The 230,686-nt window shown below is 57.6% G+C and carries 202 protein-coding genes, 7 tRNA genes and 6 pseudogenes (2 of these 215 running past the window's edge); 70 read left to right on the top strand and 145 right to left on the bottom strand.

Annotated elements, in window-relative coordinates:
* Together AC1MEE_RS02925 and AC1MEE_RS02920 are read right to left on the bottom strand one after the other, a co-directional pair.
* Positions 1-205 carry the beginning of an NAD-glutamate dehydrogenase gene (locus tag AC1MEE_RS02925; protein ID WP_480413728.1) on the bottom strand. 4,655 nt of this gene lie to the left of the window's left edge, so only the first 205 of its 4,860 coding nucleotides appear in the window; the start codon lies at positions 203-205; its stop codon lies beyond the left edge, outside the window.
* A gap of 545 nt (positions 206-750) precedes the next feature.
* Positions 751-969 carry an alkylphosphonate utilization protein gene (locus AC1MEE_RS02920; protein ID WP_257604287.1) on the bottom strand — a complete coding sequence of 73 codons (219 nt, stop codon included), beginning with the start codon at positions 967-969 and terminating at the stop codon, positions 751-753.
* A gap of 133 nt (positions 970-1,102) precedes the next feature.
* Here AC1MEE_RS02920 and AC1MEE_RS02915 point away from each other — a divergent pair, with 133 nt between their 5' ends.
* The 11 genes from AC1MEE_RS02915 (at position 1,103) to AC1MEE_RS02865 (ending at position 14,947) form a co-directional block, all read left to right on the top strand.
* Positions 1,103-1,462, top strand: coding sequence for a hypothetical protein (locus AC1MEE_RS02915; protein ID WP_480413727.1), 360 nt, complete (start codon positions 1,103-1,105; stop codon positions 1,460-1,462).
* 302 nt (positions 1,463-1,764) lie between these two features.
* Complete coding sequence (locus AC1MEE_RS02910; protein WP_480413725.1) at positions 1,765-2,724, top strand: AAA family ATPase; 960 nt, start codon at positions 1,765-1,767, stop codon at positions 2,722-2,724.
* A gap of 4 nt (positions 2,725-2,728) precedes the next feature.
* Positions 2,729-3,673, top strand: a complete 945-nt coding sequence (locus tag AC1MEE_RS02905) for a DUF58 domain-containing protein (protein WP_480413724.1) — start codon at positions 2,729-2,731, stop codon at positions 3,671-3,673.
* Entirely contained in the window at positions 3,670-4,164 is a 495-nt protein-coding gene (locus AC1MEE_RS02900) for a DUF4381 domain-containing protein (protein WP_480413723.1), read from the top strand. Before AC1MEE_RS02905 ends, AC1MEE_RS02900 begins: the two co-directional genes overlap by 4 nt.
* A complete protein-coding gene (locus tag AC1MEE_RS02895; protein ID WP_480413722.1) occupies positions 4,157-5,233 on the top strand; it encodes a vWA domain-containing protein in 1,077 nt (358 codons plus the stop codon). Before AC1MEE_RS02900 ends, AC1MEE_RS02895 begins: the two co-directional genes overlap by 8 nt.
* Positions 5,230-6,966 carry a vWA domain-containing protein gene (locus AC1MEE_RS02890; protein ID WP_480413720.1) on the top strand — a complete coding sequence of 579 codons (1,737 nt, stop codon included), beginning with the start codon at positions 5,230-5,232 and terminating at the stop codon, positions 6,964-6,966. The genes AC1MEE_RS02895 and AC1MEE_RS02890 overlap by 4 nt, the downstream gene beginning before the upstream one ends.
* Positions 6,963-8,639 (top strand): BatD family protein, encoded by a 1,677-nt coding sequence (locus tag AC1MEE_RS02885; protein WP_480413719.1) that lies wholly within the window; start codon positions 6,963-6,965, stop codon positions 8,637-8,639. The genes AC1MEE_RS02890 and AC1MEE_RS02885 overlap by 4 nt, the downstream gene beginning before the upstream one ends.
* A 160-nt stretch (positions 8,640-8,799) precedes the next feature.
* Entirely contained in the window at positions 8,800-10,044 is a 1,245-nt protein-coding gene (locus AC1MEE_RS02880; RefSeq protein ID WP_480413718.1) for an exonuclease SbcCD subunit D C-terminal domain-containing protein, read from the top strand.
* Positions 10,041-13,685 (top strand): AAA family ATPase, encoded by a 3,645-nt coding sequence (locus AC1MEE_RS02875; RefSeq protein WP_480413717.1) that lies wholly within the window; start codon positions 10,041-10,043, stop codon positions 13,683-13,685. Before AC1MEE_RS02880 ends, AC1MEE_RS02875 begins: the two co-directional genes overlap by 4 nt.
* Before the next feature lie 116 nt (positions 13,686-13,801).
* Positions 13,802-14,314, top strand: coding sequence for a peptidylprolyl isomerase (locus tag AC1MEE_RS02870; RefSeq protein ID WP_480413716.1), 513 nt, complete (start codon positions 13,802-13,804; stop codon positions 14,312-14,314).
* A gap of 12 nt (positions 14,315-14,326) precedes the next feature.
* The gene (locus AC1MEE_RS02865) at positions 14,327-14,947 is read left to right on the top strand and encodes a glutathione S-transferase (RefSeq protein ID WP_480413715.1); all 621 of its coding nucleotides are present in this window, start codon (positions 14,327-14,329) and stop codon (positions 14,945-14,947) included.
* A gap of 190 nt (positions 14,948-15,137) precedes the next feature.
* On the opposite strand, the gene AC1MEE_RS02860 is transcribed toward AC1MEE_RS02865, so the two are convergent.
* Complete coding sequence (locus AC1MEE_RS02860; protein ID WP_480413714.1) at positions 15,138-15,359, bottom strand: helix-turn-helix domain-containing protein; 222 nt, start codon at positions 15,357-15,359, stop codon at positions 15,138-15,140.
* Positions 15,360-15,841: 482 nt separating this feature from the next.
* On the opposite strand from AC1MEE_RS02860, the gene csrA reads away from it, so the two are divergent.
* Together csrA and AC1MEE_RS02850 are read left to right on the top strand one after the other, a co-directional pair.
* The gene (gene csrA / locus AC1MEE_RS02855) at positions 15,842-16,030 is read left to right on the top strand and encodes a carbon storage regulator CsrA (protein WP_480416137.1); all 189 of its coding nucleotides are present in this window, start codon (positions 15,842-15,844) and stop codon (positions 16,028-16,030) included.
* A 450-nt stretch (positions 16,031-16,480) separates the two neighbouring features.
* A complete protein-coding gene (locus AC1MEE_RS02850; RefSeq protein ID WP_480413713.1) occupies positions 16,481-16,741 on the top strand; it encodes a hypothetical protein in 261 nt (86 codons plus the stop codon).
* Between the two features lie 281 nt (positions 16,742-17,022).
* Here AC1MEE_RS02850 and AC1MEE_RS02845 read toward each other — a convergent pair whose 3' ends face one another.
* From AC1MEE_RS02845 to AC1MEE_RS02775, 15 genes are all read right to left on the bottom strand, one after another.
* Entirely contained in the window at positions 17,023-17,310 is a 288-nt protein-coding gene (locus AC1MEE_RS02845; RefSeq protein WP_480413711.1) for a hypothetical protein, read from the bottom strand.
* Between the two features lie 24 nt (positions 17,311-17,334).
* A complete protein-coding gene (locus tag AC1MEE_RS02840) occupies positions 17,335-18,279 on the bottom strand; it encodes a phosphatidate cytidylyltransferase (RefSeq protein ID WP_480413710.1) in 945 nt (314 codons plus the stop codon).
* Complete coding sequence (locus AC1MEE_RS02835; protein ID WP_480413709.1) at positions 18,276-18,875, bottom strand: lysophospholipid acyltransferase family protein; 600 nt, start codon at positions 18,873-18,875, stop codon at positions 18,276-18,278. The genes AC1MEE_RS02840 and AC1MEE_RS02835 overlap by 4 nt, the downstream gene beginning before the upstream one ends.
* Positions 18,862-19,494, bottom strand: coding sequence for a CDP-alcohol phosphatidyltransferase family protein (locus tag AC1MEE_RS02830; protein ID WP_480413708.1), 633 nt, complete (start codon positions 19,492-19,494; stop codon positions 18,862-18,864). The genes AC1MEE_RS02835 and AC1MEE_RS02830 overlap by 14 nt, the downstream gene beginning before the upstream one ends.
* A 434-nt stretch (positions 19,495-19,928) precedes the next feature.
* Entirely contained in the window at positions 19,929-20,588 is a 660-nt protein-coding gene (locus AC1MEE_RS02825; RefSeq protein ID WP_480413707.1) for a DUF2931 family protein, read from the bottom strand.
* Positions 20,585-22,426, bottom strand: a complete 1,842-nt coding sequence (locus tag AC1MEE_RS02820; RefSeq protein WP_480413706.1) for a PAAR domain-containing protein — start codon at positions 22,424-22,426, stop codon at positions 20,585-20,587. The genes AC1MEE_RS02825 and AC1MEE_RS02820 overlap by 4 nt, the downstream gene beginning before the upstream one ends.
* A gap of 125 nt (positions 22,427-22,551) precedes the next feature.
* Positions 22,552-23,052 carry a hypothetical protein gene (locus AC1MEE_RS02815; RefSeq protein ID WP_480413705.1) on the bottom strand — a complete coding sequence of 167 codons (501 nt, stop codon included), beginning with the start codon at positions 23,050-23,052 and terminating at the stop codon, positions 22,552-22,554.
* A gap of 332 nt (positions 23,053-23,384) precedes the next feature.
* Positions 23,385-23,612, bottom strand: a complete 228-nt coding sequence (locus tag AC1MEE_RS02810) for a hypothetical protein (RefSeq protein ID WP_480413704.1) — start codon at positions 23,610-23,612, stop codon at positions 23,385-23,387.
* Positions 23,609-23,797, bottom strand: coding sequence for a hypothetical protein (locus tag AC1MEE_RS02805; RefSeq protein ID WP_480413703.1), 189 nt, complete (start codon positions 23,795-23,797; stop codon positions 23,609-23,611). Before AC1MEE_RS02805 ends, AC1MEE_RS02810 begins: the two co-directional genes overlap by 4 nt.
* Before the next feature lie 378 nt (positions 23,798-24,175).
* A complete protein-coding gene (locus AC1MEE_RS02800) occupies positions 24,176-24,358 on the bottom strand; it encodes a hypothetical protein (RefSeq protein ID WP_480413702.1) in 183 nt (60 codons plus the stop codon).
* 172 nt (positions 24,359-24,530) lie between these two features.
* A complete protein-coding gene (locus AC1MEE_RS02795) occupies positions 24,531-25,697 on the bottom strand; it encodes a lactonase family protein (protein ID WP_480413701.1) in 1,167 nt (388 codons plus the stop codon).
* 95 nt (positions 25,698-25,792) lie between these two features.
* Positions 25,793-28,198: a glucose/quinate/shikimate family membrane-bound PQQ-dependent dehydrogenase gene (locus tag AC1MEE_RS02790; RefSeq protein ID WP_480413700.1), complete on the bottom strand. Its 2,406-nt coding sequence runs from the start codon at positions 28,196-28,198 to the stop codon at positions 25,793-25,795.
* Between the two features lie 236 nt (positions 28,199-28,434).
* A complete protein-coding gene (locus tag AC1MEE_RS02785) occupies positions 28,435-28,728 on the bottom strand; it encodes a DUF5629 family protein (RefSeq protein ID WP_480413699.1) in 294 nt (97 codons plus the stop codon).
* A 200-nt stretch (positions 28,729-28,928) separates the two neighbouring features.
* Positions 28,929-29,921, bottom strand: a complete 993-nt coding sequence (araD1, locus tag AC1MEE_RS02780; protein WP_480416136.1) for an AraD1 family protein — start codon at positions 29,919-29,921, stop codon at positions 28,929-28,931.
* 25 nt (positions 29,922-29,946) lie between these two features.
* On the bottom strand, positions 29,947-31,284 hold the full coding sequence (locus AC1MEE_RS02775) for an MFS transporter (protein WP_480413698.1): 1,338 nt from the start codon (positions 31,282-31,284) through the stop codon (positions 29,947-29,949).
* A gap of 215 nt (positions 31,285-31,499) precedes the next feature.
* On the opposite strand from AC1MEE_RS02775, the gene AC1MEE_RS02770 reads away from it, so the two are divergent.
* Together AC1MEE_RS02770 and AC1MEE_RS02765 are read left to right on the top strand one after the other, a co-directional pair.
* Positions 31,500-33,236 (top strand): IlvD/Edd family dehydratase, encoded by a 1,737-nt coding sequence (locus AC1MEE_RS02770; RefSeq protein WP_480413696.1) that lies wholly within the window; start codon positions 31,500-31,502, stop codon positions 33,234-33,236.
* A gap of 313 nt (positions 33,237-33,549) precedes the next feature.
* Positions 33,550-34,272: a FadR/GntR family transcriptional regulator gene (locus AC1MEE_RS02765; RefSeq protein ID WP_480413695.1), complete on the top strand. Its 723-nt coding sequence runs from the start codon at positions 33,550-33,552 to the stop codon at positions 34,270-34,272.
* Positions 34,273-34,463: 191 nt separating this feature from the next.
* On the opposite strand, the gene AC1MEE_RS02760 is transcribed toward AC1MEE_RS02765, so the two are convergent.
* From AC1MEE_RS02760 to AC1MEE_RS02720, 9 genes are all read right to left on the bottom strand, one after another.
* Positions 34,464-36,854, bottom strand: coding sequence for an efflux RND transporter permease subunit (locus AC1MEE_RS02760; protein WP_480413694.1), 2,391 nt, complete (start codon positions 36,852-36,854; stop codon positions 34,464-34,466).
* A gap of 27 nt (positions 36,855-36,881) precedes the next feature.
* Positions 36,882-37,979, bottom strand: a complete 1,098-nt coding sequence (locus AC1MEE_RS02755; RefSeq protein WP_480413693.1) for a WD40/YVTN/BNR-like repeat-containing protein — start codon at positions 37,977-37,979, stop codon at positions 36,882-36,884.
* Between the two features lie 319 nt (positions 37,980-38,298).
* Positions 38,299-39,582, bottom strand: a complete 1,284-nt coding sequence (gene ltrA, locus AC1MEE_RS02750) for a group II intron reverse transcriptase/maturase (RefSeq protein ID WP_480412364.1) — start codon at positions 39,580-39,582, stop codon at positions 38,299-38,301.
* A gap of 624 nt (positions 39,583-40,206) precedes the next feature.
* Positions 40,207-42,864, bottom strand: a complete 2,658-nt coding sequence (gene pepN / locus AC1MEE_RS02745; protein WP_480413691.1) for an aminopeptidase N — start codon at positions 42,862-42,864, stop codon at positions 40,207-40,209.
* A gap of 53 nt (positions 42,865-42,917) precedes the next feature.
* On the bottom strand, positions 42,918-43,748 hold the full coding sequence (locus tag AC1MEE_RS02740) for a DUF2797 domain-containing protein (RefSeq protein WP_480416135.1): 831 nt from the start codon (positions 43,746-43,748) through the stop codon (positions 42,918-42,920).
* Positions 43,745-44,005, bottom strand: a complete 261-nt coding sequence (locus AC1MEE_RS02735; protein ID WP_480413690.1) for a YeaC family protein — start codon at positions 44,003-44,005, stop codon at positions 43,745-43,747. Before AC1MEE_RS02735 ends, AC1MEE_RS02740 begins: the two co-directional genes overlap by 4 nt.
* Positions 44,006-44,032: 27 nt before the next feature.
* Positions 44,033-44,902: a rhomboid family intramembrane serine protease gene (locus tag AC1MEE_RS02730; RefSeq protein WP_480413689.1), complete on the bottom strand. Its 870-nt coding sequence runs from the start codon at positions 44,900-44,902 to the stop codon at positions 44,033-44,035.
* Positions 44,899-45,870, bottom strand: coding sequence for a metallophosphoesterase (locus tag AC1MEE_RS02725; RefSeq protein ID WP_480413688.1), 972 nt, complete (start codon positions 45,868-45,870; stop codon positions 44,899-44,901). The genes AC1MEE_RS02730 and AC1MEE_RS02725 overlap by 4 nt, the downstream gene beginning before the upstream one ends.
* Entirely contained in the window at positions 45,870-46,760 is an 891-nt protein-coding gene (locus tag AC1MEE_RS02720) for an NAD(+) kinase (protein ID WP_480413687.1), read from the bottom strand. Before AC1MEE_RS02720 ends, AC1MEE_RS02725 begins: the two co-directional genes overlap by 1 nt.
* A 241-nt stretch (positions 46,761-47,001) precedes the next feature.
* Between AC1MEE_RS02720 and AC1MEE_RS02715 the strand changes: the two genes are divergently transcribed.
* Positions 47,002-47,991, top strand: a complete 990-nt coding sequence (locus tag AC1MEE_RS02715) for a DUF1853 family protein (RefSeq protein ID WP_480413686.1) — start codon at positions 47,002-47,004, stop codon at positions 47,989-47,991.
* Positions 47,992-48,122: 131 nt separating this feature from the next.
* On the opposite strand, the gene AC1MEE_RS02710 is transcribed toward AC1MEE_RS02715, so the two are convergent.
* The 3 genes from AC1MEE_RS02710 to AC1MEE_RS02700 form a co-directional block, all read right to left on the bottom strand.
* On the bottom strand, positions 48,123-49,340 hold the full coding sequence (locus AC1MEE_RS02710) for an MFS transporter (RefSeq protein WP_480413685.1): 1,218 nt from the start codon (positions 49,338-49,340) through the stop codon (positions 48,123-48,125).
* Positions 49,341-49,472: 132 nt separating this feature from the next.
* A complete protein-coding gene (locus AC1MEE_RS02705; protein WP_480413684.1) occupies positions 49,473-50,816 on the bottom strand; it encodes an MFS transporter in 1,344 nt (447 codons plus the stop codon).
* Between the two features lie 145 nt (positions 50,817-50,961).
* Positions 50,962-51,894, bottom strand: a complete 933-nt coding sequence (locus AC1MEE_RS02700; protein ID WP_480413683.1) for a 1-aminocyclopropane-1-carboxylate deaminase/D-cysteine desulfhydrase — start codon at positions 51,892-51,894, stop codon at positions 50,962-50,964.
* A 321-nt stretch (positions 51,895-52,215) separates the two neighbouring features.
* Here AC1MEE_RS02700 and AC1MEE_RS02695 point away from each other — a divergent pair, with 321 nt between their 5' ends.
* Positions 52,216-53,241: an IS110 family RNA-guided transposase gene (locus AC1MEE_RS02695; RefSeq protein WP_480413682.1), complete on the top strand. Its 1,026-nt coding sequence runs from the start codon at positions 52,216-52,218 to the stop codon at positions 53,239-53,241.
* Positions 53,242-53,518: 277 nt separating this feature from the next.
* Here the strand turns inward: AC1MEE_RS02695 and AC1MEE_RS02690 are convergent, their stop codons facing one another.
* Positions 53,519-55,555, bottom strand: coding sequence for an oxidoreductase (locus AC1MEE_RS02690; RefSeq protein WP_480413681.1), 2,037 nt, complete (start codon positions 55,553-55,555; stop codon positions 53,519-53,521).
* Between the two features lie 242 nt (positions 55,556-55,797).
* On the opposite strand from AC1MEE_RS02690, the gene AC1MEE_RS02685 reads away from it, so the two are divergent.
* The 4 genes and pseudogenes from AC1MEE_RS02685 to ilvA all read left to right on the top strand — a co-directional run bounded on the left by AC1MEE_RS02685 (position 55,798) and on the right by ilvA (position 61,508).
* A complete protein-coding gene (locus AC1MEE_RS02685) occupies positions 55,798-56,943 on the top strand; it encodes a carbon-nitrogen hydrolase family protein (RefSeq protein WP_480413680.1) in 1,146 nt (381 codons plus the stop codon).
* A gap of 4 nt (positions 56,944-56,947) precedes the next feature.
* A complete protein-coding gene (locus AC1MEE_RS02680; RefSeq protein ID WP_480413679.1) occupies positions 56,948-57,988 on the top strand; it encodes an AraC family transcriptional regulator in 1,041 nt (346 codons plus the stop codon).
* Positions 57,989-58,335: 347 nt separating this feature from the next.
* A pseudogene (locus AC1MEE_RS02675) lies at positions 58,336-59,393 on the top strand (IS110 family RNA-guided transposase).
* 573 nt (positions 59,394-59,966) lie between these two features.
* A complete protein-coding gene (gene ilvA, locus AC1MEE_RS02670; RefSeq protein ID WP_480413678.1) occupies positions 59,967-61,508 on the top strand; it encodes a threonine ammonia-lyase, biosynthetic in 1,542 nt (513 codons plus the stop codon).
* A gap of 119 nt (positions 61,509-61,627) precedes the next feature.
* Here the strand turns inward: ilvA and AC1MEE_RS02665 are convergent, their stop codons facing one another.
* The 20 genes from AC1MEE_RS02665 to AC1MEE_RS02570 all read right to left on the bottom strand — a co-directional run bounded on the left by AC1MEE_RS02665 (position 61,628) and on the right by AC1MEE_RS02570 (position 81,126).
* Positions 61,628-62,467 (bottom strand): DUF2242 domain-containing protein, encoded by an 840-nt coding sequence (locus AC1MEE_RS02665; RefSeq protein ID WP_480413677.1) that lies wholly within the window; start codon positions 62,465-62,467, stop codon positions 61,628-61,630.
* A 242-nt stretch (positions 62,468-62,709) separates the two neighbouring features.
* Positions 62,710-62,786 (bottom strand) — tRNA-Asp (locus AC1MEE_RS02660).
* Between the two features lie 128 nt (positions 62,787-62,914).
* Positions 62,915-62,991 (bottom strand) — tRNA-Asp (locus AC1MEE_RS02655).
* A 47-nt stretch (positions 62,992-63,038) separates the two neighbouring features.
* Positions 63,039-63,114, bottom strand: a tRNA-Val gene (locus AC1MEE_RS02650).
* Positions 63,115-63,299: 185 nt separating this feature from the next.
* Positions 63,300-64,061, bottom strand: a complete 762-nt coding sequence (locus AC1MEE_RS02645) for an SDR family oxidoreductase (RefSeq protein ID WP_480416134.1) — start codon at positions 64,059-64,061, stop codon at positions 63,300-63,302.
* Between the two features lie 11 nt (positions 64,062-64,072).
* On the bottom strand, positions 64,073-65,284 hold the full coding sequence (locus tag AC1MEE_RS02640; protein ID WP_480413676.1) for an O-succinylhomoserine sulfhydrylase: 1,212 nt from the start codon (positions 65,282-65,284) through the stop codon (positions 64,073-64,075).
* Between the two features lie 20 nt (positions 65,285-65,304).
* On the bottom strand, positions 65,305-66,810 hold the full coding sequence (gene purF, locus AC1MEE_RS02635; protein WP_480413675.1) for an amidophosphoribosyltransferase: 1,506 nt from the start codon (positions 66,808-66,810) through the stop codon (positions 65,305-65,307).
* A gap of 12 nt (positions 66,811-66,822) precedes the next feature.
* Positions 66,823-67,410 carry a CvpA family protein gene (locus tag AC1MEE_RS02630; protein ID WP_480413674.1) on the bottom strand — a complete coding sequence of 196 codons (588 nt, stop codon included), beginning with the start codon at positions 67,408-67,410 and terminating at the stop codon, positions 66,823-66,825.
* 97 nt (positions 67,411-67,507) lie between these two features.
* Positions 67,508-68,149, bottom strand: coding sequence for an SPOR domain-containing protein (locus tag AC1MEE_RS02625; RefSeq protein WP_480413673.1), 642 nt, complete (start codon positions 68,147-68,149; stop codon positions 67,508-67,510).
* Positions 68,133-69,440, bottom strand: coding sequence for a bifunctional tetrahydrofolate synthase/dihydrofolate synthase (folC, locus tag AC1MEE_RS02620; RefSeq protein ID WP_480413672.1), 1,308 nt, complete (start codon positions 69,438-69,440; stop codon positions 68,133-68,135). The genes AC1MEE_RS02625 and folC overlap by 17 nt, the downstream gene beginning before the upstream one ends.
* A complete protein-coding gene (gene accD, locus AC1MEE_RS02615; RefSeq protein WP_480413671.1) occupies positions 69,437-70,357 on the bottom strand; it encodes an acetyl-CoA carboxylase, carboxyltransferase subunit beta in 921 nt (306 codons plus the stop codon). Before accD ends, folC begins: the two co-directional genes overlap by 4 nt.
* A 296-nt stretch (positions 70,358-70,653) precedes the next feature.
* Entirely contained in the window at positions 70,654-71,274 is a 621-nt protein-coding gene (locus AC1MEE_RS02610) for a phosphoribosylanthranilate isomerase (protein ID WP_480413670.1), read from the bottom strand.
* Between the two features lie 63 nt (positions 71,275-71,337).
* Positions 71,338-72,162 carry a tRNA pseudouridine(38-40) synthase TruA gene (truA, locus tag AC1MEE_RS02605; RefSeq protein ID WP_480413669.1) on the bottom strand — a complete coding sequence of 275 codons (825 nt, stop codon included), beginning with the start codon at positions 72,160-72,162 and terminating at the stop codon, positions 71,338-71,340.
* Positions 72,163-72,315: 153 nt separating this feature from the next.
* Positions 72,316-75,078 (bottom strand): motility hub landmark protein FimV, encoded by a 2,763-nt coding sequence (locus AC1MEE_RS02600; protein WP_480413668.1) that lies wholly within the window; start codon positions 75,076-75,078, stop codon positions 72,316-72,318.
* A 99-nt stretch (positions 75,079-75,177) separates the two neighbouring features.
* Positions 75,178-76,188, bottom strand: a complete 1,011-nt coding sequence (locus AC1MEE_RS02595) for an aspartate-semialdehyde dehydrogenase (RefSeq protein WP_480413667.1) — start codon at positions 76,186-76,188, stop codon at positions 75,178-75,180.
* Positions 76,189-76,293: 105 nt separating this feature from the next.
* Positions 76,294-76,854, bottom strand: a complete 561-nt coding sequence (locus tag AC1MEE_RS02590) for a DUF1285 domain-containing protein (protein ID WP_480413666.1) — start codon at positions 76,852-76,854, stop codon at positions 76,294-76,296.
* A gap of 23 nt (positions 76,855-76,877) precedes the next feature.
* The gene (locus AC1MEE_RS02585; RefSeq protein ID WP_480413664.1) at positions 76,878-77,480 is read right to left on the bottom strand and encodes a DUF4823 domain-containing protein; all 603 of its coding nucleotides are present in this window, start codon (positions 77,478-77,480) and stop codon (positions 76,878-76,880) included.
* Between the two features lie 330 nt (positions 77,481-77,810).
* Positions 77,811-79,235 carry an IS1182 family transposase gene (locus AC1MEE_RS02580; RefSeq protein WP_480413663.1) on the bottom strand — a complete coding sequence of 475 codons (1,425 nt, stop codon included), beginning with the start codon at positions 79,233-79,235 and terminating at the stop codon, positions 77,811-77,813.
* Between the two features lie 142 nt (positions 79,236-79,377).
* Positions 79,378-80,346, bottom strand: coding sequence for a GTP 3',8-cyclase MoaA (locus AC1MEE_RS02575; protein WP_480413661.1), 969 nt, complete (start codon positions 80,344-80,346; stop codon positions 79,378-79,380).
* Between the two features lie 138 nt (positions 80,347-80,484).
* The gene (locus tag AC1MEE_RS02570) at positions 80,485-81,126 is read right to left on the bottom strand and encodes a TetR/AcrR family transcriptional regulator (protein ID WP_480413659.1); all 642 of its coding nucleotides are present in this window, start codon (positions 81,124-81,126) and stop codon (positions 80,485-80,487) included.
* A gap of 79 nt (positions 81,127-81,205) precedes the next feature.
* Between AC1MEE_RS02570 and AC1MEE_RS02565 the strand changes: the two genes are divergently transcribed.
* Complete coding sequence (locus AC1MEE_RS02565) at positions 81,206-82,339, top strand: aminotransferase class V-fold PLP-dependent enzyme (RefSeq protein ID WP_480413658.1); 1,134 nt, start codon at positions 81,206-81,208, stop codon at positions 82,337-82,339.
* A 238-nt stretch (positions 82,340-82,577) separates the two neighbouring features.
* Here the strand turns inward: AC1MEE_RS02565 and AC1MEE_RS02560 are convergent, their stop codons facing one another.
* From AC1MEE_RS02560 to AC1MEE_RS02500, 13 genes are all read right to left on the bottom strand, one after another.
* Positions 82,578-83,363: a TatD family hydrolase gene (locus tag AC1MEE_RS02560; protein ID WP_480416133.1), complete on the bottom strand. Its 786-nt coding sequence runs from the start codon at positions 83,361-83,363 to the stop codon at positions 82,578-82,580.
* A 14-nt stretch (positions 83,364-83,377) separates the two neighbouring features.
* Positions 83,378-83,734, bottom strand: a complete 357-nt coding sequence (locus tag AC1MEE_RS02555) for a PilZ domain-containing protein (RefSeq protein ID WP_480413657.1) — start codon at positions 83,732-83,734, stop codon at positions 83,378-83,380.
* 35 nt (positions 83,735-83,769) lie between these two features.
* On the bottom strand, positions 83,770-84,756 hold the full coding sequence (locus AC1MEE_RS02550) for a DNA polymerase III subunit delta' (RefSeq protein WP_480413656.1): 987 nt from the start codon (positions 84,754-84,756) through the stop codon (positions 83,770-83,772).
* Complete coding sequence (tmk, locus tag AC1MEE_RS02545) at positions 84,749-85,381, bottom strand: dTMP kinase (RefSeq protein ID WP_480413655.1); 633 nt, start codon at positions 85,379-85,381, stop codon at positions 84,749-84,751. The genes AC1MEE_RS02550 and tmk overlap by 8 nt, the downstream gene beginning before the upstream one ends.
* Before the next feature lie 19 nt (positions 85,382-85,400).
* Positions 85,401-86,678, bottom strand: a complete 1,278-nt coding sequence (mltG, locus tag AC1MEE_RS02540) for an endolytic transglycosylase MltG (RefSeq protein ID WP_480413653.1) — start codon at positions 86,676-86,678, stop codon at positions 85,401-85,403.
* A 3-nt stretch (positions 86,679-86,681) separates the two neighbouring features.
* The gene (gene pabC, locus AC1MEE_RS02535; RefSeq protein WP_480413652.1) at positions 86,682-87,497 is read right to left on the bottom strand and encodes an aminodeoxychorismate lyase; all 816 of its coding nucleotides are present in this window, start codon (positions 87,495-87,497) and stop codon (positions 86,682-86,684) included.
* Positions 87,497-88,741, bottom strand: a complete 1,245-nt coding sequence (gene fabF / locus AC1MEE_RS02530) for a beta-ketoacyl-ACP synthase II (RefSeq protein ID WP_480413651.1) — start codon at positions 88,739-88,741, stop codon at positions 87,497-87,499. The genes pabC and fabF (AC1MEE_RS02530) overlap by 1 nt, the downstream gene beginning before the upstream one ends.
* Positions 88,742-88,851: 110 nt before the next feature.
* Positions 88,852-89,091 (bottom strand): acyl carrier protein, encoded by a 240-nt coding sequence (acpP, locus tag AC1MEE_RS02525; protein ID WP_480413649.1) that lies wholly within the window; start codon positions 89,089-89,091, stop codon positions 88,852-88,854.
* A gap of 193 nt (positions 89,092-89,284) precedes the next feature.
* A complete protein-coding gene (fabG, locus tag AC1MEE_RS02520; RefSeq protein ID WP_480413648.1) occupies positions 89,285-90,028 on the bottom strand; it encodes a 3-oxoacyl-ACP reductase FabG in 744 nt (247 codons plus the stop codon).
* A gap of 15 nt (positions 90,029-90,043) precedes the next feature.
* Positions 90,044-90,982, bottom strand: coding sequence for an ACP S-malonyltransferase (gene fabD / locus AC1MEE_RS02515; RefSeq protein WP_480413647.1), 939 nt, complete (start codon positions 90,980-90,982; stop codon positions 90,044-90,046).
* A gap of 150 nt (positions 90,983-91,132) precedes the next feature.
* Positions 91,133-92,140, bottom strand: a complete 1,008-nt coding sequence (gene plsX, locus AC1MEE_RS02510) for a phosphate acyltransferase PlsX (RefSeq protein ID WP_480413646.1) — start codon at positions 92,138-92,140, stop codon at positions 91,133-91,135.
* Between the two features lie 4 nt (positions 92,141-92,144).
* A complete protein-coding gene (gene rpmF / locus AC1MEE_RS02505; RefSeq protein WP_002552688.1) occupies positions 92,145-92,327 on the bottom strand; it encodes a 50S ribosomal protein L32 in 183 nt (60 codons plus the stop codon).
* A 13-nt stretch (positions 92,328-92,340) separates the two neighbouring features.
* A complete protein-coding gene (locus tag AC1MEE_RS02500; RefSeq protein WP_480413645.1) occupies positions 92,341-92,868 on the bottom strand; it encodes a YceD family protein in 528 nt (175 codons plus the stop codon).
* Positions 92,869-92,973: 105 nt separating this feature from the next.
* Between AC1MEE_RS02500 and AC1MEE_RS02495 the strand changes: the two genes are divergently transcribed.
* Positions 92,974-93,552: a Maf family protein gene (locus AC1MEE_RS02495; protein WP_480413644.1), complete on the top strand. Its 579-nt coding sequence runs from the start codon at positions 92,974-92,976 to the stop codon at positions 93,550-93,552.
* A gap of 60 nt (positions 93,553-93,612) precedes the next feature.
* Here AC1MEE_RS02495 and AC1MEE_RS02490 read toward each other — a convergent pair whose 3' ends face one another.
* The 3 genes from AC1MEE_RS02490 to rluC are packed head-to-tail and all read right to left on the bottom strand — an operon-like array spanning position 93,613 to position 96,228.
* Positions 93,613-94,605 carry a S49 family peptidase gene (locus AC1MEE_RS02490; RefSeq protein ID WP_480413643.1) on the bottom strand — a complete coding sequence of 331 codons (993 nt, stop codon included), beginning with the start codon at positions 94,603-94,605 and terminating at the stop codon, positions 93,613-93,615.
* 11 nt (positions 94,606-94,616) lie between these two features.
* Positions 94,617-95,282 (bottom strand): HAD-IA family hydrolase, encoded by a 666-nt coding sequence (locus AC1MEE_RS02485; RefSeq protein ID WP_480413642.1) that lies wholly within the window; start codon positions 95,280-95,282, stop codon positions 94,617-94,619.
* Entirely contained in the window at positions 95,272-96,228 is a 957-nt protein-coding gene (gene rluC / locus AC1MEE_RS02480; protein WP_480413641.1) for a 23S rRNA pseudouridine(955/2504/2580) synthase RluC, read from the bottom strand. The genes AC1MEE_RS02485 and rluC overlap by 11 nt, the downstream gene beginning before the upstream one ends.
* 713 nt (positions 96,229-96,941) lie before the next feature.
* Between rluC and rne the strand changes: the two genes are divergently transcribed.
* Positions 96,942-100,154 carry a ribonuclease E gene (gene rne, locus AC1MEE_RS02475; RefSeq protein WP_480413640.1) on the top strand — a complete coding sequence of 1,071 codons (3,213 nt, stop codon included), beginning with the start codon at positions 96,942-96,944 and terminating at the stop codon, positions 100,152-100,154.
* Between the two features lie 204 nt (positions 100,155-100,358).
* Here rne and AC1MEE_RS02470 read toward each other — a convergent pair whose 3' ends face one another.
* The 9 genes from AC1MEE_RS02470 to AC1MEE_RS02430 form a co-directional block, all read right to left on the bottom strand.
* A complete protein-coding gene (locus AC1MEE_RS02470; RefSeq protein ID WP_480413639.1) occupies positions 100,359-100,967 on the bottom strand; it encodes a nucleotidyltransferase family protein in 609 nt (202 codons plus the stop codon).
* Positions 100,964-101,950: an XdhC family protein gene (locus AC1MEE_RS02465; protein ID WP_480413638.1), complete on the bottom strand. Its 987-nt coding sequence runs from the start codon at positions 101,948-101,950 to the stop codon at positions 100,964-100,966. Before AC1MEE_RS02465 ends, AC1MEE_RS02470 begins: the two co-directional genes overlap by 4 nt.
* Before the next feature lie 185 nt (positions 101,951-102,135).
* The gene (gene murB, locus AC1MEE_RS02460) at positions 102,136-103,155 is read right to left on the bottom strand and encodes a UDP-N-acetylmuramate dehydrogenase (RefSeq protein WP_480413637.1); all 1,020 of its coding nucleotides are present in this window, start codon (positions 103,153-103,155) and stop codon (positions 102,136-102,138) included.
* Positions 103,155-103,919, bottom strand: a complete 765-nt coding sequence (gene kdsB, locus AC1MEE_RS02455; RefSeq protein ID WP_480413636.1) for a 3-deoxy-manno-octulosonate cytidylyltransferase — start codon at positions 103,917-103,919, stop codon at positions 103,155-103,157. The genes murB and kdsB overlap by 1 nt, the downstream gene beginning before the upstream one ends.
* Positions 103,916-104,101: a Trm112 family protein gene (locus AC1MEE_RS02450; RefSeq protein ID WP_017736029.1), complete on the bottom strand. Its 186-nt coding sequence runs from the start codon at positions 104,099-104,101 to the stop codon at positions 103,916-103,918. Before AC1MEE_RS02450 ends, kdsB begins: the two co-directional genes overlap by 4 nt.
* A gap of 22 nt (positions 104,102-104,123) precedes the next feature.
* Positions 104,124-105,137, bottom strand: coding sequence for a tetraacyldisaccharide 4'-kinase (gene lpxK / locus AC1MEE_RS02445; RefSeq protein ID WP_480413635.1), 1,014 nt, complete (start codon positions 105,135-105,137; stop codon positions 104,124-104,126).
* Positions 105,137-105,568 (bottom strand): ExbD/TolR family protein, encoded by a 432-nt coding sequence (locus AC1MEE_RS02440; RefSeq protein WP_480413634.1) that lies wholly within the window; start codon positions 105,566-105,568, stop codon positions 105,137-105,139. Before AC1MEE_RS02440 ends, lpxK begins: the two co-directional genes overlap by 1 nt.
* The gene (locus tag AC1MEE_RS02435; RefSeq protein WP_480413633.1) at positions 105,565-106,200 is read right to left on the bottom strand and encodes a MotA/TolQ/ExbB proton channel family protein; all 636 of its coding nucleotides are present in this window, start codon (positions 106,198-106,200) and stop codon (positions 105,565-105,567) included. Before AC1MEE_RS02435 ends, AC1MEE_RS02440 begins: the two co-directional genes overlap by 4 nt.
* Positions 106,201-106,283: 83 nt before the next feature.
* Positions 106,284-108,512, bottom strand: coding sequence for a DNA internalization-related competence protein ComEC/Rec2 (locus tag AC1MEE_RS02430; protein ID WP_480413631.1), 2,229 nt, complete (start codon positions 108,510-108,512; stop codon positions 106,284-106,286).
* Between the two features lie 137 nt (positions 108,513-108,649).
* Between AC1MEE_RS02430 and AC1MEE_RS02425 the strand changes: the two genes are divergently transcribed.
* The gene (locus AC1MEE_RS02425; RefSeq protein WP_480413630.1) at positions 108,650-109,165 is read left to right on the top strand and encodes a DUF2062 domain-containing protein; all 516 of its coding nucleotides are present in this window, start codon (positions 108,650-108,652) and stop codon (positions 109,163-109,165) included.
* A gap of 34 nt (positions 109,166-109,199) precedes the next feature.
* On the opposite strand, the gene AC1MEE_RS02420 is transcribed toward AC1MEE_RS02425, so the two are convergent.
* The 3 genes from AC1MEE_RS02420 to AC1MEE_RS02410 form a co-directional block, all read right to left on the bottom strand.
* Positions 109,200-110,003, bottom strand: coding sequence for an ABC transporter permease (locus AC1MEE_RS02420; protein ID WP_480413629.1), 804 nt, complete (start codon positions 110,001-110,003; stop codon positions 109,200-109,202).
* On the bottom strand, positions 110,000-110,932 hold the full coding sequence (locus AC1MEE_RS02415) for an ABC transporter ATP-binding protein (RefSeq protein ID WP_480413628.1): 933 nt from the start codon (positions 110,930-110,932) through the stop codon (positions 110,000-110,002). The genes AC1MEE_RS02420 and AC1MEE_RS02415 overlap by 4 nt, the downstream gene beginning before the upstream one ends.
* 133 nt (positions 110,933-111,065) lie before the next feature.
* Complete coding sequence (locus AC1MEE_RS02410; protein ID WP_480413627.1) at positions 111,066-111,689, bottom strand: glutathione S-transferase family protein; 624 nt, start codon at positions 111,687-111,689, stop codon at positions 111,066-111,068.
* Between the two features lie 225 nt (positions 111,690-111,914).
* Here AC1MEE_RS02410 and AC1MEE_RS02405 point away from each other — a divergent pair, with 225 nt between their 5' ends.
* Both AC1MEE_RS02405 and AC1MEE_RS02400 read left to right on the top strand, forming a co-directional pair.
* Entirely contained in the window at positions 111,915-114,368 is a 2,454-nt protein-coding gene (locus AC1MEE_RS02405; protein ID WP_480413626.1) for an acyl-CoA dehydrogenase, read from the top strand.
* Positions 114,369-114,445: 77 nt separating this feature from the next.
* Positions 114,446-114,856: a PA2817 family protein gene (locus AC1MEE_RS02400; RefSeq protein WP_480413624.1), complete on the top strand. Its 411-nt coding sequence runs from the start codon at positions 114,446-114,448 to the stop codon at positions 114,854-114,856.
* A 324-nt stretch (positions 114,857-115,180) separates the two neighbouring features.
* On the opposite strand, the gene AC1MEE_RS02395 is transcribed toward AC1MEE_RS02400, so the two are convergent.
* From AC1MEE_RS02395 to AC1MEE_RS02385, 3 genes are read right to left on the bottom strand one after another with little or no spacing between them, the layout of a single operon-like run.
* Entirely contained in the window at positions 115,181-116,203 is a 1,023-nt protein-coding gene (locus tag AC1MEE_RS02395; RefSeq protein ID WP_480413623.1) for an ABC transporter substrate-binding protein, read from the bottom strand.
* A 36-nt stretch (positions 116,204-116,239) separates the two neighbouring features.
* Positions 116,240-117,037, bottom strand: coding sequence for an ABC transporter ATP-binding protein (locus AC1MEE_RS02390; protein WP_480413622.1), 798 nt, complete (start codon positions 117,035-117,037; stop codon positions 116,240-116,242).
* A 2-nt stretch (positions 117,038-117,039) separates the two neighbouring features.
* Positions 117,040-117,915, bottom strand: a complete 876-nt coding sequence (locus AC1MEE_RS02385; RefSeq protein ID WP_480413621.1) for an ABC transporter permease — start codon at positions 117,913-117,915, stop codon at positions 117,040-117,042.
* Between the two features lie 228 nt (positions 117,916-118,143).
* Between AC1MEE_RS02385 and AC1MEE_RS02380 the strand changes: the two genes are divergently transcribed.
* The gene (locus AC1MEE_RS02380; protein ID WP_480413620.1) at positions 118,144-119,232 is read left to right on the top strand and encodes an LLM class flavin-dependent oxidoreductase; all 1,089 of its coding nucleotides are present in this window, start codon (positions 118,144-118,146) and stop codon (positions 119,230-119,232) included.
* Positions 119,233-119,627: 395 nt separating this feature from the next.
* Here the strand turns inward: AC1MEE_RS02380 and AC1MEE_RS02375 are convergent, their stop codons facing one another.
* Together AC1MEE_RS02375 and AC1MEE_RS02370 are read right to left on the bottom strand one after the other, a co-directional pair.
* Positions 119,628-120,428, bottom strand: coding sequence for a class II aldolase/adducin family protein (locus tag AC1MEE_RS02375; RefSeq protein ID WP_480413618.1), 801 nt, complete (start codon positions 120,426-120,428; stop codon positions 119,628-119,630).
* Positions 120,429-120,560: 132 nt separating this feature from the next.
* Positions 120,561-121,466 (bottom strand): LysR family transcriptional regulator, encoded by a 906-nt coding sequence (locus tag AC1MEE_RS02370; protein ID WP_480413617.1) that lies wholly within the window; start codon positions 121,464-121,466, stop codon positions 120,561-120,563.
* Positions 121,467-121,775: 309 nt separating this feature from the next.
* On the opposite strand from AC1MEE_RS02370, the gene AC1MEE_RS02365 reads away from it, so the two are divergent.
* The 6 genes from AC1MEE_RS02365 to AC1MEE_RS02340 all read left to right on the top strand — a co-directional run bounded on the left by AC1MEE_RS02365 (position 121,776) and on the right by AC1MEE_RS02340 (position 128,647).
* Positions 121,776-122,384, top strand: coding sequence for a cysteine dioxygenase family protein (locus AC1MEE_RS02365; RefSeq protein ID WP_480413615.1), 609 nt, complete (start codon positions 121,776-121,778; stop codon positions 122,382-122,384).
* Entirely contained in the window at positions 122,381-123,964 is a 1,584-nt protein-coding gene (locus AC1MEE_RS02360; RefSeq protein ID WP_480413614.1) for a rhodanese homology domain-containing protein, read from the top strand. The genes AC1MEE_RS02365 and AC1MEE_RS02360 overlap by 4 nt, the downstream gene beginning before the upstream one ends.
* Positions 123,965-124,379: 415 nt before the next feature.
* Complete coding sequence (locus AC1MEE_RS02355; RefSeq protein WP_480413612.1) at positions 124,380-125,366, top strand: ABC transporter substrate-binding protein; 987 nt, start codon at positions 124,380-124,382, stop codon at positions 125,364-125,366.
* 61 nt (positions 125,367-125,427) lie between these two features.
* On the top strand, positions 125,428-126,444 hold the full coding sequence (locus tag AC1MEE_RS02350) for an ABC transporter substrate-binding protein (RefSeq protein ID WP_480413611.1): 1,017 nt from the start codon (positions 125,428-125,430) through the stop codon (positions 126,442-126,444).
* A gap of 29 nt (positions 126,445-126,473) precedes the next feature.
* Positions 126,474-127,703, top strand: a complete 1,230-nt coding sequence (locus AC1MEE_RS02345) for an acyl-CoA dehydrogenase family protein (RefSeq protein WP_480413609.1) — start codon at positions 126,474-126,476, stop codon at positions 127,701-127,703.
* The gene (locus AC1MEE_RS02340) at positions 127,700-128,647 is read left to right on the top strand and encodes a D-isomer specific 2-hydroxyacid dehydrogenase family protein (protein WP_480413608.1); all 948 of its coding nucleotides are present in this window, start codon (positions 127,700-127,702) and stop codon (positions 128,645-128,647) included. Before AC1MEE_RS02345 ends, AC1MEE_RS02340 begins: the two co-directional genes overlap by 4 nt.
* A gap of 871 nt (positions 128,648-129,518) precedes the next feature.
* On the opposite strand, the gene AC1MEE_RS02335 is transcribed toward AC1MEE_RS02340, so the two are convergent.
* The 7 genes from AC1MEE_RS02335 to AC1MEE_RS02305 form a co-directional block, all read right to left on the bottom strand.
* Positions 129,519-130,556: an NADP(H)-dependent aldo-keto reductase gene (locus tag AC1MEE_RS02335; RefSeq protein WP_480413607.1), complete on the bottom strand. Its 1,038-nt coding sequence runs from the start codon at positions 130,554-130,556 to the stop codon at positions 129,519-129,521.
* Between the two features lie 123 nt (positions 130,557-130,679).
* Positions 130,680-132,995 carry a molybdopterin guanine dinucleotide-containing S/N-oxide reductase gene (locus AC1MEE_RS02330; protein ID WP_480413606.1) on the bottom strand — a complete coding sequence of 772 codons (2,316 nt, stop codon included), beginning with the start codon at positions 132,993-132,995 and terminating at the stop codon, positions 130,680-130,682.
* A gap of 32 nt (positions 132,996-133,027) precedes the next feature.
* Entirely contained in the window at positions 133,028-133,942 is a 915-nt protein-coding gene (locus AC1MEE_RS02325) for an ABC transporter substrate-binding protein (protein ID WP_480416132.1), read from the bottom strand.
* 303 nt (positions 133,943-134,245) lie between these two features.
* A tRNA-Gly gene (locus AC1MEE_RS02320) sits at positions 134,246-134,321 on the bottom strand.
* 3 nt (positions 134,322-134,324) lie between these two features.
* Positions 134,325-134,400, bottom strand: a tRNA-Glu gene (locus tag AC1MEE_RS02315).
* Positions 134,401-134,501: 101 nt separating this feature from the next.
* Positions 134,502-134,577 (bottom strand) — tRNA-Gly (locus AC1MEE_RS02310).
* A 2-nt stretch (positions 134,578-134,579) separates the two neighbouring features.
* Positions 134,580-134,655, bottom strand: a tRNA-Glu gene (locus AC1MEE_RS02305).
* A 267-nt stretch (positions 134,656-134,922) separates the two neighbouring features.
* Between AC1MEE_RS02305 and AC1MEE_RS02300 the strand changes: the two genes are divergently transcribed.
* Positions 134,923-135,693, top strand: a complete 771-nt coding sequence (locus AC1MEE_RS02300; protein WP_480413605.1) for a hypothetical protein — start codon at positions 134,923-134,925, stop codon at positions 135,691-135,693.
* A gap of 182 nt (positions 135,694-135,875) precedes the next feature.
* Here AC1MEE_RS02300 and AC1MEE_RS02295 read toward each other — a convergent pair whose 3' ends face one another.
* Both AC1MEE_RS02295 and AC1MEE_RS02290 read right to left on the bottom strand, forming a co-directional pair.
* Positions 135,876-136,361, bottom strand: coding sequence for a GAF domain-containing protein (locus tag AC1MEE_RS02295; RefSeq protein WP_480413604.1), 486 nt, complete (start codon positions 136,359-136,361; stop codon positions 135,876-135,878).
* Positions 136,358-137,248, bottom strand: coding sequence for an ATP-binding protein (locus AC1MEE_RS02290; RefSeq protein ID WP_480413603.1), 891 nt, complete (start codon positions 137,246-137,248; stop codon positions 136,358-136,360). Before AC1MEE_RS02290 ends, AC1MEE_RS02295 begins: the two co-directional genes overlap by 4 nt.
* A gap of 86 nt (positions 137,249-137,334) precedes the next feature.
* On the opposite strand from AC1MEE_RS02290, the gene AC1MEE_RS02285 reads away from it, so the two are divergent.
* Entirely contained in the window at positions 137,335-139,674 is a 2,340-nt protein-coding gene (locus AC1MEE_RS02285; protein ID WP_480413602.1) for a response regulator, read from the top strand.
* Positions 139,675-139,803: 129 nt separating this feature from the next.
* On the opposite strand, the gene AC1MEE_RS02280 is transcribed toward AC1MEE_RS02285, so the two are convergent.
* Positions 139,804-140,289, bottom strand: coding sequence for a glutathione peroxidase (locus AC1MEE_RS02280; RefSeq protein ID WP_480413601.1), 486 nt, complete (start codon positions 140,287-140,289; stop codon positions 139,804-139,806).
* A gap of 112 nt (positions 140,290-140,401) precedes the next feature.
* On the bottom strand, positions 140,402-140,797 hold the full coding sequence (gene msrB, locus AC1MEE_RS02275; protein ID WP_480413600.1) for a peptide-methionine (R)-S-oxide reductase MsrB: 396 nt from the start codon (positions 140,795-140,797) through the stop codon (positions 140,402-140,404).
* Positions 140,798-140,989: 192 nt separating this feature from the next.
* Between msrB and AC1MEE_RS02270 the strand changes: the two genes are divergently transcribed.
* The 3 genes from AC1MEE_RS02270 (at position 140,990) to AC1MEE_RS02260 (ending at position 144,115) form a co-directional block, all read left to right on the top strand.
* Positions 140,990-142,201 carry a pyridoxal phosphate-dependent aminotransferase gene (locus tag AC1MEE_RS02270; RefSeq protein ID WP_480413599.1) on the top strand — a complete coding sequence of 404 codons (1,212 nt, stop codon included), beginning with the start codon at positions 140,990-140,992 and terminating at the stop codon, positions 142,199-142,201.
* Positions 142,202-142,432: 231 nt separating this feature from the next.
* Positions 142,433-143,320 carry a protease HtpX gene (htpX, locus tag AC1MEE_RS02265; RefSeq protein ID WP_480413598.1) on the top strand — a complete coding sequence of 296 codons (888 nt, stop codon included), beginning with the start codon at positions 142,433-142,435 and terminating at the stop codon, positions 143,318-143,320.
* 144 nt (positions 143,321-143,464) lie between these two features.
* The gene (locus tag AC1MEE_RS02260; RefSeq protein ID WP_480413597.1) at positions 143,465-144,115 is read left to right on the top strand and encodes a DUF2959 domain-containing protein; all 651 of its coding nucleotides are present in this window, start codon (positions 143,465-143,467) and stop codon (positions 144,113-144,115) included.
* Here AC1MEE_RS02260 and AC1MEE_RS02255 read toward each other — a convergent pair.
* Positions 144,092-144,757, bottom strand: coding sequence for a thiopurine S-methyltransferase (locus AC1MEE_RS02255; RefSeq protein ID WP_480413596.1), 666 nt, complete (start codon positions 144,755-144,757; stop codon positions 144,092-144,094). The two genes, AC1MEE_RS02260 and AC1MEE_RS02255, sit on opposite strands and share 24 nt — an antisense overlap.
* 103 nt (positions 144,758-144,860) lie before the next feature.
* Here AC1MEE_RS02255 and AC1MEE_RS02250 point away from each other — a divergent pair, with 103 nt between their 5' ends.
* Positions 144,861-145,628 (top strand): DODA-type extradiol aromatic ring-opening family dioxygenase, encoded by a 768-nt coding sequence (locus AC1MEE_RS02250; protein WP_480413595.1) that lies wholly within the window; start codon positions 144,861-144,863, stop codon positions 145,626-145,628.
* Between the two features lie 480 nt (positions 145,629-146,108).
* Here the strand turns inward: AC1MEE_RS02250 and AC1MEE_RS02245 are convergent, their stop codons facing one another.
* Complete coding sequence (locus AC1MEE_RS02245; protein ID WP_480413594.1) at positions 146,109-147,791, bottom strand: DEAD/DEAH box helicase; 1,683 nt, start codon at positions 147,789-147,791, stop codon at positions 146,109-146,111.
* A gap of 419 nt (positions 147,792-148,210) precedes the next feature.
* On the opposite strand from AC1MEE_RS02245, the gene AC1MEE_RS02240 reads away from it, so the two are divergent.
* Positions 148,211-149,002 carry a crotonase/enoyl-CoA hydratase family protein gene (locus AC1MEE_RS02240; protein ID WP_480413593.1) on the top strand — a complete coding sequence of 264 codons (792 nt, stop codon included), beginning with the start codon at positions 148,211-148,213 and terminating at the stop codon, positions 149,000-149,002.
* 13 nt (positions 149,003-149,015) lie between these two features.
* Here AC1MEE_RS02240 and AC1MEE_RS02235 read toward each other — a convergent pair whose 3' ends face one another.
* A complete protein-coding gene (locus AC1MEE_RS02235) occupies positions 149,016-149,771 on the bottom strand; it encodes a spermidine synthase (RefSeq protein ID WP_480413592.1) in 756 nt (251 codons plus the stop codon).
* A 270-nt stretch (positions 149,772-150,041) separates the two neighbouring features.
* Between AC1MEE_RS02235 and AC1MEE_RS02230 the strand changes: the two genes are divergently transcribed.
* Positions 150,042-151,388 carry a class II 3-deoxy-7-phosphoheptulonate synthase gene (locus AC1MEE_RS02230; RefSeq protein ID WP_480413591.1) on the top strand — a complete coding sequence of 449 codons (1,347 nt, stop codon included), beginning with the start codon at positions 150,042-150,044 and terminating at the stop codon, positions 151,386-151,388.
* Between the two features lie 124 nt (positions 151,389-151,512).
* Here AC1MEE_RS02230 and AC1MEE_RS02225 read toward each other — a convergent pair whose 3' ends face one another.
* Both AC1MEE_RS02225 and AC1MEE_RS02220 read right to left on the bottom strand, forming a co-directional pair.
* Positions 151,513-152,742, bottom strand: coding sequence for a winged helix-turn-helix domain-containing protein (locus AC1MEE_RS02225; protein WP_480413590.1), 1,230 nt, complete (start codon positions 152,740-152,742; stop codon positions 151,513-151,515).
* 49 nt (positions 152,743-152,791) lie between these two features.
* Entirely contained in the window at positions 152,792-153,028 is a 237-nt protein-coding gene (locus tag AC1MEE_RS02220; RefSeq protein WP_480413589.1) for a DUF1127 domain-containing protein, read from the bottom strand.
* Between the two features lie 95 nt (positions 153,029-153,123).
* Between AC1MEE_RS02220 and AC1MEE_RS02215 the strand changes: the two genes are divergently transcribed.
* From AC1MEE_RS02215 to AC1MEE_RS02205, 3 genes are all read left to right on the top strand, one after another.
* Positions 153,124-153,978, top strand: a complete 855-nt coding sequence (locus AC1MEE_RS02215; RefSeq protein ID WP_480416131.1) for a LysR substrate-binding domain-containing protein — start codon at positions 153,124-153,126, stop codon at positions 153,976-153,978.
* Between the two features lie 104 nt (positions 153,979-154,082).
* Positions 154,083-154,556, top strand: a complete 474-nt coding sequence (locus AC1MEE_RS02210) for a MarR family winged helix-turn-helix transcriptional regulator (RefSeq protein ID WP_480413588.1) — start codon at positions 154,083-154,085, stop codon at positions 154,554-154,556.
* 456 nt (positions 154,557-155,012) lie between these two features.
* A complete protein-coding gene (locus AC1MEE_RS02205; RefSeq protein ID WP_480413586.1) occupies positions 155,013-155,432 on the top strand; it encodes an organic hydroperoxide resistance protein in 420 nt (139 codons plus the stop codon).
* An 81-nt stretch (positions 155,433-155,513) separates the two neighbouring features.
* On the opposite strand, the gene AC1MEE_RS02200 is transcribed toward AC1MEE_RS02205, so the two are convergent.
* The gene (locus tag AC1MEE_RS02200) at positions 155,514-156,083 is read right to left on the bottom strand and encodes an elongation factor P (protein WP_480413585.1); all 570 of its coding nucleotides are present in this window, start codon (positions 156,081-156,083) and stop codon (positions 155,514-155,516) included.
* Between the two features lie 49 nt (positions 156,084-156,132).
* Entirely contained in the window at positions 156,133-157,266 is a 1,134-nt protein-coding gene (gene earP / locus AC1MEE_RS02195) for an elongation factor P maturation arginine rhamnosyltransferase EarP (protein ID WP_480413583.1), read from the bottom strand.
* A gap of 118 nt (positions 157,267-157,384) precedes the next feature.
* On the opposite strand from earP, the gene AC1MEE_RS02190 reads away from it, so the two are divergent.
* The 4 genes from AC1MEE_RS02190 (at position 157,385) to AC1MEE_RS02175 (ending at position 159,285) form a co-directional block, all read left to right on the top strand.
* The gene (locus AC1MEE_RS02190; protein ID WP_480413582.1) at positions 157,385-157,765 is read left to right on the top strand and encodes a hypothetical protein; all 381 of its coding nucleotides are present in this window, start codon (positions 157,385-157,387) and stop codon (positions 157,763-157,765) included.
* Between the two features lie 16 nt (positions 157,766-157,781).
* Positions 157,782-158,264: a GreA/GreB family elongation factor gene (locus AC1MEE_RS02185; protein ID WP_480416130.1), complete on the top strand. Its 483-nt coding sequence runs from the start codon at positions 157,782-157,784 to the stop codon at positions 158,262-158,264.
* Between the two features lie 120 nt (positions 158,265-158,384).
* The gene (locus AC1MEE_RS02180; protein WP_480413580.1) at positions 158,385-158,582 is read left to right on the top strand and encodes a hypothetical protein; all 198 of its coding nucleotides are present in this window, start codon (positions 158,385-158,387) and stop codon (positions 158,580-158,582) included.
* Positions 158,583-158,718: 136 nt separating this feature from the next.
* On the top strand, positions 158,719-159,285 hold the full coding sequence (locus tag AC1MEE_RS02175) for a DUF1003 domain-containing protein (RefSeq protein WP_480413579.1): 567 nt from the start codon (positions 158,719-158,721) through the stop codon (positions 159,283-159,285).
* A gap of 39 nt (positions 159,286-159,324) precedes the next feature.
* Here the strand turns inward: AC1MEE_RS02175 and AC1MEE_RS02170 are convergent, their stop codons facing one another.
* On the bottom strand, positions 159,325-159,735 hold the full coding sequence (locus AC1MEE_RS02170; RefSeq protein WP_480413578.1) for a YciI family protein: 411 nt from the start codon (positions 159,733-159,735) through the stop codon (positions 159,325-159,327).
* A 208-nt stretch (positions 159,736-159,943) separates the two neighbouring features.
* Here AC1MEE_RS02170 and AC1MEE_RS02165 point away from each other — a divergent pair, with 208 nt between their 5' ends.
* The 6 genes and pseudogenes from AC1MEE_RS02165 (at position 159,944) to dsbG (ending at position 165,431) form a co-directional block, all read left to right on the top strand.
* Entirely contained in the window at positions 159,944-160,483 is a 540-nt protein-coding gene (locus tag AC1MEE_RS02165) for a PaaI family thioesterase (protein ID WP_480413577.1), read from the top strand.
* A 125-nt stretch (positions 160,484-160,608) separates the two neighbouring features.
* Complete coding sequence (locus AC1MEE_RS02160) at positions 160,609-161,745, top strand: thiolase family protein (RefSeq protein ID WP_480413576.1); 1,137 nt, start codon at positions 160,609-160,611, stop codon at positions 161,743-161,745.
* A 146-nt stretch (positions 161,746-161,891) separates the two neighbouring features.
* The gene (dkgB, locus tag AC1MEE_RS02155) at positions 161,892-162,695 is read left to right on the top strand and encodes a 2,5-didehydrogluconate reductase DkgB (RefSeq protein ID WP_480413575.1); all 804 of its coding nucleotides are present in this window, start codon (positions 161,892-161,894) and stop codon (positions 162,693-162,695) included.
* Positions 162,696-162,947: 252 nt separating this feature from the next.
* A pseudogene (locus tag AC1MEE_RS02150) lies at positions 162,948-163,834 on the top strand (protein-disulfide reductase DsbD domain-containing protein).
* Positions 163,834-164,667 carry a prolipoprotein diacylglyceryl transferase family protein gene (locus tag AC1MEE_RS02145; protein ID WP_480413574.1) on the top strand — a complete coding sequence of 278 codons (834 nt, stop codon included), beginning with the start codon at positions 163,834-163,836 and terminating at the stop codon, positions 164,665-164,667. The pseudogene AC1MEE_RS02150 and the gene AC1MEE_RS02145 overlap by 1 nt, the downstream one beginning before the upstream one ends.
* Positions 164,664-165,431: a thiol:disulfide interchange protein DsbG gene (gene dsbG / locus AC1MEE_RS02140; RefSeq protein ID WP_480413573.1), complete on the top strand. Its 768-nt coding sequence runs from the start codon at positions 164,664-164,666 to the stop codon at positions 165,429-165,431. The genes AC1MEE_RS02145 and dsbG overlap by 4 nt, the downstream gene beginning before the upstream one ends.
* Before the next feature lie 251 nt (positions 165,432-165,682).
* Here dsbG and AC1MEE_RS02135 read toward each other — a convergent pair whose 3' ends face one another.
* From AC1MEE_RS02135 to AC1MEE_RS02115, 5 genes are all read right to left on the bottom strand, one after another.
* Positions 165,683-166,462, bottom strand: coding sequence for a 1,6-dihydroxycyclohexa-2,4-diene-1-carboxylate dehydrogenase (locus AC1MEE_RS02135; protein ID WP_480413572.1), 780 nt, complete (start codon positions 166,460-166,462; stop codon positions 165,683-165,685).
* Between the two features lie 132 nt (positions 166,463-166,594).
* Positions 166,595-167,605, bottom strand: a complete 1,011-nt coding sequence (benC, locus tag AC1MEE_RS02130; RefSeq protein WP_480413571.1) for a benzoate 1,2-dioxygenase electron transfer component BenC — start codon at positions 167,603-167,605, stop codon at positions 166,595-166,597.
* Positions 167,606-167,620: 15 nt separating this feature from the next.
* Positions 167,621-168,109 carry a benzoate 1,2-dioxygenase small subunit gene (benB, locus tag AC1MEE_RS02125; RefSeq protein WP_480413570.1) on the bottom strand — a complete coding sequence of 163 codons (489 nt, stop codon included), beginning with the start codon at positions 168,107-168,109 and terminating at the stop codon, positions 167,621-167,623.
* Entirely contained in the window at positions 168,109-169,476 is a 1,368-nt protein-coding gene (benA, locus tag AC1MEE_RS02120) for a benzoate 1,2-dioxygenase large subunit (protein WP_480413569.1), read from the bottom strand. Before benA ends, benB begins: the two co-directional genes overlap by 1 nt.
* Positions 169,477-169,701: 225 nt before the next feature.
* On the bottom strand, positions 169,702-170,655 hold the full coding sequence (locus AC1MEE_RS02115; protein WP_480413568.1) for an AraC family transcriptional regulator: 954 nt from the start codon (positions 170,653-170,655) through the stop codon (positions 169,702-169,704).
* Between the two features lie 243 nt (positions 170,656-170,898).
* Here AC1MEE_RS02115 and AC1MEE_RS02110 point away from each other — a divergent pair, with 243 nt between their 5' ends.
* Complete coding sequence (locus AC1MEE_RS02110) at positions 170,899-171,462, top strand: TetR/AcrR family transcriptional regulator (RefSeq protein ID WP_480413567.1); 564 nt, start codon at positions 170,899-170,901, stop codon at positions 171,460-171,462.
* A gap of 265 nt (positions 171,463-171,727) precedes the next feature.
* Here AC1MEE_RS02110 and ltrA (AC1MEE_RS02105) read toward each other — a convergent pair whose 3' ends face one another.
* The 4 genes and pseudogenes from ltrA (AC1MEE_RS02105) to AC1MEE_RS02090 form a co-directional block, all read right to left on the bottom strand.
* Complete coding sequence (gene ltrA / locus AC1MEE_RS02105) at positions 171,728-173,011, bottom strand: group II intron reverse transcriptase/maturase (protein ID WP_480412114.1); 1,284 nt, start codon at positions 173,009-173,011, stop codon at positions 171,728-171,730.
* A 565-nt stretch (positions 173,012-173,576) separates the two neighbouring features.
* The gene (fabF, locus tag AC1MEE_RS02100) at positions 173,577-174,851 is read right to left on the bottom strand and encodes a beta-ketoacyl-ACP synthase II (RefSeq protein WP_480413566.1); all 1,275 of its coding nucleotides are present in this window, start codon (positions 174,849-174,851) and stop codon (positions 173,577-173,579) included.
* Between the two features lie 30 nt (positions 174,852-174,881).
* Positions 174,882-175,244 (bottom strand): annotated as a pseudogene (locus AC1MEE_RS02095) (SDR family NAD(P)-dependent oxidoreductase); the annotation flags it as partial.
* 10 nt (positions 175,245-175,254) lie between these two features.
* A pseudogene (locus tag AC1MEE_RS02090) lies at positions 175,255-175,476 on the bottom strand (SDR family NAD(P)-dependent oxidoreductase); the annotation flags it as partial.
* 226 nt (positions 175,477-175,702) lie between these two features.
* Between AC1MEE_RS02090 and AC1MEE_RS02085 the strand changes: the two are divergent.
* Positions 175,703-176,326 (top strand): CatB-related O-acetyltransferase, encoded by a 624-nt coding sequence (locus AC1MEE_RS02085; protein ID WP_480413565.1) that lies wholly within the window; start codon positions 175,703-175,705, stop codon positions 176,324-176,326.
* Between the two features lie 48 nt (positions 176,327-176,374).
* Here AC1MEE_RS02085 and AC1MEE_RS02080 read toward each other — a convergent pair whose 3' ends face one another.
* The gene (locus AC1MEE_RS02080) at positions 176,375-176,707 is read right to left on the bottom strand and encodes a ComEA family DNA-binding protein (protein ID WP_480413564.1); all 333 of its coding nucleotides are present in this window, start codon (positions 176,705-176,707) and stop codon (positions 176,375-176,377) included.
* 245 nt (positions 176,708-176,952) lie between these two features.
* Here AC1MEE_RS02080 and AC1MEE_RS02075 point away from each other — a divergent pair, with 245 nt between their 5' ends.
* Positions 176,953-178,191 carry an ISL3 family transposase gene (locus tag AC1MEE_RS02075; protein ID WP_480413562.1) on the top strand — a complete coding sequence of 413 codons (1,239 nt, stop codon included), beginning with the start codon at positions 176,953-176,955 and terminating at the stop codon, positions 178,189-178,191.
* Positions 178,192-178,488: 297 nt separating this feature from the next.
* On the opposite strand, the gene tnpC (AC1MEE_RS02070) is transcribed toward AC1MEE_RS02075, so the two are convergent.
* The 4 genes from tnpC (AC1MEE_RS02070) to gmd form a co-directional block, all read right to left on the bottom strand.
* Positions 178,489-180,045, bottom strand: a complete 1,557-nt coding sequence (gene tnpC, locus AC1MEE_RS02070) for an IS66 family transposase (protein WP_480413559.1) — start codon at positions 180,043-180,045, stop codon at positions 178,489-178,491.
* Positions 180,046-180,062: 17 nt separating this feature from the next.
* Positions 180,063-180,422 carry an IS66 family insertion sequence element accessory protein TnpB gene (gene tnpB, locus AC1MEE_RS02065; RefSeq protein ID WP_240050551.1) on the bottom strand — a complete coding sequence of 120 codons (360 nt, stop codon included), beginning with the start codon at positions 180,420-180,422 and terminating at the stop codon, positions 180,063-180,065.
* A 346-nt stretch (positions 180,423-180,768) separates the two neighbouring features.
* Positions 180,769-181,716: a GDP-mannose 4,6-dehydratase gene (locus tag AC1MEE_RS02060; RefSeq protein WP_480413558.1), complete on the bottom strand. Its 948-nt coding sequence runs from the start codon at positions 181,714-181,716 to the stop codon at positions 180,769-180,771.
* 102 nt (positions 181,717-181,818) lie between these two features.
* Positions 181,819-182,850, bottom strand: coding sequence for a GDP-mannose 4,6-dehydratase (gene gmd, locus AC1MEE_RS02055; protein WP_480413557.1), 1,032 nt, complete (start codon positions 182,848-182,850; stop codon positions 181,819-181,821).
* A gap of 540 nt (positions 182,851-183,390) precedes the next feature.
* On the opposite strand from gmd, the gene AC1MEE_RS02050 reads away from it, so the two are divergent.
* Positions 183,391-183,552: a hypothetical protein gene (locus AC1MEE_RS02050; protein WP_480413556.1), complete on the top strand. Its 162-nt coding sequence runs from the start codon at positions 183,391-183,393 to the stop codon at positions 183,550-183,552.
* A gap of 89 nt (positions 183,553-183,641) precedes the next feature.
* Here the strand turns inward: AC1MEE_RS02050 and AC1MEE_RS02045 are convergent, their stop codons facing one another.
* From AC1MEE_RS02045 to AC1MEE_RS02035, 3 genes are all read right to left on the bottom strand, one after another.
* Positions 183,642-185,639: a polysaccharide biosynthesis protein gene (locus AC1MEE_RS02045; RefSeq protein ID WP_480413555.1), complete on the bottom strand. Its 1,998-nt coding sequence runs from the start codon at positions 185,637-185,639 to the stop codon at positions 183,642-183,644.
* Between the two features lie 106 nt (positions 185,640-185,745).
* A complete protein-coding gene (locus AC1MEE_RS02040; RefSeq protein ID WP_480413554.1) occupies positions 185,746-186,774 on the bottom strand; it encodes an MraY family glycosyltransferase in 1,029 nt (342 codons plus the stop codon).
* Positions 186,771-187,742: a UDP-glucose 4-epimerase family protein gene (locus AC1MEE_RS02035; protein WP_480413552.1), complete on the bottom strand. Its 972-nt coding sequence runs from the start codon at positions 187,740-187,742 to the stop codon at positions 186,771-186,773. The genes AC1MEE_RS02040 and AC1MEE_RS02035 overlap by 4 nt, the downstream gene beginning before the upstream one ends.
* 374 nt (positions 187,743-188,116) lie before the next feature.
* Between AC1MEE_RS02035 and AC1MEE_RS02030 the strand changes: the two genes are divergently transcribed.
* Together AC1MEE_RS02030 and AC1MEE_RS02025 are read left to right on the top strand one after the other, a co-directional pair.
* On the top strand, positions 188,117-189,115 hold the full coding sequence (locus AC1MEE_RS02030; protein WP_480413551.1) for a glycosyltransferase family 2 protein: 999 nt from the start codon (positions 188,117-188,119) through the stop codon (positions 189,113-189,115).
* Positions 189,116-189,224: 109 nt separating this feature from the next.
* Positions 189,225-189,755, top strand: a pseudogene (locus AC1MEE_RS02025) (tetratricopeptide repeat protein); the annotation flags it as partial.
* A 30-nt stretch (positions 189,756-189,785) separates the two neighbouring features.
* Here AC1MEE_RS02025 and AC1MEE_RS02020 read toward each other — a convergent pair.
* Positions 189,786-190,136, bottom strand: a complete 351-nt coding sequence (locus AC1MEE_RS02020; protein ID WP_480413550.1) for a hypothetical protein — start codon at positions 190,134-190,136, stop codon at positions 189,786-189,788.
* 425 nt (positions 190,137-190,561) lie between these two features.
* Between AC1MEE_RS02020 and AC1MEE_RS02015 the strand changes: the two genes are divergently transcribed.
* The 6 genes from AC1MEE_RS02015 to AC1MEE_RS01990 all read left to right on the top strand — a co-directional run bounded on the left by AC1MEE_RS02015 (position 190,562) and on the right by AC1MEE_RS01990 (position 196,835).
* Positions 190,562-192,031 carry a UbiA family prenyltransferase gene (locus tag AC1MEE_RS02015; RefSeq protein WP_480413549.1) on the top strand — a complete coding sequence of 490 codons (1,470 nt, stop codon included), beginning with the start codon at positions 190,562-190,564 and terminating at the stop codon, positions 192,029-192,031.
* Positions 192,028-193,341 carry an FAD-binding oxidoreductase gene (locus AC1MEE_RS02010; RefSeq protein WP_480413548.1) on the top strand — a complete coding sequence of 438 codons (1,314 nt, stop codon included), beginning with the start codon at positions 192,028-192,030 and terminating at the stop codon, positions 193,339-193,341. The genes AC1MEE_RS02015 and AC1MEE_RS02010 overlap by 4 nt, the downstream gene beginning before the upstream one ends.
* Positions 193,338-194,078, top strand: coding sequence for an SDR family oxidoreductase (locus tag AC1MEE_RS02005; protein ID WP_480413547.1), 741 nt, complete (start codon positions 193,338-193,340; stop codon positions 194,076-194,078). Before AC1MEE_RS02010 ends, AC1MEE_RS02005 begins: the two co-directional genes overlap by 4 nt.
* Before the next feature lie 131 nt (positions 194,079-194,209).
* Entirely contained in the window at positions 194,210-195,148 is a 939-nt protein-coding gene (locus tag AC1MEE_RS02000) for an NAD-dependent epimerase/dehydratase family protein (protein ID WP_480413546.1), read from the top strand.
* A 2-nt stretch (positions 195,149-195,150) separates the two neighbouring features.
* Positions 195,151-196,437: an NAD(P)/FAD-dependent oxidoreductase gene (locus AC1MEE_RS01995; RefSeq protein WP_480413545.1), complete on the top strand. Its 1,287-nt coding sequence runs from the start codon at positions 195,151-195,153 to the stop codon at positions 196,435-196,437.
* A gap of 11 nt (positions 196,438-196,448) precedes the next feature.
* Positions 196,449-196,835: a GtrA family protein gene (locus AC1MEE_RS01990; protein ID WP_480413544.1), complete on the top strand. Its 387-nt coding sequence runs from the start codon at positions 196,449-196,451 to the stop codon at positions 196,833-196,835.
* Between the two features lie 175 nt (positions 196,836-197,010).
* On the opposite strand, the gene AC1MEE_RS01985 is transcribed toward AC1MEE_RS01990, so the two are convergent.
* The gene (locus AC1MEE_RS01985) at positions 197,011-198,936 is read right to left on the bottom strand and encodes an ArnT family glycosyltransferase (protein ID WP_480413543.1); all 1,926 of its coding nucleotides are present in this window, start codon (positions 198,934-198,936) and stop codon (positions 197,011-197,013) included.
* Between the two features lie 631 nt (positions 198,937-199,567).
* Here AC1MEE_RS01985 and AC1MEE_RS01980 point away from each other — a divergent pair.
* Positions 199,568-200,728, top strand: coding sequence for an acyltransferase family protein (locus tag AC1MEE_RS01980; RefSeq protein ID WP_480413542.1), 1,161 nt, complete (start codon positions 199,568-199,570; stop codon positions 200,726-200,728).
* 211 nt (positions 200,729-200,939) lie between these two features.
* Here AC1MEE_RS01980 and AC1MEE_RS01975 read toward each other — a convergent pair whose 3' ends face one another.
* The 11 genes from AC1MEE_RS01975 to tnpA form a co-directional block, all read right to left on the bottom strand.
* Positions 200,940-202,289 (bottom strand): rhamnosyltransferase WsaF family glycosyltransferase, encoded by a 1,350-nt coding sequence (locus AC1MEE_RS01975; RefSeq protein WP_480413541.1) that lies wholly within the window; start codon positions 202,287-202,289, stop codon positions 200,940-200,942.
* Positions 202,290-202,291: 2 nt separating this feature from the next.
* Entirely contained in the window at positions 202,292-203,278 is a 987-nt protein-coding gene (locus tag AC1MEE_RS01970; protein ID WP_480413540.1) for a glycosyltransferase family 2 protein, read from the bottom strand.
* A complete protein-coding gene (locus tag AC1MEE_RS01965) occupies positions 203,275-204,207 on the bottom strand; it encodes an NAD-dependent epimerase/dehydratase family protein (RefSeq protein WP_480413539.1) in 933 nt (310 codons plus the stop codon). The genes AC1MEE_RS01970 and AC1MEE_RS01965 overlap by 4 nt, the downstream gene beginning before the upstream one ends.
* A 1-nt stretch (position 204,208) precedes the next feature.
* A complete protein-coding gene (locus AC1MEE_RS01960; protein WP_480413538.1) occupies positions 204,209-206,665 on the bottom strand; it encodes a rhamnan synthesis F family protein in 2,457 nt (818 codons plus the stop codon).
* A gap of 20 nt (positions 206,666-206,685) precedes the next feature.
* Positions 206,686-210,567 (bottom strand): glycosyltransferase, encoded by a 3,882-nt coding sequence (locus AC1MEE_RS01955; RefSeq protein ID WP_480413537.1) that lies wholly within the window; start codon positions 210,565-210,567, stop codon positions 206,686-206,688.
* 4 nt (positions 210,568-210,571) lie between these two features.
* The gene (locus AC1MEE_RS01950) at positions 210,572-211,984 is read right to left on the bottom strand and encodes an ABC transporter ATP-binding protein (protein WP_480413536.1); all 1,413 of its coding nucleotides are present in this window, start codon (positions 211,982-211,984) and stop codon (positions 210,572-210,574) included.
* Complete coding sequence (locus tag AC1MEE_RS01945; RefSeq protein WP_480413535.1) at positions 211,974-212,810, bottom strand: ABC transporter permease; 837 nt, start codon at positions 212,808-212,810, stop codon at positions 211,974-211,976. The genes AC1MEE_RS01950 and AC1MEE_RS01945 overlap by 11 nt, the downstream gene beginning before the upstream one ends.
* Before the next feature lie 129 nt (positions 212,811-212,939).
* Entirely contained in the window at positions 212,940-213,851 is a 912-nt protein-coding gene (locus tag AC1MEE_RS01940; protein WP_480413534.1) for a glycosyltransferase family 2 protein, read from the bottom strand.
* Positions 213,852-214,567: 716 nt separating this feature from the next.
* Positions 214,568-216,094 carry an IS66 family transposase gene (gene tnpC, locus AC1MEE_RS01935; RefSeq protein ID WP_480411501.1) on the bottom strand — a complete coding sequence of 509 codons (1,527 nt, stop codon included), beginning with the start codon at positions 216,092-216,094 and terminating at the stop codon, positions 214,568-214,570.
* 61 nt (positions 216,095-216,155) lie between these two features.
* Positions 216,156-216,491, bottom strand: coding sequence for an IS66 family insertion sequence element accessory protein TnpB (gene tnpB / locus AC1MEE_RS01930; RefSeq protein ID WP_480411502.1), 336 nt, complete (start codon positions 216,489-216,491; stop codon positions 216,156-216,158).
* Positions 216,488-216,805, bottom strand: a complete 318-nt coding sequence (tnpA, locus tag AC1MEE_RS01925) for an IS66-like element accessory protein TnpA (RefSeq protein ID WP_480411503.1) — start codon at positions 216,803-216,805, stop codon at positions 216,488-216,490. Before tnpA ends, tnpB (AC1MEE_RS01930) begins: the two co-directional genes overlap by 4 nt.
* Positions 216,806-217,072: 267 nt before the next feature.
* On the opposite strand from tnpA, the gene cysC reads away from it, so the two are divergent.
* A complete protein-coding gene (cysC, locus tag AC1MEE_RS01920; protein ID WP_480413533.1) occupies positions 217,073-217,699 on the top strand; it encodes an adenylyl-sulfate kinase in 627 nt (208 codons plus the stop codon).
* Positions 217,696-219,081, top strand: coding sequence for an FAD/NAD(P)-binding protein (locus AC1MEE_RS01915; protein ID WP_480413532.1), 1,386 nt, complete (start codon positions 217,696-217,698; stop codon positions 219,079-219,081). Before cysC ends, AC1MEE_RS01915 begins: the two co-directional genes overlap by 4 nt.
* A gap of 79 nt (positions 219,082-219,160) precedes the next feature.
* Here AC1MEE_RS01915 and rfbC read toward each other — a convergent pair whose 3' ends face one another.
* The 12 genes and pseudogenes from rfbC to cmk form a co-directional block, all read right to left on the bottom strand.
* Positions 219,161-219,706, bottom strand: a complete 546-nt coding sequence (gene rfbC, locus AC1MEE_RS01910; protein WP_480413531.1) for a dTDP-4-dehydrorhamnose 3,5-epimerase — start codon at positions 219,704-219,706, stop codon at positions 219,161-219,163.
* Positions 219,707-219,750: 44 nt separating this feature from the next.
* Positions 219,751-220,674, bottom strand: a complete 924-nt coding sequence (locus tag AC1MEE_RS01905) for a glycosyltransferase (protein ID WP_480413530.1) — start codon at positions 220,672-220,674, stop codon at positions 219,751-219,753.
* A 58-nt stretch (positions 220,675-220,732) separates the two neighbouring features.
* Positions 220,733-221,623, bottom strand: a complete 891-nt coding sequence (gene rfbA / locus AC1MEE_RS01900) for a glucose-1-phosphate thymidylyltransferase RfbA (protein ID WP_480413529.1) — start codon at positions 221,621-221,623, stop codon at positions 220,733-220,735.
* A complete protein-coding gene (gene rfbD / locus AC1MEE_RS01895) occupies positions 221,620-222,525 on the bottom strand; it encodes a dTDP-4-dehydrorhamnose reductase (protein ID WP_480413528.1) in 906 nt (301 codons plus the stop codon). The genes rfbA and rfbD overlap by 4 nt, the downstream gene beginning before the upstream one ends.
* On the bottom strand, positions 222,522-223,598 hold the full coding sequence (rfbB, locus tag AC1MEE_RS01890; protein WP_480413527.1) for a dTDP-glucose 4,6-dehydratase: 1,077 nt from the start codon (positions 223,596-223,598) through the stop codon (positions 222,522-222,524). The genes rfbD and rfbB overlap by 4 nt, the downstream gene beginning before the upstream one ends.
* A gap of 828 nt (positions 223,599-224,426) precedes the next feature.
* A pseudogene (locus AC1MEE_RS01885) lies at positions 224,427-225,896 on the bottom strand (MBL fold metallo-hydrolase RNA specificity domain-containing protein).
* A 149-nt stretch (positions 225,897-226,045) separates the two neighbouring features.
* Positions 226,046-226,288: a LapA family protein gene (locus tag AC1MEE_RS01880; RefSeq protein WP_480413526.1), complete on the bottom strand. Its 243-nt coding sequence runs from the start codon at positions 226,286-226,288 to the stop codon at positions 226,046-226,048.
* 24 nt (positions 226,289-226,312) lie between these two features.
* On the bottom strand, positions 226,313-226,609 hold the full coding sequence (gene ihfB / locus AC1MEE_RS01875) for an integration host factor subunit beta (protein WP_002554561.1): 297 nt from the start codon (positions 226,607-226,609) through the stop codon (positions 226,313-226,315).
* Between the two features lie 165 nt (positions 226,610-226,774).
* A complete protein-coding gene (locus tag AC1MEE_RS01870) occupies positions 226,775-227,056 on the bottom strand; it encodes a hypothetical protein (protein ID WP_480413525.1) in 282 nt (93 codons plus the stop codon).
* Positions 227,057-228,066: 1,010 nt separating this feature from the next.
* A complete protein-coding gene (locus tag AC1MEE_RS01865) occupies positions 228,067-228,525 on the bottom strand; it encodes an REP-associated tyrosine transposase (RefSeq protein WP_480413524.1) in 459 nt (152 codons plus the stop codon).
* Positions 228,526-228,686: 161 nt separating this feature from the next.
* Positions 228,687-230,378 (bottom strand): 30S ribosomal protein S1, encoded by a 1,692-nt coding sequence (rpsA, locus tag AC1MEE_RS01860; protein ID WP_480413523.1) that lies wholly within the window; start codon positions 230,376-230,378, stop codon positions 228,687-228,689.
* A gap of 122 nt (positions 230,379-230,500) precedes the next feature.
* On the bottom strand, positions 230,501-230,686 hold the 3' portion of the coding sequence (gene cmk, locus AC1MEE_RS01855) for a (d)CMP kinase (RefSeq protein ID WP_480413522.1). The gene runs 504 nt beyond the window's last position; the window shows 186 of its 690 coding nt (coding positions 505-690); its start codon lies off the right edge, out of view — the gene reads right to left on this strand; its stop codon occupies positions 230,501-230,503.

Here is a 230,686-nt window from a genome sequence, read left to right as displayed (position 1 = left end):
GCTCAAGCAGACGCCAGGCAGAGAGGGTGCAGCCCGCCAGGTCGGAAAGCCGGCGTTGGGTCAGTTCATCGAGGGAAATAATGCCGAAGAATTGCTCAGCAAACAACGCCACTTGTGGCAGTGCCTGTTCACTGATGTGCTGCGCCAGTGCTGCTTGCAGTTGATGCTGGAAGTCAGACTTGCTGGCTGCGGTGAAGAACGCCATCTGTAGTACTCCGCTTGGGCTTTTATTGATGGAAGCGTCGTATCCCCTTCAGGGGATCGCCATCACGCGTGCTGGTTTCAAACAGAAGCAGCACAGCATGACAGGGTAGTGAAGCTAAAGAACAAACGCTCGTCACGAACGGGTAGTCACATTCGCTTTTCCCGAATGAGCCCTGTAAAGAAAATGGGCATCTACAAAAACGACTGCCCAGGCAGGCTGTGTCTTTAGAGGTGTCCATCCGCTGCGAAGCTTAACGACAGCGGACCCGGCGCTGCTTGCGGTGCTGCGACATATTCGGTCATAGGCACGTAACCGGAGCGCGGCAAGGCCTTTAAATGGCTATCGACAAGCGCAGGAAGGACTTGAACGGTCCTGGGAAGGGATTGGCGGCACTGAGAAAAAAATCACAGTCTGCAGGGCGAGGCGGGGATTTGCGGATCAACTGTCATGGGGTGCGAACGCGCACCCCATGACTAGGGTCTGTTGACGTTTGGTGGCGAGCCGTCACCAAACGTCAACAGACCCTAGCGGCCAATGATGGGTAATCAGGCCTTTTTCAAGAACTCGGTACGCAATACCAGGCCTTTGACTTTCTCGACCTTGCATTCGACTTCATCTTCGTTGTCGGTCAGGCGGATGCCCTTGACCATGGTGCCGCGCTTGAGGGTGACCGAAGTGCCTTTGACTTTCAGGTCCTTGATCAGCGTCACGGAGTCGCCGTCGGCCAGTTGGGTACCATTGCTGTCTCTAACGATCAGGGTCATATCGATTAAACATTCTTGGACATTACGAAAATGTAATGGCCGCAGTATAGCGGCTGTGGTCTCCGATAAAAACCGAGCCTCCCACTGGGGTATCATCGCGCTCTGCCCGCCTCGATAGATCAGGAATCCACTCATGCTTATTACCACCGCAAGCCTCATCGTCAATCCATGCGACGACGAATACGACGATATGGCCCTGCTCTGCTGCCACGGGGAAACCGGCGATCTGTTCTCGCTGACCCGTTTCCCCGACGAGAACCAGGTAGAAATCACTGTCCGGGATGACAAGACGCTCAATCTGCAAAGCCTGAAGGTCACCTTCAGCGCCGAACGCCTGCTGATAGAAATCGACCCGGCCGATGCCAGCCAGCTCGACGGCCACAGTGAGTATGAAATCCGTCACAACATGCCTGCATCCGAGTTGCGCGATATCGAAGAAACCTTGCAGATTATTCTGGAAGACGTCGGCACCTACGTCAGTGAAATCGCCTGATCGCAAGGGGACTGATTTATTTTCAGCGCTTCATCGAAAATCAATCTGTCCCTGAGGCCGGGGACAGATTGATTTTTCAAAGAGCGCGAAAAATAAATCAGTCCCCTCATGTCAGGCACCAATTTCCTACACAGATACAACACAACAAGTCAGACAATTCCTAACTTACCGCAAGCTCATTCCGATAATCCCGGAAAAAAGCCTATAGCCGTTAGTCGGCACAGCCCCGGATGGATTAAAGTAACGCCCCCAACCTCAGTGTCATTTGATGCTATCGGTCACCCTGCCAGGAACAGTCAACGATGGAACATCGTGAAGCGCTGATTGCGCTGCGAACCTTTCTTTCAACGCAGATTCTCGGCCAGGAAAAACTGATCGAACGGCTGTTGATAGCCCTGCTCGCCGACGGCCACATGCTGGTCGAAGGGGCACCGGGTCTGGCCAAGACCAAAGCGATCAAGGAGCTGGCCGAAGGCGTCGAAGCACAATTCCACCGCATTCAATTCACCCCTGACCTGCTGCCTGCCGACATCACCGGCACCGAGATCTATCGCCCGGAAACAGGCAGTTTCGTCTTTCAACAGGGGCCGATCTTCCACAATCTGGTGCTGGCCGACGAAATCAATCGGGCGCCGGCCAAGGTTCAGTCAGCCCTGCTGGAAGCCATGGCCGAACGTCAGGTCAGCGTCGGGCGCAGCACCTATGAGTTGTCGCCGCTGTTTCTGGTGATGGCAACGCAGAACCCCATCGAGCAGGAAGGCACCTATCCGCTGCCCGAAGCCCAGCTCGACCGTTTTCTGATGCACGTCAAGATCGGCTTCCCCGATGCGGCGGTCGAGCGCAAGATTCTCCAGCAAGCTCGCGGCGAAGCGCTCAATGGCGAGACCAAGCCAGAGCGGCGCGTCAGCCAGCAGGCGATTTTCGCCGCGCGCAAGGAAATCCTCGGCCTGTACATGGCCGATGCGGTGGAGGAATACCTGGTGCAACTGGTCATGGCCTCGCGCACACCCGCCAAGTTCGACCCGGAAATGGCCGACTGGATTGCCTACGGCGCCAGCCCGCGTGGTTCCATCGCGCTGGACCGCTGCGCGCGGGCCCATGCCTGGCTGGCCGGGCGAGACTTCGTCAGCCCCGAGGACATTCAGGCGGTGCTGTTCGACGTGTTGCGCCACCGCATCATTCTGTCGTTCGAAGCCGAAGCCGCCGGGATCGATCAGGATCGCGTGATCCAGCGCATCCTCGACGTCGTGGCTGTCGCCTGACCCCATGCAGCCGCAACCGATTGCCGAGCCGGGAATTCGCGTCAGCCTCAAAGAGCTGATCGAGATGCGTCATCGCGTGCGCGAAGTGCAACTGTTTTCCACACCGAGCCAGCGTAGCCCGCTGATCGGCCTGCATCACTCGAAACTGCGCGGACGGGGTGTGGACTTCGATCAGGTGCGGGTCTATCAGGCCGGCGACGACGTGCGCACCATCGACTGGCGCGTCACCGCCCGCACCCAGGAACCGCACACCAAGCTGTTCCATGAAGAACGCGAGCGACCGATTTTCATCATGGTGGAGCAAAGCCGCCGCCTGTTTTTCGGTTCGGGGCTGATGTTCAAATCGGTCCTCGCCGCCCAGGCCGCAGCGCTGATCGGTTGGGCCGCCCTGGGCCATAACGACCGGGTCGGCGGGCTGGTGTTCGGCGACAATGAGCACTACGAGATCAAACCCCGTCGCAGCAAGCAGAGCCTGTTGCAGCTGCTCAACCGACTGGTGCGGGTCAACCAGTCACTGCATACCGAAATCCCGGCCGACCGCGACGCTTTCGGCATTGCCCTACGCCGCGCCCGAGAGGTGTTGCGCCCCGGCAGCCTGGTGTTCGTGATCTGCGATGAGCGCGCGATTTCCGACGCGGCCGAGCAACAACTGAGTCTGTTGTCGCGACACTGCGACCTGCTGCTGTTGCCGCTGTCCGACCCACTGGACCACGCCTTGCCGGCGGCGGGTCTGCTGCGTTTTGCCGAGCGCGGCGCACAGCTTGAGCTTGATACGTTGAAACCGGATTTACGCCAGGCCTATCGTGCCCAGGGTGAAGCACGGGTCGCGCGTTGGGAATTGCTCGCGCAAAAGCTCCGCGTGGTGTCGATCCCCCTGAGCACCCAGAGCGAAATGGTCGAGCAACTGCGCGAATACTTGAACGCCCAGCGCCCCGGAAAAAAACGATGAGCAGCCTGGAGCAACTGCAACCGCTGATCACCCCAGCCGCGGTCAGCGCTTGGCCACCGGCGCCGGGCTGGTGGGTGCTGCTGCTCTTGCTGCCGGTGGCGGCTTGGGGACTGTGGCGATTGCGTCGCTACTGGCCGGGCAAGCGTCCGTCCGTTAACACCGAGCAACCGCTGGACCCGGTCCGCGTCGCCGCCCTGGAAGAACTCGCGCAACTGCCTAAACCCTACGATGGTGCGCCAGCCGGGGCCTGGCTGCAGCAAATCAATGCGCTGCTCAAACGCCTGTGCCGCAACCACTACCCTTACAGCCAGAGCCACACCTTGAATGGCCGAAAATGGCTGGCTTTTCTCGACAACCGCTGCCCCGCCGCCGGGCTGACGCGCTGGATGGTGCTGGTCGAAGGCGCGTACAAACCGGAGTGCAAACTCGATGACAAAGCCATCACTGGCCTGAACCAGGCGGTCGCCACCTGGATTCGCAAGCATGTTTGAGTTCGCCTGGCCGTGGCTCTTCGTCCTGCTGCCGCTGCCCTGGCTGCTGCGGGTGCTGCTGCCGGTGGCGGACAGTGGCGAAGCGGCGCTCAAGGTCAGCTTTCTCAGCGAACTGGAAGGCCTGGCCAAGCGCCGGGCGCGGGCCAATCTGCCGGCCTGGCGGCAGCAGGCGCCCTTCATTCTGCTTTGGCTGTTGCTGCTGATGGCCGCGGCCCGCCCACAGTGGCTAGGCGAGCCGTTGCCAATTGCCGCCAGTGGTCGCGACTTGCTGGTAGCTGTGGATGTCTCCGGCTCCATGGACTACCCCGACATGCGCTGGAATGACGAAGACGTCAGTCGCTTGACCCTGGTCAAGCACCTGCTGGGCGACTTTCTCGTCAGTCGCGAAGGTGATCGCATCGGCCTGATTCTGTTTGGCAGTCGGGCCTACGTTCAAGCGCCGTTGACCTTCGACCGACGCACCGTACGCGTGTGGCTGGATGAAGCGCGGATCGGCATTGCCGGGAAAAACACTGCCATCGGTGACGCCATTGGCCTGGCCCTCAAACGCCTGCGTCAGCGTCCGGCGCAAAGCCGGGTGTTGATCCTGGTCACCGACGGCGCCAACAACGCAGGTGAAATCGATCCGGTGACGGCTGCGCGGCTGGCGGCTGGCGAGGGCGTAAAAATCTACACCATCGGCATGGGTGCCGACCCGAATCAAGGCGGCACACTGGCCATGCTCGGCCTGAACCCTAGCCTTGATCTGGACGAACCCAGCCTCAAGGAAATCGCCGACATCACCGGCGGTCAATACTTCCGCGCCCGCGATGGTCAGGAACTGCAGAAGATCAAACAGACCCTCGACAAGCTCGAACCGGTCGCCCAGCAATCGACCCAGGCACGCCCGGCGCAGGCGCTGTATCACTGGCCGCTGGCCAGCGCGTTGCTGCTGAGCCTGTTGTTGGTGGTCCGCGAACGCTGGCCGAACACGCTGCTGCAACGCTTCTTCAAACAGAAAACTTTCCTGCCATCGAATCAGGAATGGCGCCAGCGGCTCAAGCGTCTGCGTCTGCGGAGGCGTCGATGATCGCGCTCTGGCCGCACTGGCTTCGGCCCTGGTGGTTGCTGCTGTTGCCGCTGTTGGGCTGGCTGCTGTGGCAACTCTGGCATCGACAAAAGCGTGCGGGACGCTGGCAGATGATCCTGCCTGTAGCCTTCCACGCGGTACTGCTCGGTGGCGGCAGTGGTCGCGACAGCAAATTGCCGTGGGTCGCACTGGGGCTGGCCTGGACCCTCGCCGTGCTGGCATTGCTCGGGCCGAGTTGGCAGCGGGTAGAGCAAGCCAGCCAGAAGCCCGCCGACCCGTTGGTGGTGTTGCTGGAATTGACCCCGGAAATGCTCGCCACCGATACCCCGCCGACACGCCTGGAGCAGGCGCGACGCAAACTGCTCGACCTGTTGCAGAGCCGCAGCGATTCGCAGACCGCGATCATCGTCTATGCCGGTAGCGCCCACACGCTGGTGCCGCTGTCCGATGACCTGGCCACCAGTCGCAACCTGCTCGACGTGGTCAAGCCGTCGATCATGCCCGAGGCCGGCCATCGCGCCGACCTGGCCGTGAAGAAAGCCCTCACTCTGCTCAAACAAGGCGCACAGGGCCAGGGCCGCTTGCTGTTGATTGGTTCTTCATTGGACGAGCAAGAGCGCGAGGGCATCCGTCAGGCCTTGAGTCAAGACGCACCGCCGCTGCTGATCCTCGGCGTGGGCACTGCTGATGGCATACCGGTCGTGCAGGAAAAAGGCGGCTTCCTCAAGGACCCACAAGGCGCGATCCTGCTGCCACGCCTGGACGGTCCGGGCCTGAAAGATTTCGCCAGCGAGCTCGACGGGCTCTACCGCCAGGCCCGGCTGGATGATTCGGACCTGCGCGGCCTGGGCCTGCTGGACAGCCCGCAAAAGCTACGCAGCAATGGTCAGACCGTGCACCTGGACAGCTGGGACGATCAGGGTCCATGGTTGCTGCTGCCATTATTGTTGCTGGCGGCCTGCGCCGGGCGCCGAGGTTGGTTGTTCTGCCTGCCGCTGCTGTTCATGCTGCCGCAGCCCAGCTATGCCTTCGAGTTCAATGACTTGTGGTTGCGACCCGACCAACAGGGCCAGCAGTTGCTCGAAGACAGTCGTCCTGCCGAAGCCGCACGACACTTCGAGGACAGCCAATGGCAAGGCGTGGCGTTATATGAAGCCGGCGACTACGCGACTGCCGCTCGGCGATTTGCTGAAGGCAGCAGCGCCGCTGACCATTACAATCGCGGCAATGCCCTGGCCAGGGCTGGCGAACTGGAAGCGGCGCTGGACGCCTATGCACAGGCACTGGAACGCCAGCCCGATCTGCAACCCGCCTTGAAAAACAAGGCACTGGTCGAGCAGTTACTGGAACAGAAAAAGCAACAACACAAGGCAGAAACCAGCAAACCGGCCGAGAACAAGAGCGACGAACCAGGGCAAACCCCGCAGCCCGGCGCGGCGACCGCACCGCAAAATCAGGATCAACCGCCGCCTCCGCCAGGTGAAGACAGCGCCGCCCATGACAACAGCACCAGTAACCCAGCAGCCCCTGCGGGCGGCAACGACGTTCCAGGCTCACAGCTCGGCGACGAAGACACTACCCGACCGCCGATCAGACCGGCCGACAGCAACCTCGACGGCGAGCGACGGCAGGCTCTGGAACAATGGTTGCGCCAGATCCCGGACGATCCCGGTGAGCTGTTGCGACGCAAATTCTGGTATGAACAGCAACAACATCAGGAACAGACCCGATGAGTCGTGCTTACACCCTATTCATCAGCCTCATGCTCTGCTGTGTGGCCTTGTCGGCTCAAGCGGCGGATCTGGTAGCCAGCGTCGATCGGGCGCGACTGAGCTCCGGCGAGACCGTGGAACTGACCCTGGAGTCCGACGACCCCACCTTGTTCGGTAAACCCGACCTGACAGCGCTGGACGCCGATTTCACCGTGCAGGACACGCGGCAGGTCAACCATCTGACCACCCTTAACGGTAACTCCCAGGCCACCACGCGCTGGATCATCACGCTGCTGCCGAAGCAGAGCGGCACAGTCGTCATCCCGTCATTGCAGTTGGGCGCGTTGAAAAGCCAGCCGATCACCTTGCAAGTGGTGCAGGGTGAAACTCAAGAATCCAGCGGCACCCTGGCGCCCGTCTTCATCGACGCCAGCCTCGATCAGGAAAGCGTCTACGTCCAGGCGCAGGCCGTGCTGACGTTGCGCATCTATCACTCGGTCTCGCTGTTCGATGACAGCAACCTGACGCCCTTGCTGATCGCGGATGCACGCATCGAAAAGCTTGGTGATTCGCGCACCTATGAAAAGCTGATCAACGGCATTCGCCATGGCGTCATCGAAATACGCTATGCGATTTATCCACAGCACAGCGGCGACCTGCTGATTCCCGCGCAAGTGTTCAGCGCGACCCTGGTGCAGGAAGCGCACGCCCCGAGCTCGGCCGATGCTCAGGGGCAGACTCAGAACCTCAGTCCGTCCACCCCCAAACCGGGCAAGCTGGTGCACGTCAGCTCCGCCGAAATTCCACTGACGGTCAAAGCCAAGCCCGCCGCCTACCCTGCCGACACGCCATGGCTGCCCGCGCGCAGCCTGAGCCTGAGCGAAGGCTGGAACCCGGAGCCTGATCACGCCCTGGTCGGTGACTCCCTGACCCGCAGCCTGACCCTAAAGGCTGAAGGCCTGTCCAGCGTGCAACTGCCGCCGCTGCCCACCACCGATGTCAGTGGCCTGCGCCGTTACCCTGACCAGCCGAAATTGGTCAACCTGGCCAGCGAACGTGGCTTGATCGGCAGTCGCGAAGAGCATGAAGCACTGGTGCCCACTCGCACCGGCGCGATCGATTTGCCGGCGGTGAATGTGGTCTGGTGGAACACCCACGAAGATCATCTGGAACACAGCAGCCTGCCCGCGCGCACCTTGCAAGTGGCAAACAACCCGAGCCTGGCAGTGGACGCTCCAGTGAACACCAATACGAACGGCCTGAGCGTCGTCGGGCCAGCGCTGTGGCCTTGGCAGCTGAGCACGCTGTTCCTGTCCTGCACCACCCTGCTCGGTTTCGGCCTGTGGTGGCGCGCGCGTTGGCTACCGGCGGTGTCGCGAGTCGCGCAAGCCGGCCCGAGCCCGCGCACCGTGCTCGATGAGCTCAAACGCGCCAGCCTGGCCAACGACCCTCAGGCGACCCGTCAGGCGCTGGACGCCTGGGCGCGCCAGCAGCCGGAAACCCTGGCCGACATGGCCGCGCGTTTCGTGCCATTGTCCGATGCCCTCGACGAACTCAACGGCGCGCTGTACAGCGAAGGTGGTCACTCGTGGCAAGGCGAAGAACTGTGGCGCGCCGTGCGCACCCTGCCTGCCGGCGAGCGAACTCAAGACCCGGCAACCGATGCCAGCCTGCCACCGCTTTATCCGAAATGATGTTGAAACCCTGTAGGAGCTGCCGAAGGCTGCGATAAGGCCGGGACGGCCTTCATCAACATCAACCGCTGCGACCGGTTCCCGGTCCATCGCAGCCTTCGGCAGCTCCTACAGGGATTGTTTCCACATTCAAGAATTCAAGGCTGTAAAAGGACCCACAATGCGTCTGTTCCACACCTCCGACTGGCACCTCGGCCAAAACCTCCATGGTCAGGAGCGAGACTTCGAACACGCTTGCTTCCTGACCTGGCTGCTGAGCCGTTTGGCTGAACGCCAGCCTGATGTGCTATTGATCGCCGGGGACATTTTCGACACGGTCAACCCACCGGTCAAAGCTCAGGAGCGCCTGTACGATTTCATCGTCAACGCCCATGAACAGCAGCCCTTGCTGACCATCGTGATGATCGCTGGCAACCACGATTCCGGCTCGCGCATCGAACTACCCGCGCCGCTGATGCGCCGTTTGCGCACCCATGCTCTGGGCCGCGTGTTGTGGCTCGATGACGGACAACTGGATGCCGAACGGCTGCTGCTGCCGTTGCCTGACAAGCAGGGCGAAATCGGCGCCTGGTGCCTGGCCCTGCCCTTTCTGCGCCCTGCCGAAGTCACAGGCGCCACCATGGGCGATGACTACCTGCGTGGCATTGGCCGGGTCCATGAACTGCTGATCGACGCCGCCAACCTCAAGCGCCAGCCGGGGCAAGCCTTGATCGCCATCAGCCACGCACACATGGCTGGCGGCTCGGTGTCCGAAGACTCCGAACGCAGCTTGATCATCGGCAACGCCGAAGCCCTGCCCGCCAGTCTGTTCGGCCCAAGCATCACCTACGTCGCCCTCGGCCACCTGCACAAACCGCAGCGGGTCAACGGTGAAGAACGCATTCGCTACAGCGGCTCGCCGATTCCACTGTCGTTCTCGGAAATCGGTTATCAGCATCAGATTCTCGAAATCAATTGCGAAGGCGAACAACTGATCAGCGTCGAGCCGACCTTGATTCCCCGCGCAGTCAATCTGCAACGCGTCGGCCCGACGCCACTGGCCGAGTTGCTGGTGCAACTGGCGTCCTTGCCCAATATTGATCTGCTGGCTGACATCGAGCGGCAACCCTGGCTGGAAGTCCGGGTGCGTCTCGACGAACCGCAACCGGATCTGCGTCAGCAAATCGAAACCGCGCTGCAAGGCAAAGCCGTGCGTCTGGTGCGTATCGGCACCGAATACGCCGGCAAAGGCACCGCCGAGGGCGATGACAACGGCAATGGCCTGATCGACCTCGACCAACTCAGCCCGCAGGAACTGTTCAGCCGTGCCTGGCAGGACAGCTATGGCAGCGAGGTCGACGAACAGACCCTCAAGGACTTCGCCACACTGCTGCAGGACGTGCAACTGGAGAGCGAACAGCCATGAAAATTCTCGCCATCCGCCTGAAAAACCTCGCCTCGCTGGCGGGCCCGTTCGAGCTGGACTTCACCGCCGAACCCTTGGCCAGCGCCGGCCTGTTCGCCATCACCGGGCCCACCGGTGCCGGTAAAAGTACCTTGCTCGATGCGCTGTGCCTGGCACTGTTCGGCGCCATTCCGCGGCTGAACAACGTCGGCCAATCGAAAGTGCCGGAGATCGACGGCGATATCAGCACCAACGATCCACGCACCTTGCTGCGTCGCGGTGCGGGCAGCGGTTATGCCGAAGTGGATTTCGTCGGTATCGACAGCCGTCGTTATCGCGCCCGCTGGGAAACCAACCGCGCCCGGGACAATGCCAGCAAAAAGCTTCAGGCCAGCCGCCAGACCCTGACCGATCTGGACAGCGAACAGGTGTTGAGCAGCCAGAACAAAACCGAATACAAAACGATGCTCGAAGCGCGTCTGGGCTTGAACTTCGAGCAGTTCACCCGCGCGGTGATGCTGGCGCAGAGCGAGTTCAGCGCCTTCCTCAAGGCCGATGACAAAGAGCGCAGCGAGCTGCTGGAAAAGCTCACCGACACCGCGATCTACAGCCAACTGGGCCGCCGCGCCTACAGCAAGAGCAAGGAAGCAGAGAAGGTCCACGACGATCTAAAAGCACTGGCCACGGGCGTCACGCCGTTGGAACCGGAAGCTCGTGCGGATCTCGATAAGCGCTTCAACGAAGCCCGGCAATTGCTGAAGACCCAACAAGCGCAACTCAAGCAACTTGAGCTTCAGCATCAATGGCTCAAAATCCTGGGGCAGTTGCAGGACGAGCAGCAAAGCGCTGCCGAACAACTGCGACAGGCCCAATTGCACTGGGATGGTCAGAGCGTCGAGCGCCTGAACCTGTCCCGACTGGAACACCTGGCGCCGCAGCGTCATCAGTTCGCCCGTCAGGCCGAACTGGCTGCGCAACTCAGCCCGCTGGCGGCGCAGATTCAGCAGCACCTTCAGCAGCAGAGCGAACTTCAGACTCAACAAGAACAACTCGAGAAAACACGCGTCGCGGCCCATGCCGCGCTGCTCAACGCGCAGAAGCAGCAAACCGACGCCAAGCCGCTGTTGCAGCAAGCCTTCGACACGCAAAGCACGTTGACGCGCCTGATTCAGGAGCTGAGCCAGACCACTGAACGCAAGCAGCAAGCCGAGCAACACTGCGCTCAAGGCCAAAGCGCCCTGCAAGCGATGCTCGATCAACAACGGCAAGTGGCTGAACGCCTGGAGCGGATTGCCGCGCAACTTGAACAAAGCACGGCGTTGGCGCCGCTCAGCGAAGCGTGGACTGCCTACCGCGATCGCCTGAAGCAACTGATGCAGACAGGTAACCGCCTGAACCAAGGCCAGATCGAGCTGCCGCAGCTTGAGCAACGTGCCGCCAGCGCCAGCCAGCAACTCACCGAGCGACGCAGCGCCCTTGAGCTGCTGTACAACGAAGCCGGTGCCGAAGCACACGCGGTTGGCGAGCAAATCCAGATCCTCGGCAGCCTGCTGCAAGACAATCGCAAGCAGCAACGCGCCTTTGAAGACCTGACGCGGTTATGGGCCAGTCAGCAGGAACTCGACAAGCGCTCGTTGGAGCTGGCGCAGAAACAACAGGACGCTCAGCAGCAACGCGAACAGCTCAACCGTGACGGTCTCCAGGCCAAGGATGAACTCAAGGTCGCCGAGCAGACCTTGGCCGTTACCCGGCAACTGCTGGAGCGCCAGCGCCTGGCCCGCAGCGCCAGTGTCGAGGAACTGCGCGCGCAGTTGCAGGATGACCAACCGTGCCCGGTGTGCGGCAGCAACGAACACCCTTGGCATCAGCCTGAAGCACTGCTGCAAAGCCTGACCCGGCATGACGAAAGCGAAGAAGCCAACGCCCTGAAAGCCGTGGACACGCTGAATGAAAAGCTGGTGGATCTGCGCGCCACCGTCAGCGGACTGATCGCTCAGCAAAAGGAATTCCTGCAACAACAGGAGCATCTGGCGACACAGCAACAAGCCCTGACGCCGAGCCTCGACGCCCATCCGCTCAGCGCCCGACTGCTGGAACAGGACACAGCCAAGCGCGACGACTGGTTGAGTCAACAGTTGAGTCAGTTGACGCAAAACATCACCCAGGACGAACAGCGCCAAAACGCCTTGCTCAAGCTGCAACAAGACGCCGGGCGCCTGCAGCAACAACTGCAAGCCGCCAACGAAGCGAGCCAGACCGCGACGCAGCACTTGGCAGATCAGCAGCGCCAACTGGCCAGTGACCGTGAGCGCCTGGAAGAAGAATTGGCAGCGTTCGCCCCGCTGCTGCCCGCCGACATCCTCAATGGTTTACGCAACGAGGCGGCGGTGACCGTCATGCAGCTCGATCAACAGGTTACCCAGCGTCTGGATCAGCTTGAGCAACAGCGCGATGAGCAACTTGAACAAAATGGGCGTCAGCAGAAGATCGAACTGGAACAGTCGCAGCAACAAACGCGGGTACGGGAACTGGAGGCACTGCAACAGCGCGTCGCCGTCCTCGCCGATCAGCAGCACGCCAGCCAGCAAACGCTCACTCAGCTGCTGGGCGACCACAGCAGCGCCGAACACTGGCAGCAGCAACTGGAGCACGCCGTCGAACAGGCGCGTCACAGAGAAAGCTCAGCCGGCCAAACGTTGCAGGACGCTCGCAGCCAACTGATCCAACTCGCCGCCGAACTCAAGGCCCAGCAGGAACGCCTGCAAAACCTGGAGCAGGAGAACAGCGAATTGAGCGCCAGGATCGCCGAATGGCGTAGCCGCCATAGCGAGCTGGACGACAGCGGCCTCGCACAGTTACTGAGCGTCGACGATGAACAGGTCAGCCATCTGCGCCAACAACTGCAAAGCAGCGAAAAAACCATCGAGCAAGCCAAGGTCCTGCTGCACGAGCGCGAACAACGCCTGCACAGCCATCAGACGCAACACAATGGCAATCTCGACGTCGAACAACTGAATAACGCACTCAGCGAGCTGCAACAGCAGTCCGCCGCCAGCGAACAACTCAGCGCCGATCTGCGTGCCCTGCAAGCCGATGATCAACGCCGACAGGATGCCAATCAGGCGCTGGCGCAACAGATCGCCGACGCTTACGCGCAGTATCAGCGTTGGGCGCGACTGGCCACGTTGATCGGTTCGGCCGAAGGTGACAAGTTCCGCAAGATCGCCCAGGCGTACAATCTCGATCTGCTGGTGCATCACGCCAACGCCCAACTGCGGCAACTGGTGCGCCGCTATCGCCTGAAACGCGGCGGCAGCATGCTCGGCTTGCTGGTCATGGATACCGAAATGGGCGACGAACTGCGCTCGGTACATTCGTTGTCCGGTGGCGAGACCTTCCTTGTGTCGCTAGCCTTGGCGCTGGGCCTGGCTTCAATGGCGTCGAGCACGCTGAAAATCGAATCCTTGTTCATCGACGAAGGCTTCGGCAGCCTCGATCCTGAGTCCCTGCAACTGGCCATGGACGCCCTCGACGGTTTGCAGGCCCAAGGGCGCAAGGTCGGGGTGATTTCCCACGTACAGGAAATGCACGAGCGGATTCCGGTGCAGATTCAGGTACGGCGTCAGGGCAATGGCTTGAGTACGATTGAGGTTGGCAATTGATAAACCGCCACCCAGCCCCCACTTTCTATGTCACACAGAACCGGTAAGCGGAATTTCTGTACCCTACACACCCACGGCGCGACCTGTCGCGCCACGTCAAAGAGAAGGTAAACCTCATGTCCAATTCCAAAGTATTTTTCGACATCACCGCCAACGACGAGCCAATGGGCCGCATCGTCATGGAACTGTTCGATGACGTGGTGCCGAAAACCGCCGAGAACTTCCGTGCCCTGTGCACCGGCGAGAAAGGCGATGGCCTGCACTACAAGGGTTCTTCGTTCCACCGTGTGATCAATGACTTCATGTTGCAGGGCGGCGACTTCACCAACCACAACGGCACTGGCGGCAAGTCGATCTACGGCGAAAAATTCAAAGACGAAAACTTCACCCTGAAACACACCAAGCCAGGCCAACTGTCCATGGCCAATGCCGGCCCGAACACCAACGGCAGCCAGTTCTTCATCACCACCATCGTCACCAGCTGGCTGGATGGCAAACACGTGGTGTTCGGTGAAGTCACCGAAGGCATGGACGTGGTCCGCGCCATCGAAGCACTGGGCTCGCAATCTGGCAAAACCAGCAAGAAAGTCGTCATCGCTGACTGCGGTCAACTGACTGCTGAAGCCTAAAGAGCATCGTCGGTGAATGCATCTAACCCTGCGACACCGACTCTCTACTCTTTCCGCCGCTGCCCCTACGCCATGCGTGCGCGCATGGCGTTGTTTTACGCCGGGTGCGCGGTGGAAATTGTCGAAGTCATCCTGAAAGAAAAGCCAGCGCACCTGCTTGCCTGCTCACCCAAGGGCACGGTGCCGGTATTGGTACTGGAAGAGCGCGTGATCGATGAAAGCCTCGACATCATGGGTTGGGCGTTAACCCACAACGACCCGGATGACTGGCTATTGGCGAACGATCCGTCGGCGCAATCCGACATCGCGGAACTGATCGCCTACAACGATCAAACCTTCAAGCACCACCTGGATCACTACAAATACGCGGTCCGCCATCCCGAACATTCACAGGAACACTACCGAGACCTCGGTGCGGTGTTTTTGCAACGGCTTGAAGATCGACTGCTGCACCGGGATTTTCTGGTTGCCGAGCATTTGAGCCTGGCCGATATCGCCCTCGCGCCCTTCGTGCGGCAGTTCTGCTATGTCGACCCGGACTGGCTCTGGCAGAGTCCGTATCCGAAGCTGCGGGCGTGGCTGGCGCGGTTTTTGGCGTCGGAATTGTTTACCGCTGTGATGGCCAAGCCCTAGGGGACTGATTTGTTTTTCGCGCTCTTTGAAAAACCAATCTGTCCCCGACCTCAACATGTGGGACAGATTGATTTTCGATGAAGCGCTGAAAATAAATCAGTCCCTCATCACCAGAATTTGTGATCGCTTGTTTTGCGTCGTACATAAAACCCGTGGGAGCAGCCTTGCCTGCGAAGGGTCCCAAAAGCTTTCACACAATCTTTTCAACCTCCCCCACCAACTCCGCCGGACTGCACCCCAACGCCGCCGCGAGCTTGAAGATAATCGTGATCGTCGGTTGATTGATGCCGCGCTCGATCAAGCTAACGTAGTTCCTCTGCACATTGGCCTCATGCGCTAACTGCTCCTGGGTCAAGCCCAGATGCTTGCGTCTCTGACGCAAAACCTTTCCAAATGCCACACCAATGTCCAAAACGGTTCCCCCTGCAATGAGGGGCACTGTCGGTTATGGCAATGCGCTGGTCTTCACAGTATATTGTGAATTTGCAACGCATGAATTAATTCGAAAGCAAAAGGGAGATCGCCTGCATGGCATGGAAAAGAGCAATTTGTTACGCCAGAAAAGCCCACAGCAACCCGCAACGACGCACCGCCCGTTCGGGCCAAACGCTACCCAGTGGCTATACACAGAAACCCACGCATCAAAGTCGCAGGTTGATGTCTGAGCATGAGCTGTCCAACGCGATCTATACCTTTGTCCTGAACAGCTGGGAAACGCTGTCCGCTGAGGAAAAACGCTATTTGGGGTTCGATCCGATGCCGGGCAGTGAGGGTGAGCGCCAGGGTTTGAAGTATCTGGCCACGCTGTTCAGGGAATTTACTGACGCAAGTTCGAGCGAGCGCTGGACGCCCGCCAACGTCGGCTCAGCGCAGGCCTACCTTAAGGAGTCAGCGATGCTGGTACTGACGCGAAGGATCGGTGAGCGCATCTACCTGGGAGATGACATCACGGTGATGGTCGCCGAGGTGGACAGAGGCGAGGTCCGGATTGGGATCATCGCGCCGAGAGAGGTGCCGGTGCATCGGGAAGAGATATGTCGGCGGATTTTGGCGAAAGGCAATGTGGAAACCGGAAAACGCTGAAAGAGTGAATAACGTGGATGAGCGCTCTTGTAGCTGAACTGCAAGATGAGGCGGCGAGCGCGTGGCTTCAATGCGGTAGCAGCAGGTCAGGAGTAGCCCCACCTAGATCGGAGAAATGTCCTACGTAAATCACGCTGAAATGGCGAACTGAGCCGTGCAGGCGGCCTGTATCAAGGGTTGCACGACCCTGCCCTGCCGCCTATGATTCGCCCCGTCGCTGCACATCAGCGACCGGATTTGGCGATCCGATTACATATAAGTAACAGCTACCAAAACTCCATGGTCTTCACTTAGGTGATGCCGATGCGTTATGGCGGCTGTACGTGGGAGACCTTCGGGTCTGCCGGGTTTATATGTGACCGGTTCGCCAACCTGCGTACAGCTGCCACCCTACATTCGTTTGGCGACGAACAGTGGCAGGTCCTGACATTCACATATGGATCACTCTCGATGGCTCAATTCCGTCCTCTGACCAACACCCCTAATACCGTTCTATTCATCAACACCGCCGCCTCATTCGACGATCTGCACATGTGCGCGATGGAACGTTTTCTCGCGGTAAAAGACTTGATGAAATGCCTATCCACCGTGCGCCACGCCAGCGTCGACGAAGACAATCTCAGCCGACTGGCACAGGTGGCGCATTTGTTGTTGCAGGAAGGGTGTGATGTACTGGATGTGATGGAGTTTCGCGGGAGAGATAGAGGTTAGGACTCGATTGAAGTTCCGCTCATGGAACTATCCTTAAATAAAAAGCGCTCCACTCAACATACTGCAATCAGCCAAACCTCAACGGGCGATAACGGCGCGGTCGTTAACCGTGATGGCGACAGAGGTTGCCGGCCAGCCGGCAACCTGAATTAGCGCAGGCTGCTTCCAAGGCCAAGCGCAAAATTGAAAACCTCAAAGCCCAGGCGCGGGCCAAATCGGACATCTGTTTCGGGCAACCAAGCGCCAGTACGATTATGTGAAAGTCCGATTCCGTAACGGCTCTATTTCTTTCTGCACATCTCAATGTCTTTCTGTGTTTTCAATTCAGTGTTGATTCCAAGCCGATACCTGCAGTAGTCGATGATCCACTTTCGTGCCTCGTCCGTGAGACGTTCAATTTGCCTGATTTCACCATCATTGGCGTGGATGTTGTAAAACTTCATCTGAAACGTCGGGTATTTCTTGATGAACAAAATGGTCTCAATATCACCATCTTCAAGGGCTTCGTAGTAGCCGATGTAGAGCACAGCCAGCACCGCCAACACTGCAACAATCAATAGCTTTTTCATTCTTGTGGCGCCGGTGGAGGCAACTTAAGCGGAAAAGAAGAATCGCGTCAGATGAAAGAAGATCGGCGCTGCGAAACATACCGAGTCCATCCTGTCGAGCATTCCGCCATGACCTTTGATCATGCTCCCCCAATCCTTGGCGCTCAGGCTGCGCTTGATGGCTGACATGACCAGCCCGCCCACAAACCCCATCACCACGATGACGAACGACATCAACAGCGACTGCCAAAAGCTAAAGGGGGTCATCCAGAACATGCACCCGCCGATTAGCGTTGCGGACAGCCCGCCACCCACCAGTCCTTCCACCGTTTTTGACGGACTCACCAGCGGCGCAACCTTGTGCTTGCCGAAGGTCTTCCCAAACACGTACTGCAACACATCGCTCAACTGAACGACGAACATCAGGTAGAACAGCAGAAGTGCGTTTTGGCCCTGAAAGCCTTCCAGATCCAAGAGTAAAAGCGCTGGTGCGTGGCTGATGCAATAAATGCAAATCATCACGCCCCATTGGATCTTGGCGGTCCTTTCCAGGAATGCCTCAGTGTCCTGACTTAACACTGCAATTGCCGGTAGCAGCAGGAATGCGTACACCGGAATCAGGAGCGTGAACATTGAATACCAGTGAATTCCTATAAGAACGTATTGCAGTGGAATCAGGATGAAAAACGCCAAAAACAGTGCGTTATGATCACCCGGTCTTGTTGGTGTCAGGGTGATAAACTCCCTGAGTGCGAACAGTGAGATGAAACCGAACAGGACGACCGTTGCGTTACCGCCAAGCTGGTAGGAAATAAAGAAGATGATTACCATCCCCCACCACGCATTGACTCGTTGATTCAGGTTTTCGACGGTCGTAATAGCGGAGTCTGTTTTGGCAAGCCTGGCAAGCAGTCCACCAGTAAGTGAAGCAATCGCTAACAACCCGGCCATCGCAGCAAAGAACCACAAGAACTTCGTTTCAAGACTCATTTCGACATCCTCACGATGGCTTCACGCGCCCGTTGCAGAAACGCCGGTTTTTCTTCGCCAGCCAACCTTTGCAATGGGTCACCGATACGGATCGTACAAATAATTGGCAGGGGAACATGTTTGCCTTTTGGCATCGAGCGATGCAGGTTTTCCAGGTATATAGGCACCAGATCGACGTCGGGGAAGGTTTCACTCAACCGGTAAAGGCCCGATTTGAATTCACCCGGCAGGGCCTGATTTGATCGAGTTCCCTCTGGAAAGAAGATGATCGAATAGCCTGCTCTCACCACATCGAATACGGGCTCCAACGCGTTTTTACCGGGAGCCGGGGACCGTTCGATAAGCACCGCGTTCAGCCCTTTCTGAGAGATGTACGAGAGAAACTTGTTCTCGCCCCAGTAATCGGCAGCCGCCACCGGTTTTACATTGACCCGAGCTTCTGGCGGCAGGGCCGCGATAATTGCCAAGGTGTCCATATGGCTGGTGTGATTGGCGAAATAGATTCGCTGGCGCGTGAGATTCGGTGGGCTTTCCCACCTGGCGGTGACGCCGATCACGAAGCGAAGAACAGAAATCAGCGCATTACTGATCCACATGGAGGACACCTTTTAGTTGCTTGGAAATAGCCAGTGCGCGCGTGGCGCAGGTTACGACTGATCCAATGACGATAATCACCAGCGATATAAAAAGCGCGTGGTGAGTGCCATACGCGATTGTTTCTACGGCATTGATGACAAGCCCTGCCGTCATCACTGCCATGCGGTGTTGCTTGGCCATGGGGCCCATGAAGTTCTGCTTCAGACCAATAGAGCCGCCAAACACGCGGACATACGCCGTGAGTGCGGCTGCCAAGGCAGCAAACTCCCCAAGCTCCGGGTGCCCAATGGCATACCCGAGTCCTACGATTAGAAGGGTGTCTGCAATTCGGTCCGGAAACTCGTTGTAGAGACTGCCGATGTCGGATTTCTTCCCGCCCTCTATCGCGACCATCCCGTCGAGCAGATTGCACAGCAGGCGCAATTGAATGCCAACGGCGCAGCAGATCGACCCAATGACACCGATATCAATAGTGAGTGCCGCAGCGCCCGCCGCCGCAAAGACCATACTGGCTACGGAAATCTGATTAGGCGAAATGTCTTGTTTCACCAGGAACTCGGTGATGCGCCGCGCCCAGCTCGCAGAGCGTGTCTTGATGGGTCTTCTGTTGTCATCCATTAGACGGTGTCCCTATAAATGATGAGTCATACATGCGCAAAAAAAAACGTAACCGCTGTATAGAACACAGGGTCTGCAATTGCGGCGTCTCGCGTTCAGGGTCTTTGAAGTAACACCCGGTAGTTCCTTCTATAGCCAGACAGTTGTTGCCAACCGTCAAAATCATTACGTCGAAGAACTGGCTAGTGTCAGGTTCCGCATTCACTTCTGCATTCTGGCGATGCAAGGTCAGTTGTTGGCCGTTCTGAAGCGATAATTGCGAGCCCATTTCCATGATGCCTTACAGGTAGTAACGGCTAACCAAGTCGTGGTCTGGCGTCTTATCGGCATGGACACAGGCGGCCAGGAATAGACTGGCGGCGAGTAACGCGATCCTTCTCATTTGTTTTTTCTTGAATCACCATTTGCTACAAATGCGAAGACGGGCCCAGCGCCTACCACGAACCATAGGGAATCCCGTACTTCTCGATATAGGCCTTGGCGGCCGGCTTCAGTGGCAAAGCGTACCGGCCATCATTTTGCCCCCCAGAGGGTCCCACTTTCACCACCTCGCCCTGCACCCGTGCCACGTCGATCGGTTTCAGGCACGCGCCCCCAAGCCAGACCCTGGCAATCCCTCCTGGGGCCAGGCCGACGGTCAACCCATCGCGATAGCCAGTGATCCATTTAGCATCAGCTTTGCAATAGGTCTTCTCACCCTTGAGCATGGCCTGCTGGATAGCTTCGGGAATGACGATAAAGGCCTCATAGGTCTGCGGCTCCACCAGCGATTGCCAGCGCACATACAGCAGCCGTGGCAGGTCGGCGCCGAGGACTTGTTTGCCTTTGCCTGCCCCCGGCCCCGGGGGCTTGGGCCAGCCACGCGGATCGCCCTTGAGGTTCTTCGGCGAGTTCCCTGCCACGCCACTCATGGCGCGACGGAAGTCTCGGTCATGGATGTCCACCGCATCGGCGGTTTCGATCCATACCTCCATGTAGTTGGGGGCAAACAGGCCCAGTCGCCATGAATCGTAGGGCAACCGACCTGCACCAGTGGCACAGCCGCTCAGCCAGCCCAGGGTGCAGCACAGCAGCACGGCTTTAAGTTTATTCATGGGTGATACTTCGCACGCTGCTTGCCCTCGGCCGGACGGTTGATGAACACCACGTCCAGGTCGCTGTTGTTCCACCCCTTGCCGGCATTCCAATGGGCCGAAAGGTGGATGTAACGACGGCGCAGCAGCGAGAGGTCGGCGGCGTTCAGGCGGTCGAAAGGCTCACGCAAGGCATAAGCCTGTAAATTGGCGGCGATGGTCTGCAGTTCGGCGGGCAGGGCAAAGGCTGGTGTATCTGGAATCGAATCGAACGCTACCCCAGCGCGTACGCCCAGCTCACGCATAATCCGCAGGTAGACCAACGAGAGTTCGCCGCGCACCTGACGCTGACCCGCGATGGCTGCATAAACACGCTTCTCCGGCTGGGTATCGCGGACCCGGTGCTGTGTTTCCACGTCCCAGGTGACAATGCTCAGACCCTCGAGCGGGATATAGGGCTGCCAGTCGTCGAGGCTGTGCTCAAAGCGCTGCCGGGTACGGCGATAGGCCTCACTGCGCTCGTTGGGCTCGCGCAACGGGCTCAGGCTGCTGTCGGGTTTGCTCAACAGCAGCTTTTCCGTGGCCAGAGGCAGATAACCGCCGCCAATATCGGAATGGCTACCAGGCACGAGCAGATCGTTATCGGTGCGGGTCAGCGAGAAGTTGTGACGATGCTCGTGCTCGGCCACCAACTGCACCACCTGACGAGCGCTGCCTGGGGCCAAACGCAGGTTCACCCCTGGACTGATGGGGTTGTGCGGACTGAAATCGTTGCTCAGCGGAGCGACGATGGCGGGCACGGTGTCGAACAGGCCGATAAAATTCAGGACGATGTCGCTACCGGTACGCCAGGCGAAATCAGCGCTAAGCAATGGCGAGCCCGCCGGCAGGGCGCGAGCCAGCAGGCTGTCCGGGCCCTTGAGCAGGTCATTGGCGCAATGCCGGGCCGCCGCCGCGCCGCGGCTAAAGCCAAACAGGTCGATCTCGATGTGACGGATGATGAGGCCAGGATTGTTATCCTGTAGAAGTCGTAACTGTCTCACTACCAGCGCCGGGACCTGTTCGACCCGTGCCACCACGCCAGTGTCGCCCTGGCCGGTGCCCTGGCTGTAAATAGAATCGTCCTGCCCGCTGCTGGTGCCGATGCCTTCGAGATACACCGGGATATACGCTTTCTCATCCCCAGCAGGCAATTGCTTATCAGAGTGATCCGGATAGAGGTCGTGCAGGCGCGCGACATTGCTGGTGTCATTGCCGTAGCTGTTGTCGGGAATCGCACCGGAGGCGTCGTAGCCGTAGGCGGTACAGCGTTGCCGGATAGCGGCGGCCGCCTCCGCATCCAGGCCCAGGTCGCGGGCCCGGCAGCCTTCGCCGGTCGCGCTGTTGCCCTGGTTGTTGCCGGTGCCGTCGAAGAACAAACCCAGGCGTAGCACGATGGTGTTTTGCTCCAGTTCCTCTTCTTCTTCCTCCTCTTCCAGGGGAGACCCCTGAGTTGGAGTCGCTGGTTTAGGTGCGGCGGACGCGAAAGCAGGAGCAGCGCTTGGGGGCCATGCTCTGGCAGTTTGCGGCGCTGGGCTGGCTTCATTGCTATAAGTAGCCGTGAATATCGAGGGGATCAGTTCGGCCCTACAAGGACAACCGCTAAAGCTGTCCAGGGTGCCGGCCATAAGCTTGCCATGGCTGTCCATATGCGAAATGCCACCGCGGATCTGATAAGTTTTCCCGTCCTTCCCACAGGACACTCGATCCCCCTCACGAGAATGTAAAAGACCATACATAACGACGCGATTGTCACCATCCAGAACTTCGCCACCGCAGGTGGTTTTATCGCCTTTGCCGATGAAATATCCGATATTCATGCAATACCCTTTGTAATCTATTCGACCTCATCGAGGATGTCCTCGAATCGGTCGTGGTAGTCAGTTTGTGACAACTTCAGTGGCGCTATATTGAGAGGCGATGAAGCAACGCCAGACCTCGTCGCTCAGCCCGCAACAGCCGGTAGAAAGTCTTTTTCCAGTGTTACGCCCTTACGCATGACCATTAACATGCCGTCTTGCAGCGTATTGATGATCTCGTCGCCATTGCTGAGATAACTACCCACCAGCGCAATATTGCTATTTGCTTGCCCTGCGCCCGTTACGATCTGCGCCTTACTGCCATCTGTATATACAACGAAGTCGCCCTTCTGCGCTCCGCGTACTTCCTGACCGTTATCCAATTTGAACGTCAGTGGCGATGTCGCTTGTTGGATCACCCCGCCGTTACGGGTTTGACTGCCCTCGGTCGCTATTCGATAAATAGCGACAGGGGGATGAGCTTTAATGTAGGCCCGTTGTTTATTGAAACGCGCCAAGGCTTCTTCGTTGAAATCAGCAAGCTGCTGCTCTGTGAAGGGTGAGTTGTCCAGAGTGCGGAGATGTTCAGGGGAGACTTCGTTGGTGTAGAAGCCATTAGTTTCGGTCGAATCATTTGGGTTTTTCATGGGATGTGCCTCATTTGAGTGAATGGGGCACAGACTAGAACTTCGGACCGGAAGGGTGGCTAGCGGGCGTCTCTTAAGCGCGTGGGAAATTTCCCAGAAAAATAGGGTTATTTCTGGCAGACGGTTCTGTAGGTAATAAGGTTTTGAAATGGATACTGCTGTAATGGCGAAGCCCAACTGATCGAAACCCCTGACGCAGATCTACAGGGGAAAGAAGACCTCTGTAGGGGCAGACTCGTCTGCGAAGACCATTCACCGCGGTGTGTCAGGTATATTTCATCGTATGGCCTTCGCAGACAAGTCAGCTCCTACAGAGGATCGCATTGCGCTACTCAGCACACCACCTCAAACAACCCCGATGTAAACAACCGACTCTTGTTCGGCGGATTGCTGGCCATCAGCATTTGCGTACGGGCCATTTCGATGTTGTGGGCGATTTCATGTTTGGCTTCGATACTACGCGCCAGGCCACCGGAAGAAGCCTGACCTAAACCGATCAATGAAAAACCATTAGTGATCACCGCGAAGAAAGCAACGATCCATAATTGCGTTCCTTTCATGATGCCGCCTCTGGGGCACTCACCGCAGCACCTTCAATCACGACAACCGGTGGCTTGGACGCATTAATGGCATTGATCGACGACGCATTCATGCTGGCAACAGTGACCACGGCGATGAAAGCAATGTACAGAGCAATGGCAGTGTAAGCGCCATGTTTGATGGAATGGATAATCGCAGTGTTCATGTGAGTAACTCCGTGGTGTGTTTCCAGACGCACAGAATCAACCAAACACGGACTATCTCAAAGACGACATATTCCATAGTGGACATCGACTTCGTTAATTATTGAGGGAGTCAATGAGGGTGATAGAGATTGGCTTTGACATACGAGGAAGTGCGCTGGATGCACTGACGCCTTCGCGAATAAATTCGCTCCCACAGAGCTCTGCACCGGGCGCTTAAGCTGCGACCAGCCAGAATCATGTGGGAGCGAATTTATTGGCGAAGGCTGACTTTCAGAAATAAAGACTAAAGCGAACAGAAAACAAAATCCCTAAAACGAATCCATTCCCCGTTATCGGTATGATCGTTAACGGGGAATGGATTCATTTGGCAGCCAGGTTCATTGCTGAGTCTTATGATCCAGTGCAGCGTAGAAGTTGGCGCTTTGTTGCAGATACTTTGTGGTGTAGCTCTGGGTGATGTTTGATTTTTTTTCGGTGACTTCGACACTGGCGCTGGCAGGCAGGGCGACGGTGGCAGAGATGGCGGACGCTGCGATAACGGAGAAGAGATTGAAGTTCATGTCGGTAAGCCTCGAATGTTCTGTTTGGGTAGCTGCCGTTTAAGGCCGTGACTCAAACTTACGCCCGGGGGTCCGATCTCAGAAATGCTTTGTACCACTAGCCCTTATCAATTCAATTAATAACAGGCTCCAGCCCTTTGAATACGGGGACTGCAGCCTGTTCCGCAAGGGGTTATCGGGTCAGGAATTTGAGGTCAGAGGGTGAATCAAAATCCATTTGCTGCACCGTTTCGCCCAAAATTCCGGTCTTGGTATCACGGCGAACGATGACGATCTGGTTGCTTTTCTGATTGGCGATCAACAGGAAATGGCCGGTGGGATCGATGCTGAATTCGCGCGGTTCGGTGCCTTCGACCGAGCGGCGCTGGATCTCCCTGAGCTGGCCGCTGGCCGGATCGATGGCAAACACCAGCAACTGATTGGCCTCGCCACGGTTGGCGACGTAGAGGAATTTACCGTCCGCCGAGCTGTGCAGGCCTCCCGCTCCGTTTTTCTGCGTCACACCTTTTTTGGTCAGGTCCAGCAGCTGGGTCTGTTTGAACACCCCGTCGTGGTAATCGAACACCGCCACTTTCGCCGCCATTTCCAGGGTCAGGTAAGCATGTTTGCCGTTGTTGCTGAACAACAGGTGACGTGGTCCGCTGCCGGCGGGTAATTCAACGAAGGGGGTTTTAGCCGGCTGCAGAGGTTGTTTGTTTTTGCCGTCGTAATGGAAGACAAACAGTTTGTCGGCACCCAGGTCACTGGCGATCAGGTACTTGCCATCGGGCGACGGCACCGCCGAATGCACATGGGACGACGCTTGCCGCTCAGGATCAACGTGGCTGGCTGGATGGGTACTGGTTTGCACCACCTCGGACAGCTTGCCGGACTTGTCCACCGGCACTATCGCCAGCACGCCACCCGGATCAGGATGCACGGCGTAGTTGGCCACGAACAGGAAATGCCCATCCGCGCTCAGGCTGGAATGGGTGGGTTCGTCACCGCGACTGACAACCTGGTTGATCGGTGTCACTTCATGGTTTTTGCCATTGATGGCGAAACTGCTGACCTTGCCCACCGTGTCGCTCTGCCCTGGCCCGTTTTCATTGACCGCAAACAAGTAGCGCTGGTCCTTGGAGAGCGTCAGCCATGAAGGGTTTTCGCTTTTGATCACCTGCCGCGGTTGCAGGTCGATCCTGCCGCTGTGGCTATCGAACCGGTAGCGGTAGATGCCTTCGCTTTTGCCCTGAGTGTAAGAACCCACCAGCAGATCGTAGTCAGTGACACTTTGCGCCAGAACGGGGAAAGCGCTGATCCCACTGGCCATTACCAGCCAAGGCAAAATTTTACGATTCATGGGCATCTCTCTGATTATCGGGCTTGTTGGGCGCCATGCGCGGTCAGTGGGGCTATAACCCTCCGGTCTATGACAGCGCACTGGGTGAAGTAGTTTTATTGCGTTTTAGGCAAAGAGAAGGCCATCACATAGTCGCCCTGCCGGGTACCCAGGGCGCCATCGCCGCCTGCCACGATCAGTACGTATTGGCGACCGTCGCTGCCGGTGTACGTCATAGGGGTGGCCTGACCACCCGCTGGCAGGCGGCCTTCCCACAGCTGTTTGCCATTGCTGATGTCGTAGGCGCGCAGGTATTGGTCCAGCGTACCCGCGAAGAACGACACACCACCGGCAGTGCTGACCGCGCCCCCCATGCTCGGCACCCCCATGGACAACGGAATAGGCAAGGGAAAGGGCAACCGCGGACTGTCTCGGACCCTGCCATTCCTGTGTTTCCAGATCACTTTATTAGTGGTCAGATCGACTGCCGCAACATAACCCCAGGCCGGCGCCTGACACGGCAACCCCAGGTGAGAAAGCAGTGGCCTAAGGATCACGCCATACGGCGCGCCCTTGTTTAGCTGCAGGTCTCGGGTCTCGCTTGTGCGTGCCGGACCATCGTTCACTGCGGTGTTCGGCACCAGGGTCGAGACAAAGGCCATGTAGTTGGGTGTGAGAAAAGCAACCTGCCGAATGGGATCGACGGAGATCCCGCCCCAGCTGAAGACCCCTGCATTACCTGGGTAAACAATCGTGCCCATGGTCGAAGGCGGCGTGTAGATCCCGTCATAGCGCAGTGAGCGAAAGGTGATGCGACACAGCATCTGATCGATCGGTGTCACTCCCCACATGTCCGATTCCTTGAGGCGCGGCGGCATCATGTTCAGCGCTGACATCGGTTGAGTCGGTAAGGTGAAGTCACCCTCCACGGCACCCTGCGGCACCGAGTTTTCCTTGATCGGCACGATGGGCGTGCCCGTGCGACGGTCGAGCACATAGATACTGCCTTGCTTGGTCGCTGCCACCAGTGCGGGCTTGATGCCGCTCGCAGTCTTGAGGTTCATCAGCGTCGGTTGCCCGCCGACATCCATGCCCCACAGATCATGGTGCGTGAACTGGAACGTCCAGCGCACTTTGCCGGTAGCGATGTCCAGCGCGGTAACCCCGGCGCTGTACACCTCGGGCTCCTTGCGGGCGGCGCCCCACTGATTCGGCGTCTGGTTGCCCATGGGCAGAAAGAGCATACCCAGCGTCTCGTCGACGCTCATGACCGACCACATGTTGGGCGAGCTACGGGTGTAGGTCAGGCCGGCCAGGATCGGTTGCGTGTTGTCCGGGTTACCGCTGTCCCAGTTCCACACCAGCTTGCCGCTGCGTACGTCGAAAGCGCGAACCACCCCTGACGGCTGGTCGATGGATTCGTTGTCGGCGACGTCCCCGCCAATGATCACCAGATTACGCGTAACCCCAGGTGGCGATGTCGAATAATAACTTCCGGCGGTGAAATCTCCGATATTGCTGGTCAGGTCGACCGAGCCATGATCACCGAACTCTTCGCACAGCTTGCCATTATCGGCATTCAAGGCGATCAGACGGGCATCGGCGGTCGGCACGAAAATACGCTTCGAGCAGGTATTCACTACGCCCTTTAAGGCCTTTTCAGGGCCATAAGCCCCGGCGTCATGGTAGGCCACACCGCGACAGGTCATGTGCGCCCAACCTTTGAAGTTGCTGGCGTTCTGCGTGCTGATTTTGGGGTCGAAGCGCCAGATCTCTTTACCCGAATCCGGGTCCAGAGCGATCACCTGACTGTGCGGTGTGCACAGGTAAAGCATGCCGTTGGCCTTGAGCGGTGTGTTCTCTGCCGCGGTGTCCTGCGGATCGTGGGGGCCCGGCAAATCGCCCGTGCGAAAGGTCCAGGCAGGTGCCAACAGATAAGCGTTGTCCGGGGTAATTTGCGCCAGAGGTGAATAACGATCACCGAACGCACTGCGCCCGTATGACTGCCAGTCGCCTTCTGGCTGATGCGGTGCGTCGCGCGGTACACCGGCATCGGTGCGGGTCAGGCTGCCCTGAATGTCGTCGGAATGCGTGTATTGGCTGCCCACCGCAGCGGCACCCGCAACCAGCACCGCCAGGCTCAGGCTGGCGGTGGAAAGCGGTTGGTCGTGCGGCTTCAACGGGCGGCGCACTGCAGGCAGCAACAACACGAGGCCGAGGACAAACCACAGGGACAAACGCGGAACCAGTTGCCACCAGTCCAGCCCGACTTCCCAAAATGCCCATACCGTGCTGATGAACAGCAGAAAAGCGTACAGCCCTATCGCAGAGCGCCGCGCCAGAATCAGCAACACTCCGCTCAGCGCAAAACCGGCACCCGCCAGCGCGTAGTAGAGCGAACCGCCCAACTGCACCAGCTTGACGCCTCCGGCCAGCATGACCAGGCCCAACGCCAACAACACCAGCCCGACCAGAGTCGCTAACAGGCGTGGGCGATTTTTTCCTGCACCTTCAGTGCTCATGGTGGATCTCCCTATCGTGTGGGGCTCAGATCCGTTGAGCCTGTGTGAAACGCAGTATAGCCGCCGTAGGAAACTCGACTGACTGCGGTACAGGCTGTTTGAAAACGTAGCGAGCGAAGGCAAGACAAGGCAAAAACAGGCGAGGAAGCGGAGTCTACGGGTTGTAAATGAGCATTCCGAGCCTGTTTTTAACGCAGTATTGCCGAGCGCAGTAGTTTTCACACAGCCTGTGTAGATCAGTCCTGCACGGGGGCATCCTCACTGTCGTCTTCGTCGCTCGGAGTGAACGCGTCGAGGCACACGAGTCGGTGATCGGCGCTGCCGTCGGAGAGCACCCAGCTTTGCAGTTGCGGGTCAAAGGTCGCGGCGTCGACTTGGGCCAGGGTAAATTTCCAGATTTTTTTATCGCGACCGTCAACGGCCTGGATCACAAGCTGTTCGTCACCCAGGGAAAATTCCCAGGCATGCAGCCCGTCGATTTCCAGCATGGTGGAGGTTTGCAGGGCTGCGAGAAGGGTTGGGGTGGTCATAGGATCAATCGCCTGAGGTAAAGGGGCGAATGATAGGCGAAATGGCGGATCGAGGTTCATCGCAGAAACAATGTGGGAGCGAATTCATTCGCGAAGGCGGTGTATCAGGCGCTGATGATGTTGACTGTTCTGGCCCCTTCGCGAATGAATTCGCTCCCACAGGAAGACCGCAGTCCTCGGTAGGAGCGAATTTGTTGAGCTTAAAGCTGCCCCACCTCACCCGGCTCAAACACCGACTCCGCCAATGCAATCCCATTCACCAACGGCGCGCCGAAGTCAGCCTGGCTGATTTCGAACTGGTCACCCGGCTGAGTACGCACACCGTCGGCGAACGACAATGTCGCGGTGCCGAAGAAATGAATGTGCACATCGCCCGGACGCAGGAACTGGCTGTATTTGAAGTGGTGATATTCGAGATTCTCAAAGCTGTGGCACATGTTGGCCTCGCCACTGAGGAACTGTTTTTCCCAGAGCACCGCACCGTTACGGCGGATCCGACTGATGCCAGAGAGATTCTTCGGCAGTTCACCGACCCGCAACTCAGGGCCGAACGAACAGGCGCGCAGTTTGGAGTGAGCGAGGTACAGGTAATTTTTGCGCTCCATCACATGGTCGGAGAATTCATTGCCGATGGCGAAGCCCAGACGGTGAGGCTTGTGGTCATGACCAATCACATACAAACCGCTGAGTTCCGGCTCTTCCCCGGCATCTTCGGCGAACGGCGGCAGCGGGAACGCGCACCCCGGACGGACGACGATGCTGCCGTCTCCTTTATAGAACCATTCCGGCTGCACTCCGTCCTGGCCGGTTGCTGGCTTGCCACCTTCCAGACCCCATTGGAAGATGCGCATGCTGTCGGTCAGCGACGTATCGTCAACCGCATGCTGGTGCATTTTGTCGCGAGTAGCCGCGCTGCCCAGATGCGTCAGCCCGGTGCCACTGACCAACACGTGGGCCGGATCGGGATGGTCCAGCGGCGGCAGAATGCGCAGATTCTGCAGCAATTGCGCGTAATCGTGGTTGGTCCCCAGCCCTTGGCTGTCGACCTGTTGCACCAGACTGACACCCGCCTCGATGGCAGCCAGCGCCAGCTCGCGGACGCTGCCTGCGTCCCGTACTTCGTGCACCCGATCACTGTCGACCACGCCGACGCGGCGCTGGCCGTTGCTCAATTCGAACTGTACTAAACGCATGTTCATGCTCCCTTCTTTGCAGGATTCAAGGACGACTGGCCGGCTGAGCCCTTTGATTGCGGGCGCTGGCGGCGAATTGAGTGGGGGCCAGGGCGTGTTTGCGCTCCAGCAGGCGGTAGACGACGCCGGTCAGCACCAGGCCGAACAGCATCACCGCGGACAGGAAGTACAGGCCCGAAGCCAGATTGCCGGTGTATTCCTTCAGCGCGCCGATCACGAAGGGGCCGATATAGCCGCCGAGGTTGCCGACCGAGTTGATCAACGCGATCCCGGCCGCCGCGCTGGCTCCGGCAAAAAAACGTCCCGGCAGGGTCCAGAACACCGCCGTGCAGGAAAACAGCGAGAACGCCACCAGGCACAGCGCCGCCAATTGCAGCACCGGCATCGTCAGCCAGGCGCTGAAGAACAGGCCAATGGCGCCGAGCACATACAGCACCGCCAGATGGCCGTAGCGGTCGTTCAAACGGTCGGAACTGCGCGGCACGATCAACAAACCGATGATCCCGAAGATATAAGGCACCGCCGAGACGAAACCGGTGGTCAGGTCGCTGCCGCCAAACTGTTTGATCAAGGTCGGTAGCCACAGGCCCAGCCCATAGATGCTCAGCGTCACGGGCAGGTAGAACAGCGACAACAACAGCACGCGCTTGTCTTTGAGGGCGTGCAGCGGATTGCCGTGACGGGTCTGGCCATATTCTTCCAGATCCTTTTTCAACTCGCCGGCCAGCCAGTCCTTCTCGGTCTGGTCCATCCATTTCACGCGCTTCGGACCGTCCGGCAACCAGCGCAGTACTGGCCAGGTGAGCAGAATCGCCGGGGTGCCGATGACGATGAACAGCCATTGCCAGCCATGCAGACCGAGTACCCCATCCATGCCCAGCAGGCCACCGGAAACCGGCCCGGTGACCATCATGGCGATGGGTTGCGAGAGGATGAACAACCCGAGGATTTTGCCGCGATGGCGAACCGGGAACCATTGAGTGATGTAATACAGGACCCCAGGGAAGAAGCCGGCTTCAGCCGCGCCGAGCAGCAAGCGCATCAGGTAAAAGCTGTGCGGCCCTTGAACGAAGGCCATGCCGATGGTGATTGCGCCCCAGGTGATCATGATGCGGGCGAACCAGCGGCGGGCGCCGAAGCGCTCAAGCATCAGGTTGCTGGGGATCTCCAACAGGAAGTAACCGATAAAAAACAGACCGGCACCCAGCCCGTAGGCCGCGTCACCGATGCCAAGGTCCGCGCCCATGTGCAGCTTGGCGAAACCAACGGCGGAGCGATCCACGTAAGCGATCAGGTACAGCAGGATCAGGAAGGGGATCAGTTTCAGGGTGATGCGACGTATAAGCCTGAGTTCCTGGCTCATGAAAGCGGTCTCCAATTATTTTTGTTATGGAACCTCTGGGGATCGCCTCTGCGCTTGAGTGCCTGGATTGAGTCAGCACGTTCGGCAGGGTCGTCCCTCATTGGAAATCGACTATATAGTATTACTATTTAAGCCACAACTCTTCCAAACTCACGTATTTAGGCTTACTTTAATCGTCATAAATGCTATTAAGTCTTACAATAAGAGTGCCGATCATGTCTGATAAAAAACCTGTCCTGCGTTCTGCCCAATGGTTCGGTACGGCCGACAAGAACGGCTTCATGTACCGCAGCTGGATGAAGAACCAAGGCATCGCCGACCATCAATTCCAGGGCAAGCCGATCATTGGCATCTGCAACACCTGGTCGGAACTGACCCCGTGCAACGCGCATTTCCGGCAGATCGCCGAGCACGTCAAACGAGGCGTGATCGAAGCGGGCGGCTTCCCGGTGGAGTTCCCGGTGTTCTCCAACGGTGAATCCAACCTGCGCCCTACCGCCATGTTCACCCGCAACCTGACAAGCATGGATGTCGAAGAAGCGATTCGCGGCAACCCGATCGATGGCGTGGTGTTGCTGACCGGCTGCGATAAAACCACCCCGGCGTTGCTGATGGGCGCCGCCAGCTGCGACGTGCCCGCCATCGTCGTGACTGGCGGCCCGATGCTCAACGGCAAACACAAAGGCAAGGACATCGGCTCCGGTACGGCGGTCTGGCAACTCAGCGAACAGGTGAAAGCCGGGCAGATCAGCCTCGATGACTTCCTCGCGGCCGAAGGCGGTATGTCGCGTTCAGCAGGTACCTGCAACACCATGGGCACAGCCTCGACCATGGCCTGCATGGCCGAAGCCCTCGGCACGTCGTTGCCGCACAACGCGGCAATCCCGGCGGTCGATGCGCGGCGTTACGTACTGGCGCATATGTCCGGTATGCGCGCAGTGGACATGGTCCGTGAAGATTTGCGCCTGTCGAAGATCCTCACCAAGGAAGCCTTCGAAAACGCCATTCGCGTCAACGCCGCCATCGGTGGCTCGACCAATGCGGTCATTCATTTGAAGGCGATTGCCGGGCGCATCGGTGTCGAGCTGGACCTGGACGACTGGACCCGCATGGGTCGCGGCATACCAACCATCGTCGACCTGCAACCCTCGGGGCGCTTCCTGATGGAAGAGTTCTACTACGCTGGCGGCCTGCCTGCGGTACTGCGGCGCCTCGGCGAAGGCAATCTGTTGCCCAACCCGAATGCCCTGACCGTCAACGGCAAAAGTCTGTGGGAAAACACCAAAGCCGCGCCGATCTACGGGGAGGACGAAGTGATCCGCACCCTCTCCAACCCCATTCGTGCTGACGGCGGCATCTGCGTATTGCGCGGCAACCTCGCCCCTTTGGGTGCCGTGCTCAAACCGTCGGCGGCCAGCGCCGAATTGATGCAGCACCGTGGCCGCGCCGTGGTGTTCGAGAACTTCGACCACTACAAGGCACGGATCAACGACCCGGAACTGGACATCGACGCCAGCTGCGTCATGGTGATGAAAAACTGCGGACCAAAGGGTTATCCGGGCATGGCCGAAGTCGGCAACATGGGCTTGCCGGCGAAACTGCTGGCCCAGGGCGTGACTGACATGGTGCGCATCTCCGATGCACGCATGAGCGGCACTGCTTACGGCACCGTGGTGTTGCACATCGCGCCGGAAGCCGCTGCGGGCGGACCGTTGGCGGTGGTACAGGAAGGTGACTGGATCGAACTCGACTGCGCCAATGGCCGTCTGCACCTGGACATCCCCGATGCCGAACTGGCGGCGCGTCTGGCCGACTGGCAGGCCCCTGAGAAATTGCTGTTGGGTGGTTATCGTCAGCTGTACATCGATCATGTGATGCAAGCCGATCAGGGCTGCGACTTCGACTTCCTGGTCGGCTGCCGGGGTGCCGAGGTGCCGCGTCATTCGCATTGATTGAGGTGACCTGTTCGCAGGCAAGCCTGCTCCCACAGATGATTGCGTACCTGTACAGGCTGTGTGAAAACCTCCGCGACCGATTAACTGATTAAAAACCGACCTGAAAATCGCGTTCCTACGTGAAATCCAGGTCTGTCCAGCAGCCGATCTATTTCTGAATTGACGTACGAACGCGCAGTTCAGTTTTCTGTTGGGGTTTTCACACAGCCTGTGTAGGAGCGGGCTTGCCCGCGATTGGAGCACCGCAGTGTTTATGCCTTGCCAATGTTATGATCCGCCGCACTAACGCTCAGGATCGACCCGCACCCTCATGGATTACCGTAAGCCTTCCGACCGCAAAAGCATGCATGCCCGTATCGTTCAGGACATCGGTATGCAGATCGTATCCGGCCGCTTCAAGCCCGACGATAAATTGCCCGCCGAAGCGACCCTGTGCGAAGAGTATGCGGTCAGCCGGCCAGTGCTGCGTGAAGCGACCCGGGTGTTGGTCGCCAAAGGCCTGGTGTATTCCCGGCCGCGCGTCGGCACGGTGGTCAAACCGCGTCGCGAATGGCATTTGCTTGACCCGGATGTGCTGCATTGGGTCATGCAAAGTACGCCGCAAAACGAATTCTTCAACCTGCTGACCAGCGTGCGCAGCATCATCGAGCCCGCCGCAGCGGCCCTCGCCGCCCAGCACGCGACCGATCAGGACATCGCTTCGATCGGCGAGGCCTATCAACGGATGGAAGCCGCGCCGACGCCCGAAGCGCTGTTGCAGCCCGACCTGGATTTCCACAGCCGAATTGCCGACGCCACCCATAACGACCTGCTCGCACACCTGTGCAACATGCTGTCGCTGGCGCTGCGTGAAGCGTTGAAGCACTCCAACCAACGGCCAAATCTGCATGAGCTGGCAATGCCGCGTCACAAAGCGATCCTCACCGCCATCGAAAACCGCGACGCCCTCGGCGCCCGGCATGCGACGCTGGTGCAGCTGGATGACGCGAGGAACGCACTGAGCGTGGTGTTGGGGCGGGATTTGGGGTTGTGAGCTGACGCAAATTCCCTGTAGGAGCTGCCGAAGGCTGCGATAAGGTCGGAACGACCTTCATGTGTTCAACCGCAGCGCCCGCTCCGCGGTCGATCGCAGCCTTCGGCAGCTCCTACAAGTCTGTTGCCCGCCAAGAATTTCCGAAAAAAAACCGCAGCCCTTGAGCTGCGGTTTTTTTATTGCGGGTGGACTCAGTGGGAGAACAACGAATGCCCTACCTGGCCCGCCATTTTCTCCGGTTTGATCAGGAACCGCGCCAGTGCCGGCAGTAGCCACAGGGCGCCGAACATGTTCCAAAGCAGCATGAAGGTCAGCATCAGGCCCATGTCGGCCTGGAACTTGATCGCCGAGAAGATCCAGGTGCAGACGCCGATGGCCAGGCACAGACCAGTGAACAACACCGCTTTGCCGGTGGATTTCAGGGTCTCGTAATACGCCTCTTGCAGCGGCAGACCGGCACGCAGGAAGCTTTCCAGACGGCTGTAGATATAGATGCCGTAATCGACACCGATCCCCACACCCAGCGCCACCACCGGCAAGGTCGCGACTTTCACGCCGATGCCCATGAACGCCATCAGGGCGTTACCCAGTACCGAGGTCAGTACCAGCGGCAGAACAATGCAGAGTGTCGCCGCCCACGAACGGAAAGTGATCATGCACATGGTCGCCACGCAGATATAAACCAGGATCAGGATCGTCAGCTCCGACTCCTTGATCACTTCGTTGGTGGCCGCTTCGATCCCGGCGTTACCCGCGGCGAGGAGGAATTGCAGACCATCCTTGTCGTTGTCCTTGGCGAACTCCTTCACGGCATGCACCGCACGGTCGAGGGTTTCGGCCTTGTGGTCGTTGAGGAACACCAGCAGCGGCGCCAACGAGCAATCGTTGTTGTACAGACCATCGGCGCGGGAGATGGAGTTGTTCAGCACATCCTTGTTGCGCGACAGGGATTCCCATTTCAGGTTGCCCTCGTTCATGCCCTTGATCATCTGCCTGGACACCGTCACCAGGGAGATCGCCGACTGCACGCCCGGGGTGTTTTCCATCTTCCAGGCCAGTTCATTGATGGCGGACATCGTCGGGTAGGCGGAGCAGCCTTCAGGCGGGGTCTTGACCATCACCACCAGCACATCGGAGCTGGTGGAGTAGTTGTTGATGATGAAGCTGTTGTCCTTGTTGTAGCGCGAATCCGGACGCAGTTCCGGTGCACCCTGATCGAGGTCGCCGATTTTCAGGTTCTGGCTGTACCAGAGCCCGCCGCCAAAGGCCAACAACGCCAGGACAATGGACACCGGAGCGATTTTCGCGCTGGCGAAATTCGACAGCAGGCGCCAGAACGGATGCTCACGCACCGCATCCTTTTTACTGCGCGAAACGGCTCTTTTACTGATGCCGACATAGGAGATCGCCACCGGCAACAGAATCAGGTTGGTAAAGACGATGACCGCCACACCAATCGAAGCCCCGATGGCCAGCTCGCGGATCACGCCGATGTCGATGATCAACAGGGTGATGAAACCCACTGCGTCGGCGAGGATCGCGATCATCCCCGGCAAAAACAGCTGGCGGAAAGTCCGTCGAGCGGCGGTCAAGGCGTTATCGGCGCCGCTGGATTGCAGGGCGATACCGTTGATCTTCTGTACGCCGTGGGAAATACCGATAGCGAAAATCAGGAACGGTACCAGCATCGAATACGGGTCCAACCCGAAGCCGACCACGTGCATCAGCCCCAGTTGCCAGACCACTGCGATCAACGTGGTGCTGAGTACGGCAATGGTGCTGCGGATGCACCGGGTGAACCAGAACAGCAACACCAGGGTAATCAGGAAGGCGACGCCGAAAAACATCACCACCATGATCAGGCCATCGATCAAGTCGCCGACTTTCTTGGCGAAACCGACGATGTGCACCTTCACATTGGGGTTCTGCGCCTGGAACTTGTCGCGAATTTTCTCTTCGAGCTGGTGGGAAAACTGCCGGTAATCGAGGGCGAGCAACTTGCCCTGATCATTCGGGTCCGGGTAGGACTCCAGCAGCGGTATCTCAACGATGCTCGACTTGAAATCGTTGGACACCAGCCGACCGACCTGACCGGACTTGAGTACGTTGTTGCGCAGTTGATCGAGGCTGTCTTCTGAACCGTTGTAGCTCTGCGGGATGACTTCACCACCGGCAAAACCTTCTTCGGTCACTTCGGTCCAGCGCACACTCGGGCTCCACAACGACTTCATCCCGGAGCGATCGACACCGGAGATGTAGAACACCTCGTCGTTGATCTGACGCAGGGTCTCCATGTAGTCCTTGGAGAAAATATCGCCATCCACCGCTTCCACGGAGATCCGCACGGTGTTGCCCAGGTTGGCCAGATCGTTGCGGTGTTCGAGCATCTTCTGGATGAAGGGATGCTCAAGCGGAATCATTTTTTCGAAACTGGTGGAGGGCCTTACCAGGGTCGCCTGATAGAACAGAAAAACACTGACCAGCAGGCAGATGAAAATCACTGCCGGGCGATTGTTGAAGATCAACCGTTCAAGGAGCGTGGCCTTGTCTTGATGATGATGAAGAGGTTGATGATTGGTCATGCGAAAACTTCCTCGCCTTAATAGGTCTTATTGTTGGACCAGCTCAGCGCCAGTTGGCGAGGTAACGTGAACGCCGCCTTGTCCTACCAGAATCAGATCGCCCTTATCGTCGGCGGTCACCCCGGACAGGGAAATACGGTCAGGACGGTTGGACACAGTGAACGTAAGACCATCGTCGTTGCTGCCCATGACGCTGCCGCCATTGCCTACCAGCACCAGCGAACCATTTGGCAACAAGGCGGCGCCCGACAGGCCGAACTCCAGCGGGCCGCGTGCGCCCTTGAGCTCGATGGCGTTCCAGGTGGTGCCGAAGTCAGTGGAGCGAAACAGGTTACCGCGCAAGCCGTAGGCGAGCAGCGTGCCGGATTGGGCGGTACCGATGGCGCCGAACAGAGACCCCTGATACGGGCTTTGCACATGCTCCCAGGTTTGTCCGTCATCGGCGGAGCGGAACATGCTGCCCTGCTCGCCGACGATAAACAGACCGGCATCCTTCACCTGAGCGATGCCGTTGTAGTGGTACTGGTCCTGGTTGTCGATGCGGTCGCTGACATCAGCCCAGTGCTCACCGCCGTCGGTGGTCGTCAGCAGCGCACCGTAGGCGCCTACGGCAAACCCGGTGCTGGCGTCCTTGAACCAGACGTCCAGGAGCGGCGCTTCACGCTTGAGGTCTTCGAATTGCTTGATCCAGGTCACGCCGCCATCGGCGCTGGCAAGAATCTGTGCATCGTGCCCGACCGCCCAGCCATGCTTGTCATCGACAAAATAGACGGCGGTCAGCAACTGCCGGCTCGGCACTTTGGCCTGAGTCCAGGTCTTGCCCTGATCATCGGAATACAGAATGTGGCCCCGGTCGCCGACGACGACCAGACGCGCACCGGCATGAGTCACGCCGAGCAACAGGCCCCGAGAGGACTTGGGCGATTCAATGGAGAAAACGCTGTCGCCAGCGGTACTTTGCGCAGCCTGCGAGGGTGTGGCGAAAGCAAATACCGAGAGCATACTGAGCTGGATGAGGGACACTGAGAGCGCTGTCGTCAGGGACTTGCCTTTACGTAATGCCAGCGGACGGTATGTCACCACGTCCCCACCGGACTGGGTGCGCCGATTGATAGGCTCACTCATAGACCTTTCCCCCGTTATTGTTATTTGGTCGTCCGCAAAGGTGTGCCAAGTGGCCGCAAGCGCTCTAGAAACACCCTTTTGGAAGCAGACCTATCCTAGCTAGCTTTAGAAACGTCTGACAATCGACATGACGTTATCTTTTGTTAAGCAGAACGGGGGGTGATAACAGGGTATTCGTTTGCCTGATGGGGCCTCTTCGCAGGCAAGCCTGCTCCCACAGACTGCTCGACCTACTGATCGGGTCGAGGTAACGGGACTAGCCCGTTACCCCTCCCACACCACCGGACGTGCGGTTTTCCGCATCCGGCGGTTGGACTGCTCAGTATTGCACTGAGGCGAGATCCTGCGCGGTGATCAGGCCATATTGCTTCAAGCGTTTGTTGTTCAAGGCTTGGTGCATGGCCGGATGTGCCGCCGCTTTCCAAGCTCCGTCGTGAAAACTCACTCGCGCAAGCCCTCGTTTCGAGATGCCCATCTTCAGCAGTTGGGCCATACGACCCTTGCGGTTATGCCACCGCTGCCAAAAGCACTTGCGCATGTGGCGCCGCGTCCATTGTGAGAGCTGCGTGAAGTTTCGCTCCGTGGCCAGCCGGAAATAACCAAACCAGCCAAGAAGATAACCTCTCCATTGCTCAACCAGTTCCCGGGAGGTGAGTCCCTGTCTGGCTGACCAACATTCACGAACGCGTTTGCGGTATCGCTTGACCGTCCTGCCCGACAGGTGATTGTTGCCTTCCTCGTCGATCAGATAACCCAGAAAATCGCGTTCCCAAGGACGACCCGTGCCGCTCTTGCTGGCATTGACCTTCAGCTTCAGGTGTTTCTCGATCCACGCCACGATGCTTTCCAGTATTCGCTCTGCGCTGCGCTCGCTTTCGACAAAGATCATCAGGTCGTCTGCATAGCGACAGAAGCTCAGCCCTCGAGTTTCCAGCTCCTTGTCCAGCGGGTCCAGATACAGATTGGCCAGCAGCGGACTCAGCGGACCACCTTGCGGTACGCCCGCCGTGCGTTTGTGCCGCTGGCCGTTCAGGACCATGTCCGCGCGCAGGTTCGACGCCAGATACTTGTTCAGCCGCTTGTCCCGGATGTCGCGGGTGATGCGCGTCATGAGTCGGTCGTGATTGACCTCGTCAAAGAACGCTTCAATGTCCACATCGACAACCCAGGTCTTGCCGCTGAGCACGAAGTCTTTCGCCGCCCTGATCGCGTCAAGGTTGCTGCGCCCGGGCCTGAACCCGTAGCTGTGCTCACTGAAACCACCGTCCCAAAGCTTCGTCAGTTGCTGGCTTACCGCTTGCTGGATCACTCGATCCTGCGTGTTGGGAATCCCCAGCAGCCGTTCTCCGCCTTGGGGTTTGCCGATCGTTTTACCCCTGATCGGACCGGGCTGGTAGCTCCCGGCCAGAAGCTTTTCCTTGATGCCCGGCCAATGCTTGACCAAGTGCGCTTCGAGGTCTTCAGTGCTAATACCGTCAACCCCGGGCGCACCTTTGTTGGCCCGGACTTTCTTGAACGCACGGCGCATGTTGTCAGCCTCGACAACCTGCTCCACGCTGATTTCGCTCAACACGTCTCCAGTTTCCTGTTCCGTCTGACACATCACTCGCTCTTTCCTTTCATTAGTTCTCCGGGATCCACCCGGGCATTCATGTCCGGCCAACCCGTCGGTGTCACTGCACTTTTCCGGGTTCGGTTTCAAAGAGCTCTGGCTCAATGTAAGAAGTCCATTACGGGTGTTGTTTATCCTTCGGCCCTTTGCTCCAAGCGCATTACCGCTCATCTTCGCTACTACGGCCTCTGCTGACTTCTCGCTCACTGACGTGTGCGAGATCTCCCCGGGTAAGGTGCCAAAACCATCGGCCCGTGCCGTCAGGCTCTACTGAATGCGTCTTTCGGTGACAGTCGGATTTCGTGGTTCCCAGCACACTAATCGCCCGCATCCAGCCTCGCTGCCTGTTCGTGTTCCTACGGTCGTGCCTTTGCTACGCGCTTCTTTCAGCTTGGCCTCACGGCGTCCACCTTGCGTTTCACTACAGTTGTCGTCACTTACTCTGGCCATCGCTTTCAGATGGCTGGTTTTGGCCCATGCCGGGCACACTGGGAGCAGGCTTGCCTGCGAAGAGATCACCGCAATCCCGCTGAGCATTGGAGCCCCATTTTCCAGACATAAAAAAGGCGCTGCCCCATCACCTGCGGGTAGCGCCCTCGATTTGTTGCGGATGAATCAAGCCAGACTTTTACTCACCACCTCATACACGTCGCTCGACAGATTGCCCGAGGCACGGATGCGTTCCAGCTCGGTTTTCATCAGCGCCTGACGGGCGCTGTCGTATTTGCGCCAGCGGGTCAGCGGGGCCAATTGGCGAGAGGCAATCTGCGGGTTGAAGGCGTTCAGTTGAATCACCAGATCCGCCAGGAAGCGATAACCCGAACCATCAGCGGCATGGAAGTTGATCAGGTTCTGACCGGCGAAGGCACCGACCAACGCGCGGACCTTGTTCGGGTTCTTCAGGGTGAAGGCCGGGTGTTCCATCAACTGCTGAACCCGTTGTAGCCCTCCCGGAAGGGTGCTACCTGCCTGGACGCTGAACCATTGGTCCATGACCAACGGGTTGTCCTTGAAGTTGTCGGCGAAGGTGGCCAACGCCTTGGCCTTTTCTTCGGCGAAGGTTGAGTTGACCAGCACCGCCAGCGCGGTCAGCCGTTCGGTCATGTTGTCGCAGGAATCGAACTGTTCAAGGCTGGCCGCCAGTACTTGCGGTTTGCCGCTGAGCATCAGGTACGACAGCGCGATATTTTGCAGGCCTCGGCGGGCGAAATGTTCGGCTTCGGCCATGTAAGCGGTGGTTTTCGACTGCTCGCGGTTGGCTTGATAGCGCTGCCACAGGCCGTCGAACAGACTGTCGGCCAGTTGCTTGCGGGCAAATTCACGGGCGGCGTGGATGGCGTCCACATCGGCGATTTCGCTGATTTCCGTCAGGTAGGCCTCACCCGGTAACGACAGCATCTCGGCGACCATGGCCTGATCGAGCTGATCGTCAGCCAGCACGCTGCTCAACGCCGTGACCAGACGCTGATCGAGTACCAGTTGGGCGCCCTTCTGATATTGGCCGATCAGTTCCTGCAACACCTGCACCGACAGTTGCTGGCCCGCTTCCCAGCGATTGAAGCCGTCGCTGTCGTGCTGCATCAGGAACATCAATTGGTCGCGGTTGTACGGGAAGCTCAGTTTCACCGGCGCCGAGAAGCCACGCAGCAATGAAGGCAGCGGTTTTTCAGCGATGTCGACGAAGGTGAAGGTCTGCTCGGCCTGGGTCACCGAAATCACCCGAGTGGTGCCGACGGCCGCGGCTTCGCCGGACAGACGCAGGGCGATTTCGCCGCCCTGTGCATTCAGCAAGCCGAGTTCCACCGGGATCACGAAGGGTTGTTTTTCCTGCTTGTCCGGGGTCGCCGGGTAGCTCTGGCGGAAGGTCAGGCTGTAGGTTTTCGCGGCGCTGTCATACGCCTCGCTGACCGCCAACCGAGGGGTGCCAGCCTGGCTGTACCAGCGCTTGAACTGGGTCAGCTCGACACCGTTGGCGTCTTCCATGGCCTTGATGAAGTCATCGCAGGTCACGGCCTGACCGTCATGGCGTTCGAAGTACAGGTCGCTGCCGTTGCGGAAGCCCTCGGCACCGAGCAAGGTGCGCAACATGCGCACAACTTCCGAGCCCTTCTCATACACCGTCAGGGTGTAGAAGTTGGAAATCTCGATGAAGCTGTCCGGGCGCACAGCGTGGGCCATGGGACCGGCATCTTCGGCAAACTGATGAGTGCGCAGGTAGGCGACGTCTTCGATGCGCTTGACCGTGCGCGAGTTCATATCCGCCGAGAACTCGGCGTCGCGGAACACCGTGAAACCTTCCTTGAGCGACAGCTGGAACCAGTCGCGGCAGGTCACGCGGTTGCCCGACCAGTTGTGGAAATATTCGTGGGCGACCACGGCCTCGACCCGCTGGTGCGCGGCATCGGTGGCGGTTTCGGCACGGGCCAGCACACAGCTGGAGTTGAAGATGTTGAGGCCCTTGTTCTCCATGGCGCCCATGTTGAAATCGTTGACCGCCACGATCATGAAGATATCCAGATCGTATTCGCGACCGTAGGTTTCTTCGTCCCAGCGCATGGACTTCTTCAGGCTGTTCATGGCGTGCTGGCATTTGTCGATGTTTTCCGGCTCGACATAAATGCGCAGGGTCACGTTGCGCTCACTCATGGTGGTGAACACGTCTTCCACGCACCACAGATCACCGGCCACCAGCGCGAACAGGTACGCCGGTTTCATGAATGGATCTTCCCAGGTCGCCCAGTGCCGACCGCCCTCTTCCGGGCCGCTGGCAATCGGGTTGCCGTTGGACAGCAGCACCGGGAAGCTGTGTTTGTCGGCGCTGAGGGTGGTGGTGAACCGGCTCATCACGTCCGGGCGGTCGAGGTAATAGGTGATCTTGCGAAAACCTTCGGCTTCGCACTGGGTGCAGAACATCCCGCTGGATTTGTACAGGCCTTCCAGTGCGGTGTTGGTTTCCGGATGGATGCGCACCGTGCTGTCGAGGGTGAACCGTTCAGCCTTGGGCTGCACGGTCAGGTGATCAGGCGTCAGTTGGTATTCACTGGGTGTCAGGTTGGTATCGTCGAGCTTGAGCGACAGCAGCTCGAGCAGCTGCCCATCCAGCACCAGCGGCGGCAGACCGGACCCGCGCACAGGGTTGCGACGCATCACCAGTTGCGCATGGACCAGGGTGTGGTCCTCGAACAACTCGAAGGTCAGGTGCGTCTCGTCGATGAGGTACTCAGGCGCCTGATAATCCTTCAGATAAATCATTTTCGGTTGTTCTGTGCGCATGCTGGAATCCTTTTACTGGGGCACGCCGAGTGGGGCATGCCTAGTGGGCACGTCTAGTGATGCACGGCGAGCTGGTAGGCCGTGTATTTACGAATATTGATCACGCCGGTATCGAAGATCAGGTATTGGCCCTTGATCCCCAGCAGCGTGCCTTCGGCTATCGGGTTCTTGTCCAGATTGAAGCTGACGATCTTGGCCGGATAAGCCTCGACCGGGTAACGGATCTCAATCGGCTCGACGTCATGCAGGAGTTGAATGGCCTGTAGGCCAAATCGCTCTTGCAGGCCCTGCAAGCCTTCGCCGCAGGTGTCGAACAGTTGCTGTCGAACAGCTTTCAAATCCACCGACGGCGCATCACCCTTGAGCAGGGCACGCCAGTTGGTACGGTCGGCCACTTGACTGCGCAACAGGTCTTCGACGAAACCGGACTGCTGCCGGGTTGCCACGCGCACGATCGGTACGGCCTGACTGGCCCCCTGATCAAGCCAGCGGGTAGGCAACTGGGTGGCGCGGGTGATGCCGACCTTGACCCCGGAAGAGTTGGCCAGATAGACCACATGATCGGTCATGCAGAATTGCTCGCCCCACGCAGGATCGCGGCAGGTGCCAAGTGCGTGGTGGCATTTTTCCGGGCTCATGATGCAGACATCGCACTGCGCCAGTTTGGTCATGCACGGATAGCAATAACCTTGGCTGAAACTGGTCTTGGTCTTGCGCCCGCAGTGGGTGCAATGGATGGCACCCAGGTATTCCAGACGTACTGTCTTGCCGATCATGGGGTTGACCGGAATGTCCGCCTCGCCCAGACGAAACCCGTACTGCACCGTCGGCGCGTCAAGGCGCGCCGACATTTTGCTGATTGCACCGCGGCCAATCTCGATCAATGGATAGCGTCCGATTTGAACAGAATGTTCGGCACTGGCGCCGATTTGGAGCTGCATTCCTGCGGGCCCATGTAGCCGGTGCGTTGCTCTTCAGGCACGTTCTGCACTTCCCAGGCGATCAATGCCTGCAAGGACAGCTCACGCTGATCCTGGGACAATTTTCGACCATCGGACCACTTGCCGATTTCCACTGCCAATTTCAGGCTTTCGTAGATATCCGGGGTAATGTTTTCGATCATTTCAACAAAAGAGGACATACCACTCTCCAAAGTAAGGACGCAATCTTAGCGAGTCCGGCGGGCCAGCGCACCGCCTACCAGACCTGTAACGCAACCGATGATCAGGCCGCCGACATGGGCTCCGTTGGCGATGGCGCCAAAGCCGAGCATGCTGATCAGGCCCGAGATACACAGCAGCAGCCAGACCAGCATCATGACCAGCACGCCGCGAGGCAAACTATAAATCGGGTTCGGCGCCAGCATCTGGTAGATCCAGCAATGACCGAGCAGGGCGTAGAGTACGCCGGACAGCCCCCCGAACAGGGTCGGCCCGCTGTACCAGTATTGGGCGTAGTTGGACACCGCACTGAACAGCAACGTCAACCCAAGCAAGTGCCAACTGCCCTGCCGCAACTCGATCCGCCGTCCCAGTTCCCAAAACCACATGCCGTTCATGGCGATATGCAGAATGCCGAAATGCACCAGCATCGGCGTGACGATGCGCCACCACTGCCCGGCCGCGAGGCTGTCTTCCAGCGGCGTGAAGGTGACGTAGTCGCCGTGCACGCGGAAGTCGAGAAACGTCAGCCAGCTCAGGGTGTCGAGGTTGTCTCCGAACAGGGTGACGGCAGCGACGATCGCGCTCAGCAGCAATACCAGCGTGGTGACTGGGCTGTTGCGCAATTGCTGGACGAGCCCGGGCTGGGTGAAGGTTGCACCCTGCTCGGGGCCGGGCAACTCGTAGGTCGGATCGCCGTCAGGGAAGCGTTGATACAGCGAGCGAATGTCCTCGGCCAACTGCATGTTTGGCACCCACAACACTTGCTCGCCCGATTCTTCACTGACGCGATGGGGCACGCGCAAGCGCTGCAACAGGCTGACGAAGCCACTCAAATCGGTGGTCAACGGCAGACGAAATACCGCAACAGGACTCATTGCACAGCCTCTGGACGTTCTACATCGACCCAGACAAATTTGCGCGGGTCGATAGAGGTTTCCTGATCCAGCCGATAGGCGACCAGTTTGCCGTAAAGCACGGCGCTGTAATCCAGACAGGCCAGATTCGGCCGGATTGGGGCGGGCTTGCCACTGCGCCAATAATGTCCGACGAACAGCAAAGGTTCGTCGCTGCCATAGCGCAGCAAGGCGTTTTTTTCGATCGACGACAACGGTGTCTTCGCGACCAGTTCGGGCAAGGCGTCGGGCTGAAACACGATGTCACCGTAGGTTTGTGGGTCGTCTTCCCAGAACTTGGTGCGGAAAAACGCGCGGGTCAGGCCATCGCCGCCGGTCAGGGTCAGGCCATGCGGCAGGCGCATGTCGGTGCCGCGCAGCAGGCGATCAAAGACGTTACTGGCGAAACTGCCGGGCACGGCGGAGGCCTGGACGAAGTGTTCGTCGATACAACCGTCGCTATGCAGCGCCCGCAGCGGCTCGATCAAACCCGCGTCCCAACAGGCGTGGACCATGCGGAAACGACCGGCGTCGATAAACAGCGGCATTTCGTAAAACCACGCGAGGAAGTCGCGCCAGTCGTCCGGGTGCTGGGCGAATTGGGTCAGGGTTTCATCGATCAACCGTGTGTGACGCGGCGTATGTTCGCGCACGAACTGTTTGTTGCTGCCGGGCAATGCCGGCGTGCTCCAGCCCAGTGCGTTGAACTCATGATTGCCCATGATGCAGTGGGCCTGGCCGGCGTCGACCATGTCATGAACGATGTGCAGCGCTTCGCGAATCCGCGGGCCACGGTCGATGATGTCGCCGAGAAACAGCGCGATACGTTCAGGGTGGCGCCAGACGCCCGCCTGAAAACGGTAACCGAGGTTGTCGAGCAAGTGCTCAAGGGTATGGGCACAGCCATGCACGTCACCGATCAGATCATAGCTACGCGCGGGATCGAGCATCAGTCGCCTCCACCACCGAGCCGGCTACCCCAGCCAAGCTTGGTGCGACAGACTTCGTAATAGTTGTGATCAAGGGGATGAATCAGCCGCAGTTTTTGCGGCTTCTTGCTGATGGTGATGGTGTCACCGGGCGCACAGGTGAAATGGTTCTGCCCGTCACACGAGACTTGCGGGTAGATCTGCATGTCTTTGGACACGACGATTTTCAGCTCGCTGTTGCCGTCGACCACGATCGGCCGACCCGACAAGGTGTGGGGGTACATCGGCACGATGACGATGGCGTCGAGCTTGGGGTGCATGATCGGCCCGCCCGCCGACAGCGCGTAGGCGGTCGAACCGGTTGGCGTGGCAACGATCAGGCCGTCGGCCTTCTGGCTGCAAACGAATTGGCCGTCGATGTACAGCTCGAACTCGATCATCCGCGTCGATTTACCCGGATGCAGCACCACGTCGTTGAGCGCATCACCCTGACCGATGGCTTCGCCATGACGCCGCACTTCGGCCTGAAGCAGGAAACGGTTTTCCACCAGATAGTGGCCATCGAGGACTTCGGCGACCTTCACTTCCAGTTCGTCGGGGCGGATATCGGTAAGGAAACCCAGGCTGCCCCGGTTGATCCCCAGCACTGGCACATTGTGCCGCGCCAAGGCCCGCGCGGCGCCCAGCAAGCTGCCATCACCGCCAACGACGATCACCATGTCACAGACTTCGCCGAGCATTTTACGCGTCGACGTTTGCAGACCATGGCCAGGCAAGACTTCGGCGATAGTGTCTTCGAGGATCACGTGCATGTGCCGCTCGAGCAGAAACGCCTTCAGTCGGCGAACGGTATCAAGCACCTGCGAACTGCCGAGGCGACCAATGATGCCGATATTGCGAAATTGCTCCATGGGGCTCCTGCGGGATTCGATACGGCTTAAAGAAAGAGATTATGGGTGAAAGGCCCACTCAGCGGCAAACGACTAACTATCTGACTCCCTCTGTGGAGCTGCCGAAGGCTGCGATAAGGTCGGAACGACCTTCAATTATCGAAACATCAGCGACCGCTCCGCGGTCGATCGCAGCCTTCGGCAGCTCCTACACTCGATTTGTGTCCGACGCATACCCCTCAACACCAGCTATTCTCGCAACATGACTTTGTTTCCGAGCTTACTCGACCTTCCCCGCCAGTTGCGCCATCCCGAAGTGCGCGACCTGGCATGGGTCATCCTCGCGCCGCCCATGCTCAGCCAGACACCCTGGCCCCAGCGCCATCCCCTGACCGGCAGCGATTGGGTGCAAGCACCGCAGACGCTGGCCGACTGGTTGCTCAGTCTGGACCAGGACAGCAGAGCCTTGAATCACTGGCTGGCGCTGGGCGCGACCCGTCGCCTGGGCCTGTATTACGAGCGGCTTTGGCAATTTGCCGTGCAACACGCCCCGGGCGTCGAGATGATCGCCGCCAACCTGCCGATCCGCCTGGCCGGGCACACACTGGGGGAACTGGACATGCTGCTGCGTGATCGCGACGGCGTGCATCACGTGGAATTGGCGATCAAGCTCTATTTGGGGCCACAACAGGGGGATGGCAAGGACCCGGCGCAATGGTTGGGACCGGGCTGTCATGACCGGCTGGACCGCAAACTCACGCACCTGAGCCAACATCAATTGCCCATCTCGGCGCGTCCGGAGAGCCGCGAAGCCCTCGCTGCGCTGGATATCCGCCAGTTCAGCGCCGAGCTGTGGCTGGGGGGTTATCTGCTGTATCCATGGCCTGGCCACGCGCAATCACCGACGGGCGCGCACCGTCAGCACCTGAACGGGCGCTGGCTGCATCAGCGTGACTGGTCGGAGTTCATCGCGCAAAGCCCCGCTGGCCGTTGGCAACCCCTGCCGCGCCACGCCTGGCTGGCCCCCGCTCATTACAGCGAAGCCCAGACCTGGCAGAGCGATCAACTGCAGGATTGGCTGAGCCAACTGGACCCGCTGGCACCCGCGCAGCTGTTGGTGCGCTTGACCGAAAATGAAGAGGGCGACTGGGAAGAGGCCGAGCGACTGTTCCTGGTATCGGATCAGTGGCCCAACCTCGGGGATACGACCAACGCGATCAGCTCAATCGCTGTGTCGATGCCGTCCGCCTGAGCGTTCGGCCGGAATCTATGTAGGAGCTGCCGAAGGCTGCGATAAGGTCGGCACGACCTTCAGCGGTCTCAAGAAAGCGACCGGTTCCCGGTCGATCGCAGCCTTCGGCAGCTCCTACAGGTGATCGGCGCTCATACCTTTTTAGTGTTGGGCAACAGCACCGTAAATATCCCCAGCAGCGGCAGGAATGAGCAAAGCGTGTACACGTAAATGATCCCGTGGATATCCGCCAGGTAGCCAAGCAACGCCGCGCCAATCCCGCCGAAACCGAACATCAAGCCGAAGAACACCCCGGCGATCATGCCGACATTGCCCGGCACCAGCTCTTGGGCAAACACCACGATGGCCGAAAACGCCGACGCCAGAACGAAACCGATGATCACGCTCAGCACCGTGGTCCAGAACAGGTCGGCGTAGGGCAACATCAAGGTGAACGGCGCCACACCCAGGATCGAGAACCAGATCACCGTCTTGCGCCCGACTTTGTCGCCGATAGGGCCGCCAAAGAACGTACCGGCCGCCACTGCGCCGAGGAACAGGAATAGGTGCAGTTGCGAACTGGCCACCGACAGATCGAATTTCTGGATCAGGTAGAAGGTGAAATAACTGGTGAAGCTGGCCATGTAGAAGTATTTGGAAAACACCAGAAACCCGAGGACCAACAGGGCACCGATCACCCGGTTTTTCGACAGACCATGGGTCGCTTGTTGCCCTGCCCTGAGTTTGAACAGGTTCAAATGCGCGCGGTACCAGCGACTGATGGCGTACAGCAAGGCAATGGCACACACGGCAAACAGCCCGAACCACGCGACATGGCCCTGACCAAACGGAATGATGATGGCCGCTGCCAACAGTGGCCCGAATGCCGACCCCGCATTGCCGCCCACCTGGAACGACGACTGTGCCAGACCAAAGCGGCCTCCCGACGCCAGGCGAGCCACTCGTGAAGCTTCCGGGTGGAAGGTCGAGGAACCCACGCCGATCAATGCCGCCGCCAGCAGAATGAGCGGAAAGCTGCCCACCATCGACAGCATCACAATCCCCACCAGCGTGCAGATCGAACCCGCGGGCAACAACAGCGGATTCGGATGGCGATCGGTGTAATAACCGACCCACGGCTGCAGCAGCGATGCGGTGACCTGAAAAGTCAGGGTAATCAATCCGACCTGGGAGAAGGTCAGCCCGTAATTTGCCTTGAGCATCGGATAGATCGACGGCAGCACAGACTGGATCAGGTCGTTGATCAAGTGTGCCAAGGCCACGGCACCGATGATGCGCATGACCAGCGGGCTGCTCTGACTTGCGGCCACCGGGGGTATCGAGCTCGACTGAGCGTTTGTCAGGGCCATGAACTTCATCCGTAAAAATGGACATGCGCTTTGCAAAATGTGTCACCAGCGCGTGGGGCGCCAATGTGCCACTTTTTAGTGCGGCATTGCCATTTTTTGTTGCGGACTTTGGTCTGACCCTTCGCAGGCCTATCAAGCAACAGACCCTATCACAGACTTCACAGCGTCAATCTCGCCAACACTGCCATGCAGAGATATTTTCGAAGTCTCCGGCAATGCCAAACCACCAGCCAACGCCAACACCGCGACGACCATCAGGTAAAAAGCCGGCGACAGATTGCTACCCGTGGTGCTGATCAGCCACGTTGCCATCAACGGCGCGGTGCCACCAAAAATCGTGTACGCCATGTTGTAGGTGATCGCCGAAGCGGTGTAACGGGTGCGGGTCGGGAAGGTTTCAGAGAGCAAGGCCGCGGTGACCACGCCACAGAGCACGGCACCGATCGCCAACAGCATCACGCCGATGACCGACGCAATGAATGACCCGGAACTGGCCATCAGGAATGCCGGATACACCACCACGAGCAACAGGATACCGGCACTGGCCATTGTGGCCCGACGCCCTACCCTGTCGGAATAAGCCCCGGCCAATGGGCAGATTGCTGCGGCAAAAATCAGCGCGATCACCGACACCAGCAATGCCGTGGCCCGGCTGAGGCCGCCTGCGACTTGCAGGTACGTGGCGAAGTACGTGGTGAACATATAAAAGGACAACGCTGTCAGCGAAACGAACGCCCCCAGACAGCAGATCGCGCCACCATGGGTTCTGAGGGTTTCGCGCAACGGTGAATGGGCCACCGCATGCTCTTCAGTGACAGCCTGAAACGCCGGGGTTTCATCCAGCTTCCAGCGCAGATACAGACCGACCAGCCCCAGCGGCGCTGCCACCAAAAACGGCAAGCGCCAGCCCCAACTGTTCATGGCTTCCAGCGACAGCGACGATTCCAGCGCATACGCCACCACAGCGGCGCAGGCAAAGGCGGAAAACGTCGACACTGGTACAAAGCTGCCGTACCAGGCGCGCTCGGTGCGCGGTGCGTGTTCCATCAAATACGCGCAGGCGCCTGCGTATTCGCCACCGGCGGAAAACCCTTGAGCGCAACGGATCATGGTCAATAGCACCGGCGCCAACACGCCAATCGCCGCATAACTGGGCAGCACGCCGATCAAGGTCGTCGCGCCCGCCATCAGCAGGATGGTCAAGGCCAGGGTCTTCTTGCGCCCGACCCGGTCACCGAGCATGCCAAAGAAAATACCGCCCAGTGGCCGAAACGCGAACGCCACGGCGAACACGGCAAACGTCTTCAACAACGCAACGCTGGGGTCGCCACTGGGGAAAAACTGCTGAGCGATCGTCGTCGCCAAAAAGCCATACACCGCAAAGTCGAACCATTCGACGAAGTTGCCAATGGCCGCCGCGCAGATGACGCGTCTCAAGGTAGCAGGGTCCACCCGCTTCATTGCTTGGGTTGTCATGCTGACCTCGGCGCACTCGTTAGGAAGATATCGATTATCGGGACAGCGCTGATACCTGCTGACTCCAGAAGAGTCATCCACGTACTCAGGTGCGACCCGCTACCGGATGAGTAGTCGCAGGATTCGTGCCACAAGGATCAGATCCTTATCCCTTCACCCCCCGCGCCTCTATCCCCCGCCACCCCTGCAAGCCACCGGTATGGACAAAGATCAACCGCGTGCCCCGCGCGAACAACCCGGCCGCCACCTGATCGTGCAGGGCCAGTAGTGCCTTGCCGGTGTACAGCGGCTCCAGCGGCAGACCGCTTTCGGCTTCGCTGCTGGCGATGAAGTCCAGCAAGTGCGGGTCGGTTTTGGCAAAGCCGCCGCGGCTGGCGTCCAGCAGGTGATAAACGGGACTGGGTGTATCCGCGTGTTCGAGGATGGCAGCCACATGCTGGGCGACGCCGTGGTCGTCCGGCACCGCCAGGGCACCATAGACCGGATGTGCACCAACTTCGGCCAGAACCAGCCCTGCCAGGGTGGTGCCGGTGCCTGCCGCCAGCCACCATGCGTGATAATCGCTCCAGCCGAGTCGGCTGATTTGGCTGCGCGCCTGAGTCAACACGTCGGCGCAACCCAAGGCACCGAGCAATCCGCCACCCCCTTCGGGCACCGCGTGCAAATGTGGGTAGAGCGCCTGCCACGGCAACCAGAAATCCGCCTGATGCCGCGCGCGATACCCGGCGTAACCCAGCCAGTGCAGTTGCATGCCGAATGCCTGCAAATCGAGTACGGTCGGCGTTTCCTGCGCATGCCCGCGCAACAGGCCTACAGTCGGGAAGCCGAAGCGTTTGCCGGCTGCCGCCAACGCATGCAGGTGGTTGGAATGCGCACCGCCCAGACTGATGACACCGTCAGCGCCGGCTTCGGCAGCCGCGGTAAGATGGTGGGCCAGCTTGAACCACTTATTGCCGGAGATCAGCGGGTCGATCAGGTCCAGACGCAGGATCGCTACATCGACATCGGCCTGTTTCAGCCAGGGCAGATGCAGGCGTTCGAGGGGGGCGTTGGGTGGGGTGGGGATTGGGGGGAACATGGCGGCAGAATCGGTGTTTCAGGTAGACCGCGTCAAGCTATTCGCAGGCAAGCCTGCTCCCACACAGGCTGTGTGAAAACCTCCGCGACCGATTAACTGATTAAAAACTGACCTGAAAATCGCGTTCCTACGTGAAATTCAGGTCTGTCCAACAGCCGATCTATTTCAGAATTGACGTACGAACATGCAGTTCAGTTTTCTGTTGGGGTTTTCACACAGCCTGCACAGTTCAACCGCATATTCTAATGAAATGGTTACCCCCCGTCCCGCCCGGTGAAACGCCACTAAGCTTTCATCGGGCACCTAACGGAGACCATTGCCATGAATCGTGTAGAAGTCGTGAGTGTTGATCTGGGAAAACAGTGCTTCCACGCTATTGAGTTTGATAGTCGCGAGAAGGAGATTCTTCGCAAGAAGCTCACTCGCGTGACGCTGTTGCCATTCTTTGCCAACCTCGACCCTTGCACCGTGGTGATGGAGGCCTGTGGCGGTGCCCATTTTCTAGCGCGTGAGCTGATCAAACTCGGGCATACGCCCAAGCTGATTGCCGCCAAGCACGTGAAGCCAATGCTCAAAAGCAACAAAAATGACTTTGCCGATGCCGAAGCGATTTACGAAGCACGCAAGCGTCCGAATATTCATTTTGTCTCGCCAAAAACCGAAGTCCGGCAAGCGCAGGGCCTGTTGATTACGGTGCGCGATGCTTTCGTCAGAGACCGCATAGCGACGTCAAATCGGATTCACTGCATCCTTCTGGAGATCGGTATTGCGTTGAGTGCCAGCCACAAATCAATCAGAGAGCTCCCCGTCCTGCTTGATCAAAAGAGCATCCCGCCTGCTTTCAAAGCGCTGCTGTTAGAGCTGCATAGCCACTTCAATTACCTCGAGGTGAAGATCAAGGACATGGACCGGCAAATCAAACGCCAAGCCGCTGAAGATGATCTGGCTCGCCGTTTGATGACAATTCCGGGCGTCGGCCCGATCACCTCCAGCGTCCTGGCCTCGGAGCTGGGCGATGGCAAGCAGTACAAGTGTGGTCGCGACTACTCGGCGTCGATCGGGTTGGTGCCCAAGCAGTACACGACAGGCGGCAAGCCGAGACTTTTGGGGATCAGCAAGCGCGGCGATCCCAACCAGAGAAGGTTGTTAATCCAGTGTGCGCGGGTCTATTTGATCGCTCTGGATCGACAGAAAGGCGCGTTGGCAGACTGGGTCCGCCAACTGCTGAGCCGACACCACAGCAATCATGTGGTCTGCGCCCTGGCCAACAAATTAGGCCGCATTGCCTGGGCAATCGCGGCCAATCACAGCGAATTCGATGCAGGGCCAAGCGCGATGAGCGCCTGACCCTGCTGTCACCCGAGCACCACCCACCTGGTTTTGCGATGCTGGATAACAGATGACGTGAACGGCATACCGGCCTGACGAATACCCTGGGCTCCCACACGGCTGAAAAAGCCGTCATTCTATCAAGGGTCGTCGGGCGCGATTTTCATCGAGGCGCGGGGTGCGATATTCCCCAGACGCCGGATAGATTAAAGCAAGCCAAACACGCATCAAAAACAGTATTGCAGAAAAGGGGGTAACCATAGATGTGGGAGCAGGCTTGCCTGCGAACAGGATCTTACAGTTCAGCCGCCAATCGCGAGCCCTGGTTGATCGCGCGCTTGGCGTCCAGTTCGGCAGCAACATCCGCGCCGCCGATCAGGTGCACGTTCTGACCCGCCTCGACCAGGCCGTCATACAGCTCACGCAGCGGGTCCTGGCCGGCGCAGATCACCACGTTATCCACAGGCAATACGTGCGACTCACCTTCGCCGATGCGGATGTGCAGACCGGCATCGTCGATTTTCAGGTATTCGACGCTGTTGAGCATTTGCACGTGCTTGTTCTTCAGGCCCGTGCGATGAATCCAGCCCGTGGTTTTACCCAAGCCATCGCCGACCTTGGATGTCTTGCGCTGCAAGAGGAACACCTGACGCGCAGGAACATGGGGCTCGGCTTTGATCCCGGCCACGCCACCGCGCGCCTGCAAGGCGCTGTCGATGCCCCACTCTTTCCAGAATGCAGCGCGGTCCAGGCTAGTGGACACGCCCTTGTGCACCAGATATTCCGACACGTCGAAACCGATGCCGCCCGCGCCAATCACCGCCACGCTCTGCCCGACCGGCTTGCGCTCCAGGATCACGTCCAGGTAGTTGAGCACCTTGGCGTGTTCGACGCCAGGAATGGCCGGGGTGCGTGGCGCGATACCGGTGGCGAGGATGACGTCGTCGTAACCGGCACCCACCAAATCACTCACCGACACCCGCGTGTTCAGGCACAGTTCGATGCCGGTGGTTTGCAGCTTGCGAGAAAAATAGCGCAGGGTTTCGAAGAACTCTTCCTTGCCCGGCACGCGCTTGGCGATGTTGAACTGACCACCGATCTCGCTGGCCGAATCGAACAAGGTGACCTGATGCCCGCGCTCCGCCGCCACGGTAGCAGCGGCCAAACCTGCCGGGCCGGCACCGACCACCGCGATTTTCTTGATCTGCTGCACGGGCAGGTAATTGAGCTCGGTCTCGTGACAGGCGCGTGGATTGACCAGACAACTGGTCAACTTGCCACCAAAGGTGTGGTCCAGACAGGCCTGATTGCAGCCGATGCAGGTGTTGATTTCGTCGCTGCGACCCGCAGCGGCCTTGTTGACGAAATCCGGGTCGGCAAGGAATGGGCGCGCCATGGAAACCATGTCGGCATCGCCTTCGCTGAGGATCTGCTCGGCGATTTCCGGGGTATTGATGCGGTTGGTGGTGATCAGCGGGATCTTCACCGAACCGCGCAGTTTGGCGGTGACCTTGCTGAACGCCCCACGCGGAACCTTGGTGGCGATGGTCGGAATTCGCGCCTCATGCCAGCCGATCCCGGTATTGATCAGGGTTGCCCCGGCTTGCTCGATGGCTTGGGCCAGTTGCACGATTTCTTCCCAGACGCTGCCACCTTCCACCAGATCGAGCATCGACAGGCGATAGATAATGATGAAGTTCGGGCCCACCGCTTCGCGCACCCGGCGGACGATCTCCACTGGCAGGCGCATGCGGTTTTCGTAACTGCCACCCCAGCGATCGGTGCGCTGGTTGGTGTGGGCGGCAAGGAACTGGTTAATGAAATAACCTTCAGAGCCCATGATTTCGACGCCGTCGTACTCGGCGATCTGCGCCAGGGTCGAGCAGGTGACGAAATCCTGGATCTGCTTCTCGATGCCTTCCTCGTCCAGTTCTTTGGGCTTGAACGGATTGATCGGCGCCTGAATCGCGCTCGGAGCGACTTGCTTGGGGCTGTAGGCATAGCGCCCGGCATGGAGGATCTGCATGCAGATTTTGCCACCGGCTTCATGCACGGCCTTAGTGACGATGCGATGCTTGTCGGCTTCTTCGACGGTGGTCAGCTTGGCCGCGCCGGAATACACCCCGCCCTCATCGTTGGGGCCAATGCCACCGGTCACCATCAAGCCGACGCCGCCACGGGCACGCTCGGCGAAATACGCGGCCATGCGTTCGAATCCGCCGGGCTTTTCTTCAAGGCCGGTGTGCATCGAGCCCATCAGGGTACGGTTGCGCAACGTAGTGAAACCCAGGTCCAGCGGAGCCAGCAGATGAGGGTAGTGAGCGGCGGCCATAGAAACTCCATCGAGCGTGATCACGGGATGCGGGGGCCTCAATGGACGCCCGTCAATTATTCAGGTCGGAGGCAAACGCCACTGACCTGTTCATAACGCAGACATTAAAGAGCCGCCCGGTCACACTCAATGACTGAAAGTGACAAGTTATTGATCCAAATGCACAGCGAGGGTTGGCAAGCGCGCCTCATCGCCCTACCCTAGTCAGCAAATCCTGCACACGGCTGCTCTCTGTGTCCCCCTTGCGCAAAATTTTCAATGTCTCCATCGCCCTGCTGTTGATCGCCATGGTCGTCAGCTACGCCATCTGGACCGGGCAGCGCCCCGTGAGCCACTACCTTTCCGATCTGCGCATCCAACTGACGGTGAATGAGGGTCAACCTGGCGAGCGCGGCAATCTTTTGGGCATTCAACCCGAACTGTTTCCCGTCGACTACCAGAGCCCCGAGCACCTGCACCGCAAGCTGGCAGCCTATCTGCAACAAGCCCGAGACAAAGGGCTGCTCAACAGCAAAACCATTGTGGTGCTGCCCGAGCACGTCGGTACCTGGCTATTTGCCAGCGGCGAAAAGGATCAGTTGTATCAAGCCACGACGGTCGATGAAGCCATGAATTGGCTAGCGGTCAGCAACCCCCTGCAATTTCTCAACGCCTTCATACGAGCCAAGGGCAGTAACCGGCTCAACGACGCCCATCTGCGGATGAAGGCGCGAGCCATGGCCGAGGATTACCAGGCACTGTTCGGCGGTCTGGCCAAAGAGTTTGGCGTGACGCTGGTGGCAGGTTCCATCGTACTGCCGGAACCCAGAATCGATAACGGCCGACTGCGGATCGGCTCAGGCGCCCTGTACAACACCAGTCTGGTGTTCGGTAGCGACGGCCTGCCCATCGGCCAACCGCAATGTCAGTTGTATCCGACATCCGCTGAGGGCAGTTACATCCAGCCAGCCTCTAATGCTGCGCTGAGTGTCATCGACACTCCGGCCGGGCGACTTGGCGTGTTGATTGGCAGTGATAGCTGGTACCCAAACAATTACGCGCAATTGAACAGCAACGGCGCCGAATTGATTGCCGTCCCGGCGTTCGTGGCGGGCAAGGGCCTCTGGTCCAAACCCTGGCATGGTTATAGGGGTGCTTCGACCCCGGCCGAGATCAGTCTCAAGCCGGGAGAAATCAGTGAGGGCGAAGCCTGGCGCCGCCTGACGCTGACCGGCCATGCACCGGACAGCACCGCACGTGCGGGCATCAGCGTGTTCATGCGTGGCCAGTTTTGGGATCAGGGCAGCTCCGGCCAAAGTTTTACCAGACGTCAGAGCCTGTCCGGCATCGATCAGATCAGCGCCGACCAGCCTGGGCATGGTGCGCGTCTGATCAACCTCTGGCTGTGATTCGATGAATCCGCCACGGGTGCGTCTGGGTGATTTGTCAGTAGGCTTCGTCCACAGCCTGGCCGACGCTGTGCGCAGTTTCGGCCAGGACCCTGCGCCCTTGCTGGAACAATACGGACTGGACCCGGCGCGTCTGGCCGAGCCCGGCGCGCGGCTGTCGATCCCGCGCTACATGCGCCTTGGGCATGCCGCCATCCAGTTGACCGGCGAACCGGGGCTGGGCTTGCGCATGGGCCAGTTGAGCCGCATCAGCCAGGCCGGACTGGCGGGCGTCACCGCCGCGCAAGCGCCCACCGTGCGTGAGGCAGCGCGTTGCCTGATTCGTTTCGAAGCGCTGTATGGTTCCAACTATCGGGGGCAGTCGAGCTTTCATGAGGACGCTCAAGGGGCGTGGCTGCGCTTCTACTCCATCAGCCCGTACAACGCCTATAACCGCTTCGTGGTGGATTCGATTCTCGCCAGTTGGGTTCAGCAGTTTTCGAAGCTGGCCGGTTGCAGCCTGCGTGCGGAAAAGGTCGAGATCGAATTTACCGAACCGGCCTACGCCGCGCGTTACAGCGACTTGAGCGATAACCCGGTGAGTTTCGGTGCCGAGATCAATCAACTGCGCTTGAGCCAGGCCAGCCTCGGGCTGCGCAATCCGGATCACTGCCCCAGCACTTGGCGGCATTTGCTGCAGTTGTGTGAAAAGGAGCTGGAACAACTGACCCGCACCCGCAGCCTGCGTGAACGCATCACCCAGTTGCTTGGGCCGTTATTGAATGGGGGGCGGGAACCGGATCTGGAAGAAGTGGCAGCACGGCTGAAGCTGCCCACCTGGACCTTGCGTCGCAAGCTGGCTGACGAAGGCACACAGTTTCGCGCCATCCTCAACGACACCCGCCGCGACCTGGCGATGACCTATATCCGCGATACGGAGCTGGCGTTCGGCGAAATCGCCTACCTGCTCGGCTTCGCTTCGGCCGAGGCTTTTCAGCGTGCCTTCAAGCGCTGGAACGGGCAAACCCCGGGAGAGTTCCGCCGCAGCCAACGCCAGGCCGGTTGACGCTTACAGCTCGGTAGCGTCGTCGGCCGGTTCCAGTGGATCGAGTTCGTATGCCTGGTACTCCAGCAGTTCTTCTTGGTAATCGTCCATTTCGCATGCCCTCTTGGCTGATGCTCACTATTGGTTTTGTTTCTGACCGCGACCTTTACTCTAAAGTGCCAAGGTGAAGGAAAAATGAATGCGGTCATTTCACTATTTGTGCTTGGCGCAGTTCCCTTGTAATTGGATGGACTCGCCCAAGCCGAGGCGTCTATGCGCCACGGTGGCATCCTAAGCATGCCAACGACAGCGAGGGCGAGCCCATGAAAAAGCATACGACGATAAGTAATTCCTTGTCTGCGACCAATGTGTCGACGTGCACGACCGTGGCGGTGGATTTGGCCAAGAATGTGTTTCAGGTCGCGGGTGAAGACACCCTTGGCCAAGTGGTCCACGAGCAACGGATCAAGTCACGCGAAGCTTTCCACCTGTTCCTGCGCCAGTTGCCGCCGGGCGTGACAGTGCTGATGGAGACCGGTCCGGGCGCGCAGGCCTGGGCGCGGCTATTACAAGCGCAAGGTAATCCGGTGCGAATCCTGCCCGCACAGCGTGTGGCCGAGCACCGCAGTGGAGCGAAGAACGACCGCAACGATGTACTGGCCATATTGCGTGCAGGCCGAGATCACAAGATTGCAGCCGTGCCGGTCAAGAGCGAGGCGGCGTTAGCGATGCAGGCACTGCACCGCGTCCGGCAGGGTGCGTGCGACGGCGCACGGCCATGGGTAACCAGATGCGTGGCTTGCTGCTGGAACATGACATTGCCATGGCACAGGGCGAGACGGCTATCAGCCGGGGCGTGTTACGGGTACTGGAAGACCCCAGCCAGCCGCTGCCGGAGTTGTTGCGCGAACTGATCGCCGAAATACTGGGTGAATGGAGCCAACTGGGCGAACGCATCAACGTGCTGACGGGGCGCCTCGAAGCCAGTGCACACGCGGACGAGACGGCGAAACGACTGATGACGATACGGGGTGTCGGCCCGATCATCGCCACGGCGATGCTGGCCAAAACGACCGAACCTGAGCGCTTTGCCAACGCGCGCCAGTTCGCCGCCTATTTCGGCACGGTGCCCGAACAGAACAGCAGCGGGCAAAAGGTTCGACTGGGCAAAATGTGCAAGCGCGGTGACGCCTACATGCGCAGCCTGGCGATTCAAGGTGCGCACGCCGTATTGAGGCAGGTGCGGCCGGATTCGGAACATCCAGATGACCAGCGTCTGCGACGCTGGTTGAGCCGTCACGGTCAAAAAGGTGCGGCGGTGCGGTTGGCCAACCGCAACCTGCGCATCATGTGGGTGCTGTTGCAAAACGAGCAAACCTATCATCGCCAACCGGCCACTGACCAGGAGGCGGCGATGAGGACCTGATTAACAGAGTTCTGCCACCGGGGCGCTGAGTCGCCTCAACCTCTGCTGAAGAACATTGACCCTAGGTCAGACCGTCGCGGATAGATGCCTGAGCTCCTACCGGCCCTTGAGGCCTTAATGTAATCGGCATACCGCGAGCTCACCCAATGTTGGCCAGAAGCCGATAAAGGCTTCCTCGAACAGGCCTTATACATAGATGCAACCGGGTAGCAGTGTTCAAAAGCGAGTTGAAAGTGGGGGCGAGTCCATACATAGGAGCTGCCGAAGGCTGCGATCGACCGGGGACCGGTCGCCGCGGTTGATCTTATGAAGGCCGTTCCGGCCTTATCGCAGCCTTCGGCAGCTCCTACAGGGAATTTGTGATCAACCAAATCCAGACGATCACACTCTTGACTTGCCCAACCCATCCGGAATAGCCTTCGGGCCATGAATCTATCCATGCAGTTCGTCCGCCAGATTATTATTACCGCCATTCCTATCTTGGCGGGTTAGCTGACGGCTGCACCCAACCCGCCCTAGAGGCGGGTTTTTCTTCTTCCTCCTGGGCAAAACCACTCGAACCAGGAGTTAGATATGACCGTTGCCCCCGGCGATACCGACCTGCTCAAGCAGTACGCGAAGAAAATCCTCACCTCGCGCGTTTACGACGTGGCCGTTGAAACCCCTTTGCAGTCGGCCCGCCAGCTGTCCGAGCGCCTCGGCAACAAGGTGTTGCTCAAGCGCGAAGACCTGCAGCCAGTGTTCTCGTTCAAGATTCGCGGCGCCTACAACAAGCTGGCACAACTGAGCGAAGCTGAATTGGCGCGGGGCGTGGTCACTGCGTCGGCCGGCAATCATGCACAAGGGGTGGCGTTGGCGGCCAAGGTGCTGGGGATCAAAGCCACCATCGTCATGCCCAAAACCACCCCCGAGATCAAGATCAAAGGCGTGCGTTCGCATGGCGGCAAAGTGGTGCTGCACGGTGATTCGTTCCCCGAAGCGCTGGCCTACTCGCTGAAACTGGTGGACGAAAAGGGCTACGTGTACATCCACCCGTATGACGATCCCGACACCATCGCCGGGCAAGGCACGGTGGCGATGGAGATTCTGCGTCAGCATCCGGGCCGTCTGGACGCGATTTTTGTCCCGGTGGGCGGCGGCGGCTTGATCGCGGGCATCGCGGCGTACGTCAAATACCTGCGCCCGGAGATCAAGGTGATCGGCGTCGAGCCGGACGACTCCAACTGCCTGCAAGCCGCCATGGCGGCCGGCGAGCGGGTGGTGTTGAGCCAGGTCGGGCTGTTCGCCGATGGCGTCGCGGTGGCGCAGATCGGCCAGCACACCTTCGACATCTGCAAGGATTACGTCGACGAGGTGATCACCGTCAGCACCGATGAAATCTGTGCGGCAATCAAGGACATCTACGACGACACCCGCTCGATCACCGAGCCTGCCGGTGCACTGGGCGTCGCCGGGATCAAGAAATACGTCGAGCTGTACGGCGTCACTGGCCAGACCCTGGTGGCGATCGACTCCGGCGCCAACGTCAACTTCGACCGCCTGCGCCACGTCGCTGAGCGCGCCGAACTGGGCGAAGGCCGCGAAGCGATCATCGCCGTGACCATCCCCGAAAAACCCGGCAGCTTCAAAGCCTTCTGCGAAGCCATCGGCAAACGCCAGATCACCGAATTCAACTACCGCTACCACACCGACCGCGAAGCGCACATCTTCGTCGGCGTGCAGACCCACCCGGAAAACGACCCACGTGCCGCGCTGATCAGCAGCCTGAACGAGCAGGGTTTTCCGGTGCTGGACCTGACCGACAACGAACTGGCGAAGTTGCACATCCGCCATATGGTCGGCGGTCATGCGGCGCGGGTCAGCGATGAGGTGGTATTCCGCTTCGAATTCCCGGAACGCCCGGGCGCGCTGTTCAACTTCCTCAACAAGCTCGGCGGGCACTGGAACATCTCGATGTTCCACTACCGCAACCATGGCGCGGCGGATGGCCGTGTCATGGCCGGGCTGGTGGTGCCGGAAGACGAACGCCATCTGGTGCCCGCGGCGCTGGCCGAGATTGGCTATCCGTATTGGGATGAAAGCGATAACCCGGCGTACAAGCTATTCCTGGGGTAAAGAGCTGGGATAGAGAGCAGGGGTAAAGAGTTGGGCTAAATCTGCCCCATGAAAAAAGCCGCTGGACCTGTGAAGTCCCAGCGGCTTTTCCGTTTTCACCCGGCTTGGCTTTGCCGGAATTATGGCGTCGGCGAAGTATGCGAAGCGACTGGAGTTGATTCTGGCGTCGCTTCAGCGGGCTGAGTCTGAGCCGGCTCAGACGTCGCGGGTGCGGCCTTGAAAGACTCTGACTGCGCTGGCGCTGGAACAGGTTCGCTGGTTACGCCGGTCGGGGCTGGCGTTGCGGCTGGCGCTGGTGCAGCGGCGGGTGTCGGCGTCGGCGTCACTGGTTTAGCCTCGGCTTGCGGAGCCGGTTTCGCTGCTTCAGGCGTCGGCTCTGGCACACCCAGATCGGTTTTCGGTTTTTCAGGGATATTGGCGGCTTTTTTCACCTCAGGCGGCAGGAAGTTTTCCACCAGGGCGAAGAAGCGGTCGTAGAACGCGGGCGACGAGACAGTCTCGCTGGCGACCTTGACCAAGGAGTCGTCGGTCGAGCCAATCGGCATGGATAAAGACCCCAACACGCCTACGCCCACGCTGGCGGAGTTGTTGACCTTCTTCAGCGCATAACGGTCCTGCAAAGCGTTGGCGAACATGGTCGCGCCTTTACCGGCACTGCCATCAGACGCACAAACGACGCTGAAGCTGATCTCCATATGAGTTTCCCCGGTTTGCTGGAAACTCTTGTGGCCGCTGATCATCTTTGTGTCACTGCTGGTGATGATGTAGCCCTGGCTGAGCAAGGCCCGACGCGCCGCCTCGCAGGAGGCAGCATCGGTAACCGGGTAATTTCTCGAAAAAGTCCCGGAGTCGTCGAAATTTTCATGATCGTAGACCGCCGGCTTAGGCGACGAGCAGCCTGCGGCGGCCAGCAGGGCGGTGGCCCAGCATGCGGTACGAAAGCTCAGTAATTTAGACATTCAAAATCCTGGGGGAAATAACTGTCAGCATAACTGCGGACCTGAAACGCGGAGGTAAGTCTGCAACAAGGCTGGCGTTCAATCAACGCAGTTTGGAGGTACGGTCGATTCGACTGACGGTTGGAGGATTCTACACCGGCAACGTCCGAGGTATGAAATTCAAATCCCGGAAACTAAAAAACCCGCACTAGGCGGGCTTTTCAGCGTACTGATGATTCACGAATGAACCAGCAGCACATGTATGGCGCAGCGGACGGGACTCGAACCCGCGACCCCCGGCGTGACAGGCCGGTATTCTAACCGACTGAACTACCGCTGCGTGTCGCTCGGACTCGCGTCCGATGAACTCATTTGAAACCGGCCTTCGAGTGCCTGCTTCGTTGTAACCCTGAAAGGACCGCTCTAAAGCGTTCCAGTCTCAGACCGTACAAGCCGATCTGAAGAATATGGCGCAGCGGACGGGACTCGAACCCGCGACCCCCGGCGTGACAGGCCGGTATTCTAACCGACTGAACTACCGCTGCGCATCGGTTGGACTTTCGTCCAGCTTTCTTGCGAAAGCCTCAAGAAGTGGTGGGTGATGACGGGATCGAACCGCCGACCCTCTGCTTGTAAGGCAGATGCTCTCCCAGCTGAGCTAATCACCCTTTGCTTCGTTGAGGCCGCGAAATTTACGCAGGTATCGAACCTAAGTCAATACCCTGCTTGAAGTTTTTTTAGAAACAGCTTCAAGCTGCAAGCTTCAAGCGACAAGCCAAAAGCAGTAACACGCAATCCGACCCGACATCATTCCGCTCTAACTTGCAGCTTGCCGCTTGAAGCTTGCCGCTCTCTACACGTAGACCATTTTCTTGGTCATGCCACCGTCGACCACAAATTCCTGGCCGGTGACGAACCCGGCGTTCTTCGACAGCAGCCAGGCCACCATCGCCGCCACGTCTTCGACCGCACCCACCCTGCCCGTCGGGTGCTGTGCATGGTCTTCATCGGACAACGGCTGCGCCCGACGCACGGAAGGGTCACGGGTATCGATCCAGCCGGGGCTGACAGCGTTGACACGGATCTCTGGCCCCAGGCTGATGGCCAGAGCATGGGTCAGCGCCAACAGACCGCCCTTGCTCGCCGCATAGGCCTCTGTATCAGGTTCCGACTGCCCTGCACGGGTCGAGGTCAGGTTGACGATGGCGCCACAGTGAGCGCGCAGGTAAGGCGCACAATGCTTGGCCAGCAGCATCGGCCCACTGAGATTGACCGCCAACACGCGGTTCCAGTACGCAAGGGTAAGGCTTTCCAGCGTCGTGTTGTGTGGATCGGCAACGGCGGCGTTGCAGACCAGCGCATCGAGACGACCGAACTGCCCCAGGACTTCGGCCACGCCCAACGTCACTTGCTCCTCACTGGACACGTCCATGGCGATGAACCAGGCATTCTCACCCAGCACTTTCGCCACTGTCGAACCACGCTGGCGGTCCAGGTCAGTCAACACCACTTGCCAGCCTTCGCTGATCAGCCAGGCAGCGATGCCCAGACCGATGCCACGCGCCGCGCCCGTGACCAAAGCAACCCGGCCATTATTGGCACTGGCCGCTCCCACCGCCCACTCACTCACAAAGCCGCCAGACCGCGCGCCAGATCCGCCTGCAGATCGGCGACGTCTTCAAGGCCAACCGCAACCCTGATCAGGCTGTCACGAATCCCGGCCGCTTCGCGCTCTTGCGGCGCCAGACGGCCATGAGACGTGGTGCTTGGGTGGGTGATGGTGGTTTTGCTGTCGCCCAGGTTGGCGGTGATCGAAATCAGCCGCGTGGCATCGATAAAGCGCCAGGCGCCTTCTTTGCCGCCCTTGACTTCAAAACTGACCACGGCACCGAAGCCCTTCTGCTGGCGCTTGGCCAACTCGTACTGCGGGTGGCTCTTGAGGCCGGCGTAGTGAACCTTGGCGATGCCGTCCTGCTGCTCCAGCCACTCGGCCAGAATCTGCGCGTTGGCACAGTGAGCACGCATGCGCAGGCTCAAGGTTTCCAGCCCCTTGAGAAAGATCCAGGCGTTGAATGGACTCAGCGTCGGACCGGCGGTACGCAGGAAGCCGACCACTTCTTTCATCTGCTCGCTGCGACCGGCGACCACACCGCCCATGCAACGGCCCTGGCCGTCGATGAACTTGGTCGCCGAATGCACAACCACGTCAGCGCCAAGCAGCAAAGGCTGTTGCAGCGCAGGCGTACAGAAACAGTTGTCGACCACCAGCATCGCGCCTTTGGCATGGGCAATTTCGGCCAACGCAGCGATATCCACCAGCTCAGCCAGAGGATTGGATGGCGACTCGACGAACAGCAATTTGGTGTTGGCCTTGATCGCTGCGTCCCAACCGGACAGATCGGCCAGCGGAACGTAATCGACTTCGACACCGAAGCGCTTGAAGTACTTCTCGAACAGGCTGATGGTCGAACCGAACACACTGCGCGACACCAGCACATGGTCGCCGGCGCTGCACAGGCTCATCACCGTCGCCAGGATTGCCGCCATGCCAGTGGCGGTCGCGACAGCCTGCTCAGCACCTTCGAGCGCGGCAATGCGCTCTTCGAAGGCACGCACGGTCGGGTTGGTATAGCGCGAATAGACGTTGCCTGGCACTTCACCAGCGAACCGCGCCGCCGCATCGGCGGCAGTGCGGAACACATAACTGGAAGTGAAGAACATCGGGTCGCCATGCTCACCTTCCGGCGTGCGGTGCTGACCGGCACGTACAGCGAGGGTGTCGAAACCCACGCCTTCGAGATCACTGTCCAGCCGACCGGCATCCCATTCGTGAGTCATGCCGCCTACTCCTTGGTTATTTAGTTGTTGTACAGATCGATGATGGCGCTGACCGCCTGAGTCTTGACCTTGGAAGCATCGTTACGCGCCTGCTCGATTTTGTTCAAGTAGTGTTCGTCGATATCACCGGTCACGTACTTGCCATCGAATACCGCGCAATCGAAGTTATCGATCTTGACCTTGCCGCCGCCCACCGCTTCGATCAGGTCGCTAAGGTCCTGATAGATCAGCCAGTCCGCGCCGATCAGGTCGGCAACATCCTGGGTAGTGCGGTTGTGTGCGATCAGTTCGTGAGCGCTCGGCATATCGATGCCATAGACGTTGGGGTAACGAACGGCCGGTGCCGCCGAGCAGAAATACACGTTCTTGGCGCCGGCTTCGCGGGCCATCTGAATGATCTGCTTGCAGGTGGTGCCACGGACGATGGAGTCATCCACCAGCATCACGTTCTTGCCGCGGAATTCCAGCTCGATGGCGTTGAGTTTCTGGCGTACGGATTTTTTCCGCGCAGCCTGTCCCGGCATGATGAAGGTGCGGCCGATGTAGCGGTTCTTGACGAACCCTTCGCGGAACTTCACGCCCAGGTGGTTAGCCAGTTCCAGAGCAGCGGTACGGCTGGTGTCCGGAATCGGGATGACCACGTCGATGTCGTGATCAGGGCGCTCGCGCAGGATTTTGTCTGCCAGCTTCTCGCCCATGCGCAGACGTGCCTTGTACACCGAGATACCGTCGATGATCGAATCCGGACGCGCCAGATAGACGTGTTCGAAGATGCACGGTGCGTATTGCGGGTTGGTCGCGCACTGACGGGTGTGCAGCTTGCCGTCTTCAGTGATGTAGACCGCTTCGCCCGGCGCCAGGTCGCGGATCAGGGTGAAGCCGAGCACGTCCAGGGCCACGCTTTCCGAGGCGATCATGTATTCGACGCCTTCGTCGGTATGACGCTGGCCGAAGACGATCGGACGTATGGCATGGGGGTCACGGAAACCGACGATGCCATAGCCGGTGATCATCGCGACCACGGCATAACCGCCACGGCAACGGTGGTGCACATCAGTCACGGCAGCGAACACGTCTTCTTCGGTCGGCTGCAACTTGCCACGCTGGGCCAGTTCATGAGCAAAAATGTTGAGCAACACTTCCGAATCGGAGTTGGTGTTGACGTGGCGCAGGTCAGATTCGTAAATCTCCTTGGCCAGTTGCTCGACGTTGGTCAGGTTGCCGTTGTGCGCCAACGTGATGCCATACGGCGAGTTGACGTAAAACGGTTGAGCTTCGGCCGAAGTCGAGCTGCCCGCGGTGGGATAACGCACATGGCCGATGCCCATGTGCCCGACCAGGCGCTGCATATGGCGCTGGTGGAACACATCACGGACCAACCCATTGTCCTTGCGCAGGAATAACCGGCCGTCATGACTGGTTACGATACCGGCAGCGTCCTGGCCGCGGTGCTGGAGGACGGTTAGCGCGTCATACAGCGCCTGATTGACGTTCGACTTACCGACGATACCGACGATGCCACACATGCGACGCAACCCCTACTTAGTGGAACTGGATTTACCGAACACTTCTTGCGGTATTGTTGACTGCAAGAGGCGATCCTTGAACGGCAGATCAGCGGGTACGCTGATACCGCTGGCTAGCCACTTGCTGGAGAACCCGAGAATCAGGTTTTTCGACCAGTCAGCAACCAATAAAAATTGTGGCATCAGTTTCGACTGCTGCCACCACTGATCTTGCTGTACCGGCCCCAGGCTCAACAGCCCGACCGCTACAACCACCAGCAGGCCCCCGCGCGCTGCGCCGAAGACCATACCCAGAAAACGATCGGTCCCGGACAGCCCGGTGACGCGAATCAGTTCGCCGATGAGAAAGTTGACCATGGCGCCTACCAGCAAGGTGGCGACAAACAGGATGGTGCAGCCGGCGATCACGCGAGCTGAAGGTGTTTCGATATAGGTGACAAGGTACTGCGAAAGCGATCCGCCGAACATCCAGGCAACCGCACCGGCAATGACCCAGGTGAGTAACGACAATGCTTCCTTGACGAAGCCACGCTTCAAACTGATCAAAGCGGAGATGGCGATAATCGCAATGATCGCCCAATCAACCGGAGTAAATGGCACGTTGCAGCCTACGGACGGATAAGGCGGCGTATTTTAGCAGAGCACTTGCCCGTCGGTAAGCAGCGATTAGCGACGGGTAAGGATTAGACGCTATGAATCAATTTTGCTCAGGCTGGAAGCGCACCACAAAACCCTTGAGTTTCTGCTGCTTGCTCAGCAGATCGCGCAGACGATCGGCTTCGGCGCGCTCGATCAGCGGACCGACAAATACCCGATTCATGCCATCGGAGGAGCGGATGTAAGCGTTGTAACCCTGGGTGCGCAGGGATTTCTGCAACGTGTCGGCACTGGCGCGGTTAGACAGGCTGGCCAACTGTACCGACCAACTGACCGACAGACCATTGGCATCGACACGACTGACGTCCGCAGCGGCAGGCCTGGCTGGCGCTGGAGCCGGAGCGGGCTTGGCCGCCGGAGCCGGGGTCGGAATGGGCAACGTAGTTGCAACCGACGGGGTAACCGTCGTTGTTGGCACCGCCGTCGAAGGTGCCACGGACTGAGCCAACTCGTCATCACTGGGCACAGGCTCCTGCGGCAACGTTTGAGGCTCCGGAACCGCTACCGGCTCGACCTGGACCAGAGACGTTGCTGGCGCTTGTGGCGTGGCGGGCACGTCAACGTGCACGCGACGCGTTTCATCCTGACGCGAAAACAGCATGGGCAAGAAAATCACCGCCAGTGCTATCAGCACCAGTGCACCCACCATTCGCTGCTTGAACACGTTATCCAGCAAAGCCATCTGCAACTTCCTCCTTGGCGTTCCGGGCAAGCCATTCCAGAGCCCCGGCAACACAATAAAAAGATCCAAACAGCAGAATTTCATCTTCAGCCGTTGCTTTAGCACACTGCCCTTCCAGTGCCAGCGCGACATTTTGATAAGACGTCACATTCGCGCCAAGGTTCTGCAGCGCGGCTTGCAACTCGCCGGCCGAGCAACTGCGGGGCGTCGGCAAGGGCGCCACGGCCCAATCCTGCACGCTGGCGGCCAACTCGGTCAGCACGCCATTGAGGTCTTTGTCCGCCAGCAAACCGAAAACCGCCAGACGCTTGCCAGCTAACGGTCGCCCCGCCAGACGCTGCGCCAGGTAGTGTGCCGCATGGGGATTATGGCCGACATCGAGCAATAGTGTGAGTGACTTGCTATGCCAATTGATCTGCCGCCGATCCAGACGACCGGTCACCCGGGTGCCACTCAACGCCGCACGAATCTGCACAGGTGCCCAGGGCAAGTCCAGCAACAGGTAAGCTTGCAGGGCCAACGCGGCGTTTTCCATCGGCAGATCGAGTAACGGCAAATCGTGCAACTCAACCGATTGACCGCGTGCGTCATGACCGTGCCAATGCCAGACACTGTCGGTCACAGCCAGATCGAAATCCCGGCCGCGCAGCAGGAATGGGCAATGGAGTTCCTTGACACGTTTGAGCAATGGCGCAGGAGGGTCGAGATCGCCACACAGGGCCGGACGCCCTTCACGGAAAATCCCGGCCTTTTCGAAGGCAACCGATTCACGGGTGTCCCCCAGCCAGTCAGCGTGATCGACGCCAATACTGGTGACCAGTGCCAGATCGGCATCGATCAGGTTCACCGCATCGAGACGCCCGCCAAGGCCGACCTCCAGCACTACCGCGTCCAGCGCGGCGCGCTCGAACAGCCAGAAAGCTGCAAGCGTGCCCATTTCGAAGTAGGTCAGGGTGATGTCGCCGCGAGCAGCCTCCACCGCCTCGAAGGCTTCACATAACTGGCTATCGGTGGCTTCGACACCCTGCACCTGCACCCGCTCGTTGTAGCGCAGCAGGTGCGGCGAGCTGTAGACACCAACCTTAAGCCCCTGCGCTTGCATCAATGAGGCAATGAACGCGCAAGTAGAACCTTTACCGTTGGTTCCTGTAACCGTGATCACCCGGGGCGCCGGTCGGGACAGACCCAGCTTGTGCGCCACCTGTTGCGATCGCTCCAGCCCCATATCGATGACCGATGGATGCAGTTGTTCCAGGTAAGCGAGCCAGTCGCCCAGGGTACGCGGGGTCATACAGTGGCCGGTGCCGCTGGAACAACCATCGGTTCCATAGGCGCGGCGACAAAACTGGGCGTCGGCAGGTCCATCAGTTGCGCCAGCAGGTTGCCCAGACGCGGACGCAGCTCTTGGCGATGGACGATCAGGTCGATGGCGCCGTGCGCCAGCAGGAACTCACTGCGCTGGAAGCCTTCCGGCAGTTTTTCACGCACGGTCTGCTCGATCACACGCGGACCGGCAAAACCGATCAGGGCTTTTGGCTCGGCTACGATCACGTCGCCCAGCATCGCCAGGCTGGCGGATACGCCACCGTAGACCGGGTCAGTCAGCACCGAGATGAACGGCAGGCCTTCCTCGCGAAGACGCGCCAATACCGCTGAAGTCTTGGCCATTTGCATCAGGGAAATCAGCGCTTCCTGCATCCGAGCACCGCCGGAAGCGGCGAAACAGACCATCGGGCAGCGATTTTCCAGCGCGTAGTTGGCGGCGCGTACGAAACGCTCGCCGACGATGGCACCCATCGAACCGCCCATGAAGGAAAACTCGAACGCACAGGCCACCACCGGCATCCCGAGCAGCGTACCGCTCATGGAGATCAGGGCATCTTTCTCGCCTGTCTGCTTCTGCGCGGCGGTCAGACGATCCTTGTACTTCTTGCCGTCGCGAAACTTCAGGCGATCCACTGGCTCCAGGTCAGCACCCAGTTCGGCACGCCCTTCCGCATCGAGAAAGATGTCCAGGCGGGCACGCGCGTCGATGCGCATGTGATGATTGCACTTGGGGCAGACGTCCAGGGTCTTTTCCAGCTCTGGACGATAAAGCACCGCCTCACAAGACGGGCACTTATGCCAAAGCCCTTCTGGTACCGAGCTTTTCTTCACCTCGGAACGCATGATCGAAGGGATCAGTTTGTCTACCAACCAGTTGCTCATGCTTTCTTTCTCCAGTACCGATGGCTCGAACGCGCGGGCGGTTCACAGCCCCGCGTATGCCCTTGAGCTAAATTTCATGTGTACAGCAATGACATGGCGCACAGTGATCGGCATACCGCCGGACCTGCCTGAACTGTCCCACATCACCCGCCATTGTGACGACGCGCATTGCATCGTCGCTTATTCGCTGCCGTTTATTCAGTGCCGGCCCGCCCGCTTATCGCTGCGGCAGGCTTATGGACGGTGGCTAAACTCCAACCGTCACATCAGGCAAACAACCTGATGAGTGGTCCGGATCAAGAACCCTGCACCGCGCGCATGAACGCACGAATCTTGTCGTGATCCTTGATTCCCTTGCTCATTTCCACACCGCCGCTGACATCTACCGCATAAGGTCGAACCTGGACGATAGCCTGCGCCACGTTGGCCGGCGTCAAACCGCCCGCCAGAATGATAGGCTTACTCAACCCTTGTGGTATCAACGACCAGTCAAAGGCTTCGCCCGTGCCACCGGGCACGCCGGCAACATAGGTATCCAGCAAAATGCCGCTGGCCCCGGAATAAGCCCGGCAACTGGCGGCGATGTCATCACCCGCCTGTACGCGCAGCGCTTTGATATAGGGCCGGTGATAACCGTCACAGTCCTCGGGCGTTTCATCGCCGTGAAACTGCAAAAGATCCAAAGGTACGACTTCCAGGATCTCGGTGAGTTCGCAACGACTGCAGTTGACGAACAAACCAACGGTGGTCACGAACGGTGGCAAGGCCGCAATGATTGCTCGCGCCTGCTCCACGCTGACCGCCCGAGGGCTTTTGGCGTAAAACACAAAACCGATGGCATCTGCCCCCGCATCAACGGCGGCCAACGCGTCTTCCAGGCGGGTAATCCCGCAGATCTTGCTGCGAACGGCTGACATGTAGTGAAAACCTCAAGCCTTGTTCGGGAAAGTCCCGGATGTTAGCAAATGCTTTTCCGGGCGTCAGCCGCCAAGTTCAGTGAAACCGGTCAAGAAGTGTGGGCCAATGTAACGATCCGGCAAGGCAAATTCATCGTGATACTCCACTTGCACCAGATAAAGCCCGAACGGATGCGCGGTCACGCCTCCGGTACGACGGACCCGACTCTCCAGCACTTCTTTGGCCCATTCGACAGACCGCTCGCCGGTGCCGATAGTCATCAATACACCGGCAATATTGCGCACCATATGATGCAGAAAAGCACTGGCGCGGATGTCAATGACGATCATTTGGCCGTGACGCGTGACCCGCAGGTGATGCAACTGCTTGATCGGTGACTTCGCCTGACACTGCCCGGCACGGAACGCACTGAAATCATGGGTACCGACCAGATGCTGAGCCGCCAACGCCATGCGTTCGGCGTCCAGCGGGCGATGGTTCCAGGTGATTTCCTGACCCAGATGCGCCGGCCTGATCGGATCGTTGTAGATCACGTAGCGGTAACGCCGGGCAATCGCCTTGAACCGCGCATGAAAATGCGCCGGCATGACTTTGGCCCAGGTCACGCTGACATCATGAGGCAGATTGATATTGGCGCCCATGACCCAGGCTTTCATCGATCGCTCGGCCTGAGTATCGAAGTGCACCACTTGCCCACAGGCGTGAACGCCCGCATCGGTACGCCCGGCACACAACAATGAGACCGGCGAATCAGCGACTTTGGACAATGCGTTCTCAAGAGTTTCCTGGACCGTCAGCACGCCGGAGGCCTGACGCTGCCAGCCACAATAGCGTGATCCCTTGTACTCGACACCCAATGCGATTCTGGAAAAGCCAGCGGCAGCCATTTCGGCTGCCGCGTTATCTGCTGTGTTATATGTTGGAGCCAAGGACTTACAGCCTGTTGGTTTGCGCAAAGGCGCCATTATAAGGGCTTCAAGCGCCATAAACGCAAACGACCGCAAAAGCGGTCGTTATGCGATCAAGCCTGGAGCATCGACTCAGGACAGCCGCGCCAACATCTGCTGCGCTTCGGTTTTCTGGATGTCGTCACCTTCGCCGACCACTTCGTCGAGAATGTCGCGGGCACCATCGCTGTCTCCCATTTCGATGTAGGCACGGGCCAGATCAAGCTTGGTCGCCGCCTCATCCGTCCCGGCCAGAAAGTCGAACTCAGGCTCGTAGCCCGCTGCAATTGCGCCTTCTGCAAAACTCCGGGCTTCGAACGGCTTGGCCATTGGCGGCTGCTCAAGGCTCTGAGACAGGCGATCCAGCTCGGCGTTCACATCACCGAGTTCCGATGCAAAAGCATCGGGCTCTGCTTCGGCATTGATTTCATCAGCCAGGGATAGATCAAAATCGGCAGGCAACTCCAGATCGTCCACAGGCGACTTGTCGACGACCGGGTGAGCCAGGTCAGGCGAGCCATCGAAAGCGGGCAGATCGCGCAAATCATCTTCGAGGCTGAGCAGGAAATCATCCTCGGCATTCAATGATGGCTGCTCTTCCGAGAGGTCCAGGTCGAAATCCGCCAAATCATCGGACATGCCTTGCTTGGCTTCAGCCTGCTGTTGCAACACTGATTCGAAACTCAGGTCGTCATCACTGGAGGCTTCGACAGCCACGGGCGCATTGTGGCTCAGCTCATCGCCAAGGTGATGCACACCATTGAGTTTCAGCTCAGGGGCTTTGACGACCGCAGGCGAGGCTTCTTCCAGATCGTCCAGACTCAGGTCGAAATCGTGATCGAGATCAAACTCATCGAACTCATTGGATTCAGCGGCAGGCGCTGCTGTTGGAGCTGGAGCTGAAACTGGCTTAGGAGTAGGCGCAGGAACAGGCCCCTCGGGCTCATCGAGCATCAGGTCCTTGACGTATTTGGCGTCAAGCTCCGCCGCCAGGGCCGCTGCGCCCAAACCTGCGCCCGCCATCAGCATCATCGGATAGCGGCTTTTCAGTTGTTCGACTTCAGCGTGATTTTTGCCGGTGGCCACCAACTTGCGTTCCTGGCCAGTAAAACCGTTGCGATCACCTTGTTCGGCGTAGATCTCCATCAGCTTCAAGCGCAGGTCGCTGCGTTGCGGCTCTTCCTTGGTGGCATCTTCCAGAAGTTCGGCAGCTTGATTGAGACGACCGCTGGCAACATGAACGTTCGCCTGATCAAGAACGTCGGCAGACCGCTCACGTACCGGCTCGACGACCGCCGCTGGCACCGGTGCCGGCGCCAGCTTGACGCTTGGCGGCGGAACTTCCAGCCCCTCGAAACTGGCTTCAGGCAAATCCATGTCCGCAGCGAACTCTGTTTCTTCAGCCAGCGCTCGCGCCATACGCTTATGTTTTTGCGACGCCTGCCGGGCATTGCGGCGCCGAGCCAGAAGCAATAACAACAGCAGCAGGATCAACAATGCCCCGCCACCGACCATCCCTGACAGCATCGGATTGGCGAGCAATTTATTCAGAGCGCTGTCGGCGTTCGACGCTTCTACAGGCGCGACAGGCGCGGGTGTAATGGGTTGAGCTTCCGGCGCGGCAGTCGCCTCTGCGGCAGCAGGAGGCATGGCGTCTTCCGGTGCGATCTCGCCCGGCGTCTTTGCGGCCCCCTCGGCAGACGGCGCAGTCGCGACCAGTTCGGCCGGTATCGTGGGCGTCGTATCAGTGGTGGCAGGTCCGGTAGTACCCTCAGCCTGCATCTTGGCCAACTGATCGCTTTTCAGCTGGATCAAGCGTTGCAGCTTGTCCAACTGGCTTTCCAAATCGGTCATGCGGCTTTTCAGCTCAGCATCGTCACGACGTGTCGTATCGAGGCTTTCCTTGGCCAGGGCCAGCTTGCTGCCGATCGCTTTGCTATCACCGGCAGCCCCTTTACCCCGAGCCTTGGTATTGCCCGAAACCAGGCTCAAGTTATCCTGAACCTCGACCTTGGCAGGCTCGGCGTCGGCACGATTGTGACGGGTCGCATCCACTTGACGCGCACCCGCGGGCAAACTGCGTCTCTGACGCCAGGCGAGATTTTGCTCGGACACCTGAGCGACTGCCTGCGGTTGAGCAAGCGTGGCGACTTGCTGTTGATCGGGAAGGCGCAGCACTTGACCGACCTTCAGCCGGTTGATATTGCCACCGATAAACGCATCCGGGTTCAGCGCCTGAATCGCCAGCATGGTCTGCTGAACCGAACCGCCACTGCGCACGCGGGCAGCGATTTCCCACAAGGTATCGCGCTTATTGGTGGTGTATTGAGCAGTTTTTGCCTCAGCGACGGGAGTCGGTGTGGGCATTACCACTGGAGTGGACGCGGCTGCCGGGGCTTGAGCCTGGGCGGGCGCAGTGGCCGGAAGTTGCTCGGCAGCGGCTGCCTCCGGGGTGACCTTCTGCGGATCGAGCAGCAGGCTGTATTCGCGCAGCAACCGGCCGTTGGGCCAGAGCACTTGCACGAGGAACTTCATATAGGGGTCGCGGATCGGTCTGGTCGAAGTGATCCGCAGCACGCTTTTACCGCTGGCGTTAAGCACAGGGGTAAACGTCAGGTCATCGAGAAACGCTTGCCGATCAACACCCGCCTGAGCAAAATCAGCGGAGTTCGCCAGGCTCGGCACTACCTGCCCGGCGCTCAAATCACGCGCATCAAGCAGCTCGATCTCGGCGACCAGCGGCTGGTTCAGGGTCGACTTCAGGGTTAGTTCCCCGAGCCCCAACGCATGCGCCATACCGGATGACAGCGCCGAAGCCGCTGCGATTGCTAATACCAGTTTGCGAACCTGAACCATAGCCTATCCCTTGTCTGAATATTCCTCGGTGACCGAGAAGGTAAAGCCTGCATTTTGTGACAAGCTGAAATGATTCTTTGAATTGTTGCCAAGTATCTTTTACACGAGGTCTTTTATCAACAATTCAGCGACTTGCACAGCGTTCAACGCAGCACCCTTGCGAACATTATCAGACGTTATCCACACATTAAGTTCCGCAGGATCATCGATCCCGGCCCGCACGCGCCCTATATAGACTACATCCTGACCCACGGCATCACCGACTGCCGTGGGATAATCACCCGCCTCGACCAGCTCAACCCCCGGCGCAGCCTCTAGGGCGGCGTTGACAGCGGCAAGATCGACCGGGCCAGACGCCTGCAGCGAGACACTAAAGCTATCGCCAAAAAATACCGGGGCTTGCACGCAGGTAGCGGCAACCTTGATTAAAGGCAGTGATAGCAACTCGCGCAACTCCGCGACCAAACGCTTTTCCAAAGGGACGTGACCTTGCGCGTCGGGAGTACCGACCTGAGCAAGCAGATTGAAGGCCATCTGCCGATCAAAAAAGCGCGGTTCCAGCGGTCGAACATTAAGCAGTTCAGCCGTTTGCCGAGCCAGCTCCGCCACACCTTCGCGGCCCTGACTGGACACCGCCAGGCACGCAGTCACATTGACCCGCAGAACGTCGAACAACCCGCGCAATGGCGCCATCGCCATCGCCACCGCCGTAGCGGAAGGACTAGGGCTGGCAATCTGATACGGCTTTTTCAGCGAGCCTATCAAGGCCGCGTTGATTTCCGGGACGATATTGGGCGCCTGTTCGGTCGGCAAACCGCCCGACAGATCGATCACTGAGCAACCGGCCGCCGTCGCCCGGGCAGCGTAGCTGCGGGTAATGGCGGGGCCAGCGGCAAAGAACGCCAATTGGACCTTGCTGAAATCGAATTCATCGACCTCACGCACGCGCACGTTCTTACCCCTGAATGGCACCGAATGGCCGGCCGATTCGACGCTCGCCAGCAGATGCAGACCGGCGACAGGAAATTCGCGCTCTTCGAGAATCTGGACGAGGGTTTCGCCGACAGTACCGGTGGCGCCGATCACGGCAATATCAAAGGACTGATTCATGCAAAAACCTCAGGCAAAACGGGGAGCGGCACTTTAACCGTCGAGTTACTGACAGGCAATTATCCACAGGGTCAGAGACAGTTTTAGTTCAACTACCGACCAATTTCAGGGCTCCAGCCCGATTCGAAAGAACGCTCCGCCGCTCCACACGCCCAACCAACATTGCCCGTCGATCTCCCGCGTCACCGCCAGATCGACCAATTGATAGAAAACATTGCGGTGAATCAGCGCTTCCAGATTGACCCGCACATGGACATAGGGTGCCGGCTCCTGGGTATGCGGATCGATTTCCACCCGCAAGGGATGCTCGGGGCCTGCTTCGGTCTGATCGTCGACATTAGTGGTGAAGCGTAGAACCTGATCTTCGCCCTCGCCTTCTACCTCAAGGCTAACGGCGACAAAGGGCGCGTCATCCACCTTGATCCGAACCTTTTCCACAGGAGTGATCAGAAAATAATCGTCATCGTCACGGCGCATGATCGTGGAAAACAGGCGCACCATCGGTTTGCGCCCAATCGGCGTACCGAGGTAGTACCAGGTGCCGTCCCGGGCGATACGCATATCGATATCGCCGCAGAAATCGGGGTTCCACAGGTGAACGGGCGGCAACCCTTTCGACTTGGGAATCTGCGCGAACAGATCGTTGTCCTTGCCCGGACCTCTCATGCGGTTCTCCTTAACAAAAGACCTTAACGACTGGCACCTATCAAGCTGCGAGCGTAATCCTCCAACGGTGGACCAAGCAAATCCTCGGGTTTGGTGTTGTGCATTGTAAAAAATCCGCCCCGGCTGCGAATCCGTGCAGTATCGATCAAATAACGGGTGTTGGTTTCGATCAACATTAGTTGAATCACACCACTGTCGACGCCCAGCCGATCCACGGCTTGTTGATCGGCCCATTCATCGCTGTTGCCAATCCGGTCGTCGGCCTTGGCGAAACGGGTGTACAGCAGATAGTTCGCACCGGCCGCACGCGCTTCGTTCATGGCCTCATCCAGCCCCATCGGGGCCTTGGCACGACGAACCATGGGGAAGTATTCGACAAAACCGTTGAAGGCTTCTTCAGCAACGACATTGGGCCGCGGATACGCGTTGCCAGGCGGAACGAACGCGCCCTGAGCGATATAAATAAAGGAATCTGGCTGCAAGCGCCGGTTGTTGGCCCGAGTCGTGTCGCTATGATCGAGCAAGCCCGCATCACTCATCTGATCATGAGCACCCTGCCCCATATCACTCACACTCATGCAACCACTTAACGCCAGCAGCGTCAGTAGCAAAACCAGGCTACGCATCATCCCCTCCAAGTACCGGTGACGGAAAACCGGCGAATGGCCGGTTAATGCAGCTTCCGCGCCAAGCACAGACTGCAGGGGCTGACTTGCATTTGATTGACCTGATGCGATCCGTCAGACATGCCGCATTCGCAGGCAAGCCTGCTCCCACACAGGCTGTGTGAAAACCTGACGATCATGTTTCAAACCAACGCCCCGACTTGTCGGGGCGTTGGTTTTTGGCCTTTGATCCCGAAATCATCGCTGTTCGTTTTCACGTCGCCGGGACAAAGCGTTTTGAGCGCTCCATGGCCAGTCCTGGGACGTTTGTCAGGCGCAAAAAAAGGCTGCTTAGCCCATCTTCGCCATCATTTCACGCGCACCCAGCACATTGATCGCCCTTTTAAAGTTATAGGCAAGCACCGCCAGCGACATCTCTATTCGCGCGCCTTTCAGTTGGCGTAGCAAGAACCGTCCATTGCCCATGATCCATTGCTTGAGGTTGCCGAAGGGGTGTTCAACGATGGACCTTCGTTCAACCATCTTCTCCGGATGCGCCTGCATGCGCTGCTCCATTCGCTCAAAAGCGGCCTCATGCGCATGCCGCGTTACTTTCCGGCGGGAGGTCTTGGTGCACTGACTTTTCAGCGGGCAGTGGGCGCAGTCACTGGGCAGTGCGTGGTAAATACGCGTGCCGCGATTCAGTTGCGTCAGCGTCAGTAGCTTGCCATTCGGGCACCGGTACTGATCGTCCAGGGCCTCATACGTAAACTGGGTGCGGTCAAAGAATTTTACGTCCCCGCCCCGCGTGTTGATCGTTCGATTCAGCGGCACATACGCCGTGATACCCGCGTCTTCACAGGCCTGGAATTGTTTGCCGTGGGAATATCCGGCATCGGCCACTACCGTCAGCTCTGACTGTTGCAGTACTTCTTTAGCCGCTTTGGCCATGGGTTCAAGCTGTTTGCGGTCATCGCCGTCCTGAGTCACTTCGTGGTGCAGGATCAAGCCGTTCTCGGCATCCACCGCCGTCCGCACGTTGTACGCCACGGCCATGCCTTGCGGCGCCCGCATCATCCGCGCCTCGCTTTCGGTGCTGATGAACTGCTCGACTTCCAGCGCCTTCATCACCTGCTGACGGGTCAGGTTGTTGTCTCGTTTGTTGCTCAGACGGGCCAAAGCGGCTTTGACTTTCTGCTTATCCACAGGCTGATCGGCGTCGTCTTTGTCCGCCCGATCAAGCTCCGCCAGGTACTGGGTAATCTTCTTGTTCAGTATTTCCTCATCGCGCTTAAGGTGCTTGAGGCTCATATGACGGCGCTTGGAGGCCACGGCTTTGAATTTGCTGCCGTCGATAGCAACCAGCTTGCCGGCGATTAGCCCCACTTCACGGCAAAAAAGAATGAAGAGTCGGCAGATGGCGGCGAATGCGGCACCGTTGTCTCTGCGGAAATCGGCGATGGTTTTGAAGTCAGGTGCGAGCTGATTGAGCAGCCACATGACTTCGATGTTGCGCAGGCATTCGGCTTCGAGGCGGCGTGACGAACGGATGCTGAGGAAATAGCCGTAGAGATAAAGTTTGAGCAGGTCTGCCGGATCATAGGGCGGGCGCCCGTTGCCCTTGAGGACAGCCTTGTCGAATCCCAGCTCCCGCAGATTGAGCTGGGTGACATAGGCATCAATGACTCTGACCAAGTGGTCTACCGGAATGGATTCTTCCAGCGACACCGGAAAAAGACTGCTCTGATCGCGCGCTATGCCTTGGATGTATGCCACAAAAATGCCCCCAATCTTCCGATGAAGGCATTTTCTTAGACCGTTGCAAGAATTGCCAGGTTTTCACACAGTCTGCACAGGTGCGGGCTTCTGTGGGAGCAGGCTTGCCTGCGAATGGCTTGATGCAGTGTGTCAGGCAGACTTACCCACCAATGATTTTCATGATGGTAGCGCCGCCCGAAAAAGCCACTTCCTGCTTGTCACCCAAGGCTTTGACCAGCAGCCGTTGCAGCGCTGGCAACGCTTCATGGCGCGGCTTGTCCAGCAGGTCGCCGACGTAATGGCGATTGCTGGAGGACAGGCAACCGTGCAGCCAGCCGGTGGAAGACAGGCGCAGGCGTGAGCAGGTCCGGCAGAACGGCACGCTTTCGTTGGCGATCACGCCGAAAAAGCCCTGGCCGGGGATTTGATAACGGACGGCGGTGGCATCCACCGGCGCATCGGCTTGCAGGTACTCGTAGCGTTCGCCGATCAACGCCAGCAATTGTTGCAGGCTGACAAACTGCTGCAGGAATGCATTCGAATCGCTTGCCAGATGGCCCATGCGCATCAGCTCGATAAAACGCAGCTCGTAACCGCGCTCAAGGCAGTAGTCGAGCAGCGGCATGACCTGATCCAGGTTTTGCCCGCGCAACGGCACCATATTGACTTTGATTTTGATCCCGGCGGCGCGCGCCTGAGCCATACCGTCGAGCACGGTGGCCAGATCACCGCCACGAGCGATCTTGCGAAAGGCCGCAGGGTCCAGAGTATCGAGAGAAACGTTGAGCCGGCGAATACCGGCTTCGACCAGCAACGGCAGCTTGCGAGCGAGTAACTGACCATTGGTGGTCAGACTGATATCAGCCAGACCCAATTGACCGACCTGGCTCATGAAGTCTTCCAGCTTCGGGCTCACCAGCGGCTCACCGCCGGTAATGCGCAAACGCTCGATGCCAGCGGCTTCGATCAGATAGGCCACGCCACGCGCCATGGCATCGGCCGACAACTCATCCTGCGCGGCAACCAACCGTTTGCCATTGGGCACACAGTAGGTACACGCGTAGTTGCAAGCTGAAGTCAGACTGATCCGCAAATTGCGAAAACGCCTGCCTTGACGATCAACGATCATGAACAACTCCGGCGAGAGAAAGTAAGACCTGTAAAACCTGACTCACAAATCAAGTTTTAGCAAGACCCTAACCTGAGTATATTCCTGCACCCCCAGGCCACGCATTCACTACCTGACGCCATAAGGCCGCCGAATGCATCAGCTACCTGGAGGGATATCGCTATCGCGCTTGCGCTTGTTACCCATGCGCACGCCAATATCCATGAGGAACTGGAAGAAACCTTCCTGATCTTCGAGCACGTTGCTCCAGAACGGCGAGTGATACAGCGCCACCGCGCCATGTACCAGTGCCCATGAGGCGCAGTAATGGAAATACGGGGGCACGTCTTCAAGCTTGCCCTCGCTGATCCGGCCTTTGATCAACAACGTCAGGCGTTCGAAGTTCGAGGCACGAATCTTGTGCAGCTCCTCGACCATCTCCGGCACCTGGTTGCCCTTGACCACTTTTTCTTCCAGACGATCGAACAACCGGTAGCGCTGTGGATCACGCATGCGGAATTCGAAGTAGGCACGGGATAAAGCTTCCTTATCCTTGTCGACGTCGGCAGAGTGGAGCAACTCGTTCAAATCGCGCTCGTAGTCGAGCATCAGGCGCAGGTAAATCTCTGCCTTGGACTTGAAGTGTTTGTAGATGGTGCCTTTGCCGATACCCACGGCATCAGCGATCATCTCGACGGTGACACTGTCTTCACCCTGATCGAGGAACAGCTTTAGCGCGGTATCGAGAATTTCTTGCTCACGGCGACGAAACTCACGGACCTTACGAGGTTCTTTCTGCATAAGAAAAGGTCTGTTGGGGGTCAAAATCGAAGCCGCGTATTATGCCTAACTTGCGCCAAATTGCACGGATCATCCGACCATGTCTACGTTTCTTGATGAGTTTGCACAGGCTCCGGGCCTGCGATATTTGAACCATGCCGCGGTCGCTCCGTGGCCCAAACGTGCCGCGACCGCGGTCAGCCGCTTCGCCCAGGAGAACGTTTTACTGGGCGCAAGGGACTATCCGGACTGGATGGTCGTAGAACAACGCCTGCGTGAACGCTTGATGCGCTTGTTGAATGCGCCATCGACCGATGACATCGCCCTGGTCAAAAATACGTCGGAAGCACTGTCGTTCGTTGCTTTCGGTCTGGATTGGAAAGCCGGCGATCAGATCGTCATCAGCGACGAAGAGTTTCCTTCCAACCGCATCGTCTGGGAAGCGCTGGAACCAAAAGGCGTCGAAGTGATTCAGGTCAGCCTCAAAGGCGACGACCCGGAAGCCGCATTGCTCGCCGCCTGCGGACCTCGCACACGATTGATCTCAATCAGTGCGGTGCAATACGCCTCAGGTCTGCGTCTGGATCTGGAACGCCTCGGTCAAGGCTGCAAGCAACGCAATGTGCTGTTCTGCATCGATGCCATTCAGCACCTGGGTGCCCTGCCTTTCGATGTCCAGGCCAGCCAATGCGATTTCGCCATGGCAGACGGCCATAAATGGTTGCTGGGTCCGGAAGGTCTGGGCGTGTTCTATTGCCGCAGCGATTTGCGACCACATCTGAAGCTGAGCGAGTTCGGCTGGCACATGCTCGAGCACATGGGTGACTACAACCGCACTACCTGGGAACCCGCCGCATCGGCCCGTCGCTTCGAATGCGGCAGCCCGAACATGCTCGGCACTATGGCACTGGAGGCGAGCCTTTCTCTGCTCGAGGAAGTCGGTATGGACGAGGTCGGCAAAGCGATCGCCGAGCGCATACTCTGGCTGGAAGAAGGTTTGAACGCCATTCCCGGCGCTCGTCTGCACACCCCGAAAAACCCTGAACGACGTGCGGGCATTTTGTCCTTCAGCCTCGATGGCGTGTCAAACACTCATGTGTTCGAGCGGCTTAAACAGGAACAGGTGGTTTGCGTCCAGCGCGGCCCAGGCGTTCGACTTTCCCCGCATTTTTATACCGAATCACGGGTGATTGAAGAAACTTTGGCCATCGTGCGTCAATTGGCCACTTCATGAGAACTCAACTGAAGCGCAGGTATTCCAAATTTGTTTAAAGAATCAGCCGATCCGGCTGGACGCCCGGCAATCCTGACCAATACTTAATACGTTGGCGCTGCATCTCCCCCAAGTGACGCGCCAGTAAAGGTACCAATGGATAGCGTACCTTTGTTTTACTCCTAATGGTCTTAACCCGGATTCACCCCCCAGAACCCGGGTTTTTTTTGTCCACGGAAAAACCGTTACGCGAAAAAGCCTAGCGCTTTACGTGTGCCAGAGGGAACAGGCGCGCGAAGTTTTCGGTGGTCTGATCGGCGAAGCGCTCGTAAGACTCGCCGCGCAACATCGCCAGGAACTCTGCCACTTCCCTCACGTATTGCGGAAGATTCGGTTTACCCCGGTAAGGGATCGGCGCCAGATAAGGCGAGTCGGTTTCCACCAGCAGGCGATCGGCGGGTACCTGACGCGCCACGTCACGCAACGCATCAGCATTGCGGAAGGTAACAATGCCGGACAACGAAATATAAAAACCCAGGTCCAGCGCCGCCCTCGCCATCTCCCAATCTTCGGTAAAACAATGCAGCACACCGCCTTGGGGCAATGCGGCTTCACGCAGCAGGTTCAGGGTGTCGGCGCGAGCACCGCGGGTGTGAACGATGACGGGCTTGCCCGTGAGATTGGCCGCCTGCAGGTGCAGACGAAACGATTGCTGCTGAAGCTCGGCAGCCTCGGGCTCATAGTGGTAATCAAGCCCCGTCTCGCCAATCGCCACCACCCGAGGGTGATTCAACTCTTCCAGCAGCCAGTCCAGCGCAGGCGCCGCGCCCGGTTGCAAGTCCAGCGGGTGAATCCCCACCGAACAATCCACATCGTCATAGCGCTCAGCCAGGGCTTTGACCGCGCCGGCATTCTCGGCACTGACTCCGATGCACAGGAAATGCCCCACCCCGCGCGCCCTGGCAGCCTCCAGGGCGGCATCAAGTGAGCCTGCGTGTTCAGCGAGATCGAGACGGTCGAGGTGACAATGGGAATCTACAAGCATGGTCAAGATGACAACTACATCGTATGGGTGGGACGGTCGGATTTGAGGGCTCCGGCCAGGTACGTTTCAATCTTGTTGCGGGCAGCATTGTCGCCATCGTTGAATTGCACGCCGACACCGGCCGCCCGATTACCCTGGGCGCCCTTGGGCGTGATCCAGGTGACTTTGCCGGTCACCGGAATCTTCTCCGGCTCGTCCATCAGATTGAGCAGCATGAACACCTCATCACCCAGCTTGTAGCTTTTGCTGGTCGGGATGAACAGACCGCCGTTTTTGATGAATGGCATATAAGCGGCGTACAGCACGGATTTGTCCTTGATCGTCAGGGACAAAATGCCATTACGCGGACCTGGACTCGACGGCAAGCTCATTGCAACTCCTGGTGACGTGATCCGAAGAGCGGAGTCTAACCTTGTCCGGGCAAGCCTGCCCACTGCACCAACAACGCCTCGAGCAACAGCACACGATTCAGGTTGGCTTTGGACATGACTTTCTGCCGCTGAGCCAGCACCCAATCCTGGATATCGAGCACTTTGCCCTGGGTAGATTTCTGCGCCAGGTATTGCAGCACCTTACGCATATCGGCCAGACCAAGGCCCGCTTCATCCTGAGTCAGTTGATGACGCAAAATCAGATGCGACCAGTCGCAGAACCAGTCGAACAGCAACAGCAGCGGAATATCTTTCCAGCCTTCGGCCAGTTGGGTCGGCGACTGCTGCTGTTTAAGCAGCTTCTTCACGCCATCTACCACCAACGCCCGTTGTTCGCGCACGCCCTGGGCATGCAGGCTGACCGCCGCCAATGGCGAACCTGCGGCCAGCGTCAGCAGTTCGAAACGCTCATCCTCGGTGCAATCAGGCAGCGCCTTGGCCAGCCAGTCCAGGCTCATCGCCTCGCTGGGCAGCGGGCAGGCCTGTTGCACGCAGCGGCTTTTGACGGTGGGCAACAGTCGGCTCGGCTGATGACTGACCAGTAGCAGCACGGTATTGCCCGAAGGCTCTTCAAGGCTTTTAAGCAATGCGTTGGCAGCGTTAATGTTCATTGACTCGGCAGGCTCGATCAACACCACCTTGCGCCCACCCATCTGCGCAGTCTGCACCACGAAACCGACCAGATCGCGGACTTGATCGACCTTGATCGCCTTGTCCGCTTCTTCCGGCTCCAACACATAATTGTCCGGGTGACTGCCGGCCACCAACAGCATGCAGGACTTGCACTGACCACAAGCGTCCAGCCCTTCCGGGCGCTGACACAGCAAGCGAGCCATCAGACGTTCCGCCAGTGCGCGCTTGCCAATGCCCACCGGGCCGTGCAGCAGATAGGCATGAGCGTGCTGACTACGCCCGGCCAGTTGTTGCCAGAGACTTTCCTGCCAAGGGTAGGCCTCAGCCACGGTGACGTTCCAGCAGCTCAGGCAGCAAATCATCGAGCGATTGCTGAACCTCGGGCAGCGACAACGCCGCGTTCACAAGACGGTAGCGCGCAGGATTGGCTGCCGCGCGATTCAGGTAGGTGCTGCGCACGGCGTCGAAGAATGTCCGGCCCTCCTGTTCGAAACGATCAAGCCGACCACGGGCGGTCGCGCGCGCCAGACCGATTTCCACCGGCAGGTCGAACACCAGCGTCAGATCGGGACGCAGATCGCCCTGTACAAAGGTTTCCAAGGCAGCGATTCGCTCGTGGGACAAGCCCCGCCCCCCACCTTGATAGGCATAGGTCGCGTCCGTGAACCGATCGCACAGCACCACCGCTCCACGAGCCAGTGCTGGACGAATGACTTCAGCCAGATGTTGGGCTCTGGCAGCGAATACCAGCAACAACTCGGTATCGGCGCTCATCGACTCTTCGCCGGGCGCCAACAACAGTTCGCGAATCTGCTCGGCCAACGGTGTACCACCCGGCTCGCGGGTCAGAACGACATCGATGCCCCGGGCGCGCAGACGCTCGGCCAGGTATTCACGATTGGTGCTTTTGCCAGCGCCTTCCGGACCTTCCAGGGTAATAAACAAGCCAGTCACAGGCAGTCCTTAATCATATTCATTGCGGGCTCTGCTCGCCTTGTACAGTCGGAGTCGCCGTCGGCGGGACAGTCGGCGGGACAGTCGGTGCGGGCGCAGGCGTGGCTTCGGGCTGAGGTTTCGGCTCAGGTGCCGACTCGGGTTTTGATTCAGGGATCGGCTCGGCTTTTGACTCAGGAAACGGTTCAGGTGTCAGCTCGGGCTTGGGCTCAGGTGTCGGCTCAAATCTGGACTCGACTGTTGGCGCAGCAACCGGGGCCGAAATGGGCGCCGGGCTGGAACGATAGTCCGCACGCCGCTTTAGTTGAAACTCGCGAACCGCGTTGTTGTGCGATTCCAGGTCGGCAGAAAACACATGCCTACCGTCACCCCGCGCGACGAAATACAAGCTGGTGCCGGACACTGGGTTGAGCGCGGCACGGATGGCCTCACGCCCCACCAGCGAAATCGGTGTCGGCGGCAAACCGGAAATGACATAGGTGTTGTAGGGTGTCGACTCTTTCAGGTATTCGCGGGTCAGCTTGCCGTTGTAACGCTCGCCGAGACCGTAGATCACGGTCGGATCGGTCTGCAACAACATCCCGATCTGCAGGCGCCGGACAAAAACGCCAGCGATCTGCCCGCGTTCCTGAGGCACGCCGGTTTCTTTCTCCACCAATGAGGCCATGATCAGCGCCTGATACGGATCGGTGTAAGGCACATCCGCCGCACGCTTGGCCCATTCCTCCGAGAGCACCTCATCCAGACGGTTGTACGCCTGCTTGAGCAAGTCGACGTCAGTCATGCCGCGCACGTAACGATAGGTGTCGGGAAAGAAACGACCTTCGGGAAACACATTGGCGTGACCGAGCCGGGTCATCAATTCGGTATCGCTCAGCCCGGTCAGGGTCTGCTCGAGCTTGACCTGCTTGGCCAACGCTGCGCGGACCTGACGAAAATTCCAGCCTTCGACCAGTGTCAGGCTGTATTGCACTACATCGCCACGTCGCCACATCGCCAACAGCGTCCTGGCATCCATTCCGGGTGCCATGCGGTATTCGCCGACATGGAATGATTGGCCGGCCAGGTTGAAACGCCAGTAGAGGCGCAACCAGAAGGCGTCCGTGATCACCCCGTCGGCCTCCAGGCGATTGAGCACGCCAGTGGGCGTGGAACCTGCGGAAACGTCGAGCAACTGCTCCTGAGTCAGTTTCAGGGGCTGTTTGAGTGCAGCACCCTGCTGCCAGGCAGACACGCCCAGCAGTAATCCTGCCAGGACCAGGCAACCTTCGAGCAACACCAACAATTTACGGATCACTGATCAAACATCCAAAAGCGCGAGAGCAATACCCTGCAGTTTACGGGTGAGCGGACCAACCGGCCAGTTCAGCTGTGCAAACCCGCGCACCGGCCACACACCGTAGACACTGTTGCACAGGAAAATCTCATCCGTCTGTTCCAGATCCGTCATCTGGACGTCGCGCACTTCGGTGGCAATGCCCAGCGTGTGTGCCTGGGCCAGCAGCTCGGCACGCATCACCCCGGCCACCCCGCAACGACTCAGGTCAGCGGTCAGCAGCGCGCCGTCCTTGATCAGAAACACATTGCTGTACACGCCTTCGATGACGCGCCCGGAGGTATCGCACATCAGCCCTTCGGCATAGGTGCTGTCCTGCCATTCGCTGCGGGCGAGCACCTGCTCCAGCCGGTTCAGGTGCTTGAGCCCGGCCAGCAAGGGTTGTTCGGACAAACGGGTGAGGCACTGAAACAGGCGAACTCCCTGCTCTGCATGAGCCGCAGGATAGGCCGGCGCCGGGCCGCCCTGGAGAATGCGGCGCGGTTGCGCCTGTGGCGCCGGAGCATAACCGCGCAGGCTGTCGCCACGGGTGAGGATCAGCTTCATCACGCCCTCACCCAACTGCGCGGCAAAGGCGATCAATTCACTGCGGATCAATGATTGATCCGCAGTAATCGCCAATCGGCTGCAACCCGACGTCAGCCGTTGCAGATGACGCTCGAGCAACAAGGGCTGTCCCGCCTTGACGGCGATGGTTTCAAACAAACCATCGCCATAAGCCAGTCCCCTGTCCGTAACAGACAAGGCGTCGGCCGGACGACCATCGATCCAGCTCGACATCACTCAGCGAACCGACGGAACACCAGCGAACCATTGGTGCCGCCAAACCCGAAGGAGTTGGAGACCACGACGTCGATCGGCAGGGCTTTGGCCTGATGCGGGACAAAGTCCAGATCGCACCCTTCACCCGGCTCATCGAGGTTGATGGTCGGCGGTGCCACCTGACCATTGATGGCCAGAATACTGAAAATCGCCTCGACCGCACCGGCTGCGCCGAGCAAGTGACCGGTCATCGATTTGGTCGAACTGACCGCCAGCTTGTAGGCGTGCTCGCCAAAGACAGTCTTGATCGCCGACGCTTCGGCCAGATCGCCGGCCAGGGTCGACGTGCCATGAGCGTTGATGTACTGCACTTCATCGACGTTGACCTTGGCATCGCGCAACGCGTTGGCGATGCAACGTGCGGCACCAGCACCGTCTTCAGGTGGCGAGGTCATGTGATAGGCATCACCGCTCATGCCAAAACCGATCAGCTCGGCATGGATAGTCGCGCCACGCGCTTTGGCGTGCTCCAGTTCTTCGAGCACTAAAGCGCCGGCACCGTCGGACAGAACAAAACCATCGCGCCCCTTGTCCCACGGACGGCTTGCACGAGCGGGGTCGTCATTGCGGGTAGACAGCGCCCGCGACGCACCAAAGCCACCCATGCCCAGACCGCAGGCGGCCATTTCGGCGCCGCCGGCAATCATCACGTCAGCTTCACCATAAGCGATATTGCGCGCGGCCATGCCGATGCTATGGGTACCGGTGGTACAGGCCGTGGCGATGGCATAGTTAGGCCCCTGTACACCCAAGTGGATCGACAGGAAGCCGGAAATCATGTTGATAATCGAGCCCGGCACGAAAAACGGCGAAATCCGTCCTGGCCCTTGCTCGTGCAACGAGCGGCTGTTGTTCTCGATATTGGTCAAGCCACCGATACCCGCCCCCATGGCAACGCCAATGCGGTCCCGGTTTTCATCGGTGACTTCAAGTCCGGAATTGCGCACCGCCTGAAAGCTGGCGGCCAGACCGTACTGAATGAACAGGTCGAGACGCCGGGCCTCTTTGGGCGCCAGATACTCCTCGACTTTGAAGCCCTTTATCGAGCCGCCAAAACGAGTGGTGAAGGCCGAAAGGTCCGTGTGTTCGATCAGGCTAATGCCACTGCGGCCAGCCAGAATACCTTGCCAACTGCTCGGCACATCCGTGCCCAATGGCGACAACATACCCATACCGGTGACCACGACGCGTCTACGCGACACAGCACTCTCCTTTTCTTCTATTGACGACACTTTTGATCGGTTCTAAAGAAAAAACCGCACGCCAGTAAAGGCAGTGCGGTTTTTCCCTGACAGCAAGCGACGACTACAAACTATTTCGCTTGGTGAGCTGTAACGTAATCGATAGCGAATTGAACGGTAGTGATTTTTTCCGCTTCTTCGTCAGGGATTTCGGTCTCGAATTCCTCTTCCAAAGCCATCACCAGCTCCACGGTATCAAGGGAGTCAGCACCCAGGTCTTCAACGAAAGAAGCAGTGTTGACCACTTCTTCTTCTTTGACGCCAAGCTGCTCGGCAACGATTTTCTTGACGCGCTCTTCGATGGTGCTCATACCTTGTTTTAACTCCTAAGTAGACAAATTCAGGCAGCTGGCCAGTGGGTAAGTGTATAGAAGAGGTTTTACGCATTTCAAGCTCAATGCTTGCCCTCTCGCACCACCCCGCCCTCTGCCTATTAATAGATTGCAGCTTTATAACGGATTTTAGACAGCTCGTATGACATTTTTTTGAAGCGATCCGTCACATTCAGCTCATGTACATGCCGCCGTTCACCGGGATTGTAGCCCCGGTCACGTAGCCTGCACCTTCAGACGCAAGAAAAGCGACCACATGCGCGATCTCTTGAGCCTGCCCCAGACGCCCCAAAGGAATCTGGGTAATCAACGCCTCACGCTGCGCTTCTGGCAGCTCACGGGTCATATCAGTATCGATAAAACCGGGTGCAACCGAATTCACGGTGACCGCACGCGAACCGACTTCACGGGCCAGGGCCCGACTGAAACCTTCCAGACCCGCCTTCGCAGCGGCATAGTTTACTTGGCCTGCGTTGCCCATGGCACCCACAACCGACCCAATACTGATGATTCGGCCCCAACGGGCCTTGGTCATGCCGCGCAAAACACCTTTGGACAGCCGAAACAGACTGTTCAGGTTGGTGTCGATGACGTCATGCCATTCATCATCTTTCATCCGCATCATCAGGTTGTCACGGGTGATACCGGCGTTATTGACCAGGATCAAAGGCGCGCCAACACGCTCCTGAATCAGGGCCAGGGTCGCGTTCACGGACTCGGCACTGCAGACATCCAGCGTCAGCCCGAAGCCTTCGATGCCGTTCTCCTTGAAGGTCGCGCTGATACGCTCGGCGCCAGACTCAGACGTTGCCGTCCCGACCACGATCGCACCGTTACGGCCCAATTCAAGGGCAATGGCTTGACCAATACCGCGACTCGCACCGGTGACCAGTGCAACTTTACCTTGCAGGCTCATGCAAGCTTCTCCTAATCAGGCCAATGCCGCACGGGTGGCGGCGAAGGCATCTGGGGTATTAAGGTTGTAGGTCGTCACGCCTTCGGCGCAGCGCTTGTTCAAACCGGCCAGCACTTTTCCTGGCCCGCACTCGACCAGTTGGGTCGCGCCATTGGCTGCCAGGCACTGAATGGACTCGACCCAGCGCACAGGCTTATACAGTTGTTCCAGCAGATCGCGCTTGAGAGTAGCAAGATCTGTCACCGCTGACGCGCTGACATTCTGTACCAGCTTGATCTGCGGCGCCTGCCAGGCGATCGCCTCGATGGATTCAGCGAAGCGCTCGGCCGCCGGACGCATCAGATCGCAATGGGACGGCACGCTGACCGGCAACGGCATTGCACGCTTGGCACCACGGGCCTTGCAGGCCTCGATGGCACGCTCGACGGCGGCAGCGGAACCTGCGATCACCACCTGGCCCGGCGAGTTGAAATTCACTGCACTGACGACATCACCTTGAGCGGCCTCGGCGCAAGCAGCCAACACAGCGGCATCGTCCAGCCCCAGAATCGCAGCCATGCCACCCTGACCTGCCGGCACCGCCTCCTGCATCAACTGACCACGGCGCTCCACCAGCTTGACCGCATCGCTCAAGGTCAGGCTGCCAGCGGCTACCAACGCGCTGTATTCGCCCAGGCTGTGTCCGGCAACAAACGCAGGGCGTGCACCGCTTTCAGCCAACCACAGGCGCCACAGCGCCACGGAGGCCGTAAGGATCGCCGGCTGGGTTTTATCGGTTTGATTGAGTTGCTCTTCCGGCCCCTGCTGGGTCAACGCCCACAGGTCATAACCCAAGGCTGCGGAGGCCTCGGCGAAAGTGTCGAGGACCAGCGGATATTTCGCGCCCAGCTCGGCCAACATACCGAGGGACTGCGATCCTTGACCCGGAAAGACGAATGCGAGGGATGCAGACATTGAACAAGCCCCTAATGATTTGTCGTCGAAAATTGGCGCCCGGCCAAGCCCGGCGCAAGAATTCTAAGTTAAGTGACTGGACAGTTGGATGACAGGTCAGTCATCAGTGTCACATTTCCTTTCTTGCAGCTACGTTCGCAGCACCGCAGCCTAAAGCAACTCCTCCAGACGTCCACTCAAACGCTGCGGCAGGTTTTCCTGAATCTCGATCAAGGCCCGCTGGATTGCACTTTGAAAGCCTTGCACACTCGCAGAGCCATGACTTTTCACGACGATACCCTGCAATCCCAGAAAACTCGCACCATTATGTCGTGCCGGTGCCAGGTCGGCCCGCAAGCGCTTAAGCATCGGCAATGCCAAGGCGCCCACCGCTTTGGTAAGCAGATTCTGCTTGAACAGCGATTCGATCCGCGCACCAATCATCGTCGCCAATCCTTCACTGGACTTGAGCAAGATATTGCCGACAAAACCGTCGCATACAACGACATCCGCCTCGCCACGGTACACACCATCGCCTTCGACGAAACCGACGTAATTCAAACCCGGCGCGGCCTGTAGCAGATTGGCCGCCAGCTTGACCTGCTGATTACCCTTGATGTCCTCGGTGCCAATATTGAGCAACGCGACCCGAGGCCTGGGAACGCCCAACGCCTCAGCCGCGACCGACCCCATCACGGCAAACTGATAGAGATTTTCGGCACTGCAATCGACGTTCGCCCCCAGATCCAGCAACTGGCAATAACCACGCTCAGTCGGGATGGCCGCGACCATGGCCGGCCGATCGATGCCAGGCAAGGTCTTGAGCACGAAGCGTGACAGCGCCATCAGTGCACCGGTATTACCCGCACTGACACAGGCCTGAACCTGACCATCGGCCAACAGCCCCAACGCCACACGCATCGACGAATCGGGCTTGCCGCGCAAGGCCTGAGAGGGACGCTCATCCATGGAGATCACCTCGCTGGCGTTTACAACGCGCAGACGCGAGCGATCCACACCGGAATGGCGGGCTATCAATTCTTCAATGAGGGGGGCTTGACCGACGAGGGTCAGGTGCAGCGAGGGTGTTGCGACCAAACAAGCAATACTCGCCTGCACAATGCTGCGGGGACCGAAGTCCCCGCCCATTGCGTCAATCGCGATGATCGGAGCGGACAAGAAATTACTCGTCAGCGCCCTTATCGATCACTTTGCGACCACGGTAAACACCTTCCGGCGATACGTGGTGACGCAGGTGAATTTCACCCGTGGTTTTTTCTACAGACAGAGTGCTTGCCTCAAGAGCGTCGTGCGAACGACGCATGTCACGGGCAGAGCGGGATTTTTTGTTCTGCTGAACAGCCATAATTGATTAACTCCTAAACGTTTGGGTCACGCTTTAACTGCGCCAATACACTGAACGGGTTGGACCGCGTTACCTCGTCCACGCTCGGCTCGGACACTTGATGGTCCGCCGGCTGCTGGCATTCTTCCGGATGATGAGCAGGCACAATGGGCAAGGCGAGCAAAAGCTCCTCCTCGATCAATGCCAGCAGATCCAATGGATCTTCGCCCAGTTCCAGCACGTCATAACCTTTCGGTAACGACTGGGTATTCGCACCCTCCTTCACCACGGCGTAACTGCATTCGCTGTGGATCGGCAGGGTGACCAGCTCAAGACAACGCTGGCAAACCATTTTGACTTCGACGTCGATGGAGCTGTGGATAACCACAGATCTGCGCTCGTCACGCTCAAAAACGAATTTCGCCTGCACCGTACCGAGGTTATCGGAAAGCGGGTCGCAGAGTCTCTCCAAATCAGCCAGCGGCACTTCTCCCTGAAGAGTAGTGCCACGATCAGCTAATTTGCGCGGGTCAACGTGAGGTGGAATCGGGTCATTCAACATAGGCGCAGCATTCTAGGGATGACCCCCTCCCCTGTCAAAGGAAATTCAGGTGTGTGCGCAACCGGAGCCGCTGATTACAATCAACTTTCACTCACGGAGAACAGCATGCCGTCCCTGCTACTCGCATCCAGCTCACCCTACCGCCGCGAATTGCTCGCTCGCCTGCGTCTGCCGTTCATCTGCAGCTCACCCGCTATCGATGAAGGCCGCCAGCCTGGAGAACCCGCCATCGAGCTGGTTCAGCGCCTGGCCCGGGAGAAAGCGCAGGCCCTCGCCAGCAGCCACCCCGACCATCTGATCATCGGCTCGGACCAGGTCGCGGTCCTCAATGGACAGATCCTCGGCAAGCCCCACACCTTCGAGCGCGCCCTGGAGCAACTGTCTGCGGCCAGCGGCGCCAGTGTGACCTTCCTGACCGGCCTGGCGTTGCTCAACAGCCGTACCGGCCACTGTCAGGTCGACTGCGTGCCGTTCACCGTACACATGCGCGCTCTGGATCAAGCCAGCATCGAGCGCTACCTGCACGCCGAGCAGCCCTACGATTGCGCAGGCAGCTTCAAGGCCGAAGGATTGGGTGTGAGCCTGCTTCGCAGCACCGAGGGCAGTGACGCCACCAGCCTGATCGGCCTGCCGCTGATTCGCCTGATCGACATGTTGCTCGTGGAAGGGCTCACAGTTCCTTAGTCTTGAAATGCAGAAACCCGACCAATGGTCGGGTTTCTTTTCACACAGACAGCTGCCTTATTAACGTAGCGCCGGACCCTGGAAGCCCATCCACATCGCCAACTGGTTAGCCATGCTAACGCCCAACTTCTTCGAAAAGCGATCAAAAGGCGAGTCTTCAACGGTGTAATCGACCATTTCTTTCTCACCGATCACCTCACGGGCAACGTAGCTGGCACTGCCCAGACCGTCGATCAGGCCCAGCTGCAATGCTTGCTCACCCGTCCAGACCAGACCAGAGAACAGCTCGGGATGGTCTTTATCCTTCAGGCGATCACCGCGACCTTGCTTGACGCTGGCAATGAACTGGCGATGAGTGGTATCCAATACGCCCTGCCAGAATTGGGTTTCATCGGCCTTTTGTGGCTGGAACGGATCAAGGAAAGCCTTGTGCTCACCCGACGTGTAGGTACGACGATCCACGCCCAGCTTATCCATGATCCCGACGAAGCCGAAACCGGCCGCCGTCACCCCGATGGAGCCCACCAGACTCGCCTTGTCGGCATAGATCTGGTCTGCAGCGCTGGCAATGTAGTAGGCACCGGAAGCGCCGAGATCCGTGATGACCGCATACACCTTGATGTTCGGCTTATCGGCGCGCAATCGACGTATTTCGTCGTAGATGTAGCCAGCCTGCACCGGGCTGCCGCCAGGACTGTTGATGCGCAGGATCACGCCTTTGGTCTTCGAATCCTCGAAGGCCGCACGCAGGCCGCCGACGACGTTATCGGCACTGGCCGACTCCTTGTCCGCGATCATGCCCTGCACGTCGATCAGCGCCGTGTGGTTGTCGCTGCGTGACACGTCTTTTTTGAAATCCATCAACGGGGTGAACAACATCAGCGCGCCAATAAGATAAGCGAACGTCAGCAATTTAAAGAAAATGCCCCAGCGCCGCGAACGACGCTGCTCTTGAACGCCTGCCAGCAAGGTTTTTTCCAGCAGCTTCCAGCTTCTGTCGTCAGTCTTGCTGTCCGTGACTTCAGACTCGCTGCCCTTCCATTCGTCCGACATGTTTTATCACCCTAAAAAGATTCAGTACTACCTAACCAGCTACGCAGCTCGGAAAAACTCTCGATAGCCAGACGCGGATCGAATGCGCGCAGCGATGCCAATGATTGTGCACCGTAACCCACTGCCACCGAATCCATGCCTGCATTACGCGCCATCAATAAATCAAAAGATGAATCGCCGATCATCAGTGCCTGCGCGGGCGTGACGTCGCAATGCCGAAGGATCTCGTGCAGCATCAACGGATCCGGCTTGCTTGCGGTTTCGTCAGCGGCACGGGTGATTTCAAAATAATCCTGCCAACCGTGTGCATTCAACACCCGATCCAGACCCCGACGCGACTTGCCCGTGGCGACCGCCAACTGATACCCCTCGGCACGAAACGCGGCGAGTGACTGCACCACCCCAGCGAACAGCGGCGACGGCTCGGCCTCGAGCGCAACATAACAATCGGAATAATGCCCACGAAAACCCAGCATCTGCTCTGGACTGATTTCCGGGTACAGCGTACGAATCGCCTCAGGTAGACCCAACCCGATGATGCCCTTGATCGCAAAATCATCGCGTACCGGCATATCACAGAGACTGGCCGCGACGCGCATTGCCTCGACGATACGACCAATGGAATCGGCCAGCGTGCCGTCCCAATCGAAAATCAGCAATTTATAGTCAGGGCGCACTCAATCGCTCCACGGTCTTGGCCCACATCTCATCGACCGGCGCTTGCAGTTTCAGCTCGCCACCATCGGGCAACGGCACCGTCAGCATGTACGCGTGCAGAAACAGGCGCTTGCCGCCCAGATCACGGATTTCGCGACTGAAGTCTTCGTCGCCGTACTTGGTGTCGCCGGCGATGCAATGCCCGGCATGAAGGGTGTGAACGCGAATCTGGTGAGTACGCCCGGTGACTGGCTTGGCCTCGACCATGGTGGCGAAATCACCGAAGCGGCGCAGCACCTTGAAGATAGTCAGCGCCTCCTTGCCCTCTTCGTTGACCTCGACCATGCGTTCACCGGAACGCAGGTTACTTTTGAGTAACGGCGCACTGACCCGTTTCTGGGCGGTAGCCCAATGCCCACGAACCAGCGCCATGTAGCGCTTGTCGACGCCATCACCGCGCAATGCTTCATGCAGATGGCGCAGCATGCTGCGTTTTTTCGCAATCATCAGCAGGCCGGACGTGTCACGGTCGAGCCGGTGGACCAACTCCAATTCCTTGGCATCCGGACGCATCTGACGAAAGGCTTCGATCACTCCGTAGTTCAGACCGCTACCGCCATGCACAGCGATGCCAGCAGGCTTGTTCAGCACGATAAGCGCCTTGTCTTCGTAGACAATAGCCGCTTCAAGGCGCTGCAACAGGCCTTGGGCCACAGGGACGGGCTCGTCACGCTCAGGCAGGCGCAAGGGTGGTACGCGAATGATATCGCCACCCTGCAGCTTGTACTCAGGCTTGATCCGACCTTTGTTCACACGCACTTCGCCTTTACGCAAAATGCGGTAAATCAACGTCTTGGGCACGCCCTTGAGGTATGTGAAGAGAAAATTATCGATGCGTTGACCGGCAAGTTCCGGCGCAACCTCAACCAGCTGGACGCCGGAGGTTGGGGGGGCAATATTTGTCATGCCGCAAATCATAACAATTTTTTATGGATTTGAAGCACTTAATGATTGCTGCTATAGTCGCGAACGTCGCCAAAAGCGGCCTGGACAGCGGACCAACGGTGTCACCACCGGCCCTGACCATCGCAATTCACAAGGACGCAAGGCCGTCCGACGGGGCTTTCGCTGGATAACGGAAGGTCTGGGAACGTAACAAGCGCAGGTGACATGAGGCCTGAAACAAGCCAGATCGCTGAGTTATCACTCGCCTTCGGAGCTCATCTTCACGGCCAGTTCACAAAGTGCAGTCGCTTTCAGACGATCCGAGCGAATGCTTCGGAAATAACGCCTTAAGCCATGACGCGCGGTCCTCCCTATCGAAGATCGCGGTAAATGCCAACCCGTTGCGGATTCTGCGCGCGGCAGCACCCGAATTATCAGGGATACGTGTGGGGTGGAGACGCACAACCATCGGACCGTGTAGCACTAGGCTTTATTCAAGACGCTTCATATCGTCCGCTGCCGATGGTTGATTCCTCCTCCTGACAAAGCTTTTGCTGACAGGGTGTCTTTTGTCACCACAGCAAGCAGGAAGCGTCGTCGCGACTCCGACCCCTTTGGTCGAAACTCGCTAGACACTGGAGTGGCCAACCACTCCTGACGCACCCTGACACCGACCGTGAGAAGTCGTGTGTGCCGAACGCCGTTTCCGGCAGCCCGGAAACCAACGGTACTACATGAAAAGAATGCTAATTAACGCAACTCAACCCGAAGAGTTGCGTGTCGCACTGGTAGACGGCCAACGCCTCTATGATCTGGACATCGAGTCCGGTGCACGCGAGCAGAAGAAGGCCAACATCTATAAAGGCCGGATTACTCGCATCGAACCAAGCCTTGAGGCTGCCTTTGTCGATTTCGGCTCTGAGCGCCATGGCTTCCTGCCCCTCAAAGAAATCTCCCGCGAATACTTCAAGAAAGCCCCTGAAGGCCGCGTCAACATCAAGGACGTCCTGAGCGAAGGCCAGGAAGTCATCGTTCAGGTCGAAAAAGAAGAACGTGGCAACAAGGGCGCAGCCCTGACCACCTTCATCAGCCTGGCCGGTCGTTATCTGGTTCTGATGCCGAACAACCCGCGTGCCGGCGGCATCTCGCGCCGCATCGAAGGCGAAGAACGCAACGAACTGCGTGAAGCGCTGAACGGCCTGATCGCTCCGGCCGACATGGGCCTGATCGTGCGCACTGCCGGCCTGGGCCGCAGCAGCGAAGAAATGCAGTGGGACCTCGATTACCTGCTGCAACTGTGGACCGCGATCAAGGAAGCTTCTCTTGACCGTTCCGCGCCGTTCCTGATCTATCAGGAAAGCAACGTCATCATCCGCGCCATCCGCGATTACCTGCGCCAGGACATCGGCGAAGTGCTGATCGACAGCGTTGAAGCTCAGGAAGAAGCCCTGACCTTCATCCGCCAGGTGATGCCGCAGTACGCAAGCAAGATCAAGCTCTACGAAGACAGCGTTCCGCTGTTCAACCGTTTCCAGATCGAAAGCCAGATCGAAACCGCCTTCCAGCGCGTCGTCGAACTGCCTTCCGGCGGCTCCATCGTTATCGATCCGACCGAAGCACTGGTGTCCATCGACATCAACTCGGCGCGCGCCACCAAAGGCAGCGACATCGAAGAAACCGCTCTGCAAACCAACCTGGAAGCGGCTGAAGAAATCGCCCGTCAGTTGCGTCTGCGTGATATCGGCGGCCTGATCGTCATCGACTTCATCGACATGACCCCGGCCAAAAACCAGCGCGCAGTGGAAGAAAAAGTCCGCGAAAGCCTGGAAGCCGATCGTGCCCGCGTACAAGTGGGCCGCATCTCGCGTTTCGGCCTGCTGGAAATGTCCCGTCAGCGCCTGCGTCCATCGCTGGGCGAAAGCAGCGGCATCGTTTGCCCGCGTTGCAACGGCACCGGCATCATTCGTGATGTGGAATCGCTGTCGCTGGCGATCCTGCGCCTGATCGAAGAAGAAGCCCTGAAAGACCGCACCGCCGAAGTTCGCGCTCAGGTGCCGATCCCGGTCGCTGCGTTCCTGCTCAACGAAAAACGCAACTCGATCACCAAGATCGAACTGCGCACCCGCGCTCGCATCGTAATCCTGCCGAACGATCACCTCGAAACGCCACACTTCGAAGTGCAACGTCTGCGTGACGACAGCCCGGAAGCCCACACCAACCAGTCCAGCTACGAAATCGCAGCTGCCGCTGCTGAAGTGGAAGAAGTCGCGCCCGCCCCTGCCGCGACCCGCACCCTGGTTCGCCAGGAGGCCGCCGTCAAGACTGCTCCGCCGCGTGCCAACGCACCGGTTCCAGTTGAAGCCGCCGCACCTGCGCCTGCCCCGGTTGCCCATGAGCCAAGCCTGTTCAAAGGCCTGGTGAAGTCGCTGGTCAGCCTGTTCGCCACCAAGGAAGAGCCGACGCCGGTCGTGACTGAAAAGCCAGCCGCCGAACGCCCGGCCCGTACCGAAGAGCGCCGCACCGGTCGTCAGCAGAGCCGCAGCCGTAACGGCCGTCGCGATGAAGAACGCAAACCACGCGAAGAACGTGCTGAACGCGCCCCACGTGAAGAACGTGCTCCTCGTGAAGAACGTGCTCCCCGTGAAGAGCGTGCACCCCGTGAAGTGCGTGAAGAAGCTGCCGCCCCTCGCGAAGAGCGCGCACCTCGCCCACCTCGTGAAGAGCGCGCGCCACGTGCCCCACGCGAAGATCGCAAACCTCGCGAAGAGCGCCCGGTCCGCGAATTGCGCGAGCCACTGGATGCAGTTGCTCCAGCTGAAGCCCGCAGCGAAGAGCGTCCTGAACGCGCACCTCGTGAAGAACGCCAGCCTCGCGCACCGCGTGAAGAGCGTCAGCCACGTGTCGAGCAGGCCGCCGTAGCGGTCAGCGAAGAAGAAGTGCTGCCTAACGAAGAACTGCTGCAGGATGACAACCAGGATGGCGCCGAAGGCGATCGCCCTCGTCGTCGCTCCCGTGGTCAGCGTCGTCGCAGCAACCGTCGCGAGCGTCAACGTGATGCCAACGGCAATGTGATCGAAGGTTCCGAAGGCGCCGAGGGTTCGGAAGAAGGCTCCCTCAGCGAAGAAACCACCTCTGATCTGGCTGCCGGTCTGGCTGTAACCGCCGCCGTGGCCAGCAGCGTGATCAGCGCACCGGCCGAAGCCGATGCACATCGCCAGGCTGAACGTGCTACTGCTGCTGTAGATGCCACTGAAACACCAGCCGTCGAAACCCCAGTGGTTGAAGCGCCTGTCGCTTACGTTGTCCCACAAGCCGAAGCCGCGCCGGATGTTGAAGTTCAGTACACACCACGCGAAGAAGTTGCAGCACCGGTCGAACAGCCCGTTGCCTCCGCTCAGGCTGAACTGTTCAGCGCACCGGTTGGCGAGCAGGTAGCGTCGTACAACAAAGCACCACGCGCTTCTGTTCAGGAAGAAGTTCAGGCGACTGAATCGCCAGAACTGCCGACCGAAGCGCCTGCCGCTCCGATCGTCGCTGAACCTGTGGTGGCCGAAGCGCCAGCAGCAGTAACGCCTGTTGTAGAAGCCGAAGCCGCACCACAGGCGCCAGAAGCCGTGACTGAAGCCCCGGCTCATCCGGTCAGCAGCACCGGCCGCGCGCCGAACGATCCTCGCGAAGTGCGTCGTCGCAAGCGTGAAGCCGAACGTCTGCAAAAAGAAGCAGAAGAAGCAGCCGCCAACGCTCCACAGGTTGTCGCCGCTGTAGAACCTGCTCCAGTTGCCCCGGTTGCTGAAGTCGAATCGACCCAGGCTGCTGAAAGCACTGAGCACACTGCAACTGAACAGCCAGCACCGGTTATCGATGAGAACCTGCGCTCGGTTGAAGAAGTTGTGAAGCACCACCCCGAAGCACTGGAAAAAAGCCACGAGCCTAAACCGCTCGCTTAATCCAGGCTGATGAAAAAGCCCCGTCTGCGCAAGCAGGCGGGGCTTTTTTTATGCTTTGGGTTTTGCGCGAATCACTGTAGGAGCTGCCGAAGGCTGCGATCGGCCGGGGACCGGTCGTCGTATTTGATCTTATGAAGGTCGTTCCGGTCGAGCGCGACCCCGGCCTATCGCAGCCTTCGGCAGCTCCTACAAGAGATTGCGATGTTAAGGCTTGAACACCAACGCCGCTGGCGTATCGACGTCCCATAGCACGCCTGGATCGTCGACCTGTACCTCCCGAACAAGCCCAGGCTGGAACAGGCGTTTTGCGCCCCGCTCGCCCGCCAAGGCCATCAACGCCAGGCAAAACCGGCGGCCGAATGCCACTGGATGGCCGTACTCTCCAGCGTTGACCGGCACGCTGATGCGCCCGTCCTCAACCGAATCAATCACCCGTTCAAGGGTCTCGGGCAAGATAAACGGCATGTCGCCCAGCACGATCAGCCAACCGCGATGGTCAGGCTGAGCGGCAACCGCTTCGGCAATGCTGTCGCCCATACCGGCCGAATCCAACAACGCCACCTGGCAGCCATAACGCTGCCCAAGCTCGATGACCTCAAGGCGATCAGGACGGGTCAGTAGCACAATGTTATCCACAGCTCTTTTATCCACAGACGCTTGCAGATTCAGCAATACCTGTTCGAGCATGGGCCGCACGATACCGTCGAGCCCAACGCAAGGCGCCAGCAGCTTGTCCTCATTGGCACCGGCAATTTCCCGGTAGCGACTGCCCTGCCCGGCCGCGAGCACGACAGCGCAGAGGGTTGTGCTCAACGATCGAGCTCGACGCTGAGTGGTTTTTTCTGCTTCAGGGCGATGCCGTTTTTTATGGTCACAATCTCCGCCATCAGCGATAAAGCGATTTCCGCAGGCGTGTGGCTGCCAATATGCAGACCAATGGGTCCATGCAAGCGCCCGATGACCTCAGGGTCCAGCCCCAGTTGCGCAAGGTTTTTCCGGCGTTTCTGGCTGTTGACCTGAGAACCCAGCGCGCCCACATAGAACGCTTTGGAGTTCAATGCCGTGAGCAAGGCCATATCATCCAGACGCGGATCGTGGGTCAGGGCAACAATGGCCGTGCGCTCGTCGGGTTCGATGGCCAGTACCGCATCGTCTGGCATGCCGGAAACGAAGCGTGCCTGCTGATCGTCCCAGCCGTAGGCGAATTCCTTGCGCGGATCACAGATCAGCACTTCAAAATCCAGCAGATGCGCCATTTCGGCGACATACCGCGACAATTGCCCCGCGCCGATCAACAACAAACGCCAGCGAGGCCCATAGATCGTGCGCAACGTCTGCCCATCGAAACTCACCAGATCTTCCCGGCCGGCCGGATGCAGGCTGACAGCGCCCGACCGTAGATTCAATTCGCGGGCGACGATCTGGTGATCCTCACAGCGCTGCAACAGCTCGGCGACCCACTGCTCATCGCCGACCCATTCTTCGGTCAAACGCAACGTCCCCCCGCACGGCAGGCCAAACCGGGCGGCCTCTTCGCGGGTTACGCCATAGGTCACCAGTTGCACTGCCTCGCTGGCTTGCAGACGACCGTCCTGCAAGCGTGCAATCAGGTCATCCTCGATGCAACCACCGGACACCGAACCGATGACCATGCCGTCTTCGCGCAGGGCCAGCATCGCGCCGGGCGGCCGAGGGGCGCTGCCCCAGGTCTGCACCACGCTGTACAACACCACGCGCTGCCCGGCACGGCGCCACTCGAGCACGCTGCGCAGAACATTCAGGTCAACGCTGTCCATCAGACGTTGGCATCCAAATGCTGATCTTTGCCATTGAGGTTCAGGGTCATCATGGAACACGCCACCTATTGATCAGATCGATAGCAAGCTAAGTAGAAAAGCGCTGAACGAACGACTGCCGCTCAAGCAATTGATAGCAGGTGTTTTAAAATGAAATGAAAGAATAGCCTTAAAACCACCGAACCTCAGTAAAGGTTCGGCTCCATTTCCAACTGCACGTTATAGCGCGTGGCGATGTCGTTTTGAATACGCTGCGCCAGGTCCAGCAGCTGCAAGCCGGTGGCATTGCCATAGTTGACCAGCACCAGCGATTGCAGGCGGTGAACCCCGGCATCGCCGTCACGAAAACCTTTCCAGCCGGCCTGTTCAATCAGCCAGCCGGCCGCCAGTTTCACCTGACCATCGGCCTGTGGATAAGCGACCAGACCCGGATATTCCCGCTTCAGCTCAGCGGCCAGTGAGGCGAGTACCAGTGGGTTTTTGAAGAAACTGCCGGCATTACCCAGCACGGCGGGGTCTGGCAGTTTTTCGTTGCGGATCGCGCAGATTGCCAGACTGACATCCTTGGGCGTTGGTTGGCTGATGCCTTGTTCGTCCAGACGCTGACGCACCGGCCCATATTCAAGGTGCAGATGCGCAGCGCGGCTGAGGGCAAACCGTACACGCAGAATCAGCCAGCGCCCTGTTTCGCGCTTGAACAGACTGTCGCGATAAGCGAAGGCGCAATCGGCGAGGAAAAAGTCGCGCAACTCACCCGTCTGCCGGTCCAGCGCCGTCAGGCTGTGGAACACATCCTTGATCTCGACCCCGTAGGCGCCGATGTTCTGCATCGGCGCAGCGCCGACGGTGCCCGGAATCAGACTGAGGTTTTCCAGACCGGCCAGGCCCTGCTCAAGACTCCACAACACAAAGGGATGCCACGGCTCACCCGCCTCGGCTTCAACGATGACTCGCTCGCCATCGTCGCTGAGGATGCGAATGCCGCAACTGGCCATGCGCAACACCAAGGCCTGAATATCGGCCGTCAGCAACAGGTTGCTGCCACCACCGATCACCAGCAGTGGCAACGCATGCTTAACCGAATACGCCAACGCCTGACGGACTTCGTCGTCGTTGTGGGCCTGGGCGAACAGTTTTGCCTGCACGTCCACGCCAAAGGTGTTGAACGGCTTGAGGGAAACGGCGGATTGCACCTGCAAGGTCATCAAACCTCCAGCAAGCGTCGCACGCGCTCAAGATCTTCAGCGGTGTCGACACCAGCTGGCGGCGCTTCCAGCGCATCGGCAACGTGAATCCGTACGCCATGCCAGAGGGCACGCAGTTGCTCCAGACTTTCGGTATCTTCCAGCCAGCATGGGCCCCAACTGACGAAATCATGCAGGAAACCAGCACGATAGGCGTAGATCCCGATATGTCGGCGATACGGCACGCCGGCCGGCAACTGATCGCGATCCCTGGCCAGCGCATCACGCGCCCATGGCAGCGGCGCACGGCTGAAGGTCAGGGCCAGACCATTGATATCGGCCACGACCTTGACCACGTTCGGGTTGAACAAGGCCGCCACATCGTCGATGGGTTCGGCCAGGGTCGACATCCGCGCTTCGGGGTGCGCCGCGAGGTTGTCCGCCACTTGATCGATCACCGCAGGCGGGATCATCGGCTCATCGCCCTGCACATTGACCACGATGGCATCAGGCGTCAGGCCAAGCTGCGTGGCGACTTCGGCCAGGCGATCGGTGCCAGAGTTGTGATCGTCCCGGGTCAGCAGCACTTCGGCACCGAAACCACGGCAAGCCTCAACGATGCGTGCATCGTCGGTGGCAACCACCACACGTTCGGCGCTGCTTTTACACGCCTGTTCCCAGACGTGCTGGATCATCGGCTTGCCGGCGATCAACTTCAGGGGTTTACCGGGGAAACGGCTGGAGCCATAACGCGCCGGAATGACAACGGTGAACACTGCAGTCATTTATCCAGACGCTCGTCAGAGGTCAAGGTGCGCGCTTCGCTTTCCAGCATGACCGGAATGCCATCACGGATCGGATAAGCCAGGCCAGCGCCTTTGCTGATCAGCTCGGTTTTATCGGCGCTGAGCTTGAGCGGCCCTTTGCAGATCGGGCAAGCGAGGATGTCGAGCAATTTGGTGTCCATAAGAAATCCTGTGGTGCTGCTGTTATGACGAAAGGGGCAAAAGGGGCAAAAGACGTAGCAACTGTGAGTCGAACCAACGGACGAACGCAGCTGAAGGCACTGCATCCACGGCCAGGTACCACCAATCGTCGGCAGCGAAGGCCCGGCATTTCACGGCATCCTTCTCGGTCATGATCAGTGGCAGCCCCGGTTTGAACGTCAACGCCTGGGCGCTATAGGCCGCATGGTCGGCGAACGCATGAGGCACAGGCCGCCAGTGTAGTCCTTCGAGGGTGTTGAAGAAACGTTGCGGGTTACCGATACCGGCCACCGCATGCAGGGCTTGCCCGGCGGGAAAATGCGTCAACGGTTGACGTTCGCCACTGCGCAGATTCACCAGCGTGGTGGGCTTGAGCACAAACCCGTAACCGTCCTCATGGTCGCTGGTAGCGCCGTTATAAAGCACCGCATCGACGCTGTTCAGACGCTCCACCGGTTCGCGCAACGGGCCGGCAGGCAGGCAATGACGATTGCCCAGGCCGCGGGCGGCATCAATCAATACCAGTTCCAGGTCCCGGGCCAGCCGGTAATGTTGCATGCCGTCATCGCACAGGATCAGGTCCAGCGGTTCGGCATCGAGCAAGGCGCGCACGGCACGGCTGCGATCAGGGTCGATCATCAGGGGCACGCCGCTGCGCTGCACGATCAGCAGCGGTTCATCACCGGCTTCGCTGGCGGGTTGCCCGACACTGACGCGCCACGGCAAACTCGGCGGTTTGGCACCGTAACCCCGGCTGACTACCCCGACCCGCAAGCCACGGCTGCGACAGTGTTCGATCAACCACAGAATCATCGGCGTCTTGCCGGTGCCGCCGACCGTGACGTTACCAACCACCAGCACCGGGACCGGCGCTCTATAGATGTCGCCTTCACCGGCCAGGAACCGCGCTCGCTTGTTCTGCACCACTCGCCGATACAGCCATTCCAGCGGGCGCAACAGGCCAAGCGCCGGATGGCCGGTGTACCAGGCGTCGAGTAAGCGGTCGGTCAGCGCCATCAGTTAGCCGTTGGCGCCTCGACAGTGGTCATGCGCAGGTGGCTGAAACCCAGCTTGCCCGCCGCATCCATGGCCGTGATGACCGATTGATGGGGGGTTTTGCCGTCGGCGCTGATCGAGATCGGCAGCTTGGTATCACCTCCCGACTCTTTTTGCAGTGCATCGATCAGCGTCGGCAAATCGTTCCCGGGCAGCAACTGATTGTTCAGCGAATAAATGCCCTCGGCGCTGATCGCGATATCCAGGTGCTTGAGGTTCGAGTCGGTTTCCGGGGTACCGGTGACCGCTTGCGGCAGTTCGACGCGCAATTGGGTTTCACGGGTGAAGGTCGTCGTGACAACGAAGAACAGCAGCAGAATGAACACCACGTCGATCAACGACACGAGGTTGATATCGATGTTCTCCCGCGGCTTGCGGCGGCGGAATTTCACACTTTGACCCCGGTCAGATCGACGTCACGGTCGCCCTGCACCACTTCGACCAGTTTGATCGCTTCTTGCTCCATGCCCACCACCAGTTCATCGACCCGACTCTGCAGGAAACGATGGAAGAATATGGCGGGAATCCCGACCATCAGGCCGGAGGCGGTGCAGATCAGTGCTTTGGAAATACCACCGGCCAGCACTGACGCGTTGGTGGTCATACTGGAGTTAACGAACGACCCGAAGATATCGATCATACCCAGCACCGTCCCCAGCAAGCCAAGCAACGGCGCCATGGCAGCGATAGTGCCCAACGCACTCAAGTAGCGTTCGAGTTCATGAATGACCCGTCCCGCAGCCTCTTCGATGCACTCTTTCATGATCTCGCGACCATGCTTTGAGTTCGCCAGACCGGCCGCCAGAATCTCGCCCAGCGGTGAATCAGCGCGAAGCTCCTTGAGCTTGTCCGTGTTCAGTTGCTTGTCTTTGATCCAGCGCCAGACCTGACCAAGCAGGTGCGGCGGAGTAATCCGGCTGGCGCGCAGGGTCCAGAGTCGCTCGATAATGATCGCGACAGCAGCAATGGAACTCAGAATGATTGGCAGCATCATCCATCCGCCTGATTTGACCAGTTCCCACACAGTAACGACCCCTTGAAAAAAGTGGCGCCACTCTAACATAGGGGCGCCCGCTCGCCGAACCCTGCGATGAATAACCGGCCTGTTCAATCGCGCCAGAAACGCCGCCGGGCCCGCTCCGCCAGTGGCTGATCGAACATACCCAGTTGCAGATGAATGGCGCCCAATTCGGCGTTGTCGTAGGGCCTTATCGCCATCGCGTCGTAGCGCGCCATCACCTGCGGGTGGGGGTGGCCGAAGGCATTGTTGCGCCCACGGGAGATCAACACGCCCTCGGGCGCTACCGCCTTGAGAAAGGCCATGGATGAAGACGTGCGACTGCCATGATGCGGCGCCTGTAGCCAGCGGGCGCGCAGATCAAAACCGCTGTCGATCAGCGCGCGTTCGGCTGCGCTATCGATATCGCCGGTCAGCAGCAGAACCTCGCCGTTGGCCTCGACTCGGAGCACGCAGGATGCCGGATTGCTTTCTGTCGCCGCCCCCCAGCGCCAGGTCGAAAAGTGCACGCCATCCCATTGCCACTGCTCATCGTTTTGACACGCCTGCGCCTGCAACTCCGGCACAAGCATCGACGCCTCGCCACTGAGTACGCGGGCGACGGGCAAACCGTCACGGACCGCCATCGCCCCACCGATATGATCGACATGGGCATGACTGAGCAGCATCAGGTCAAGGTGGCGTACGCCTGTCTTGCGTATGGACGGCAGCACCACGCGCTGACCGATATCGAAATCACCGAAACGCGGCCCCGCGTCATACAGCAGCGTGTGCTGGCGAGTACGTAACAAGACCGCCAGCCCCTGCCCCACATCCAGCTGTACAACCTCCACCTGGCCATGGGGCACCGCCTTCAACGGCGGAAACACGCACATCAGCAACAGCGGCCAACCCAACAGGCGCAACGGCACGCCCTTGGGCAGCAACAGCAAAACGCCACCGAGCACGCTCAGCCACCATGCCCACCATGGCACGGCGCTGCCGACCCAGGCCGGTAACCATGCCGCGATCAGCGCCAACCCCTGAAACAGCCCACCCAGCAGACCACCCGCCAGCCACAGCAAACTTTCGCCGACAACGGGTACTGGCAATAACACGGTGCCAAGCAACGCCAGCGGCAGCACGGCAATGCTGACCCAGGGCACCGCGAACAAATTGGCCAATGGCCCGCTGAGGCTGATGGGCAGGTTCAACGCCAACAATATCGGCAACAGCCCGATAGCGATCAGCCACTGCGCACGGGTCCAGCTTTGCAGCCAGCTCCAGGCACCCAGGCGCCCGCTGAACACCAGAATCAGAATCGCCACAGCGGCAAAAGACAACCAGAAGCCCGGCTGCAAGCTGACCAACGGCTCAACGATCAACACCGCATTGAGTGACAACAACAAGGGCCACCACACACCCAGATGGCGAAAGCGCAAACGCCAGAGCAGAACCATGCCGATCATCGTACAAGCACGGCGCACCGGTACTTCAAAACCGGCGAGCAAGCCATAACCGAGCGCAGCGGCAAACGCCAGGCCGCACGCCCAAGGTAGCCACGGCAAGCGGCGCGGCCACAGCCCCCAACGTGCCAAGCCGGCGACCAGCGCGTAAATCAACCCCGCCAGCAGGCCGATATGCTGACCAGAGATCACCAACAGATGCACGGTGCCGGTGTCTTGCAGCACTTGCCAATCGACAGTCGTCAGCCCCGAGTCGTCGCCCAGTATCAGCGCCGCCAGCCCCCCTTCACGTCCCTGCGCATCGACCGCCAACAGTCGCTGGCGCACCGCATCGCGCCAGGCCGAGCGAGCGGGCGCGAGCAATTGCCCATCCACTACCGTGCCAGTCGCGCCGATACGCTGCGCCAGAAGCCAGGCTTCGTAGTCGAATGAATCAGGGTTGACCAGCCCGGCCGGGCGCTTGAGCTTGACCGCCAGGCGCCAGCGTTCGCCGCTGCGCACATCACGGCGCCCATCAGGCCCGGCATACCACGCCAGGCGCATACGTTCGGGCAACCGGGCCCGACGTGATTGCGCACCGTCGAGCTGAAAACGCACCACGCCGCCGGCCGATTGCGGCAGACCGACTACCTTGCCTTGCAACCATAGCGTCTGGCCGTCGAGCCGAGGCAGCAGGCGATCGTCCAGCGCCCATTGCGCCGACACGCACGCCCAACTGAAGCCGAACAGAAAGAATGCCAGCGGATAACTGCGGAACGGCAACAGCATCAGCGCCGCGACGGGCATCAGCAGTAACAGCCAAAACGGCGGAAGCGCCGGCATGAATCGCACCGCCAAAAGCCCCAGTGCGAGCGCCACCATCCCTGTGCGCATAAGTCGTGCCTTTGAGGAGTCAGCCCCTTGGATTAGCGCACCGAGCCAGACGCTGCTTTATTAATTGTCACAAAGTCTGAATTCGATGCAGGCAGAATCTATGCATACTGACCCCCACTCTTGGCACGGAAACCCTTATGCCGCGTCGTTTATTCAAACGTTACATGCCTGACCCGACCAGCATCAGGGAACACAAATCCTTACGCTTTCTCGGCCGTCTTCTGCATGACCCGAACCTTTGGCACCTCAATCGCCACTCCGTCTCACGCGCCATGGGCATCGGAATATTCGCGGCATTTATGCCGATTCCCTTGCAGATGTTACTGGCGGCAGTGCTGGCAATCGTGGTGCGCGGCAATATGCCGATTGCCGTCAGCCTGGTCTGGCTGACCAACCCGATCACGATGCCCCCGGTGTTTTATGGCACTTACAAGCTCGGTGCGTTTCTGATGCAGGTCCCGCCGCGCCATTTGCCGGACGAACTGACCTGGGAATGGATCAGCGGGCAATTGTCGACCCTGTGGCAGCCATTTTTGCTGGGTTCAGTCGTGGCAGGCGTGGTATTTGGCGCGCTGGCTTACTGCCTGACCCAGCTGTATTGGCGCTGGTGGGTGAGCAGGCAATGGCGCTTGAGGAGGGAGAAGCGGCGGTAGTGATCTTGGGATATGTACGCCAATCCCAAGATCACTACTGACGCATCCCATGGCCGCTGACCAGCAGCCGTGCACAGCCCAGGTACAAGGCGATGGTCGCAATTACCATGAACGCCATGGCGACGCTGATGCGGATGTCGGACACGCCCAGAATACCGTAGCGGAAGGCGTTGACCATATGCAGCACCGGGTTGGCCAAGGACACTGTCTGCCAGAACGGCGGCAGCAGGTTGATCGAGTAGAACACCCCACCCAGATAGGTCAATGGCGTCAGAACGAAGGTCGGAATGATCGATATATCGTCGAAGTTGCGTGCAAACACTGCGTTGATGAAGCCTAGCAGCGAGAAAATCGTCGCCGTCAGCACGACCACCAGCAGCGTGATCCCCAGGTGATGAACCTGCAGATCGGTGAAGAACATCGATAACAGGGTAACGATGATGCCAACCATCAGACCGCGCAGCACACCGCCCACGGTGTAGCCGATCAGAATGGTGTGCGGTGACACCGGCGAGACCATCAACTCTTCGACCGAGCGCTGAAACTTGGCGCCGAAGAAACTCGACACGACGTTGCCGTAAGAGTTGGTAATCACCGACATCATGATCAGGCCAGGCACGATGTATTGCATGTAAGTGAAGCCGCCCATGTCGCCGATCTGTCGACCGATCAGGTTGCCGAAGATCACGAAGTACAAAACCATGGTGATCGCTGGCGGCAGCAGGGTTTGCGGCCAGATCCGGGTGAAGCGGCGAATTTCACGGTAAACGATGGTGTTGAGGGCAATCAGGTTGGGTCGCAGCTCGGAGCTACGTTCAGAGCTACGTTCGGAACTCATACGGCCACCTTCGCCAGGTTTTTTTCCACCAGAGACACGAACAGCTCCTCAAGGCGATTGGTTTTGTTGCGCAGGCTCAGCACTTCGATGTTCTGCGTGGCCAACTGGCCGAACAACGCGGTGATGCCCACGGTCTTGTCCACTTGCACTTCCAGGGTATGGCTGTCGACCAGCTTCACCGGGTAACCAATCAGCGTCGGCGCCACTTGATGCGAGTCTTTCAGATCAAGCAGGAACGTCTCGACATGCAACTTGTTCAGCAACTGTTTCATGCTGGTGTTTTCGACGATGGTGCCGTGATCGATGATGCCGATGTTGCGGCACAACTGCTCAGCCTCTTCCAGATAGTGCGTGGTGAGGATGATGGTGATGCCTTTCTGGTTCAACTCGGTGAGGAAGGTCCACATCGAGCGACGCAATTCGATGTCCACGCCCGCGGTCGGCTCGTCGAGGATCAACAGACGCGGTTCGTGAATCAGTGCCCGGGCGATCATCAGACGCCGCTTCATGCCGCCGGACAACGCACGCGATGGCACGTCGCGTTTGTCCCACAAACCCAGTTGAGTCAGGTATTGCTCGGCCCGTTCTTTGGCGATCTTCAGCGGTATCCCGTAGTAACCGGCTTGGGTCACGACGATATCGAAGGTCTTTTCGAACTGGTTGAAATTGAATTCCTGCGGCACCACGCCAATGCAACGCTTCAGCGCTGCGGGATCGCGGTCGAGGTCATGGCCAAAGATATTCACTGAACCGCTGGTCTTGTTCACCAGGGTCGAGATGATGCCGATGGTTGTGGATTTGCCGGCGCCATTGGGGCCGAGCAAGGCAAAAAAGTCACCTTCAGCGACATCCAGATCGATACCACTCAGGGCCTGGAAACCGTTGCCGTAGGTTTTGGTTAGCTGCCGGATGGACAGAGCGGAACTCATAACTGAAATACGCACCAAGAAGAAGGAAGGAAGAACAAATAAGGGCCAACACTATTGATTGCAACTGCGGCGTTCCAGGCAATGGTGCTTGGCAACGCCGCGCAAGTACAGCGACATGTGTTGATAGTCAGTATTAACTCAACGCGGTCATCACGGCTTTTTGATACGCCGGACGCTGCTTCAAACGCTGGTACCACGCGTGAAGATGAGGCATCGGCGCGCGCTCGATCGGCATTTCAAACCAGGCATAAATAAAGCAGCCCAGCGGAATGTCGCCCATACCGAATTCTTTACCGGACAGATAGGGCTGCTCGGCCAGCGCCTTGTCGACCATCCCCAGCAAGTCCTCACACGCCTTGATCGCGACGTTGATCTTTACCCAGTCCTGCTGATCGGCCGGGGTGCGCAACACGCCCCAGAACACAACCCTGAAGGTCTCGACAAACGACGAGGTAGTCCAATCCATCCACTTGTCTGCTGTTGCCCGCGCGACAGGGCTGTCTGGATACAGGGCCGAACCCGGCGCATAACGAGCGGCCAGGTAACGAACGATGGCGTTGGACTCCCAGAGTACCAAGCCATCATCCTCGATGACCGGGACCCGGCCGTTGGGGTTCATGGCCCGGTATTCAGGTTGATCGACAATGCCAAATGCGCCACCGGCATCAATCGTTTCATACGGCACCGCAACTTCTTCCGCGCACCAAAGGGCCTTGCGGACATTGGAAGAGTTTTTTCGGCCCCAGATTTTCAGCATTGCCCATTCCCCAATCAAACCAGTGACGACTAAATCGAGCGCCAGTCTACTCTTTCGCGCTCGGCGAACTCCACCATGGCTAGGTGGTCACTATCGATGATAGCGGCTGGGCTGCAGCCGGCTCATTCATATGCACGATGCGTTCGCTGTTTGCCCCTCTTCACTTGAGGCCGACTAAGCTGTTGATGGCGGTTTTGTTGCCGCTGTCATCACGGAGGATTACCTATGCTGTTGTTGTGGTTACTGGTTCTGGTTGTCGGGGTTGCTTACCTGGCCCACCGACGCATCGCGCCCCTGCCCGTGTTGGGTGTCGTGGCTGTCTACTTGCTGGCCATGGGCATCTTCGGCCACGGGCATCGGCATGGCTGGCTGCTGGCATTCCTGTGGCTGCTGTGGCTGGCGGTCATATTGCCATTGACCCTGCCGGATCTGCGCCGCAAGTATCTCACTGCGCCTCTGTTCTCATGGTTCCAGAAAGTCATGCCGCTCATGTCCGGGACCGAACGCGACGCCATCGACGCAGGCACCGTCTGGTGGGACGGCGAACTGTTCAACGGTCGCCCCGACTGGAACACGTTACTGGCCTACCCCAAGGCCCGGCTCACTGATGAAGAACAGGCATTCCTTGACGGCCCGACCGAAGAATTGTGCGCGATGGTCAGCGACTGGCAGATCGGACAGTCGATGGACCTGCCCCCTGAAGCCTGGAAGCACATCAAACAACACGGCTTTTTCGCCCTGATCATCCCCAAGGAATATGGCGGCAAAGGTTTCTCGGCCTATGCCCACTCCCAGGTCGCGATGAAACTGGCTACCCGCAGCGGCGATCTGGCGTCCACGGTCATGGTCCCCAACTCCCTCGGCCCGGCCGAACTGCTGCTGCATTACGGCACCGACGAACAACGCAATCACTACCTGCCGCGCCTGGCCCAAGGCGACGACATCCCGTGTTTTGCCTTGACCGGCCCGCTGGCGGGCTCCGATGCGGGCGCCATGCCGGATACCGGAGTGATCTGCAAAGGGCAATGGCAAGGTGCAGAAGTCATCGGCCTGCGCCTGAACTGGGAGAAGCGCTACATCACCCTCGGCCCGGTCGCCACCCTGCTCGGCCTGGCCTTCAAGGCGTTCGACCCTGAGCATCTGCTCGGTGACGAGGAAGACCTGGGCATCAGCCTGGCGTTGATCCCGACCGATACCCCCGGCGTGGAGATCGGCCGACGCCACCTGCCATTGGGCGCTGCATTCATGAACGGCCCCAACGCCGGCAAGGATGTGTTTATCCCCCTGGAATTCCTGATTGGCGGCCAGGAAATGCTCGGCAAAGGCTGGATGATGTTGATGAACTGCCTGTCGGTTGGCCGTTCGATCTCGCTGCCGGCGGTCGGCACCGGCGCGGCCAAGTTCACCAGCCTGGTGACCGGGCAATATGCGCAAGTGCGTGAACAGTTCAATGTGCCGCTGTCGGCTTTCGAAGGTATTCAGGAAGCCATGGCGCGGATCGGCGGCAATGCCTGGCTGATGGACAGTGCGCGGATACTCACTGCCAACGCGGTGGATCTGGGGGAAAAACCCTCGGTTTTGTCCGCGATCCTCAAATATCACCTGACCGAACGCAGCCGCGAATGCATCAGCCACGCCATGGACGTGCACGGCGGCAAGGCCATCATCATGGGCCCGAACAACTACCTGGGCCGCGTTTGGCAAAGCGCGCCCATTGCCATCACGGTAGAAGGCGCCAACATCCTCTCGCGCAACCTGATGATCTTCGGCCAGGGCGCGATCCGCTGCCATCCGTTCATACTCAAGGAAATGGCCTTGGCCGGCCGCGAAGATCATGACAGCGCACTGCTGGAGTTCGATGGCCTGCTGCTCAAACACATCGGTTTCGCCGTCGGCAACGCGGCCAGCACGTTCATTCTCAATCTCGGCCTTGGGCATTTCGAAGCCACCCCGGGAGATAGCCTGAGCCAGGGTTATTTCCGCGCGCTGAATCGCCAGGCCGCTGCATTCGCCCTGCTGGCCGACCTGAGCATGATGCTGCTGGGTGGCGAACTGAAACGTCGAGAACGGCTGTCAGCCCGTCTGGGCGATGTGCTCAGCCATCTGTATCTGGCATCCGCCGCGCTCAAGCGTTACCACGACCTCGACTCGCCCGAGCATCTGCGTCCGCTGTTGCGCTGGGCCATGGAGGAAAGCCTTGGCAAGTCCGAACGCGCATTGGATGAGCTGCTCAGCAACTTCCCGAGCCGGACAATGGGCTGCCTGTTGCGGGTGGTGGTGTTTCCGCTCGGACGCCGGCACACCGGGCCGTCGGATGCACTGGACGCCGAAGTGGCCGAAGTGATCGGTCGCGCCAAAGGCGATCCGACCCTGGAAGAACTGCTTGCCGGCTGCTATCGCCCGCAATCGACGGATGATCCGGTCGGTGCCCTGCAACACGCCTGTAACTTGCTCAACGCCAGCCAACCGCTGCAACAAAAACTGCACCACGCGCTGAAAAGCGGTCAGATGCAGCCGGTAGCAGGCGAGCACGTCATCGATACCGCGCTGCACGCCGGCGTGTTGCAGCCGATCGAAGCCGAGACATTGCGCGTAGCGGAGGCCGCACGGCGCAAGGTGATCGATGTCGATGATTTCGACAAGGAGGCACTGACGCTGGGCAAGGGCAAGACTCGCTAAGAGACCGTCGGAAGTAACACAGCGGGCGCGCAGGGCTTTATACTTGCGCGCCCGTTTTTGCTTTTGAGGACTCCATCATGGCCGACGCCACTCTCGACCACCAACTTACTCTGCTCGCGCACCTGCGCAGCATCCTGGTCGCCCTTGGCGAGGCCGAGCAAGTTCCCGAAGAAAGCCATGAACTGTTTATGGAGCGCTTCGACGAACTGGTCGCGCTGTTGCCGCAAGACCCGATCGAAAGCCAATACCTGGGCCAGGAAATGCTCTGCCAGGTGATCCAGCGCTACCCGCAGATTGCCCACCTGGTCCCGCGCGACCTGCTGTGGTTCTTCGCTGGCGACTGCCTGCACTTCATGCCCGACGACGAGATCGACCTGTACCAGGCCCTCGAAGAACGCCGCTACGAAGCAGAGCAGAACGACGAACCGTTCGACTGGAATCAGGAAAAAGCACTGCTGGCGATGTCGGTACAGGGTAGTAAGCACTGATCTGATGGGTTGATGCGACCCGAATTCGCAGGCAAGCCTGCTCCCATCAAACAACCGATAAGTCATTGAAAAATAAAACATAAATTTTCAGCCAAACGCCGACCCCCTGTAGGAGCTGACTTGTCTGCGATCCAGTGCGAAGCGCTGGCAAAAATGGTGAACTCACCACCGCTGGAAGGTCCTTCGGCCCTTATCGCAGACAAAACTACGCGTCCCGGTCTCTCCTACGCCCTCCGGGCAGAATCGGGACCCAGTTTGCTGCGCGACAGCGCGGCGTCGAAGACGGGGCGGAATCTCCTATTGGCCTGACGCAGTATTCCTGCCCTACCGCAACAAAACCCCTTGCGCCTGCGGAAACACTTCGCGATCAATCAACCTGGCGACATCAACGCCATGGGGAAAGATCTTTTTGGCGACGAACAAATCATCCACACCCTGCAACGCAGTGATGTCCGACGCTTCCACCGGTAGCAGTGACTCAAGGCCCCAACCGTGCAAACGCCGGGACACCGGCAGCGGAATGTCGTTGACCTTCGCGAAGACCCTCGCGTATTCATCCGGATTATTGCGTGCCCATTCGAAGGCCTTGGCGAAGCGTTGCAGCACGTCGTTCACCGCCTGACGCTTGAGTGAATCGGTGAGCACTTGATCGGACGCGGTGATGAAGGTCAGCCCCGTGTTGATCCCCTCCCCGCTCAGCAACACCCGCGCCCCATTCTCTTCGGCAAACGCCTGATAAACGCCGAACGTGGCCCAGGCCTCGATCTTGCCCGCATTGAACGCCGGCAGCGCGTCAGTGGGCAGGACGAAACCGATGTTCACGTCGGCCTCGCTCACGCCTGCGTCGGCCAGAGCGCGGATCAACAGGTATTGGGAAATGCTGCCACGCGCCGAAGAGATCACTACATTGCGGCCTTTCAGGTCAGCGACGGTGTGGATGTCGGAATCCTTGGGCACAAGGATCGCAATCCCCCGCGAATTGCTGCGGCGTACAGCCACGATGCGCAATGGCGCGCCTCCAGTGGCAGCAGCCAGCACCGGCGTGTCACCTGCGGGCGCAAGATCGACCGCCCCTGCCCGCAAGGCTTCGAACAGCGGCGCGGCCCCCTGGAAGTTGGCCCACTCCACTTGGTAGGGCAGCCCCTCGAACGCATTCGACGCTTCAACCACCGTGCGCAAACCCTTGGCCTGATCGCCGAGGATCAGCTTGACCTTCGACCAGTCCACCGCCGTGCTGGTCGGTGCCTGTTTCTCCGACTTGGCACCACACCCCGCCACTAACAGCAGGGCAACAGACAGCAGCAGGGCTGTACCTTTCCAGACGAGGGTCATCAAGCGAAACGGCATCGCGGAACATCCTTGTACAGAATGAAAATGAAGGGGTCAGGCCTGGCGTACATTGGCAAAACGGCGGACTTTTTCGTGCACGGGTTCAGCACTGACCTGTGCATGGCCACCCGCGACCTCCACCCCCAGCAACCCCAACAGTCGCGCGCGAATCCCTTGGAAACCGGCCTGCCCGGTGTCCCGTTGGCGTGGCAGTTCGATGCGTATTTCGTCGGCTATCTTGCCGTTGGCGAGCACGATCACCCGGTCAGCCAGCAGAATGGCTTCGTCGACATCGTGGGTCACCAGCAGCACCGCCGGGGTGTGTTTGCGCCACAAGTCGATGATCAGTTGATGCATGCGGATCCGGGTCAAGGCGTCCAGCGCGGCGAATGGCTCGTCGAGCAACAGCAGTTTCGGCTCGCGCACCAGACCGCGAGCCAATGCCACACGCTGCGCTTCGCCCCCCGACAGGGTCGCAGGGAAAGCATTCAGGCGATGGGCCAGACCGACCTCGGTCAAGGCCTCGATTGCGCGCTGCCTGGCGTCGTTGATGTGTAGGCCCAACACGACATTTTTCCAGGCGCTTTTCCAGGGCATCAGACGCGGCTCTTGAAACACCGCGGCGCGTGCGAGCGGCACACGCAATTGACCACTGTCAATGTTGTCCAGACCCGCCAGGGTGCGCAGCAATGTGGTCTTGCCCGAGCCGCTGGCCCCGAGCAAGGCGACGAATTCGCCCGGCGCGATATCCAGGTCCAGCCCATCGATCACCCGCTGCTGGCCAAACTGCCGAACCACATTGCGTAATTGGACGGGGGCGGACGCTGTTTGCAGAAGGTCGAGAGCAGCCATGTTCAATTCCTCACGAAAGTAGGTCGCCAAGCCAGCGCATAGCGCTCCAGCGTGCGGATGATGCCGTCGATCAAAAGGCCGAGAACGCTGTAGACCAGCAGGCAGATGACGATCACGTCGGTGCGCATGAAGTCCCGTGCATCGCTAGCCAGGTAACCGATGCCGGCGGTGTTGTTGATCTGCTCGACGAACACCAGCGCCAGCCAGGAAATACCCAGCGCATAACGCAGGCCGACGAAAAATGAAGGCAGCGAGCCCGGCAGAATCACATGCCAGATCAACTCGCGACGATTGAGGCCCAGGGTGTTGGCGGCCTCGATCAGTTTCGGGTCAATGTTGCGAATGCCGGAGAAAAGGTTCAGGTACACCGGGAACGTAGTGCCCATGACGATCAAGGCGATCTTGGTGAACTCACCGATGCCGAACCAGAGGATGAACAGCGGCACCAACGCCAGCGAGGGAATGGTACGCAGCATCTGCATCGGCGAATCCAGAATCACTTCGCCGCGCCTGGACAACCCGGAGATCAACGCCGCCGCCACCCCGAGGCTGACGCCGATGCTCAGCCCGAGCAATGCACGCTGCAACGACACCCAAAGATGCTTGCCCAACTCCCCGGAAACGATCATCGCCCACAACGTGCCGCCAATCTGCGACGGCGCGGCAATCACTCGAGTCGGGATCAGGCCGGTCTGCGAAGCCAGTTCCCACAGCAGCAGCAACGCGATGGGGCTGAGCAGACGAAGGACAAAATCCGGGGCGCGCCAGGGTTTACGCGTCACAGCACGCTGACCCGAGGGCGAGTCGGCCCGCGCGGCCTTGCTCACGCTGAAAAAGCCAGCGTCTAGGCGTTGGGAATCGAGGGTGTTCTCGGACATTAGGCATCCTTCCTGAAAAACGTGACGTTGACCTCATGCCATTCGCATAAAAAACCTCAGTGAAATTCTTTTTGGGAATAACCTAATAGTTAAAATTACTGATTTCTACCAATCTATAAAATGCATATTTTTTATAATTAACTTAGACCTAAAAAGAATTTCACAGCCTTCGTCTATACAAATATGTTGCAGGCACACGGTCGCCTCAACCATTGGAAGGAATTTTTCATGAGCATTGAATTCATCGGTTACATCGCCACTCAGCCAGGGTCGGAAATCCACCCTCGCAGCGGTCCGACGATTCAGCCCGAGTATGTCGAAAAAGTCGCCAGGGCCCATGAAGACGCCGGGTTCGACCGCGCGCTGGTGGCCTTTCACTCCAACAGTCCGGACAGCGCCTTTGTCGCGGCCCACGCGGCGAGCGTAACGTCCCGCCTGCAATTTCTGATTGCCCATCGCCCCGGGTTCATCGCCCCGACGCTGGCCGCCCGGCAGTTTGCGACGCTGGACGTGTTCAATGGCGGCCGCACCGCCGTGCATATCATCACCGGCGGTGACGACAAGGAACTGCGCGCCGACGGCAGCTTCATCGGCAAGGACGAACGTTATGCGCGCACCGATGAATACTTGAGCGTGGTTCGCCAGGAGTGGACCAGCGAAAAGCCCTTCGATTATCAGGGCACTTATTATCAGTTCGAAGGCGCGCACTCGGCGGTGAAGTCCCCGCAGCTGCCGCATATCCCGCTGTATTTTGGCGGTTCGTCTGCTGCGGCTATCGCAGTGGCAGGCAAGCACGCTGACGTTTATGCGCTGTGGGGCGAGACGTACGAACAAGTGCGCGAGGTGGTCAAGCAGGTCCGCGCCGAAGCCGCCAAACATGGCCGCACCATTCGCTTCAGTCTGTCGCTACGGCCGATTCTTGCCGAAACCGAAGAGAAGGCCTGGGCCCGCGCCGACAGCATCCTGCAAAAAGCCACGGCGTTGGCGCAGGCCAATGGTTTCGTGCGTCGTGAACCGCCGAACGAAGGCTCGCGGCGCCTGCTGGCTGCTGCCGCCCAGGGGTCACGTCTGGACAAGCGCCTGTGGACTGGCATCGCCGGCCTGCTCGGTGCCCAAGGCAACTCCACATCGCTGGTGGGCACGCCGGAACAAGTCGCCGAAGCCCTCCTCGACTACTACGACCTGGGCATCACCACCTTCCTGATCCGTGGTTTCGACCCACTGGACGACGCCATCGACTACGGCAAAAAACTTATCCCCCTGACCCGCGAACTGGTGGCAAAACGCGAACGTGATGCGCGGGAAAAGGTGGCTTGATTTGATCGGAAAAATCTTTAGCGCCTGTAGACAACCTTCAGGCAAGCCTGATCCCATCAAACAACCTATAAGTCGTTGAAAATAGATATAAATTTTAAGTCCTGCACCGATCCCATGTAGGAGCTGACTTGTCTGCGATCGGTCCGGGGTCGCGTCCGACCGAAGCAGTCGCAAAATGGCTGGACACGATATCGCTGGAAGGCCCTTCGGACCTTATCGCAGACAAGACTACGCGTCCCGGTCTCTCCTACGCCCTCCGGGCAGAATCGAGACCGAGTTTGCTGCGCGACAGCGCGGCGTCGAAGATGGGGCGACATCTCCCACAGAATCTGTGGGAGCAGGCTTGCCTGCGAATAGGCGCGACGCGGTTTACCTGACACACCGCTACCAGCAGATCAATTTTTGTAATCAGTATCCGTGCGCTCCAACTGACGAATCAGCGCGTTCCAGTGCCGCGCAACCCCTGGCCCCTCGCCGTCTTTGAATACCTTGGCCTGCTCTTCGACCTTGGCCACCACGTCTGCGGGCGGGAAGACCAGCTCGGCGTTGCCCGCTGCCTGCGCAGCGATCTGGATGTTGCAGGCGTATTCCAGGCCATGCAGCTGCTGGAACGCGTGTTCGACACTGACACCCGCGGTCAACAGGCCGTGGTTGCGCAGAATCATCACGCTCTTGTCGCCCAGATCCGCCACCAATCGTTCACGCTCGTCCAGGTCAAGCGCGACGCCTTCATAGCCGTGATACGCCACACGACCAGAGAAGCCGATGGAGTGCTGGGAAATCGGCAGCAAACCACCCTTTTGCGCTGAAACGGCAATGCCATCGCGGGTATGGGTGTGCAACACCGCCTTGAGGTCGTGGCGGGCGGCGTGGATCGCGCTGTGGATAACATAACCGGCGTAGTTGATGCCAAGGCCGGTGGGGTCATCGACGACGGTGCCGTCGATATCGACCTTGACCAGGTTCGAGGCGGTGATTTCATCAAACAACAAGCCAAATGCATTGATCAGGAAATGTTCGTCCGGACCTGGCACCCTCGCCGAGAAGTGCGTGTAGATGTGGTCAGTCCAGCGCTTGAGAGCGGCCAGCCGATAGGCCGCCGCCAGCTTGACCCGCACCTCCCACTCTTCAGGGCTGACGCGATCGCGGACGCTCGACGCATGTTGCTGGACTGGCAAAGAACTGACGCTGCTCATGGCATAACTCCCGATTGGCCTTCAAAGACCTGTCGGGAGAGCCTAAGCGCATAAGAAAACGTTTAAAAATTACATTTTCTTATAAGCTAATTATTAATATTTTTTATTATCTGCCCCGTCAGCACAGCACACTCAAGCGGCATTGCGGGTTTGCTTCAACGATTCGGCGACCAGACTGCCGAACGAGGCCACCGGGCCTTGCAGGTTGCCGAGGAAACGCGGGTAGATCAGCCACAAGTCCATGACCGGCTTGAAATCCTTGAGCGGCATGATTGCCAGTTGCTCGCGATGCGCACTGCGCTCCAGCAAGGGACGCGGCACCAGACCCAGGCCCATGCCATCGGCGACCAGCCCCAGTTGCAGCTCAGTGCCAAAGGTTTCCAGATTGACCTTCAGGCTCAGCCCCTGATCGGACAAGGTCCTTTGCAGGCCGGCGCGGAAACCGCAACCATCAGGATTGAGCACCCAGCCCTGGTCATAACAGTCGGCGAGTTTGCAGGGTTTCTTCGGCAGCGCCGCTTTGGCGCAGACCACCACCAACTCCATCTTGCCGATGGATTCGCCAATGATGTTTTCCGGGAAGATCTTGCCTGCCGGGAACAATGCAGCCGCCGCGTCAAGCTCGCCCTTTTCGATCTTGCCGATCAGGTGGCTGCCCCACCCCGTCACCACCTGGGCGCGTAAATCGGGGTATTCGCCGCGCAAATGCTTGAGCGCATTGAGCAGTACCACATCGCCAATAGTTTGCGGCACGCCCAGACGCAGCAAGCCGCTGGGCGGCGTGTCACTGGCGACCAATTCACGCAGCGCGTCCATTTCCCGCAGGATCGCCAGACACTTTTGGTACACCTGGGTGCCCATCAAGGTGGGCTTGAGCGGCTTGGTGTTGCGGTCGAACAGCTCGACTCCCAGCGCCTGCTCGAAATTCTGCACCCGGCGGGTAATGGCCGGCTGAGTCAAATCCAGGGACTCCGCCGCCAGGCTGATCGACTGACAGCGAATCACTGCCACGAAGGCATCGATATCATCAATTTTCATTCGGACCGCACATAGAAAGAGAAGAACAAAATATACAAAAAGCATAATTCCATTAACCCAATCCTGCAAAGCACCGATCACTTTGTAGGAGCGGGGGGGACGCCGAGTTCTTGCCCGCGATCGGTCTGACGCGGTATGCCTGACACACCGCCATCGCGGCGGGACGCATAGTTGCAAGCCCGCTCCTTGGAAAAGGAATTAAATGCGTTTTCGTTATAACCTAATCATTAAAAAATAGCATATTAACCACCAGCATTATGTTTATATTTATCAAACCAAACCGTACTCAGCACTGGCTTCGGAATAAACATGACTCAGACCCGACACCCGGAACGACTCAGAGCCTTCATTGGCGCACTGGCCGAGCTGATCGACAGCAACCCCCGTGAAGGCGACCTGCTGCATCGCGGCGGCAAACTGCTGGCGCAACTGGTCAGCTTCGACGACTGGCTGCCCGATGATTTCGCCATTCCCGACCCGCAACGTTATCAGCAGTTTCTTCTGCACGCCGACTCCCGGCAGCGGTTTTCCGTGGTCAGTTTTGTCTGGGGGCCGGGGCAGACCACGCCGATTCATGATCATCGCGTCTGGGGCTTGATCGGCATGTTGCGCGGTGCCGAATACTCTCAAGGCTACGCCCGCAGCGAAGGTGGCCGACTGGAAACCGAAGGGCCGGCCATCCGCTTGGAACCCGGTCAAGTCGAAGCGCTGTCGCCGCGCAGCAACGATATTCATCAGGTCAGCAACGCGTTCGATGACCGGGTGTCGATCAGCATCCACGTCTACGGCGCCAACATCGGCGCAGTGCGGCGGGCGGTGTATCAGGTCGATGGCACTGAGAAACTGTTCATTTCCGGCTATTCCAACGCCTTTCTCCCGAATATCTGGGACCTGTCAAAAGAGAGCCAAGACCAATGAGCCATGCAGCCACCCGATCCTTCGCCGACATTCGCAGCGCGCTTCTTGCCGATGAAGAGCTGGCACTGGTCGACGTCCGAGAAGAAGCACCCTTCGCCCAGGCCCATCCGCTGTTCGCCGCCAATATCTCGCTGTCGAAACTCGAACTGGAAGTCTTTTCGCGTATTCCCCGCCGCGATACCGCCGTCACCGTTTATGACAATGGTGAAGGACTGGCAACCGTCGCCGTGCAACGCCTGCAAGACCTGGGCTACAGCGACGTGCGCTTGCTCGAAGGTGGCCTGCAGGGCTGGCGTAACGCGGGCGGCGAGCTGTTCATCGACGTTAACGTGCCGAGCAAAGCCTTTGGTGAACTGGTGGAAAGCCAGCGCCACACGCCGTCACTGGCGGCCGAAGAAGTGTTGGCGCTGCTCGACGCCAAGGCTGACGTGGTGGTGCTGGATGCCCGTCGTTACGACGAATACCAGACCATGAGCATCCCCAGCGGTATCAGCGTGCCGGGCGCCGAATTGGTGCTGCGTGCCCGAGAACTGGCGCCGGACCCGAACACCCGAATCATCGTCAATTGCGCCGGCCGCACCCGCAGCATCATCGGCACCCAATCTCTGGTCAACGCCGGCCTGCCCAATCAGATATCGGCCCTGCGCAACGGCACCATCGGCTGGCTGCTGGCCGGGCAGAAACTGGAACACGGCCAGGCCCGTCGTTTTGCCGCCGTGGGCGAAGACACCCGCGAACTGGCCAGTGCCGATGCGCGCAAGGTCGCGGATAAGGCCAGAGTCCAGCGCGCCAGCCGCGCTGATCTGCAACGCTGGCAAGCCGACGCCAAACGCACCACCTACCTGTTCGACGTGCGCACCCCGGAAGAATTCGCCCAAGGCCATCTGCCTGGCGCTCGCTCTACACCGGGCGGGCAACTGGTACAGGAAACCGATTACTTCGCCAGTGTGCGTGGCGCACGGTTGGTGCTGATGGATGACGACGGCGTACGCGCCAACATGTCTGCCTCATGGTTGGCGCAACTGGGCTGGGAAGTGTTCGTGATCGACGATCTGCATGCTGCCGACTTCAGCGAGAACGGCGAATGGAGCGCACCGATTCCAACACCGCGTCAGGCCGAGGAAATCACGGCTCAAACCCTTGCCGATTGGCGCAGCCATGGCGACGTCGCGGTGCTGGATTTCACCACCAGCGCCAACTACGTCAAGCAGCACATTCCCGGTGCCTGGTGGGCATTGCGTGGGCATTTGAAGGATGCGCTGGCCAAGATTCCCACCGCCGAGCGCTATGTGCTGACCTGTGGCAGCAGCCGTCTGGCGCGGCTGGCCGTGGCCGACGTCGAAGCCCTGACCGGCAAACCGGTGTTCCTGCTCAAGGGTGGCACCGGCACTTGGGTCGCGACGGGGTTACCGACAGAAACCGGCGAAAGCCATCTGGCCTCGCCCCGCATCGATCGTTATCGCCGTCCTTATGAAGGCACCGACGCACCGCGTGAAGCCATGCAAGCGTACCTGGACTGGGAATACGGCCTGGTCGATCAGCTCGCTCGTGACGGTACTCATGGCTTCTTTGTGATTTGACTCCAGCGCCAATCCCTCTGTAGGAGCGCGCTTGCCCGCGATGGACCGCGAAGCGGTCCCGAAAATGCTGAGCACGGTTCTACTGCCAAAATCGAGTTCGCTGATTTTGCGACTGCTCCGGTCGGACGCGACCCCGGAGCGATCGCGGGCAAGCGCGCTCCTACAATTGACCGAGTTTGCTGCGCGACAGCGCGGCATCGAAGACGGGGCGGGATCTCCTACAGGAATAGTCGCCCCGTAACTTAATTATAATTATTTATATTAATCATGAATAAAATCACTTAAATACATAATTAACATATAACCAAACGATATTTCACATAAATTTCTTATAGGCATAACGTCAATACCAGACCGACCCCTTCTCCAGGCGGAGGCCGCTGAAATGCACCTTTTCGCCTGGAGTCACCTGCGCATGGCCCTTCATCTACGCCCCCACCTGTCCTTTTCTCGCCTGCTACTGGGTGCGCTGCTTACCTTGGCCATCGGCCAACACGTCCAGGCCGCCGAACTGCAACCTCTGCTGGTCGCCAACCAGAAGTCGTCGATCAAGGTGCTATTGCAGGTGGCGGGAGAGCTGAAAGATGTGCCTTACGACATTCAGTTTTCCGAGTTCCCCGCTGCCGCGCCGCTGGGGGAAGCCCTCAATGCCGGCGCCGTCGACGTCGGTGCGCTGGGCGACGCGCCTTATGTGTTCGCCCTCGGCGCTGGCGCGCCATTGAAAGTGGTCAGCATCATTCATGCCGAAGGTCGCTACACCACCGCGATCCTCGCCCCCAAGGATTCACCGCTGAACAGCGTCAGCGACCTCAAGGGCAAGCGCATCGTCACCACCCGCGGCTCCATCGGCCACTTCCTGGCGATCAAGGCGCTGCGCGAAGCGGGGCTGAAAACCAGTGACGTGAGCTTCATCTACCTGCTGCCCAGCGAATCGCGCCTGTTGTTGGACAGCGGCGATGCCGATGCCTGGTCCACCTGGGATCCGTATACCACCATTTCCGTTACCCAGAACCAGGCCAAAGTGCTGATCAGTGGCAGCCAGCTGTTGACCAACCACCTGTACCTGGCCGCCACCAGCAAGGCCATCGCCGACAAACGTCAACAGCTCGAGGATTTCATCGTCCGGGTCGAGCGCGCCTACCGCTGGACCAACGCCCACCCTGATGAATACGCCGCCGCCCAGGCGCAGGTCACCGGCCTGCCGCTGGCAGTGCACCTGGCCGCCGCGAAAAACACCCAGATGAACCGCGTCGAGATCGACGACAGCGTCATCAAGGGACTGCAAAACACTGCGGACATTTACCAGGAAGAAGGCATTTTGACTAAACACATCGACGTCTCCAAAGGCTTCGACAAGCGCTTCAACGCAGCGCGCGCGCAACTCACTCAAGCCTCCCAATAACTCACACAGGAGCCCGTAACATGAGCGAATACGTCGAGCGGCTCCAAGGATGCGTTCATTCATGACGACAAAAAACCAGGGACTGTTCAACCGACGCGATTTTCTCGCCGCCGGCTCGCTGGCTCTCGGCGCGCTGGGTCTGGGACTTGCGCCCCGGCTCTCCGCCAAGGGCAATGAGCTGGCTGACCTGACCCTGGACGTGGCCACCTATAAGGGCGGCGACTCGTATTTCACTGACGACGCGAAAACCGATCAGCGCCCGTATCAGGTCAAGTACGCGGAGTTTCCCGGCGGCAACCTGATTGTCGAGGCACTGGCCGCCGGCAGTCTGGACATCGGCTCGATGAGTGAAATCCCACCGATCTTTTCCATCCAGAGCCATCGCCAACCCAAGCTGATCGCGGTGTTGCAGGGCGATGTCAACAATCAAGTGTTCCTGATTCCCAAGGACTCGAAGCTCGAATCGATCGAACAATTGCGGGGCAAGCGCGTCGGTTACGTGCGCTCGACCACCTCGCACTACTTCCTGATCAAGGCACTGAAAGAACAGGGCCTGACCCTCGCCGACATCACGCCCATAGCCCTCACCCCGCAGGACGGTTTCAGCGCGTTCCAGAGTGGTCAGTTGGACGCATGGGTGATTTATGGCGTGTTCATCCAGTTGGCGAAATTTCGCAGCGGGGCCCGCGTCCTCAAAACCGCGCTGGGTTACCTCTCCGGCAATTACCTGATAGCCGCGCGGCCTGCTGCCCTCGAAGACCCTTTACGTCGTCAGGCGATCCAGGATTATTTGCAGCGCGAAAACCAGACCCTGCAATGGATCAACGACAACCCGGAACCGTGGGCCGCCAAATCGGCCCGACTTCTGGGCGTCGACAAGGCAGTGTTTCTCGACATGTACAACAGCCGCAGCCAGCCTTGGAAGATGCTTGAGGTCAATGATCAGGCCATCGTCTCGCAACAGGAAGTCGCCGATGTGTTTTTCGATGCCGGCGTGCTGAGCGAACGAATCGACGTTGCGCCCTTGTGGGACCGTCAGTTCAAACTTTTACCCACAGCCTCGGCCAGCCAAGGCTGATCAGGCTTTTTCAATAAGGGACCCCATTGATGAGCCTTTCAACCCTTCGGCCCGCTACCGTGCGCCAGAGCGATATCGATTCAGCCCCCGCCACCGAATCAGCCGAAGCTTTCGCGGCCAGGCTGGCGGCTCTCAGCGAAGCACTGGCGGACACGGCCGAGAGCTATGACCACAGCGGCGCGTTTCCCCATGAGAATTTCCGTCTGCTGCACGAACATCAGTTGATTGCCTTGAGCGTACCCGCTGATCTGGGCGGCGGCGGTGCCGATCTGGTGCGGGCGCAACAGGTGATCAGCGCCGTGGCCAAAGGTGAGCCGTCTACCGCACTGATTCTGGTGATGCAGTACCTCCAGCACACGCGTCTGCAGGAGAGCAAAAGCTGGCCGCAGGATTTGCGTCTGCGGGTCGCCGAAGAGGCCGTGCGTGACGGGGCGTTGATCAATGCCCTGCGGGTCGAACCCGACCTTGGCACTCCGGCCCGTGGCGGTCTGCCCGCGACCACCGCCCGACGCACCGCTGAGGGGTGGCGCATCAGCGGCAGCAAGATCTACTCCACCGGCAGCCATGGCCTGACCTGGTACAGCGTCTGGGCGCGCAGCGATGACCAAGACCCTCTTGTCGGCGCCTGGCTGGTGCACAAGGACACCCCCGGCATTCGCATCGTCGAGGATTGGGACCACTTGGGCATGCGCGCCACCTGCAGCCATGAAGTGATCTTCGAAGACGTGCTGGTGCCGCTGGAACATGCGGTCAGCGTCAGCCCCTGGAGCGCGCCTCAGGCAGAACTCGATGCCTCGGGGATGCTGTGGATGTCGGTGTTGCTGTCCTCGGTCTACGACGCCATCGCCCACTCGGCCCGCGACTGGCTGGTGGATTGGCTGGAGCAACGCAAACCCTCCAACCTCGGCACCGCGCTGTCGACCCTGCCGCGCTTCCAGGAAACCGTCGGGCATATCGACACCCTGCTGTTCGCCAACCGCAACCTGCTGGATTCCGCCGCTCAGGGCCGCACCCCGGCCGCGCATGCCGCGCAGATCAAATACTTGGTCACCGGTAACGCGATCCGCGCTGTGGAACTGGCCATCGAAGCCGCCGGCAACCCCGGACTGTCGCGCAAGAACCCGCTGCAACGGCATTATCGCAACGTCCTCTGCGGGCGTATCCATACCCCGCAGAACGATGCCGTTTTGACCGGTGTTGGCAAAGCCGCCTTCGCGCAACGCCAACAAGGACAAGACCAAAAAGGACAACGCCCATGAGCAACCTCGTGATCGCCAGCCAGCTGGACGAAGATTACAACCAGACCTTGCGTGAGCGTCTGCCCCACGCGCGTGTTCTGACGATTGCGCCAGGCACGCCCAGCGACCTGCCGCCCGAAGTCAGCGTGCTGCTGGCACGACCGATCAATGTGCGCGGCTATCAGGCAGCCGATACTCCACCCGAAGGCTGGCCGTATGGATTGAAGTGGATTCAGGTGGTGTCGTCGGGCGTTGACTTCTACCCGCAGTGGTTTCTACGCGGCCCACAACTGACCACCTCGCGCGGCAGTGCAGCGGAAAATCTGGCCGAGTTCGCCCTGGCGGCGATCTTCGCTGCCAACAAACACCTGCCGGATATCTGGGTACACGACTCGAAATGGAGCTTTACCCCGCTCAAGCCGGTCAAGGGTACGACCCTCGGGATCTTTGGTTTTGGCGCCATCGGCCAGAGCCTGGCGAGCAAGGCGCTGGCGCTCGGCATCAACGTCATTGCCCTGCGCCGGGGAGACACGCCGTTCGAAGTGCCGGGCGTCCGGGCGGCACGGGATATTCACCAGTTATTTGCCGAGTCCGACCATGTGGTGCTGGCCGCGCCGATCACACCGGCCACGCGCAACATTGTCGACCGCGACGTGCTGGGCAACGCCAAACCGGGCCTGCACTTGATCAACATCGCACGAGGCGGCCTGCTCGACCATGAAGCCTTGCTCGATGCGTTGAATCAGGGGCGCATCGGCCTGGCCTCGCTGGACGTCACCGATCCGGAACCACTGCCCGACGGCCACCCGCTCTACCATCATCCCCGGGTGCGCCTCTCCCCTCATACCTCGGCCATTTCCAGCAACAGTCGCCAGGACCTGATTGACGGGTTCACCGCCAATCTGCAGCGCTACCTGACCGACCAGCCGCTGGAAAACCTCACTGACCCGAGCAGAGGTTACTGACTCATCGCGAGAGATCCCGCGCTGTCGCGCAGCAAACTGGGGCTCGATTCTGCCCGGAGGGCGTAGGAGCTGACTTGTCTGCGAAAAGGGCCGAAGGACCTTCCAGCGGTGGTGAATTCACCATTTTTGCCAGCGCTTCGGTCAAGCGCGACCCCGGACGGATCGCAGACAAGTCAGCTCCTACAGATTGCGAAAATTCACTTCATATATTCCAATCACTTACAGGTTGTTTGGGGGGCCTCGCCGCGTCTTCCACGCTGCGCTATCGCGCAGCAAACACGGTCAATTGTAGGAGCGCGCTTGCCCGCGATGGACCGCGAAGCGGTCCCGAAAATGCTGAGCACAGTTATATTGCCAGAATCGCGTTTGCTGATTTTGCGACTGCTCCGCAGCCGATCGCGGGCAAGCGCGCTCCTACAAAATAATCTTTTTATTTCAGCTAGTTATGCATTGTTTGATGAGAGGCCTCGCCGCGTCTTCGACGCCGCGCTGTCGCGCAGCAAACTGGGGCTCGATTCTGCCCGGAGGGCGTAGGAGCTGACTTGTCTGCGAAAAGGGCCGAAGGACCTTCCAGCGGTGGTGAATTCACCATTTTTGCCAGCGCCTCGCACTGGATCGCAGACAAGTTCAAGTCAGCTCCTACAGATTGCGAAAATTCACTTCATATATTCCAATCACTTACAGGTTGTTTGATGAGAGGCCTCGCAACTACGCGTCCCGCTGCGAAAGCGTTGGATCAGGCTCATATATTCCGCAAGTCATGACGCTCTTTTTTGCACGACGGGCCCCTTCGCAGGCAAGCCTGCCCCCACATTAGAGTCTCCATCAGTTCAGGATTTGTGTCAGGCACAGACCGGCCTGAATCCGGCCCTTAAGGCGCCGGGTTCGGTTGGCGGGTATGAATCGCTTCCAGACCGGTCAGCACTTCCTCGGAGAGGGTCAGGTCGATGCTCGCCAGGTTGCTGGACAGTTGCTCCAGCGTCGTCGCGCCGATGATGTTGCTGGTCACGAAGGGCCGGCTGGTGACATAGGCCAACGCCATTTGTGCCGGGTCAAGACCATGCTCGCGGGCCAGCGCTACGTAGTCGGCGCTGGCGCGTTCGACCTGAGGATTGTTGTAGCGCTGGAAACGCTCGAACAGGGTCAGCCGTGCATTGGCCGGTCGTGCGCCATCAAGGTATTTGCCGGCCAGCACACCGAAGGCCAGGGGCGAATAGGCCAGCAGGCCGATCTGCTCACGGAAGGCAATTTCCGCCAGGCCGATTTCGAAGGTGCGGTTGAGCAGGTTGTAGGGGTTCTGAATCGATACCGCACGCGGCAAGCCTCGGCTTTCGGCCAGGTGCAGAAAACGCTGAGTGCCCCACGGCGTTTCATTGGAAAGGCCGAAATGGCGGATCTTGCCCGCCTTCACCAGATCGTCCAGAACCGACAGGGTTTCCTCTATGTCCACCGCCTGGTCTTCAGGATCATGCTGATAACCCAACGCGCCAAAGAAGTTGGTCTTGCGATCCGGCCAGTGCAGTTGATACAGGTCCAGGTAATCGGTGTTCAAACGCTTGAGGCTGGCTTCCAGCGCCTCGGTGATGTTGGCGCGGTCGAGCCGTGGATTACCGCCGCGGATATGCTCCATGCGGCCAGGGCCGGCCACTTTGCTGGCCAGAACCCAGTCCTTGCGGTCGCCGTGCTGCTTGAAGTATTGGCCGATAATGCGCTCGGTCTGCGCGTAGGTTTCGGCGCGCGGTGGCACCGGGTACATCTCGGCGGTATCGAGAAAGTTGACCCCCGCCTGCTTGGCCAGCCGAATCTGCGCGAAGGCTTCTGCTTCGGTGTTCTGCTCGCCCCAGGTCATGGTGCCCAGAGCGATGGCGCTGACCTTGAGGTCGGTCTTGCCCAATGTTCGAAACTGCATTGATGACTCCGTCTGGTTCGAATGAAAAATGCGTCCTGCCTCGGACGCGTGTAACGCGACAACTATTAGGCGCCTACCTACTTCAACGAAGCCAGTTTTTTTGCCGGCTCGGACGCCTGCTCGCTATGACGATTGAGCGGTACCGGGGCAGATGGCAATCATCATCGGCGGCTCAAACGCGGTGATGGCTGGCAACGCCTGGTCCCACCTCACGATCTCCACTGCAGCGGTCTGTGCCGAGCAGCCTTGGGAAAGACTGGAAGCGCCAACGTCGGCAGTGATCACATTCGGGTTGCCATGTTTTTCCAGGCTGTTGCGCTCGCCATGGACCAACGGATCGAACCAGGCTCCGGTGGCGATCTGCACCACCCCGGGACGAATCCCGTCGGAGACAATCGCCCCGGCCAGAAACGCGCCGCGCTCATTGAACACCTTGACCACATCACCGTCGGCAATCCCGCGGGCGCGTGCGTCCTCGGGATTGAGGGTCAACGGTTCGCGCTGCTGGATCTTCGAGGATCGGCTGTAGGCCCCGTGATCGTATTGGCTGTGCAGACGGGTTTTCGGCTGGTTCGACAGGAGATGCAGGGGAAACCGTATCGGCGGTTTGTCCAGCCACACCGGGTAGCCAGGGCAATCGGCGTAACCGAAGCCCGCGATGCGCTCGGAAAAGATTTCGATCCGCCCCGAAGGGGTCGGCAACGGATTCGCATCAGGGTCTTCACGGAAGGATTTGAGCAGCACGGTGTCGGTTTCGGGATAACCGATCTCGAACACGCCCTCACGCCAGAACTGATCGTAGTCTGGCAGCTCAATCCCGTATTCCTGCGCCCTGCCCCGAGATTCGTCATAAATGAAGCGCAGCCAGGCTGCTGCATCGCGACCTTCGGTGAAGGCTTCGGCCAACCCCAGACGCTCGGACAAATCGGCCAGAATCGAATAATCATCGCGAGACTCGCCCACCGGCTCGATAGCCTGCTGCATGGCGATCATGAACCGGTCCGAGGCAGCGCTGCCGATATCGTTGCGCTCCAGCGCCGTGGTCGCCGGCAGCACGATGTCCGCGTACTTGGCCTGATCGGTCCAGAACTGTTCATGGACGACGATGGTTTCCGGCCGTTTCCAGGCTTCCAGCAGGCGGTTGAGGTCCTGATGGTGGTGGAAGATGTTGCCCCCCGCCCAATAAACCAAGCGAATATCCGGGTAATGCAGGTGCTTGCCGTTGTAGTCGAACGCCGCGCCCGGGTTGAGCAGCATGTCGGTCACCCGCGCCACGGGGATGAAATCCTTGACCGGATTGCTCCCTTGAGAAAAGCGCGGCCCGGAGAACGATTTGCGTCCGCTGCCGGTGTTGTTCATGCAGCCATAACCCAGACCGAAACCACCGCCCGGCAAGCCGATCTGCCCGAGCAAGGCCGCCAACGTCACGGTCATCCAGAACGGCTGCTCGCCATGCACCGAGCGCTGCAAAGAATAGGCGATGTTGATCATGGTGCGCTGGCGTGCCATACGCCGCGCCAGTTCGGTGATCTGTGTGGCGGGGATATCAGTCAAGCCTTGCGCCCAGTTCGGGTCTTTGGGCTGGCCGTCGCTGTGGCCCAGTAGATAATCGCGAAACCGCTCGTAACCCACGGTGTAACGTCGAACGAAGTCCTCGTTGTGCAGGCCTTCGCAGATCAGCACGTAGGACAGCGCCATCATCAGCGCAGTGTCACTGCCGGGACGAACGGGCAACCACTGATTGTTTTTCGGTCCGGCCAGATCGTCGCGCAAGGGACTGACGTTGACGAACTGCACGCCGGCATCGGACATCTTTTCCAGCGCGCGGGTCAATAAATGCTCGCTGGCACCACCAGGGCTGGTTTGGGCGTTTTTCGCCGGCAGGCCGCCGAAGGCGACAAACAGCTCGCAGTGCTGCGCCAGATTACTCCATGAGGTGTGCGCCGCCAGCAGCCAGTCCATGTTGCCGACGATGTGCGGCATCAACACCCGACCAGCGCCAAGACTGTAGCTGTCCATGCTGAACACGTAGCCGCCGAAGCTATTCAAAAATCGATGCAGCTGACTCTGCGCGTGGTGAAAGCGCCCGGCACTGCCCCATCCGTAGCTGCCACCGAAAATGGCTTGATTGCCATGTTCAGCCTTGACCCGACGCAGCTCTCTGGCAACCAGGTCCAACGCGACTTCCCACGACACTTCAACGAAGGGCTCCTGGCCGCGCAACGCCTGAGCACGCAACGAGGGATGAGCGCCGTGATGGGCGAGATAGCCGCGGCGCACCGCAGGCCGCAGGATCCGGGTTGGCGAGGTGATGGCGTCTGCCATCGAGGCACCTATGGGCGACGGATCAGGGTCCCATTCCACCGGCACCATGGCCTCCAACTTACCGTCGACGACCTGCGGGCGATATGCGCCCCAATGCAGCGAAGTAAAACTCATGGCGCGATGCACTCCTTAAAGCGGCGGACAGGTCAGCGCGTCGCCTGGACCGGTTCGCTCAAAGCGCCGTTGAATGAGTCGTCGAATACATTGGCCGCCGGATAGGATTTGGTCAGCCCCGTGCCGTTGAAAAAGTCGATGGTCTGCTGCGCTTCGGCGATGACCTGAGCGGTGATCGGCACCACGGTGATCTGCGAGCGTTCGAACCAGCGCCGGGCGACCTCAGCATCGGCCTTGGTCAGCGCGGCCCAGGCATTGGCGTAAGTGTCGGTGTTCTTCGGATCGCTGACCGACCAGGCGCGTGCAGCGTGCAGCCGTTGTAGAAAGTCGCTGATCTGCGCCCGCTTGTCTTTGATGGCGTGTTCATTGGCCACAATGAAGCTCTGCGCCGGGATCAAGCCCTTGGCGGTGGCGATGACCCGTGCGCCCTGACGTTCCTGCTGAGTGACGTAAGGGTCCCAGGTGGCGATGGCGTCGACCGAACCGCCGTCCAGCGCATGGGAAGAATCCAGTGCGCTGAGGTAGCGATACTCCACTGCGTCGCGGGAAATACCGGCCTTGTCCAGGGCGGTGAGCATCAACTGCTGGCTGAACGAGCCTTTCCAGATCGCGACCTTCTTGCCCACCAGATCGGCGACGGTCTTGATCGGTGAATCCTTGGGTACGACGATGGCCACGCCTTCCAGACTCTGCCGCGAAACGCCGATGACTTTGATCGGCGCACCCAGCGCGCCCATGAACAACGCCGGGGCGTCGCCCAACAGGCCGACGTCCAGACTACCGACGTTCAACGCTTCGGCGACCGGAGAACCGGCGGTGAATTGCTTCCATTCCAGGGTGTAAGGGAGATCCTTGAGCACCCCGGCGGCTTCCATCACCGTACGCGCGCTATAGCTTTGATCACCGACGATCAGGTCAGCGGCCTGTGCCGCCAGCGTGGTCGTCATCGCCAGAGCCAGGCCAAGCAGGGTGCTTTTTTTCCAGATAGTGCGTTTGATCAACACGTACAGTCTCCACAGGCCCACACGGAGCCGGATCACAAGAGTGAGGTCCGGTCCGCGCGCGCGGTAGCCGACTGCCCGCCTAATAACTGATTAGCAGCATAAGATGGCTTTTTAAAACCATAACACCAGGCATGTCATTACCAAAATTCATTTTCAGTCTTAGGTAATATGCAAAATGAAGTATCGAGCGGGGACGTGAGGCGCAAAAACAAAAACGCCGCTCAATGAGCGGCGTTTTTGTATAAATGGAGCGGGAAACGAGACTCGAACTCGCGACCCCGACCTTGGCAAGGTCGTGCTCTACCAACTGAGCTATTCCCGCAAATGGCGTCCCCTAGGGGACTCGAACCCCTGTTACCGCCGTGAAAGGGCGGTGTCCTAGGCCACTAGACGAAGGGGACGCTGCCCGAAACATACGCTGTATGTTCCAGTGTCCAAAACCTGATCCGAAGATCCTGCCTTGGTTTCACCAGCCCTGCCCGAGAGCAAGACTGCTTAAAAATGGAGCGGGAAACGAGACTCGAACTCGCGACCCCGACCTTGGCAAGGTCGTGCTCTACCAACTGAGCTATTCCCGCAATGGCGTCCCCTAGGGGACTCGAACCCCTGTTACCGCCGTGAAAGGGCGGTGTCCTAGGCCACTAGACGAAGGGGACACACGTACAACATTCACTACTTATTTGCGTTTCGCTGTGTGCTTTACGCTGTAAGTGGCGCGCATTCTATGGATGCTTTGCCGGGTCGTCAACCCCAATCTATAAATATATCTAAATCAATGACTTCCCTGCGCTTTGAGATCTTCGCCAGCGCTTCGAGGCGCCTGATAAACAACGCCGTTAGTTTGACGATCGACCACTACACCTATCGGCCAAAAGGCTTAACCACTACACTCGGTCGCAAACTACCTGAATGAGGTTTCAACGGTGACACCACTCATGATCACCCTGCTGATTGTAGCCGGCATCGCCATTCTGATTGCCATCGGCTACCTCACCCATGTGGCGGAAAACAACAAGCTGGAAAAGGCTCGCCTTAAAGTCGAGCTAAATGATCGCCTGCGCCGTTGCAGCGAGCTCAGCGAAACCTTCCCCGGCCAGTTGATGACGCCCGCCCTCAAGCTGCTGTTGACCCGCCTGGAGCTCAATGTGAACCAGCGCATGCTGGCGCTGGATAAAGGCAGCAGCACGCTCAAGGCACGCATAGCTGAACTCGCAGCGTTGGTAGATAAGGGTGATGCGATCCCGATCAACAATCCGCCCAACCCGATCCAGACCGAAGCCAAGGCCAAGGACGTGCGCTTTCTATTAGAAGCCTTGCACGGCCAAGTGACCCGCGCCGCCCATGACGGCTTTTTGCCGAACAACGAAGCCAAGTACTGGGTCAAGGAAATTCGCCATATCCTGGTCCTGCTGCACATCGAGTTCTTCAATAATCTGGGACAACAGGCGCTCTCCCACGACCAGCCTGGCCAGGCGCGACTGGCGTTCGAACGTGGCGTGCAGTACCTGCGCAAACAGCCGGAGCCGGCCGTTTATCAAGAACAGCTCCAGTATCTGGAGAAACTGCTGGCACGCTCCAACTCCATGGTATTGACCAACATTGCGCCCGTTGAGGGCGAACATAACGAGCTGACCGAGGGTTTGAAGACCGTCGAGGCCGACGCCGACTGGAAAAAGAAAGCGATCTACGACTGAGGTTTCGTAGAGGGCTGGGTTCACCTTGAATCCCCGTGGGAGCGAATTCATTCGCGAAGAGGCCAGCAGATCCAACATCATTGGTGTCTGACACTCCGCCTTCGCGAATGAATTCGCTCCCACAGAGATCACCTATCCTCTGGAGCCAACGTGTTGGCTCTACAGACCGTTGCTCAGCGTTGCTATTCGCAGGTCGTCAGCTTCAGAAAAATGGCCGCCAACTGCTCGATCCCCGCCTGATCCTCCTCGGAGAAACGCCCGATACTCGGGCTGTCCAGATCCAGCACGCCAATCAACCGGCCTTCCTTGACCAACGGCACCACCAACTCGCTGTTCGATGCGCTGTCGCAGGCAATGTGCCCGGCGAACGCGTGGACATCTTCGACCCGCTGAGTCTGCCGCGTGGCTGCCGCCGTGCCGCAAACACCACGACCGAACGGGATTCGCACGCAGGCGATCTGCCCCTGGAACGGCCCCAGGACCAGCTCTTCATTGCGGGTCAGGTAGAACCCGGCCCAGTTCAAATCGTCGAGCTGACTGAACAGAAAGGCCGAAAACTGCGCGGCGTTGGCGATGAAGTCGCGCTCATCCGCCAGCAGGGATTCCAACTGGGCGGCCAGCAAGGTATAGCCATTAAGGCCGGCACCGGTGCTCTGTAAATCGATCATGCTTGTTGCTCCAACAATTTAAGGCCTACCCAATAACGCGCGAATTGATAAGCGCAACGGCCGTTGCGATTGCCGCGCCCGGTCGCCCAGCGGACCGCGACGATATCCAACGCTTCATCGCGCTGCCACTCAAGCCTGGACGCTGCTGCCAACTCACCGATCCAGTGCTCGACCACACTCAGAAAGTGTTCCTGAGTAAAAGGGTAGAACGACAGCCAAAGACCAAAACGGTCGGACAAGGCAATCTTGTCTTCCACCGCCTCGCTGGGGTGCAACTCGCCGTCGACGCGTTGCCAGTTCTCGTTGTCGCTTTCCTTTTCCGGCACCAGATGGCGACGGTTGGACGTGGCGTACAACAGCACGTTGTCCGGCGCCTGCTCCAGCGAGCCGTCCAGCACACTTTTAAGCACGCGGTAATCGCTCTCGCCCGCCTCGAACGACAGGTCATCGCAAAACAGCACAAAGCGTTGCGGCAATTTCTGCAACTGCTCCACCACCCTCGGCAGATCGCCCAAGTGATCACGCTCGATCTCGATCAGGCGCAAACCGGCCTGATGGTTCTCAGCCAGTAGCGCACGCACCAGGGAGGATTTGCCAGTACCGCGCGACCCCCAGAGCAAGGCATGGTTGGCGGGCAGGCCATCGATGAACTGTCGGGTGTTGCGTGCCAGTTGATCGCGCTGCCTGTCGACACCGATCAGGTCGGACAGGCGCATGTCCAGGCTGACCTGCAACGGCATCAAATAACCACTGCGACCTTCCTGCACCCAGCGTGCGGCTAAAGAATGCGTCCAGTCGACGGGCTGGCGCGGCGCCGGCAATAAAGGCTCCAGTCGCGCCAGCACCGCATCGGCGCGTTCGAGAAATGCATTTAACCGAGAGTCCACGATGTCTCCTTAATTAAACTGAATGAAGGCAAGGCCTGATCAGCTATGCTTCCTCGGCAAAGGAACACAAGGAATGGCTCTACCCCATGGATATATCGTTCACCAACCGCCTGTCGTTCAAGCAAGCGCGCCTGACAGTATTGGTCGGTTTCGTTCTGGGAACCCTGCTCAGCCTGGTTCAAGTTACCCTCGATTATGCCAGCGAAGATGCCTCCATCGATCGCGAAATTCGTTCTTTACTGGAAATCAGTCATAACCCGGCTTCGCGAATCGCCTACAACATCGACGCCGAACTCGCTCAGGAACTGACCCTGGGCCTGCTGCGCTCTCCCGCTGTCATCGGTGCCAGACTGAGCGACAACAATAATGTAACGCTCGCCAGCGTCGAGCGTCCCCGGGCACAAAGTCGTTATCGAATGGTCAGCGACTATCTTTTCGGCGCAAACCGCCAGTTCGAAGACTCCCTGCACCTGGACCGCATGCCTGACGAGTCGATGGGCACCTTGCACCTGGATATCGACACCTTTGCCTTTGGCAGCCACTTCCTGGAACGCGCCGAAATCACCCTGCTCAACGGTTTTGCCCGCAGCCTGCTGCTGACCGGCATCCTGTTGATGCTGTTCTACGCCACGCTGACCAAACCGCTGGTAGGGGTAATTGGTGCGCTGAGCCGCAGCGATCCACGCCGCCCGAATCAGACCCCGTTGCCTTGCCCGCCTTGCCATGAACAGGATGAGATTGGCGTGCTGGTGCACGTCGCCAATCAGCAGTTCGAAACCGTCGCCAGCGAATTCGCCCGGCGCCAGACAGCTGAAAATCGCCTCACCGAGCATTTGAACGAACTGGAAAACATCGTTTCGGCGCGCACCACCGAACTCAAGGCCAGCAATATCCGCCTCAGTCAATCCAACGAAGAGCTGCAAATTGCGCGCAGTACGGCGCTGGACATGGCTCACGCGCGCTCGGCCTTCCTGGCCAACATGAGCCACGAAATCCGCACGCCGCTCAACGGCTTGCTGGGCATGCTCTCCCTGTCACTGGACAGCCCGCTCAATGCCGAACAGCGCCAGCAACTGTCGATTGCCCATGACTCGGGCAAAGTACTGGTGGAGTTACTCAACGATATCCTCGATTTGTCGAAGTTCGATGCCGGCCAGCTTGAGCTTGAGCATATCCCTTTCGATCTGGGCGCACTGATCGAAGACACCGCCAACCTACTGTCGCAAAACGCGGCGCCCAGCGTCGAATTGACCTGCCTGATCGATCCGCACTTCCCGGCATTGGTACTCGGCGATCCCACGCGGGTTCGACAAATCGTCAGCAACCTGCTGTCCAACGCGTTGAAATTCACCCGCTTTGGCCGCGTCGATGTACGCCTGAGCGCACACGCCAACGGCATACGGATCGAAGTTCGTGACACCGGAATCGGCATCGCCCGGGACGCCCAGGCGAAAATCTTCCAGCCCTTCACTCAAGCGACGACAGGCATCACCCGTCAGTTCGGCGGCACCGGTCTTGGGTTGGCGCTGACCCACAACCTGTGTGGTGCCATGAACGGCCATCTGAGCATTGAGTCCGAAGTCGGCTTCGGCAGCCGCTTCTGCGCCGAGCTACCGCTGCCCAGCCACGCCCCGGCGCCAGTTCTCGGGCGACTCAAAGGCCGGGTGATCGCCGTCAGCCCGGCCAGCAGCGGCTTGGCGGAGCTTCTGGCAAGCCTGTTACCCAGTTGGGGCATCGACTACCAGCGCTACGGCATCGGCGACAGCCTGTTCGGCGTCGAGCCTGACCTGCTGATCACCGACTGCCCGGAATGCCTGTTCGGCCTGCGCCCCGCCATCAAGGCGCCGATCCTGCTGATCACGGCCTACGGCAACTTCATGCCCGGCGAACAGGTCACCGCCCTCGCGCCTCTGCAGCAACAGGCTCGCCCGCTGGCGCGCAATGCGCTGTATCAGACCTTGCGCCGAACATTGCAGCCGGATGACCCCAGCCACCCGGAGCTGTTGTTCAGGAATCAAGCGACACCGCGCCGTGCGCAAATCCTGCTGGTCGAAGACAACCCGGTCAACCAACTGGTGGCCAAAGGCATGCTGAGCAAGCTCGGCTGCAACGTGATCGTCAGCGGACATGGTGCCGATGCACTCGAGCAGCTTGAGCATCAGCACTTCGATCTGGTGCTGATGGACTGCAACATGCCGGTGATGAATGGTTATGAAGCGAGTCGGCAGATTCGCCAGAGCGGGCGCTGGCCACAGCTGCCGATCGTCGCCCTGACGGCCAACGCCATGCCCGAAGAACGCGAACGTTGTCGCGCGGCGGGCATGAGCGATTACCTGGCCAAACCCTTTCGCCGCGAAGAACTGATCAGCCTGTTGGATCAATGGCTGCCCCCGGCGCGGGGTGGAGGGGACGGTGGAAGGGACTGATTTATTTTCAGCGCCTCATCGAAAATTAATCTGTCCCTGACCGGGCCGGGGACAGATTGATTTTTCAAAGAGCGCGAAAAATAAATCAGTCCCCTAAATCAAAAAATAAATCAGTCCCCTAAATCAGACTCATTTCAACAGCGCTTCGATTTCGCTGGTGAGGTCTTCTGGCTTGGTCAGCGGCGCGAAGCGTTTGACCAGCTTGCCGTCCTTGCCGATCAGAAACTTGGTGAAATTCCACTTGATGCGCTCGGAACCCAGCAGGCCCGGCGCCTGTTTCTTCAATTGGACGAATAACGGATGAGCGTCACTGCCATTGACGTCGATCTTTTTGAACAGCGGAAAACTGACGCCGAAATTCAATTCGCAGAACTCGGAAATCGCCCCTTCATTGCCCGGCTCCTGATGGCCGAACTGATTGCACGGGAAACCCAGCACCACCAGACCTTTATCCTTGTAACTCTGCCAAAGCTGTTCCAGGCCTTTGTACTGCGGAGTGAAACCGCATTTACTCGCGGTATTGACCACCAACACGGCCTTGCCAGCAAAATCGGCCAACGTCTTTTGCTCACCTTTGATGGTTGTGCACGGGATGGTCAGCAGGTTTTCGCTCATGGCAACACCTTCAACAATTGGAATGTGGATAAAACATAGTGCGCAATTGAATTGCGCGCAATTTAATTCACCCCATCAATACCACGGCATAAGACGATCGCCCTGATTCGCCTTACTCTCTCGGCACCAGATTCAGACACACCGAGTTGATGCAATAACGCAGGCCGGTCGGCGGCGGGCCGTCTGGAAACACATGCCCCAAATGAGCATCGCATTTGGCGCAAACCACTTCGGTGCGGATCATGCCGTGGCTCACGTCCCGGATGTCGATGACCGCGCTGTCCTCAATGGGCGCGTAGAAACTCGGCCAACCACAACCGGAATCGAATTTGGTGTTGGAATCGAACAACGCTTCGTTGCAGCATACGCAGTGATAGATGCCGGCGGTCTTGGTGCTGTTGTATTTCCCGGAAAACGGGCGCTCGGTCGCTTTCAGGCGACAAACGTTGTACTGCTCTGGATCGAGCATCGCCTGCCATTCTTCACGGGTTTTTTCCAACTTATCCATGGGTACACCTCCGAATCTGAAAAAGCCCGATCTGTATCTTTTCCACGGATCGGGCGGCACGTATGATTGCGCCTCGTTAGACGCCAGTCTGTCACCCGCGTTTCGCGCATACAAATCCATTTTCATGGCGCTATGCTCGGCGATCCAGGTTGTGTGAATACAGTGGATCGTCCATTTTCGGGATCAATCACCATGCAGGTCAGCAAATCGAACAAGCTCGCCAACGTCTGCTACGACATTCGCGGGCCAGTGCTCAAGCACGCCAAACGCCTGGAGGAGGAAGGTCATCGCATCCTCAAGCTGAATATCGGCAACCCCGCGCCATTTGGTTTCGAAGCGCCGGACGAAATCCTGCAGGACGTGATCCGCAATCTGCCAACCGCTCAGGGCTACAGCGACTCCAAAGGCCTGTTCAGTGCGCGCAAGGCCGTCATGCAGTACTACCAGCAGAAACAGGTAGAAGGCGTCGGCATTGAAGACATCTACCTGGGCAACGGCGTTTCCGAGCTGATCGTGATGTCGATGCAGGCCCTGCTCAACAACGGCGATGAAGTGCTGATCCCGGCCCCGGATTACCCGCTGTGGACCGCTGCCGTGGCCCTGGCGGGCGGCAGTCCGGTGCACTACCTGTGCGATGAACAGGCTTACTGGTGGCCTGACCTGCAAGACATCAAGGCCAAGATCACGCCGAACACCAAGGCCCTGGTGATCATCAACCCGAACAACCCGACAGGCGCGGTCTATCCCAAGGAAGTGCTGCTGGGCATGCTGGAGCTGGCGCGCCAGCACAATCTGGTGGTGTTCTCCGACGAGATCTACGACAAGATTCTTTACGATGACGCGGTCCACATCTGCACCGCCTCGCTGGCCCCAGACCTGCTCTGCCTGACCTTCAACGGCTTGTCCAAGTCGTACCGCGTCGCGGGCTTCCGTTCTGGCTGGGTTGCCATTTCCGGACCCAAGCACCACGCCCAGAGCTACATCGAAGGCATCGATATGCTGGCCAACATGCGCCTGTGTGCCAACGTGCCGAGTCAACACGCGATCCAGACCGCATTGGGCGGCTACCAGAGCATCAACGATCTGGTGTTGCCACAGGGCCGTCTGCTGGAGCAACGCAACCGGACCTGGGAATTGCTCAACGACATCCCCGGCGTCAGCTGCGTCAAACCGATGGGCGCGCTGTATGCCTTCCCGCGCATCGACCCGAAAATCTGCCCGATCCACAACGATGAGAAGTTCGTCCTCGACCTCCTCCTGTCGGAAAAGCTGCTGGTGGTTCAGGGCACCGCCTTCAACTGGCCATGGCCGGACCATTTCCGCGTAGTGACCCTACCGCGTGTCGACGACCTGGATCAGGCCATCGGCCGGATCGGCAACTTCCTCAAGACCTATCGCCAGTAAGCTAACGATCCACTCCCTGCCTTGCGTGGCCCGAACGGGCCGCGCAGCGTGTCCGTTGACCTTTGTCGAGCTCGTAACGCGCTGGTTCGCGAGCAGTTCGACCGTGCTGGTTGATCATCAGGAACAGGCAGACGACACAGTTTGAAATAGTCCCCCAGTTGAATAGCCGCTGGCATCCCCTTATATACCCCGCATCACGTTGCATATTTTCATGAGGAGATCGTTTAAACCATGATGCGCATTTTGCTGTTTTTGGCCACTAACCTGGCGGTCGTGCTGATTGCCAGCATCACCCTGAGCCTTTTCGGCTTCAACGGGTTCATGGCGGCCAATGGGGTTGATCTGAACCTCAATCAGCTGCTGGTTTTCTGCGCTGTATTTGGTTTCGCAGGCTCGCTGTTCTCGCTGTTCATCTCCAAGTGGATGGCGAAAATGAGCACCAGCACCCAGATCATCACCCAGCCCCGCACTCGCCATGAGCAATGGCTGTTGCAGACCGTCGAACAGTTGTCCCGCGATGCAGGGATCAAGATGCCCGAAGTCGGCATCTTCCCCGCGTACGAGGCCAACGCCTTCGCCACCGGCTGGAACAAGAACGAGGCGCTGGTCGCAGTCAGCCAGGGTTTGCTGGAGCGGTTTTCACCCGACGAGGTGAAAGCGGTACTGGCGCACGAAATCGGCCACGTCGCCAACGGCGATATGGTCACCCTGGCGCTGGTGCAAGGCGTGGTGAACACCTTTGTGATGTTCTTCGCACGGATCATCGGCAACTTCGTCGACAAGGTGATCTTCAAGAACGAAGAAGGCCAGGGCATGGCCTACTACATCGCAACCATCTTCGCCGAGCTGGTATTGGGCTTCCTGGCCAGCACCATCGTGATGTGGTTCTCGCGCAAACGCGAATACCGGGCTGATGAAGCCGGTGCGCGCCTGGCAGGCACCGGCGCGATGATCGGCGCCTTGCAGCGCCTGCGTTCGGAACAAGGCGTGCCGGTGCAGATGCCGGACAGCCTGACCGCCTTCGGCATCAACGGCGGCCTCAAGCACGGGCTGGCAGGCCTGTTCATGAGCCACCCACCGCTGGAAGACCGCATCGAGGCGCTTCGCCGTCGCGGCTGATAAGCTTCAGGCACTGTCATGAGAGGGCGACGCAAGTCGCCCTTTTTTGTTTGTTTGGTGAAACTATTCGCATCGAGTGCCCCTGTGGGAGCAGGCTTGCCTGCGAATAGCGGTGTATCTGACACAAAATTAGGGAATCCAGCCATGCGCCCATTCGTTCTTGCCTGCATCGCCCTCTTCGCCCTGAGCGGCTGCCAAAATGCGTACTTCGCCGCCATGGACAAGGCCGGCATCCCGAAACGGCAGATGCTGGTCAACCGGGTCGAAGACGCGCGCGATGCACAACAGGATGCCAAACAGCATTTCACCAGCGCGCTGCAGAATTATCGCAGCGTGGTGCAGTTCAACGGCGGCGACCTGGAGAAGCGCTACAACGCGCTGAATGACGATTATCAGGCCAGTGAAAAGAGCGCAGCGGCTGTGCATCACCGCATTGGCGTCATTGAAGACGTAGCCGACGCGCTGTTCGACGAGTGGAATGACGAACTCGATCAATACAGCAACAAAGACCTGCGTGCCGCCAGCGCCAAGGAACTGGCTCGCACCCAAACCGAATATCGCGAACTGCTACAGAAAATGAAAACCGCTGAAAGCCGCATAGAGCCGGTGCTCAGTGTATTGCATGATCAGGTGCTGTTCCTCAAGCACAACCTCAACGCTAAGGCAATTGGCGCGCTTAAGGGTGAGTACAGCAACCTGCAAGGCAATGTCGATCAACTGCTCAAAGACATGCAGCGCTCGATCGACGATTCCGATGCGTTTGTCCGCCACCTACAACACAGCGCGGCGCAGTAGGCGATAAGCTCGTTCCTCCAGCCGCGTAGCGCCGGCCTGGAGGAATTTCCAGCTCTCGCCCAGTACATCGCGCTCTTCAAGAATGTCCAGCTGCCAGTCCGACGCCAGCAACTGCTGCACTTCAGCATCGGGCACTGAAAACGGCGGTCCGTCGATTTGCGTCTGCTCGTATTCCAGGGTGATCAACAGCCCTTGGCACACGCCGGGCAAAATCTGCGTGAGGTGCTGCGTGTAGCGTTCGCGCATCTCGGGCGGCAGTGCGATCAGAGCGGCACGATCATAAAGCCCCACACACTCGACGACGTCCTGTGCCGTCAGGGCAAAGAAATCGCCACACCACAGCTCGATCGACTCGGCGCTGTAGACCTTGAACGGTCCCCGCTGACTGATTTTCGCGGCCAGTTGCTGCTCGTTGAAAAAGTCCTCCACGGCTTTTTCCGACAACTCGACCCCCAGCACCTGAAACCCCTGGCCAGCCAACCAGGCCAGATCAAGGCTTTTACCGCACAGCGGCACCAGCACCCGAGCAAGCTTTTCAAGCTCAAGCTCAGGCCAAAAGCGTTGCAGATTGGGATTAACCTCTCCCAGATGAAAGCCAATCTGATTGCGCGCCCAACGCTTGTGCCAAAATTCCGGCTGCATAAATACTCCCGATAATTCGATCAAATGACACTAAAACTTATATTAGATTTAGATCAATATTCTGCCTGAAGATAACGTCATCTTAACGCTCAGGACTCTCGCTATGTTCCCCAGCTTATTTATCTCCCATGGTTCGCCGATGCTCGCGCTGGAACCTGGCGCGAGCGGTCCTGCACTGGCACGCCTGGCCGCCGAGATGCCGAAGCCGCGAGCCATTGTGATCGTATCGGCCCACTGGGAAAGCCAGGAGCTGTTGGTCAATGGCAACCCACAGCCGGAAACCTGGCATGACTTTGGTGGCTTTCCGGCCGCCTTGTTTGCCGTGCAATACCCGGCGCCCGGCTTGCCGGAACTGTCGGCCCAGGTGGTCGACCTGCTCACTGCCGGCGGCCTCCCGGCACGTATGGACAGCAAACGCCCCTTTGACCATGGCGTCTGGGTGCCGCTGTCGTTGATGTACCCGCAAGCCAATATTCCCGTGGTGCAAGTGTCGCTGCCCACCCGCTTGGGCCCGGCTCTGCAAACCAGGGTCGGTCGCGCACTCGCCAGCCTGCGCGAGCAGGACGTGCTGGTGATCGGTTCCGGCAGCATCACCCACAACCTGCGGGATCTGGACTGGCACGCCGGGCCAGAAAGCGTCGAACCCTGGGCCAAGGAGTTTCGTGACTGGATCGTCGACAAACTGGCGAGCAACGACGAAGCAGCCCTGCACGACTACCGTCGCCTGGCGCCACACGCCGTTCGCAGCCACCCCAGCGATGAACACCTGCTGCCGCTGTACTTCGCGCGCGGTGCTGGCGGTGAGTTCAGCATTGCGCATCAGGGGTTCACGATGGGGGCGTTGGGGATGGATATTTATAGGTTTGGGTAAGAGCAGGGGGACCGAGTGTATATCCGGCATTTGTGTGTGCTGGAATTATGGTTCCGCTCTTACAGCGGCTCACTTTTGGCAAACGCCCCAAAAGTAAGCAAAAAGTCTTGCCCCTCCATACGGGTCCTCGCTGGTGCTCGGACTGCCCTCGCTCCGGCATTGCTCCGGGGGGTGCCGCAAGGGGCCATCCATGGCCCCGTGCGGCTAACTCGGCGTCCTGCCTCGTTCCCCCCTGCGCAATACCTCCACTCGGCCTTCTGGAAATGGGGCCTGACCCGAACTCAGGATTCAATTCACGTGAAATTGTAGGAGCGCGCTTGCCCGCGATCAGCTTGACGCGGTGTGTCAGGAAAGCCGCTATTCGCAGGCAAGCCTGCTCCCACAGAGGAATGCAACCACCTGCGAAAGCCATATTGAAGACAAAAAAATCCCCGAACCAGTCGGGGATTTTTTTGTTCAGACGATCAGCTCAAGAGCGGATCAGTCTTCGCGATAGCGACGCAGCTTCAACTGCTTACCGGCAACGCGGGTGTCCTTGAGTTTGGTCAACAGACGCTCAAGGCCATCTTCCGGCAGCTCGACCAGGCTGAAGCTGTCGCGCACCTGGATGCGGCCGATTGCTTCGCGGGCCAGACCGCCTTCGTTGAGGATTGCACCCAACAGGTTTTTCGCAGCGATACCATCACGCGCACCCAGCGCGGTACGGCAACGAGCACGGCCTTCAGCCAATGGAACCGGAGCACGACGCTCACGATCAGCACCGCTGCGCTCAGGACGATCACCCGAAGAAGAACGATCACTACGCTCACGTGGCGCGCTGGTCGGAACCAGTGGGCGGTCACGTTCGATGGCAGCCAGGGTCAATGCCTGACCGTTGGTAGCCTTGCGCAACAGAGCTGCGGCCAGGGCACGCGGGCTGCAACCGATATCGGCGATCAGGCGATCGAGCAGATCACCGTGGGTCGATTCTGCGTCAGCCACCAGTGGCGTCAGGCTGTTGGTCAGTTTCTTGATGCGTGCATCGAGAACGGCTTGAGCGTCCGGCAGGCGGACTTCAGCAACCTTCTGACCGGTAACACGTTCGATCACTTGCAGCATGCGGCGCTCACGCGGAGTCACCAGCAACAACGCACGACCTTCGCGACCGGCACGGCCAGTACGGCCGATACGGTGAACGTAGGACTCAGGATCGTAAGGCATGTCCACGTTGAATACGTGGGTGATACGCGGTACGTCGAGACCACGGGCAGCAACGTCGGTCGCAACCACGATGTCCAGACGGCCATCCTTGAGCGATTCGATGACGCGTTCACGTTGGTTCTGAGCAATGTCACCGTTCAGCGCAGCGGCTTTGTAGCCTTTGGCTTCCAGGGCGCTGGCCAGATCCAGAGTCGCTTGCTTGGTCCGCACGAACATGATCAGTGCGTCGAAATCTTCCACTTCCAGCAGGCTCAGGACAGCAGAGGTCTTCTGGTCAGCGTGAACCAACAGGTGAGCCTGTTCGATCGCGGTAACGGTCTGGGTCTTGGTCTGGATCTTGACGTGCTTCGGATCGCGCAGATGGCGTTCGGCGATGGCACGGATAGATGAAGGCAAGGTGGCCGAGAACAGAACGGTCTGACGGGTTTCCGGCATGGCCTTGAAGATGACTTCCAGGTCGTCCATGAAGCCCAGCTTCAACATTTCGTCCGCTTCGTCGAGAACCAGGTGGTTCACGGTAGCGAGGACTTTTTCGTCACGGCGAAGGTGATCGCACAGACGGCCCGGCGTGGCGACAACGATCTGTGCGCCATTACGGATAGCTTTCAATTGCGGGCCCATCGGCGCACCGCCGTAGACAGCCACAACCGTTACGCCCGGCATTTGCTTGGCGTAGGTTTCGAAAGCGGTTGCTACTTGCAGGGCCAGTTCGCGAGTCGGCGCGAGGATCAGCGCTTGTGGTTCGCGTTTGGCCGGGTCGATGCGGTGCAGGATCGGCAGGGCGAACGCAGCGGTTTTACCCGTACCGGTTTGCGCCTGACCAATCATGTCGTGACCGGCCATGATGATCGGGATCGATTGCTGTTGAATAGCCGAAGGCTCTTCGTAGCCGGTCGCGATGACAGCTGCAAGGATATTTGGATGAAGTTCAAAAGCGGCGAAGCCGCCGAATTCCTGGGTCATGGGTCTGCCTCTAGTGCATCCGCAAAGACCCATGTTCCAAAGCTGCGCGTGCCGTGTAAGACCCTAGAGTCGCCCTGGCTGCTTTGTCGGCGGGGATTTGCGAAAACGTTTGGATGAATGGATCGTCAAGGATAGCCCGCAGAGCGGACAAGCAGCCGAAGCTGGCTTCGGGGAATTGCAATACCTGAACGAGGGCCCGGTTAAAGGCCGGCGCGCACTATACCGGAATTACGCACAAAAGTGAGGGTTTTTTTAAGAAAAGAACGATGGCGCGTCTGTCTGTCACAGGCTTTGCGCAAATTGATGCCAGTGTCTATTTTGCAAAGGCCCGGTATCACTAGGCTAAGCTGCTTAAACGGTTCACTGCTTCAGCTGTCCATCGCTCTTCCGACCCCATTCAACGCGCAAGGATTATGCCCATGTCCTCCACCACCAACGGCCGAGTCAGTTGTGAACAACGTGGTCATGTCCTGCTGATCGGACTCGATCGCGTTGCCAAACGCAATGCCTTTGATATCGGCCTGCTCAACGAACTGAGCCTCGCCTACGGCGAATTCGAACGCAACGAATCTGCGCGGGTGGCCGTGGTGTTCGCTCATGGCGAACATTTCACCGCCGGCCTGGATCTGGCTGCGGCCGGACCGGCCCTGGCCAACGGCTGGAACCTGCCCGAGGGCGGCTGCGATCCATGGGGCGTGTTCGCCGGCCCCAGGGTGAGCAAACCGGTGATCGTCGCCGCCCAGGGTTACTGCCTGACCATCGGCATCGAGTTGATGCTCGCCTCGGACATCAATCTCTGCGCCAGCAACACCCGCTTCGCGCAAATGGAAGTGCAGCGCGGCATCTTCGCGTTTGGTGGCGCCACCTTGCGCTTGCATCAACGGGCAGGCTGGGGCAACGCAATGCGCTGGCTGCTGACTGGCGATGAGTTCGACGCGCATGAGGCTTATCGAATGGGTCTGGTGCAAGAGGTTATGGCCAGCGAAGATTTGCTGCCCCGTGCCGTGCAACTGGCCGAGCGCATTGCAGCGCAGGCGCCGTTGGGGGTCTACACAACCCTCGCCTCCGCCCGCCAGGCATTGCTTGAAGGCGAAACCGCTGCGGCGAAAAATCTTCCGGCGCTGGTTCGCAGCGTAATGGCCAGCGAAGACGCCAAAGAAGGCGTACGGGCAATGCTGGAGCGCAGGCCCGGTGACTTCAAAGGCCAGTAGACGCTCGGGACGATCAGGTCGCCGGGCGGATGGTCTTGATCAACGACAGCAGCGAATAACCCAGACGCGGCGCGAGGGTTTCGGCGCGCTCGGTCAATGATTGCAGGTCCAGGGTCTGTTCCAGGTCCGCCGGCACCATCAGAATCACGTTGCCCTCTTTCACCGGCAGTTCCCAGTAATGGCGATGATAAAGACCGCGCAACAGCGCTGCGCCCAAGGGTTTGCCGTCATCGGTGGCCCATTGGTTGATCACCAGCCAGCCGCCCGGATTGAGGCGCTTCTGACAGTTTTCCAGAAAACGCCAGGCCAGATGGCCGACGCCGGGGCCGTGATCGGTATACAGGTCGACGAAGATCAAGTCGGCGGACTCGGCGCTGCCGAGCAACTCCAGGGCATCGCCGACGCGGATATACAGGCGTGGATCGTCATCCAGACCGAGGAACTCGACGGCCAGGCGCGGGACGTCCGGGCGCAACTCGATGGCTTCGACGTCTTCGAGCGGCAGAAACTTGAGACACGCCTGGGTCAGCGTCCCCGCGCCAAGGCCCAGAAACAGTGCGCTTTCCGGCGCGTCGTGACACAGCGCGCCGATCAGCATGGCGCGGGTGTAGTCGTATTCCAGCCAGCTCGGGTCAGCGGTGAACGTGCAGCTTTGCTCGATGGCATCGCCGAACTCAAGGAAGCGGTACTCATCCACTTCCAGCACGCGAATCATGCCAAAGTCATCGTGCACTTCAGCCAGTACCCGCTCCACACGCTCCTCAGTCATTGCCTCTCCTAACGGTGTGCCAACCGCCTGGTGGCAAGCGGGAAAGCGCGGATTGTCCTCTGTGCAGCCGTTCGCAGGCAAGCTCCCGCATCTGTTGAATCCGATGCAGATCCCTTGTGGGAGCGAATTCATTCGCGAAGAGGCCGGCACATTGAACCCTTCTTTGTCTGACCTGCCGCCTTCGCGAATGAATTCGCTCCCACAGGTTTGGCGCCACCGCAATCCGGACTGCTAACATGCCCATCCGACCGCATTGACCTGGAATTCACCATGAACCATCCCTGGAGCCCCGACAGCTGGCGGGCACTGCCGATTCAACAGCAACCTCAATACCCCGACGCCGCGCACTTGTTGCAGGTCGAGCAGAGCCTGGCCGGTTATCCGCCGCTGGTGTTCGCCGGGGAAGCCCGCGAGTTGCGTCGGCAGTTTTCCGAGGTGACCCAGGGTCGGGCGTTCCTGCTGCAAGGAGGCGACTGCGCGGAAAGTTTTGTCGAATTCTCGGCGGCGAAGATTCGCGACACCTTTAAAGTCTTGCTGCAGATGGCGATCGTCATGACCTTCGCCGCCGGCTGCCCGGTGGTCAAGGTCGGGCGCATGGCCGGACAGTTCGCCAAGCCGCGTTCCGCCAACGATGAAACCATCGGCGGCGTGACATTCCCGGCCTACCGGGGCGATATCGTCAATGGCATCGGCTTCGATGAAAAAAGCCGGGTGCCCGATCCCGACCGTCTGTTGCAGGCCTATCACCAGTCCACTGCGACCTTGAACCTGCTGCGTGCTTTCGCCCAGGGCGGATTTGCCGATTTGCATCAGGTGCATCAGTGGAACCTGGATTTCATCGCCAATTCGGCGCTGGCGGAAAAGTACAGCCAACTGGCCAACCGCATCGACGAAACCCTGGCCTTCATGCGCGCGTGCGGCATGGACACCTCGCCGCAATTGCGCGAGACCAGTTTCTTCACCGCCCACGAAGCCTTGCTGCTGAATTACGAAGAAGCCTTCGTGCGCCGCGACAGCCTGACCAATGACTGGTACGACTGCTCGGCGCACATGCTCTGGATCGGCGACCGCACACGCCAACTGGACGGTGCTCATGTCGAGTTCCTGCGCGGGGTGAACAACCCTATCGGGGTCAAAGTCGGGCCGAGCATGGACCCCGAAGACCTGATTCGCCTGATCGACATTCTCAACCCGGACAACGATCCAGGTCGCCTGAACCTGATCGCGCGCATGGGTGTGAACAAGGTCGGCGATCACTTGCCGCAACTGATCCGCGCTGTCGAGCGTGAAGGTCGCAAGGTGCTGTGGAGCTCCGACCCGATGCACGGCAATACCATCAAGGCCAGCAGCGGCTACAAGACCCGCGACTTCGCGCAGATCCTCAATGAGGTCAAACAGTTCTTCCAGGTGCATCAGGCCGAAGGCACTTACGCCGGTGGTATCCATATCGAGATGACCGGGCAGAACGTCACCGAATGCATCGGCGGTGCGCGCCCGATCACCGAAGACGGCCTGTCGGATCGCTACCACACCCATTGCGACCCACGGATGAACGCCGACCAGTCGCTGGAATTGGCGTTTTTGATTGCCGAGACGTTGAAGCAGGTGAGGCGCTGATTGAAGGAGCCTTTGTAGGAGCTGCCGAAGGCTGCGATCACCCCGGGGTCGCGTCCGACGGAACCGGTCGCGTTCTTGAGACCGCTGAAGGTCCTGCGGACCTTATCGCAGCCTTCGGCAGCTCCTACAGTTGATCAGCATCCAACCTCGAAAACGCCACCCGCAACCGCGCCGCACTGGCCCGCTGGCAATTGAGCTGCACCTGCGGCAAGCCGAGCCAGTCGGCCATCTGCCGCAGATTACGGGCCAAAGCCAGCATCCCCTCTTCATCCAGTCCCTGCTCTTCCTCATGCACCGCATGCACCGCCAGCCGCCCCAACACGCGCTCGGCCCGCAGATCCACCCTCGCGGCAATCCGTTCGTTGTGCAAAAACGGCAGCACGTAATAGCCGTACACCCGCTTGTCCTGTGGGGTATAGATTTCCAGGCGATAGCGGAAATCGAACAAGCGCTCGGTGCGGCTGCGCTCCCAAATCAGCGAATCGAACGGCGACAGCAAGGCGCTGGCGGTTACTTTGCGCGGCAGTTTGACTTCCGGCAGGCAATACGCCGGTTGACGCCAACTTTCGACCTGAACCACTTGCAACGCGCCCGCCTCGACCAGTTCCGCCAGCCCCGCACGACTTTCCGCCGGGCTTAGCCGGAAGTAATCGCGCAGGTCTTTGTCGGTACCCACGCCCAACGCAGTCGCCGCGTGCAACAGCAAACCGCGCTGGGCCTCGGCTTCGCTCAGTTCCGGGTGATCGAGAATCGCGGCGGGCAGTACCCGTTCCGGCAGGTCATACAAGCGCTCGAAGCCGCGACGACCGGCCACCGTCACTTCACCGGCGGCGAACAACCATTCCAGTGCGTGCTTTTCCGCACTCCAGTCCCACCACGGGCCGGCGCGCTCCTGGCGACTGCTCAGACTGCCAGCACCCAATGCGCCTTGCTCGCGAACGGACTGCAACACGCGGGCGATAGTCGCTTGTTCTTCGCGACCAAACTTGGCCAGCTGCTGATAGATCCCCACGCCTTGCGCCGCCTGACGCATGCGCCAACGCAACAGGGGATAAAGATTGAGCGGCAGTAACGAGGCTTCATGGCCCCAGTATTCGAACAGCTTGCGCTGCCGCCCCTGGCTCCAGGCTGCTTGGTCCAGCAGCGGCTGGGAATAGTTGCCGAGCCGCGAATACAGCGGCAGATAATGCGAACGTACCAGCGCGTTGACCGAATCGATCTGCAAAACGCCCAGGCGCTCGATCAATTGCGCGATGTGCGCGGCCTTGATCGACGCTGGCGGCTGGCGCCCGTTGAATCCCTGAGCAGCCAGCGCCAGACGACGTGCTTGCTTGAGCGATAGTTCTGCGGACATTCAGGCCTCCTCATCAGTCCGCAACGCTACCTGATCGACAGCCGTGCTGTCAGCGCCTCATTGGATCATTCCAGAACGGCCGTTCGACTTCTTGCTGAATATCGGCACGACTCAAACCCATGTCTTTCAAGGCGGCATCACTCAGGCTCGCCAGTTGCTGGCGCTGGCAATGCAACTCGTACCACCGAAGCAAATGCCGCTTGATCGTGGCTATCAGGCCTGCACCTGACGAACCACGGGGCACGCTTTTCTGCACCAGCACATAACCCTTTTGACCTTTCATCATCCTGACCTCCACATGGGGATGACTTAAGTCTCACGCCAGCGCTAAGATCAATCCAACGAATGTTTCTTATGCGCTGCATCTGGGAGATTGATGAATTGGCCACGTACCCAAGTATCGACAGCGAACTGTTGCGCACCTTTGTCGCGATTGCCGATGAGGGTGGGTTCACCCGCGCCGGAGAGGTGGTCAACCGCACGCAATCGGCGGTCAGCATGCAGATGAAGCGCCTGGAAGACGACATCCTTCAGCGCCCTCTGTTTCAGAAAGATGGGCGTACCGTCAGCCTCACCGTCGAAGGCCAGGTGCTGCTGGGTTACGCCCGACGCATTCTCAAACTGCACAGTGAGGTGTTCAACACCTTGCGCGAACCACACATGGTCGGCGTGGTGAAAATTGGCTCGCCAGATGACTACGTGATGCGGTTTCTGCCGGGGATTCTGTCGCGGTTTGCCCAGGCCTATCCGCTGGTGCAGGTGGAAGTGCATTGCGAAACGTCGTCGCTCTTACTGCAACGCCAGGATCTGGACCTGACTATCGTCACCCGCAAACCGGGCACCGAAATCGGCCAGATCCTGCGTCAGGAACGCTTCGTCTGGGCCGAGGCGCTGGGCTTCAGCCCCCATGAGCAAACGCCGCTGCCACTGGCCATGTTCAACAGCGATTGCTTCTGCCGGGAGTGGGCCTGCAACGCGCTGGACAGCATCCAGCGCGAATACCGCGTCGCCTACACCAGCGCCAGCCTGTCGGCACTCATGGCGGTGGTCAGCGCGGGCCTGGCGGTCACAGCGCAATTGCAGAGCTTGGTCACCCCGGATATGCGCATCTTGGGCGAAGCCGAGAAACTGCCGCAGTTGCCGTCAGCCAGTATCGTCCTGCTGCGCAATCCGAAAAATCCTTCACCGGTCACCGAATGCCTGGCCGAACACATCGCGGAAGGATTCAAACTTTAAAGGCGAGCACCACAGCGTGTTGATCGGCCGTTAGAGAATTTATCTGGTGCATTAAAGATCGCAGCACTAAATTAGAGCGTAATACCGAGAACAGAGGACTTCACATGAGCGCTGACGACAGCTCCACCTGCGACGCAGGCAATTACGACCATTTGCTGCTCGACAGTCAGCTGTGCTTTGCCTTGTACTCTACGTCTTTGATGATGACCAAGGTCTACAAGCCCTTGCTGCAAGCGCTCGGCCTGACTTATCCACAGTACCTGGCGATGATGGTGCTCTGGGAACGCGATGGCTTGACGGTGGGTGACGTCAGCACGCGCCTGCTGACCGACCCCGGCTCCCTGACCCCGCTGCTCAAACGCCTTGAAGCCGAGGGGCTGCTGAGCCGTACCCGCAGCAAGGAAGACGAACGCGTGGTCCTGCTGCACCTCACCGAACAAGGTCGCGCACTGCGCGAAAAAGCCAAGACGGTCCCCTCCTGTATCTTCGCGGCCTCTGACACTACGGTAGATAAACTGCGAGATCTGCAAACCGAGCTGCTCGCCCTGCGTGGGAATTTGCATAATAGTCTTGGCTGATATCAAGCCATTCGCAGGCAAGCCTGCTCCTATCAACACCATTTAAGCAGTTGAAAAATAAATAAAAATTTTAAGCCAGGCACCGATCAAATGTAGGAGCTGACTTGTCTGCGATCGGCTGCGAAGCAGTCGCAAATAGGCTGGACACGATATCGCTGGAAGGTCCTTCGGCCCTTATCGCAGACAAGTCAGCTCCTACGCCCTTCGGGCAGAATCGAGACCGAAGCTTGCCTGCCTCCACGGCGACGAACGGCAATTCTGCCGCCAAACCCTTCTGAATCAAGCCTCTGCCCCTACCACCTCAACCTTGCAAAACCTCAAAAATCCGACTGTTTGTATTTCTTCTGAAATTTATATTGCGCACTAAATATTTGCGCGATACATTTACTTGGCACTTAGTTAGCGCGCAAAGATTTAGCGCAAATCAAATCCAGTCAAACGCGATGAGGTTTCACCATGGACACTCTTTACACCGCCGTTTCAACCGCTACCGGTGGCCGTGACGGCCGTGCTGTTTCCAGCGACAAAGTCCTCGACGTCAAACTGTCCACGCCCAAAGAACTCGGCGGCGCTGGCGGCGACGGCACCAACCCTGAACAACTGTTCGCTGCCGGTTACGCGGCCTGCTTCATCGGCGCACTGAAATTCGTCGCCAGCCAAACCAAAGGGACTATCCCGGCAGACGCTTCGATCACGGCTCACGTCGGCATCGGCCAGATCCCCGGTGGTTTTGGTCTGGACATCGACCTGCACATCAGCCTGCCAGGCTTTGAACAAGCGGAGGCGCAACAACTGGTCGAGGCAGCTCACCTGGTCTGCCCTTACTCCAACGCGACCCGTGGCAACGTCGATGTGCGCCTGCACGTGACCGTCTAACTCGCTTGCACCCTGTCGCCCAAAACGAAAAAACCCGACGCTAAGGTCGGGTTTTTTCGTTGTTGCGGAACAAGACTGCGCTTATTTAGCGCGGCCTTTGTAAGAACCGCCTTCACGCGTGTCGATCTCGATCATGTCGCCGATTTCTACGAAGTCAGCAACGCTCAGCTCAGTACCGTTTTTCAACTTGGCTGGCTTCATTACTTTGCCCGATGTGTCGCCACGAGCAGAACCTTCGGTGTAGTCGACTTGACGAACGATAGTGGTCGGCAATTCAACCGAAACCAGACGCTCTTCGAAGAAGATCGCTTCGCAGACGTCGATCATGCCTTCTTCAACGAATGGCAGAACAGCTTCGATGTCTTCAGCGTTCAGCTCGTACATGGTGTAGTCAGTGGTGTCCATGAACGTGTAGGTGTCACCGCTGATGAAAGACAGGGTGGCTTCCTTACGATCGAGGATCACGTCGTCCAGTTTGTCGTCGGCGCTGTACACGATTTCAGTCTTGTAACCGGTCAACAGGTTCTTCAACTTGGTCTTCATGATTGCGCTGTTGCGACCGGACTTGGTGAATTCAGCTTTCTGAACCAGCCAAGGGTCATTCTCGAGCCGAATCACTGTGCCGGGTTTCAGTTCTTTACCAGTTTTCATTACGAATATCCGAATTTGGATTGAGATTTACAAAAATCTAGGCCGCGTATCATAGCCAATTTAGATAAAACTGTACCAGAGTCGTCGCAAGATCGGCCTGCAAGGCCTGCTCCAGACACCAGTGTTCGGCGTGTTCAGTGACTTCCGGCCAGTGTTGCAGCAACTCAGGCCAGCTTTGGCTCATGTCGTGCCCGGCATTCCAGGCCCGCCATACGTCGCTCAGTGCCTGCCCAGCCGCTGGCGAGAGGCCTTGGAGATAGAGTTCAAGGAAGGCGTCGAGCTTGGCCCAATGGGCGTCATCGTCCTGTTCATAGATGTGCCAGAGCAACGGGCGACCGGCCCATTGCGCACGAACGAACGAGTCTTCTCCGCGCACCGCATTGAAATCGCAGCTCCACAGCAGCCGGTCATAATCTTCCTGTCGGACGAATGGCAACACCTGAACGGTCAGCATTCCGCGTTTTTCCAGGCCCCCCGGTTGCAGACCGTCAACCCCAAGCCAACGCTGCAAGTCGCCGAGAATCCGCCCTTCTGGCACCAGGAGGTGGGTCGGTCGGCTGTCCGCGGCCAATACATCCAGCCAACTGGCCAGCCCGGTGTTCTCATACGCGAACAGCGAGATCAGCCGTGTGTTGCCTGCCGGGACCACCCCCAGTTTCTGCAAAAAGACTTGTTGTGCAGATTTGTCCTGTTGAAAAGCGTGGCGCTGATCGAGCAAGCCGGCTTCGCGCAATAAGCCACCGGTCGTCGGACGAAATCCGGGGAAAAAGAAAATCTTGCGCAGCCCGTTGGGCTGCGGCGAAGGCAACGCGTGGCAACCGGACACCCATTCCTCAGCGCTCAGATATTCCAGATTCAGCCACAGCGGAGGGTGCGAGCGTCGGGGCATGGCCTCGAAATAAGCCGGCGGCAGACGACAGGCAAATGCCTCGATCACCACGTCGGCCGGCTCGGTCTCCTGCCAATCTTTGCTCCAATGACAGACGCTGACCCCGTCCTGCCACTGTTGCTCGGCATGAGGATCAGCACCGGGACACAGCCGCGCGAACGGCTGCAAATCATCCACCCACAATCGCACCGTGAACGGATGCTCTGCAGCCAATTGCCGGGCCAGTCGCCAGGTAACGCCAATGTCGCCGTAGTTATCCACAACGCTGCAAAAAATGTCCCAGGAGGCTTTCATGCCTGGTTTCCTAAACGCTAAAGCTGCTGATTGTCGGTCATAACGGCCTGCAAGCTCCAGCTTCGGCCGTCTGTCGTGCGACAATCGCTGGCATCCACCGATCACGCCAGGACTTGCAATGCTCTCTCACCCCCTGAAATTGATTATCTGCATCGCGTTGGGTGTCTGGCTCGGCGTCATCGCGGTCGCGGCGACTGGCGTGTTCGCCTACACCTCTCTGTTTGCCGACAAGGTCAACGCCGTGACTGCGGCGGTTAGCCAGTTCGGCGTACGTGCACCGCAGGCCGCGAAACCGGATCCAGAACCGAATTCAACAGGCGCGATGTTTGAAAAATACAAACAGAACCTGCTCGACACTCAGGCTCAACAAGATCAGGAGCAAGCCCAAGCGGCCAAGGAAAAACGCCTCGGCGGCCCGAAATGCCAGTTCTGGATGCAGCAGAATCAAACCACACCCAGCGAAAAAACCCGGGTCAATGTCAGTCAGTTCTGTGGTTGAGTCGATGCCATCCTCCCTGAATAAGCACGCAGTCCTCGAACTGATCATTGCCAAACTCAAGATCGATCTGGACGTCTTGCAACGCGCGGCGCAGACCGCCTATGAGACCGCGACCCACGAAGAAAACATCGCTGAAAACAAGTACGACACCCTGGGCCTGGAAGCCTCTTATCTGGCAACGGGGCAAGCCCGGCGCGTCGAAGAGATTCGCCAGTCACTGGTGCTGTTCCAGAACCTCAGCTTGCGACCTTTCGACGAACAGCGCGGGATTCAGGTCGGCGACCTGCTTAGCCTCGAAGCCGACAACGGCAGCCAGCAACAGCTATTCCTCGGCCCCGACGCCGCCGGTCTGAAGATCCACCACGGCGATCTTTTGATCACGGTGATCACGGCGCGCGCACCGCTGGGGAAAAACCTGCTCGGCAAGGCTGAGGGTGATGCCGTCGAAATCACTATCAACGGGGCTCGCCAATCGTTCGAAGTCACTGAAGTTGTCTGACCTATCCGTTTGCAGGGTTGATCACCCCAACTTTTTCTGGGTAAGGTGCACAGTCGCTACATCATCAGTGCCTGGACTGATTCCTCCGGGAACAAGGACTCATACAAAAGGAGATTTTTCATGTCGAACGTCATCACTTTCCCTGACGCCCATGAACGTGATCGCCTCAAGTCCGATGACCATCCTGGGTTGTTATATCTGAGCAAGAAAGAGCGCCTGCTGATCGAGGAGCTGCGACTGACCAGCCATGCCGGTCGGCAATATGTGTATGACTATGCACACATCATGCAGGTGTCCAAACCCTTGCATCCTGATTGAGGTTATCGGCAAAAACGCGGCGTCGCTGTTCTGAACGAATCCAGCAACCCACGCAGCATGACTTCCAGCGTGCGTCTATAGTGGCGGCAGGGGCTCTGATGCCCGCTCGTTTTCACTTGAACATCAGGAATTCGTCATGACCTCTGCCGCACCCGAGACTCCCGTTTCCGATCCCGTTGCACCGGCTGCCCCAGCAAAACCTCACCGGGACCATTTTCGCTTCCATAAACCGCATGCCCACCTGTCGAGCACCTTCGGTAACGATACATTCGCTCTCAAGGCCGAGGCCTTTGCACGCTTCTTCGGCACGCCGATGTTTCTCGGCGGGCAAACGGTAATCGTCGTATTGTGGATCGGGGCCAACCTGGCGGGCTTCACCCAATTCGATATCTACCCGTTCATCCTGCTCAATCTGGCGTTCAGCCTGCAAGCGGCCTACGCCGCCCCATTGATCCTGCTCGCCCAGACCCGTCAGGCCGCACGGGACAAAGCCCACGCCGATGCCGATGCGCAACACCGCGAGGCGCTGGCCATGGCCAGCGATCAGCGCATGGCAATGGCCGCGCAGAATTCGGCGCAAATGCTCGAGCTGCTGGAGCAGAACACTCGCTTGACCGAACTGACCAAAACCCTGACCGAACGGATCGAGACGCTGACCGTGGAAATGCACGAACACTTCGTCAAGACACCTGTGGCGCAGTGACCCTGGCGATGCGGTGTGCCTGACACACCGCTCCACCCATCAGCCCTTGTGCTGCATCTCGCTAAACCCCGCCGCGGCTTCCTGCACATCAGCCGGAAAATCTTCGAATTCCTGCACCTGGCGGATTTCGATGATTTCGTTATCCGCCGCCGGGCAGCGCTTGGCCCAGTCGATGGCTTCCTTGCGGGAATTGACCTTGATCATCCAGTAGCCGCCGAGCGCTTCATTGGCCCAAGGAAAAGGCGCCTCAATCACCGTCGGCTGGCCGCCAGTGAACGTCACCCGCGCGCCCATTGACGGCGGATGCAGGCCATCCAGCGTCAACAACACGCCGGCTTCTTGCAGTTTTTCGTTGTAACGCATCATCGCCGCGACGGCCTCGGCGTCAGGCAAAACACCGGGCGCAGCGTTTTCATAGCCCTTGGGTATCATCAGCATCATAAATCGCATGGTTATCGATCCTCTGGTAGTGGGTCCCCCTCAACCATAGTCGAGGGATTCAGCTATTAGTCGAATCGGCCGCGACGAAATCGACAGCGGTCGGCGTTAATTTGTCGGGTCGAAAAACTTTATATTGCGATCATAATAAAATAGTTGGATTATATTCGTCATCTGATCAGCCGGTCCTGCCTTGACATTCAACACGGAGTTTTCCGCCATGCAAAACCCCTCTCGTGAAGAAAAGCTCGCCCTCTGGCTGGCAGAAGAACAAGCCGCCCGCGCTCGACTGGCTGGTCCAGGTACCACGAGCCTGGCCGAGGTCAGTACGTTGCTGCCAACCGAGTTTTTCGAACGTATCAGCAATGGCGAACTGCCCTGCCCGCCCTTCGGCGAGTTGGTGGACTTCATCCCGCTGGAGTGGTCACCGGGGCGCTTCATCTTTCAGGGCACGCCCGACGCCCGCCACTACAACCCGCTGGGCACCGTGCATGGCGGTTACGCGGCGACATTGCTGGACTCCTGCATGGGCTGCGCGATCCACACCCAGCTGAAAAAGGGTCAGGGCTATACCACCCTTGATTTGCGCGTCAGCTATGTCCGCGCCATGGGCCGTCATACCGGCCCGGTTCGTGCCGAAGGCAAGGTGATCCATGTGGGCCGCTCCACCGCCTTGGCCGAGGGGCGTCTGTACGATGTGGATGACCGTCTGTACGCGGTCGGCACCACCACCTGCATGATTTTCGACATGACCCGATAAGCCTGATTGTAGGGTGTTCAGATGAGCGGCCCCTACTTTCTCGACGATGGCCACGCCCATTAAAATTACGAGTGTAATTTAATTCAATTACCCATCAGACCTTACAAATACCAAGGAGACTCAGCATGCAATCCATCGTTATCGCAGGCTTCGCCCGGTCGCCCTTTCATTTCGCGAAAAAGGGCTCGCTGATCAATATCCGCCCGGATGATTTGGCCGCACAGACCCTCAAAGGCCTGGTGACTAAGCTCGATCTGGACCCCGGTGAGCTGGAAGACCTGATCATGGGCTGCGCCTACCCCGAAGCCGAACAAGGCATGAACATCGCGCGCATCGCCAGCTTTCGCGCCGGTTTCCCGAACAGCATCGGCGGCGCCACCATCAACCGCTTCTGCGGTTCCTCCATGAGCGCGGTGCACTACGCCGCCGGGCAAATTTTGCTGGGTGCCGGTGAGGCCTTCCTCTGCGCCGGCGTCGAGTCCATGACCCGCGTGCCCATGGGCGGCTTCAATATTTCGCCCAACCCAACGCTGATGCAGGATTTCCCTGAGGTCTATATGCCCATGGGCCTGACCGCCGAGGAAGTTGCCAAGCGCTTCGACATCAGCCGCAGCGAGCAGGAAGCCATGGCCGTGCAGTCCCACGCCAAGGCCGCCAGCGCCCGTGAGCGCGGGCTGTTCGTCGATGAGATCGTGTCAATCGACACCCCGGACGGCACGATCAGCGAAGACGGCTGCATTCGTCCTGGCACCAGCCTCGAAGGCCTGAGCGGCCTCAAGCCTGCGTTCGGTGGCACCGTGACCGCCGGCACCGCCTCGCCGTTGACCGATGGCAGCGCCGCCGTGCTGGTGTGCACCGAGACGTTCGCCCGTAGCCATAACCTGACCATCCTCGCGCGGATCAAGGCTGTCGCCGTCGCCGGTTGCCCGCCAGAGATCATGGGCATGGGCCCGGTCTACGCCACCCGCAAAGTCTTGCAACGCGCCGGGTTGAGCATCGATGACATCGACCTGGTGGAACTCAACGAAGCGTTCGCCAGCCAGTCCATCGCCTGCGTGCGTGAGTTAGGCCTGGACATGGCCAAGGTCAATCTCGATGGCGGCGCCATGGCCATGGGACACCCGCTGGGCGCGACCGGTGCCCGTATCACCGGCAAGGCCGCGGCCCTGCTCAAACGCAACGGTGGCCGCTACGCGATTGCCACCCAATGCATCGCTGGCGGTCAGGGTGTCGCCACCCTGCTTGAAGCGGTTGAGGATTGAGCACAGCCAACGATCACTGATCGACATCCGATTCGTGCCTTGCGGTCAAATATCCCTTTCCGGTTCGGCGGTTTTTCTACAAGGCTTGAGTGGCGATACTTCGCTCAAGCCTTTTCCAATCTCGCCTTTTCACCAGAGAGCACTCAATGACTATTCCTGCATTCGGCCTTGGCACTTTTCGCCTTAAAGACCAGATCGTTATCGACTCGGTCAGCAACGGCCTCGACGTCGGTTACCGGGTTATCGATACCGCGCAGATTTACGGCAACGAAGCCGAAGTCGGCAAAGCCATCGCGGCCAGCGGCATTTCTCGCGACAAGCTGTTCATCACCACCAAAATCTGGACCGAAAACTACGCCAGCGACCGGCTGATTCCGAGCCTGAAAGACAGCCTGGCAAAACTGCAGACCGATTATGTCGACCTGACCTTGATTCATTGGCCGTCGCCTGAAGATCAGGTACCGGTCGCCGAATTCATGTCTGCGCTGCTGGAAGCGAAGCAGCAAGGGCTGACCCGGCAGATCGGCGTATCCAACTTCACCGTCGAGTTGATGAAGCAAGCCATCGACGCCGTCGGTGCGGAAAACATCGCCACCAATCAAATCGAACTGCACCCGTACCTACAAAATCGCACAGTGACTGCGTTCGCCAGACAACAAGGCATTCAGATCACCTCGTACATGACCCTGGCCTATGGCGAAGTGTTGAAAGACCCGGTCATCCAAAAAATCGCCCAACGCCACTACGCCTCCCCGGCTCAAGTGACACTGGCCTGGGCCATGCAACTGGGTTACGCGGTGATTCCGTCGTCAACTCAACGCGCCAACCTGGCGAGCAACCTCAAGGCTGGCGCATTACGGCTGAGTGATGAAGATATGGCGGACATCGCTGCACTGGATCGCGGCCATCGCCTGACCAGTCCCAAAGGGTTGGCGCCGAAGTGGGATTGATCGCTGTCTGACAGGAGGTCCCGCCCCGTCTTCGACGCGGCGCTGTCGCGCAGCAAACTGGGGCTCGATTCTGCCCGGAGGGCGTAGGAGAGACCGGGACGCGCAGTCTTGTCTGCGAAAGCCTCACTGCGGTGCGCCAGACAGACCGCGTCGCATGGTCTTCGCAGACAAGTCAGCTCCTACACCGACTTTGATTTTTAAGGCCCTTCGATGCGTATTTTCCTGCTGTTCATCCTTCTACTGCTCCCGGCGCTGGCCCAGGCTTTTCCGGGAAGCGATCCTTTCAAACAGGCGGATTTCCTGCCGGTGGACGAGGCCTTCAGCTTCAGTTCCGAGCGTCTGGCGTCGGGCGAAACCCGGCTGCACTGGCGCATCAGCGAAGGCTATTACCTGTATCAACAGCGGCTGAAGTTCGACGGTTTGTCCGCCGACAACAAGCCTGAACTACCTGAAGGCGACGCGCATACCGATGAGTTTTTCAGCGATCAAACGGTGTATCGCCACACACTGGAGCTATTGATCCCAGCCTCAGCCAGCGGCCAAGTGAAGCTGAACTGAATGCGTTGCACGGCGGTCTGGTGTTGTTCGCCATGGGCCTGGGGATCGGTCTGCCGCTGTTGCTGCTGGTCACGGTGGGCAATCGCTTCATGCCAAAACCGGGTGCCTGGATGAACCGGGTCAAAGCCGTATTCGGCGTTCTGCTGCTCGGTACGGCGTTGTTCATCGCATGGCCGCTGTTGGACGTCAGGGCGCAGAATGCGACGGGGCATGAGGTCTTCACCACGGTCAATGAACCCGTAGCCCTTCAGCGCGAACTCGACGCCGCGAAAGCCCAGGGTCAATGGGTGTTGCTCGACTACTATGCGGACTGGTGTGTGTCCTGCAAGATCATGGAGAAACAGGTGTTCGCCAAAGCCGAGGTACAGGCTGCCTTGAAAGATGTGCGTTTGCTGAAACTGGATGTCACCGCCGACAACGCCGCCAGCCGCGAGCTGCTCAGTCGCTATAAAGTGCCGGGGCCGCCGAGCCTGTTGTGGATCGGCCCCCACGGCGAAGAACTGCGTGACCGGCGTATCACCGGCGAGGTCGACGCCCAGACCTTTCTGCAACAGTGGCAAGCAACCCGGGAGCGTGGCTGATGTTGAGCCTCTCGATTGGCCCCTTCGCCCTCGCGATGAATCACCTGCGGCTGCTCGTCGCGCTGGGGTTGGCAACCCTGGTGGGCTGGTGGGTCGCACGACGTGGCGGCGCGAATCCCGAATCGGTGTTATTCAGCCTGTTTCTGCTGGGTTTGCTGGCGGCGCGGCTGGGATTTGTGATCGCCTATTGGCCGCAATTTCGCGAAGAGCCGTGGCAAATCATCGACATTCGCGACGGCGGCTTTCTGGTCTGGACCGGTGTACTGGCCGTGGTGCTGGCCGGCCTTTGGCGCGGCTGGCGTCGACCGGCGTTGCGGCGGCCACTGGGTCTGGGCCTGAGCAGCGGCCTGCTGTTCTGGCTGCTGGCGAATATGGGCCTGAATATCTATGAACAAGGTGTGCGCCTGCCGGAAATGACCCTGCGCAATGACGCGGGCGAATCAGTGCAACTGGCCGATTATCAGGGCCGGCCCCTTGTGATCAACCTGTGGGCGACCTGGTGCCCGCCATGCCGCCGGGAAATGCCGGTGCTGCAAAAAGCGCAGACTGAACGCGACGACGTGGTTTTTCTGTTCGTGAATCAGGCCGAAAGCCCGCAGACCGTGGCCGGTTTTATCGCCAAACAGGGCCTGCACCTGAGCAATGTATTGTTCGATGGCAGCGGCCAGTTGGCACAACAGGTCGGCTCCATGGCGCTGCCCACCACGATTTTCTACACCGCCGATGGCCGCCTGCTCGGCAGCCATCTCGGCGAACTGTCCAACGCCAGCCTGACGCGCTATCTCGATCGCTTCGACAGCGGCTCTTCTTCAAGCTCAAGGACCACACCATGAATTTTTCCCGTCACTTTTTAGCCGCGGCGATCAGCCTTATCGCTCTGCAAAGCTCACTGCTACACGCAGAAGAATTGCCTGAAGCAATCCGGGCACTGGAAGCCAAAGGCGCGCGTATCGTCGGCAGTTTCGATGCTCCGGGCGGCCTGCGCGGCTATGCCGCTGAATATCAGAATCAGGGCATGGCGCTGTACCTGACTGCGGATGGCAAGCACGTGCTGGCCGGCAATCTGTACGACGAAAAAGGCCAGGATCTGAGCAAGGCGCCGCTGGACAAACTGGTCTATGCCCCCATGGCCAAAGAGGTCTGGGCCAAGATGGAGAACAGCACCTGGATCGCCGATGGCAGCAAGACCGCACCCAGGGTGGTTTACCTTTTCAGCGACCCGAATTGCCCGTACTGCAACATGTTTTGGGAACAGGCGCGACCATGGGTCGATTCAGGAAAAGTACAACTGAGGCACATCATGGTCGGCATCATCAGCGAAACCAGCCCGGCCAAAGCCGCCGCATTACTGGCCGACAAATCCCCCGAAACCGCCCTGCACGCCCACGAAAAAGCCGGCAAACGCAGCGCGCTGAAACCACTGACCAGCATCCCGAAAGAGATCCAGGCCAAGCTCGACGCCAATATGCAACTGATGACCGACCTGGGCCTCTCCGCCACCCCGTCGATCTTCTACCTCGACGACCACGGTCACCTGCAACAGCAACAAGGCGCGCCACGGCCTGAGATGCTGGGAAAGATATTGGGGCCGAGATAGCTGAGCTGTTCGCAGCGGGACGCGTAGTTGCAAGCCCCTCGAGCAACATTTAAATCATTGATAAATAAAAATAAATTTTCAGACAAACGCCGATCCCCTGTAGGAGCTGACTTGTCTGCGAAGACCATGCGACGCGGTCTGTCTGGTGCACCGCAGTGAGGCTTTCGCAGACAAGTCAGCTCCTACGCCCTTCGGGCAGAATCGACACCGAGTTTGCTGCGCGACAGCGCGGCGTCGCAGGGCGAACAGCGTCAGCCCAGATCCCCGCCGCCGACCGGGAGTGTCACCCCAGTGATGTAGGCGGCGTCATCAGAAGCGAGGAAGAGGATGGCGCCGGCTTGTTCGTCGATGGTGCCGTAGCGTTTCATCAGGCTGCTGTCGAGGGTCTGGTCGACGATCTGTTGGTACCAGACTTTCTCAGCGTCACTCTGTTCAGCGGTGTTGCGTGGGATACGGCGCGGGGGTGCTTCGGTACCACCGGGAGCGGTGGCGTTGATGCGGATGCCGCGCTCGGCGTTTTCGAAGGCCAGACAGGCGGTCAGGGCATTCACTCCACCTTTGGCCGCGCCGTAAGGCACACGGTTTACCCCGCGCGTGGCGATGGACGAAACGTTGACGATGGCGCCCGCACCTTGTTCGAGCATGTAGAGCAATACCGCGTGGCAGCACCACAACGTCGGGAACAGCGAGCGGCGTACTTCGCTTTCAATTTCGTGTTCCAGGTAGTGTTCGAACGGTTTGGCCCAGATAGTGCCGCCGACGTTGTTGACCAGAATGTCGATGCGGCCAAAGCGTTCAGCGGCGGTGGCCATGACCCGATGGCAGTCGGCGTACTGTTCAAGGTCGGCGGTCAGGGTCAGGATCTCGGCGTGCTGGCCGAGGCTGTCGTTCAGTTCGTGGACCAGTTCGGAGCGGTCCACCAACACCAGCTTGCCGCCCTCCTCGGCCATGCGCTCGGCGACGCGGCGGCCAATGCCCTGGGCGGCGCCGGTGATGACGGCGACCTTGTTGGTGAAGCGGTTGTTTGGCATGTTGGGGCGCCCTCTATTAGTGGCGATGAGATCACTGTAGGAGCGGGCTTGCCCGCGATGGCGATCTGCCAGATGTACCGCGTCAAGCGGATCGCGGGCAAGCCTGCTCCTACAAGGGGGTTGCGACATTTCTTACGCACTCGCCGCAAACTTCTCGAAGTAGAAGTTCGCCGGTTGGGTGCCGCGCTCACGCAGGTTGAGGCTGACGGCTTCGACCATCGGCGGCGGGCCGCAGAGGTAGATGTCGACTTCGCCGTCATTCAAATGCCCCGGCTCGATGTGCTGGGTGACGAAGCCTTTCTTCGGATGCTGACTTTCCGCTGCCGCCACACACGCGCTGTAGCTGAAGTTGGGGATGCGTTGCGCCAGCGCTTCGAGCTTGTCGAGTTCCACCAGATCGAAGTCGTTGGTCACGCCATAGATCAAGTGCACCGGGTAGTCGCTGCCCGCTTCGGCGATTTTTTCCAGCATCGCCAGAAACGGTGCCAAACCGGTCCCTCCCGCCAACAGCAACAGTGGACGCTTGATGTCGCGCAGGTAAAAGCTGCCCAGCGGCCCGGTCAGGCTGATGCTTTGCCCCGGCGCGGCGTGGTTCTTGAGGTAGGTACTCATGAGCCCGCCCGGCACGTTGCGGATCAGGAACGAAACCTGCCCTTCGTGCTGCAGCGAACTGAAGGAGTACGCGCGGGTTTCTGCACTGCCCGGCACTTGCAGATTGACATACTGCCCCGGCAGGAACGCCAGTTTGCCCAGACCTTCGCTGCGGATGGACAGGCGAATCGCGCTGTCGGACAAGGCCTGCACTTCACTGATGGCCCCGTCAAAGCTGGCCTGCTGGGTACGACAGACCTGCGAAGACGCCGGAACCCGCACCACGCAATCGCTTTCGGCGCGCATTTGGCAGGTCAGAACAAAACCCTGCTCAGCTTCGTCGGCGGTCAAGGCGTCGTCGATGTAGTCCTCGCCGAGGCTGTATGTGCCCGACTCGGCGAAGCATTTGCAGGTACCGCACGCGCCGTCGCGGCAGTCCAGCGGGATGTTGATGCCTTGGCGGTAGGCAGCGTCGGCGAGGATTTCACCGGCATTGGCGTCGATGAAGCGAGTGACGCCGTCTTCGAAATTGAACGCAATGGTATGAGTCATGATCGGGCACTCGCTTCAGAGGTGGTAAACGTCGATGACCTGACGCACGTAATCGTTTTTCAGCACGATCTTCTTGGCCTTGATCAGCGGCGTTTCACCGCGAGTGTCGAGGGTGTAGAAGCTGGTGCCGAAATAACTGTCCACAGTCTTGTAACGAAAACTCAGGGTGTGCCAGTTGAAGCGGAGTGTGCACAGCCCGTCAGCCTGCTCGAGGATCTCGATGTTGCTGATGTTGTGGGAGGTGCGGGTGTCCGGCACGCTGGCGCTGGAACGCTCGGTCTTGATGCGGAAGATGCGGTCTTCCAGGCCGCTGCGGTTGCCGTACCAGATCAGCGAGATTTCCCGCTGCGGGTCCTGAGTCAGCTCATCGTGATCGTCCCAGGAGGGCATCCAGTAGCTGGCGTCGGCGGCATACAGCTCCAGCCAGTTGTCCCAGTCCTTGTCGTCGAGGTAACGCGCTTCGCGGTAGAGGAAGTCGCGCACGGCATCGTAGGAAATGCTCATCACACGGCCTCCACAGGGATCAGCTGCTGGGCGCTTTGTTGCTGCTCGAGTGCTTTATGCATGGTGTCGAGCCAGTGCCGATGCTGAACCACGAACAAGCCTTCGTCTTCGGTGCGCTTGCCGCTCAATATCGGATGCAGATCGATTTCCCGGGCAGCATCGTCTGCGCCTTCGACCCAGTGCTTGGCGCCACGGGACATGTCGTTCCACGGCATGGCCTTGGCCATGAAACCTTGCTGGCAGGAGCGGAATTCTTCGAGGTCATCAGGGGTCGCCATGCCGCTGACGTTGAAGAAATCTTCGTACTGGCGAATGCGCCGGGCGCGGGCTTCGTCGCTTTCGCCTTTGGGGGCGATGCAGTAAATAGTGATCTCGGTTTTATCGACAGAGATCGGCCTGGCGATGCGAATCTGTGAACCGAACTGGTCCATCAAGTACACACTCGGGTACAGGCACAGGTTGCGCGAGTTACCGATCATCCAGTCGGCGCGAGCCTGGCCGAAGTCCCGGGCCAGCTCGTCGCGACGCTCGTATAGAGGACGATCTTCCGGGTTGGACCAGCGGGTCCAAAGCAGCATGTGGCCGTGCTCGAAGGAGTAGAAACCACCACCCTGCTTGGACCAGGTGCCAGCATCCATGGCGCGGATATCATCGCCTGCGGCGGCGGTTTTGCGGCGGTTGCTGGTGGCGGCGTAATTCCAGTGCACGGAGCTGACGTGATAACCATCGGCGCCATTTTCCGCGTGCAATTTCCAGTTGCCTTCGTAGACATAACTGGAGGAGCCGCGCAGTACTTCCAGGCCGTCTGCCGACTGGTCGGCGATCATGTCGATGATTTTCGCGGACTCGCCCAGATGCTCCTTGAGCGACACCACATCCGGGTTGAGGCTGCCGAACAGGAAACCGCGATAGGACTCGAAACGCGCGACCTTTTTCAGGTCGTGGGAGCCTTCACAGTTGAACGCGTCGGGGTAACCGGCTTCGGCCGGGTCTTTGACCTTGAGCAGCTTGCCGGAGTTGTTGAACGTCCAGCCGTGGAACGGGCAGGTGTAGCTCGAGCGATTGCCGGTCTTGTGCCGGCAGAGCATGGCGCCGCGATGGCTGCAGGCGTTGATAAAGGCATTGAGTTCACCGTCCTTGTTGCGGGCGATGAACACCGGCTGCCGGCCCATGGTGGTGGTGTAGTAATCGTTTTTGTTGGGCAGCTGGCTTTCATGAGCCAGGTACAGCCAATTACCCTCGAAGATGTATTCCATCTCCAGTTCGAATAGCCGTGGGTCGGTGAACATCTCACGCTTGCAGCGATAGATGCCCTTCTCTTGATCTTCCTCAAGCAGGGAATGCAGGAACTCGAATCCCAGGGACATGGCCGGGGCCTCCATTGTTATATTTCGACCCTTGCAGGCTATCCCCGGCGGATTTTGAGCAATATCCAGTTAGTGCGGATGGCTATCCGTTTTGTGCAGATTGGGGGAAACAAGAGTTTTGTAGGAGCTGCCGAAGGCTGCGATCGGACGGGAACCGGCCGCCGTGCTTGATTTTGTGAAGGCCCTGCGGTCCTTATCGCAGCCTTCGGCAGCTCCTACAGGGGTTCAGCGGCGTTTGAGGGTGACTGAGGGCAATTCGCCGTATTGGTTCTTGTAGTACTCGGCGAAGCGGCCCAGATGGAGGAAGCCGTAGTCCAGCGCGATTTCGGTCAGGTTGCGCACGCGCTGACTGGGGTCGGACAAGTTCGCATAGATGCGTTCGAGCTTTTTGCTGCGGATGTAATTCATCGGCGTGGTGCCGGCATGGCGTTCGAATAGCGCATACAGCGAGCGGATGCTCATGTGGCTGAGCTGCGCCAGAGACTCGACGGTGATGTCCTGCTTGAGGTTCTGCGCGATGTACTCGGCCAGCCGTTCGAACGGTGCGGACTGCACGTCCAGTGTGTCGCGGTTGACGTTGGTGCCCAGCAGCGTGAGCAATTTGCTGGCGATGATCTGGGTGTAATGCTCACGAACCCGAGGCAACACCAGATCGGTTTCAGCCTCCTGACACACCAACCCCAACAAGCTCATGAAACCATCGAGCTCTGCCAGGTTGTGGCAATTGGAGGCAAAACGGATGCCCTCGCTGGGCTTGTGCCAGCGCAACTCGGCGCAGGTCAGGTCAAGCAAAGGCAGCGGCAACTTGAGGATGAATTTTTCGCAATCGGCGGAGTACAACAGGTCTACCGGATCGTCCGGATTGATCAGCAGCAACTCGCCTGGCGAGAAGTAATGCTCCTGCCCGTAGGATTTGGACAAGCACTGACCACGCAACAGAATCTGCAAGTGATAGATGGTTTCAAGCGCGGGAGAGGTGACGTGAACACTGGCGCCATAACTGATACGGCAAAGATCGAGGCTGGCAAATTTAGTGTGATTGAGGCTGGCCTGCGGCCTGGAAGTAACAGGCAATTGGATGCAATGGGAACCGACATGTTGGTTGACGTATTCCGACACCGCATAAGGGTCGGCACGCTCAAACACCATGCTTTTATCGTTAAGCAGGCGGCTTTGCATACACGGCAGACTCATCTTGTTTTTATGGTTGCTCACCCATGCCCGGATTTATCCCGGGGTTGGCACTTTCATGAGCGTACTGGAGATGTTGAGCAAACAACAGAAGACTGTCCGATCACCGAACACTGTCTGCACACATCTGACCGACGGATGGCTGTGCATTGAATGAGTGCTGCACCGGGTTGCGCATCCATGTGAAAATGATGACCAACATCTTACAAGCAACACTCGGGAGCCCCTGCAATGCGCTACTCGGAAGACCATAAAGCCCAAACCCATCAACGGATCATCAAAGAAGCGTCTGCGCGCTTTCGGCGTGATGGCATTGGCGCCACTGGCCTGCAACCGCTGATGAAATCCCTGGGCCTGACCCATGGCGGCTTCTATGCTCACTTCAAATCCAAAGATGACCTGGTTGAAAAGGCACTGGATAGCGCGGCCCACGAGTTGACCGACCGCTGCACCGAGCTGTTCGCCAAGGAAGATCCGCTATCCGCGTTTATCGACCAATACCTGTCGTCCGAGCATCGTGCCTCGCCTGAACTGGGTTGCCCGCTGCCAACCATGTCTGCGGAGCTGGGCCAACGCGGTCAGCCCAGCGCAACCACCGATGTGATGATCGAGTCACGCCTGAACGCCATCGAAAACGCCCTGCCCGATCAAGCCGATACCAGCGAACGAAGCGTCGTCATGCTCTCGACGTTGGTAGGTGCGTTGCTGCTGTCGCGTAGCGCGAAAGATCCCGAGTTGTCCGACCGGATCCTCGAGACCGCGCGTGAGTGGTTGAAGAAGCAGGCGAAGGGTTAGGCCGCGTCCCGGTCCCACACAAGGCTCAGCCCCTGTGGAAGCCAATGCATTCGCGAATGCGGTGGGTCAGGCACTGACGATGTTGAATGTACCGACCCTTTCGCGAATGAGACTACGCGCCCCGATTGCTCCCACCGGGTTCGGGGTCGACTCATCAGTCTGTGCCTTGTCAGGATCCATTGATCGGGTCGAGGTAACGGGACTAGCCCGTTACCCCTCCCACACCACCGGACGTGCGGTTTTCCGCATCCGGCGGTTGGACTGCTCAGCATTGTGCTGAGGCGAGATCCTGCGCGGTGATCAGGCCATATTGCTTCAAGCGTTTGTTGTTCAAGGCTTGGTGCATGGCCGGATGTGCCGCCGCTTTCCAAGCTCCGTCGTGAAAACTCACTCGCGCAAGCCCTCGTTTCGAGATGCCCATCTTCAGCAGTTGGGCCATACGACCCTTGCGGTTATGCCACCGCTGCCAAAAGCACTTGCGCATGTGGCGCCGCGTCCATTGTGAGAGCTGCGTGAAGTTTCGCTCCGTGGCCAGCCGGAAATAACCAAACCAGCCAAGAAGATAACCTCTCCATTGCTCAACCAGTTCCCGGGAGGTGAGTCCCTGTCTGGCTGACCAACATTCACGAACGCGTTTGCGGTATCGCTTGACCGTCCTGCCCGACAGGTGATTGTTGCCTTCCTCGTCGATCAGATAACCCAGAAAATCGCGTTCCCAAGGACGACCCGTGCCGCTCTTGCTGGCATTGACCTTCAGCTTCAGGTGTTTCTCGATCCACGCCACGATGCTTTCCAGTATTCGCTCTGCGCTGCGCTCGCTTTCGACAAAGATCATCAGGTCGTCTGCATAGCGACAGAAGCTCAGCCCTCGAGCTTCCAGCTCCTTGTCCAGCGGGTCCAGATACAGATTGGCCAGCAGCGGACTCAGCGGACCACCTTGCGGTACGCCCGCCATGCGTTTGTGCCGTTGGCCGTTCAGGACCATGTCCGCACGCAGGTTCGACGCCAGATACTTGTTCAGCCGCTTGTCCCGGATGTCGCGGGTGATGCGCGTCATGAGTCGGTCGTGATTGACCTCGTCAAAGAACGCTTCAATGTCCACATCGACAACCCAGGTCTTGCCGCTGAGCACGAAGTCTTTCGCCGCCCTGATCGCGTCAAGGTTGCTGCGCCCGGGCCTGAACCCGTAGCTGTGCTCACTGAAACCACCGTCCCAAAGCTTCGTCAGTTGCTGGCTTACCGCTTGCTGGATCACTCGATCCTGCGTGTTGGGAATCCCCAGCAGCCGTTCTCCGCCTTGGGGTTTGCCGATCGTTTTACCCCTGATCGGACCGGGCTGGTAGCTCCCGGCCAGAAGCTTTTCCTTGATGCCCGGCCAATGCTTGACCAAGTGCGCTTCGAGGTCTTCAGTGCTAATACCGTCAACCCCGGGCGCACCTTTGTTGGCCCGGACTTTCTTGAACGCACGGCGCATGTTGTCAGCCTCGACAACCTGCTCCACGCTGATTTCGCTCAACACGTCTCCAGTTTCCTGTTCCGTCTGACACATCACTCGCTCTTTCCTTTCATTAGTTCTCCGGGATCCACCCGGGCATTCATGTCCGGCCAACCCTTTGATGCCGCAGCATTTTTTTTCAGGGTTCAGTTTCAAAGAGCTCTGGCTCAATGTACAGAAGTCCATCATGGGTGTTGTTTGTCCTTCGGCCCTTTGCTCCGAGCGCATTACCGCCCATCTTCGCTACTACGGCCTCTGCTGACTTCTCATTCACTTACGTGCCTGAGATCTCCCCGGGTAAGGTGCCAAAACCATCGGCCCGTGCCGCCAGGCTCTACTGGATGCGTCTTTCGGTGACAGTCGGATTTCGTGGTTCCCAGCACACTAATCGCCCGCATCCAGCCTCGCTGCCTGTTCGTGTTCCTACGGTCGTGCCTTTGCTACGCGCTTCTTTCAGCTTGGCCTCACGGCGTCCACCTTGCGTTTCACTACAGTTGTCGTCACTTACTCTGGCCATCGCTTTCAGATGGCTGGTTTTGGCCCATGCCGGGCACACTGGGAGCGAATTCATTCGCGAAGGCGGCAGATCCGCCACCGCCGAACGAAGGCAAATTACCGATCAATCATGCCAACGCCGAAACAACACGCTGGCATTGACCCCACCGAACCCAAAACCATTGGACAAGGCATATTCGATCTCCATCGGCCGCGCCGCGCCGTGCACGATATCCAGGCCTTGTGCCGCTTCATCGGGGTTTTCAAAGTTAAGCGTGGCCGGCGCGATCTGATCGCGAATCGCCAACGCCGTGAAGATCGCCTCGATCCCGCCCGCCGCACCGAGTAAATGCCCGGTGGCTGACTTGGTCGATGTCACTGCAATCGATTCCTGATCACCAAACACCGCCTTGATCGCCGCCATCTCGCCCTTGTCACCTATCGGCGTAGACGTGGCGTGAGCATTGAGATGCTGGATCTCGGAAGGCTGAATACCCGCCTGACGAATCGCCGCCCGCATCGAGCGCTGCGCCCCGTTACCGTCTTCCGGTCCGGCAGTCAGGTGATAAGCATCGGCGCTGGTGCCGTAACCCACCAACTCGACAATCGGTTTAGCCCCCCGCGCCAAGGCATGTTCCAGCGATTCGATCACCAGAATCCCCGCGCCCTCACCCATGACAAACCCATCGCGATCACGATCGAACGGACGAGAAGCACGTTCCGGCGTGTCATTAAACGCACTGGACAATGCCCGCGCAGCCGCAAAACCGCCCAGACTGACGCGATCGATAGCGGCTTCCGCGCCGCCACAGATGGCGATATCCACCTCACCGCAACGAATCATCCGCGCCGCATCGCCAATCGCCTGCACCCCCGCCGCACAGGCGGTTACCGGTGCGCCCAGCGGGCCCTTGAAGCCGTGTTGAATAGACACATGACCCGCGGCAAGGTTGACCAGAAAGGCCGGAATCGTGAACGGTGACAAACGACGCGGTCCACGGCTATCGGTGATCCGCACTGCCTCGGCAATCGTACTGAAACCGCCTACACCAGACCCGATAATGGTCGCGGTACGTTCCTGAGCCTCTTCGCTGTCAGCGACCCACCCGGCCTGAGCCACGGCCTCTTTGGCCGCCGCCAGTGCAAATATAATGAAGGGATCCATCTTCTTCTGCTCCTTTGGGGGAGCAGCAACGTCCGGATTGAACCCCGCCTCGGCATCGTCCGCCAGCAGCGGCACAACACCTCCGACCTTACCCGGCAAATCGGCCACCACCTCTTCCGGCAATCGAACCAACCCGGAACGGCCCGCCAGCAAGCGCTGCCAAACCGCCTCCACGCCAGTGCCCAAAGGCGAAACCAGGCCCATGCCCGTCACTACGACTCGGCGTCCGTTCATGCAATCACCCTCAACCTTTAACAAAGAAGCTCAAGCAGCCGGAGCTTTGTAACGAGCTGCCGCACTGCTCAAAGACAAATTAGGGCCCAGCGCGCCTCGGGCCGCCATAAACGCATCCCAATCAGCCGCGTTCGACAACGACGGGATAGTGACCAGCTCAGCCTGATCAAAACCGGCCAGCGCAGCATCCACCATCTCACCGACCTCCATCACCATCTCCGGTGGAAACGTATTCACATCCATCCCGCTGCGCTCCCAGATCTCAGTCCGCGTCGCACCCGGCAACACCGCCTGAACCTGCACACCCAGCGAGCCGATTTCCGCATTCAACGACTGCGTCAAACTCAACACATACGCCTTGGTCGCCGCATACCCAGCGTTGAACCGCTCAGGCAACGTCGGTACGCAAACGCTGCTCGATTTTCTGCAGATCAGCTTTCAACACCTCTACCTTTACACCACTTTCACGACGTAGTCGCGTGGCTAGAGCTTCCATACGCTCTTGGTCGCGAGCGACTAACAGCAGATCGTAGCCGCGGTTGGCGAAGCGGTCTGCGTAGGAGGCGCCGATGCCAGAGGAGGCGCCGGTGATGAGGGCTGTGCCTTTAACGTTGGCGGTATTCATTTTAATTCTCCTGGCTGTGGAGGACCTGCAGTGGACGATGGATTTAATATTACGGATATAATTTAAATTATTATATGTCGAGCGACATTCAAAATGTCAAGATCAGGGGTTCGAAGCGAAAGCCAGGCCTTCTTTAATAATCAAAATTTATGCTTACTGGCACTCAGAACGTGTCAGGCCTGTATCATCGCTGACATTTTTCACGGTCTGAAAGGACGTTCACGTCATGAATCTATTGCGCAAATGGCGCGAGCACCAGCAACGCAAGTCCCTCCGCGAGTTGCCCAAGCTGCACCGCGACACACAAAAACTGCGTAATCGCTATCCCCACTACATTTTTGGTACCGGCACCTACGGCTGGCCGAAGGTTCATGACTGGCACGAAGGTGCCACCCTGCGCGTAGGCGCTTACACCTCCATCGCTTCAGACGTTGATATCTACCTGGGTGGCCACCACCGGATGGACTGGCTCAGTTGCTTTCCCTTCCCGGCGAAGATCGAACAAGCCGCCGACATCCAGGATTTTGGCGGTACCAACGGCGACGTTGTCATCGGTAGCGACTGCTGGATAAGCTCCCAGGTCATCATTCTCTCGGGCGTGACCATCGGTGACGGTGCCGTGATCGCCGCCGGGGCGGTTGTCACCAAAGACGTGGCGCCTTATGCCATCGTCGGAGGTAATCCTGCGAAGCAGATACGCTGGCGCTTCGATGAACCCACTCGACAGGTTCTACAGCAATCAAGGTGGTGGGATTGGCCGGAAGAAGAAGTGCGGGCTACAGCGCATTTGCTTTGCTCGCCAGACCTTGCGGCATTCGTGGAATATTTGGAACAACGACCAGGGCAGTAAATAGAAAAGGCCAGTCAAAAGACCAGCCTTTTATCTGCAGATTGCGTGTTAATTAATGCTTACTTTGTCGCGATTTCTTTCAAGGATCGCTTTACCAATGCCTTTTACCTCAAGCAGCTCATCAATGGATGCAAACTCGCCGTTGGTTTCACGGTAAGCCACGATGGCTTTAGCCTTGGCGCTACCTACTCCACTCAGTTCCCTTTGAAGAGTCTCGGCATCCGCCGTGTTCAGGTTGATTTTCTCGACCTGTTCAGTCTGTATGCCTGTAGCGCTAATAGGGACAGGCACCGGAGCTTCAGCGGCTGGCGCTGCGCTGACAGCCACCGAGACGGTAGTGAATACAGCGAACAGGAGAGACGAGAGGAAAGTAGTACGCATAAGTAACGCTCCATGGAATCCAGGTTGGAAGCAGCTTTCCGAAGCTGCCCTCCAACGGTAGCCGAGCGTTCTTTCCCGTCAAAAGCTGAAGAGTTACCAGATATTTGATGATGCGCGCCTGATTTCCCGCAAGCGCCTTTGGGCTGTACTTTCTGCACATCGACGAATGTGCGTCGAGCGTGCTAGCACTCTCCTATCAAATACGGGGCTTCACCGTTTTGAGTGGGTAATCTATTCTCCTCCCCATGAGAGATATCGATTTATACACCCAAATCCTTGGGCTCCAGGCACCGTGGAAAGTGGTCGCAGTTAACCTTGACCATGCGTTGGGGCAAGTCGTTGTCGGCGTTGGAGTATCTGATGCTGCTGCGTTCACCTGTCCGCAATGTGGCCTGCACGCTTCGCGTTATGACAAACGCAAACGTCGTTGGCGGCATCTTGATACGTGTCAGTTCGTGACCATTCTAGAGGCTGAGGTGCCCAGAGTTCATTGCGCCGAGCATGGCGTGGTGACTGTCGAGGTCCCGTGGGCAGACGCGGGTTCAGGTTTCACCTTGATGTTTGAAGCATTGGTGATCAACTGGATCCAGGAAGCCAGTATTCAGGCGGTCTCGCGTCAACTCCAGACGAGCTGGGGCAGCATTGACCGGATCATGGCTCGCGCCGTCAGACGCGGATTGGCGCGTCGAAAACCGTTATCGCCGACCCAGATATGTGTGGACGAGACTTCGTTTCAAAAGCGTCGCGAGTACGTCACCGTGGTGACCGACCCCGCAACGGGTCAGGTCTTGCATGTGGAAGACGGCAACCTCACCCAGAGCCTGGAAGCGTTTTATACGAAGCTCAATAGCGACCAGAAGCAAGCTATTACGGGCGTTTCGATGGACATGTGGCCCGCCTTTATCAGCGCGACCCAACGTCATATTCCGGATGCCATGCACAAAATAGCGTTCGACAAGTTTCATGTGGCCAAGCTGTTGAGTGAGGCGCTGGACAGGGTGCGTCATATGGAGAACCGCGAGTTGCTAAAGGCAGGCTCCACGGTGCTCAAGAACACGAAATACGTCTGGCTTAAGCGGGCCGAAAACATGACCGAGCGGCAACAGGCAACCTTCGAGTCGTTGCGAGAGGGTTCGTTGCGTACAGCCAAAGCTTGGGCGATCAAGGATCTGGCCATGCAGTTGTGGCGAGGTAAGGATCGGGATGAGGTCGAACAACAGTGGAACCACTGGCTGGAATGGGCCTTGAACAGTGGGCTGCCACCGATGTGGAAAGTCGCCAAAACGATCAAGCGACGACTGTGGGGCATCGTCAACGCCATCGTGTTGAACCTGCATAACGGGCATGCAGAAAGCATGAACGCACGCATTCAACGGCTCAAGCAACGCTCTTGCGGGTTTCGAAATCGGGAGCGTTTTCGCAATGCCATTTACTTTCATTTTGGTGGTTTGGACTTATACCCGGAACGTCTCCAAAACTCATAACACCCACTTGATCCGGTGAAGCCCCTCAAATACCTTTTAAATCATTGAAAAATAAAGACTAAATTTCAGAAAAACGCCGATCCCCTGTAGGAGCTGACTTGTCTGCGAAGGCCGTGCGGCGCGGTGTGTCTGGTGGACCGTGTTGTAGGGTCTTCGCAGACAAGTCAGCTCCTACGCCCTTCGGGCAGAATCGAGACCGCGTTTGCTGCGCGACAGCGCGGCGTCGAAGACGGGGCGGGATATCCATCAAGCGTATCCGATCCATAAAGTACACCTACCGATAGATGCGCTTTGTGTTTACCGTGGCATATCTGGCGAGCAGTTCCATGGCAATAGCGCTTCGTAGTCGGCCACCGACTGCGCATGCGGCAGTCGTTCCAGTACGTGGCGCAGCCACGTATAGGGCTCCTGGCCGTTGACCTTGGCGGTCTCGACCAGGCTGTAGATCTGGGCACTGGCGGTCGCGCCTTTGGGCGTATCGCTGAACAACCAAGCCTTGCGCCCGATCACAAACGGTTTTATTGCACGCTCCGCCGGGTTGTTGTCGATCGGTAAAAAACCAGCCTCCACGTAGCGCTCCAGCCGGCTCCAGTTGTTGGCCAGATAATTCACGGCCTTGCCCAGCACGCTTTGTGGCGTCACCTGCGACTGCGTTTTTTCCAGCCAGCCTTTCAACTGGGCCAGGATCGGTAGGCTCTTTTCCTGACGCCCAGTAAAACACTGCTCATCACTGCTGTCCTTGAGTTCACGCTCGATGCCGTACAGCTTGTTGATCATCGTCAGTGCTATATCGGCGCGGCCCGTCTTGCCTTTGGGCTGTACTTTTTGTGCGTCGACGAACTTACGTCGCACATGGGCCATGCACGCCAGCCGTTCAACACCGGGTTGCAACGCCAACGCGTTATAACCTGCGTAATCGTCGGTCATCACGTAGCCGCGATAACTTTCCAGCAGCCGCAGCGGTACTTCCTGCGCACGGCTGGAGGTGTAGTCGAACAGCACGACTTTTCGATCCGGCGGCCCACTGGCCTGTACCCACATCCAGGATTGGCTGGTCGGGTCGCGATCCGGTTCTTTAAGTACCTGGACGCGGGTTTCATCGCAGTGGATGACCGGGCTTTCCAGCAACCGGTCGCGCATCAAATTCAGCAACGGTTGCAAGTGCTCGCCGCACTGGATAATCCAGCGTGCCAAGGTCTGACGCGGGATATCGATACCGTGTCGACTCAACACCGTCTCGAAACGATGCAGCGGCAAGCCATCGACATACTTGGTGGTCAATAGCATCGCCAACACGCTCGGACTGGCCATGCTTTTTTCAATCAACTGAGCGGGTTTGTCAGCGGTGACCGGAGCCGTTTCACAACCGCGACAGCCGTAGACTTTGCGGATGTGTTTGATGACCCGGATCTGCATCGGCACGATGTCCAACTGCTCGCTGGTTTCTTCGCCAATGGTGTGTTTGCGGCAACCGCAGGCACAGGTCAGTTCGTGTTCGGGCAGTTCGTGGATGACTTCGATACGCGGCAGATCAGCCGATAGTGGCTTGCGTTTGCCACGGCGCTTAGTCGGTGCAACGACTTCTTCTTCCTCGGCGTCATCGAAGACAGGCATCGGCTCGCTTTCGGGTTCGTTGAACAAGGCCAATTGCGGTGTGTTGGGCTCAACCGTTTGCTCGGACTTACGACCAAATATACGGTCACGCAGCAACTTGATCTGTTCTTTCAGATCAACGATATGAGTCTCGTAAGCCTCTTTGACTTCTTGATCACGCGCGCGCGCTTCGTACGTATCAAGCAGCATCTGCTTGAGAAGCACTGGGTCATCAGGAAGGTTGTCGGGCATGGATGGCATGCCCTGGATTATACCCGTCAGGCGACAAATCTTGGAGTCAAAACCTGATGTGGACGATTACGCCACAGGTCAAAACCGTCGAGTAACCAGTTCAGCTCCTGGACGGTCAATACGATGGCCTCGTCGGTGGCATCGGGCGAAGTTTTAAAACGTTCGGATTCCAGGCGTTTGAGCCAAAGGCAGAAGCCGTTGCGCTCCCAGTAGAGGATTTTCACTCGATTACGGTGGCGATTCAGAAAGACGAAAAGCACCGGGTCGAACACGGCCACCTTGATATCCAGTTCGACCAGAGCGGCGAGGCCATCGATGGACTTTCGGAAGTCCACGGCCTTGGGGTAGAGGTACACTTTTTCGACTTTGGCGTCGGGGCGCATCATTGTGGCTGGCTCCAGAGATGAATCGGGAGCACAGCATTCGGGATCCGATGGCAGCTTTGAATGTGGGGTTCATGGATCCCTTACCATCAAGCAGCCTATAAATTATTGATAAATAAAATATAAATCTTAAGTAAGGCACCGATTCAATGTAGGAGCTGACTTGTCTGCGATCCAGTGCGGAGCGCTGGCAAAAATGGTGAATTCACCACTATTGGAAGGTCCTTCGGCCCTTTTCGCAGACAAGACTGCGCGTCCCGGTCTCTCCTACGCCCTTCGGGCAGAATCGGGACCGAGTTTGCTGCGCTACAGCGCGGTGTCGAAGACGGGGCGACATCTCCTAATAGCATTAATGTGTATTTACTTCATGACGCCAGTACTCGAGTACCTGGTGCAAACTCTCAGTCAACGGGATTTTTGGTTCCCAGGTCGTTTCTAATGTCAGTCGTTGACTATCACCCACTGCAAACGGAATATCAGATGGGCGAAGGCGCTCAGGGTCCAATTTAATATCTATTTCTCTTACACTCTGCCGCAGTAAAACATCAAGTATTTCGGCAACTTTACATGCCTTACCAGAGGATATGTTATATACGTTGTGCTTCGGTGAATCCAGTTCAAGTAAGGCCAAGTAAGCGGAGCAGACATCCTGCACATTCAGAAAATCACGACTTGCTTCAAGGTTCCCGACGTTGATAATCGGCTCCTGTTTACCGGCCTCAATCAGTGCTATCTGCCGGGCAAAAGAAGCGGTCACGAAGTCGGGCGACTGGCCTGGGCCAATATGGTTAAAGGGACGGGTAATAACGCCTCTGATTCCTTGGCGAAAATATTGCGTGCAGGCTAACTCTGCCGCCAGTTTGCTGGCCGCGTAGGGGTTCATCGGCTGGCACCGACTGTCCTCATCTAATGGTGCCCCTGACTTGAAGGCCTCACCGTAAACCTCTGACGAACTTGTAAACAAGACAACTGTCTCGGGACAGTGCTTTTTTATCGCCTCCAGGATATTCAAGCTACCCATGACATTGGTATTCCATGCCAATACGGGGTCTTGAAAGCTACTCGCTACGCTTGAAATGGCTGCCAAATGTATAACGTGGCTAGGTCTAACCCGGTCCATCACTGCATTGACCGCGATCTGATCGCGAATATCCAGAATGATATGGTTTTCTTCCAATGGGGTATCGGCTATTTGGAAGGCCGAGGTGTACGTCACTCTATGTCCCGCACTTAATAGCTGCCCCAGCAACACCTTCCCGACAAATCCGCTGCCTCCGGTCACCAAGATGTGCTTCAACCTTGTCACTCCCAAAAATGCCTGGAAATTTTGATGACCTTGATTAGCGCCATAACCTTTTAGATAACATCAGGGCAATTTCAGAGAGTCGTTTTGTTCAACTCAGAACGAGAAGCCCTGCTGATTTCTGCGAAGGTCAGCTTCAACCATCATGCGACATAGCTCTTCCAGTGTAGTCTTTGCTTCCCAGCCCAAAATGTTCTTAGCCTTGCTGGCATCCCCCAGAAGCAGATCAACCTCTGTAGGGCGATAGAATTTTGGGTTCACGGAGACAATGACTTTTCCGGTGGCATTATCAATGCCCGTTTCGTTTTCGTCCTGACCTTCCCACGAGAGACTGATGTCGACCGTTTTGCAGGCAAGAGACACAAAATCGCGTACCGTTTCGGCTCGACCGGTCGCCAGTAAAAAAGTATCAGGCTCGTCAGACTGCAGCATCCGCCACATCCCTTCTACGTACTCTTTAGCAAAACCCCAATCACGTTTTGCGTCCAGGTTACCGAGCTCCAGCAAGCCTTGCTTCCCGAGCTTAATTTTCGCGACGGTATCCGTTATCTTGCGAGTCACGAACTCGCGACCTCGTAGCGGCGATTCGTGATTGAAAAGGATACCGCTGGTTCCAAAGATCCCGTATGACTCCCTATAGTTGATCGTCATCCAATGGGCATACAGTTTGGCGATGCCATAGGGACTGCGAGGGTAGAACGAGGTGCTTTCCGTTTGAGGGATCGCCTGAACCTTGCCGAACATTTCAGAGGTGGAAGCCTGGTAGAAACGAATCTTGGGATTGACGATGCGGATCGCTTCCAGGAGGTTCACTGCGCCCAAGCCAGTGATTTCAGCGGTCGTCAATGGTTGGTCAAAAGAGACCCCAACAAAACTCTGTGCGGCAAGGTTGTAGATCTCGGCTGGCTCGGCTCTCTCCAGTAAGCGAATACTGGCAGAAAGGTCGGTCAGGTCGTATTCAACCAAATGTAGATTTGGGTGACGCTCAACACCGAGCTCTTCGATTCGCCAGAAGTTGACGGAGCTCGTACGACGATACGTCCCGTAGACAATGTAGCCTTTTTCCAGCAATAGTTGAGCCAAATAGGCGCCATCTTGTCCTGTGATACCGGTAATTATGGCGCGCATAGGAGTCCCCTGAACCTTTTAAAAGCAGACATATGCTTGCCACAGACGGCCATTACTTGCAGCGGCCTGTGGCGCTGATGAGGCTTGGCACAGCATACCTTCAGAAGGAAAATATCACGATTTCTTACCTGCCCTCCTGATACGACAATCTGCAGGATAGCAGTTGGTCGTCCTCAACAAGCGCGCGTCGCATGGGTCTGAACAAATTATTTCTGAATTAAATGCTTTCATAGCGAAAACGACGTATTTATACCGCGAACAGAAAGCACTTCAATTCAGCCATGCTATCTATATGAAATTATTGATTTAATTATTCGTCGAAAAATCACCAAAATCAAAATCTGTCAATTTACCGACAAAACCACGGAAACGAAAAAATAAAAAATGCCGTTTGCCGTTTTTTTGGCGACAAAAAAATAGATTTAAACTTGAACAACTCAATTTTCGATGTAAATTCAGATCAAGAGGTATTAACGCGCGAAGCTGTCGTCTAGATCTGCGTTGATTCCGACGAAGCGACTGCGCATTGGGGAGCAACGAATGGTCACTTTTTTTCTATGCTGGGGTTTTCTTTCGCTACTAGGGACTTTGTTCGCCCTGGGCCTTATCTGGAGCGGCAAACGCAACAGTCGTGAAGCGGATACAGACTTGCCACACTCCAGCCGTGAAACCCAGCCGCCACCCATCAAACTGCTGGCCTGACTGGAGATGAGATAGTCGAGTCGGTTCCCCCACAGAAAGCCAACTCGATGTGCCTATCTTGTAAATGCAGCCTCAGCGGCTGCATTTTGCTATAGCGGTTCTTTATGACGCTGCTGGTGCATCCAGTCGACAATCTCATCTTCGGGGCTATACCCGCTGACCACTTCACGAAGCAACTGACGAACCCGTTCGTAATCGTTGATCTCAACAGCCCCCAGTAAATCCGCGATCCTTGCTTTGAGCCTATCCCAACTCAGATGATCTTCATTGGCACGCATGATCATCGGATGCTGGGTCTCGGCGACATTATCGCCAATCAGCAACTCCTCATAGAGCTTCTCACCTGGACGCAGTCCGATGAACTCCACCTCGATGTCTCCTTGAGGGTTTCGCTCAGAGCGAATGCTCAGGCCTGACAAATGGATCATCCTTTCAGCGAGCTCGACAATTTTCACCGGTTCGCCCATGTCCAGCACAAACACATCACCGCCCTGCCCCATGGAGCCGGCCTGTATAACCAACTGAGCGGCTTCAGGGATGGTCATGAAGTAACGGGTGATTTTGGGGTGGGTGACCGTTAGCGGACCGCCATTTTTGATCTGCTTGTGGAACAGCGGGATGACCGAACCTGACGACCCCAATACGTTGCCAAACCGAACCATAGTGAAACGTGTCTTGTTGACCCGGGAAACATTCGCCTTGTCGCCAAAAAGTACCGGAGCCAGTTCTCGGCTCAACGCCTGCAACGTCAGCTCGGCAAGTCGTTTGGTGCTGCCCATGATATTGGTGGGGCGCACGGCCTTGTCTGTGGAGATCAATACAAAATTGGATACCCCGGACTGCAGTGCGGCCTGAGCGGTGTAGAGCGTCCCCATGACGTTATTCAATATGCCTTCGGCAATATTGTGTTCGACCATGGGCACATGCTTATAGGCGGCTGCGTGGTAAACCGTATCGACTTGCCACGCCCTCATCACCTCGAGAACTTTCCCTGGGTGCTGCACCGACCCCAGAATGGGCAATAACTCTACAGCAAGTGACTCGCGCGCGATGCGGTGTTCCAGCTCGCCAAGAATGCTGTAGAGATTGAATTCACTGTGATCGAACAGCAGTAACTTTGTGGGGCCCAGGCCGACGATTTGCCTGCACAACTCGGCGCCAATCGACCCACCCGCGCCTGTCACCAGAACGACTTGCGCCTTAATGCAACGCTCCAGCAACTCCTCTTGGGCGGGCACAGCATCGCGACCCAACAGGTCTGCGATGTCCACCTCTTGAATATCACTGACCTTGACCCGTCCGCTGGCCAGATCGGTGAAGTTCGGCACGCTGCGTACATGCAGTGGGAAGCCTTCCAGATAACCGAGAATCTCCCGACGCCGTGCACGGCTTGAAGACGGCAATGCAAGCAGTAGCTCGGTTGCGCCAGTCATATCAATCATGTTCTGGATGTGCTTGGGTTTGTACACCTGCAAGCCGGCAATCACCCGATCAGCAATGTTGGCATCATCGTCGATGAACGCCACTGGGCGCATGACTCGCCCCATGCGCAGGGCTGCGACCAACTGGTTACCGGCAACGCCAGCCCCATAGATCGCAACCTTGGTCAGACCGTCGTCACGGTTGGTAAAAGGAACATGCTGGGACGTCGCAAACCAGTCACCCATGAAGTATTGGCGCATGGCGAGGCGCAGCCCGCCGATGATCACCAGGCTCAACCACCAATAATTGAAGATGATCGAGCGCGGCACGATGGTCTTGTGATTGCTGTACCAGTAAACGATGAACGCCAGTATCAGCGCCGACAGAGTGACCGCCTTGATGATCGCAATCAGCGCGTCATTGCCAAAATAACGCATCACCGCTCGGTACATGCCGAAACGGATGAACAGCGGAATCGCCACCAACGGGGCAGCGATAAATAACCAGGTTTGCTCGAACAGAGGATGAGACACATCCTCCACCCCCAAACGAACAACGAACGACAGCAACAAGGCAGTCCAGACCAGCACGATATCAGTACAGACCTGTATCAGCCGTTTCTGCCGTCTTGGCAGCCCCACCAGAAAAGCACGTAATTTATCCATAAATCATTAGCTCCTGAAGGCTGCCTGTCTCATGTAAATCAGCAGCGGCCATTGTACGTACCTTTACATTTTGATTACTGAAAAAATTGGACAACAGGAACCCTGCTTAATTGCCGCGACCGGGAATCTCCAGCTCGCCGGCATGAAACCTCACAGCCAATATCACCAGTGGCACATAGGCCACCAGCAGCCCAAGCGTACCATCCAGTCCAAAACGGGCGACGGCCACCGCTATAGGCAGCAACCAAAGCAGATTGATCAATCCCGCTGCCAAGGTGACAGGCAGGTGCCTGCCGTAGAGACGAGAGGCAAACTGATAAGCGTGACTGCGATGAGCCTCGTACACCTTATCGCCGCGGACCAAGCGGCGACTCAAGGTAAAGGTCGCATCGACAATAAATACCCCCAACAAAATCAGCCATCCCCAGAATAGTCGAGGATCAACCCAAGCAGCTTGAAGAGAAAGCACCCCGAGCATGACGCCGAGGAATCCGCTGCCTGCATCGCCCATAAAAATTCGGGCAGGAGGAAAATTCCAAAACAGGAACCCTGCGACTGACACAGCAAGCAAGAGTGGCGCCCAAATCGAGTCGGCGTGCCCGGTCAATCCATAAAGCAGGCAAGCCCCCAGACAGACGCAGACCGCCTCGATGCTGGCAAGACCGTCGATACCGTCCATGAAGTTGTAAAGGTTAAGCATCCAGACCAAGTAAAACAGCGTAAGAATCTGCCCGAGCCAACCAAACGAAATCGACACGCCGAAAAAACTGATCGCTGGCAGCCCACCCACCCAGAACAACGCCCAGGCCGCCGCTGCGAAATGCCCAAGCAAACGCCACCTGGCGGCAATATGCCCATGATCATCCATAAAGCCGATGACCGCGACCAGCGCCCCGGCTCCCACTGCTGCTAAAAATACGCCTTGCGCAAGCGCCCCCAGCCAAAATAAAAACCCAAGGGACAAAAGAAACGCCAACACAATTGCCACACCACCACCACGGGGCGTAGGCAAAGAGTGAGAGCTTCGAGCGTTGGGGATATCCAATAGGCTGCGTGCTAGCGCATAGCGGCGCAGAGCACCGGTTAGAAAGAACGATACAACAGCAATTGCGGGGGTAAGCCACCAATAACTCATGGGTTATTTGATTCCAGAAAATGTTGTGCAGTCAGTCGTAAGCCCTGATCCAGACTGACCGGAGGCGTCCAGCCTAATAACTCTTGGTTTTTGCCGATATCCACCTGCAGGGACCCGAACAGACGCTGTGACAAACTTTGTCGCCCCAGCAAAGCGGCAACACCATATAGAAGCCAACCAGGCACCGGCAACAGCCTCGCTGGCTTGCCAAGAGCATAGGCCAGCTTGCGCAACAGGTCAGAGGTGGAAACATCCTCACCATCGCTGACCAAAAAGGTTTGATTGGCCGCACGCGGATGATCGATGCATCTGACGATGAGGCTGACCAGGTTTTCTAACGCTACCAGACTGCGGCGGTTATGGATGGCCCCCAAGGGCAATGGAATACCCTTGGACAGCCAACGCATCATGCTCAAGAAATTCGCCTTCACGCCCGGACCATAAACCAGAACCGGACGAATAATAACCACCTCCATCCCAGTCGATGCGGCGAGTTCATACAAGCCCTGTTCGGCTTCCAGCTTGGAAATACCGTAAGCGTCGACAGGCGCGGGTGCATCATCTGCCGAGAACGGTTTACCCAGCGAAGTGCCTTCGCCGTTGACCTTGATCGAGCTGATGAAAATGAATCGTTTGACCCCGGCAGCGGCCGCCTGACGCGCAAGATTGAGCGTACCCTCGACATTCACCTTGCGAAACTCAACCAAAGGATCCTGTGCGGCCTCGTTCATGACGTGCACGCGCGCTGACGCATGCACAACAACCTCCACACCCGGCAACGCGTGCTGCCAGTTCGTCGACGAATCAAGATCCGCTATGGGCAGAACCTCTACCGAAGCGGGAAAGCATAAGCGGGGATTTCTAACAGGAGCCCTGACTGAAAAAGCTTCAGATGACGCCAGATGCCTTACGAGCGAAGCGCCCAGAAAGCCGCTCGCCCCGGTGACAAGAATTGACCTACCAACCATTTCAATGACTCTGAATGACGCAAATGCAGACGCGAAATGGTAATGATACTGACCGGTCAGAAAGTCGTCTTCAGATAATTGGGGGAGATTGTAGCCGGGGGAGACCGATCAACGTGTGCCGTCTACCAGCCACATTGCGTCAAAGCCAAGGCACAGGACCATCGCATCGACTTTGGGAAGCCAATCTCTGTCCAGCGACAACTGCTTCAGAACCAGCCCACACAGGCTTTTTGAACCATGCAACCTAAAATAGAGTCTGAACGCCGATCCACGCAGCGCTTATCGAAATTATTTTGATGACCACCTTTCAGCTAGCACACTCGCATCTAATCAGTTACGAGATTTTCAGATCTTGGTATGTTTGAGATTAAAAAATGAACAAGCAGCTATACCCACCCCTTCAGGATGAAGCCAACAATATCTCGGAGGGCTCAGCTCCATCGACGCCCCTCAAGGACAGGGTGGCGATTCTGCTGTGCACTTACAACGGCTCAGCCTTTCTTGAGAGCCAACTGGAATCGTTCGCAGCTCAGACTCATACACGCTGGGTCATCTATGCATCAGACGACGGTTCGAGCGATAAAACACTCGAGATCCTCACTGGCTTTCAAAAAAAATACGGGCAGGACCGCCTGATCACCTTTAAGGGACCGTGCCAAGGTTTTGCCAGAAACTTCATGTCCCTCGTCAAAAACCACACGATCACGGCCGATTATTTTGCTTTCAGCGACCAGGACGATATCTGGCTGGAAGACAAACTTGAACGAAGTCTCGCTAAATTGGCGGGCTCACCACACAGTGTGCCTGCGCTTTACTGCTCTAGAACACGCCTGATCGATGCCGATAGGCGCGTGATTGGGTTTTCGCCGTTATTCACCAAGCCTCCTGGATTTCGCAATGCACTGGTCCAGAGCCTGGCCGGGGCGAACACCATGCTGATAAACAACGCTGCGAGAGATTTGCTGGCTGAAACCGAAGATGAGGCCCATGTCGTTGCTCACGACTGGCTTGCCTATCTCGTGGTCAGCGGCTGTGGCGGAAAGGTCATTTATGACCCGGCGCCGACACTCGACTATCGCCAGCACGGCGGCAACCTGATCGGTGCTAACTCCGGCCTAAAGGAGCGTTTGATACGCATGTGTAAAATGTGCTCTGGGAGATTTAGCGAGTGGAGCTCAAAGAATCTTTATATCCTCGGCAGCCTCAAGCCAAAGCTCACACCCGAAAACCGACTGACACTCAGTGACTTCGAACGGGCTCGCCAAAGCTCGCTCCTCCAGCGACTCTACCTGATGAGAAAATCTGGTGTTTTTCGACAAACCCCTCAAGGTAACGTCAGCCTGATAGTCGCCGCTTTTCTTAACAAAATCTGAAAAAAAACACACATCGCTCAAGACCCCAAAGCGCTTGCGCTTGTTGAGCCGCCATCGACCCGTAACCATGGCAAATGCCACACCCTATTGTAAGCGGCTGATGGGCAGCGTGCCGCCCCCGGCTGCTGCCGATCCGTTCGAGCAAGTCCAGGCGCTGTTCGATGAAGGCCGTTTCGCTGATGCCGAAGCCATCCTCAAGGTGCTGTTAGGCGAAGACAACACCAACGCGAAAGCGCTGATCCTTTACGCCCGTTGCCTCACCGAGCGTGGCGAGCTGGGTGAAGCGCAAACCGTGCTCGACGCGGTCAAGACCGATGAGCACAAGGCCGCCCTAGCTGGCGCAAAGGCACAGATCCAGTTCCTGGGTCAGGCCAAGGATTTGCCGGATGCGGCGGACCTGAAAGCGCGCCTGGCGAAAAACCCGCAGGACGATGAAGCCGTGTATCAACTGGCGATTCAGCAACTGGCGCGTCAGCAGTACGACGCGGCGCTGGATTCGTTACTGAAGTTGTTCATCCGCAACCGCAGTTACAGCGAAGGCTTGCCGCACAAGACCTTGCTGCAGGTGTTCGAATTGCTGGGCAACGATCACCCGCTGGTGACCACGTACCGCCGCAAGTTGTTTGCTGCGCTGTATTAAAGATCAAAAGATCGCAGCCTTCGGCAGCTCCTACGCGGGTTCTTGCCAGCTGTAGAGCGGCGTATCGCCGCCACTCACCACTTTCACATCGGCACAATGGCGCAAGCGCACCAACAAGCGTTTGCCCGAGGCCGCGCTGCCGGTCAGCCCTTCCAGCTGTTCCAGCAAATCCGGCCCGCTCAATTGCCCGGCCTTGCGCAGCAGGTCCTTGGCGATCTGCCACAGCGCGTCATCCTGATTCAGTGGTTTGGCAGCCGGGGCGTTGACCTCCTCGGTTTTGCTGACCTGCAACTGTGCGCCGAGTCGTGCCCAGTCGCCGTCGTCCATCTCCAGGGTCAAATCCACCGGCCAGTCGCCGATGCTTCCGCGTATTCGCAACATAGGTCGGCTCCTGCACATTTCTGACCTGCATGCTCCCATGGGTCTTGTGCAACGCCAAGCGCGACAGGCAATGGACAATTTCCCGAGGGCAAGAAGGTAGATCTACGTAAACCAAACCGGCACAGGTTCTGAATCTATTCGCTTGCCAGTCCCTTAACACTTCAACGGCCCTCTACGAGCTGATTGACGGCCGACAAATTTAAGGTCTGAGTTTCATCGCACCGACTGCGCTTTTCCCAGTAACCACTGCTCCCTCCCGATAGGAAGCCAGAAGCTTTAAGCCTTGTTCGAGATGAGTGACTGCTATGAAAAAAACGATGTTCATGCTAACTTTTCGCGCAACTGAAAGCCCGCTTGCATCTTGGTAGCGTTTGCTAAAGCCGCCTGTTGTTTTCCTAGATTCACTTTTGCTGGGACAGCTCTGCTTGCCCAGTACCCAGGGAAGAACTCCTGTGACTGTCCATATCACCCCCTCCGTGCCTCCGCTCATTGTCGATCTGGACGGCACCTTGCTGCGCTCCGATCTGCTATTGGAAACCGGAATGGCTTTCGTCAGGCATAAGCCGATGAGTCTGTTCAAGCCTCTTTCCTGGTTACTCAAAGGCAAAGCCGCCTTGAAGGAAGGGCTAGCAAACGCGACCAATCTCGACGTGGCCGATCTACCTTATGACCCAGAGGTGATCGCTCTCATTGAGGGCGAGCGTGAAAAAGGTCGAACCATAGTTCTGGCGACTGCCAGCCACTACTCGCTGGCTGAACGTATCGCCGACCATCTGAAATTGTTTGACCGCGTTTTAGCCTCTGACAGTGATCGAAATCTGTCATCCCATAAAAAACGGGAATTGCTGGTGGAACTCTATGGGGAGCAAGGGTTCGATTACATTGGCAACTCGCTCGATGACATCTCGGTATGGAAATCGGCCCGTGAAGCTTATGTCGTCAACCCTGAATCCGGTGTGGAGCGGCGCGCTGCAGCGCAGGGCAATGTCAAACAAGTCATTAAATCCAACCCTTCAGGATTGAATCACTGGATGAAGGCACTTCGTCTGCACCAGTGGATGAAAAACGCCCTCATCTTTGTGCCCTTGCTCGCCGCGCACCAGATAACCAATCCACTGCTGGTCTGGCAAGGCATTCTGGCGTTCCTGCTTTTCGGCTTATGCGCCTCAAGTGTGTATCTATTAAATGATCTTCTCGACCTCGCCGATGATCGCCACCATGTTTCCAAGCGCAATCGCCCGTTCGCAGCGGGCCGCCTTTCAATAAAATCGGGGCTTATCGCATTTCCCGGACTACTTGTTGCTTCTTTTTCAGGTGCGCTATTACTTTTACCCTGGGAGTTTGCCGGAGTCCTGGCTACTTATTATGTTTTGACACTGGCCTACTCATTGTCACTAAAACGGCACATGGCAATCGATGTCATCTCACTGGCCATACTTTATACCCTACGGATTATTGCGGGCGCCGCCGCTACCAGCCTGGAACTGACCTTCTGGATCCTGGCGTTCTCGATGTTCATCTTCCTCAGCCTGGCGTTTGTCAAACGCTACGCGGAGCTACGCGAGGCGCGCAAAAAGGGGCACACCGAAAAAACCCGCGGCCGTGGCTACTATCCCGATGACCTGGAAATGATCTCGTCGCTTGGTGCATCTTCCGGCTATTTGGCGGTGATGGTGTTAGCTCTATACATTCATGATCAATCGACGAATGCGCTCTATGCCCATCCACAAGTGATCTGGCTTGCCTGCCCTCTGCTGCTTTTCTGGATTACCCGGATATGGATGCTGACCCACCGCGGACAGATGCATGACGATCCAGTGGTGTTTGCTGTTCGTGACCGAATCAGCCTGGTGGTTGGCGCATTGTTCGCCTTAGTGTTCTGGGTTGCGGCATGACTGACAGTCGTTACTCATGGGGACGCTACCCCTGCGCCCCTCAAAATGCGCACACCTGTAGCTGGCGTAGCGAAGTATCCGACTTGATGAATAGGGTGGTTGCCGACCATGGCTCCACCCTTCCGTTTGGCAATGGACGCAGTTATGGAGACAGTTGCCTGGCGGCTAGCGATCAGGTCGTGCAACTTCGCACTCTGGATCGTTTTATTGAAGTCGATTGGGAGCACGGTGTGGTACTCGCCGAGTCGGGTGTCACCCTCGCGGAAATTCTGGCATTGAGCATCCCCAAAGGATGGTTCCTGTCTGTCACGCCTGGAACTCAATTCGTTACTTTGGGCGGCGCTATCGCAAACGACGTCCACGGCAAAAACCATCATCTTCGCGGAACATTTGGCAATCACGTTCACAGTTTCGGTTTACTACGGCACGGCCAGGATCTGCTGACCTGCTCCCTTTCAGAGAATCCAGAGCTGTTTGCAGCGACCATCGGGGGACTTGGCCTGACCGGTGTTATCACTTGGGCGAAAATCCAGTTGATACCGATAAATTCGAGCCAAATCGACAGCACGGTAGTGCGCTTCGATAACCTGGCCGAATTCTTCAAGCTCTCTGCTGAACTGGATCATCAACATGAATACAGCGTGGCCTGGATCGATTGCCTGGCCCAAGGGGCTAAAACAGGGCGCGGAGTGTTCATTGTCGGCGACCATGCTTCTTACGGCTCACTGAGCGTAGAGAAGCGTAAAAAATTACATATGCCGGTGACGCCGCCCCTTTCCCTGATCAACAGCCTCTCTTTGCACGCGTTCAATGAAGCCTATTGGCGCGTGCATCCAGCAACCCCTTCACGTCGATGGGGAAGCTACGAACCGTTCTTTTATCCGCTGGACCGTATCCTCGACTGGAACCGTATTTACGGGCGCAAAGGGTTTCAACAGTATCAATGCGTCATACCTGACGCTGTGGCCGAGGTTGCCATGAATGAGCTATTGGCCGTGATTGCAGCTTCCGGACAGGGTTCATTCCTGGCCGTACTCAAGCGTTGTGGCGATGCTGTCTCACCGGGACTGTTGTCGTTCCCGCTGCCGGGCACCTCACTCGCCCTGGATTTCCCGCAAAGGGCGGATTTGACTGCCTTGTTCAAACGCATGGACGCCATCGTGCATCAGGCCGGCGGTCGACTTTATCCCGCAAAAGATGCCCATATGAATGGCAACGACTTCCGTCAAGCCTATCCGGCTTGGGAACAACTGGAAGCACTGCGCGATCCGTCCCTAATATCCCGTTTTTGGAAACGAGTCATTTCATGAAAAAGGTTTTGATTGTCGGAGCAACCTCGTCCATTGCCAGTGCTTGCGCGCGCCTGTGGGCCCAACAAGGAAGTGAGTTCTTCCTGGTTGCCCGTAATGCCGAGAAACTTGAACAGACTCGTGCCGATCTGATCGCGCAGGGCGCCAAGGCCGTGACTGTACACACGATGGATGCAGTCGATTTCTCAGCCCATCCCGCGATGCTGGAAAGCTGCCTGGCAGCCCTGCGCCAGATAGATATTGCCTTGATTGCCCACGGCACTCTGCCGGACCAAAAGGCTTGCGAAAACGATGTACAGGTTGCGCTTAAAGAGTTTGCCAACAACGGTACGTCAGTCATTGCCTTGCTGACGCTGTTGGCCAATCACTTTGAAAAACAGCATTGCGGCACCCTGGCAGTCATTTCGTCCGTGGCGGGAGATCGCGGCCGTCCTTCCAACTATTTGTACGGCACGGCCAAAGCGGCTGTCTCCACGTTCTGTGAAGGCTTGCGTGCCCGCCTGTTCAAGGTTGGTGTGCACGTGATTGACATCAAACCTGGCTTTGTTGATACCCCGATGACTAAAGGCTTGCCTTTGCCGGGACCATTGGTCAGCAAACCCGAACAGGTCGGCTTGCGCATCGTCAAGGGCATCGAACGAAAAGTAGACGTTCTCTACGCCCCGGGTTTCTGGGCCTTAATCATGCTAGTTATTAAAAGCGTACCTAACTTTTTATTCAAAAGAGCAAATCTTTGAATACAGAATCACTGCATTTAAAGCCTGCGGAACGCAATCAACGATGAACATTGAGAAACACAAGCATTCTGACCAAGTAACAATTTGCCCACAATTTCAGAATATTGTAACTATAAATAATCGGTCATCTCATGCAGACAAATAAAATCATTCTACCCGGTGGCGCCGGCTTAGTTGGGCAGAATCTCGTTGCCCGATTGAAAGCCAAAGGCTACACCAACATCGTTGTTTTGGATAAGCACCATAAAAACATCGAAGTTTTAAAGCAGGTACAACCTGATATAACCGTCGAATATGCTGATTTGGCAGAACCTGGCCAATGGCAGCGGCATTTCGTTGATGCCGACGTAGTCGTTATGCTTCAAGCTCAGATCGGTGGTAATGACTATCAGGAGTTTGTCCGCAACAACGTCGATTCCACGCGTCTTATCCTTGAGGCCATCAAAGCCAACAATGTGCCAAGACTTATCCACATCAGTTCTTCCGTTGTAGAATCTGTTGCGGACGACTTCTACACCAAGAGCAAGAAAGACCAAGAGCGCATGGTATTGGACAGCGGTATCCCATGCCCGATTTTGCGTCCTACCTTGATGTTTGGCTGGTTCGACCGCAAGCATTTAGGCTGGCTCTCTCGTTTCATGAAAAAAGTACCAGTCTTTCCGATCCCCGGACATGGTCGATACATGCGCCAGCCGTTGTATGCGGGTGATTTTTGCAACGTTATTATCAACTGTATCGAAAATCGCACTCACAACGGAATTTACAATATTTCCGGCCATGAAAAAGTTGACTACATTGATATCATCCGTGAAATCAAGAAAGCCACTCGGGTCAGCACCCCTATTGTAAAAATCCCGTACGCCTTGTTCTATACATTGATCTGGATCTGGGGCCGGTTTGATAAAAATCCACCCTTTACCACTCAACAACTGGCCGCACTCAGTGCCAAAGATGAGTTCGAGGTGATTGACTGGCCAACTATTTTCAATGTGCCATTCACTCCGTTTGCTAAAGCGGTGGATGAAACATTCAACGATCCTAATTACAGTAAATTCGTTTTGGAGTTTTAACCATGGGCCAGCGTATTGCGGTACTGGGCGCAGGCCCTATGGGGTTGGCGGTTGCTTATCAACTGGCGCGCGACGGCCACCACCCGGTTCTGTTCGAGGCTGACGACCGCGTAGGGGGCATGACCGCTTCATTCGACTTTTCCGGATTAAGCATTGAACGCTATTACCACTTCCATTGCATTTCCGACCATGCATTCCTTTCTGTTCTTTCTGAACTGGGCTTGACGGACAAGATGCGCTGGGTCGAAACAAAGATGGGTTACTGGTATCAAAACCAACTCCAGCCTTGGGGCAACCCTGTAGCCTTGCTGAAATTCCGCGGACTCAGCCTAGTGGCTAAAGTGCGATACGGGTTGCATGCGTTTCTCTGCACCAAACGCAATGACTGGAAGCCTCTGGACAATGTCGAGGCCACCGGATGGATTAAGCGTTGGGTTGGCCCGGAAGCGTGGGAAGTGCTCTGGCGGCGCTTGTTCGACTACAAGTTCTATGAATACAGCAGCAATCTTTCGGCCGCCTGGATCTGGAGCCGCATCCGTCGGATCGGTCGCTCTCGATACAGTCTGTTCAAAGAAAAACTTGGCTATCTGGAAGGTGGCTCAGACACGCTTTTGCACGCACTGAAAGCCGATATCGAAGCGCATGGCGGTGAAATCCGGTTGAAAACACCGGTAACCCGCGTAGTACTTAACGATGGAAAAGTACAAGGCGTCGAAGTTGGCGGCACTGTAGAGACGTTTGATAAGGTTATCAGCACGATTCCGCTGCCCTATGTACCTCGAGTAATGCCAGACCTGCCAAGTGAGATTCTGGCCAAATACAAGGCTGTAAAAAACATTGCGGTCGTTTGCGTTATTGCCAAACTGCGCAAGCCTGTGTCTGAAAACTTCTGGCTCAATACCAACGATCCAGAAATGGATATTCCCGGCTTGGTGGAATATTCAAATCTACGTCCACTGGATCAGCATATTGTATATGTTCCATTCTACGTACCCGGAGAGCATCCATTATTCTCTGAGCCAGACCAGGCCTTCCTGGACAAAGTCCAGCGCTATTTGAAGAAGATCAATCCGGCGCTGCAGGATGACGACTTCATTGAGCTGCGCGCAAGCCGATACAGATACGCACAACCTATCTGCGACCCGAGCTATCTGGAAAAACTGCCTCCCGTTTCTCTTCCAGTTAAAGGACTGTGGGTTGCTGATACTTCGTACTACTATCCGGAAGATCGAGGTATTTCTGAAAGTATCGATTTTGGCCGTAAAATGGCGCGAGATATAACCTCGTGATACAACAATTCATGTCCAAACAGTTTCTGACCTTTCTACTGACAGGAGGCACTGCGGCGGCCGTAAATTTTGGTTCCAGGGTGATATACAACCAGTGGATGAGTTTTTCCACCGCTGTCATTCTGGCTTACATTACAGGAATGATTACCGCCTTTATTCTCTCAAAACTTTTTGTTTTTTCGGAGAGCCAACAATCGGTACATAAATCCGCGATGTTCTTCGTGCTGGTTAATCTGGTAGCAATACTGCAAACCTTTTTGATCAGCATGGGGCTCGCGTATTACATCCTGCCAAAATTGGGGGTAACTACACTGGTACCGGAAATAGCTCATGCCGTGGGTGTAATTGTTCCGGTGTTCACAAGTTACCTGGGGCATAAACGATGGTCCTTCCGCTAATGTATTGCAATCATTGATCGAGAACCGGACAGTTCCATCTGCACTACCTCTGAGATAATCGTGCATGGTTATCGCAGCTCAATTCCGAGTTGCGACAACCTTCACGAGTGCTAAAAGATTCTGCTGCACCTCCTGCCGGTCGCTGGCAGGAGGCACCTTCAAAACTCCCGCACACTCAACGTGTGATTTTCACGTTTGTCTTGAACTGGCACAGTTCAAGCGTATCTTTGACGACCCTTGCAACTCCGACCGAATAATCTCCAGCTAAAGATTTAACATCGATTACTCGACTGTAACCTGCTGGCCCTAGATTAGTCTGATTGAAAAATGCACTAACGTCGGGTCTTAAAACGGACGCAGCTTCGTAATAGTTAATCGACCCTTTTGAGTCCGTCAGCGTAATGTAAACATTGTCGGCCAACTCGCCTTTAGCACCCGAGACCGTCGTCCAGCCACTGACTGACAACGTTTGGGGGATTTTTTCGAGTTCCCCCACGGAGTCGAGAGAGCCTTCGCAGTTAGCGGTCATCTTGTTTTTGCTGAGATCAATCAGACGTTCTGGCGTACCTACGAAGCAACCAGCCGCCTCCATGAGTTTGAATTTTTTGTTATTAAAGGAAAAATCCAATAGGTCACGGCCTTTGGGTCTTAGCGCCTCGGGGCATACGACAATAGCTCCAAGCGGCAGCCCACCCAGATAGCTTTCCGGATTCGCGAGCGCATTATTGTAGTCTTTATACCAATTCGGAACAGTGAAAGATTTTCGCTCCGAATAGTAAGCCAACGCGGAGCTCCAATCATTCCCGAACGCAACGAATGCCTCACCTGGTTTTACATTGTTTTTTATTGCCGATGCAATCGTCAGCTCCTGATTATTACCAACATTAAAGGTAGTATTTATATCGCCATAATAGCTTTCACTAAAAGCAATATAGTTGCTTGCCATCAAAACCAGAAACAAGCCAAGCAGCATTCCCGTCGAGCGTACCGACTCAAAAATGGCAACTAGCGCTACCGACAGGGCGAAGATCAGGAAGATTGCGTTTGCCGACTGATAATACAAGTGTATTAAATGAAGATTAGTAAAAATGAACAGTGGCAGAACACCCAACAGAATAGAGCCCCCCACAACCACCTTTAGCTTATTGCTTTTAGACACGAGCATCGCGACCAGCATTATCGCCAAACCCAGGATACCACCCAGGTTGTCCTTCAGCATTCGCTTCCAAATAACTTCAACGTACAGCTTTTCGGAAAAACGCTGCGAAACCGTTCCCCAGTTCCACTGAGACAGGGCACTCGAGGTTATGTATGTGCCAAATGCGTTTTTTACTTTTACGATATCCGTATAAAATGCCCATCCAAACCCTATAACAATAGGTAAACCGAACAACACAAAGGCAAGGCAAACATTTTTAACGGTAAAAGCCTTGACCACACTTTTATTATTGTTCACCTCATGAAACAAAAACAGCAAGGCCATCACCGCAAGAACCGGAAGCCCGGTGGTAGCCTTCTGGAGAATGGACAGCACAATAAAGAACACAAACAGCAACGCACTTGTTCTTTTTGCCAAAGTTAAAAATTCAATAAAATATTTTATTGCAACAACAGCAAAGAAAACCGCTGCCGTTTCCATCATGAAACTTCTACCCCACTCCAAATAAATAGGACTGGAAAAAAGAAACCCGACAAAGATAAAGAACACAGCCTTCGGCAAAGACAGTTGTCGACAGATATCTCTTACCGGAAACAGACAAGCCGTCAAAAACAGAAAAGACACCACTCTTCCCGTCGCATCCAACCCGAAGCCAAACAGCTTCGATATTAAAGCCACTACATACTGATAAATTGGAAACTCAAATGGTATTGACCATGGAGCACCAGCCACAGGGGTTTCATACGCAAGCTTGAAACCTTCCTTAACGAACCATAACGATGTCAGCGCCGTTTGCGTCTGTCTAAAACCATACTGCTCCAGCAGTGGCTGGCCAGCATAATTCACCGCTATAAAAAGCGCGTATAAAAATGCTGATACCGCTACAAACTTTAAGAGCACATCTCTCGCCAGACCGTCCCCTGAAAAAAATCCGTATTTCAATCTGCCACCCCGTACCACATCTAAGTTTAGAATAATCTGCCGCCCGCAAAATAATGGCGTCCGGCTGACCGTCACCTACATTCAAGATTGTTATTTATGTGCCCAGCCGCTATCGATTGACATCCTCGTGACGAACAAGAATTAAAACCCCTGATTCTGTAGACCGTTTACTGAAGAACTGCCAACCCGCTCTCGCTACACCTTCATTTCAGACGAAATTTATCTTACATGAATGCATTGTACGACATTCGCATTAGCGTGAACATTTTGAAATAGATGCAAGTGGATGGAGCCAGTCAACAGCCTATGGATGAAGCATCCTGCCTCACAGCGGAACCTCTGCTCTCGGACCAGCCCCACTCCCGTAAGGCAATACACGCACGTCAATCCAACCAACGACCCCGTCTGCCCCTTAGCGGTTGCAGTTGAAAATTAACTGGAACCCATTGTGGGTTGGCACGCCGAGGGAGGGGAACTGATGCTGTACCCCATATATTGCAGATCGCGCCTTGAACCTGATCAAAGGTTCGTAACACCTATCCCAATAAGGAGGAAACAATTTGGCCAAAGCAGCAGTAAATCGAGTAAAATCCCGCAATAATATGTGATATTTGCTTGGAGTAGGGCTGAAATGGAACAAAATGGCGTTATTGGAAGCCTGACGTCTCTTAGGTTTTTTGCAGCATTTGCTATCGTATTACATCATGCCAGAGGTTTGGTTTTCCCCAATGAGTTTTTGCCGGGGATTCCGCTGTCTGCTGGCGTCAGTTTCTTCTTTGTATTATCCGGATTTATTCTGGCTTATGTGTATACCGGAAAAATGGAGTCTGTAGGTCTTTATAAATTTTACACCTCACGTTTTTCAAGAATATGGCCCGCCCATATTTTCACAATGATCTTGGTGGCAGCACTATTCCCTTCATTCGAATGGACGCTTGGCGCACAAAACACCTGGATCGTTACATTACTAAATGTTTTTTTACTTCAATCCCTTGTGCCGGTTCCAGCCTATTACTTTTCGTTTAACGGCGTTTCCTGGAGTATTTCATCGGAACTGTTTTTTTATGCTGCGTTTCCATTCCTACTATTAGGGCTTAATAAAAACTGGTTTTTCAAACTCGTCAGCCTGCTGCTTCTTGGCGGTGTAATAGCCTATTTATTTGACGGCCATGACGCCAACTATTACTCCCCTGATAAATTGACAGCATTTTCCGGGCATGGCCTTTCCTATATAAGCCCACTGTCCAGAATTCAAGAATTCTTCATCGGCATGCTGTTGTTCAAGGTATTCGACTACATCAAAGGTTGGCGTGTATTCGGTTTAGTTTCCTGCACAGCGCTTGAAATATTTTGCATTTTTGCCGTTATATTCTGGACGCAAAAAGCTGTCGGCATCCCTTACGCTCTCGCGGGCGCCGGCAACAATGCATCGGCCGAATTCTGGAGTCACTGCTCAACCGGTGTACTGTTTGGCTTGATGATTCTGTTCTTTGCCATCAACAAAGGCCTAGTGTCGAAGATACTGCAACTTCGCCTCTTTATAGTCTTGGGCGAGATCAGCTTTTCGATGTATATGATTCACCAGATTATTTTCAGGTACTACAGTTCTCACCGTCCCACTTTCGCCTTTCTCCCTGAAGATGCGATCTTTCCGTTTCTTCTAGCGATCATTGTTGCTTCCTCATACATGATCTGGAGATTTATCGAATTGCCTGCTCAAGTGCACCTGAAGAATCTTTTTGCTTATTTGGGTCGTAAGCGAGAGCGCCAGGCGCCTGCTACAACAAACTGATCGAATAGTCCTAATAGACCCGCTACGGCGGGTCTTTTTATTCTGCCCCCCTGAATCTGCGTCCCCAGCACCTGCTGCCCTTCCCCAGCGCTAATCACGCGCCCGATTGCTGACGGTGCACATCGACTGTAACCGAGCCATGAACCCCACATTCAAAGCCGCCATCTGATCCCCGATGCTTTGCTCCCGATCTTTTTATGGAGCCAGCACCTCATGATGCGCCCCGACGCTCAATTTTCGGGTTCTGCGCCAGGGGCCCGGAACCGCTCGTTTTGCCGGCTTCCAGGCTTGGAACCTGTGCCTCAGAAACTGCCACACGGGAATCAGAAGGAAAGGGGCCGGATAAAATTTCCTGAAGCCTTTGAGCCATTTTGTCTCCTTCCAACGACCAGGAGGCGGATGCCGCAAAAGCAAAAGCGTTCTCCTTGAGCTGCTGCGTCAATTCCGGCGATAGCAAAACCCTTTCCAACGCACTCGCCAGCGCGTCAATTGTCGGTTCTGCCAACATTGCGATGTCGTCGTTGAGCAGCCATTCGGTGTACTCGGCGCGATTACTGACAACCGGCACGCCACAGGCCATGATCTCGAGAGGCAACAGCGACAGATTCGTTAGCGACAACACGAGCGCTGCATCGCAAGAGCTGTACAGCTTAGCAAGTTGATCGGGGTTCTGCAGCCCTGCATGCTCGCAGGCAAACGGGAACGTGTAGTGGTGCACGTCCCAGCCGGCCATCACAACTGTCATATCCGGAATGCGCTGTGCAAGCTCCGCCAGTACGAGAACGCCAAGGTCAAAAGCCCGTCTTGCCGTAGGTGGACGGACATAAAAGAAGATGCGTTTGGCAGCTCCTCGAGCAGCAGTGGGATGAGGCTTGTAGAGCGCTCTGTCATAAGAGAAACCAAACGCAGTGGCCTGCATGCCGAACTGTTCGTTCAGTATGCTGGACAGCCAGCTTCCAGCCGTGAACCCATGGAAGCCAAACCGATAGGTCTGCTCTGCCAGCGCGTGCTCCGTACCGGCAGGATAGAACCAGGGTTCGTAATCCTGAACAAAGTAGCACTTATGAGTCTTTGCGCTAATGTTGTTAACCGCGTAGGCGGTTTGCCATGACGTTGCAATTGACGCCGCCGCAGAGGGGATGGATGAATCGATGTAATAGACTTCGATATTGTCGAGATTGAACCACTCTAATATTGTCGACTTTACCTTTGCGACTGAAAGGTCACTGTCTTCTTCGACAATGATTACGCGATTGGTGAAGCCCAGGTTTCCGAGGTGCTGCATGAACCTGAAAATATTCAGGTGTCCACCGGATCCTTTGCCAATCGGCGGGATGTACCAGTTGATGGTTTTTTCTGCGTTTATCAGAGCGTTGTCCGGTTGCTGAATAGTCGGTGCGAACTTCAAGAAGCGGTAGGCATACACAACATCAGGTTTGCTGAACAGCGAGCGGAAACTTCTGATACGACGCGACAATATATTAAAGAAAGAGGAGAAACCTTCCTGATGAATGTGATTCAGTGATTTTTTGACTTGGGATGCAAGTAAATGAGCATTCACGGTTAACGTTTCACCCGTTTAAGTTTTTTGTCACGGGAACAAAACGCTATCAAGGCCGGACATTCAAATCCCGCCCGGGCTCCCAGCCAGCCGCCTGATACCCGCATAAAGTTGTCAATCGGCATTCTTATCGCAGGCAGTATAAACTTCCAGCCATCCTTGGGCAGGTGCTGACGTATCAGCTTGAGATCTCGCAGCGTCAGGCCGATCCAGTTTCTCAGTAAAACAAGAAATCCCTTGGGCTGGTCATAATGAAAGAGGTCGTCCAGGGCCATGCTTTCATCAAAACTTCGCTGGAAACGCTCCCAAAGCCCGTAATTGTGAGAGTGATAAACAACGGCGTCGCGACTGTAGGCCTTCTTGAAGCCTGCCTCGATGACGATGCGTGCCCACGCCTGATCTTCGGAGAAATCCACTTCTGGGTAGGGGTAACGCTCCCAGATCGAACGCCGAATCAATGCGTTGTTGTCGGAAAAAAAATAAAGGAACTGCTGATAACCGGCATCATGACGGTACCTCTCCGGGTCCGTCATTTGTGCCACGGGTTGCAGTTCAAAGCCCGCGAAATGCTGTACAAGTTCCTCGCGTGTAAAAAGTGAGGCATCGTCATAGGCAACATGTTTGCCAAATACGCCGGCAATCTGCTCATCTGCCTCGATGTCAGCTACCAGAGTACGCAACCATGTGTTTGCAACCGGTTGCGCATCCTGGGTGATCATGGCGATGTACTCGCCTCTCGCGCTCTGGATCGCTACGTTGCGCGTGCGTCCGTGCTGAAAATCTACAGGCTCGACATGAATGACGCGGACCGTGGAAGTCTCCCTGGCGATGGCCAGGGTTTCGTCACTCGATCCGGAGTCTATTACAATGACTTCGAACGACCATTCTGTCTGCTGCTCCAGAACGGCTTGTAAGACTGCCTTAAAGCGGCTTCCACCATTTTTTGTGGGAATGATCACCGACACTCTGATACCGGAAACGTGCATCATTTCCCCAGCGTTCTCTTCATCCAGGCGGTCGTTAGTTTCAACCCACTATCCAGATCGACTTTAGGCGACCATTTCAACTCCTTGGCGGCCAATGTATTGTCCAGCACGCTAACAGGAACGTCATAGGGACGGCCGGGAAGGTATTCTTTCGCGATGGTGCCGTCGACGACAGTCTCGATCCGCTCAATTAGCTCATTAATGCTAACGCCGGTGCCTGAACTAATATTGAAAACGCTATAAGGGCCTTGATACTTGAGTGCCAGGGCAAAGGCTTCAGCGACGTCCGAAACATAAATGTAGTCGCGGGTCACGCTGCCATCACCCCATATCTGGATGGGCTCGTCTTTCAGTGCACGGCTCAGGAATACGCCAACTGCGCCTTGAGCGGTTTCGACACGCTGTCGCTCGCCATAGGGATTGGTCACCCGGAGCACGGTCGCCTTGATGCCGTGGAGGTGTTGGTACATCAAGATGTATTTCTCGATGGCCAGTTTAGTGATGCCATACGAAACCTGGGGATCGGTAGGGTGCGCCTCATCGACCGGCAGATAGGTCGGGGCTCCATAGACCGTACCTCCAGAGGAGATGAACACGATACGCGAGACGTGCTTTTCAACCATCGCGTTGAGCATCTGCAGCGTCGATACCAGGTTCGTCTGGATGTCATAAATCGGATCGTCGTTCGACGTCTTCGGCAACGTGGTGGAAACCAGATGCAGAACCACGTCCACTCCTTCCACAGCTTCACTGACGTCATGATTGCTCATCAGATCGCCGGTCAGCCATTCGACGGACTCGGTCAGGGCAAATTTGCGATAGGGCTCTACCCGAGGTCGCTCGAAAATCCGCAGCGAATGACCATCATCCAGCAGGCGGTCGGCGATTGCCGAGCCGATAAAACCACCACCACCAAAGATTAATATTTTCATTTTATCTCGTGATATTTTCGACGTTAGTCAATGCAATGTCATAGCCATTGTTTTGCACGATGATTGGAAACAAGCGTTCCAGAGCATGCAACATACTGCCATCGTATGGCAGCGGCTCAGCCGGATAGTCGGACCAGGACAGCTCTAATGCGTCTAGCGACCGAAGACTTTCAGTCCGGGCCCAAAACATGGATCCTACCGGGAACACGATGTTTTCCGGCAGCGACTTCAATCCAAGACGCGCCTGCAGCGCTTCGGCGAAGGGGCGGTTTTTGCCCCAGTCGACGATATGTGGGTCATCGGCGAATACCATACCCATGCGCGTATCGGCCAGCATTCTGGAAGTAATTACATCGGCCATAGGATATTTTTTGCCCAACAGGTTTTCGAGCAAGAAATCGTACCAGACACTGCCGACTTCTGGATTGCTTTGGTCCTTGCTCTTCTTGGTGTGCAAGTGGCCGACAATGTCGTAGTCGCGCAGATGGCGTTTGTCGAATGCGTTCAAGAAAGGACCAATGTCGCGGCCTTTATTGGGGACCACCTCAATTGCAACCACGCTGCCGGAGTACTGATGGCTTATTGACTCCAGCGCCGTCTTGACCTCCTCGTTCGGCACGCTCAGGAACAAGTCAGGCCGCACCTTGTTGATCGACAGGCAATTGAGCATTTGCTCGAACAAATCAGCATAGAACACATGAACATGCAGTGCTATCCGGCCGCCCTCCACATTTCCCACGATCGGGGATGCCGGAGTCAGCACTTCATGAACCCATGGGCCCGCGGGTTGGCCCGCACGGAGATAGCTGGCGAGCGGGTCTTGGCCAATCGTATAGCCGCTATATTGCTCCGCAAATACCGCTGGATGGAAGCCGGGAAACAGCCTCCGCTCTTTTCCGTTGCTTGCCCAGGACCTGAAATACATTCTCAACGTATCGAAGTCGGAAGCAGCCCTGTGATAACGCGGGATGAAGTCACTTCGGTAGACTTTAGATTGCTCAATCGTTGTGTAGTCGAGTTTTTCCTGCTCCGCCTGAGCGACTGTAGCCTCTGCAATTGTCTCCAGCCCCTGTATGTACGTTTGCATGGCAAACGTACGCGCCGACGTCAGCTTGAGTGTCTCTCCGATCGTTGTAACTGCCGCCTGATCGGCCATCAAGGCAACCAGCTTTTGGGCCATGTCCGTGACGTCCAGATAGCGTGCAACACAAGATTCTCGAAGGCCACAGCTATCAAGGAAATCTACGACACCTGTGGTTTTCTCGAAACAAAGCACCGGTATGCCCAGGCTCATCGCGTCAATGGCCACGTTGGGCAATGGATCAAGGCGCGATGTGATCAATACCACCGAAGATTCCTCGTAAGCGACATGAATCGCCGAGGTTTCAGGAATAAAAGTAATGTGCTCTTCCAAGCCAGCGCGCAAAACCTGATCGTAGAGATACGCCGAGTATTGAACGTCGCCTTCCGGATCATACCCTTTGCCAATCCAGACGAAATGCAAGCCCTCCATGTCTCCTCTTTCAAGGAGACGAGTGGCGCAATCAATGAACAGATCCACGCCCTTGCGCAACTGGACCATTCCGGCGCCAAGGACTATTCGCTTATTGCCATTTTTCAGTTTTCTGAAAATAGCTCTGAGTCGCTCCTCTTCCTGCGCCACCTCCTTTTCGTCGGTGTCGGCGAAGGTGACTTCGCAACGCCCTTGGGGAAGTATGTGCACCGGGTAGCCAGCCAGATTCGGAAAATCTCTGACGGCGCTTTGATGAATCACCGACGAAGAAAATACCGTTCGGGTGGACCAGAACATCGTCTCGAGAAAAGCTGTCTTGGGACGGGTATAGGCGGAAAACTCGTGAATCAGGCTGATCGTCGGAACGAAGTTGGCAGCCAACCCTTGCAGTACGACACGGGACTCGACGCTATTGATCAAGGCGAACTTGATCTTGTTAAGGCTGCAGATTTTGTCGATCAGCAAGCGTGCGTGATCAGGGTTGAAGCGAAGCCCTGTCGAATCGATAAATATAGCGCCCGAATCCTTGAACTCCGCTGTCAGTTCGCCGCCGCCCAAGACCATCGCGATAACGTTGTACCGGAGTTTCAGCATCATGATCAAATTGAGGCTAAGGATCGGCGCCCCAGTCCTGGAAGCTTCATGACTGACAACAATCACGGTTTCACGTGAAGGGTCCAGCTGCGCTATCTCGATACCGCTTTGCAGTACCGGTGAGTAGCCAATTCGCCCCTCTTTGCGCCCATGGAAAACGTAGTGGCTAAACGGATCGCTGCCAGCGTTCTTTATGTCCGGATACTGGTTAAGGTAGAAAACCGGATCGAAGCCCAAGGATGCTCCCTTGACCCTGATGTAGGCTCGCGCATATACACCTTGGCCAACCTTGATTGCCAATTGCTTCATCCGGCTACCTTTGTCACGTAACGCTTTGCTCAATTCGCTCATTCAATCGACTGCATTAAAAGTTAGTAAGTGACGCCGGCAACGACCGTCGTGGCAACAAGCATTTCCTTGCTTGCACAGGCCTGAGGCAACAGGCGAGCCAAAACTCGATCTTCCACTTCCGGGGACAGATGCAGCCCTTTGAAAACCGACTTCCAGCCTGAGAGTTCGCTGATCAGATTCGATAATGTGACAGGGGTGCTCCAGAATACGCCATTCACAGGGTAAGGCTGATGCTCATACTGGGCGGCCTGCAATCCAATGACTTCGCAAAGGCTTGCGGCCAGTACCGAGTCCTGCGACAGGTAGTTGATATTTGGATCTTCGGGGAACACAAGTCCTATCGGAGAATTGGTGTTCCTTTCAGTCAATTTTCCGACAATTGCTCGTAAGGCCAGATGCTCGCCACCGATCATATTTTCAATCAGGTATCGGTGATAGGCGTGATGGGTCGTAAAGTCAGTATCAACAGGTTCTGCATGCAGATCGAGGTGTCCGATGATGTCGAATTCCTGATAGCGAATATCTGCCAGATAAGTCAAAAGAGTGGACAGCGGACCCCGTTCACTCAACAGCACTTTAATCGGCAGGTGATGCTCCTTCTCCAGTGCACTCCTGATGGAAAGTCGACTTGCTTCATCAGTCGTCAGGGCGATGACCTCGATGTCGATGTCGATGTCGATGTCGAGATGATCGAGTACTGCCAGCAGCTGATCAGGTAACGCCACACTGACAAACAAAAGAACCTTGTGTGTGCCTGATTGCAAGGAAGACTTACTCCATGCAAGGCTTTCCACGTTCCAGGGCCCTTGCGGCCGACCTGCTCGAAGGAAATGGGCAAGGGGATCGTGTTGCCCCACAACATCTGCATTCAGCTCCTGGTAGATGGCTGGATCGAACCCCGGGAACAGCTTGCGACGAAGTACGCCGCGCGACCACGAACGCACGTAGCGGCGGATTGCGGAGGATTCATCCTCCAATACCACTCTCGCTGGCGAGTAGTAATCCATGTCAATCACACCCGCCTCTTCGATCGTGGCAGCGTCAAGTCTTTCAAATTGACTTAGCTCGCCTTGGCGGGCGGCGATGTCCACCAGTTTTTCAACATAGTCGGACATATTGAACTCGCGCGCGGCCAGGACTTTCGCCTCCTCACCAACGCGGGCTCTTTCGCTATCGGAAGAGGCCAGGCGAATGATCTTGTCAGCCATGCTGCCGGTATCGAGGTAAGGTGCTACGCAGTCTTGCTCGAGGTTATTGCGCTTGAGAATGTCAGCGATACCCGTTGTTCGGTCAAAGCACAGAACGGGAAGCCCACGCATCATCACATCAATGGCTACGTTGGGCAGGGGGTCGAGCCTGGAACTCAGCAGCAACATATCACTCATCGCGTAGACTTCCTCGATCTGCGCTGTCTCGTGAATGATCGTGAACTGCTCGGCGATGCCACTGCGTTGAATCTGATCGTATAGGTAGACCGAATAAGCAATATCCACATCAGGATTGTAGTTGTCGCCAATCCAGACAAAGCGGCATTTGCTTCCAATAGGGGAGTTGAGAACTCGGGTAGCGCACTCGATAAAAATGTCGACGCCTTTGCGTACTTGTACGCGTCCTGCCCCTAGGATGACGATGGTATCGGCGTCCTGATGCAGAGGTCGCATAGCGTGCTGAAGCCGCGATTTTTCAGCATTGACTTGAGCCAGGTCCTGGGCTTCGCCCGGCACGACACTCTTGCCCTGCGCCAGGACGGGTACAGTGCAATCGCGCAATTGCGGTAGTACCAGCGTGGCACTTTCGAGCGTCACATCTGCCGAAAATACGGTTTGGCTTGCCCACAACAACGCATTTTGAATCGCGACACGAGGTCGGCTATATACCGCAAACTCGTGAATGAGGCTGACAGCCGGAATGTAGCGATCAGCCAATGGCTTGAGAACCAGATTGGATTCCAGGCTGTTCACGATTGCGAAATCGATGCGATGCTTGTCCAGGAATTCATTGATGACCCGGTGTGCGATGACCGGGTCATGGCGATCGATAGGGCCGGCGACAATCGCTCCCGCTTCAAGGAAAGAGTCAATCAGAGGGCCGGGGCCGAAAAGCATCACCACGACATTGAACCGCTCTGTCAGTCGCTGAGCGATGTTGAGGCTCAGAATAGGCGCACCTGTACGAGACGCTTCATGACTGACCAGCAAAACTGTCTGCTTGCCGTTGTCTTGTGATTCGATCGCGCGACTCAGTGCAACCTTGGGAACCGACCCAATACGGCCTTCGTATTGGCCGTGCTCCCGGAAATGCTGCTCGGGATCCATGCCGCAATCGGCAATATCGGGGTACACGGCGAGATAGAAGGCCGAATCGAAAGTCCCTTCAAAGCTGCTGCCCTGTTCATCAACAACTTCAGGTTCAGCCTGATGAATCGCTTCGGCCCCAGATTTAGCGATGGCTTCATCGCTGACTGGCATCATCTGCTGCAAATGCAGTTCAGCGGCACCCATGCGGCCTTCGCTAAGGCCGCGGCCGAGAAAGTGTTCCCGGGCCGAAATACCTGCGGCTTTAACATCTGGATAGGCGTCCAGATAAAAACGTTTATCGAACTCAATACCATTGGACAAATTGATGGCCGGCGTTCTTTTACCCTTGCCGACCAGGCGAATCAATCGCCAGGTGCGTGAACCAAAAAAAGCCGTCCATGCGTTACTGAGGATTTTGACCTGCTCGCGGACACTCAGGAGGCCATTTTGAGCGACATCGTGCGAGAAAGTCAGCTCACTCAAAGAAATATCGAGCGATTGTTTCTGAGCAAGGACGAGATCATGAGCAGCCTGACTGTCTTCGAGCTTTTTCCTGAGCGTATTATGTCTGGTTTTTAGCTCAGCCAGATCCACCTTGAGATCATCGCGCTCAGCGCTTAGGTCTTTGACCTGCGCCTGCAGCGCAATCCGGATTCTGGTTGCCTCTTCAAGCTGGGCTGCAGTCTCATTAAGCTGCCGGTCCCTTGCTACGATTCCTTCATTGGCAGTAATCGTGGCGGCCTCGGATTTCGATACCAATTGCAGCATCGGCAACATCCGCCGCAGCGTCGACATCAATGGCGCAAGGCGCTCTTCGAACTCGACACTGTTGATCGCTAACCGATCGAGCGCGCATTCGCGCAGCAGTTGATAAGCCTGCGACAACAGAGGTGGTTCAATATCGCTGTTGAGCAGCTTCTTATCGTCGTGCTGACCATGTCGCAGCCCTTTGTCCAAGAACTCATCTGCGTATGCGTCAAACTGCTCTTGCGTTGGCGGGGTGAGATCAAGCGCTACGGAAATTCGCTGCAACTGCTTGTAAGGGTCACTCAAAAGATTGTCATACCCCACCAACAGACGCTTCTCTGACGGCGTATAAGCCACGGCTTGCAACATATGCTCCAGCCAGAGCATGTACGACTTGATGGGTTCAAGCTGGTTACGCACGGCCAGCGAGTCCGCAACATTCAACGGGTTGCGCAAGGCAATTACATAGCCCACGTCAAATCCGAGATCGCTCAGCAACTTTTTCCAGAACGGCAGCAGTCTTGTTATACGCGGATCCTTCATGCCCCATATAAGGGTTGAAGCCGTCTTTTGCGCAATCAGCTCCTTGGCGGTCTCGTAAGTCTGCTGAACTTCAGGGTTATCGAACAAATTAGCATCGACCACGCCCATGCGATCGTGTGCCGAGCCGAGATGACCAAGAAGTTGGTTATTGATGGCAATGACATCACTGTCTTCCCAAAATCCGGTAGGGTTATCCGGACCCGCCGGATGAAGTGTATCGCCCAAGGCGACCCCCATGGTGCTGAGGCCACGGGTCAGGGCGCTGGTGCCGCTACGATGCATCCCCAGCACGATGATTATTTTCTTGGTAGTCATGACGTCAAATGCCTTGAACAAATTTCAGCGTTGGCATGCAGTGGAAGTCTACGATGCTTGTGGCCAAGCAGCTCGATTCTGCAATAACACGGAACGCGGCAATATCCAGAGAACGATGCAAAAAGGTCTCGACCTGATCGGAGATGCCCGTTACGCCGGCGTTCAGAAAGTACAAGCCCGTGGTGAGATTGCAGGCAAACTCAAATTGCACATGCACGCTAGTGCCAGCATCGACCCACTCTTCTGACTCTCCAGTCGATGGTGCTGAAACTGCTCCGCCCAGTTCTGCGCCACTCACCGTCTTGATCAGCATGCCAAATCGAACCCGCTCGGCGGTGTCGGCAAAATCGACGATGTAGCGGTACAAATAGCTTCGTCCACGGACTAAGTTGTTAACCTTAACGTTAGACTTCGTATAAATACCGGCATCTCGAATCCGTGCACCCTTGTCCTCGTACTCGATGGTGCTATGGGGTTTGAGGTCAGGGTCGAAACTTTCCTCAATGGTATGCTCGATCTCCAGAGGCGCGGGGGCCTCGGACTCCGCACTCACGCCTGTGGGAACTTCCCCCGCGATGATCTGCTGACGAATAATCGCCCGGCGATCTGCCGCGGCGTACAGCATCTTCTGGTAGTTGCCGACGACTTGTTTGGGAGCTCCCTCTGTCAACTTGTCGCCGCTATCGAGCAGAATGGCCCGGTCGCAGAGTTCGACGATGGCGCTGCCGGCATGGGACACGAACAGGATGGTCGCACCTTTCTGGCGAATGGCTTCAATTCTGGAAAAGCATTTTCGCTGGAACAGTTCGTCCCCTACAGACAGCGCCTCGTCAACGATGAGGATTTCCGGATCGGCGTTGATCGCCACTGCGAACGCCAGGCGCACCGCCATGCCGCTCGAATAGGATTTGACCTGTTGATCTATGAAGTCGCCAATGTCAGCGAAGGCTTCGATTTCCGCGAACCGGTCTTCGATTTCCTGGCGGGATAGACCCAGTATCGTGCCATTGAGATAAACATTTTCCCTGCCGGTGAAGTCTGGATTGAAGCCAGAGCCTAGTTCCAGCAAGGCGGCAATCCGCCCATTGACTTCTACCGAGCCTTGGGAGGCTGCCAGAGTCCCGCAGATGATCTGCAACAAGGTGGATTTGCCGGAGCCGTTTTTCCCGATGATGCCCACGGTCTCGCCGCGAGATACTTCGAAATTGATGTCCTTAAGCGCCCAGAACTCTCGGTAGTACTTGACGGTTGAACCCTTTAGGCGACTTTTAAGCGGGGCGAGTACCAGTTGCTGCAGGCGCTGGCGTGGGCGTTCGTAGATATGAAAACACTTGCTCAGGTTTTCAACACGAATTGCCAGCGGCGCAGCAGGCGTTTGTGCCACGGACTCAACTACGGTAATCATTTCAGAGGACATCAGCGAAACCCGATCTTGTTTTCTGGAACCACGCATATCCGGCAGCGGCGACGATTAGTGAAACAATCAAATAGACTCCCAATCCCATGAAGTCAGGCATCCTTCCCCAAACCAGAATTTCCCTCATCTGTTCGATGATGAAGGTCAATGGGTTGAGCAGGATAATGGTCTGATACTGCTCGGGCAGCGAATGCAAGGGGAAAAAGACCGGCGATAGAAACAGCATGACCGTGGTGATGATGCCGGTGGTCTGTCCCACATCCTGCAGATAGACCCCCAGGGATGCCAGGATCCACGCAAAGCCCAGCGTCAGGATGATCAGGGGCAGCATCACAACCGGGGCCAGCAGAATGCTCAAATGGGGAACCCCTTGAAAGATCGCGTAGGCCAGGATCAGGACGGCCAGGCTGACCAGACTATGAAACAGGGCAGCTCCCAGCGATACGATTGGCAGGATTTCCAGAGGAAAGACCACTTTCTTGACGTAATTGACGTTGCTTAACACGATGCCCGGAGAGCGGTTGATGACTTCCGCGAACACGGCATGCACGATCAGGCCGGTAAACAGCATGATCGCAAACATGGTTTTGCTCTCTTCGGTGCCAGGAGGTGCAATTCCCCAGCGCGATTTGAATACAACGGAAAATACAAACGTATAGACGCTCAGCATCATAAGAGGATTGAGGAACGACCAGAGCAAGCCCAGTACCGAGCCCCGATAGCGGCCAACAACTTCACGCTTGGTCATCTGGAAAATCAGATGGCGGTGCAATATCAAGTTTTTGGAAAGGCCATACAGGCTTGATGTCTTTTGCGGAACACTCATTAAAATATCCAAACGAATGAAAATGATAAGGCGATGGCATCTGTGCAGGACGACGTCAATATTTTACCGGCAGACGGCTGAACAGCTTGGGGGGCTGCCGGCGCATCATCCCTAAGGGGGTATTCATCACTAGATCCTTTTGATCAGAACTGCCAATGCCAGGCCGAGGTTGCCCATCAGGGTTTGTCGATAAAAGCGGCTGGCGACCATTAGCTTGATCCGGCTGATAAGCGGAGCGTTGCGAGCCTGTTCAAAACGCATAAGGCTCACCGCGTTATGCTGGGTCAAATGGGAAGAGAGAGCAGTCAGCGCAGCTATGTTCTTGGCGTTCCATTCGCCGAATGAGCCTTGAAACATGCGTTTGAGGCGAGCCACGCGGCTCTTGATCGAAGTTTTGGCACCGATGACGTTTTGAGTGTGCTGGCGATAATCCAGTGTCGGCGTGGGGTCGTAGTAAACGTCCCCGCCGCAGCCCGTAATCAACAAGTACGCCCACCAGTCATGGCATACCAGTGGCGTATCGGAAGGGGTTTTGTTCAGTAAAGAACAGGGCGCTTGGTTGATCAGCATCGTGTGCCGCCTGCCAGGTTTTGCATCAGCGCATTCTCGAATGCTTGGGCGCTTCCTGAACAATGGGGACAAACCAGTGATTTCCCCTATGACATTGACAATCTGAGTGCGACCGCAATAAAGCGATGGCGCCTCGGGAGATTGACGCTCCAGCCAATCCAGGGCTCTTTGCAGCTTTGTGGGGTGCCAGCGGTCATCCTGATCACAAAAGGTGTAATACGCATGATGACCACATGCCTGGCCCAGAACGGACAAGAAGTTGTTCGAAAAGCCACGCTGAGGTCCCTGGCTGATCAGCAGGCGATCATCGCCCCAAGCATCACGATAGTGCTGCAGAATTTCAAGCGTTTCAACCGTTGAGCCATCGTCCGATGCGTACACCACCCAGTGCTTATGACTTTGAGCTGCGATCGAGTCCAGCTGCTCCTTGAGAAAGCTTTCGCCATTAAAAGTACACAGCAATATAGCCACGGACCCGGAGGCTGCCGCGGGCCTGCTCATGGGTGTGGCGGCGGCGGGGGGCGGATGACTCGGCACAAGTTTGAACGCTCTTTCCATGGTGGGGAGTAAAGCTCTGATATTGCAGCGAAGCTGGTTAGTTTACCGGTTTTATCAATGTTTTGCACCGCGTAGGCACCGGTAGCCATATCCCGCGCCTCCCGCCGCACAAGCCCCGGAAATTGAGGAGTCGAGCTGTCACTTCTAAAAGACGTCCATAGCTGCTTTTAAGGACTCTCCGAACAAGTCCCCAAATGTGCTGAAATACGCCCTCACCACCTGACCCAAGCCCTCCAAAGGTTAACGGCTTCGATTGCGCTTTCGTGTGAACGAGTTTTTTACGCAAAATCGCAGCGCTCTGCTTGTAGCAGCATTATGTCCATGATGCTGAAGGATAGAGTGCAGATTGGTCGATTCAAGGCGCGTAGACTGATGCCAGAGCTGAAGCTGATCAGCAGGCAACTGGGCTCACGGATCTACAAGAAGCGACGGTTGAGCCGCTGAATATGCTGAACGTATTGAGTCGCCAATTTGAGGTGTCGGCACCTAATTAGGTGTGGTATGGCGAAATAACCTATATCTGGGCGCTGGGAAAATGATATTACTTGGCCGCCGTCTTGGATTTTTGTACACGCAGAGTTGTGGGCTGGACTTTATCGGTATGCGTCCGGGCATCACGCCTTGCGTAATTAGACCGGCTGCCACTTATGCGGCAGCAACTCGTCAATCTCACTCGCCCGCTGCGTCGGCAGTCGCGTGAGAACGTCCTTCAGATAGGCATACGGATCATGGCCATTCAGCCGCGCAGACTGGATCAAGCTCATGATCGCTGCCGCCCGCTTGCCGCTGCGTAACGACCCTGCGAAGAGCCAATTCTTGCGTCCAAGAGCCCATGGTCGGATCTGGTTCTCGGCCCAATTGTTGTCTATGGGTACGGCCCCGTCATCGAGGTAGCGCGACAGAGCTGCCCAGCGTTTCAGGCTGTAATCCAGTGCTCTGCTGATAGCTGAACCTTCGGGCACGAGATCGCGCTGGGCGATCATCCAGGCATGCAGTGCATCCATCACAGGCACAGCCTTTTCTTGCCGTATTCGACGGCGTAAATCCGGTTCCAGGTCGCGGACTTCACTTTCGATTTCGTAAAGCAACTGGATGTAGCGCAGGGCTTGCTCGGCGAGCATGCTCTTGTTGGTGGCATGCAGTTCGAAGAACTTGCGCCGCGCATGGGCCATGCAGCCGATCTCGGTCACACCGAGTTCGAAGCTGGCCTTGTAACCACCAAAATCATCGCAGACCAGCTTGCCCTTCCAGCCTTGCAGGAAGTTGCGAGCATGCTCACCGGCGCGGCTGGGGCTGAAGTCGTAAACGACTGCCGCTGTTTCGCAGAATTGGCTGGTGGCGTAGGCCCAGACATAAGAGCGATGGGTTTTCTTTGAGCCCGGAGCGAGCATCTGAACCGGTGTTTCATCGGCGTGGATGACCAGCTGCCCGAGCACTACGTCGCGCAGCGCATCGACCAGAGGCTGCAACTGCACGCCAGTAACGCCAACCCATTGAGCCAAGGTTGAACGCGGAATTGCCAAGCCAGCCCGACCGAAAATCGATTCCTGGCGGTAAAGAGGCAGATGGTCAGCAAACTTGGCGATCATGACATGGGCCAGCAACCCGGCGGTCGGGATGCCCTTGTCGATGACCTGCGCCGGAACGGGGGCCTGGATCAGCGTTTCGCAGTCATCGCACACCCACTTGCCACGGACATGGCGTTCAACGGTAAACACGCCGGGCGTGTAGTCCAGCTTCTCGCTGACGTCTTCACCGATGCGTTTCAGTGCGCAGCCACATGGGCAGTGAGTATTGTCGGGCTCGTGATGGATCAACGTGCGTGGAAACTCTGCCGGCAACGCAGTGCGCTTAGGTTTTTGCTTTTTTTCGGTCGCCGCTGGCACTGCTTGCAAGGCCTGAAGCTCTGCTTCAATCGCCGCGATATCGGTATCGATCAAGTCATCGAGCAAGCTGGCCTGCTGCGGATTCAACTGCTCGCTGCGCTTGGCAAACTTCAAGCGCTTGAGTTGTGCGATCTCGTGGGTCAGCTTCTCGATCACCGTTTGGTCGCGGTTGATCTTCTTGCCCATAGTGTCGACCTGCGACAGCAACTGCGCTGCCAAGGCACGCAGTTGGTCGGGAGACATTTGGTCGAGATTGGGCGAAGAAGTCATGCTGCGGATTTTGCCAGAGCGGGCAATTCACAGCGATAGACCGATAGGCTAATGGTGGCCTTTAAAGCAGTGTGATCGCGCTGCCGGAACCCACGCGTTGCCATGGCAGGCCCAGCACCAAGGCTTGAAGTTGCTCGGCATCCAACTCCATCTCAGAGCCATGGCGAATGCCTGGCCAGTGAAACTTGCCTTGGTTCAACCGGCGAGCAGCCAGCCAGATTCCGAAGCCGTCATGCACCAGCACTTTCATGCGAGTGGCGCGGCGATTGGCGAACAGATAAGCACAGTGCGGCTTCGCCGCACCAAACACCGCGATCACTCTGGCCAGCGCAGTCTCGGTACCCGCTCGCATATCCATCGGTTCGGTGGCGAGCCAGATGGCATCGATGCGGATCACAGGGCAAGCCCCCGGATGAAGCGGGCGCACCCTTCGGGATCGCAAGTTGGCCATTTCACTGTGAGCGTTTGCTGACCGAGCGGTAATTCAATGATCGCCGACGCTTCGGTCTTTCGTTTTGGTTCGACTTTCAAAGCAATGAAGGCTGGCAGCGCGACTGCCTGTTGATCACGATAAAGCGGTATCCACCGGCGAACGACATTGGCGTTGATACCGTGCCTCATCGCAATAGCCGCCACGGAAACACCGGGTTGTTCGCACTCTTGGACGACTTGGGTTTTGAAGGATTTCGGGTAGGACTTACGTTGGCGCATGGCGATCCTGGCGTTAAGGGTAATTGCGTCCGCTTAAAAATACGCGGACACAATCGCCCTTATCGGCCGGGCTCGGAAGGTGTGTTCGCCGGCCCCTTACCTTTATCGAGCAGAACCGAAGCTGATCTTGTCGCCAAGGCACCCGACTGGCGTCAGCAGTCGCCGAGGAAAAACTTGACGAGCGGTCTTGGACTAGTTGACCACTACAAACTCTATGCCAGAGATGTTACGGTAAACGTAAAGCTCATCTCTCGGTAGGTGGGCTTAATGGATCAGTTGCTTTCAAGAGATGTCCGGATAGTGAACAAAAATTTGATTTTTCAACCTTCTGTCGTAGACGCCTCAACGAGAGCATTTGTGAAAGGGCAGAGACCGGTCACTTTATGGCTAACCGGCCTTAGTGGTGCTGGCAAGTCGACCATTGCCAATGCGCTAGAGTTGGCGATGGTCGAGCGGGGCCGGCATACCTATCTGCTTGATGGTGACAATGTGCGTATGGGGTTGTGCCGCGATCTTGGATTCAGCGATACGGATCGGGAGGAAAATATACGGCGGATCGCCGAGGTCGCCCGGTTATTTGTGGACGCTGGCCTCATTGTGATAACCGCATTCATATCGCCGTTCCAGCGTGATCGTGCCATGGCGCGTAACGTGATAGGTGATAAGGCCTTTGTCGAAGTTTTCATTGATACCCCTCTGTCGGAATGCGAGCGGCGAGACCCTAAAGGGCTGTACGGTAAGGCGCGCTCGGGGGCGATTAAGAATTTCACTGGTATTGATTCCGCTTACGAAGGTCCGGTTGATCCAGATATCTGCATCAATACTCTCGTTGATGACTTGCCAATGGCTGTAGGAAAGATTCTGGCCTACCTGGACGAGCGAGGCTTCGCATGAAAACCCTCGTGATTATTGGGGCGGGTTTCAGTGGGGCGATCACGGCTATTCAGTTTTTGAAGCATAGCCCGCCAGGAGTGAGCGTTGTTCTGATCAATCGATCGGGAGTTATGGCGCGGGGTTTAGCTTACGGCACCAGTAGCTCCCAGCATTTGTTGAATGTGCCGGTTGGCAATATGACGGCCTTGGTTGATGAGCCGGAATCGTTCTTGAGTTTTTGTCAGAGCAGACTTCCGGGTGTCCTTGCTTCTTCATTTGTGCCGCGCAAACTCTATGGTGATTACCTGGCCTCGATGTTGGATGCTGCCGAGCGCAATTGTCGTGATGTATCGCTGAAGCGTTTATCGACTGAGGTACATAGTCTGCAGCCGAATGAAAACGGTGCAGTCGTTGAGTTGGCAAACGGTGAGGTATTGAGCGCTGACCAAGTGGTACTGGCCTTCGGACATTTTGCACCTCTTGATCCTCCAGGTGTGGCGCCAGCGATTTTAGCTGGGCGCTACCAGCAAGATCCTTGGGAAGGTAATCGAGTGCTGTCTGAAACAAAGAAGCCTTTACTGTTGCTGGGATCTGGGCTGACGGCTCTGGACGTAGCTCTGGGTTTCAATCAGACAAATCATGGCCCCATCTATATGTTGTCACGACGTGGGTTACTTCCGTTGGCCCACCGCCCCCACCGCGGCGGTGCAGCCCCTGCCGCTGGGTTTAGTGAACAGTTACTGAGCGTACCGCCTACGGTGACTAATTACCTTCGCGAAATTCGTCAACAGATTAAGGCGAGTGCCAATGATGGCATTGACTGGCGAGACTTGCTCGCGGCCTTGCGGTCAGCCACACCAGCACTTTGGATGCGACTGTCGGAAAATGAGCGTCGTCGCTTCTTGCGTCACCTTCAACCGTATTGGGATGTGCACCGTCATCGTGTTGCACCCGAGACTTATGAGCGTCTTCAAGAGGCGTTGGCGAGTGGGCGTATCAAGCCTATAGCTGGTCGGATCAGGGCTATGGAGTTGGGCGCTGACGGTTTGCGGGTGAGTATCCAGCGGCGCGGTGGGCAGAGCGTCGAGCAGATCGATGTAGCGCAGGTTATCAACTGTACCGGCCCTAATTCGAATCTACATCGTGTCAATGACCGCCTGATTGTTCAGCTACGTGATGAGGGGCTAGTGCAACCCGACCCTCATGGTTTGGGGCTGCGTGTTGACGGACGTCTGGCTGTAAAAAGTGCCGAAGGGGTTGCATCCTCATGGTTATCCTACGTAGGTCCAATGCTAAAAGCCGACTTTTGGGAGGCTACGGCAGTTCCAGAGTTACGACAGAATGCCAAGTTTTTGGCTTGTAGACTTGCGGAAGATTTTCGCCTCCAGTCTAGCGCACGCTAGAGGGAAGAAGCGGCTGGCCATATTTAGAGCTAGCCGCGCTCTTAAGCGTTTTATCAATCACGCAAAAAAATCAGGTTCGTTAGGCGAAGAGTTCTGCTTGTTCGAGTAGGGCCGCAACCTGATCCTTCGCCGACAAGCTGGGAGGCGCACTGTGAGGCCATTCGATGCCGATGGCTGGATCGTCCCACGCCAGGCTTCGCTCATGTTCTGGTGCCCAATAATCTGTGGTTTTGTACAAAAATTCCGCGCTTTCTGAAAGCACCACAAAGCCATGAGCAAAACCTTCCGGTATCCACAATTGGTGCTTATTTTCGGCGCTCAAGTGAGCACCTACCCATTTCCCAAATGTGGGTGAGCTTTTGCGTATATCGACCGCAACGTCGAACACCTCACCTTGTGTGACGCGCACCAGTTTTCCTTGGGCTTGCTTGATTTGATAGTGCAACCCCCTCAGCACGCCCTTTGCAGAGCGAGAGTGGTTGTCTTGAACGAATTGGACGGAGTGTCCCACCACCTCTTCAAAAACTTTTTGGTTAAAGCTTTCATAGAAGAATCCACGATCGTCTCCGAAGACTTTTGGCTCGAAGAGAATGACCTGTGGAATGGCAAGGGGTGTGGCTTTCATTGGTACAAGGTCTCCGGACATGTCATTAGAAATTTTGGGGCCTTTCATTTAGCTTTATTTCCAATAGCAGCCGTCGCGCAGCAAATAAACAAGAAGAACATCTTATCCCTTGCCCGTCTGCGGCAGTTGCAGCTGCTCAAGGCCAACCTCATCAATTGCCAACGCCCTAATTTCAGCCAGCTTTTGACAAACGGGTCATTGCCCTTCCCGACCAGACCAGCGATCAACCGAACCTGAGCAAACCACCAACCATCATGGATCGTTTTATAACGCGCGATGAATGAGGACATTCCGGTGTTGGCCCCGACCTGATTTCGCGCGTGCTGGCGGTAGCGCATGCCTGGGATTGGGTCGATAAACCATTTATAGCCGTGGCTGCGGGCAAAGGCGTAGCAATACCAATCATGCAGGGTGACTAGCTGCAACGATTCCCAGCTGGCCAACATGGAAATCTTTAGCTGGTCTGCCATTTTTTTACTGAAGACGTAGGTACAACCAGGCCCTGCTGCTTCGAACAGAAAATCCCAGGCGACTTGAGGCTGGGCCTTATCCAGCAAAAGGGTTCTGCCATCGGGCCAAAAGGCGGTGACATTGCTTGAGTAAGCATCGTACTCGTCGGCCAGCAAAACCAGTGTTGCCCGCGCCAGCTTGTCTGCGTACCAGACATCATCTTGATCGGCAAAGGCGACGAAATCGAAACCGTCAAAATCGACATCTCGGACCAGACGGAAAAAATTGCGCGCCGCACCCGAGAACTTACCAGCCGGAGGCAGCACCACCACATTTTTGTGTTCGGCAGCATAGGCCGCACACCAGGCTTCGGTGCCATCTGAAGACGGATCGACGCTGATATACAGCGTGACGTCGACATTCGATTGGTTGAGGATCGAGGCAACCTGCTCCTCGATCCACAGCATGCCGTTGTACGCAGCCAGCAAAACTGCAATTTTTGACTGCTCTACTGGCATGCCCTCACCTGCTCCCAATGTCTGAAGGTTTCCGCTCGATAACATCGACGACTTCAGATCAATGGGAACCTGCGTCCAATAACCGCTGCAAATACTGACCATAGCCAGTCTTTTTCAGTTTCTCAGCCTGCTCTCCCAGTTGCTCTGCCGTGATCCAACCGCTGTTGTAAGCGATCTCTTCAAGACAAGCGACCTTCAGCCCTTGCCGATGCTCGATGGTGTGCACGAAGTGGCTGGCCTCAAGCAGGGACTCGTGGGTGCCGGTATCCAACCAGGCGAAACCTCGACCGAGCATCTCGACGTTCAAGCTCTTCTGTTTGAGGTAGGCAAGGTTCACATCGGTGATTTCCAGTTCGCCGCGCTCGGAAGGCTTGATGTTCTTGGCGATTTCCACAACCTGGTTGTCGTAGAAATACAGGCCGGTGACGGCGTAGTGGGATTTCGGTTTGAGTGGTTTTTCCTCAATGCTCAGGGCGCGACCTGACTCATCGAACTCCACAACACCGAAGCGTTCCGGGTCGGATACGTGATACCCGAATACGGTGGCGCCATGCTCTTGGCTGCTGGCCGAGCGCAAGTTATCCGAAAAGTGCTGACCATAAAAAATGTTATCGCCGAGGATCAAGCAGCATGGATCCTTACCGATAAACTCCTCACCAATGATGAACGCCTGGGCCAGGCCATCCGGGCTAGGTTGTTCTGCGTAGGTCAGTTGAATCCCGTATTGACTGCCATCACCCAGCAGTTTGCGGAAGCAAGGCAGATCTTCCGGGGTGGAAATGATCAAGATCTCGCGCATGCCTGCGAGCATCAGAACCGACAGGGGGTAAAAAATCATCGGTTTGTCGTAGATGGGCAGCATTTGCTTGGACACACCCAAGGTCAACGGGTGCAGGCGCGTGCCTGAACCGCCAGCGAGGATGATGCCTTTGCGATTAGTCGTGATCATTTATTCAAAACTTCCATAAGCATTCGGGTTACACCACTTTGCCAATCCGGCAAGTGCAACGAAAAGGTGTCGCGCAGCTTCTGTGTATCCAAACGAGAGTTCAGAGGACGGCGAGCGGGCGTCGGATAGGCAGCGGTGTCGATAGGTTCGACTGTCTCCACGGCCAAAAGATCACCCTGAGACCGAGAAAATTCAATCACATGTCGCGCGTAGGCATACCAGGAAACCTCACCTGCCGCGGCCAGATGATAGACGCCGCTGATCTGCGGGCAATCCAGCGCTTTCTGGAGCGCCAATACCGTGACGTCCGCCAGCAGATCCGCACCGGTGGGTGCCCCCACCTGGTCTGCGATGACGCTCAGCGTTTGACGATCCTTGGCTAACCTGAGCATCGTCTTGGCGAAGTTATTACCACGCGCCCCGTAAACCCAGCTGGTGCGAAAGATCAGGTGCTTGCAGCCTGTCGCCTGAATCATTTGCTCGCCAGCGAGCTTGGTCACGCCGTAGTGGTTCACCGGCGAGACGGCATCGGTTTCTTTCCACGGACGATCGCCACTGCCGTCGAACACGTAGTCGGTGGAGTAGTGAATCAGCAACCCATCAAGTGCCAGGGTTTCCTCGGCCATCACCTGGCTCGCCAAGGCGTTGATCCGATGTGCCAGCTCACGTTCTGTTTCAGCTTTATCGACGGCGGTGTAAGCGGCTGCATTGACGATGACATCTGGCCTGACAACGCGAATGGTTTCACGCAATGCGTCGAGATCGGCCAGGTCACCACACAGCTGACCGTACGGGCTGTCGACGACATTTCGGTCCAGAGCAACCACTTCGCCAAGCACACAGAGCGCGCGCTGCAACTCCCAACCTACCTGGCCGTTCTTTCCAAGCAGCAGGATCTTCATGGTTTACCTGAGCGAGAGGCGTAGTTTGTATCGATCCATTGCTGATAGGTGCCGCTCTTCACGTGAGCGACCCACTCTGGGTTGTCGAGGTACCATTCGACGGTTTTGCGAATGCCCGACTCGAAGGTCTCTTGCGGTACCCAGCCGAGTTCGCGCTGAATTTTGCTCGCATCAATTGCGTAACGCAGATCATGTCCCGGACGGTCCTGAACGTAGGTAATCAGGCTGGCGTGAGGACGGAACGCGGAATCAGGCCGCAACTCATCGAGCAACGCACACAAGGTGTGGACCACGTCGAGGTTCTGTTTCTCGTTATGACCACCGATGTTGTAAGTCTCGCCGAGCTCTCCTTCGGTGACGACTTTGTACAAGGCACGGGCATGGTCTTCGACGTAGAGCCAATCACGCACCTGATTGCCTTTGCCATAGACAGGCAAAGGCTTGCCCTCAAGGGCATTGAGAATGATCAGCGGGATCAGTTTCTCAGGGAAGTGGTACGGACCGTAGTTGTTCGAGCAGTTGGTCACAAGCGTTGGCAAACCGTAGGTACGGCTCCAGGCACGGACCAAATGGTCAGAGCTGGCTTTACTGGCCGAATACGGCGAGCTTGGCTGATACGGCGTGCTTTCTGTGAAGAGGTCTTCAGGACCTTCGAGGTCGCCGTACACTTCATCGGTTGAGATGTGGTGAAAGCGGAATGCAGCTTTGCGCGTTTCGTCCAGACCGTTCCAATACTGACGGGCCACTTCCAGCAACGTGTAGGTGCCAATGATATTGGTCTGAATGAATTCAGAAGGGCCGCTGATCGAGCGGTCGACATGAGATTCGGCAGCCAGGTGCATCACCGCGTCCGGACTGTGATCGCGGAACACGCGTTCGACGTCTTCACGGTTACAGATGTCAACGCGCTCGAAGGCGTAACGATCACTGTGATCGACCTCAGAAAGCGATTCCAGATTACCTGCGTAGGTGAGCTTATCGACGTTCACAACCGAGTCGGTTGTGTTGGAAATGATGTGGCGAATGACTGCAGAACCAATGAATCCTGCGCCGCCGGTAACTAGAATTTTCACGCGAAGTTCATACCTTTGAGTGTCTGACAAAGCTGCATGCCGGCCTCGTCTAATCCATAGAAGCAAAAGCTAGCGCATCAGCTCGAGCTTTTGAGCGAGTGACCTGTCCGATTGAGATCGAGCCCAAGATAGAGCCCGACCAGAGACAATACATCGCGGCATTTTACAGCTAAAAGAAGACATTGCTAACGTCAGAGGACCAACTGCGCCTCAGAATTCAAGTAATTGACCGTTTTTATCTGGGTTTTTGATATCAAAATAATATCAACCGCACTCTAAAAAACATAATTTTTTGGGGGCTTCACCGGATCTGGTGGGAGATCCCGCCCCGTCTTCGACGCCGCGCTGTCGCGCAGCAAACACGATCCCGATTCTGCCCGGAGGGCGTAGGAGCTGACTTGTCTGCGAAAGCCGTGACTCGGTATGCCTGAAAGACCGCAGCGTATGGTCTTCGCAGACAAGTCAGCTCCTACAGTCGATCGGTGCTTGACTTAAAATTTATATTTTATTTTTCAGCGGTTTACAGGCTGTTTGATAAGAGATCCCGCCCCGTCTTCGACGCCGCGCTGTGGCGCAGCAAACACGGTATTGGGTTCACGCTAAATCTGTAGGAGCTGCCGAAGGCTGCGATCGACCGGGAACCGGTCGTAGATGCAGATATTTCTTGAAGGCCGTTCCGGCCTTATCGCAGCCTTCGGCAGCTCCTACATGGGTTCGGCGTATTGCCTGGGAACATAGAATCTCCCACAGTTGGTCCCGCATTCCAAAAAAATCTTTTAAACCCAATGGGTTGAGTCGTAAGAAACTGTTTTTGAATGAATCTCAAGCTCACACCGGAACCACCAACGACACTTGCCTCTCTTTAGCTCCATAGCGCTCGACCAACGCCTCACCCAACACCCTCTTCGCCCCCTCCTCCCCATGAACTAACCTCACTTCTCCCGGCCATTGCGCCATCCCCGTCACAAACTTGACCAACCCACTCTGATCCGCATGCGCTGAATACCCTCCCAGGCTGGTAATCCCCGCCCGAATTTCAAACCGCTCCCCATCCAGTTCCACATAACCGCCCTTCTGCTCAAACCGCTGTATCGCCGCCCCCGGCGTACCCTTGGCCTGATAGCCAACGAACAACACGTGGTGCCGCTTGTCCCCGAGCATGGCCTTGAGGTAGTTGACGATACGACCGCTGGAACACATGCCATTGCCGGCGATGACGATTGCCGGGCGGCCGGTGCTTGTCAGGTAGTTCAGGGTCTGGAGGTGCTGTTGGTGTGTTTCGATGGTCAGCAACTGCTCAAAGCGAAGTGGCTTGCGGCCGCTCTTCAGTCGCTCGTTGGCTTCGTCGTCCCAGTAATCGTTGAGCGTTCGATAGGCGCTGGTGATGCGTCCTGCAAGGGGTGAATCCAGAATGATGGGGAGCTGTGGCCAATCGACAGGCAGTGGCTGTCCGGCACTGATGCTTGCGGACTGTTTTTGAGCCAGATCGGGCGAGATCAGTTTTTTGCGGTGGAGGATGTCTTCGATTTCGTAGAGCAGTTCCTAGGTGCGGCCCAGGCTGAATGCGGGGATGAGGATGGTACCGTGATCTTCAAGCGCGCGATCGATGACGGCTTCGAGTCGCACTTGCCGTGTGCTGCGATCTTCGTGAATGCGGTCTCCGTAAGTGCTTTCCAATACTAGAACGTCGGCGCGCTCGGGTGACTTGGGCGGTCGTAGCAATGGCGTGTGGGGGGCTCCGAGGTCGCCGGAAAATACGATACGGCGCTGCTTGCTGGTTGCCGGGTATTGGAGATCACATTCAACATAGGCGGAACCCAGTATATGACCTGCCCGCTGTAGCCTGACTTTGCAGTTCAATTCAGACGTATCGACCAGGCTGAACCAATGGTTATAGGGCAAGGCGACTGTGCGCTTCTTGATCAGTCGCAAGTAGCGTTCGACTTTGCTTTGGTCACGACTGAAGCTGAGCTTGAAGGCGTCTTCGAGTACCAAGGGAAGCAATACAGCGGAAGGTTCGGTGCAAAGAATGGATCCTTTGAAGCCGGCTGCCAGCAGGTAGGGAATGCGTCCGACATGATCCATGTGAACGTGGGTAACGATCAGTACTTTTATATCGGCGATGGGGAAGTCAATGCCGAGGTCGTGAGCGCCACGCCCACCTCCAGTGCTGGTTTCAGTGCCTTGGAACAGTCCGCAATCGATGAGCAGGCTATTGCTCTCATCCATCCTCAACTGATGACAGGAACCGGTGCCCCCCGTGACTGCACCGTGGTGAATGATTTCCGGGTAAAGCATGAGGCCTCCTCGACAAAGCGACGTAGAGGCACAATTAGTCCATAAAAAATGGTTTGGCACAGCCGAATCTGGCTCAGATCAGGCTCGAACGTTTTGCAAATTCTTTCTGTTGCTATCTTTGGGGGAGACAAACTCAAAAGCTGTCCGGCTCAGGCAGTTTTGATCGTCTTTTTGCTCTTTTTACGCAGAGACACAATCCAACCGAGAACGGGACCAATCACCATCCCTAGCAGCAGGGCCAGGATCACGGGGACAGCCACGGAAAGCGGTGGGGTTGACCAACCAAGAAAGACCAGAGCGACAGGTTGTTGGTTTTCCAGCACGAACACTACCGTCGCCAGGACAACCAGCAGAATGACTACGGCCAATAGGACGCGCTTAACGTTCCGCATCTGCTGCTCCTTCCATCGAGGGCATTAAAAGCCCTCTTCCTCGTCTTCGTTGACCCGGTCGCGCAACTCTTTACCCGGCTTGAAGTGAGGGACGAATTTGCCATCCAGGCTCACGGACTGACCAGTCTTTGGGTTACGCCCTACGCGGGGTGCGCGATAGTGCAATGAGAAACTGCCAAAACCACGTATCTCGATGCGATCACCGGTGGCGAGGCATTGGGACATTTGCTCAAGCATGGTCTTGATGGCCAGCTCGACATCCTTGGATGAGAGCAGCCCTTGATGGGTGACAATTCGTTCGATCAACTCCGACTTCGTCATATTTTTCCCTTCTTTTTCAAGCAGCTAGGTAAGCGCTTCAAAGGTTTTAGCATGACTTGAGGGATTTGAACAGTCCAGGCATTGACTTATGTGAAGGATGATTCGCGCAGGGGGAAGTTCCTTTCATTTATGACATTTGCTGGTGCATAAACAGGATTCAGGCGATTAGTTACAGACCACGAACATACGGCGACTGAAGTAGCCGGCAGGGTTCCAGCCGAATGGATAGTCATCGGGATCCTCTTCGACGTCACTGGATTTGCCGAGGACTTTGAAACCACCGGGCTTGCATTCCCGAGCTGCCCGGGCATAGCACCTGTCCCAGCTGGAGGTCATCCCGGAGCATTCGATCTGTAATCCACTTTGACCGCGTATTACTTTGGTTTTATGAGAGGTGGCGCAGCCTGTGAGGACCAGTACGGCTAGCACGATGATGATTCGTTTCATGCAGTTCCTTATGCAGGGTACGTTGCCCCGCTACAGCTCAAAGACACCCCGAAGTCTAGCTGCATCTTGTTGGGCCCGTCTCATCGAAAGGAACGGTGGGGAATGGGATTTGGTTTCAAGGGATGTCATTGGGCTTGGCTCATTCAGGCTTGGACGGTGGGATGAGCTGCTCGGGGAGGTGTTGTGTCAGGGGGGCCGTTGTGTTCTTCGCAGGCAAGTCAGGTGCTGCGGCCGTTGGCCAGAAGCGGTTGGTGCCAGGCAGATCTGGGTAGAAGGGCCCGCGCTGTCGCGCAGCAAACTGGGTCTCGATTCTGCCCGGAGGGTGTAGGAGCTGACTTGTCTGCGAAGGCCGCAACGCGGTGTGCCTGACGGAATGCGTCGTCTGGTTCGCAGACAAGTCAGCTCCTACGGCCGTTGGCCAGAAGCGGTTTGGGCCAGGCAGATTTGAGTAGGTGGGCCCGTGCTGTCGCACAGCAAACTCGGTCTCGATTTTGCCCGGAGGGCGTAGGAGCTGACTTGTCTGCGAAAGCCTCACTGCGGTGCGCCAGACAGACCGCGTTGTAGGGTCTTCGCAGACAAGTCAGCTCCTACGGCCGTTGGCCAGAAGCGGTTTGGGCCAGGCAGATTTGAGTAGGGGACCCGCTCCGTCTTCGACGCCGCGCTGTCGCGCAGCAAACATGGGTCTCGATTCTGCCCGGAGGGCGTAGGAGCTGACTTGTCTGCGAAAAGGGCCGAAGGACCTTCCAGCGATATCGTGTCCAGCCTATTTGCGACTGCTTCGGTCGGACGCGACCCCGGACCGATCGCAGACAAGTCAGCTCCTACGGCCACCGGCCAGAAGCGGTTGGTGCCACTGCTCAAGGAGGTGTTGGGTCAGGGGGACCGTGTTGTGTCCTTCGCAGACAAGTCAGCTCCTACGGCCGTTGGCCAGAAGCGGTTGGGCCCGGCAGATCTGAGTGGGAGTGACCGGGGCGCGCAGTCTTGGCCTTCCAGCGGATTCGAATTCGACTCTAAAGCCATATTGCGTCCCACAATGGGTAATCACCTATTCGCTTGACCAATCCGGCACGTAGTGGATTTGCCACTATGTAGCGGGCGAATTTTTTCAGGTCGTCCTCATTGCGAACTGCTGTGTCGTGATATCCGCGTTGCCATACGCAGCTTTCGTTATGGGTAGCCTTATTGACTGCAATGCCGCTGCGAGCCTTAACCTGCTGCATGACACGAGAAAGAGAGTCTTGCTGTAACTCGATTAGCCAATGGAGGTGATCGGGCATTACCACCCACGCTAGTGACAGAACCAGATTTTGCTCTTCAGCTCTCTTTAATTCGGTAACCACCAGACGTCCCAGGCGCCAGTCTTTGAAGATGGGGCGGCGGTTTTGGACGACAGTGGTTAGTTGGTAGATGCGGCCAGGCTCCGAAAATCGACCTGTCCGCAAGCGGCGATTATGCGCTTGATCGGGCATTCCGCTGCCCTCCTCACCGGTGATAACTCAGACGCCAAAGTTATCTGCGTGAAGATAGAAGGGCTACGTTTGTCGTTTGGCGAAATATTTCTGGAGGGTGGCAAATCGCAGGTACAAAAAAGGGCGACCGAAGTCGCCCTTTTTCTATGGTCAATCAGAACTTAGTTCTGTTTTTCCATTTGTGCGCGAAGCAGGTCACCGATGGTGGTAGGACCTGTGCTTTCCGCAGTTTCTGGCTTGGAGCGCAGGCTTTGGATAGCTTCTTTCTCGTCTTCAACGTCTTTCGACTTGATGGACAATTGGATTACGCGGCTCTTGCGGTCAACGCTGATGATCTTGGCTTCGATCTCTTCGCCTTCTTTCAGAACGTTACGCGCGTCTTCAACGCGGTCACGGCTGATTTCGGAGGCTTTCAGGGAAGCTTCGATGTCGTCGGCCAGAGTGATGATGGCGCCTTTGGCGTCAACTTCTTTAACGATACCGCGAACGATAGCGCCTTTGTCGTTGGTCATCACGTACTCGGAGAACGGATCGCTTTCCAGCTGTTTGATACCCAGGGAGATGCGTTCACGCTCTGGATCAACAGACAGGATCACGGTGTCGAGCTCGTCGCCCTTCTTGAAGCGACGTACGGCTTCTTCGCCCACTTCGCTCCAGGAGATGTCGGACAGGTGAACCAGGCCGTCGATGCCGCCGTCCAGACCAATGAAGATACCGAAATCGGTGATCGACTTGATGGTGCCGGAGATTTTATCGCCCTTGTTGAACTGGCCAGAGAAATCTTCCCATGGGTTAGATTTGCACTGTTTGATGCCGAGGGAGATACGACGACGCTCTTCGTCGATGTCCAGAACCATAACTTCCACTTCGTCGCCAACTTGTACGACTTTCGAAGGGTGGATGTTTTTGTTGGTCCAGTCCATTTCGGAAACGTGTACCAGGCCTTCAACGCCTTCTTCCAGCTCAGCGAAGCAGCCGTAGTCGGTCAGGTTGGTAACGCGTGCGGTTACGCGAGTGCCTTCTGGGTAACGAGCTTTGATAGCGACCCATGGATCTTCGCCCAACTGCTTCAGACCCAGGGAAACACGATTGCGCTCGCGATCGTACTTCAGGACTTTTACATCGATCTCATCGCCAACGTTGACGATTTCCGATGGATGTTTGATGCGTTTCCAAGCCATGTCGGTAATGTGCAGCAGGCCATCGACGCCACCCAGATCGACGAATGCGCCGTAATCGGTGAGGTTTTTGACGATACCTTTGACTTGCTGACCTTCTTGCAAGGATTCCAGCAGAGCTTCGCGCTCAGCGCTGTTCTCGGCTTCAAGGACGCTGCGACGGGAAACGACAACGTTGTTGCGTTTCTGGTCGAGTTTGATGACCTTGAATTCGAGCTCTTTGCCTTCCAGGTGAGTCGTGTCACGCACTGGGCGGACATCAACCAGAGAACCAGGCAGGAACGCACGGATGCCGTTAACGTCGACAGTGAAGCCGCCTTTAACCTTACCGTTGATAACGCCCTTGACCACTTCTTCAGCTGCGAAAGCTGCTTCCAGAACAATCCAGCACTCAGCACGCTTGGCTTTTTCGCGGGACAGCTTGGTTTCGCCAAAGCCATCTTCGACCGCGTCCAGTGCAACGTGCACTTCGTCGCCGATCTTGATGGTCAGCTCGCCAGCATCGTTATGGAACTGCTCTAGCGGGATGAGGCCTTCAGATTTCAGACCGGCGTGAACCGTAACCCAGCCAGCCTGGTAATCGATATCAACGATGATCGCGGTGATGATCGAACCAGCCTGAAGGTTGAGGGTCTTTAGGCTTTCTTCAAAAAGTTCTGCAAAGCTTTCGCTCATTTTAATTCCTGTTGATCAAGGGCGAAGGATACGCCCATCTGCCACGCTCCAGACAGCGTGGGTTTCGTTCAAGTAAAAGAAAGCCTGTGGGACTATGACTGGTCTCCCACACGCTTCTTCTGTCATCCGGCGATATCGCGAATCGCGACTTCACTCAAGATGCGTTCAAGCACCTGCTCGATAGATAATTCAGTGGAATCCAGCTGTATGGCGTCGTGCGCCGGCTTGAGCGGGGCTACCGCTCGCTGGGTGTCACGCTCGTCGCGTGCACATATCTCATCTAGCAGACTCGACAGACTAACATCATC

Source organism: Pseudomonas sp. ASL3 (genome assembly GCF_056680425.1).
This window is presented reverse-complemented; position numbering and strand designations above follow the sequence as displayed.

Excerpts from the sequence above, each read along its gene's own strand:
- AC1MEE_RS02585 (WP_480413664.1), bottom strand. The coding sequence starts at position 77,480 with ATGCGTAGCCTGGTTTTGCTACTGACGCTGCTGGCGTTAAGTGGTTGC.
- AC1MEE_RS02235 (WP_480413592.1), bottom strand. The coding sequence starts at position 149,771 with ATGACTGAGGAGCGTGTGGAGCGGGTACTGGCTGAAGTGCACGATGAC.
- AC1MEE_RS02210 (WP_480413588.1), top strand. The coding sequence starts at position 154,083 with ATGAGCGCTGACGACAGCTCCACCTGCGACGCAGGCAATTACGACCAT.
- AC1MEE_RS02710 (WP_480413685.1), bottom strand. The coding sequence starts at position 49,340 with ATGGCCCTGACAAACGCTCAGTCGAGCTCGATACCCCCGGTGGCCGCA.
- AC1MEE_RS02415 (WP_480413628.1), bottom strand. The coding sequence starts at position 110,932 with ATGAGTTCCGCTCTGTCCATCCGGCAGCTAACCAAAACCTACGGCAAC.
- AC1MEE_RS02770 (WP_480413696.1), top strand. The coding sequence starts at position 31,500 with ATGTCTGATAAAAAACCTGTCCTGCGTTCTGCCCAATGGTTCGGTACG.
- rfbA (WP_480413529.1), bottom strand. The coding sequence starts at position 221,623 with ATGATCACGACTAATCGCAAAGGCATCATCCTCGCTGGCGGTTCAGGC.
- AC1MEE_RS02375 (WP_480413618.1), bottom strand. The coding sequence starts at position 120,428 with ATGAGCAGCGTCAGTTCTTTGCCAGTCCAGCAACATGCGTCGAGCGTC.
- AC1MEE_RS02700 (WP_480413683.1), bottom strand. The coding sequence starts at position 51,894 with ATGTTCCCCCCAATCCCCACCCCACCCAACGCCCCCCTCGAACGCCTG.
- AC1MEE_RS02595 (WP_480413667.1), bottom strand. The coding sequence starts at position 76,188 with ATGAATCAGTCCTTTGATATTGCCGTGATCGGCGCCACCGGTACTGTC.
- rfbD (WP_480413528.1), bottom strand. The coding sequence starts at position 222,525 with ATGAAGATCCTGCTGCTTGGAAAGAACGGCCAGGTAGGTTGGGAGTTG.
- AC1MEE_RS02850 (WP_480413713.1), top strand. The coding sequence starts at position 16,481 with ATGGCTCAATTCCGTCCTCTGACCAACACCCCTAATACCGTTCTATTC.
- rluC (WP_480413641.1), bottom strand. The coding sequence starts at position 96,228 with ATGACAAATATTGCCCCCCCAACCTCCGGCGTCCAGCTGGTTGAGGTT.
- AC1MEE_RS02165 (WP_480413577.1), top strand. The coding sequence starts at position 159,944 with ATGCAAAACCCCTCTCGTGAAGAAAAGCTCGCCCTCTGGCTGGCAGAA.
- AC1MEE_RS02695 (WP_480413682.1), top strand. The coding sequence starts at position 52,216 with ATGAATCGTGTAGAAGTCGTGAGTGTTGATCTGGGAAAACAGTGCTTC.
- lpxK (WP_480413635.1), bottom strand. The coding sequence starts at position 105,137 with ATGGCGCTGACCGACCGCTTACTCGACGCCTGGTACACCGGCCATCCG.
- AC1MEE_RS02380 (WP_480413620.1), top strand. The coding sequence starts at position 118,144 with ATGAGCATTGAATTCATCGGTTACATCGCCACTCAGCCAGGGTCGGAA.
- earP (WP_480413583.1), bottom strand. The coding sequence starts at position 157,266 with ATGAAAGCCTCCTGGGACATTTTTTGCAGCGTTGTGGATAACTACGGC.
- cysC (WP_480413533.1), top strand. The coding sequence starts at position 217,073 with ATGGATCAGTTGCTTTCAAGAGATGTCCGGATAGTGAACAAAAATTTG.
- AC1MEE_RS02725 (WP_480413688.1), bottom strand. The coding sequence starts at position 45,870 with ATGCTCGATCCCGCGCGTAGCTATGATCTGATCGGTGACGTGCATGGC.
- htpX (WP_480413598.1), top strand. The coding sequence starts at position 142,433 with ATGATGCGCATTTTGCTGTTTTTGGCCACTAACCTGGCGGTCGTGCTG.
- AC1MEE_RS02175 (WP_480413579.1), top strand. The coding sequence starts at position 158,719 with ATGACCTCTGCCGCACCCGAGACTCCCGTTTCCGATCCCGTTGCACCG.
- AC1MEE_RS02295 (WP_480413604.1), bottom strand. The coding sequence starts at position 136,361 with ATGATCGATTTACAGAGCACCGGTGCCGGCCTTAATGGCTATACCTTG.
- AC1MEE_RS02355 (WP_480413612.1), top strand. The coding sequence starts at position 124,380 with ATGGCCCTTCATCTACGCCCCCACCTGTCCTTTTCTCGCCTGCTACTG.
- AC1MEE_RS01965 (WP_480413539.1), bottom strand. The coding sequence starts at position 204,207 with ATGAAAATATTAATCTTTGGTGGTGGTGGTTTTATCGGCTCGGCAATC.
- AC1MEE_RS02400 (WP_480413624.1), top strand. The coding sequence starts at position 114,446 with ATGGCCGACGCCACTCTCGACCACCAACTTACTCTGCTCGCGCACCTG.
- AC1MEE_RS01865 (WP_480413524.1), bottom strand. The coding sequence starts at position 228,525 with ATGCCCGATCAAGCGCATAATCGCCGCTTGCGGACAGGTCGATTTTCG.
- benB (WP_480413570.1), bottom strand. The coding sequence starts at position 168,109 with ATGAGCATTTCCTACGATGCCGTGCGCGACTTCCTCTACCGCGAAGCG.
- AC1MEE_RS02360 (WP_480413614.1), top strand. The coding sequence starts at position 122,381 with ATGAGCCATGCAGCCACCCGATCCTTCGCCGACATTCGCAGCGCGCTT.
- AC1MEE_RS02825 (WP_480413707.1), bottom strand. The coding sequence starts at position 20,588 with ATGAATAAACTTAAAGCCGTGCTGCTGTGCTGCACCCTGGGCTGGCTG.
- rpmF (WP_002552688.1), bottom strand. The coding sequence starts at position 92,327 with ATGGCTGTTCAGCAGAACAAAAAATCCCGCTCTGCCCGTGACATGCGT.
- AC1MEE_RS02050 (WP_480413556.1), top strand. The coding sequence starts at position 183,391 with ATGGTCACTTTTTTTCTATGCTGGGGTTTTCTTTCGCTACTAGGGACT.
- fabF (WP_480413566.1), bottom strand. The coding sequence starts at position 174,851 with ATGAACGGACGCCGAGTCGTAGTGACGGGCATGGGCCTGGTTTCGCCT.
- fabG (WP_480413648.1), bottom strand. The coding sequence starts at position 90,028 with ATGAGCCTGCAAGGTAAAGTTGCACTGGTCACCGGTGCGAGTCGCGGT.
- AC1MEE_RS02665 (WP_480413677.1), bottom strand. The coding sequence starts at position 62,467 with ATGTCTAAATTACTGAGCTTTCGTACCGCATGCTGGGCCACCGCCCTG.
- AC1MEE_RS02820 (WP_480413706.1), bottom strand. The coding sequence starts at position 22,426 with ATGAATATCGGATATTTCATCGGCAAAGGCGATAAAACCACCTGCGGT.
- AC1MEE_RS01955 (WP_480413537.1), bottom strand. The coding sequence starts at position 210,567 with ATGACTACCAAGAAAATAATCATCGTGCTGGGGATGCATCGTAGCGGC.
- tnpA (WP_480411503.1), bottom strand. The coding sequence starts at position 216,805 with ATGCGCCAACGTAAGTCCTACCCGAAATCCTTCAAAACCCAAGTCGTC.
- AC1MEE_RS02005 (WP_480413547.1), top strand. The coding sequence starts at position 193,338 with ATGAAAAAGGTTTTGATTGTCGGAGCAACCTCGTCCATTGCCAGTGCT.
- AC1MEE_RS02715 (WP_480413686.1), top strand. The coding sequence starts at position 47,002 with ATGACTTTGTTTCCGAGCTTACTCGACCTTCCCCGCCAGTTGCGCCAT.
- ilvA (WP_480413678.1), top strand. The coding sequence starts at position 59,967 with ATGACCGTTGCCCCCGGCGATACCGACCTGCTCAAGCAGTACGCGAAG.
- AC1MEE_RS02495 (WP_480413644.1), top strand. The coding sequence starts at position 92,974 with ATGCCGTCCCTGCTACTCGCATCCAGCTCACCCTACCGCCGCGAATTG.
- AC1MEE_RS02285 (WP_480413602.1), top strand. The coding sequence starts at position 137,335 with ATGGATATATCGTTCACCAACCGCCTGTCGTTCAAGCAAGCGCGCCTG.
- AC1MEE_RS02170 (WP_480413578.1), bottom strand. The coding sequence starts at position 159,735 with ATGCGATTTATGATGCTGATGATACCCAAGGGCTATGAAAACGCTGCG.
- AC1MEE_RS02800 (WP_480413702.1), bottom strand. The coding sequence starts at position 24,358 with ATGAACTTCAATCTCTTCTCCGTTATCGCAGCGTCCGCCATCTCTGCC.
- AC1MEE_RS01915 (WP_480413532.1), top strand. The coding sequence starts at position 217,696 with ATGAAAACCCTCGTGATTATTGGGGCGGGTTTCAGTGGGGCGATCACG.
- AC1MEE_RS02920 (WP_257604287.1), bottom strand. The coding sequence starts at position 969 with ATGACCCTGATCGTTAGAGACAGCAATGGTACCCAACTGGCCGACGGC.
- AC1MEE_RS02690 (WP_480413681.1), bottom strand. The coding sequence starts at position 55,555 with ATGGCCGCCGCTCACTACCCTCATCTGCTGGCTCCGCTGGACCTGGGT.
- AC1MEE_RS02340 (WP_480413608.1), top strand. The coding sequence starts at position 127,700 with ATGAGCAACCTCGTGATCGCCAGCCAGCTGGACGAAGATTACAACCAG.
- ltrA (WP_480412114.1), bottom strand. The coding sequence starts at position 173,011 with ATGTGTCAGACGGAACAGGAAACTGGAGACGTGTTGAGCGAAATCAGC.
- AC1MEE_RS02870 (WP_480413716.1), top strand. The coding sequence starts at position 13,802 with ATGTCCAATTCCAAAGTATTTTTCGACATCACCGCCAACGACGAGCCA.
- rpsA (WP_480413523.1), bottom strand. The coding sequence starts at position 230,378 with ATGAGCGAAAGCTTTGCAGAACTTTTTGAAGAAAGCCTAAAGACCCTC.
- AC1MEE_RS01905 (WP_480413530.1), bottom strand. The coding sequence starts at position 220,674 with ATGCCAGTAGAGCAGTCAAAAATTGCAGTTTTGCTGGCTGCGTACAAC.
- AC1MEE_RS02875 (WP_480413717.1), top strand. The coding sequence starts at position 10,041 with ATGAAAATTCTCGCCATCCGCCTGAAAAACCTCGCCTCGCTGGCGGGC.
- dsbG (WP_480413573.1), top strand. The coding sequence starts at position 164,664 with ATGAATTTTTCCCGTCACTTTTTAGCCGCGGCGATCAGCCTTATCGCT.
- msrB (WP_480413600.1), bottom strand. The coding sequence starts at position 140,797 with ATGGATAAGTTGGAAAAAACCCGTGAAGAATGGCAGGCGATGCTCGAT.
- AC1MEE_RS02880 (WP_480413718.1), top strand. The coding sequence starts at position 8,800 with ATGCGTCTGTTCCACACCTCCGACTGGCACCTCGGCCAAAACCTCCAT.
- purF (WP_480413675.1), bottom strand. The coding sequence starts at position 66,810 with ATGTGTGGCATCGTCGGTATCGTCGGTAAGTCGAACGTCAATCAGGCG.
- AC1MEE_RS02045 (WP_480413555.1), bottom strand. The coding sequence starts at position 185,639 with ATGGATAAATTACGTGCTTTTCTGGTGGGGCTGCCAAGACGGCAGAAA.
- AC1MEE_RS02335 (WP_480413607.1), bottom strand. The coding sequence starts at position 130,556 with ATGCAGTTTCGAACATTGGGCAAGACCGACCTCAAGGTCAGCGCCATC.
- AC1MEE_RS02395 (WP_480413623.1), bottom strand. The coding sequence starts at position 116,203 with ATGCCGTTTCGCTTGATGACCCTCGTCTGGAAAGGTACAGCCCTGCTG.
- AC1MEE_RS02390 (WP_480413622.1), bottom strand. The coding sequence starts at position 117,037 with ATGGCTGCTCTCGACCTTCTGCAAACAGCGTCCGCCCCCGTCCAATTA.
- AC1MEE_RS02705 (WP_480413684.1), bottom strand. The coding sequence starts at position 50,816 with ATGACAACCCAAGCAATGAAGCGGGTGGACCCTGCTACCTTGAGACGC.
- AC1MEE_RS02370 (WP_480413617.1), bottom strand. The coding sequence starts at position 121,466 with ATGAAAATTGATGATATCGATGCCTTCGTGGCAGTGATTCGCTGTCAG.
- AC1MEE_RS01945 (WP_480413535.1), bottom strand. The coding sequence starts at position 212,810 with ATGAGTGTTCCGCAAAAGACATCAAGCCTGTATGGCCTTTCCAAAAAC.
- rne (WP_480413640.1), top strand. The coding sequence starts at position 96,942 with ATGAAAAGAATGCTAATTAACGCAACTCAACCCGAAGAGTTGCGTGTC.
- AC1MEE_RS02765 (WP_480413695.1), top strand. The coding sequence starts at position 33,550 with ATGGATTACCGTAAGCCTTCCGACCGCAAAAGCATGCATGCCCGTATC.
- AC1MEE_RS02270 (WP_480413599.1), top strand. The coding sequence starts at position 140,990 with ATGCAGGTCAGCAAATCGAACAAGCTCGCCAACGTCTGCTACGACATT.
- AC1MEE_RS02220 (WP_480413589.1), bottom strand. The coding sequence starts at position 153,028 with ATGATGAAAGGTCAAAAGGGTTATGTGCTGGTGCAGAAAAGCGTGCCC.
- AC1MEE_RS02200 (WP_480413585.1), bottom strand. The coding sequence starts at position 156,083 with ATGAAAACTGGTAAAGAACTGAAACCCGGCACAGTGATTCGGCTCGAG.
- AC1MEE_RS02420 (WP_480413629.1), bottom strand. The coding sequence starts at position 110,003 with ATGAGTTCCGAACGTAGCTCTGAACGTAGCTCCGAGCTGCGACCCAAC.
- AC1MEE_RS02910 (WP_480413725.1), top strand. The coding sequence starts at position 1,765 with ATGGAACATCGTGAAGCGCTGATTGCGCTGCGAACCTTTCTTTCAACG.
- AC1MEE_RS02405 (WP_480413626.1), top strand. The coding sequence starts at position 111,915 with ATGCTGTTGTTGTGGTTACTGGTTCTGGTTGTCGGGGTTGCTTACCTG.
- AC1MEE_RS02145 (WP_480413574.1), top strand. The coding sequence starts at position 163,834 with ATGTTGAGCCTCTCGATTGGCCCCTTCGCCCTCGCGATGAATCACCTG.
- AC1MEE_RS01995 (WP_480413545.1), top strand. The coding sequence starts at position 195,151 with ATGGGCCAGCGTATTGCGGTACTGGGCGCAGGCCCTATGGGGTTGGCG.
- acpP (WP_480413649.1), bottom strand. The coding sequence starts at position 89,091 with ATGAGCACCATCGAAGAGCGCGTCAAGAAAATCGTTGCCGAGCAGCTT.
- AC1MEE_RS02905 (WP_480413724.1), top strand. The coding sequence starts at position 2,729 with ATGCAGCCGCAACCGATTGCCGAGCCGGGAATTCGCGTCAGCCTCAAA.
- AC1MEE_RS02830 (WP_480413708.1), bottom strand. The coding sequence starts at position 19,494 with ATGGATGACAACAGAAGACCCATCAAGACACGCTCTGCGAGCTGGGCG.
- AC1MEE_RS02755 (WP_480413693.1), bottom strand. The coding sequence starts at position 37,979 with ATGAGTGAGCCTATCAATCGGCGCACCCAGTCCGGTGGGGACGTGGTG.
- AC1MEE_RS02160 (WP_480413576.1), top strand. The coding sequence starts at position 160,609 with ATGCAATCCATCGTTATCGCAGGCTTCGCCCGGTCGCCCTTTCATTTC.
- murB (WP_480413637.1), bottom strand. The coding sequence starts at position 103,155 with ATGACCTTGCAGGTGCAATCCGCCGTTTCCCTCAAGCCGTTCAACACC.
- AC1MEE_RS02255 (WP_480413596.1), bottom strand. The coding sequence starts at position 144,757 with ATGCAGCCGGAATTTTGGCACAAGCGTTGGGCGCGCAATCAGATTGGC.
- truA (WP_480413669.1), bottom strand. The coding sequence starts at position 72,162 with ATGGCTGCCGCTGGCTTTTCCAGAATCGCATTGGGTGTCGAGTACAAG.
- AC1MEE_RS02345 (WP_480413609.1), top strand. The coding sequence starts at position 126,474 with ATGAGCCTTTCAACCCTTCGGCCCGCTACCGTGCGCCAGAGCGATATC.
- AC1MEE_RS01880 (WP_480413526.1), bottom strand. The coding sequence starts at position 226,288 with ATGCGGAACGTTAAGCGCGTCCTATTGGCCGTAGTCATTCTGCTGGTT.
- AC1MEE_RS01870 (WP_480413525.1), bottom strand. The coding sequence starts at position 227,056 with ATGAAACGAATCATCATCGTGCTAGCCGTACTGGTCCTCACAGGCTGC.
- AC1MEE_RS02180 (WP_480413580.1), top strand. The coding sequence starts at position 158,385 with ATGTCGAACGTCATCACTTTCCCTGACGCCCATGAACGTGATCGCCTC.
- AC1MEE_RS02030 (WP_480413551.1), top strand. The coding sequence starts at position 188,117 with ATGAACAAGCAGCTATACCCACCCCTTCAGGATGAAGCCAACAATATC.
- AC1MEE_RS02430 (WP_480413631.1), bottom strand. The coding sequence starts at position 108,512 with ATGCGCACAGGGATGGTGGCGCTCGCACTGGGGCTTTTGGCGGTGCGA.
- AC1MEE_RS02805 (WP_480413703.1), bottom strand. The coding sequence starts at position 23,797 with ATGAACACTGCGATTATCCATTCCATCAAACATGGCGCTTACACTGCC.
- AC1MEE_RS02075 (WP_480413562.1), top strand. The coding sequence starts at position 176,953 with ATGAGAGATATCGATTTATACACCCAAATCCTTGGGCTCCAGGCACCG.
- csrA (WP_480416137.1), top strand. The coding sequence starts at position 15,842 with ATGCTGGTACTGACGCGAAGGATCGGTGAGCGCATCTACCTGGGAGAT.
- araD1 (WP_480416136.1), bottom strand. The coding sequence starts at position 29,921 with ATGCGTTTAGTACAGTTCGAATTGAGCAACGGCCAGCGCCGCGTCGGC.
- AC1MEE_RS02565 (WP_480413658.1), top strand. The coding sequence starts at position 81,206 with ATGTCTACGTTTCTTGATGAGTTTGCACAGGCTCCGGGCCTGCGATAT.
- pabC (WP_480413652.1), bottom strand. The coding sequence starts at position 87,497 with ATGTCGAGCTGGATCGATGGTCGTCCGGCCGACGCCTTGTCTGTTACG.
- AC1MEE_RS02225 (WP_480413590.1), bottom strand. The coding sequence starts at position 152,742 with ATGTCCGCAGAACTATCGCTCAAGCAAGCACGTCGTCTGGCGCTGGCT.
- AC1MEE_RS01970 (WP_480413540.1), bottom strand. The coding sequence starts at position 203,278 with ATGATGCACGTTTCCGGTATCAGAGTGTCGGTGATCATTCCCACAAAA.
- AC1MEE_RS02085 (WP_480413565.1), top strand. The coding sequence starts at position 175,703 with ATGAATCTATTGCGCAAATGGCGCGAGCACCAGCAACGCAAGTCCCTC.
- tnpB (WP_240050551.1), bottom strand. The coding sequence starts at position 180,422 with ATGATGCGCCCCGACGCCAAAGTCGAAAAAGTGTACCTCTACCCCAAG.
- AC1MEE_RS02245 (WP_480413594.1), bottom strand. The coding sequence starts at position 147,791 with ATGACCCAGGAATTCGGCGGCTTCGCCGCTTTTGAACTTCATCCAAAT.
- AC1MEE_RS02610 (WP_480413670.1), bottom strand. The coding sequence starts at position 71,274 with ATGTCAGCCGTTCGCAGCAAGATCTGCGGGATTACCCGCCTGGAAGAC.
- AC1MEE_RS02000 (WP_480413546.1), top strand. The coding sequence starts at position 194,210 with ATGCAGACAAATAAAATCATTCTACCCGGTGGCGCCGGCTTAGTTGGG.
- AC1MEE_RS02325 (WP_480416132.1), bottom strand. The coding sequence starts at position 133,942 with ATGACGACCACGCTGGCGGCACAGGCCGCTGACCTGATCGTCGGTGAT.
- gmd (WP_480413557.1), bottom strand. The coding sequence starts at position 182,850 with ATGCGCGCCATAATTACCGGTATCACAGGACAAGATGGCGCCTATTTG.
- pepN (WP_480413691.1), bottom strand. The coding sequence starts at position 42,864 with ATGCGCACAGAACAACCGAAAATGATTTATCTGAAGGATTATCAGGCG.
- AC1MEE_RS02020 (WP_480413550.1), bottom strand. The coding sequence starts at position 190,136 with ATGTTGCGAATACGCGGAAGCATCGGCGACTGGCCGGTGGATTTGACC.
- AC1MEE_RS02560 (WP_480416133.1), bottom strand. The coding sequence starts at position 83,363 with ATGCTTGTAGATTCCCATTGTCACCTCGACCGTCTCGATCTCGCTGAA.
- AC1MEE_RS02835 (WP_480413709.1), bottom strand. The coding sequence starts at position 18,875 with ATGTGGATCAGTAATGCGCTGATTTCTGTTCTTCGCTTCGTGATCGGC.
- AC1MEE_RS02735 (WP_480413690.1), bottom strand. The coding sequence starts at position 44,005 with ATGTCCTCTTTTGTTGAAATGATCGAAAACATTACCCCGGATATCTAC.
- AC1MEE_RS02500 (WP_480413645.1), bottom strand. The coding sequence starts at position 92,868 with ATGTTGAATGACCCGATTCCACCTCACGTTGACCCGCGCAAATTAGCT.
- fabD (WP_480413647.1), bottom strand. The coding sequence starts at position 90,982 with ATGTCTGCATCCCTCGCATTCGTCTTTCCGGGTCAAGGATCGCAGTCC.
- ihfB (WP_002554561.1), bottom strand. The coding sequence starts at position 226,609 with ATGACGAAGTCGGAGTTGATCGAACGAATTGTCACCCATCAAGGGCTG.
- AC1MEE_RS02115 (WP_480413568.1), bottom strand. The coding sequence starts at position 170,655 with ATGCAAAGCCGCCTGCTTAACGATAAAAGCATGGTGTTTGAGCGTGCC.
- AC1MEE_RS02890 (WP_480413720.1), top strand. The coding sequence starts at position 5,230 with ATGATCGCGCTCTGGCCGCACTGGCTTCGGCCCTGGTGGTTGCTGCTG.
- AC1MEE_RS02205 (WP_480413586.1), top strand. The coding sequence starts at position 155,013 with ATGGACACTCTTTACACCGCCGTTTCAACCGCTACCGGTGGCCGTGAC.
- AC1MEE_RS02575 (WP_480413661.1), bottom strand. The coding sequence starts at position 80,346 with ATGATCGTTGATCGTCAAGGCAGGCGTTTTCGCAATTTGCGGATCAGT.
- AC1MEE_RS02080 (WP_480413564.1), bottom strand. The coding sequence starts at position 176,707 with ATGCGTACTACTTTCCTCTCGTCTCTCCTGTTCGCTGTATTCACTACC.
- tnpC (WP_480411501.1), bottom strand. The coding sequence starts at position 216,094 with ATGACTTCTTCGCCCAATCTCGACCAAATGTCTCCCGACCAACTGCGT.
- AC1MEE_RS02900 (WP_480413723.1), top strand. The coding sequence starts at position 3,670 with ATGAGCAGCCTGGAGCAACTGCAACCGCTGATCACCCCAGCCGCGGTC.
- benA (WP_480413569.1), bottom strand. The coding sequence starts at position 169,476 with ATGTCCCTGGGATTCGAGTTCCTGCATTCCCTGCTTGAGGAAGATCAA.
- AC1MEE_RS02590 (WP_480413666.1), bottom strand. The coding sequence starts at position 76,854 with ATGAGAGGTCCGGGCAAGGACAACGATCTGTTCGCGCAGATTCCCAAG.
- AC1MEE_RS02330 (WP_480413606.1), bottom strand. The coding sequence starts at position 132,995 with ATGAGTTTTACTTCGCTGCATTGGGGCGCATATCGCCCGCAGGTCGTC.
- AC1MEE_RS02425 (WP_480413630.1), top strand. The coding sequence starts at position 108,650 with ATGCCGCGTCGTTTATTCAAACGTTACATGCCTGACCCGACCAGCATC.
- AC1MEE_RS02795 (WP_480413701.1), bottom strand. The coding sequence starts at position 25,697 with ATGAATCGTAAAATTTTGCCTTGGCTGGTAATGGCCAGTGGGATCAGC.
- AC1MEE_RS02730 (WP_480413689.1), bottom strand. The coding sequence starts at position 44,902 with ATGAGTCCTGTTGCGGTATTTCGTCTGCCGTTGACCACCGATTTGAGT.
- AC1MEE_RS02240 (WP_480413593.1), top strand. The coding sequence starts at position 148,211 with ATGTCCTCCACCACCAACGGCCGAGTCAGTTGTGAACAACGTGGTCAT.
- AC1MEE_RS02600 (WP_480413668.1), bottom strand. The coding sequence starts at position 75,078 with ATGGTTCAGGTTCGCAAACTGGTATTAGCAATCGCAGCGGCTTCGGCG.
- AC1MEE_RS02110 (WP_480413567.1), top strand. The coding sequence starts at position 170,899 with ATGCGCTACTCGGAAGACCATAAAGCCCAAACCCATCAACGGATCATC.
- AC1MEE_RS02385 (WP_480413621.1), bottom strand. The coding sequence starts at position 117,915 with ATGTCCGAGAACACCCTCGATTCCCAACGCCTAGACGCTGGCTTTTTC.
- AC1MEE_RS02035 (WP_480413552.1), bottom strand. The coding sequence starts at position 187,742 with ATGGTTGGTAGGTCAATTCTTGTCACCGGGGCGAGCGGCTTTCTGGGC.
- AC1MEE_RS02365 (WP_480413615.1), top strand. The coding sequence starts at position 121,776 with ATGACTCAGACCCGACACCCGGAACGACTCAGAGCCTTCATTGGCGCA.
- AC1MEE_RS01980 (WP_480413542.1), top strand. The coding sequence starts at position 199,568 with ATGGAACAAAATGGCGTTATTGGAAGCCTGACGTCTCTTAGGTTTTTT.
- AC1MEE_RS02570 (WP_480413659.1), bottom strand. The coding sequence starts at position 81,126 with ATGCAGAAAGAACCTCGTAAGGTCCGTGAGTTTCGTCGCCGTGAGCAA.
- AC1MEE_RS02845 (WP_480413711.1), bottom strand. The coding sequence starts at position 17,310 with ATGAAAAAGCTATTGATTGTTGCAGTGTTGGCGGTGCTGGCTGTGCTC.
- AC1MEE_RS02760 (WP_480413694.1), bottom strand. The coding sequence starts at position 36,854 with ATGACCAATCATCAACCTCTTCATCATCATCAAGACAAGGCCACGCTC.
- AC1MEE_RS02190 (WP_480413582.1), top strand. The coding sequence starts at position 157,385 with ATGCTCTCTCACCCCCTGAAATTGATTATCTGCATCGCGTTGGGTGTC.
- benC (WP_480413571.1), bottom strand. The coding sequence starts at position 167,605 with ATGACTCATACCATTGCGTTCAATTTCGAAGACGGCGTCACTCGCTTC.
- AC1MEE_RS02885 (WP_480413719.1), top strand. The coding sequence starts at position 6,963 with ATGAGTCGTGCTTACACCCTATTCATCAGCCTCATGCTCTGCTGTGTG.
- AC1MEE_RS02040 (WP_480413554.1), bottom strand. The coding sequence starts at position 186,774 with ATGAGTTATTGGTGGCTTACCCCCGCAATTGCTGTTGTATCGTTCTTT.
- rfbC (WP_480413531.1), bottom strand. The coding sequence starts at position 219,706 with ATGAAAGCCACACCCCTTGCCATTCCACAGGTCATTCTCTTCGAGCCA.
- AC1MEE_RS02790 (WP_480413700.1), bottom strand. The coding sequence starts at position 28,198 with ATGAGCACTGAAGGTGCAGGAAAAAATCGCCCACGCCTGTTAGCGACT.
- tnpC (WP_480413559.1), bottom strand. The coding sequence starts at position 180,045 with ATGCCATCCATGCCCGACAACCTTCCTGATGACCCAGTGCTTCTCAAG.
- AC1MEE_RS02135 (WP_480413572.1), bottom strand. The coding sequence starts at position 166,462 with ATGCCAAACAACCGCTTCACCAACAAGGTCGCCGTCATCACCGGCGCC.
- AC1MEE_RS02680 (WP_480413679.1), top strand. The coding sequence starts at position 56,948 with ATGAATCCGCCACGGGTGCGTCTGGGTGATTTGTCAGTAGGCTTCGTC.
- dkgB (WP_480413575.1), top strand. The coding sequence starts at position 161,892 with ATGACTATTCCTGCATTCGGCCTTGGCACTTTTCGCCTTAAAGACCAG.
- AC1MEE_RS02010 (WP_480413548.1), top strand. The coding sequence starts at position 192,028 with ATGACTGACAGTCGTTACTCATGGGGACGCTACCCCTGCGCCCCTCAA.
- AC1MEE_RS02815 (WP_480413705.1), bottom strand. The coding sequence starts at position 23,052 with ATGAAAAACCCAAATGATTCGACCGAAACTAATGGCTTCTACACCAAC.
- AC1MEE_RS02230 (WP_480413591.1), top strand. The coding sequence starts at position 150,042 with ATGAACCATCCCTGGAGCCCCGACAGCTGGCGGGCACTGCCGATTCAA.
- AC1MEE_RS02840 (WP_480413710.1), bottom strand. The coding sequence starts at position 18,279 with ATGAGTCTTGAAACGAAGTTCTTGTGGTTCTTTGCTGCGATGGCCGGG.
- AC1MEE_RS01960 (WP_480413538.1), bottom strand. The coding sequence starts at position 206,665 with ATGAGCGAATTGAGCAAAGCGTTACGTGACAAAGGTAGCCGGATGAAG.
- AC1MEE_RS02720 (WP_480413687.1), bottom strand. The coding sequence starts at position 46,760 with ATGGAGCAATTTCGCAATATCGGCATCATTGGTCGCCTCGGCAGTTCG.
- AC1MEE_RS02555 (WP_480413657.1), bottom strand. The coding sequence starts at position 83,734 with ATGAGCTTGCCGTCGAGTCCAGGTCCGCGTAATGGCATTTTGTCCCTG.
- AC1MEE_RS02625 (WP_480413673.1), bottom strand. The coding sequence starts at position 68,149 with ATGGCTTTGCTGGATAACGTGTTCAAGCAGCGAATGGTGGGTGCACTG.
- AC1MEE_RS02915 (WP_480413727.1), top strand. The coding sequence starts at position 1,103 with ATGCTTATTACCACCGCAAGCCTCATCGTCAATCCATGCGACGACGAA.
- AC1MEE_RS02490 (WP_480413643.1), bottom strand. The coding sequence starts at position 94,605 with ATGTCGGACGAATGGAAGGGCAGCGAGTCTGAAGTCACGGACAGCAAG.
- AC1MEE_RS02260 (WP_480413597.1), top strand. The coding sequence starts at position 143,465 with ATGCGCCCATTCGTTCTTGCCTGCATCGCCCTCTTCGCCCTGAGCGGC.
- AC1MEE_RS01950 (WP_480413536.1), bottom strand. The coding sequence starts at position 211,984 with ATGTCCTCTGAAATGATTACCGTAGTTGAGTCCGTGGCACAAACGCCT.
- AC1MEE_RS01990 (WP_480413544.1), top strand. The coding sequence starts at position 196,449 with ATGTCCAAACAGTTTCTGACCTTTCTACTGACAGGAGGCACTGCGGCG.
- AC1MEE_RS02775 (WP_480413698.1), bottom strand. The coding sequence starts at position 31,284 with ATGAGCCAGGAACTCAGGCTTATACGTCGCATCACCCTGAAACTGATC.
- AC1MEE_RS02410 (WP_480413627.1), bottom strand. The coding sequence starts at position 111,689 with ATGCTGAAAATCTGGGGCCGAAAAAACTCTTCCAATGTCCGCAAGGCC.
- AC1MEE_RS02810 (WP_480413704.1), bottom strand. The coding sequence starts at position 23,612 with ATGAAAGGAACGCAATTATGGATCGTTGCTTTCTTCGCGGTGATCACT.
- folC (WP_480413672.1), bottom strand. The coding sequence starts at position 69,440 with ATGACCCCGCGTACCCTGGGCGACTGGCTCGCTTACCTGGAACAACTG.
- AC1MEE_RS02785 (WP_480413699.1), bottom strand. The coding sequence starts at position 28,728 with ATGACCACCCCAACCCTTCTCGCAGCCCTGCAAACCTCCACCATGCTG.
- AC1MEE_RS02250 (WP_480413595.1), top strand. The coding sequence starts at position 144,861 with ATGTTCCCCAGCTTATTTATCTCCCATGGTTCGCCGATGCTCGCGCTG.
- AC1MEE_RS02640 (WP_480413676.1), bottom strand. The coding sequence starts at position 65,284 with ATGACTCACGAATGGGATGCCGGTCGGCTGGACAGTGATCTCGAAGGC.
- kdsB (WP_480413636.1), bottom strand. The coding sequence starts at position 103,919 with ATGACTGCAGTGTTCACCGTTGTCATTCCGGCGCGTTATGGCTCCAGC.
- accD (WP_480413671.1), bottom strand. The coding sequence starts at position 70,357 with ATGAGCAACTGGTTGGTAGACAAACTGATCCCTTCGATCATGCGTTCC.
- AC1MEE_RS02465 (WP_480413638.1), bottom strand. The coding sequence starts at position 101,950 with ATGGACAGCGTTGACCTGAATGTTCTGCGCAGCGTGCTCGAGTGGCGC.
- AC1MEE_RS02280 (WP_480413601.1), bottom strand. The coding sequence starts at position 140,289 with ATGAGCGAAAACCTGCTGACCATCCCGTGCACAACCATCAAAGGTGAG.
- AC1MEE_RS02450 (WP_017736029.1), bottom strand. The coding sequence starts at position 104,101 with ATGGACACCAAATTGCTCGACATCCTCGCTTGCCCGATCTGCAAAGGG.
- AC1MEE_RS02350 (WP_480413611.1), top strand. The coding sequence starts at position 125,428 with ATGACGACAAAAAACCAGGGACTGTTCAACCGACGCGATTTTCTCGCC.
- AC1MEE_RS02895 (WP_480413722.1), top strand. The coding sequence starts at position 4,157 with ATGTTTGAGTTCGCCTGGCCGTGGCTCTTCGTCCTGCTGCCGCTGCCC.
- ltrA (WP_480412364.1), bottom strand. The coding sequence starts at position 39,582 with ATGTGTCAGACGGAACAGGAAACTGGAGACGTGTTGAGCGAAATCAGC.